Raw genomic sequence first — 230686 nt, 5'->3', positions numbered from 1 at the left:
AAGCCAACAGTTAGATCTTTATTAAAAAGAATTAGCGCAAAAGCTGGTAGAAATAATAACGGTAGAATTACTTCAAGACACAAAGAAGCAGGTGCTAAAAAATTATATAGAATTATTGACTTCAAAAGAAATAAATTTGGTGTTGAAGGAACAGTAGCTACTATTGAGTACGATCCATACAGAAACTGTAGAATTTGTTTAGTAAACTACTTAGATGGTGATAAAAGATATATCTTACAACCATCAGGATTAAAAGTTGGAGATAAAGTTCAAGCAGCTGAATCTGGATTAGATATTATCCCAGGTAACGCAATGACTTTAAAAGCAATTCCAGTTGGTACAATGGTTCACAATGTTGAGCTTAAACCTGGAAAAGGTGGACAATTAGTAAGATCTGCTGGTGCATATGCACAAATTATGGGTAGAGAAGACAAATATGTTATTTTAAGATTACCATCAGGTGAGATGAGAAAAATCTTAGGTGTTTGTATTGCAACTATTGGTGTTGTTGGAAACGAAGATTTCTCAAACATGGTAATTGGTAAAGCTGGTAGAACTAGACACCTTGGTATTAGACCACAAACTAGAGGTTCTGCGATGAACCCAATTGATCACCCTCATGGTGGTGGTGAAGGTAAAACTAACTCAGGAAGACATCCAGTTACTCCTTGGGGTATGCCAACTAAAGGTTATAAAACTAGAAAGAAAAAAGCTAGTGATAAATTAATCATTTCAAGAAGAAAGAAGTAAGGGTTTAAGATGGCAAGATCAATAAAAAAAGGTCCATTTGTAGACGCACACTTAATGAAAAAAGTTATCAAAGCTAATGAAGCTAACGATAAAAAACCAATTAAAACTTGGTCAAGAAGATCAATGGTTTTACCTGATATGATTGGTTTAACATTTAATGTGCATAACGGAAGAAACTTTGTACCAGTACTAGTTACTGAAAACCACGTTGGTTACAAATTAGGTGAATTTGCTCCAACTAGAACATTCAAGGGTCATAAAGGCTCTGTACAGAAGAAGGCGTAATAATGGGTAAAGCTATATTAAGATTTATTAGAGTTTCTCCAACAAAAGCAAGATTAATTGCAAGAGAAGTTCAAGGTATGAATGCTGAGTATGCTATTGCATCTTTAGAGTTCACTCCTAACAAAGCTGCTGGTATTATTTCAAAAGTTATTGCTTCTGCTGTAGCAAATGCTGGTTTAGAGCCAGAAGAAGCGGTAATTACATCTGCTAGAGTAGATAAAGGTCCAGTTTTAAAAAGATTCACTCCAAGAGCAAGAGGTAGTGCATCACCAAAACATAAACCAACTGCACACATTATGATTGAAGTAGCGGCTGCTGAAAAAGGAGATAAGTAATGGGTCAAAAAGTTAATCCAATAGGTTTAAGATTAGGTATCAACAGAAACTGGGAATCAAGATGGTTTCCTAAATTCTCTAATATGCCTGCAAACGTTGCTGAAGATGACAAAATCAGAAAGTATGTTAAAAAAGAATTATACTATGCTGGTATTGCTCAAACAATCGTAGAAAGAACTGCTAAGAAAGTTAGAGTTACTGTTGTTGCAGCTAGACCTGGTATCATCATTGGTAAAAAAGGTGCAGATGTTGAAAAATTAAAAAACAATCTTTCTGCATTAGTTGGTAAAGAAATCGCAGTTAACATTAAAGAAGAGAGAAAGCCACAACTTTCTGGTCAATTAGCTGCTGAAAACGTTGCACAACAACTAGAAAGAAGAGTTGCATTTAGAAGAGCTATGAAAAGAGTTATGCAAAATGCAATTAAATCTGGTGCTAAGGGTATCAAAGTTTCTGTTTCTGGTAGACTTGGTGGAGCTGAAATGGCTAGAACTGAGTGGTATTTAGAGGGTAGAGTTCCTTTACATACACTAAGAGCAAGAATTGATTATGGTTTCGCTGAAGCACATACAACTTATGGTTGTATTGGTATTAAAGTTTGGATTTTCAAAGGTGAAGTACTTGCTAAAGGTATCCCTGCAGAAAAACCAGAATCTTCAAAACCACAAAAAAGAAGACCAAGTAAAAGAAGAGGTAAATAAATTATGTTAATGCCTAAAAGAACAAAATACAGAAAGCAAATGAAGGGAAGAAATAGAGGTAAATCTATGAGAGCTAACTCTCTTGCTTATGGTGAGTTTGGAATCAAAGCAGTTGAACATGGAAGAATCGATTCAAGACAAATTGAAGCTGCCAGAATTGCAATGACAAGAGCTATCAAAAGACAAGGTAAAGTTTGGATTATGGTATTCCCTCATAAACCTTTAACTAAAAGACCACTAGAAGTGAGAATGGGTAAAGGTAAAGGTCCAATCGATAAGTGGGTAATGAATATCAAGCCAGGTAGAGTATGTTTCGAAATGGCTGGTGTTTCTGAAGAATTAGCTAAAGGAGCATTAACTTTAGCTCAACATAAATTACCATTCAAAACTAAAATTGTAAGTAGAGAAAGTGAAAATGATTTATTCTGATTTAAATGAAAAAAGCTTACAAGAGCTAAACGAGTTATTAAAAGAGAAAAAGGTGCTTCTTTTTGAATTAAAAGCTAAGCTAAAAACTATGCAGTTAACAAATACTTCTGAATTAAGAGCGGCAAAAAAAGATATCGCTAGAATTCAAACAGCAATTACTGCAGCTAAAGCTAAGTAAGGATCTAAAGTATGACACATAAAAGAGAGATTCAAGGTGTTGTAGTAAAAAAATCTGGTGATAAAACTGCTTCAGTATTAGTTACTAGATACGTTTTACACCCAAAATACCACAAGACTGTTAAGAGATTTAAAAAATACTTAGTTCATGATGAAAGAAATGAGTTAAATGAAGGTGATACTGTAATTGCTATTGAGTGTAGACCATTATCAAAAACTAAATCTTTCAGATTAAAGAAAATTGTTGCTACAGGAGTTAAATAATGATTCAAAGTTTTACTAGATTAAATGTAGCTGATAACACTGGTGCTAAAGAGATCATGTGTATCAAAGTTCTTGGTGGAAGTCACAGAAGATATGCTTCTGTTGGTGATGTAATTGTAGCATCAGTTAAAAAAGCTTTACCAACTGGTAAAGTTAAAAAAGGTGCTGTTGTTAAAGCTGTTGTTGTAAGAACTCATAAAGAAGTTCAAAGAGAAAACGGATCTTTAATTAGATTTGATGACAACGCTGCAGTTATCCTTGATGCTAAAAAAGAACCAATTGGAACAAGAATCTTTGGACCTGTAGCTAGAGAAGTTAGATATGCAGGATTCATGAAAATTGTTTCACTTGCTCCGGAGGTACTATAATGGCTTTAAAAATTAAAAAAGGTGATACTGTAAAAATCATCGCTGGTGATGATAAAGGTAAAACTGGTGAAGTTTTAGCTGTAATCCCATCAAAAAAACAAGTAATTGTAAAAGATTGTAAAGTTGCTAAAAAAACTGTTAAACCATCTGAAGAAAATAAAGATGGTGGATTTGTAAACAAAGAGATGCCAATTGATATCTCAAATGTAGCAAAAGTAGAAGGTGAATAATATGGCATCAAGATTACAAGTAAGATATAACGAAGAGATTAAACCAGTTTTAGAAACTGAATTTCCTAAAAATAAAATGTTAACTGCTAAATTAGACAAAGTTGTTATCTCTGTTGGTGCAGGTGAAGCAATGAAAGATTCTAAATTAATGCAAAACATTCAAGATACAATCTCTTTAATCGCTGGTCAACAAGCTGTTAAAGTTATTGCTAAAAAATCAGTTGCTGGTTTTAAAGTAAGAGAAGGTTATCCTGTAGGTGTTAAAGTAACTCTTAGAGGTGAACAAATGTATACATTCTTAGATAAATTATGTTCAATCGCTTTACCAAGAGTAAAAGACTTTAGAGGTTTAAACAGAAATGGTTTTGATGGTCAAGGTAACTTTAACTTTGGTCTTGATGAACAATTAATGTTCCCAGAAGTAGTTTATGATAACATTATCAAAACTCACGGTATGAATATTTCAATTTCAACAACTGCTAACAATGATCAAGAAGCATATAGATTATTAGAGCTTGTTGGAGTTCCATTTACTAAAGGAAGAGCGTAATGGCAAAGAAATCTATGATTGCTAAACAAAAGAGAACTCCTAAGTTCTCTTCAAGAGCATATACAAGATGTTCAGTATGTGGTAGACCACATTCAGTATATAGAGACTTTGGTCTTTGTAGAGTATGTTTAAGAAAAATGGCTAACGAGGGATTACTTCCTGGCGTTAAGAAATCTAGTTGGTAGGAGAATAAAAGCTATGATGAATGATATTATCGCAGATGCTTTAACTAGAATTAGAAATGCTGCAATGAGAAAATTAGAAGTTGCAACATTATTACATTCTAATACAGTTGTTGGTATCTTAGAAGTTTTACAACAAAAAGAGTATATTGAATCTTTCAAAGTAATTGATGGTGAAAATAACAAAAAGACTATTCAAGTAACATTGAAATATGACGATAACGACAACTCAGTTATTAACGAAATCAAAAGAGTTTCAACACCAGGTAGAAGAGTTTACAAGGGTGCTGAAGAGATTAAAAGTTTTAAAAACGGATATGGTACAATCATTGTTTCTACAAACAAAGGTGTAATTGCAAATGATGAAGCACACGCTGCAAAAGTTGGTGGTGAAGTGCTTTGTACTGTATGGTAGGAGAGTGTAATGTCTAGAATTGGAAAAAAACCTATCGCTATCCCATCAGGTGTTGAAGTAACAGTTGATGGTACAGTAGTAAACGTAAAAAAAGGGAACAAAACTATTCCTGTTGAAACACACGGAAGAGTTGAAACTAAAATTGAAAACAATGAAATTGTTTTAGAAAAAGTTGGAGAAACTAAAGAATCTTCTGCTTTCTGGGGAACTTATAGAGCATTAATTAACAATGCAGTTGTTGGTTTATCTGAAGGTTTCCAAAAATCTCTTGAAATCAACGGTGTTGGTTATAGAGCTGCTGTAAAAGGTAAAGTATTAGAACTACAATTAGGTTATTCTCACCCAATTAACTATGATATCGCTGATGGATTAGATATTACTGTTGAGAAAAACATTATTCACGTAAAAGGTGCTGACAAACAACAAGTTGGTCAAGCTGCTGCAATTATTAGAGGCTTTAGAGCTCCTGAACCATACAAAGGTAAAGGTGTGAAATATACTGACGAGCATATCGTTAGAAAAGCTGGTAAAACTGCTAAGTAAGGTGTGAAGTATGAGTAGAGCAAAAGATTTATTAAAAAAGAACTCTTTAAGAGCAATCAGAAAAAGAAGAGTTAGAGGAAGTATCGGAAGAGGTACAGCTGAAACACCTAGAGTAACAATTTTCAAATCAAATAAATACTTAAGTGCACAAGCAATTAATGATATTGATGGTGTTACATTAGCAGCTTCAGGTTCTAAAGCTTTAGGACTTGGTGCTAATAAAGAAAGTGCAGTAAAAGTTGCGGCAGAGTTTGCAGAAAAACTAAAAGCTGCTGGAATTGAAGTAGTTAAATTTGATAGAAATGGGTACCTTTATCATGGTGTTGTTGCAGCATTCGCTGATGCACTTAGAGATAACGGTATTAAATTATAAGGGTTAATGATGGCAGCAGTAAATAGAGAAGATTTTCAAGAAGCAATCGTTAAAATCGGAAGAGTAACAAAAGTTGTAAAAGGTGGTAGAAGATTCAGATTTACAGCTTTAGTTGTTGTTGGAGATAAAAACGGTACAGTAGGATTTGGAACAGGAAAAGCAAAAGAGGTTCCTGATGCAATTAAAAAAGCTTTAGATGATGCATTCAAGTCTTTAGTTAAAGTTAACATTCATGGTACTACAATTACACATGATATTGAACATAAATATAATTCAAGTAAAATTCTTTTAAAACCAGCTTCAGAAGGTACAGGACTTATCGCAGGTGGTGCGGCTAGACCAGTACTTGAGTTAGCAGGTGTTAAAGATATTATTGCAAAATCTTTAGGTTCAAACAATCCAAATAACCTTGTACAAGCTACAGTTGAAGCATTAGCAAGAATCAAAGGATAAGAAAGATGGCATTAGATAATTTACAACCAGCATCTGGTAGTACTAAAAACGTAAAAAGAGTTGGTAGAGGTCAAGGTTCAGGAATGGGTAAGACTTCTACTAGAGGTCAAAAAGGTCAAAAATCAAGATCTGGATACAAAATTAAAAGACACTTTGAAGGTGGTCAAATGCCACTTCAAAAAAGAGTTCCAAAAATTGGATTCTTTTCAAGAGTATCTAAGCCTTATACAATTAACGTTGAAAAAGTAAAACAAGTGGCAGCACTTGAAGAGATTACAGTTGAAACTATTAAATCTGTATACAAACTTTCTAAGTCTGTTACTAAAGTGAAATTAATTGGTGCAACTGCAAAAGACTTAGCATCTAAAATTAAAGACGAAAACGTAACAACTACTGGAAATTAATTATGAGTAAAGATCTAATAAATAAGATTCTTATTACATTAGGTTTTATTTTACTTTACAGGTTACTGGCATACGTGCCAGTTCCTGGAGTTAATATAGACGTAGTTAAAGAATTCTTCGATTCAAATGCAAACAATGCATTAGGTCTTGTTAATATGTTTAGTGGTAATGCAGTTGAAAGACTGTCTATTATTTCACTAGGTATTATGCCTTACATTACAGCTTCAATTATTATGGAGTTATTAGCAGCAACTTTCCCTAACCTTGGTAAAATGAAAAAAGAACGAGATGGTATGCAAAAATATATGCAAATCATTAGATATACAACTATTGTAATTACTTTAATTCAATCTGTTGGTGTATCAATGGGTCTTAATTCATTAACTGGACAAAGTGGACAAAGTGCAATTTCAATTGATATGGATACATTTGTAGCTGTATCATCAATTTCTATGTTAACTGGAACAATGCTTCTTATGTGGATTGGTGAACAAATCACTCAAAAAGGTATTGGTAACGGTATTTCATTAATTATCTTCGCTGGTATTGTTTCTGCAATTCCAAGTGCAATTGGTGGAACTGTTGATTTAGTTAATAATGGACAAATGAATTTCTTAACAGTAATTGCTATTTTAGTAATTATTTTAGCTACTGTTGGAGCAATTATCTATGTAGAATTAGGTGAAAGAAGAGTACCTGTTTCTTACTCTAGAAAAGTTATGATGCAAAATCAGAAAAAAAGAGTAATGAATTATATTCCAATTAAAGTGAATTTATCAGGTGTTATTCCAGCTATTTTTGCAAGTGCTATTTTAATGTTCCCAGCAACAGTGTTACAAGGAACTCAAAATAAATATTTACTTATGGTAGCTGACTTTTTAAGTCCACAATCATATACATTTAATGTACTTATGTTTTTATTTGTAGTTTTCTTTGCATTCTTCTATGCATCAATTACATTTAATGCAAAAGACATTTCTGAAAACTTAAAAAAACAAGGTGGTTTTATTCCTGGTGTTAGACCTGGAGCATCAACTGCTGATTTTTTAAATGAAGTAGCTAGTAGATTAACTCTTTGGGGTGCAATCTATTTAGGACTTATTTCAACTTTACCATGGCTAATTGTAAAAGCTATGGGTGTTCCTTTCTATTTCGGAGGGGTTGCTGTACTTATTGTTGTTCAAGTTGCAATTGATACTATGAGAAAAATTGAAGCTCAACAATATATGAATAAGTATGAAACTTTAAGTGCAGTTGGACTGTAATTAATTATGGCTATTCCTTTAAGAAAACCAAACGAAATATCTAAATTAGCAACGGCATCTCAAGCCGTTGCTAAAACACTAAAATACCTAGAACAAAATGTTAAAGCAGGAATGACTCTAAAAGAGGTTGATGAAATGGGTGAAGCATATTTGCGAAACCTTGGTGCAAGACCATCTTTTAAAGGATTATATGGCTTCCCTGGAGCTATTTGTACTTCATTAAATGAAGTTATTATTCATGGAATTCCTGATGATACAGTTTTAAAAGAGGGTGATATTTTAGGATTAGATGTAGGTAGTGAAATAGATGGATGGTATGGTGATGCGGCAATTACTATGCCTATAGGACAAATATCAAAAGAAGATGAAGCTTTAATTGCTTGTTCGAAAGATGCTTTATATCATGCAATTAGCATAATAAAAGAGGGAATGCGATTTAAAGAATTATCTTTAGAAATAGAGAAATTTATTGTTAATAGAGGTTTTCAACCATTAACAAGATTTTGTGGACATGGTATTGGTAAAAAACCTCATGGAGAACCTGAAATTCCTAATTATTTGGAATCAGGAAATGCAAAATCAGGTCCAAAAATAAAAAATGGTATGGTATTTTGTATTGAGCCAATGATTTGTCATAACTCACGAGAACCAGTTATTTTAGAAAATGAATGGGATGTAGTAAGTGAAGATGGATTAAGAGGTAGTCATTATGAGCATACAGTTGCTGTAGTAGACGGAAAAGCAGTGATTTTAAGTCAAGTAGATGAGTAAACTTAGGAGACAAAGTGGCAAAAGATGATGTAATAGTAATTGATGGAAAAGTGATTGAAGCTTTACCAAATGCTATGTTTAGGGTTGAACTAGATAATGGACATGTTGTATTGTGTCATATTTCAGGAAAAATGAGAATGCACTATATTAAGATCTTACCTGGAGATAAGGTAAAAGTTGAAATAACTCCTTATTCTTTAGATAAGGGAAGAATTACACATAGATATAAATAACAATTAGAGACAATATAAATATAGATTATTTTTATTGTCTCTATATTCTTTTGTGTTATAATATGTAAAAATTTATTAAGTGCATATTATAATGGAAAACATAGAACTACTTTCAAAACAAACTTTAGAGAATTTAAAACAACAAAATAAAGTATTTAGCCCTGAAAATTATGAAAGGGAATTCTTTAAACTTTCAACACAACAAAATATATTTTTTGAAGAAAAACAACAATTAGATTCAATAAAAAATAACTTATGTAAAATAGAAAAAAAATCAATTAATGAGAATGTTACTTTTAAAGAGATTTCAGAGATTTTAATTAAAAGAATAAATAGCCAACAGGTAAAACTTTTTTTAAAAGATTTATCTCATTTTATGACACCATCATTATCAAAAGATATTAAAAACGATATTGATAAATTTTGTGAAGAGATATCAAATAATCCAAATCAATTAATAAATATTGATAATCTTAGAAGACTACGTGAATTAACAAATCTTAGAATAAAAGATGATAAAAATATTTACAACGAAAAAAATGAAGATATAAAAAAACTTATTAGATTTTTAGTTGATATATTTACAAAAACTGTTAATGAAACAAATATTACACTTGATAAAATTATTGAAATAAAAAATGAAATAAAGAATTTGGATTTATCTGATTCTTCAGCTAAGCAAATTAGTTTATTACATAAAAAATTGATTAATAATATTGATGAGATTGAAAATAAACTAAAAGTAAATAATGAATCAATTATTAATTCACAAAAAGATACTAATGATTTATATGATCAAATTGAAAATTTAAAATGTAGTCTAGATAAAGCAGAAGAGGAAAAATCAATTGATTATCTAACTGGTGTTTTAACTAGAAGAGCCTTTGCCCAAGAGAGTAAAAGAGCTGATAACGAATATAATGTTTTTGATGCAAAATATGCCGTTGTATTTTTTGATATTGATCATTTTAAAAAAATAAATGATAAATATGGCCATGATTGCGGTGATAGTGTACTTTACACCTTTGCTTCAATCTTAAATAGATTAACTAGAAATGAAGATATTATTTGTAGATATGGTGGTGAAGAGTTTGTTGCAATAATTCATTATAATTGTTTATTTGATGTAACAAATTACCTAAAAAGAGTCAAAAATATTATCTCAAGCAATAAGTTTATATATAGAGAAAATAAAATTGAAGTAAAATTTTCAGCAGGTGTTGCCCTTAGAATAAATTATAATAATTTTGATGAGACCTTGAATTTTGCTGATAAACTTTTGTATAAAGCAAAAGGTTTAGGAAGAAATAAAATAATACTTGATAATAATGAAGTATTATAATAAACACAACTATGAAGACTAAATGAAATTCTGCCGCGCGTGAATTTACAAATAAGTCTTCATAGAACTATTTACTTAATTGTTCTTTTTGTTATATTAATCTCTTCTTCAATAAACTTTTTTTGTTCAATCATAAAATCTAAATGTTTTTTTAATAACTCTTTATCTTCATAGGATTTTATAATAAACTCATACAATTTTGGCCTATTCTTTTTCCAGTTATGCAAGGTTGTTTTATTTACATCTAAATCTTCTTCTAATTTTCTAAAACTTGGTATACCCATTATAATCCTTATGTGAATGGTATCGTACAATATAATGGAACAAAAGTCAATATATTTATTAGTTTTGTTCAAAACAATGGAACAAATATATACAAAAGAAGTTTTTTTGTAAAATTCATTATGACAAAAACAGTTAAAAATAAAATTTTACACCAACTAAATTTTCTAAAAACAATTGGTTATAACTATCATGAAACAGTTACAATTTCAAATTTTGATGTAAATGGAAACAGTTTGCCTAATAATCTGAATGAGTTAAATTTAATTATGGAAAACTGTTATTTATGTGAATTATCAAAATCAAGAAGAAATGTTTTATGTGGTCAGGGAAATCCCAATGCCCAAATTATGTTTATTGCAGATGAACCAACTGCAAGTGAAGATGAATTAAAAAGTTTTTTTGTTGGAAAAACGGGTGAAACCTTAGCCAAAATGATTGAAAATGTATTACTATTAAAAAAAGAGGATGTATTTATAACTACTTTAACTAAATGTAAAAGTTTAGATAGTATAACACCGGCATGTTTTAACAGTTGTAATTCATATTTATATAAACAAATTGATATTATAAAACCTAAGTTGATTGTTCTTTTAGGTGAAAAAACATATCAATATCTGTGTAATGATACTAGTAGTTCATTTTTAAAAATTAGAGGTCAAATGACAAAGTTCAATGAGTATGATGTTTTGCCAACTCATAGTGTTTCATATCTTTTAAGAAATCCTTCTTCAAAAAAAGAAGCCTTTCATGATATGCTTAAAATTAAATCTATTTTGGAGTTAAATTGAAAAATATAATATTAATATTAGTAGCATTTTTTGTTTTTATTGGTTGTGCACCTAAAGAGGTTGTTATTGATAAAAAACCTGTTCAAACAAAAAAAGAAGAGTTTGTTTTAATTCAAAATGAATCAAATCAAAATTCAATGTATCAAAGGGTAAAAGAGAATACAATTATTGAAGATAATGGCATAAATAAAATTGCTATTTTATATCCTTCAAGAATAGTAGGAAAATATGCAAAAAGTACAATTAGTACAATTTCTGCTTTTTTAATTTACAATGACAAGCCTTTTGTGATTGAAACATTTGATACTTATGATGAAAATCCAGAAAATATTCTTGAACAATTAAATTTTTTAAAAGAGGGTGGTTTTTCAAAAGTTATTGCAATGTTTACATCTAATGGTTTTAATACTTTAAATTTAGATAGTGATAGCTCTTTTGCTAATTTTTACTTTCCTTTAATTAATAAATCTGAAGTTAAAACTCAAAAATCAAATTTTATTTTTGGTGGAATTTCATATGAAGAACAATTACAGGTATTAGAAACTTTATCAAGTAATAGAAATACAATGTTTTACGTTAAGTCGTATCTTGGAAATAAATTAAAAGAATCATATGAACAAATATTTTCAAATCCAGGGATAATTAAAGAGATAGAAAGGGCTAATAATAGATATAAGTATATTATGGAAGATGAAAGAATTGTAGGAAATACAATTATTGTTAATACTCCAATTGTAAAAACTTCAATTATCCTTTCTCAACTTACAGCCTTTGAAGTTAATCCTATAAAAGTTTTATCAACACAGTTAAACTATAATCCACTTTTGATAAAACTAACTCAAGAAAGAGATAGAGAAAACTTTTTTGTTGTAAGTTCAATCGAAAATGTTGATAGTTTTCTTGAAGAGTATACAAAACTTCTTGGGGGTGATGTAACTTATAATTGGGTTGATTATTCATCTTTAGTTGGAGCAAACTATTTATTGTATTCTCAAAATAAACAAGAGGAAAAAAGTAATAGTTTTATAATTATGGAAGAAAAAAATGAAAATGATAAAGAGTTAAAAAAAGAGATTATAAAAACAAAAGTAATTGAGAATCAAGCAGATTATAAATCTACATTATATGGAACAACGCCATATGGCTTTTCTAAAATGGAACTTAATTAAGTAAGATTTAGATATAATCGCGAATTATTAAAAAAAGATATATAGACGGAGTCAGATTTGAGAACGCATTATTGTACAGAAGTAACAGAAAAAAACATTGACGAAATTGTAACAGTAGCTGGATGGGTAAATAGTAGAAGAGACCACGGTGGAATTATTTTTATTGATTTAAGAGATAGAGGTGGTTTAGTTCAACTAGTTTGTGACCCAGCAGATAATAAAGATGCATGGGAAGTAGCTGACAGTGTAAGAGATGAGTTTGTTTTAATTGCAACAGGTAAAGTAAGAGCTAGAGGTGAAGGTTTAGAAAATCCAAATCTTATCACTGGAAAAATCGAAATTGTAGTTGAAAAGTTAGTTATTGAAAACAAATCAAAACCTATGCCTTTTGAATTAGGTGATGAAAAAGTTAATGAAGAGATTAGATTAAGAAATAGATTTTTAGAATTAAGAACAAAAAGATCTCTTGATATTTTTAAATTAAGAAGTACAGCAAATATTGCAGTTAGAAATTGCCTAAATGATTTAGGATTTTTAGATGTTGAGACTCCAATTTTAACAAAATCAACTCCAGAAGGAGCTAGAGATTATCTTGTTCCAAGTAGAGTTCATCCAGGTGAATTTTATGCATTACCACAATCTCCACAATTATTTAAACAATTATTGATGGTATCTGGGTTTGATAAATATTTCCAAATTGCTAAATGTTTTAGAGATGAAGACTTAAGAGCAGATAGACAACCTGAATTTACTCAAATAGATGTTGAGATGAGTTTTTGTAACCAAGAGGATGTGATTAAAGTAGCTGAAAAATTAATCCATGATACTTTCACAGCTTGTGGTAAAAATGTTCCAACAACTTTCCCAAGAATTACATATAAAGATGCAATGGAAAAATATGGTTCAGATAAACCTGATATGAGATTCGATATGGCAATGGTTGATGTTATCGATATTTTTGCAAATTCTACAAATGAAATTTTTGCTTCAATTGCACAAGATAAGAAAAACAATAGAATCAAAGCACTAAGATGTCCAAATGGAGATAATCTATTCTCAAAAAGACAGATGAAAGGTTTTGAAGATTATGTTAGAAAATTTGGAGCTAAAGGTTTAGGTTACTTCCAAATGAAAGAGGATGGTTTAAAAGGTCCTTTAACTAAATTCTTTTCAGAAGAGGATTTAGAAGCAATCGTAAAAACAACAGAGTTAGAAGTTGGAGATGTTGTATTCTTTGGAGCTGGAGATAAAAAAACTGTTTGTGATTATATGGGAAGATTTAGACTTTACCTTGCAGAGCAAATGGATATTATCCCTGCAGATACTTATGAATTTATCTGGGTTGTTGATTTCCCAATGTTTGAAACTGAAGATGGAAAAACAAAAGCACTTCACCACCCATTTACAATGCCAAATTTAGAAAAATGTGATTTAAATAATGTTGAAGATTTAGAGGATATTGAATCAATTGCTTATGATATAGTATTAAATGGTACAGAATTAGGTGGTGGTTCAATCAGAATTCATAAAGAAGAGATTCAAGAAAAAGTATTTGAACTTATGGGAATCTCTCAAGAAGAAGCTAATGAAAAATTTGGATTCTTACTTGAAGCATTAAGATATGGTGCTCCAAGTCATGGAGGTTTTGCTCTAGGTTTTGATAGAATGATTATGTTACTAGCTGGAACTGATTCAATTAGAGATGTAATTGCGTTCCCTAAAACTCAAAGAGCACAATGTTTATTAACTCAAGCACCAAGTGAAGTTGATAATGATCAATTAAAAGAACTTGCACTAAGAGTTAGAAAAACAGAAATCTAATTAGAAAAAGAGGTAGTATGAAAAAAATATTCTTAATACTACTTCTTTTTACAACTTTTTTATTCTGTAGAGACACTGTCACAATTACTTATCCTGTACAGGAATATTTTATAAAAAAAATAGCTAACGATGAACTTTATATTAAAACAATTTTTTCTGAAGATTATGACTTATCAAAAATTGAAGAGAAAACTTTTGATGATTTAGCTTTTAGCAAATATTATTTTACCTTTGACTTACCCATTGAAAAAAAGATTATTGATATTTTTAAATCTAAAAATAAAGAGATAAAAGTTATTAATCTTAATAAAAATATCTCAAAACTTAAAACCAAAAATGGTTTAGACAATCCTTATCTTTGGATGGATCCAGTTCTTTGTAGAGAGTATGCAAAAAACATCTATGAACAATTAGTAAATATGCAAGAATACAATAAAGATTTTTTCAAAGATAATTATGAAAAATTTTTAGAAGAATTAGACGAAACATATTTATATTTAAAAAAAAGAATTGATAACTCCGAAGTATATGGATTTTTGGTATTTAATGAAAAACTTGATTACTTTGCAAAAAGATTTAGATTAAATGTATATCACAAAGAAAATAGAGTGATTTATTTAAATGAAGTTTCAAATTTTTTAGAATTTTCTCAACAAGTGCATTTACGACATATTCTTCTTGATGTTGGAAATAACTATAAAATTGCACAATCTTATGCAAACTATATAGATGGACAAATTATTGAAATTGATGTTTTTGAAAGAAATTGGAAAATATCAATTTATGCATTAGTTAGAAGATTAACTACTTTATAAAATCCCTTTTTTAATCATAAGAAAAAATTATTTATTTGAAAAGTAGATTTTTTATACAGTTGTATAAAAGCTTTTTTTTTGATATGTAGTATCATTATACTATCAAAAATGAAGGATGTTTATGTCAAAAAATCTAATCAATTATAAAGGTATAAATGTAAAAAAAGAGCTCTATCCCATAATAAAATATATTGAAGATGTTGAAAAATATAGAGAAGAGTTAGGAACTTTAAGTTCATCTTGGGATATCTATGCACTTTTAGGACAATTAGGAGATATAAATATTGATATAGGGAAAACAAAAGAAAACTTTTTAAATCTTACTTCAACTTTATTAAACCATTTAAGTGAAGAAACAATCAAAAAAGTAACTGCTGAAATGAATTTTAAAGCACAAGTTGCAATTGATATTGTTATAAGAAATCTTTTTGAAAGAACAGCTGATATTGGTTTTCTTGCAACTGATGATGATATTAGATATTTTATTAAAAACTATGTTTCAAAGTATAATGATGATAGCAAAGGTTTAAAAGATAAAATAAAAAATAGATTTCAAGAATATGTTGATAAGTATTCTGTTTATTTTGACATTGTCCTAGCAGATAGAAATGGAAGAATTTTAGCTAGGTTAGATGAAAATACTTCTGGTGATTTTATTGATAAAAAATTTATTGATAAAGTTGTTAATACTAGTGATGAGTATGTAGAAACTTATCAGTCCCATGACTTTTTACCAAAATTAAATAGGTCATTAGTATATTCTTATAAAGTTACAGAAAACAATGACCCAAACTCTACGACAATGGGTGTTTTATGTTTATGTTTTAAATTTATTGATGAGATGAGAGGTGTCTTTGATAATCTAATTGACCCTTCAAATAAAGAGTGTCTAGTTTTATTAGATGAAAATGGTTATGTTATAGCTTCAAGTGATAGAAATCATATCCCATGGGATGTAAAAGTACCTATTGTAAAAGATGAAACTTATAAAATTATAACTTTTCAAGGTAGAGATTATATAGCAAAAAGTTGTGAAACCAAAGGATATCAAGGTTTTATGGGTTTAAATTGGTATGGTCATATAATGATTCCTTTAGAATATGCTTTTTTAAGTGATGTATTAAATGACGTAAATTATGATAAAAAAGTTATTGATTCAATGATGGAAAATGAAAACCATTTCTCAAAAGATTTAAAAGAGGTATTTAATAAAAGTAAAACTATTCAAGATAATCTAAGTCGTGTAATTTGGAATGGTAATATTGCTCAAAGTAAATTAAACTCTTCAAATAGAGGATTCTCTAAATCACTTTTAAATGAGATTGGAATAACTGGTACAAAGGCAAATTCCTCTTTAAATAATTTAAATAAAACTATTATAAGTTCAATTTTAAAAGATAGTGAGTTTCTATCATCTTTGGCTATTGATATTATGGATAGAAATCTTTATGAAAGAGCAAATGATTGTAGATGGTGGGCTTTAACATCATCTTTTAGAGAGATGTTTGATGAGCCTTCTTCTTTAGCTTATAATGAAAAAGAAATCTCTTCAATTTTAAAATATATCAATGACTTATATACAGTATACACAAATTTAATAGTATTTGATAAAGATGGGAAGATTATAGCTGTATCAAATGATAATGAAAAACATCTTGTTGGGAAAGTACTGTCTCAAAATTGGGTTGGTGATACTTTTAAATTACAAGATACACAAGAGTATTGTGTTTCAAAATTTGAAAAAACAAATCTATACAATAATGAGTCAACCTATGTTTATTGTGCTGCAATTAGGTCATCTAAGGATGATTCAATAATAAATGGTGGAATAGCCATTGTATTTGATTCAAAACCACAATTTAAAGCAATGCTTGAAGATTGTTTGCCTACAAAAAACGATGGAGTTTATGCCTTTTTTACAAATAGAGATAAAACAATTATCTCAACAACAAGTGAAAAATATGAAGTTGGTTCAAGACTTGAAATTGAAGATAAATTTTTTGAACTTAAAAATGGTGAAAAACTAAGTGAAATTATAGAAAGAAATGGTAAATACTATGCTATTGGAGTTAGATGCTCAAGTGGTTATAGGGAATATAAAAGTAGTAATGATAAATATAAAAACGATGTTTTATCTTTTGTTTTTATTTATATAGGTGAGAAGAAAGACAAATTAATTTACAAAGAAAGCAGTACAGAGAAGTTTTTAAATAAAAACACAAATAAAAAGTTTGATGAAAACAGTGTAGAACTTGCAACATTTTATTTAGGAAATAAATTTTTAGCAGTTGAAGCATCAAATGTAATTGAATCTGTAGGAATTGAACAATTACAAGAATCAATAGAAATGGACAAGAAAAACCACTTTAAAGGGATGGTTTTACACAAAGAAAGATTAATCTCAGTACTTGATATAAGAGATTTTTTAAATGAAGAGATAAAAGACAATGAAGTAGATAATATTATTCTTTTTGAGTACGATAAAGATAATAAAGGACATTGTGTTGGAATTTTAGTTTCTTCCCTTGAAAGTATTTCAGTTGTTCAAAGATCTTCAATACAAAATATTGAAAGTCACTTTTTAGGTTCAGGAACATTAATAAAAAGTTTAGTTGATATAAATGATTTTGGAGAATCACAAGTTGCGATGTTACTTGATATTAAAAAGATTGATGAAAATTTAACTGAAAATTTATAATTAGAATTAAAGTCTTAAATATATGTAGATTAACAAAGATTTTGGCACAATACGGAAAAATATATAAAGAGTCAAAATTTAAATGAATAATATAAAAACAAAATTTTTACCAACAACTAAAAAAGAGATGGATGCCTTAGGCTGGGATCAATGCGATGTTATCCTAATAAGTGGTGATGCATATATAGATTCTCCTTTTATAGGCGTTGCTGTTGTTGGGAGAATTTTAGAACAACTTGGATTTAAAGTTGGAATTATTGGGCAACCTGATATTAAAAGTGATGATATTACTAGACTTGGTGAACCAAAACTTTATTGGGGAGTTAGTGGTGGAAGTATTGATTCAATGGTATCAAACTACACTGCTACAAAAAAGTTTAGAAATTCTGATGATTATACTCCAGGTGGAAAAAATGATAAAAGACCTGATAGGGCAACATTAGTTTACACAAATCTAATTAGAAGATTTTATAAAAATACAGTTCCCGTTGTTTTAGGTGGAATTGAAGCAAGTTTAAGAAGAGTTACTCACTATGACTATTGGACAAATAAGTTAAGAAAACCAGTACTTTTTGATGCAAAAGCTGATTATTTAATATATGGTATGGGTGAAATGGCAATTAGAGAGTTCTCTTTAGCCCTTAGAGATGGAACAGATCCTAGAAAAGTTAGAGGTGTATGTTATATCTCAAAGGAGCCAGTTGAAGAGTATATCCAACTTCCATCACACCAAGAGTGTTTAGATGATAAAGAGAAATATATAGACCTTTTTGATCATTTTTATCAAAACAATGACCCTATAAATGCAAATGGTCTTTGTCAAAAAGTTGATACTAGATATGCTATTCAAAATCCTCCATGTGATTATCTTGATGAAAAAGAGATGGATGAGATTGCAATGTACCCATATCAAAGGGATTTACACCCTTACCACAAGCCAGAGGGAAAAGTAAAATGTTTAGAAACAATTAAATTTTCTATTCAAACTCATCATGGTTGTTGGGGAGAGTGTAACTTCTGTGCTATTGGAGTTCATCAAGGAAGAACAATCCGTACTAGAAGTGAAGCAAATATTATCCAAGAAGCAAAAGATTTTACAAAAATGAAAGACTTTAAAGGAATCATTTCTGATGTAGGAGGTCCTACTGCTAATATGTATGGATATGAGTGTGGTAAAAAACTTAAAAAGGGAACTTGTGATGATATAAGATGTGTAGACTTTGATAGACTTTGTAAGGTTATGAAAGTTGACCACAGTAGAAGTATTAAATTGCTTCGAGATATTAGAGAAGTACCAGGGGTTAAAAAAGCTTTCGTTGCTTCTGGATTAAGATATGATTTTATTCCAGCAGATAAAAAACATGGCTATACATATTTAAAAGAGTTAGTTGAACACCATATATCTGGACAAATGAAAGTAGCTCCTGAACATACCTCTGATAGAGTTTTAAAACTTATGGGTAAACCAGGGAAACAGCCATTAATAGAATTTAAAAAGATGTATGATAGATTAAACAAAGAAGCTGGTAAGAAACAGTTCTTGACATATTATCTAATTGCAGCACACCCAGGATGTGAAGAAAGAGATATGCATGAATTAAAACAATTTACAACCCATGAACTAAAAATGAATCCTGAACAAGCTCAAGTTTTCACACCAACTCCTGGAACATATTCTGCTGTAATGTATTATACAGAACTTGATCCAGAAACAAGAAAACCGATTTTTGTTGAAAAAGATACTTTAAGAAAAGAAAAACAAAAAAATATTGTGATAGATAAAAAATACTATCAAAGAAGAAAAAGTAGTGGCGCATCAATGCAAAGCTAAAGGAGTAGCTATGAAATATATTTTATTATTAATCCTTTTATTAAATGGATTATTTGCATCATCTTCAGAGTTTATTGAGAAGATGAATTATGAAACTATTTATGAAAAAGCTTTAGAAAGGGCAATAAAAGAAAATAAGTCTATTATGATGATTGCTAGTACTAAATCTTGTCCTTGGTGCCGAAAACTAGAAAGACAGACACTTACAAGAGATAATATTAATAATATAATTCAAAAAAACTTTGTCCCTTTAGCTGTTGACCAAGACTTAAAAAATTATCCAAAAAAGTATGAAGTAAAAGTTGTGCCAACTGTATATTTTATTAATCCTAAAGATGAAAGTGTAATAAAAAAAGTTTTAGGATATAAAAATAAAAAAGAGTTTTCTAAAATCTTAGATGAGGTGGTTTCAAAATGAAAAAGTTGATTATTCTGTTTCTTACGTTTGTTTATTCTTTTGCCCTTACTCCATACTCTTTAGAAAATATAAAAGAGGTAAACCTAAAATTTTTAAATAAAAAAGAAAATATCTCAAAAAAGCTTGAAGAAAAGATTACTAAAAAAGTAAAAGAAGAGCTTGAAAAATTAGGAATTAAAACAAATACTCAAAACTATTCAAACTTTATAATTAAAGCAAAAATAGTGAAAATTGCTGATAAACAATTTGTTCAAACCTCTATTATGATAGTTGAGGATATCAAGCCTGTAAGAGATGAATCTCTTCTTACCATAGCAATTACTTATAAAAAAGATGATAGTTTTATTGCTGAAAATTTAGAAGTAGATATTTATGAATCTATAGTTGATTATTTGTTAGAAGATTTTATAGAACAATATAAAGCTGAAAATTAAATCATAAAAAAAAGGGGCAACAATAAAGTCGTCCCTTTTTATATTTTGTGTAAGAAATTACGCTAAAGCGTTAAACATATCTTCTGTTACTTCTGAAACCTCTTTTGTTCCATCAAGTTCCATAAATACACCCATTTTAGTATAGAAATCAATTAGTGGTGCAGTTTGTGCATGGTAAGCTTCTAATCTGCTTTTTACAGTTTGGGCATTATCATCTTTTCTAATAATTAATTCACCACCACAGTAGTCACATACATTTTCTTCTTTTGAAGGATTAAACTCTACGTGAAATGATGCTCCACATTTAGAACATACTCTTCTTCCTGTGATTCTTCCAACAATTAATTCATCTGGAACATTTAGTGAAATCACTTTATCTAAGCTAATTTTCATTGTTGCCATTAACTCATTTAAAGCTTCAGCTTGAGCTAAAGTTCTTGGGAAACCATCTAAAATAAAACCTTCTTTACAGTCATTTTCAGCAAGTCTATCTTTAATAATACCAATAATTGTTGAATCAGGAACTAATTGCCCAGCATCCATAAATTTTTTAGCTTCCATACCCATATCTGTTTTATCAGCAATTGCTGCTCTTAGGATATCTCCAGTTGAGATTTGTGGAATATTATATTTTTCTATTAAAAATTTTGCTTGAGTTCCTTTACCAGCTCCAGGTGCTCCAAATAGCATTAAGTTCATGTTTCTTTTCCTTAGTTTTTCTTTTTTGATTTGAGTATTGTATTCAAAAACCATTTAATATCAAATAAACAATTCATAAGAGTTTTGATATAATTGCCACTTCAAAAATTAAAGGTCTTAAATGAAAAAATTATTTTTAATTATTGGTGCACCTGGAAGTGGAAAAACTACAGATGCCGAACTAATAGCTGAAAATCACAAAAATATTACACATTATTCAACTGGTGATATGTTTAGAGCAGAAGTTGCAAGTGGAAGTCAAAGGGGAGCTTTAATTGATACATATATTAGTAAAGGTCTTATTGTTCCAATTGATATTGCCATTGAAACAATTATAACAGCAATAAAAAACGCTCCAACTGATGTAATTATAATAGATGGATATCCAAGAAGTTTCGAACAAATGAATGAATTAGATAAATATTTAGTAGATGAAACTGAAGTGGAATTAGTTAATGTTATTGAAGTTGTTGTTTCACCTGAAGTAGCAAGAGACAGAGTTTTAGGTCGAGCAAGGGGTGCCGATGATAATGTGGAAGTTTTTAACAATAGAATGAAAGTTTATATTGAGCCTTTGAAAACAATTCAAGAGTTTTATGAATCTAAAAATCTATTAGCAAAAATAGATGGGGAAAGAACAATCAAAGAGATTGTTGATGAAATGGATACTTTTATAAAATCAAAAATATAATGAAAAATCAACCTAACTTTTACAGCGTAATTATTGGAACAGAATTACTAAATGGGCGAAGAAAAGATGCCCATTTCTCTTTTTTAAATGAACAATTATTAAAACGAAATTGGAATCATAAAGCCTCATTTGTAATTGAAGATGATGTGGAACTTATGGAAAAAATATTCCAACTTATTAAGTCAGATAAAAACTCAGTAATGTTTTGTTTTGGAGGAATTGGTGCAACTCCTGATGATTATACAAGAGCCATAGCTGCAAAAGTTTTTACTGATGATAAAATGGAATACCATGAAAAAGCAAAAGAATTAATAATAAATCAATTTGGTGACGAAGCTTATCCTTTTAGAATAGAGATGGGACATTTACCATTAAATGCAGGATTATTAAAAAATGTTGTAAACAATGTTCCTGGTTTTTATTTAGAAAATAGATTCTTTTTTACTCCAGGTTTTCCTTCTATGAGTCAATCAATGGTTATTGAAGCATTAGATAAATTTTATCCTAAAAATGAGATTGAAAAATATAGAAAAACTTTAACTGCATTTTGTGGAGAAAATGATTTAATCCCTGTAATGAAACAAATGCCAAAAGAGATTGAACTATCTTCATTACCTAAAATACTGAATAAAAAAAGACAAGTAGTATTATCTTTAGCATCATTTAATGAAAAAATTTTAGATGATAACTTTGAAAAATATATAAAATATTGTCAAAAAAATAATATAGAATTTATTTTAGAAGATGTAAGCAACCCAAATTAATCTTTTATTAGTTAAAAAAAAGTGCCTTTTCTAGGTACTTTATTCCCCTACAATTTAAGTTAAGTTTATTTTTAGTAAAAAACCTTTTTTTTCAATTATAATGTCATCCTTATTTTATTTTAGGAACAAGATTGAAATTAGAACAAATTAGTAATTTTGTCTTTTGTGACAATAGACTAAATGAATTTGAGTTAGAGTTTGGATTACTTCCTAATCCATATTACGATTATCCATTTTTGATTATCAAAGACTTTTTAGCTGAATCTTTATGTGATGATATTATTAAAAATATCAAAAAAGAAGATGATTATATTGATGCAAAGATTAAAAAAGAAAACTATCTAAATGAAACAGATAAAAGTATTAGAAAAACAAAAATCTATAAGCTATCAAATGAATATAAAAATATTTATAAAAAAAGATTTTTAGAATGTCAAAAACTGATTGAAGATTTTTTTTCAATGGCTTTAACAACTAGTACAAAAGTTCAAGTTTTAGAGTACCAAAAGGGTTCTTTTTATAAAGCACATAGCGATGATTCAAATATGATTTTAAAAGATGATGAATTAGTAGGTTTTAAAAATGTAGCTTTAAATAGAAAAATTACAACTGTATTGTTTGCTAGTTCTTGTAAAGATAACGATGATTTTAACACATTTAGTGGTGGAGAGTTAGTTTTTAATTTTTTATATGATGAAAAGGGAAACAACATAAAGTATATTCCAAAAGCTGGGGAGATGATTGTTTTTTTAAGTAATCCCTATTTTACCCATGAAGTTTTAGAAGTAAAAAGTGGATATAGATTAAGTTTAGTTCAATGGCATGATGCTTTGATAAACTAAGGTTTATTATAAAAGTTAAATTTCCAACCTTTATCTTCTGGATATTTTTTTAAATTATAATCTTTCCAAACTTTGATACATTTTTTATTTCCAATCTCTTTACCTTTTTTTGCAAAGGCATGGGCTCTACCAAAGTTTGGGAAAACTCCTTTACCACTTGCATACATAAAAGCTAAATTACATTGGGCCTCTATTAATCCTTGCTTTGATGCTCGTTCAAAATATTTCACTGCCATTTTAAAATCTTTTTCTATAACTACACCATTAACTAAAAATACTCCCAAGATATTTTGAGCAGGTGCGTAGTTTAGTTTTGAAGATTTTATAAAAGAGTTATATGCATCAACTAGATTGTAGTAGGGTGTTTTTTTATTTAATTGAAGTTTTCCCAATAGATAAAAAGCTTCAGGGTCGTTTAGTTTTGAAGCTTTTTGTAAATATTCATATGAAGTTTGAAAACTTCTTTGAACCTCTTTACCATTTGCATAAATTTTTGCAATTTCAATCATTGCTTTTGTATTGTTTTTTGAAGCTAAGTTTCTGTAGTGGGATAAAGCTTCTAAAGTCCCATATTTTTTTTCATGGTTTTTTACTTCTTCAAAGCTTATTGCATTTAATATATTTATGAAAACAACTAATGCAACAATTGTTTTTTTCATTTTATAACTTTTTTGATACCTGGCATTAATGTTGTTGTTATTTCATAAGTGATTGTGTCATGAATTTCTGCTAATTTTTTTACATCATCAAAAATACAAACCTCTTCATCTGAAGAGTTTATAGAAAGATTATCCATTGAAACTTTACCTAAAACTTCATATCCTTTAGGAGTAAAATATTTATGTTCTCCATTAAGTCTTAAAAATCCATCTCCATATCCAACATCATATGTTGATATTTCCATTTTTTCTTTTGCAATAAATTTTCCACCATATCCAACTTTTTGATTTTTTTCTATTGTTCTTGTTGAAATTTTATTTGCCCAAAGTGACATTACAGGTTTCAATTTTGGATTGTCAAAGATAGGATTTGTTTCTAAATATCCATATTGAGCTATTCCTACTCTTGCAAAATCTTCATCGAAATTCTTAAATCTAAATAAAGCGGATGAATTAGCAGAATGAAACTTAGGAATTGGTAAAAAAAGTTGTTCACATATTTCACACACTTGTTTTTTCACTTGATTAAAAACTGACCTTTGAAAGAAAAAGTCACATGAAAGCTCATCAGCACTTCTATAATGGGTCATTACACCCGTTAAATTTAAATTTTTACTAGAAAGCCCTAAAATAGCCTCTTTCAGAGTTTTGGTGGTTATTCCATTTCTATGCATTCCTGTATCAACTTTTAAGTGAACATTCGTATTTTCGGGTAACCTTTCGATTTCTTCAATTGTATTCACAACTATGTGAAAAGTATGTGAATAAGTTGAATAACTTCTCTCAGCAAGAATTAAGATTTGCTCAAAAAAAGACTCAATTTTTTTAGCTTCTTCAAGAGTTCTCACTACTGCTTTTGTTATTCCAAACTCTTTTGCTAAGCTAGCAATCTCAAGAAGTCCATGTCCATATGCATTATCTTTTAGTACTACAGCAGTTTTTTCTTTTGAGCCTGTTTGTTTTGTAATTATTTCTAAATTATGAAAGTAGTTTTCTTTGTTTAAAACAATTTTTGCCAAAGTGAGTTAATCCTTAAGTGTGTTAAAAAATTCTTGTAGAAGAATAGCATCTTTTTCGTTTAGAACATCTTTTAATTCATCTTTATTTGCATTTCTTATATTTTCAAAAGATCCAAAATATAAAAGAAGTTTTTTTACCTTTGCTTCTCCAATCCCTTTGATTTGAAGGAGTGAAATTTTACTATCCTCTTTTCTTTTTTGCTTCTTATGAAATGATATAGCAAATCTATGGGCTTCATCCCTAAGTCTTTGTATAAATTGTAGCCTTTTATCTGTTGGAAGAAGTTCAAGCTTTTCTATTTCGCCATTATTTTCAAAAAATACAATATCCTTTGCACTTCCTTTTGCTCTATGGGCTTTGAAATCTAGTTTCTCTTTTGCAATTGCACAAATATCAAGATTTACTCCACAAGAATTTCTAATATCAATGGCAAGTTTAAGAAGTGTTTCTCCCCCATCAATAACCCACATATCAGGAGCAGGATTTTTTTCAAAACTTTCAACTCTTCTTATTAGAGTTTCTCTCATTTGGGCATATTCATCTTTAGCTTCAAGGTTATAATGTCTAAAATCAGACTTTACAAACTTTTCTTCCCAAGTAACCATTGCTCCAACTGTTGCTTGTCCCATCATATGAGAGTTATCAAAACACTCAAATCTATAAGGTGTTTTTTCTAAGCTAAAAAGCTCTTTTATCTCATCATAAACTGATTTTGATGTTGCACCACTTAGTCTTAAAAGTTCATTTGCATTGTTCAGTCCAACTTGAACAATCTCTTTTTTCTTTCCTCTTTTTGGGTTTGTTATTGGGATATTTTTTGAAAATTTATTTTGAATAAACTCTTCAATCTCTTGTTTCTCTTCTATATCATGGGCAACGATAATCTCTTTTGGTAAAAGTGGAATTTCATTATCATAGTAATTTACAATGGCTCTTTCATAGGCTTCATTTATATCAATTGTAATATCTTCTTTATTTGGTTTAATATAATCATGGTTTGAAGATGCAAGTTTCCCGTCCCTGAAAAACATTCTAACTAAGGCAGCTTTATTGTCTTTGATACTTATTGCAAAAAGGTCTATGTCTTCATTTGTAGCTAAATCCATACCTGTTTGGATTTGAGATTTTTTGATTGTTGTGATTCTATCTCGAAGTTTCATTGCTTCTTCAAATCTAAATTCACTACTATACTCTTCCATTTTTGATGTTAGTTTTGAAATTAGTTTGTTTTTATTGTAAATAAATCCCAATGCTTCATCAATAAGTTTTGCATAATCCTCTTTTGTAATCTTTCCTTCACATGGAGCATGACATTTTTTTATTTGGTAAAAAAGACAAGCCTCTTTACCTTTGATACAAGATTTTTTTTGAACTAATGGAACTATTTCATAAATAGAATCAAGCATATCTCTTGCACCAGTAGAATAGGGACCAAAGTATTTGACATTTTTATCTTTTAATACTCGTCTTGTAATCTCAAGCCTTGGGAAATCTTCATTTAGATTTATATAAATATATGGATAGGTTTTATCATCTCTAAGTAAAATATTGTATTTTGGTTTTAACTGTTTGATAAGAGAATTTTCCAAAATAAGAGCATCATGCTCATTTGGTACAACAATCCACTCTAAAGACTCAACTTCACTAATCATCTTATAAATTCTAGGGCTTAGTTTATCAGATGGTAGAAGTTTTGGAGTAAATTTAAAGTATGACTTTACACGGTTTTTTAAAACCTTTGCTTTTCCTATGTAAAGTAGTTTTCCATTTCTATCGAAGTATTGATATACTCCAGCATCTTTAGGTAGTTGTTTTAGTTTCTCTTCTAAATTCATTTTTGGATTATATCAAAAATATCTTAACCTGAAGGAGTAGTTTATTGATAATTTATATAATAAGGCTTTTCCCAAATTTTTCTACCAAAACTCTCTTCAAAACCTAAAATCTCTTTTGGACTCATGATTTTTGTATCAGTTTCATAAAATATTTTAAATCCACTTTTTGCAATATCTAGTTCTTCTTGAGTATAAAGATTATTATAAATTTTTATTTTTACGGCAGGGTTCCCATGCCCATCTATATTATAGATTAGATTCACATTATTAAATTTTTCAACTTCATCTTTTTTTCTTAACATTCTTGGATGAAACATATGAACTATTAACTCTTTTTTATTTAAATTATTCTCTTGAATATAATCATTTACTAATCTTTGTACTTCATTTAAATCTTGAGCAAATATATGACCTACATATCTTCCCGGAGGATATCTTCTATGTTTTGGGATTTTAAATTCTGGGTCAATTGCAAGGTGTACTTTATCATATTTAAGATATTCTAATACAATCTTTACTGCTTCACTTGGGCTATTTGTTCCCATTTGAAGGTCTATTATTACTTTAAAGTTTTCCTTCTTTGCTCTATTGATAAAGTTCATTAAACTTTTGTGAGATAGTCTTAGCATATAATCATTTCTTCTTCCTGCATCAGGAGTAGCTAATCCATAGATAATATGAAATGCCATTTGAACTTCAAATTTGTCACCTAATTCTTTTTCATAAAATAATTTTTTTTCGTGCATTTTTTTTACTAGTTCATCTAAACTACTTTGTCCTAAGATACCAAGAGATTTTGTATTGGGTCTTCCATAAAAACCTATTAAGATTTTTTCCTTTTCAATGGCAGTTTTTAGTGTATTATTTGCAAAGCTATTGTTTACAAAAAATAATATAAAAAGCATTGATGTTTTTATAAATTTTCCCATTATTATTTTCCCCAAAATATTTTAAAAGTGGAAGTATAATGTAATATAATAAAATCTAATTTAACTAAGAGCAAAATTTTTATTTTTTTGATAGATTTTGATTAATTGATATTACATGATAGCTTTGGTATGATTCGAACTCTCAATCTCTAAATATATTAGGATACTATTGAATTTAAAACAAATAAGCATGGCAATTTATGCCACATATCTAACAAACAGTTATGGATTTAAACTAAAAAAAGCAAAAACATCAAAAGAAAGAATAAGTCTAAGGGAAGAATACTCTAAAACACTCTTAAATAAGCTAAATATTAGTGTAGAAGTATTAAATGAAGAAGCAATACCTAAAGAGGGTAAATATCTATTAATCTCAAATCACAGAAGTATTATTGACCCATTGATTATCGAGTTAGCTTTAGAAAAAAGTGAAATCAATGGATTTTGGGTTTCAAAAAAAGAATTGTATAACTCTTTTTTCTTTGGCTCATTTGTTAAAAATGCTGGCTCTATTCTTTTAGATAGAGAAGCTTCAAATATGTCATCTTTTTTTAAAGAGACTAAAGAGGTTGTAAAAGAGGGTCACTCAATTTATATTTTTCCTGAAGGTACAAGAAACAAAGAGAATACACCACTTAGTTCATTTAAAGATGGTTCAAGAATTATTGCTTTAAAAAATAGGCTTGATATTTTGCCTGTATATATAAAAACAAATGCAAATGAAGTATTAAAAGAAGCTATAAATAAAAGAACAAAAAATTTAAAAATAAAAATCCAAATTGGAAATATTATCTCTTATAAAGATAAAACACCCCTTGAAGAAAACTACAAAAATCAGTTTTCAATAAGTTGATTTAAAATATCACTTCACATAGAGTAAACATTTATGTGATATATTTCCATTATAAAGTTTTAAAGGATTTATTATGATTGCTGAAATTGTATTTGCTGCAGGATGTTTTTGGGGTGTTGAAAAACATTTTGAATCAATTCCTGGGGTTGTTGATGTAAAATCTGGCTATGTCGGTGGTAATTATGAAAATCCAACATATAATCAAGTTTTAAAATATAGAATGTCAAATAATAAAACTATAATAAATCATACAGAAGGTGTTCTTGTAAAGTTTGATAAAGACAAGATTGATGCAAAAGAACTTATTAAATCATTTTGGGAAATTCATGACCCCACGCAGTTAAATCGTCAGGGTAATGATATTGGAAACAATTATAGAAGTGCAATTTTTTATACAAACAATTATCAAAAAGAAACAGCTTTTAATACTAAAGTAAAATATCAAAAACTCCTAGAACAAGCTGATTATGGAAAAATAGTTACACAAATACAACCTCTACAAAAGTTTTGGGAAGCTGAAAACTATCATCAAGACTATTTGAAAAACAATCCAAATGGCTACTGTCCAAACCATGCTACAGGAATAAAATTTGAACCTGAAAAGATAAATTATCCTGTTCTTTTACCTTTAGGCGATAAAGAGATTATTGTAGTGGAGTCAGAAGGTTATTGCCCTTATTGTGAAAAGTTTGAAAAGGATGTTTTATCTTCTTATAAAGGTACACTTCCCATAAGAAAAGCAGTTTCAAAACAATTGGATAAGTTTGAAATAAAAACAAAACTAGATGCAACACCAACAATTTTATTTATTGAAGATGGAAAAGAGGTCTTCTCTCACAAAGGTTACTTAAGTAGTAAAGAGTTTTATGAAGTCTTTGGAAAGTTCAAATTAGGTGAGGATACTGAAAGTTATAATGTAGCTTTTAATAAAGGCACTGACAATAGGTTTTGTAAACAGTATGAAATTTTTAAAAATACTCCTGATGGAGTCTTTGTAGATAAATTGTCAGGTGAAATTTTATTTGATACAAAAGATAGATTTAATTCAGGTACTGGATGGCTAAGTTTTTATAAAGCAGTTGATGGTTCAACTATTGAAAAAACTGATTTAAGTTATGGAATGATTAGAACAGAAGTATTAGCTAAAAAAAGTGGAATTCATTTAGGTCATGTTTTTGATGAGATGGGGCATAGAAGATTTTGTATCAATGCAACAGTTTTAGATTTTGTTCCAAGAGATGAGGTTCAATAGTTGCCTGGACGTTTAGCTATTTTTGATGATGAAAAATTTAAAGAGGACTCAAAAGATTTAATAAAAAATGATATGGTTGGGGCTTTATTGCCAAAATATAATATAGCTCCAACTTTGCCAATACCTGCACTTTTAAACAATGGAAACTATTTATATACCCATTTTGGATATATCCCTTCTTGGGCAAAAGATAAAAAAAGTATGAATATAAATGCTAGAAGTGAATCTATTTTTGAAAAGCTTTATTTTAGGGATTCCTTTCGATATAGACGTTGTATTATTCCTATAAATGGTTTTTATGAGTGGGAAGTAGAAGATAAACAGAAAACTCCATATTTTGTAAAAGATAGTAAAGATGATTATTTAGCTATTGCTGGTATTTGGGATGAATATTTTGATATTGATTTAAATATGAAAATAGTTACCGTTGCACTAATTACTTGTGATGCAAATGAAAAGTTAGGGAAGATTCATCATCGTATGCCAGTGGTATTAGAAAAAAAAGATTTTTCAAAATGGTTATATGATGAAAATTTAAAAGAGATAAATTCACTTTTTAATATATATTCAAGTGAAAAACTTGAACTTTACGAAGTTTCATCAAATGTAAATAAGGTTTTATTTGATGAATCTTCTTGTATAAAAAAGGTAGAAAAAATAGAAATAGGGCAAAAAACTCTATTTTAGTAGTTCTACAATTTTTGGTTCAATCTCTTGAGGAGTGGTTATAGAACCATATCTTTCAACAATTTTTCCATTTTTATCAATTAGAAATTTTGTAAAATTCCATTTTATAGCTTCTGTTCCTGCAAAACCAGGTGCGTTTTCTTTTAAATAAACATATAAAGGATCTGCATTATCACCATTAACATCAATTTTAGCAAACATATCAAACTTTACTCCAAAAGTTAGGGAACAAAACTCTTGAATTTGCTTATTTGTTCCTGGTTCTTGGTTAGCAAATTGATTTGATGGAAAACCTAAAACCATAAACTCTTTGTCTTTATATTTATCAAAAAGTTTTTCCAATCCTTCATATTGATTTGTAAAACCACATTTACTAGCAACATTCACAATAAGTAAAACCTTGTCTTTATACTTTGACATTGATATCTCTTTGCCTTCTATATCTTTTACTTTAAAGTCATAAATACTCATTTCATTCCCTTTTGCTAATGAAAATGACAAACTTAATACAAGTGTCATTAATATTTTTAATATCATTTTAAATCCTTTTTTGAATTTTATCAATATTTAGAATCTTTTAGTATGGATTTTTGATTAGTTAATACTAAAAAAAGATACTTTTACCCATGATAACATCATCATGGTCAACAAATCTATTACAGTTTATACCCTCTAGTTCTATACAAATATTTTGCCATTGTTTAGAGTGTCCACCATTTTCATCTGTAAAATACCCTTTTACAAACATTAGTGCATGGGCATATTCATGGGGTAATACATCATTTATCATATACTCAGAGCTTTCTTTAAATCTTTTTTTATTTAGGTATATAGATATTTGTCCATTTTTAGAATAAGTAGCTGCACCAAAAAGTTTTGAGGGCATTTTATCTGAGATAATCAAAGGGATTTTTCTATTTATTCCAAATTTTTGGTAACTTAGTTTTTCTAGATAATATTGTTTTTCTTTGACTTTTTTAACTATCTTTTCATCAAGGGGGTTGTTCTTAAAATTGTAAGTATTAATCCATGAGTAGACTAAAAAGATTGAACCTAAGATTGTAATACTTAAGAAAAAATAGTTCAATCTTTTTAAAAACATCTTAATCTCCTAATTAGGAAATGCCTTTAAAAGTACATCTTTATAGTGATTTAGTTTTTGCATCAATCCATCACCATGATTATTTATATCAGGGTGATATTTTTTAGCTAACTCTTTATATCTTCTTTTTATCTCATCTCTTGTTGGATCACTTGTAAAGCCGAAAAAATCTTTTGCTTCACTAAGCTCTGATAAAGAGTTAAACCCTCCGTGATTAAAATTACCTTGATTAAAACCACCTTGTCTAAATCTCTCTTCAAATTCCCTAAAATCAAACCCGCCGTTACTACTTGAATTTGAACTAAAATCTTGACCATTAAATGTAAATCTAAAACCTTGATTATGAACTTGTTCTTTAAATTTCTTTTTAAACTGATAAAAAGCGTAATAAGCCACTGCAATTAAAACAAAAACTATAATTAAAAATGTTCCAAAATTTGTAAATATCAAATAAAGTATTCCGAAAAATATTCCCCATTTAATTAAACTACTAATAATATATGCTAATTCTCTACCCATATTGTTGTAAATAACCTTAAAATTTTTGAATTTGATTATACTATTTTTACCCTTTTAATGTGTTTCTTTTGTGTAGTTTTTTCTTGTCATATGATATTTGTGTGATAAAACTGTTGACATATGCTTAAAAGTTGTTTAAATAATAAACATATGACAATTTATCATGCGTTTTTCATTTCCTTGATTTATCATTTTACTAACGAAAGAAGGAGAAGAAGATGGAAATAGGTACACAAGCCTTTTTTGCAGCACTACCAATTATTGTAGCTGCAATTCTTTTAGTTGGTTTCAGATTACCAGCTAAAAAAGCTATGCCAGTTGTATATTTAGTTACTACAGCTGTTGCATTATATGTTTGGGAAGTTACATTCAACAGAGTATTAGCTTCTACTATTCAAGGGCTATTAATCACAATAGCAGTTTTATGGATTATCTTTGGTGCGATTTTATTGTTAAATACTTTAAAACACTCAGGTGCTATTAAAGTAATTAGACAAGGTTTTAACAATATCTCACCAGATAGAAGAATTCAAGTTGTAATTATTGCATGGTTATTTGGTTCATTTATTGAGGGTGCTTCTGGATTTGGAACACCTGCTGCAATTGCTGCACCATTAATGGTTGCAATTGGATTCCCTGCAATGGCGGCGGTAATGATTGGTATGATGATTCAATCAACTCCTGTATCATTTGGTGCAGTTGGAACTCCAATTTTAATCGGTGTAAATAAAGGTTTAGACTCTGAAGGTATTGCAGTAACACTACAAGGTTTAGGTTCTAACTGGGAAACATATTTACAAATTATCACTAGTGAAGTTGCTATTGTACATGCGATTACTGGTACATTAATTCCTTTATTTATGATTATGATGATGACAAGATTTTTTGGTAAAAATAAATCTTGGACAGAAGGTTTATCAGCAATTCCATTTGCTATTTTTGGTGGATTAGCATTTACAATTCCTTATGCATTAACAGGTATATTCTTAGGAGCTGAATTCCCATCATTAATTGGTGCTTTAGTTGGACTTGCAATTGTTACAACTGCGGCTAAAAAAGGTTTCTTAGTTCCTAAAAACACTTGGGATTTTGCTCCAAAAGAGGAGTGGCCAATTCACTGGGTATCTAAATTAGAAATCAAAATGGATGCTATGAATGAAAAAGTTGATATGTCTTTAACTAGAGCATGGATTCCTTATTTATTAGTTGCTGCAATTTTAGTTTTAACTAGAGTAAGTTCTGATGCTATGGCAATTGCAAAATCTTGGGTTATTCCATTTAAAGATATTTTAGGTGAAGGTTTAGGTTATTCTATTGTTCCATTATATCTTCCAGGTGGTATTTTAGTATTTGTTGTATTAATTACTTACTTCTTACATAGAATGGAATTCAAAGAGATGAAAGAGGCTTTAAGTGAATCTTCAAAAGTTATGCTTGGAGCAGGATTTGTACTTATATTTACTATTCCACTTGTTAGAATTTTAATTAACTCAGGTGTAAACGCAGCAGGATTTGATTCTATGCCTGTAGCAATGGCAAACTGGGTAGCAGTATCAGTGGGTGATATTTATCCATTATTTGCACCAATGGTTGGGGCATTAGGTGCTTTTATTGCTGGTTCTAATACTGTTTCAAATATGATGTTATCTCAGTTCCAATTTGGTGTGGCTGATGCTTTAAGTATCTCAACTGCATTTATGGTTGCACTTCAAGCAGTTGGTGCAGCAGCTGGTAATATGATTGCAATTCATAATGTTGTTGCGGCAAGTGCAACTGTTGGTTTACTTGACCAAGAGGGTGAAACATTAAGAAGAACAATTATTCCTACTATCTATTATTGTTTAGTAGCTGGTATTTTAGGACTTATTGGTATGTATGTTATGGGGCTTGCTGACCCATTAATGAAATAAAAACTTAATCACTTATAAAAGTGTCCAAAAAGTAAAATGAGGGTATAATTGCCCTCATTTTTTTTAAAGGGACACTATGACAAATATAGACAAAGAACATATCTGGCATCCTTACGCTTCTGTTTTAAATCCAAAAGATACAATCAAAATAAAAAGTGCAAATGAAGTATATTTAAATCTTGAAGATGGTACCTCTTTAATTGATGGAATGTCTTCATGGTGGTCAGTTATCCATGGATACAATAATAAAAAAATAAATTTAGCAATAAATGAACAAACATCAAAAATGTCCCATGTGATGTTTGGTGGTTTAACCCATGACACTGCAATAGAATTAACTCAAAAACTACTCAATTTACTAGATGATAGCTTAGAAAAAATATTTTATTGTGATTCTGGTTCTGTTTCTGTTGAGATTGCTATGAAAATGGCATTACAATACCACTATAAAAAAAATAATAATACAAAAACTAGATTTTTAACTGTTAGAAGAGGGTACCATGGTGATACTTTTGGTGCAATGTCTGTTTGTGACCCAGTTACAGGAATGCATACAATTTTTAGTGAATTTCTAACAAAAAATTATTTTGTTAGTGAACCAAAATCAAAATTTGATGAAGAGTTTGATAAAAGTGACTTAGATGAGATAAAAAAATTTCTTGAGGAAAATCATGAAAATATAGCCGCTGTTATAATTGAACCAATAGTTCAAGGCGCTGGAGGTATGAGATTTTATTCTCCAAAATATTTAGAAGGTTTAAGAGAATTAACAAAAAAATACAACGTCTTATTGATTTTTGATGAAATCGCTACAGGATTTGGAAGAACTGGAAAACTTTTTGCTTATCAACATACAAATATTGTCCCTGATATTATGACAATTGGAAAAGCTTTAACTGCTGGATATATGACAATGGCTGCAACAATTACAACAAAAGAGGTTGCACAAGGGATAGAAAAAGATGGAAATATCTTAATGCATGGCCCAACGTTTATGGGCAATCCCCTTGCTTGTAAAGTTGCCTCAACTAGTATTGATTTATTAGAAGAAAACAATTGGCAGGAAAATGTTTTAAGAATTGAAAAGTATTTAAAAGAGAATCTAATTATTTGTGAAAACCTTAATTTAGTTAAAGAGGTTAGGGTGTTAGGTGCTATTGGAGTTGTTGAATTACATGAAAATGTAGATATGGTAAAAGCCACACAAGAGTTTGTAAAAAGAGGTGTTTGGATTAGACCCTTTATGAAGTTAATCTATATTATGCCTCCATTTATAACTACAAATGAGCAATTACAAAAATTAGTAGATGCTATTTATGCTACTGTAGAAAAACTACAAGATTAATATCTTGTAGTTTTAACTATTACCATCTTTTTTTATTTAGTTCATCTTCAATTCTATTTGAGATTTTGTTCATCTCAATAGATGCATCATTTGTTTGTGCTGCAATTTGCGCATTTTCTTGGGTTTGTCTATCAAGTAATGCAATTGAATCATTAACTTGAATAATCCTACTCTCTTGCTCTTTACTTGATGATTCTACTCTATTTATAAGTTCAATTGTTTGATTTAGTTTTTGAGTTAAATTATTATAACCAGATATCATCTCTGCTGAAATATTTTTACCCTGATTTGCTTTTGTTGCAGCATTTTCAACTAATCTTTTTATTTCATTTGCTGCTTCTGCACTTCTTCCTGCAAGGTTTCTAACCTCTTGAGCAACAACTGCAAAACCTTTTCCTGCTTCTCCTGCTGTTGCAGCTTCAACTGCAGCATTTAATGAAAGAATATTTGTTTGGAAAGCAATTTGGTCAATAAATGAAATAGCTTCATTAATAGCTTGAACTTCAGAATTAATCTCATCCATAGAAGAGGTAGTTTCACGTGCTAGTTTTTGACCATTTTCTGAGACAACAAACAACTCTTTTGAGAATTCAGACATTTGGTGAACATCTCTAGTACTCTCTTTTATGGTTGTTGTAATTTCATTAATAGCAGCAGAAGTTTCTTCAATAGAAGCCGCGGCATGATTAGAGTTTGTATTTAATGAATCAACATTTTTTAATAAAATGTTAGAGTTGTTTCTTAATATTTCACCTTGATTTTTATTTTCATTTAGCATTTCAACAATAGAATCTCTTACAGAATTTATACCCTCAACTAACTCTTTATATTGACCTGACATTTTAGAATTTAAGTGAATTTTTTCACTATAATCATATTGAACATATTTTTTTAACACAGATAATATCTCATTAAACATTTTTTGTTGTTCATCCATTGTTTTGTTTACAATATTAACAAATGTTTGTACTTGTGGAGTAGATGCTGGATTATAAATTCTATAGTTTAAATTACCCTGTTGCATTTTATTTAATGTTAAAATTGTTTCACCTGCACATAACATATCTAATTCAGTTGACTCAGCAATATCTATTACATTTTTATTAATAAGTTTTCCAAGGTCACAAAACTCATCTTTCCCTTCTAAATCTATAGGCTCAAATTCATTTGATTTTCTTTCTATATAGTTACAAAAACCTAAAAAACCTCCATAAACTTTATCAAGGGAATCACTGATATTTTTATTTATCATAGAAGAGATTAGTGCCATAATTAAGAAAAATAGAATCAAAAGAAATATTTTTGTATTTAACATATTTGAAATCTCATCCATTTTGCTTTTTGAGCTTTCTATAATCTCCTTTGAGATTGAGTCATCAATTTTTTTAAGAATATTGATTTTACCAGTAATCTTTGCAAACCAATAAGTTGCTTCTGCCTCAAGTTTTTTATCTAAAATTTCATTTTCTATTCTTTTTACTTCATCTACATCATCACCTTTTAATAATGATTGATAAGTTTGTTTATACTCTTTTATTGCAAATGTTAAAAATTGATTCATAAAAGTTTCTTGAACTACAACTAGTGATAGAAATTTATTATAAAGGTTTAGTTTTTTAGAAGCAAGCATATTTGTTCCAACAGCTCTTTGAATTCCTGCTCTTTCTTTACTCATTAAAAAATTATAATATGCAAGTACCTTTCTTGAGATTTTTTTATCTTTTACTAGATTCATTGATGATGGAATTATACTTAGCAAAACACCATTCATATTTGTGTAGTATGCTAAGGCATCACCTATTTTTATATTTAATCCTGTAACATCATTTCTTGTTGAACTTAATCTACTAAAATCATCATAAGCCTTATCAAATTTAGCTAAAGTATCTTCTTTTAACATAGATTTATCTAAATTTTCGTAAATTAATTTAAACTCTTGAAGTCTATTGTCTGTTAATTTTCTTTGCTCAGGTAGTTTGTCTTTAAATTTTCCACCTTGACTACCAATATATCCCGCTGTCATACCTCTTTCTTTTTGTGTTTCATGAATTAGAAGAGATATTGATGTTGAAACTTTCATGATTTCATTAAGTTTTTGATATTCAGACTTTTTTTCATAACTATCATAAATAAAAATTAATGAGAAAGCTATGGCTAATAAAAAAGGGATAACAATTAGTAAAATTAATTTTCTTTTGATTTTTATATTTGATAAAATAGAATTAAACATGGCTATTCTCCCTTTTTCATTTCAGCATAAAGCATAGTATACTTATCAACTTCTTTCCTTGAAGCTTTTCTTCTACAAGAGATATAACCTTTGGATCCATCAGAGGAGGTAAATGGGAAAACCGTTGCAAATACCCAGTAAAATTTTCCTGATTTTGTTCTGTTTTTTACAAAACCTTTCCATTTGTTTCCACTTTGTACAGTTTTCCATAAGTCTTCAAAAGCAGCCTTTGGCATATCTTCATGTCTTACCATATTATGTGGATTGCCAACTAGTTCTTCTAAGGTATATTCAGCAAATTCACAAAATTCATCATTTGCAAACTTTATAATACCTTTTTCATCAGTTTCCGAAACTAAAAAAGATTTATCATCTAAAATTAGTTCATTATTAATTATTTCCATACCCCACTCCTAATAAAAACAATTCTAACATATGTAGTTTTATTAATATTAAATTTGATTATATTATACTATTTTATTCATATTTATGTTAAAAAATGTAACTAAATAATATTATTAAAATCAATAATTAGTTTATTATAGTAAGTTTAGTTTTATAAGCTTTTATAAGTTATTTTTAGTGTTTTTATTAGTTATTAATTGATAGTTTGAAATATTCTTATTAAAGAGATTTTAATTTTTATAAAGTATTATGATTTCACAGATTTTACACATTTATAAAATATATTAGGGAAAACAATGGATTATGAAGATTTTGAAAAAGCAGTTGATTTATTTGGTATCTTAACTAAGACATCAAAAAAAGATTTGAAAAAAAAGTATTTAAAGCTTTCAAAGGAACTTCATCCTGATATGCCAAATGGTAGTGATGAAAAGTTTCAAGAATTGCAAGAGGCATATGAATTGTTAAACTCATATATGGATGGATTTGCTTTCTCTTTTGATGAAGAGGAGTTTAAAACTCAATTTCCATCTTTTACAAACTATAAAAATTGGAGATAAGATGAAAAAGTTACTCATATTTTTGATGTTCGTTACATCAATTTTTGCAAATGTTGATATCAAAAGTTTAGATATTTATAAAAATTTAACTTTTGTAAAACAAAAATTGGATTCTCAAAAACATACTCAAAAACTACTAGGACAAGTTAATATTGAGGATATAAGATTTTTAAAAGAGGATAATTGTTCAATAGGTGATTACACTTTAGAAAATAAAGAAGAGAGTGATGAATTATCAAAATTGATTTCAGAAGCAAAAGATAAGATTGTTTATAAAGAAAATAGGATTAAAGCCTTAAAAAGTAATATAGCTTTTTTAGAAAAGACTTCATTAAATTCTGTAAGTAATTCAAAGATGTTTGAAGAAAGTTCAAACTTTTTAAAAAAAGAGGTTTTAGAAAGTTACAATTATATTTACGAGCTAGAAGGTTTTATAAAAGAGGATAAAAAAGAACTCAATGAACTTCTAAAAAGAAGAAACACTGAAAACAGTACTTTTTTAAATTATGATTTAAAGTGTAAGAAAGATGTTTTTGTTTATTACCCTTTAAATAATATTAACAAAGATGGTCTTTATGATATAAATTACAACTCAAATAAAAAAGAGTTAGAGATTAAAAATTCTTATTTTATAACTCAATCAACTGGAGTTGATTTTGAAAATATAGATATAAATCTTTATTCTTTTTCATATGTTGATACGGTTCAACCTAGAAAATTTTATCCACAATATCTAGATTTAGATATGCCTGTTGCATTGAGCTCTTCAAAGGTGATGATAAAAAAGGCAAAAGTTGAAAGATTTAATGATATGGCATCAGCACCTAGTTATGAATATAATGAAGATACAACTAGGTCATATTTCACTGCTTTAAATGTTACTTTAAAAAGTGGGAAAAAACAACAAGTATTATTTTCAAATGAAAAATATAAAGCAAATAATTCTATAGAAATTGATGGATATGCTTCTTCTAAAGCTTTTTACAAAGTTGATTTTAAAAGTGATAAACTGTATGGATTTATTAATTCAAGACTATATTTAAACGATTCATATATTGGAAAAATAAATTTAAATGGTATAAAAAAAGATGAAAACAATAGTTTATACTTTTCAAATAATAGATTTATTGATGTAAAAAAAGAACTTATAAAAGATATGAAAGAGGAGCCATTTTTTAGTTTAAATAGATTAAAAACTCAAAAAATATGGAAATATGAAATTAAAAATAACAGCAATAAAGAAGAGTTTGTTTCACTAATAGAGAGAGTTCCAGTATCTAAACATGAGGATATTAAAATAGAGCTTATTGGTTCAACAAAAGTAACAAAGCTAGAAAAAAATGGTAAAATCACTTATGATTTTAATCTAAAACCAAATGAAACAAAAACAATAGAATTTGGGTATGAGATTTTAAAACCTAATAAAAATTAAGGGGATTAAATGTTTGATAATAAAAAAGTAAAAGAGTTGGTTTTAAGTACACTTGTAGCAGATTCATACTCTTTGGCTACCCATTGGATTTATGATGAAAAACAATTAAGTGAACTTGATATTAATTGGGAATTATTAAATGATGCAAAGGGTGTTTGGCATAGAGGTAAAGTTGCAGGAGAGTTTACTCATTTTGGTGATCAAACATTTTGGTTATACCAATTTTTAGAAGATAAAAATCAATTTAATGTAGATGAATATATTGATTATTGGAAAAGTAAAATAGATATATACAATGGTTATATTGATGGTGCAACAAAAGGTACTTTAGAAAATATAAGCAAAGGAATAAAGCCAACGGGAAGTTCTTCAACTGATTTATCAATCATTGGAAGAATCGCTCCATTGTTATTGGTTTCTAAAACAAAAGAGGAGTTTTTAGAAAATATTTCTAAGTTTGTATCTTGTACACACAATACAAAAGAGGCTTTAGAAGCTTCACGATTCTTTGGTGAACTATTTTTAAAAGTTTATGAGGGTGAGAATATTGAAGAAGCTATTCTTTCTTTAAAAGATAGATTTGATACAAAATTACAATCGTATATTTATAGTGGTATTGCATCAAAAACTGATGATACTTTTGATGCTATAAGAGGTTTTGGACCAGCATGTGATATAGATGGTGGTTTTCAAGGGGTAATTCATCTATTATGTAAATATGATGATTTTAAACAAATGTTAATAGAAAATGCAAAAGCAGGTGGAGATAATAGTGCCAGAGCTATGTTAGCAAGTTTGATTTATATGGCTTCTCCAAATAGAAATCTAACGAAAATACCAAGCGATTGGTTAAATATAAAAGCAACAATTATATAAAGAGGAAATTTATGATTAAATCACTAATTAGCACAAATAAATTTTATGTTGAGTTATCCTTAGCTTCTATAATTTTTGCAGTTGCATTATTTATGGATAGATTGATGGATGCTATTATCTATATGCTTTATTTTGTAATTGTTTTAGAAATTACTAGGGCAGTAGTTAATTATATTAGAGAAGAAAGGGTCATATTAACAACTTTAGTTGATGCATTTGTAATATTAGCGTTAAGGGAATTAATTGTAAATGTTGTAAAAATAAATGATAAGAATATTGATTCTTGGAATGCCCTTTTTACCTCTCCAAACAATTTTAATATTATGGTTATTTCAGGTGTAATTATCTTTTTGTTGTTTGTTAGATATTTAGTAGTTAAAACTTCACATAGATGTATTTTAGGTAAAAATAAACCTTGTGAATTTGATGATTAAAAAGTATTAGAGAAAGTTCTCTAATACTTTTTTAAATCTCTATTTCAATTCCTATAGGACAATGGTCACTTCCCATAATATCATCTAGTATAAATGCATCTTTTACATGATCTTTTAAATCTTCACTTACATAAAAATAATCGATTCTCCAGCCAACATTGTTCCCTCTAGCATTTGCTCTATACGACCACCATGAGTATTTATCTTTTATATCACCATTAATAAGTCTAAAAGTGTCAATATATCCATGGTCTAGAAATTTTGTAATCCAGTCTCTTTCCATTGGTAAAAAACCTGAAGTTTTTTCATTTGCTTTAGGTCGTGCTATATCTATTTCAGTATGAGCAGTATTTACATCTCCACAAACTATGATAGATTTTCCCTCTTTTTTAAGATTTTCACAATGCTCTAAAAATCTATCATAAAACTCCATTTTATAAACTAGTCTTTCCTCTTTTGATTGACCATTAGGAAAATATACATTAAAAAAAGCAATATCTTTATTACCTAAAGTAAAATGAACTTCATTTATTCTTCCCTCATCAAGAATATCCACACTTGGACAATTACAAGTAAAGGTAGGTTCTAAGTTTGTAAAAAGTGCAGTTCCACTTCTACCTTTTATCGCAGATTCAGAAGCAAAAACAGTTTTATACTCTTTTTCAAAAATAGAGTTTGGAATTTGCTCTTTTGTTGATTTTGTTTCTTGAATACCTAGTAAATCAATATTTGCTTCATCAACCCATTTCAAAGCTTCTTTTTTGTCAACTGCTCTTATTCCATTTACATTCCATGACACAAATTTGTATTTAGTCATTCTTTTCCTTTACATCTTTAATTTTTTCAATATCATCAATTTTTATAAATTTTTCATCTTTTTTAATTTCATTATTTGGTTTTTTATTATCACCTAAAGAATTAAAACTTTGAGAAAATCCTTTATTTTGAATCATAGAGTCACTTTTCCCTCCATGCATATCAATTTGACCCTTTTCATAGCTAAAAGCAAAAGTATTTAATAATAGTATTAATGTTACAGTTTTGAACTTTTTCATTATATTTCCTTTAAATTTGTTTCGTATTATTACAAAAACTTTACATACTAAGTCTAAACATGATATTTTACGAAAAAATTTTAATAAAGATATAAAATGTCTACAGAATTACTTTTAGGAATAATCACTTTTTTTACATCAACTATTGCGGGAATTGTTGGACTTGGCGGGGGAATGATATTAATTGCTGTTCTTCCTAGTTTTTTACCTGTAAATGCAATTGTTCCCGTACATGGTTTAACACAAATGTCAAGTAACCTAAGTCGTGCAGTTTTTGGCTGGAAAGATGTTAAGGTTGAAGTTATACCAAAATTTTTAATTGGTTCAATATTAGGAGTTTCTTTCTTTGCAACAATACTTTATTTTATCTCTTTAACTTATGTACCTTTGTTTATTGGTTTATATATTTTATTCTCTTTATGGAGTGATAAGTTTAATAAAAAAATTGAAAGATTTGAAAGTTATTATTTAGTAGGTTTCTTACAAAGTGGACTTTCATTAATTGTTGGTGCCACAGGACCAATTGCTACTACTCTTTTGGTAAAAGATTATAATGATAAGCATGTAGTTGTATCAACTGCAGCAGCATTAAAAAGTATAACACATACATTAAAAGTTATCACTTTTATATTTTTTGGTTTTGTATTTTTTGATTATTTAGGAATTTTAGTTGCTATGATAATTGGTGCTGTTATTGGAAGTTGGGCTGGAACAAAATTAAGAGATAAAATCGATGGTAAAAAATTTATACTGGTATTAAAGATTTTATTATCTTTAATGGCTATTAAACTTATAGTTAGCTTATTTATATAGAAGAATAAACTTTTTAAAATTAAGTTTATATTATAATTTGCATAAGGATATGATATGCAAACTATAGTAAAATTAATCACATTCACAATAGGTGTAACATTAGTATTTAGTGCTTGTTCTAATAATCAACCTACAGAAATTTCAAAAAATAACTTTGAAGAAAAAGAGATGAAAAAAGAAGCTTTAGATGCTATAAAGGTAGTAGGCGGTGCTTTTCAAAAAACACTTTCTTCAAAAATATCAAATGGTGGATTACCTAATGCAGCAACTTTTTGTTCAACAAATTCTCATGATTTAGCACAAGAAGTTTTTAAAACTTTGCCGCAGGGTATCTCTTTAAAAAGAATAACTAGTAAACCAAGAAATCCCAATAATAAAGCTTCAAAAGAAGAATTACTAGTTTTAAATCAATTAAAGAATAATTTTGAGAAAAATCAAAGTCTTGATATGATTGTTAAACAAAAATCACCAAATCATTATCAAGTATATAAGCCAATAAAAGTTGATGCAATATGTTTAAAATGTCACGGCACAAACACAATTAGAGATGAAAAGGCTTATGATATTATTTTAAAAATGTATCCAACTGATAAAGCAATAGGTTATGCTTTAAATGATTTTAGAGGAGCTTTTTTAGTAGATATAATAAAATAGATAAATTATTTTGACTTTTTGCTTTTTAATTGATATTATGGCGAAAAATTTTAAAGTATATATATGAATAATTTATTTAAATCAAGGGTTGCCTTACTTTATGTAATGTCCATCTCAATGGTATTTTCTTTTTCAGCGTGGATGAGTTTATTAAATAACTTTGTTATAGAAGTTGCTTCATTTAATGGTAGTCAAATTGGAATTTTACAAAGTCTTAGGGAGATCCCAGGATTTTTAGCATTTACTGTTGTTTTAGCAATAATCTTTATTGCTCAACAAAGGCTTGCTTTTTTATCTATGATATTATTGGGAATGGGTGTATTTTTAACTGGTTTTTTCCCTACAGCTTTAGGTCTTTATATTACAACTGTAATTATGTCAGTTGGCTTTCATTATCTAGAAACTTTAAATCAGTCATTATCTTTACAATGGCTAAGTAAAGAGAAAGCTCCAATAATACTTGGGAAAATTACAGCAGCAAAATCTTTTACCTCATTAGTAGTATTTGTTTTAATATATATTATGATGAAGTTTTATTCTATAGAGTATAAATATGTTTATGCTTTTTTTGGAGCAGTTACCCTTGTAGTAGGTATTATCTCATGGATAATGTTTGAACATTTTAAAGATGATGTTATTCAAGAAAAAAAATTGAAAGTGAAAAAAGAGTATTGGTTGTTTTATCTCTTAACTTTTCTAGCAGGGGCTAGAAGACAAATTTTTGTAGTATTTGCAGGATTTTTATTAGTTGAAAAGTTTGGTGTAGATATTCATAATATGGTAAGTTTATTATTTGTAAATGCTATATTAAATATGTATTTCGCACCTGCAATTGGAAGATTTATTACAAAGTTTGGGGAACGAAAAACTTTACGATTTGAGTATATTGGACTTATTATAGTTTTTATCTCTTATGCTTTTGTAGAAAATATTTATGTGGCATATGCTTTATATGTTGTTGATCATCTTTTATTTTCTATGGCAATTGCTTTAAAAACTTATTTTCAAAAAATAGCTGATCCAAAAGATATAGCAAGTGCTAGTGCAGTTTCATTTACTATAAATCATATAGCAGCAGTTTTTTTACCTGTATTATTAGGGCTTGTTTGGTTATATTCAAATTCACTTGTTTTTATAATAGGGGCTTTAATTGCATTTTTATCTTTTTTATTATCTTTATTAATTCCAGAACATCCAAATCAAGGTTTTGAAACTACATTGAAAAAATAATGAAACAATTTTGACTTTTTTGTTTTTTATATGATACTATCTCTTTATGAGTTCAAAAAATAAAAAAGTCTACGATTTAGAATATATTGAAAAAATATTTAAAGTAATACCTCTAACTTTTATTTTAATACTCTCTATGGTCTCAATTTTTGTCACCTATGTTATTTTAGAATCTAAACAAAATCGTGAAACTGACCTTTTAAAACAAAAAATACAATTACAAAACCAATTTGAAAAAAAGGAAATTTTATTAGATTTTTCTAAAAATGTTGAAAATAGAGTTACGGAAGAATTAAATAAAATCAGTAAAACACTACAGGAACATACCCACAAAATAATTGGAAATCTTAATAGTAAAGATGAATTAAAATTTGATGCAACAGTTCATTTTTTAGAAGAATATGAAAAAAACAATGGTTTAGAGATAGTTTTATTTGAAAATAATCCTTTTAATATAGTGTATGGTCACGATAAAGTTGTATTCTTATCAAAACTAATTTTTGGTGAGTATAACGAGGTTTACAAAGAGATAGTTTTAAAATATATAAGTTCTCAAGGAAGATATAACCTGCAAGAGTGGAAAAATGACCTAACTGGTGCTTTACGTTTAAGTTTTTTTGATACTTTCAAAATAGATAATAAAAAATACTATGTGGGTACTTTTTCAAAACTTGAAAATATAAGATATATTACAAAAAATCTAATTATTGATGAGATTGATTCTATAAAGAAATCAGATGAATACACTATATGGTTTTATGATTTGATTACAAGACTAACTTATAATTATCAAAATAAAAAACTTTTTGACAATATTAATGTCCTTTTATCAAAAAAAGATTACAGTAAAAAATCTGAGATTTTAAAATATTTTGATAATAACGAACAAATGAATGAAAGTTTTAGTAACTATATTTTATATAACAATAGATTTAAATATTTTATTGCCATTGACTATGATAAAGATGTAGATATTGATGAGTTAGAAATTACAAATAAATATAAATCTTTATATGGCGAAATTACAACGTATATCGTTTTTATAGGTTTATTGTTAATAATATCATCTTTACTATTTTCAAATTTTACAAAAAAAATTCTTGATAGATATAATAATATGCTAAGCGAGAAAACTAAGCTTTTAACCCACTGGAAAAATAGATTTGAATTGGCAATTATTGCTTCAAATGACGGTTTATGGGATATTGACTTTACTACAAATGAGATATATTTTTCTGATAAGTGGTTGGAAATATCAGGATATAAAAAGGGTGAAATTAAGAAGTTTTCTGATTGGTTTTCTTTAATTCATAATAAAGACAAAGATGCTGTTAAATATCTTTTTGATGAAATATTTGAAGAGAAAAGAGATAATTTTATTTGCGAATATAGATTAAGAGTAAAAAGTGGAAACTTTAAATGGGTACTTGCAAGGGGAAAACTTTTTATAGATAAAGATACTGGACATAAAAGAATGCTTATGATGTCTATGGATATTGATAAAAATAAAAGATTAAAAAAAGAGCTTTTAGATGTTGAACTTCTTGTAGAAGATGGAAAAATAGTTATCTTTAAACTTTTCAATGATAAAAACTTAAGTGTAAAATATATCTCAAACTCAATAAAAAATTATGGTTTTACTAAAAAAAGTTTTGAAACAAATGAGATGAATTTCTTAGACCTTTTTTATGAAAAAGATATTGATACTATAAGAGTTGCAATTAATGCAGCTATTAATAAAAATCTTTCAGATTTTGCTTTTGAATGCAGAGTTTTAAATGCAGCAAATCAAATTCGATGGGTTTCTTGTAGAGTTATTTTATTAAAAGACCATAGTGGAAATATAGTTAATTTTTATGGTTATATGAGTGATATTACGAAGATTAAATTAAGTGAAGAGGAATTAAAAAATAAAATCAGTGAAGAGCTTGATAAAAATAGAGAAAAAGATAGAATCTTAATTCAACAAAGCAAACTTGCTGCAATGGGTGAGATGTTGGGAAATATAGCACACCAATGGAGACAGCCATTAAACAATATCTCTTTGTTTTTATCTTTTATAAAAGATGGTTATAAAAATGAGAAAATAACCTTTGATATGTTAGAAAAGTATTTTGATAAATCTTTTAAACAAATTGAATATATGTCACAAACAATTGATGACTTTAGAAATTTTTATAAACCCTCAAAACAAAAAAATAGATTTGATATTAAACATGCAATTGATTCCACAATTGAAATAATTAAAGCCCAACTAAAAGATGAAAATATAAATCTTCAACTAGATATTTCAGAAAATATTTTATATGGTTTTGAAAATGAATTAAAACAATCACTTTTAAATATATTTAATAATGCCCTTGATGCAATTAAGTCAAAGTCAAAGGAAAAAGATTTTGAAAAATATATAAAAGTTGATTCAAGTGAGGAAAATGGTTTTATAAAAATTAGGATTGAAAATAATGGTGGAAAAATAAATGAAGAGATAATTTCAAAAATATTTGAACCATATTTTACAACAAAATTTGAAAGCCAAGGTACAGGGATTGGTTTATATATGACAAAATCAATAATAGAAACAAATATGAATGGAAAAATTGAAGTTGGAAATATTGAAGAGGGAGTAGTTTTTACAATTAAACTACCAATATTAAAAGGAAATGAAAATGAGTAGTTCAATCACTAGAGTTTTACTTGTAGAAGATGAAGATGATGCAAGAGAGATTTTGCAGTTTTATTTAGATACAGTTTTTGATGAGGTTGAAGTTGCTTCAAATGGCTTAGAGGGATTAAATATATTTAGTGAAAATTTAAAAAAGGGAAAACTTTTTGATGTAATTGTTACTGATATTAGAATGCCACAACTTGATGGACTTTCAATGCTTGAAAAAATCACACAACAAAATGAGAATCAAAAGTTTATAATTGTCTCTGCTTATAAAGATGAAGAGTATTTGTTTAGGTCAATAAATCTAAATGTGATAAGCTATTTTGTGAAACCACTTGTTGTAGAAAATATAATGGAAATTCTAAAAAAAGTAAAAAAATCTATACTTGAAAAAAATGAAAAGATAGAAAAAGTAGATAATGATTTATTAAAAATAAACGAAACATATTTTTATAGTAAAGATAAAAAACTTTTATATGATAAAGATGAATTAGTTAATCTTTCAAAAAAAGAGACACTTTTATTAGATGCAATGATTTGTAAAAAAGGTGAAATTATTACAAATGAGTATTTAAAAAAGTCAGTTTGGAATGATTCTAAAACTTCAGATGCTACACTTAGAACCGTTATAAAAAGAGTTAAAGATAAGATATCAAAGGATGATTTTATAGTTTCAAAAAAAGGAATGGGATATATAATAGAATAAAAATGCCCTTTTTATGGTTATTGTAAAATAAATTTAAATATTTTGAAACAATTTTGAAACAATTATGTAGTTTTTGTGTTATACTTTCATTGTAATAAAAAAAGGAGATTACATGAGAATGAATTTACTAAAAAAACTAGCGATTGGTTCTATGCTAACTGCAGCACTTCTTACATCTGCAAATGCAAAAAAAGAGGAAAAATATGTAATTGCAACTGCAAGTACAGGTGGAACTTTTTATCCTGTTGGAGTTGGAATTGCAACAATAGCTTCACTTAAATTAGCAAAGACAAATAACATCACATTTTCTGCAATTACAAGTGCAGGTTCAGGTGAAAATGTTAGTATGATGGAAAATGGTGAAGTAAACTTTAGTATTTTACAAGGTCTATTTGGTTCAATGGCATGGCAGGGAAAAGCTAAATATGATGGGAAACCAAAAAAAGATTTAAGATCTGTAACAATGCTTTGGCAAAATGTTGAGCAATTCACAATTAAATCAGATTTTGCAAAAACTGGAAATATCAAAGATTTAAAAAATCTTTATGGTGAAAGATTCTCAATTGGTGGAAGAAACTCTGGGTCTAGGGTATCTGCTGAAACAATTATGGATTCACTTGGAATTGATTATAATAAAATGGATGTACAATACTTAGGTTACTCTCCAAGTTCAACTGCACTTCAAGATGGAAAAGTACAAGGTATGAATACACCATCAGGACCTCCAACATCTGCTGTTACTAATGCTTTTGCATCAATTGGAAATGATAATATAAAAGTTCTTGATTTTGATGCTGATGATTTAGCAAAAATTAATGCAAACTATCCTGTATGGACTCCATTTACTATTAAAGCGGGAACTTATCCAGGACAAGATAAAGATATTAATACAATTGCACAACCAAACTTATTAGTTGTTACAAAAGATACACCAGAAGAGACTGTATATTTACTTACTAAAACAATTTATGAAAACTTACCGTTTTTAAATACAGTTCATAAAGCAACTAAAGCTATGTCTTTACAAAAAGCGATTGATGGTTTACCAATGCCATTACACCCAGGTGCTGCTAAATACTACAAAGAGCAAGGTATTAATATTCCTGATGCTTTAATTATCAAATAAAAAACATAAAGAGGATTTTCCTCTTTATGAAAGTTACTATTAAATAGTGCCTTTGATAAATAGGAATTTTGGAAGGATTAATAAATGATCAAAATTAAATATTTTAAAGAAATCACTTTTGTATATGCAATTTTTATATCACTATTTCATTTTTATATAAATGTTTTTGGAGGTATTAGTGATTTATGGTTTAACTCTGCACACTTTGCACTTCTCGCTTCTCTTGGGTTTCTAACATATGAAGCTATAAGAAACGACAATGAACATAAAGAAGAAGTTTCATTGGCTAATATTATTTTTGCAGTTTTATCATTGGTAACATTTTTTTATATGGCATTTTTTGAAGAGTCATTATATGCTGAGGCAAATGGTGAAATGAGAGTAAGTGATATTATAGTTGCTTCTATGACAATTGGTCTTGCAATTGAAATGGTTAGGAAATCAACGGGATATATTATTCCAGCAATTATCACTTTTTGTATAGCATATTTACTATTTTTAGGACAATATTTTGAGGGTGTTTTTGCCTTTGGAGGGATGACTCCTGAAAGATTTTTATATAGAATGTTCTATACAAGTGAGGGGATGTTTGGCTCTATTGCAACTATTTCATCAACATATGTTTTTATGTTTATTTTATTTGCTGCATTTTTACTTAAATCTGGTGCAGGGGACTTTATTGTTGATTTAGCAAAAGGAGTTACTTCAAAATATACAGGTGGAACAGGTCATGTTGCAGTATTCTCATCAGCACTTATGGGAACTATTTCAGGGTCTGCTGTTGCAAATACAGTTTCAACTGGGTCAATTACAATTCCTATGATGAAAAAATCAGGTTTTAAACCAACCTTTGCCGCAGCAGTTGAAACAGCAGCAAGTACAGGTGGACAAATTATGCCTCCAATTATGGGAGCAGGGGCTTTTATTATGGCTCAAATGACCCATATTCCTTTTGTAACAATTATTTCAGTTTCAGTTTTACCTGCAATTTTATATTTTGCTTCTATCTCTTTTTATATCCATATTCATGCAAAAGAGCATAATATTAAAGGTGAAGCAGAAAATGTAGATATAAAAGCTATTTTAAGAGAAGGAGCACATTTTTTAATTCCACTTGTAACTTTGGTTGGACTTTTGATTTATGGATTTTCACCAACATATTCTGCTGGAATCTCAATAGTTGCAATTATTGTAGCTTCATATTTAACAAAAACAAAAAGAATGGGTTTAAAACAAATCTTAGAGGCTTTAGCTTTAGGTGCACAAAATATGGTTGTAACAGGTGTTTTACTTGTAGCAGTTGGTATTATAGTTGGAGTTATTAATATTACTGGAGTTGGAATCACTTTTTCACAATTAATTATTGAATGGTCAAATAATTCATTGCTTGTAGCTTTAATTTTAGTAGCCTTAGCTTCTTTAATTTTGGGGATGGGATTACCTGTAACTGCATCATATGTGGTTTTATCAGTTTTATGTGCACCAGCACTTGTAGGTCTTATGTTAAGTCCAGAGATGGCTGCACTTGTAAATGCAGGTATTGAAATGCCTGAAGTTGCTATGTATCTACTTGCAGCTCACTTGATAATCTTTTGGTTATCACAAGATTCAAACCTTACTCCGCCAGTTTGTCTTGCGGCCTTTGCAGCAGCAGCTATTGCAAAAACACCACCAATGAAAACAGGTTTTATGTCTTGGAAAGTTGGAAAAGGTATGTATATAGTTCCACTATTATTTGCTTTTACACCACTTGTAACTGGAACTTTATTTGAAAAACTTGAAGTTTTTGTTTTTGGTTTATTTGGAATCTTAGCCTTTGCAATTGCCATGGAAGGTTTTTGGGACAAAAAAACAAATATTGTTGAAAGGGTTATTTTTGCTTTTGCGTCATTAATGTTATTAAGTCCTGATACTATGATTGGTTATGAAACAGTTTTTGAAATTGTTCAAAATAATCATATAATTGGAATAATTTTATTTATTTTAGCAATGCTTTATCATAAAATTACCTATAAAGTTCAGAAAAAGGAATTACATGCAACAGCTACTTGATACACTAAAACAATGTGGATACGACCCATATTTTGTACAAACTAGACAAGAAGCTTTAGAATTATCAAAAACTTTTATAAAAGATGGTATGAGTGTAGGTTTGGGTGGTTCTACAACAGTTAGTGAGATAGGTTTACTTGATGAGATTGTAAATAATAAAAATATTACACTTTTTAATCAATATGAAAATGGTATTTCAATGGAAGAGAATACCAAAAGAAGAAGGGAAGGGATGTTAACTGATCTTTATGTTACAGGAACAAATGCCCTAACAAAAGATGGAAAACTTGTAAATGCAGATGGAAGTGGAAATAGAGTAGCTGCATTAATCTTTGGTCCTAAAAAAGTTTTAGTTGTAATTGGTATTAACAAAATAGTTGAAAATCTTGATGAGGGTTTTAAAAGACTTATGGAGGTTGCGGCAGTTAAAAATGTTGATAGAATGAATTCAAAATCAATTGAGATGGGAAAAGAACCAAGACACAATCTTGATAATATTGCAAATAAATTTACTTATATAAAAGCAGATGTACAGAATCGAATTTCAATAATTATTGTAAATGAAGAGTTAGGATATTAGTAGGGTACTTATTATAAGTGCCCTGTTTTTACAAAGATTATAGTCTCCTCTTTCACATATGGAAAGTGTTTACTTAAATGTGGATTTCTAAGCCATGTTCCAATTTTATATTCCCCATGTTCATCCATAAATGTCCCTTTTAAAACAAATATCTCTTCGCCACCCCAGTGTGTATGGGGAACAAAAACTTCATCTCTTGGCCATTTTACTAAAGCAGTTTGATCTGATAGTGGCATAACTTCTAGATTTCCTTGCCCTTGAGACCAATATGTATTAGAAGTATCAACTATAGAAGTCTCAACGGTGTTTTGTTTGTAGTTTGTTTTTTTGAAGATTTCACATCCTGTAGTTGAGGTAATTTTTGATTCATCCTCTCTAGGAAGTTTTAGATAAGTTCCTTTTTTAAAACTACCAAATTCATTTGAATAAATTCCATCTAAAACAAAAATCTCAACACTATTGACTTTATTGCTATTATGAAATGTTGAATCTTTTTCAATTTTTATTAATGATGTTTCTTTATCATCATCTAAAGAAAAAATCTTTTTTGAACAATTTAAAATATCATCATCTTGCCATCTCAAATTAGCTTCATCTAAAAAAATTGCTTTATCGTATTCTATATTTATCATTTTCTAGCCTTTTAAAATTTCATATTGATCAAATAATTACTAATCTTTGGAACATAATCTTTTCTACAAACTAAACAAGTTGGGATATATGCTGTTTTTTTATCTAATTTTGTAATTTTAACATCATTAATAAAGCCAAGTTTTTCTACTAGGTTTGTGGGAAGTAGGGTTTTACCCATTCCTGATTTTACACAAGCAAGGATTGTTTCTAAACTACCAAAAGAGAGACTTTTTTCTATGTTTTCACCTTTTTTTTGATAATAGTTTTTTAAAAATTCATCATAGGCACAACCTTCTTTGAATGATAAAATTACATTAGGAGTATTTTCCTCTTTTGGTTCTAATATTGCTATCTCTTCTTCATACTTTTTTAAGACAATCAATTCATCATCTTTAGGTTCTCCACTAACAAAGGCGATATCTACTTTATAATTTAGAATCAATTGAATCATATCTCTTGTTGTCCCTGTTAATAATTCCATCTGCATCTTTGGAAAATCTTCATGGAGTTTCATTAAAAAAGAAGATATTCTAACTGCCGCATTACAATCTGTTGAGCCAACTATTAACTTTTTTTGGTGTTGTTGATTTTGTATATCAGATATGGCTACTTCAACTTTTTTTACTATTTCAACTGCATGTTTATAAAGTCGTTCCCCTTCATTTGTCAAAATCACACCCTTTGGAACTCTATGAAAAAGAGTGCAATCTAAAGATTTTTCTAATTGTTTTATTCTAGATGTTACATTTGATTGAGCAAAACCAAGCTCATTTGCCCCTAGGGAGATACTTTTGTTGTTTGCTACACTTATAAATATTTTTAGTAAATTTGAATCCATATCACTAATCCTTATATCACATATCACGATTTAGTATTTGACACTATATCACATTTAGTGATAGTATACACAAAAAATATTTAACAACAATTCGCTGTTGAAATCTTTTAAGGAGTATTTATGCCAATAATTAATGTAAAAATGACCCATGAAGATGGTGGAGCAACAAAAGAACAAAAAGAACTTTTAGCAAAAAAATTAACGGATGCCTTTGTAGAGGTTTTTAATAGAGGTGAAAAAACTTGTGTTGTAACAATTGAAGAGATTTCTACAGATAATTATGCAATTGGTGGAAAAACTATTACTAATATTAGAAAAGGTGATTAATGAATCTAAATCTATTAGATAGAAACAATAATTTATCTATATTAATAGCTGGGATTATTTCAGTAATTATAGGACTTGGTGTTGCAAGGTTTGCTTTTACTTCCCTTTTGCCACCTATGCTTGAAGGTTTTTTAACTGTAACTTTTGCTGGTCTTTTAGCTGCTGTTAATTTTGCAGGATATTTAAGTGGCTCAATTTTTTCTATGTTTATAAAAGATATAAATCAAAAAGTATTACTTTTTAGAATGGGTATAGTTTTATGTATATTGACTACCTTTATTTTAGGTGTAACTGAAAATGAAACAATTTGGTTTATAAGTAGAATTATTGCAGGTTTTGGTGCTGCTATGGCTTTTGTGGTTGGCTCTGCTATTGTAATGACAAAACTAAATTTTGAAAATAAAACAAAAGCAATGGGGATACATTTTAGTGGAATTGGTTTTTCAATTTTAACAACTGATTTAGTTAGTCGTGCAGTTTTAAGTAGTGGTAATGATTGGAAAAGTTCTTGGTTAGTTTTAAGTGCTTTTGCTATTTTAGCATCAATATACGCTATGTATATTTTATGCTTTGATAAAAAAGTAAAAACACAAGTTGTAAAACACAAATTTGATTTTTCTTTATTTACTCCCTTTGTAATTTTAATTATCATCGCTTACTTTACAGAAGGGGTAGGGTTTGTAGTACAAGCAACATTTTTACCTGATATAATTAATACCCTTGAAGGTCTTGAGGGATATGGAAATTTAACATGGACTTTAGTTGGGCTTGCTGGAATCCCTTCATGTATTATTTGGATGAATCTTGCATCAAGAAAGGGAAGTGTAAATATTATAATTATTGCCTTATTTGTTCAAATGATAGGAATATTAATTCCAACTTTTACAACAAATATTTATATGAATCTACTTAGTGGGGTTTTATATGGTGGTACATTTGTTGGACTTGTTGGCTTGTTTATGAATTTAAGTGGTAAATTAGCTGGAAGTAATCCTGTTATTTTAATGGGAGCAGTTACAACTTCTTATGGTTTAGGACAAGTTATAGCACCATTGTATTCAGTTTATTTTATTGAAAAATATGGAAGTTATGATTACTCTTTATATTTGACAGCATTTATAGTATTTTTAGGAATTATTCTTTTATTTTTTGCTAAGACAATAATGACAGATGAACAAAAGAGATTATAGTTTAGGCTAAAATCTCTTTTATTGTTTCAACAGCAAGATTATTATCAAAAGGTTTATGTAGAATCCCTTTTGATTTTTCTTTTATACTTTCATTTATTTGTTCACTATCTTTTGTTGCAATAAGATAATTAACCTCTAAATTTAAAATCTTTTCAATATTTGATTCCTCTAATGATTCATTATCAATAACAATCAAATCAAACTCTTCTTCTCTTAACTTTTTGAACATATCAGAGATATTATTAATTTGTTGAGTTTGGAAGTTTTTATTAAATTCAATTATTAGACTCATATAACTAATTGGATCACTATTTAACACTAAAATTTTAGATTTATCTTTTGTTTGATTATCCTCTTTTTCATCTTCCATATCAAATAAAAATTCATGGTCTAAATCTTCAAGTTCACTTGAATTTTCCACTTTTTTTACTTTTTGCTCACTAGATATCATATCTAGGTTTTTTGGTATCTCTATTGTTATTGTTGTTCCAATATTAACTTTACTTTCAATATTTATTGAACCATTAAATAAAGAAATTAGGTCTTTACAAATCGCTAAACCTAATCCCGTCCCTCCATATTTTCTAGTTGTGCTTCCATCTGCTTGCTTAAATCTATCAAATATATGTTCTAGTTTATCTTCAGAAATCCCAATTCCATCATCACTTACAACGATTTGTATAGTTTCTTCTTTCTCTTGAACAATTAATCTAATTTCACCTTCATGTACAAATTTAATAGAGTTCCCAATTAAGTTTTTAAGTACTTGATTTAATCTTGATTCATCTGTATATATCTCTTTTAATGATTCATCGATTTTAGTTGTAAGTCTGATACCTTTTTCTTTTGCTTGAGGATAGAACATATCATTTATCTTTTGAATAAAAGATTCCATATCTATTAACTCATAATTTAGTTTCATTTTTCCAGCTTCTAATTTTGAAAGATCTAAAATGTCATTGATTAAAAAAAGTAAATCATTACCACAGTTGTTTATGATTTTTAAGTTTTTTATATCTTTTTCATCAAATTTATCAGACTTATTTTTCATCATTATTGAACTAATCAGATTAATAGAATTAAGGGGAGTTTTCAATTCATGACTCATATTTGCCAAGAAATCATCTTTTGTTTTATTGGCTTCTTCTAGAGCTTTTTTCTGTTGATTTTGAATCATCGTTAACTGTTTTAAGTTGATAATATCTTCACTGATTTTACTTGACATTTTATTAAAAGATTTTGCTAAAATTGTTAATTCTCTCATATTTTTCAAATCTAATTTAATAGCAACTTTTTCATCATCATGTGATTCAAAACTTTTAATACCATCAATTAACTCTTTTAAAGGCATTGTAAGATACTTATGGGTTGCATAAACTGTCAATCCCCAAAATAGCAACATACTTAAAAGGATATTGAAAATAATCAAGAAAATAGTCTCTTTTGTATAATCAAAGACCATTTGTTTTGTAGTATAAAAAGTTAAAGTTCCCATCTTTTCATCAGTATTATCAATATAATTATATAGCTGATGTTCGAAACTAATTAATGGTGATATAGAATATACAAAGTTTTCATTTTTCCCTTTTTCTTTGTATTTCTCTTTTAATTTTTCATCAACTAGTCCTCGTAAAATAATAACTTCATTTTTTGAAACTAAAGAGATACCTTTTATATCATTTTGCTCTAGCATCATTTCATTTAAAATATTTTTTAAATTATCTTTGTCCTTAAACCAAACCCCATAGGTTAATCTTTTATTAAAATGTTTAAAAACTTGATTAAAATCTTTTCCCATTCTATTAACTGAAGTATTAAGTTCTGAGTATATTTGATATGAGGTTAATAATGAAGCAAAAATTATATATGAGATTAATATTTTTTTAAATATCAAATAGCCAATAGTATTATTAAAATTTCTAAAAATATGTTTATCCAAAATATACTCCTTAACCCTTTTGAAATAATTATAACTTTTAAAGGTATCATAATAGTATTAGAATAGAAATAATTTTATAAAATAATGAAAATTTAAAAAAATTGTAAAAAATAAGTTTTTATATAAGAGTCAAGTAAGAGGTGTTTCCTCTTACTTAAATTTAGTTTGCAGTTGGGTCTATAAAAGTTCTTCCTGCTAAATCTTTATCAATTGTAAATAATCCATATCCATTGTCTCCAACAAGTTTTATATGGTCAATTATTTCACTTAAAGTTGCTTCTTCTTCTACTTGTTCTGTAACATACCATTGTAATAAATTATATGTTGCATGGTCTTTCTCTTTCATTGCTAAATCAGAAAGGTTATTTAAATTTTTAGACATACCTTGTTCATGTAAAAGTGCTTTTATAAATACATCTAAAAGTGATTTATATTCTACTTTTGAACTTTTAATCTCTGGAAGTTCAATATCTGAATCTTGGTCTTCTAAATATTTAAAAAATTTCATTCCATGGGAAACTTCTTCTTGATATTGAACTAAAAACCAAGATGCTGCACCATTAAACCCTTCTTTTGAACAATATGCACTCATACCTAAGTATAGATAGGCAGAATGAAACTCTTTATTAAGTTGTTTTACTAATGCTTTTTCTAAATTTTTATTTATCATAAATTTCTCCTTTTTCACTATTTTAACTTTTTCAATTGAAATAATTCTATTTAATCTATAGTACCTTTGAGACTTAAAATAATCCTAAATGAGATTTGGATAGAATCACGCAAAAATAAGAAAGATTATAAGGATATATTTTATGGCAATTTATACATGTGGACACACAACTCCTGATTCAGATTCTATTTGTTCAGCAATCTCTTTAGGATACCTTTTAAATAAAATAGGACGTGAAGCAATTCCAGCTAGACAAGGGGTAGTTTCTCCTGAAACTCAATTTATTTTAGATAGATTTGGTTTTGAAGCTCCTATTCTTAAAACAGAATTTGCTGGTGAAGAGATTTTTATTACTGACTATTCTGATAGAGGACAAGCTCCAAAAGATATTGATGAAGCAACTATTGTTGGTATTGTTGACCACCATAAACTAGGAGATATTACAACTTCTACTCCTTTAGAGTGTTGGATTAGACCAGTTGGTTGTACAAATACAATTGTAAAAGAGATGTATGATTTTCATCAAGTTGAAATCCCTGCAAATATCGCTGGGATTATGATGTGTGCAATTCTTTCTGATACTGTTATTTTCAAATCACCAACTTGTACAGATGCAGATATCAAAGCTGTTAGAGAGTTAGCTGCTATTGCTGGTGTTGAAGATTTTGGTTCAGTTGGAATGGAGATGTTCAAAGTAAAATCAGCAGTTGAGGGAACTCCTGTTAGAGATTTAATTTTAAGAGATTATAAACCTTTTGATATGCATGGAAAAGATGTTGGTATTGGACAATTAGAAGTAATTGATTTAGCTATTTTTGATTCAATTAAAGATGAGTTACAAGCTGATTTAGACAAATTAAGAGAAGAAAACAATCTTCACACTGCTTGTTTATTATTAACTGATATCATGAAAGAGGGGTCTGAAGTTTTAGTATCTTCTGAAGATTCTTCAATTTTCGAAAAAGCATTTGATGTAAAATTAGAAAATGGAAAAGTTTGGTTAGATGGTTGTCTATCTAGAAAAAAACAAGTTATTCCTTTCTTACAACCTGCATTTGCATAATTTTTAAACTAAAAATCATATTCAAAAGAGTAGCTTTTTAGCTACTCTTATTTTATTTTTTAAGGTCTTTTAATGACTGAACTTTTTACTGAAATCTCTACAACATGGATTATTGTTTTTATTATTACTGGATTTTTAGCTGGTTATATTGACTCTATTGCTGGTGGTGGAGGGATGATTCAAGTTCCCATGTTACTTTTTAGTGGGATGTCTCCTGTTCATGTTTTAGCTACAAATAAAGTTGCTGGAGTTTTAGGTGTTTTAATGGCTACAATTAAATATGCACTAAACAAAAAAATATCCTTTAAAGTTGTATCTATTGCTATAATTCCTTGTTTAGTAGCATCTTATCTTGGAAGTTTGTTGGTTATGTTTTTATCTGATGAAGTTATAAAATGGGCAATATTAATAGCAATTCCAATAGCTATGGTTTTTCTTTTTAAAAAAAGTAAAGAGATAAAAAATGATGAAAATAAACTAACAAAGAAAAATATTATATTAGCAACTGCACCTATAGGATTTTATGATGGATTATTAGGACCCGGAACAGGTACATATTTAACTATTTCTATGAAAAAGTTTTTAAATTTAGATTTTTTGATTTCAACTGCTTCAACAAAACCACTTAATTTTGCAACAAACTTTGGGTCAGTTATTGCCTTTTTGATGGCTGGAAAGATTTTATGGCTTGCCGCTATTCCAATGGCATTGGCTAATATTGCTGGGTCTTATGTTGGAAGTCATTATGCAATAAAAGGTGGAGAAGAGTTTATTAAAAAAGTTTTAATCTTTGTACTTGTAATGATGCTAGTTGGAAATATTATAAAAATAGTTGTTAGTTAATGAAAACAAAAATCTTCAAAAATCAAAAGCTGGATTTTTTAGAACTAAGATATATAAAAGATATAACTCAATGTCAAAAAATGCATTTACATGAAGAGCTTACAATTACAGCTATAAAAGAGGGGTCTTTAAATATAAGTTTTAATGACTCTTTTAATATATTAAATCCCAATGAAATAGCAATAATCAACTCAAATACAATCCATAATGCGACACTAAATAGTGAAATAGTAAAAGATGGATATGTTTTATATATAGATAAAACCTACTTACAAAGCTTGAATTTGGGTATATCTTTAGATTATACTTTTTTACAAGATGATAAAAACAGTTTTATAAATTTATGCGAAGTATTATTGGCTGAAGATATCTCTTTATTGGAAAAAGAAGAGATATTTGTAGAGTTTTGTTTAAGCACTTTTTCTTTTAAAAAAGATATAAAAGAAGTAGAGAAAAACTCTTTATCTTTGAAAATAAAAAACTATCTTGATAAAAACTTTTTGGAAGATATTGTTTTAGAAGATATCTCAAAAGAGTTTGATATAACTGTTGTTCATCTAATAAGAGTCTTTAAAAAGGAGTTTGGTTTAGCCATTCACTCATACATAATCAATAAAAAAGTTCACAAAGCAAAAGAACTTTTAAACTCAAACTTACCCATTATAGAAGTGGCTTTACAAAGTGGTTTTTTTGATCAAAGCCATTTAAATAGAAGTTTTAAAAGAGTATTTCAAATAACACCAAAACAATTCCAAAAAAATATACTTTCATAAATGTTAATTTTGTACAAGATTTAAATTCTTTTATTTTATATACTTAGGCAAATAAAAGGAGAACACATGAATAGTATAAAAAAATATAATCATATTCAAACAAATAATCTACTCTTTAACCTCTTACTCACTAAATAATCTTTAAATCAAACCTTATTAATTTTTGTCGCAAATATTTGCAAAATATATAAATTCATGGAGAATAAAATGACATATAAAAAATATAGACAATATCCTATTGTCAAAGATTTCGTACGTACTTGGCCAAATAATCAAATCACAAAAGCACCTATTTATGGAAGTGTTGATTTAAGAGATGGAAACCAAGCTTTGGTAAATCCTTTAAATATTGAGCAAAAGTTAGAGTATTTTAATACTTTAGTAAAAATGGGATTTAAACAAATAGAAGTAAGTTATCCAAGTGCTAGTGATACTGATTTTAATTTTACTAGAAAATTAATTGAAGAAAATCTAATACCTGATGATGTTGCTATTCAAGTATTGATTCCAGCAAAAAAAGAGTGGATAAAAAGAAGTGTTGAAGCTATGAGGGGAGTAAAAAATGGAATTTTTCATTTATACAATCCCACAAATGAGTTCCAAAGAAGAGTAGTTTTTCAAAAAAGTGATGAAGAGATAATAGACATGGCAGTTGAGTCTATGAAATACTTAAGGGAACTTACAAAAGATTTTGAGGGAAATGTTACATATGATTATTCCCCAGAGAGTTTTTCTCAAACCAATTTAGCGTTTGCAGTAAAAATATGTAATAAAGTAATTGATGTAGTAAAACCAACAGTACAAAACAAGATGATAATAAACTTACCAAATACTCTAGAAGCCTGCACTGCAAATATTTATGCTGATAGAATAGAGTGGATGTGCAATAATTTGAATAATAGAGATGCCCTTATAATAAGCGTCCATCCTCACAATGATAGAGGAACTTCAGTATCTTCAGCAGAACTTGCAGTTTTAGCAGGAGCAAATAGAATAGAGGGAACATTGTTTGGAAATGGGGAGAGAGCAGGGAACTTGGATTTAGTAAATTTTGCATTTAATTTACACTCACAAGGTATTGATTCTAAGCTTGATTTATCAATCATAGATGAAGTAAAAAAGATGTATGAAAATTTAACAAAGTTAAATATAAATCCAAGACATCCTTATGTGGGAGATATGATTTTCACAGCTTTTAGTGGTGGACATCAAGATGCTATCAAAAAAGGAATAGACTTTTATAGAAAAGAAAATTGCCAAGAATGGAATGTCCCATATTTACCAATCGATCCAAAAGATATAAAAAGAGGATATGAAGATGTTATTAGAGTAAATTCCCAATCAGGAAAAGGTGGAGTTGCTTTTATAATAAGTGAATTTTTTGGAGATGATTTGGATAAACAACAAGCCAAAGAGTTTGGACTTTTAGTGAAGAAAGAGAGTGATAAAGTTCAACGGGAATTAAGTAAAGAGGAGATTATTGGACTTTATAAAGGGTATAAAGAGAAATAGGTTTTCTCTTATTTTTTTTCATTATCTAACGTTTAAAATGAGCCGATGAATTGCCCGCAGGGTAATTTATTGGCTCCACTGATTTGTTAGGTATTCTTTTAATATTCCACTGGTCCAAAATGTACTCCGTACTCAACAGTATGTAAAACTAATCTATTTATACATTTAACACTTATTTTTGATTCCTTAAGAGGCTTTCCAAATAATGCAAGGTTTTGAATTATTTTACTTTTTTCATACTCATGTAATTGAGGAATTAACCTATGTGACAGACCATACGTTGTTTCAAATGGCATCCCTCCTGAACGAAGTAAACTAAAATATGATGGATAAGCAATTCCATCATATCCATTCTCCTTTGCCAACCTACTAAGGTCTCTTGATATTTCATAAGAGTGTTTACCGGCTAAAAAAAGCATATGCACAGCCATATCCAAACTTTCAAATTCAGTACAATCTTCTTTGAGTATTGCAGTAAGATCAAGAAGTTTTAATGTTCTGGTTGGTTGAAAAGTAGCTACGAAAATTTCGTCCTCTGCACTCACTCGACATTCGTGAATACAAACTTGTAAATCCTGAGAACCATAAAGAATTGAAAAGTCAGTAGAATCTAAACGACCATTGCCTGAATATTCTAGTGGAGGGCTATCATATTCAGATTCAACATGAGGCTTTTCGGGGTTAATTCGTATACGGTAAAAAAGGTCATCTTTTGAAAAATCAATTGTAGGGTATTCATTCAATACTCTTTTTAAGACATTTTTTCGATTTGTTTCACTAGTCAATTCTTTGAGTGGTTCGACTTCACCAACCATCCATAGTCTTGGACCGTAATGAAAAAAACCTATTTTTAATACTTTTTCAAAAAGATGAATATCGTTCTGAATCCAAGTTGATGAAGCTATACTTGTTTTTTGATGCTGATTAAATTGAACAATTGGAGCCGCACCATAATCACATCTATGAAGCGTTCCCCAAACAAAGAAACGATGGGCTAATTGAATTAAACGTGCTTCATCAAGCTTCCGTCCTAGCTTACTTCCACAGTTTTCACAAAGGTTGTCATTTTCTACACCCATTTGAAAAGCACTTAACTTTAGACCTTCATCATAAAAACATTCAGAGCATAAAACCACGTATCACCTTTCAATTATTTGTATATACCTAACTATTTACTGTATATACATTATATAAATAAAGTACTTAAATCCGCTTATTTATTATATTTTCTAAAGAGCTTATTTAAGGTAGTTTATAAAAAAATATTAAAAAATATGATGATTTTATCTATATGATATTTTATTCTGACTTGCTAATAATGCTCCACAAAGCTGGTATAAAACTCTAGCACCAACATTTGCATCCCATCCATTAGGATTATCACCAACTTCACATAAATCAAATCCAATGATATTTCTACCACTTTTTACAACCATAAAAATTAAGTATTCTAATTCAGAATATCTCAACCCACCAGGAACAGGAGTTCCAGTACTTGGGCAGTTTAATGGTTCTAAACCATCAATATCAATAGAAAGGTATACATTATGTGGCAGTTGTTCAATATAAGGTGAAAATACCTCTTCAAGCGATTTTCCACTAGCTAATTGTGCTTGCATATCGCTGTCATATAAACAAGCCCCTTTTTCTTTGTATTCAATCATTCTAGAAGCTTCTTCTAAACTATAATCTCTAATTCCAAATTGAACTAATTTTGAAACCTTATCACACTCTTTCATAGTATTATAAAAAATAGAAGCATGGGAATAAGTAAACCCTTCATATGCTTCTCTTAAATCATGGTGAGCATCAACGTGCAATATTCCAAAAGATTCTTTTTGTGTATCATTTAAAGCTTTAATAAGACCAAGGGGACATGAGTGGTCTCCCCCAACTACTGCAACAAATTTGCCATTTTTTAATTGTTCAATTGATTTTTCATAAACTGAAGAGTTTAATTTATTTGATGCATCATTTACAAACTCTAGAGATTTTTTGTTAATTGAACCACTTTCTAAAGCTTCAATAACTTTTTTAGCTTCTTCTCTAGCCATATCACTTAGTTTATGTAATTGCTTATCTGTTTCAAGCATAGCAATACCAGCAATATATGGTTTTATATAATGATAGTTTTCCACATCTAGTTGATGACTCTCTTCTCTTATTGCATCAGGAGCGTTTGCAGTTCCCTCACCAAATGAAACAGTTGCTTCCCAAGGTACTGGGATTAAGATTAAACTTGCCTCTTTTGGATCTAATCTTCCACCAATAAAACCATCACCTTCTTGAGGTGGTAAACCTAACTCTAAAACTTTAATCTCTTCTTCTAATGTTCTATATGACATCAATTTTCCTAAAACTTATTAAATTTCTTGAATTATAGAATAAAAACCTCAATAGTATTGTTAATTTTTAATTTTATTTATATAAAATTTTGTATGGCAGAACAATTAAAAAATATATACACTTATGATTATCTATTTAATCTATCAAATAAAATAAAACAAAACTTTGAAGATTTTCAAAGTGATGAGTTTTTAGATTCAATTTTTTGTAAAAGTTGGGAAGAGTTTGAATTAAAACAAAGAATGAGACATATAGCAATATGTTTGAATCAATATTTGCCAATATCATATGAAAATCAATTGGAAATTTTAAAAAAAGTTTCAAAGGAGTTTTCATCTTATGAAGCTATGTTTTTTCAAGATTTTGTTGAAGTTTATGGTTTGGATGACTTTGAAAATTCAATAAAAGCCTTGGAGGTTTTTACCATTGATTCAAGTAGTGAGTTTGCAATTAGACAATTTATTTTAAAATATGAAGATGAAACAATGTCTCAAATGAAACTTTGGGCAAAAAGTAAGGATGAACATATTAGAAGATTATCATGTGAGGGGTGTCGTCCTAGACTTCCTTGGGCAGTTGCACTTCCAAAGTTTAAAAAAAATCCTTCAAAAGTTTTAGAGATAATTGAACTTTTAAAAAATGATAAATCAAAATATGTTCAAAAAAGTGTTGCCAATAATCTAAATGATATCTCAAAAGATAATCCACATTTAGTAGTAGATTTTGTAAAAAAGAATTTAGGCATCTCAAAAGAGCTTGATTGGATTTGTAAACACGCAAGTAGAACATTATTAAAAAAATCAAATGAAGAGATTTTACAATTGTTTAATTTAGGAAAATCAAATCATGTTAATATAACTAATTTTAATTATGACAAAGAGGTGATATTAAATGGTGTTTTAAACTTCTCTTTTGAATTGGTTTCCCAAGAGACTTTAGGAAATCTAAGAGTAGAGTATGAAATAGATTATTTAAAATCAAATGGAAATCATAATAAAAAAAGATTTATGGTTTCACAAAATTATATTGATAGTAAAACTAAAACATTTACTAAAAAACAACAATTTAAAAACTTAACAACTAGAAAACATTATTTTGGTAAACATTATTTAGCAATAATTATAAATGGAAAAGAGTTTATAAAAAAGGAATTTATATTAAATGACACCAGCAATTAATTTACTTAAGAAAAATAAAATAAAATTTGAAATTCATAAATATGACCATGACCCTTTATGTACTGACTTTGGGAATGAAGCAGTTGAAAAGCTTGGTCTTGATAAAAACCAAGTATTCAAAACACTTTTAGTTGAACTAACTCCAAAAGAGCTTGCTGTAGGAGTTGTTCCTGTCTCTTCAATGTTGAGTTTAAAAGAGATAGCAAGTGCTTTAAAAGCAAAAAAAGCAGTTATGGCAGATAAGCAAGAAGCACAAAAAGTAACAGGATATTTATTAGGAGGTATCTCCCCTTTAGGTCAAAAGAAAAAACTAAAAACAGTACTTGATGAAAGCGCGTTTAATTTTAAAACAATATTCATAAGTGGAGGGAAAAGAGGTTTAGATATTGAAGTAAGTCCAAATGATATAAAGAAATTATTAAATGCTGTTACTTATAACATATCCACTTAGATATAATTTATACAATTAATTATTTTTTTAACATTTTCTTAATATTTTAAGAGTACCATATCATAAGACTAGTTTACAAAGGATATAATATGGCTAAAAACTCTTCAGACATGAATGCTATTTGTTCTCAGTTATTAACTCCCAAAGATTTAAAAATATCTGAACAGTTATTTAACGAGGTTCAAGAAGAAACCATTGTAACTCAAATTGTTGACAATGGTGATTCTAAAAGTATAAAAATCTATTCAACTTATCAATTGTTTTTATCTTCAATAACTCCAATTTTACATGATATTGGTTTTATGATTATTGATGAGGTTACTTATAATATTAGAAATGGTAAAGATCTAATTTATGTTTCAAGATTTAATCTTAATATATCCTCCCCTGGTGATTTAAATAGAATTGATAATGCCAGAGAAAATTTAGAAAAGATAATAGTAAGTTGTATTAAAGATAAATCATTAAAACACACTAAAGCATTTTCTCTTGTTTTAAATCAAAATTTTGATTTAAAAAAGATTTTTTTAGTTAATGCTTTTATTGAGTATATTGACCAATCTGTATTAACTATCAATAGTGCAACTATTTTAAATACTTTGATAAATCATCATACTATTACAAATTTGTTTGTGGAATATTTTATAATAAAATTTGATCCAAAGATAAAAGCAAAGAAAACTAAACTAGATAGTTTAGAAGAGGATATTGAAAACCTTGTAAAGGTTATTCCTCAAATTATTGATGATAGAATATTAAAATTAACACTATCATTTTTAAAATCACTTTTAAGAACAAACTTTTTTTTAAATAGAGAAACAATATCTTTTAAAATTGATGCCAAAAAATTTGGTGAAAATCTAAAAGGTTTACAACCAAACTTTGAAAACTTTATTTATCATCCTAATTTTTACGGAGTTCATTTAAGAATGAGTAAAATTAGTAGAGGTGGGCTTAGATGGTCTGACAGACATGATGATTATAGACAAGAAGTAAAATCACTTATGATTACCCAAGAGGGTAAAAACTCAATAATTATTCCAGATGGTTCAAAGGGTGGTTTTGTAATTAATAAAAACAATTCTTCAATCACAAAAGAATATTTTCAAGAAATTTACTCAATGTATATAAATGCCAACCTTGACTTAGTTGATAATATGGTAAATGGAGAAATTGTAAAAGATAGCAATGTTGTTGCTTATGATGGCGATGACCCATATTTCGTAGTTGCAGCTGATAAAGGAACAGCAGCTATGAGTGATGTTGCTAATAATATTGCAATCGAAAGGGGTTATTGGTTAGGTGATGCCTTTGCAAGTGGTGGTTCAAATGGATATGGTCATAAAGATTTAGGTATTACTGCACGTGGTGCTTTAATGTCAACAAAAAGATTTTTCATTGAAGATGGAATTGATATTTATAAAGACAGTATTACTGTTATGGGTATTGGTTCTATGAGTGGAGATGTTTTTGGTAATGGTATGATTGAATCAGACAAATTTAAACTTCTTGCGGCAATTGGACATAAAGAGATATTTATTGATCCAAATCCAGATCCTAAAAAAAGTTTTGACGAGAGAAAAAGACTTTTTGAATCTAAAGATTCAGGATGGGGCTTCTATGATACAAAAGCTATTTCAAAAGGTGGAGGAGTATTTTTAAGAAGTGAAAAAGAGATAAGTTTAACTCCTGAAATCCAAAAACTATTAAAAACTACAAAAAAAGTATTAAGTGGTGAAGAGTTATGTAAAATGCTACTTTGTATGGAAGTTGATATGTTCTTTAATGGTGGAGTTGGAACATATGTAAAAGCTAGTGATGAAAACTCAATTGATATTGGGGATAAACAAAACGAAGCAGTAAGAATAGATGCCACAGAAATGAAAGCAAAGGTTGTTTGTGAAGGTGGAAATCTTGGATTTACTCAAAAAGCTAGAATTGAATATGCTTTAAATGGTGGTAGAATCAATATTGATGGTATTGATAATGCTGGTGGAGTTGATACTTCAGACCATGAAGTAAATTTAAAAATCTTATTAAATACAATTAAAACAAGTGGTAATATCTGTGATGATGAGAGTAGAACAATGCTTCATTCATTAACAGAACAAGTTGTAAATTTAGTGTTGCAAAGTAATTATAATCAAGCTTTAGCAATCTCTTCAGATGAAAGATTCTCAAGAAAATACAGAAATGATTTCTTAAAGACAATTCATATTTTAGAAAATCATGTTGAAGCTTTTAATAGAGCATCATTTTTTATTCCAAAAGATGAAAATATTCATGAGGTAATAGATATTAATGGTTCAATTGTAAGGCCCGTATTATGTTCATTACTTTCATATTCAAAAATTTTCATTAAGAAAATTTTATTAAAATCAACATTAGTAGATGAACAATTTGCCCTTGATTATTTAAATAGATATTTCCCTAAATCATTTGTTGGGATGTATGAACATGAATTATTAAACCATCCACTAAAAAGAGAAATTATTGCTACAAAAATGGCAGATATTTTAATAAATTCTCAAGGATGTACTTTTATTAGCGATTATGAAAAACTTGGTAATGAAAGATTCTTATTAAAAGTTAAATCTTATCTAGTAGCTAAAAAACTATTTGGAACAAAAGAGATTCGAGAGAAAATATATTCTCAAGATTATAAAATGGATGTGGAAGAGCAATATAGATTATTGACTAAACTTGAGTATACTTTATATGTAAGTACAAGATGGATGGTTAAATATCTAAAGAAAAATCAATTAGATGCTGCACATATTTTAGACCATAAAGAAGAACTTTTCAATCACTTAACTGAAGTTCATGAGGGTGGAGTAAAAGAGTATATAAAAGATGATTTAGAATTTAATCAGTTCTTTAGTGTGATTGATTATCTAAGATTTGCTGTTCCTGCAATTGTAATTAAAACAAATACAAGTCATACCTTTAAAGATGTACTTGTATTATTTTATTTATTAATTCACGAGTTTAATATCTTAGATATTTTAATGGCATTAAATAAAATAGAATTAAAATCAAGAAATGACATGGTTCTAAGAGGTCAAGTTTTACAATTTATAGAACATATTGTTGTTCATTATACAAAGAAAATATTAGATTTTAAAAGAGTTGATGAACAACCAGAAGATGCATTTAAAAGTTATGTGAAAAATGAGCATGAAGTTTTTTATAAAGTAAGAGATAATCTTGATACTTTTATGACAAAAGATAATAAGGATATAAAAGAGATAGCAGTAACAGTAAATCAAATAATGGTTTCTTCATTATAAGAATTTTTTATAATTTTATAATAAATTAAACTAATATTAAAAAATAGTATAACTTGAACTTATGACATTTATTTTAAGTTCTAATGTGTTATTGTTCAAAAAAAGGAGTTAGCCATGAAAAGTAATATGGATGATGAATTAAGCCTTGATAAAATTGATGATTATAACGGTAATGAGTCAAAAGAAAAAAGAAATACTGTAAGACTTGTAGTTATTGGTATCTTATTAGTTGGAGCAGTTTTTGCATATTTGAGATACAACAGCAGTTATGATGACTATGTGGGAACCCAAGAAGCTCCAGGAATAGTTACTACTAAAAAATAAAAGGATTAAGAGTGTCAGAATTCTATGATTATTTTAAGTATCATATGAATACTAAACACTCTTACTTCTCCATTAGAAACAATCCTAATAGACTTGATTGGAATAATCAACCAAGTGTATTTAAATCTTACCCTAATAGTTACGAAAAAATCCCCTTAGATATTAAAAAAGAGAATCATGAATTTATTTATTTAATAGCAGGGATAAATGCAAAAAAAACTTATCCTGGTGTTGAATACTATTTAAGGATAAATCCAAGTGCAGGGGCTTTATATCCCAATGAAATCTATTTTCAAAGTAGAGGAAATAAAGATTTTGAAGATGGAATTTACCATTTTGATATTAAAAGTTCAAGTATTACCTTACTAAAAAAAATTGATGATAGTGGACTTGAACCATATTTTGATTTAGATACAAAACAAAATGGATTTATTTTTTTAATCTCATCAATTTATTATAGAAGTTCTTGGAAATATAAAAATAGAGCTTTTAGATACTGTTTACTTGATGCTGGACATGTTTTAGGCTCAATAGAAGCATCAGCTTATATACACAATAAAAGTTTTAAGATTGTAAATGATTTTGATAAAAAACAGATGAATAAACTTTTTAATTTTGATGAAAAAGAGTTTTTTACATCAGCTGTTTTTTTAACAAATAACACAAATGAAAAACTTAGAAAAGTTAAACTTGAATTAGAAAATATTGATGGTACTTTTGTATTTGAAAAAAATGAGATGATTGAAGATGCTTATAATGACTCTTTAGAGATAGAAAATAAAAAACCTCAATTGCAAGAGGCAAATTTTAATTTTCAAAAAAGCTACTTTAAAGAAGTGATATTAAAAAGAAGGTCAATTAGAGAATTTAATCAACAAAGTATTACCAAAATAGAGTTTGATTCTATAATGGAAAATGTAAATAAAGCCGTTAGTTCAGATTGTGATGAAGAGATTGATATTTATTATGTAATAAATAGAGTCCAAGGTATGAAACTAGGTTTGATGAAAAATGGTGAATATATAAAAGAGGGTGATTTCTTATCAAAAGCAGGGTATTTATGTTTAGAACAAAAACTAGGTAGTCAATCAGCAGTTACATTTTTCTTCTGTTCAAAATCAAAAAACTATCAAGCAATGTATCAAAAAGCTGGTTTATTAGGGCATAGACTTTATCTAGCTTCAAATTATTTAGGGATTGGATGTTCTGGAATTGGAGCTTATTATGATGATGAAGTTTGTGAATTTATTGGGGATTATACCCAAGTTTTATATGCCTTTGCAATTGGTAAATAAGAGGATAAACCTCTTATTTTAAATAGTTTTCTTTTTTGTCTGTAGTATCTAACTCTTGACCAATCTCTTGGTATCTTTTGAAATAATACTTAACAAATGATTTGATTTTTTCATTTGTTGGCATAAAATATTTATCTTTTTTTTCTGCAAAATTATTTAAAAAGATTGTGGCATCTTTTTTATCTAAATAATGGATTGCTAAATCTGTGTATGTATTAATATACCATTGTTTTAATTTATCATATTTAGTTGAACTCATATCTATAATTAATTCTTCATCTTCAAAGTTCAAAATTTTAGTTTCAAAAAGAGCAGTTAGATGAATAAGCCCTTCACAATAATATGGTTGAACTTCATCAACTTCCATCCATCCAATAAGACTTACGGCTCTTTTTATTGTATCCATTAAAACTTGTTTTTCTAAATCTTTTTCATCATTACTTTCATCTAAGAAAAATGAAACTAAACCACCAGTTGTTGCTTTAAACTCTTCAATATTTTTGAAATTTCCAGTTTTGTTCATAACTGTTTCTGTTTCTTCATCGCACCAAAGAATATGTCCAAACTCATGCCCAATTGTTGAAATATCATAAACTTGATGCCAAGCTTCAGTTTCATTAAAAAGAAAAATTCTATCTTCACTTAAAAACTTTTGTCCAAAAATTTCTTGTGATAATTTTAGAAATGGTTTAGCCCGACTTGTTTGTAAAATCTCATCAGAAAATGCAAATATTTTTTTACCCTCTTCTTTAGAAACAACTTCATCATTTGGTACAACCTGTGCTGAAAATAAACCATTGAATTCAGCTCCAAAAAATAAAGCAGGTCTTCCAACATATAGTTGAACTTTATCAAGTGATTTTAAAGAAAAGTCATAAATAGCTTGATACTCTTTTGTTTTTTCAGTTTTTTCATATATTTTTTCAAAAGCTGATTTGATTTTGTTTACTCTATTATCATTTTGAGCAAATTGTGGATTTGTAAGTCTTATATCCCATTCTAAAGCAACTGCTTTTCTGTAATGATCTTCATAATATTCTAAAGGGTGTCCAATTTGAATAGGAGTTTTTATTTTCATCCAAGCTCTATCAACATCTGCCCATCTTTCAACTAAAAGATGAGTTTTGTTTTCAGCAAAAGCTTTAATTAAAGATTGAATATAAAGTATATAATCCCATTTTTGTCCATAAACTTCATCTTCTAATTCAATTAATACTTCTTCAAAATCTTCTAAAGCATCTATAACTTCTGTGGTTTGTTTCTTAAATGCATCAATATATGCTTTTGAATGGTATTCTTCTTTATCTTTTACAAGTGCAGAGTATGATCTGTCAGCTAAGATATTATTATGTCCTAAATCAAATAAATGATTTTTTTCTAGGTAGTCCATAACCTTTGCATCATCACCATTAAACATATTTGATAATTCTTTATTGATTCCATTTATTATGTGTGCAGTCCAAGAACTTTGCCATGAAGACATTTTAAGTCCTACGTTATAAACACCTTGAAAAATCTCTTGGTAAAATGGTGTTAAAAGATTATTGTGTTTAATATATTCTATAAAATGTCTATGTTTTTCTTGCCAATAATCTCTTACAAAACAATATGCTTTTTCTTGTATTTGTATTATCTCATCTTCATTTTTTTCAAGTTTTTTTAGAACTTGAACTAATGAATCATCTCTTAAATTAACTAATCTTGTTGTTAACGCAACTCTTAAATTTTCATTCATATCTAAGTCTAAAATTTTCGCAAACTCATCGATAATTTCTAACTTTTCAAACTGATTATTTTCTAAAAAAGATAAAAGTTTATTTGTTGAATTTTTTTGAAAATCTAAGTACTCATAAATATCATTTAAGTCTTCAATAAATTTTTCTTTAGTCATGTTAGTCCTTTGTATGATAATTTTACAATTTTTTGCTTAAATTAGCACTTAAAACTAAAAAGTGCTAAAAAATGTCAAAACTTTAGCTTCCTTTTATAAAGTTGTGTTAAAATTTCATTACAAAAAATCAAATTTACAGGAGAAATTAGCATGGCAAAACATCAATTTCAAACAGAAGTAGGACAACTATTACATTTAATGACACACTCTTTATATTCAAATAAAGAGATTTTTATTAGGGAACTTGTATCAAATGCAAGTGATGCAATTGATAAATTAAATTATTTAAAATTAACAGATGAAAAAATCAAAGCAGCACTTCCAGAAGATTGGGCAGGGCAAATTACAGTTAAAATTGACGAAGAAGATAAATCAATTACAATTGTAGATAATGGTATTGGTATGAATGAAGAGGATTTAATCGCTTCAATTGGTACTATTGCTAAATCTGGAACTAAATCTTTTGTTGAAAACTTAACAGGAGATGCAAAAAAAGATTCAAACCTAATTGGACAATTTGGTGTTGGTTTTTATTCAGTATTTATGGTTGCAGAAAAAGTTGACGTAATTTCTAAAAAAGCTGGTGAAGAGCAAGCTTACAAATGGTCATCAACGGGAACAGGAGAGTTTGATTTAAGTCCTTGTACTAAAGAATCTTCAGGTACTGTAATTTATATTAAACTTAAAGATGAAGAAGTTGAAGATTATACTTCAAAATATAGAGTTGAAACAGTAATTAAAAAATACTCTAATCATATTGCATATCCAATCAACTTAGCATACACAGAAGAGGTAACTGAAGAGTTAAGTGAAGAGGATAAAAAAGCTGGAAAAGAAGCTAAAAAAACAAAAGAAAACAGAAATGAAAAAATCAATGAAGCAACTGCTTTATGGATGCAACCAAAATCTAAAATAAAACAAGATGAATATAACGATTTTTATAAATCTATTTCACATGATTCACAAGATCCAATGCTTACAATTCATACAAAAGCAGAGGGTGTAAATGAGTATACTACTCTATTTTATATCCCATCAATAGCTCCTATGGATATGTACAGAGCTGATTATCAACCAGGTGTTAAACTTTATGTAAAAAGAGTATTTATCACTGATGATGAAAAAGAGTTATTACCAACATACTTAAGATTTGTTAGAGGTATTATTGATTCTGAAGATTTACCATTAAATGTTTCAAGGGAAATTTTACAAGAAAATAGAGTAATGGCTAATATCAAACAAAGTTCTGTTAAAAAGATTCTTGGTGAAATCAAAAAACTTTCAAAAGATGAAGAGAAATATGCACCATTTATTGAACAATATAATAGACCATTAAAAGAGGGTGCTTACCAAGACTTTACAAACAAAGAAGCAATTTTAGAATTATTAAGATTTAAATCAACAAAAACTGAAAATGCTAAAATGACTTCATTATCAGCATATAAAGAAGCAGCTGACTCTGAACAAAAAGCTATTTACTATATTGTTGGTGAAAATGAAAAAGTATTAAGAAACTCTCCATTATTAGAAAGTTATAAGAAAAATGATATTGAAGTATTAATCTTAGATGATAAAGAAATCGATGAGATTGTAACTCCAATGTATGGTGCTTATAAAGAATGGGAATTTAAAGATATTACTTCTTGTGAAGCTCCAAAAGTTGAGCAAACTGAAGAAGAGAAAAAAGAAGTTGAAGAAAAATATAAAGATGTAACTGAAAAAATCAAAGAGGTTTTAGGTGAAGCAGTAAAAGAAGTTAGAGTAACTAATAGATTATCTGAATCTCCATCTTGTGTTGTTAAAGATGCAGAGGATGCACAAATGGCTCAAATGATGCAAATGATGAGAGCAATGGGTCAAGAGATGCCAGCATCTGCTCCTGTTCTTGAAATCAACCCTGACCATGAGATTGTTTCAAAATTAAAAGATTTAAAAGATGATGGTTTAGTAGCTGATGTATCATGGGTATTATTAGACCAAGCTAAGTTAAGTGAAGGTATGGAAATTACTGATACAGTTGCATTTGCTCAAAGATTATCTAGAATTACTGCAAAAGCATTATAAAATAAAAGAACTATTTGCACGCAGTCATCTTGCGTTGCAAATAGTTTTTCTTTCAGTCATTTACTTTCATGTAAACTCCTTCAATAAAGCTATTAGCGCCTTGAACCTACATACAACTAGTTCTTTTATTAAGAAGTCAGTTTTATAATGTGATTTTTGGGATTGAAACTTTATATGTTATAATTTATTTATGAAAAGGATTTCAGGTGACAAAAGAATTTATTATTAACTATTTATCAGAACACAAAGATGAATTTTCTCAAAAGTTTGGTATTACTAAACTTGGGCTATTTGGTTCATATGTTAGAGATGAAGCTAAAAATAGTAGTGATGTAGATATTCTAATTGAACTTGAAAATAATCTTACAAATATACATGAAAAAAAATTAGAGTTTAAGAAAACTTTAGAAGATTTTTTTCATCTTAATGTAGATATTGCTAGAGAAAAATATTTGAAACCTTTATCTAAACAAGAGATTTTAAAAGAGGTTGAATTTGTCTAAAGTAAAACTATCTCTTTTATCAATCCTTGAAGCAATTGGTAAAATTGAGAATTATACAAACGAATTTGATAATGCTGATGACTTTTATCATGATGAAAAAAGTTTTGATGCTACTATGATGCAGTTTGTAATTATTGGTGAAATGATTTCAAAACTTGATGAAGACTTCAAAGAAAAATATTAAAATATACCTTGGCAAAAAGTTAAAGACTTTAGAAATATTGTAGCTCATAATTATTTTGGTATAGATGCTGATGAAATTTGGGAGATAATTACTACAAAAATCAAACCTTTAAAATATGATATTAAAGGTTTGTTAGATAAAGAACTTTAACCTTCTTTTATCTCTTTTATTTTATTTTATCAAATATTTTAACTCTTGAAATTATCTCTAAATAAAATGTTTCGCACTTTTCTCTGTTCTCTTTTTATATATTTTCTAATCCATTCTATTTTGTTGTAGATTTAATTAAAAATCAACATTTCTTTGATATATTTCTAGAAATTAAATTTTATAGGATTTAAAATGTCAATAACAATTAGAGATGCAGTAGCATCAGATGCAAAAACAATTTATGATTTTATTATAGAATTAGCAATTTATGAAAAAGAACCAGATGCAGTTGTAACAACAGTTGAGGAAACAAAAGAAAAAATATTTAATGAAAACTCTAATGTAAAAGCTTTGATTTGTGAAGAGAATGGAAAGCCAATAGGTCATGCTATATATTTTTACAATTATTCAACTTGGCTTGGTAAATATGGTATTTATTTAGAAGATTTATATGTTACTGAATCAAAAAGAGGTTTAGGTGCTGGAAAGAAGATGCTTAAACATCTAGCAAAGAAAGCTTTAGAAGAAAATTGTGGTAGATTTGAATGGTCATGTTTAGACTGGAATAAACCTTCACGAGACTTTTATGAAAGTATTGGAGCTAAATCTCAAGATGAATGGATAGGGTATAGATTAGAAGGTGACTCTTTAATTAACTTTGCTAACAGTTAATTTTTATCTACTTTAATATTCTTTTTGATATAATCTTTAGTAATGCCTTTAGGTATTACTAATAATTATATGTGATATTAAAGGTTGTAATGATGGAAATGAATTTTATTCTACTTCTTGCCATAATTGTATTATGGGCTTCAGTTGTACATGGTGCAATAGGTTTTGGTTTTGGTATGATATCAACTCCTCTAGTTGCATTAATGGCAGATATTCAAACAACAATTATATTTATGCTTTTACCTACAATGGCTGTAAATATTTTAAGTATAGTTAGTGAAGGTAACTTTTTTGAAGCCTTAAAAAAGTTTTGGTTTATAATTTTACTTATGGTTTTAGGTAGTGCTTTAGGTACTGTACTTCTTGTTTATTCTAATTCAGAGTTTTTTAAACTCTTATTAGCAGCAATTATATTTTTATATTTATTACAAGGGTTTGTAAAAATAGAAGCAACTTTTGTTTCTAAGTATCCTAAGTCTTCAACCTATGGACTAGGTGTATTTGGTGGAATTATCTCAGGTCTTACAAATGTCGTTGCTCCACTTATGATAATGTATACCTTAGAGATGAAATATTCAAGAAAAGATACAATTCAATTATCAAATTTATGTTTTTTATTTACAAAAATAGGGCAAATAGCTGTGTTTGTTTTTTATGGAACTTTTACTTTAGATACTTTAGGTATCTCAATTTTTACAGTATTAGTAGTTTGTATTGGTATGTTTTTTGGAATAAAAATTAAAAAAAGAATTGATGTAAAATATTATACGAAGATACTAAAAGGTTTATTATTTATAATAGCTTCATTTTTAGTAATCAATACAGTATTTAATTAAAGAGTAGTATATGGATTCAAATTTATTAAAAGTATTTATTGCAGTTGCAGACAAAAAGAGTATCTCTCTTGGTGCTAAAGAGTTAAACTATACACAGTCAAATGCAACTTTACGTATTAAACAACTTGAAAAAAACTTAGGTTATGAATTATTTCATAGGACAAATAAAGGTGTAATATTAAGTTTAGAGGGAGAAAAATTATATCCTTATGCTATTGATATAGTAAAAAAAGTTGAAGAAGCAACATTGAGGATGAAAAATATAAACTATCAAGAGTTACTAAGAATTGGTTCCACTCAATCAAATACTACCATAAGGCTATCAAAGTTTATTGATAGATTAGATGAAGATTTTAAAGATATGAAGTTAGAGTTTGTTGTTGATAGTAGTTTAAATCTTATAGAACAGCTCCTTGATTATAAGTTAGATATTGCATTTGTAAATGGAAAACCAAAACATAAAGATTTGGAGATTTTGAATATCTTTAAAGAGAATATTGTCCTTGTTGAACCAAAAGATAAAGAGGCACAAAAAACAATTTTTGCATATAAAAATGGTTGTTTAAATCGTATTTTCTTAGAAGAGTATTTAAGTAAAAAAGAGAAAAATATTTATAAAAAAGTAAATTTAGAAAACTATGAACTAATACTTTCTTGTGTTAAAGCAGGATATGGTGTTGCTTTATTTTCAAAAGAGATTATTGAAAAATTTGCTTATATTGAAAAACTAAAAATAACACAAATGGATTTTAATTTAGATACTTATTTAATTTGTAGAAAAGATTATATACCTATGATAGAAAAATACTTAAGAAAGATAAAAATTTAATATTTTTTGTTAAATTACTATTTAAAGTGCCTCATAGTAATAAAATATTACAATTCCATAAATAACGAAAAAAGAAGGTGCATTTTGAACTTTGAGTTACTTTATGATGAATTTAATGAAAAAATTGCAAAAAAAGAATTCGAAGATTCATTGAGTTTAGTACCAAAACTTATTGAATCTGCAACAAATGACTTAGATATATTTTATGCTTTAATGGGAAAAGCTAGTGTATTAACTAATTTAAATGAAACAGATGAAGTTATTGAAACTTATGATGAAATAATTAATAAATTTGATGATTCAAAAGATTCAATTATCTTAAAATATTTAGCTTATGCTTATTATAACAAGGCGTTAGTATTTGCAAAACTTAATAAGTATGAAGAAGAATTAAAAGTTTATAGTATTCTTTTAGAAAAGTTTATGGAAGATACGTCAGAAGATTTAGAGATAGTTTTAGCAAAAGCATATGTGAATAAAGCTATTTGTTTAGGGGAGCTAAATAAATTAGAAGATTCTATAAAAGTTTACAAAGAGTTAATCACAAATTTTAAAAATACAGCAGATACGACGGTTCTTAATACTTTGGTTAGTTCTTATTACAATATTGCCTTAACGTTTGCAAAACTAGGTGATAATGAAAAAGCTATTCAAACCTATGATGAATTAATAGAAAAATTTTCTAATTCAACAAATGAAAATATTTTAGAGTTTGTAGCAAAGGCTTTAGTAAATAAAGCTAGTAGATTAAAAGAATTAAATAAAAATTTAAAAGCAATAGAAACTTATGATGAAGTTATTAAAAGGTTTGATTCCTATGATGGAAAAATTATCTCTCAAGTTGCAATTGCCTTACATAATAAAACAGTAATTCTTGGGGAACTTCAAAAAGAGGATGAACTTTTAAACACTTGTGATTATATTATTGAAAAATTTTCAAATGTTAACAACGAATTGATTATGAATGTTGTCTCAACTGCACAAGTGATAAAAGATAAAGATAGATTTAATAATACTTACTAATAAGTAGTTATCTTCTAAGCAAATTTAGAAGATAACTCTTTTAATATACTTTTAGTTTCAAATGAATCACCATTATATTTTACTAATTTAATCCCTTGTGAAGTAAAAGATTTAGCTGTATTTTTACAAGCTTTTTTAACAACAACATAATCACAATCTGTTAAAACTCTACCCATTTTATTGTGTTGTTCAATGTGTTCTGCATCATCATGGTCATGATGACACTCGTGGTCTTCTTCTGGTTCATCATGGTCAATGTCTGTTCTTGGGTTATTTTTAATTTCATTTAATTCAAATGATCTAAACATACCTGTACCATTCATAGTAAATACTGCAAATTTAGGAGTGTGTCCTGCATTTGGAAAAAACATTAGATTTTCATCTTTAACTGGCACTGCAATTTTCATTATATATCCTTCAAATTTTTTGTTATCTTACATCTTAATTATTAAACTATGCAATAACTAATCCATAAATAAAATTTTTTAAGTAAATTGTAAAATTAGCTTGTAATAAAAGCTTTTATGATAGAGTATCTAAAAATAGGAAAATATTATGGGTTTTTTTAAAAATATTGTAGATTTTATTGCTAAAGCATCGATTCCAACGTATAAGTTCGAAGAAAATAAATTGATTTTTAAATTAAATAATGATCAATTTTTTGAATATGATTTAGGTGAATATGAGATTAAAACCAGACATGATTCTTATGTTTTTGAAGCTTATACTTTAAAAAATAACGATATTTTTTTAGAATATATAAGAACTGATAATAATGCTTCTTGGAATGGACAACCTTTATCTTTATTTGAAGGTTTTTTTAAACATAAATTAAATATCAAATCATTTAATCTTTTAGAAAAAAAAGAGATAAATAAATACACTTTTAAAGTGTTTAAAGTTGATGATTCTTTTGTTTTACATATAGTTTATATTTACACAGCGATTTCTGATATTATTATTGTTGATATGAAAGGGGAACTTTATCAAAACTTACTTTCAAGATTAGATGACTCATATGAATATAAGTTTAATGATGAAGAAAAAGGCTCTGTTAATTTCAATATTTCAATGATAAAAGAAAACAATATTCAAAATTTCATAGAAGGTGAAAAATGAAAATAAAAAACTATTTACTTATTGTTTTATTTGCAGTTTTTTTTGTTGGATGTGCATCCTCTACAAGTTACCAATACAGTGCAAATAAAGTGGTGTTAGGAAAAAATGAAAATCTAGTTAATATAGATTTTACAAATCCTATTTTTCAAAGGCAAGCCTCTTTTTGTACTACAAATTCATATACTTTAAGTGATGAAAATATAAAGTATGGTTACCTTTTTATTGAATCAATAGAGCTTAGCAATAATTGTTATTGGAATGGATTACCAAGTTCTTTTTTACAAAACAATATAAAAGAGCAGTTAAACATAACTTCGCTAAAAACAGTTGAAGATTATGATATTGATGGATATAATTTCAAAACTTTAAAAGTTAATGATGATTCCTATATTAATTTGATTTATATTTATAATGGAAATAAAAATAGATTTATTTTAGATTCTTATGGACGATTATATGATAAATTACTAAAAAGTTTTAAACCAGACTATGAAAATAAATATTTAAGTAAGAAGAGATTTCTTGGAAAATATAATGATAGTTTAGTTAGAAAAAATATAATTAATCGATATTTTGAAGCTGAGAAGATTGAACTAACTTCTCAACTTATTTTATCCCTTTAGTTTCCAAAAACTTTTTTAAGTAAAGAGGTAGTTTGCTCAACGGGATTAGTTCTAATAAGAGCTTCTTTTTGAGCAATCATTTCAAATAGCCCATCAATTGCTTTATTTGTTACATAATCATCTAAGTTCTCATCACTAGCACTGGGGATATATGAATCAACTCCAAATCCTTTTGCTAAATTCATAATAGAACTGTTTTCAACAACTCCTTGACCATATTGTTTATAATATGAATTAAAAGCGTCGTAGTATTTTGCCACACTATTTTGTGCCATTGTTTCTTGAACAATAGGTTTTATCATATTTCTTAGCGAGTTAGTTGTATTATCTTTAAAATAGTTAGTAGCCGCATTTTTGTCACCATTTAAAATCTTTTTTGCATCATCCAAAGTCATTTTATCAATAGCATTTACAAATATCTCTGCAGTTTTAGGAGCCGCTTTTGTTGCTGCATTATTCATAGATTTTATTAGGTCATCTGCAACTTTATCTCCACCCACTTTTCTAATTAGAGTTTCTGCTTTTTGTAAGTTTTCTGGTAAAGGGATTTTTACAAGTGAATTATTTAAATAACCATTTTGTGCACCTAGTGTATTAACTGCATAATCAACACCAACTTTAAGTGCTTCTTTTAAACCACTAGAAACTGTTGAATTTGTTAAACTAGAGTTTGCTGTTGAACTAGTTGAACTACTAGGTTTTGTTATATTATCAGTAACAGCTTTAGTGATACTTCCTAAGTCAAAGGCAAAACTTATTGTTGAACATAAAAGTAAAGATGCAACAAGTGATGTTTTTTTGTTAATCATGATATATCCTAATTAATTTTTTTATTATTATATGTTAATTTTCATAAAATACGATTATTTTATTTATTTACTATATAATAATTGTGTAAATAAGGAGTTATAGTGATTAAAGAGATTTCAGATTTTTTACATAGTTTTAAAAATAAAACATTAGAAGTAGAGGATATAGTTAAATTAAAAGAGAAAATAAACCAATTTGCCAATGATATAAAAGTGCAATCTTTTGATAAAGAATATGAAGAAAATTTTTTAACTATCTTAGGATATAGCTATAGATTAGATAATTTGTCTCAAAGGATTTTTTATACTTTTCAAGAAGCAGTTTATGCAATAGATTTGGATATCCTAATGAAAAATGAGGATTCAAAAAGATTAAATTCTATTGTTTATATTTTGGTTTTAGAGCAATTAATTAAATATTATGAAACAAATAGTGAAGATGAAGAATTAAAACAAAAAGCTTTAGAAACTTATAAAGCTATTGAAGAAAGAAAAGCAAAAGAGAATAAAAAATACCATATGTATCAGTATTAAAAATATGCTAAAATTAAAAGATAATATTTCAAGGTAAAAAAATGGTTAGATTAAATTGTGATATGGGTGAGAGTTTTGGAGTTTGGAAAATGGGAAAAGATGAAGAGATAATCCCTTATATTCATCTTGCTAATTTAGCTTGTGGCTTTCATGCTTCAGATGCAGTTACAATGAATCGATCAGTAGAACTTGCAAAAAAATATAATGTAACAATAGGAGCACACGCCTCTTATAATGATTTATTAGGTTTTGGAAGAAGAAGTATCCCTTGTTCTTTAGAGGAGATTAAATCTATTGTTTTATATCAATTAGGTGCATTAAATGCTTTTTGTAAATCCCATGGCACTTATGTATCTTATGTAAAGCCCCATGGAGCTTTATATAATGATATGATGAAAGATGAAAATATTTTTAAAGCAGTTCTTAGTGCCATATCTTCTTATGATAAGAATATAAAGTTAATGATTCTTTCTAAACAAGATAATGAAGCCTATGCTTATACTGCAAAAATGTATGGGATAGAATTAATCTATGAAATATTTGCAGATAGAAATTATAATGATGATGGAACTTTAGTTTCAAGGGTAAATCCAAATAGTATAATTGAAGATGAATTAGATGTATTACAAAGGATGAAAAATCTAATCGACAATGGTTATATTAATAGTATAAATGGAAACAAACTTTTTTTAAAAGTAGATACTATCTGTGTTCATGGTGATGGAAATAATGCCTTAAATTTCATAAGGGCATTACAAAAAGTAATTAATTAATGAAGATAAAAATTGCTTCCGTTGATTCAGTAATAATATACTTTGGTGAGTTTATATCAAAGGATATCTCAAATAAAGTAAAATCAGTTTATAGCTATTTAAAATCTTTAGAAAATGATAGTTTTATAGAAATAATTCCCTCATACACATCTATTTTGATTAAGTATGATATTCTTAAATATGATATCTCTTCAATAACTATTTTTTTAAAAAATGAATTAAAAAATATTAAAAATGAAGACTTTTCTTCAAATAAACTTATTGTTGTAGATACTTTTTATTCTACAGAAGTGGGGTTTGATTTACAAAGAGTTGCCTTAAATGCAAATATTTCTATTGAAGAAGTTATTAAAATCCATAGCTCTAAAATTTATGATGTTTTTACAATTGGCTTTTTACCAGGTTTTGCATACTTAGCTTCAGTTGATGATAAAATCATAACTCCTAGATTAAATAGTCCAAGAAAAAAAATACCAAAAGGTAGTGTTGCAATTGCTGATTCTCAAACGGCTGTTTATCCATGCGATTCCCCTGGTGGATGGAATATTATAGGTAGAACAACATTTGAATTTTTTGATAAAAGTTTAGAAAATTTAAGTCCAGTTTGTATTAATACACAAATAAAGTTTAATCCAATATCAAAAGAAGAGTATATTGCACAAGGTGGAAAAATTGAGTTTTAAGGTTTTAAATTCAGCTTTTTTGACTTTAATTCAAGATAGTGGAAGATTTTCATATTCCCATTTAGGGGTAACAAATTCAGGCTTTATGGATGAATATGCTGCCTTTGCATGTAATAAACTTTTAGATAATGATATAAAAGGAAATTTATTAGAAATCTCTTTTCCCAATTTACATTTAGAAGCTACAAAAGATACAACTCTTGCCTTTACTGGTGCTTTTTGTGAGTTATTTATAAATGATGAGCAAAAAAATACTTGGTGTAGTCATCAAGTAAAAAAGGGCGATAGTATAAGAATAGGAAGCTTTAAAAGTGGACAGAGAGTTTATTTAGGTGTTAAAAATGGATTTATTCTAAAAAAAGAGTTTGGTAGTTTTTCTACAACATTAAAAGAGGGATTTGGAAAAATACTTGAGAAAAATTCTATTTTAGATTTTGAAGAATTTAAAGGGACAAAAACCAAAAAATGGCATAAAAATTATTTGCCACAATATGGTAATGATTTGACTCTTAGGGTTATTCTTTCTTATCAAGAAGATACCTTTTCAAATGAAGCAAAAGAGCTTTTTTTTAATAATAAATATAAAATTACATCTGATTTTAATAGAATGGCTTGTAAATTAGATGGAAAAGAGATAAAGTCAAATATTAATGGCGTTATCTCAGAAGCAATAAGTTATGGCTCTATACAAATACCAAATGATGGTAAACCTATAATTTTATTAAAAGAGGCTCAAACAATTGGTGGTTATCCAAAAATAGGTAGTGTTTTAAGTATTGATTGTTTTAAGCTTGCACAAATGAAGATTGGCGGAACTGTTAACTTTAAAGAGATATCAATAAATCAAGCCCAAGAAAAATTAAAAAAATTTTATTCTACTTTTCTTTCTTAGCTTCAATAGTTTTTATAAGATTTGCTAAAATCTCATGAAAACTTTCATCTTTTTTCACCTTTGCCATAGAAAATTCAAAAGTAGGCTTTATAATAATCCCAGAGTTACTTTTTAAAGTGGTACCAAAAAGAATATTTGAAATATTATCAATTAAAGAAGCAATAGATACAATATCCTCTTCATTAAAAGTGATTATAAATTTATTAGAAAGATACCTTGTAATTTCAAAGTCTAAACCTTCTTCTTTTAGTTTCTCTTTTAAATAATTAGAAATATAAATCAATAAATTGTTTGAAATTAGTTTATTATAAGTGCTTGAAATATATTCATAATCAGAAACATCTATTAAAGTTATAAGTGCATCATCTTTAAACTTAGCATCTTTTGTTAAGTATTTATGGTATAACCATTTTTTATTATTAACCTTTGTTAAATAATCTTTATATATATTATCAGTGATTAATTCTAATTCTTTTCTTAAATCACCAATTTGATTATATAGATTTTTTAAAAGTAGGGTATTGTTCTCTTTAATTGCTTTCTGTGCATCAAGTGTTAAACCACTTGCTACATCAATAGTAGTGATTGCTTCATTCACATAATTATTTATTGCATTAAATTCGTCTATTATTAAATCACTTAATTCTTTTTCAAAGCTATTTTCATGCACATCAACTTCGGAAGTTTTTGCATGTTTATCAAAACACTGAAAATAAATAGATGGTAGTATAATCTCATTTTTAAGAAGTTCATTAATTGTTGAATCAGTAATTTCTTTTAGCTTAGTTTTCATTGTTTTCTCTCTTTAAAATCTCATTAATTTCAACAGGTTTTCCAATGTAATAACCTTGTGAATAGTGAATATTCAATGATTTTACATATCTCAATGTTTTTAAATCACCTACAAACTCTGCGACAATCTTAATATTTTGTTCCTTACAAAATAGTGTGATACTTTTAACAAGGTTATAATAAATATCTTCATCAATTTTTTTTATCAAACTTCCATCAAGTTTAATATAATCAGTATTAATATTTAAAATATGTTCATAGTTTGAAAATCCTGAACCAAAGTCATCTATGGCAATTTTTACATCAAATGCTTTTAAGTCATTGATAAAATCATTAACTAAATAAAAATTGCTTATTTTGCTACTTTCTAATATCTCAATTGTTAAATAACTTCCAACATCATTATCTTTAATATTATTAATAATTAAGTTTTTCATTGCAGGATTAAGAATGTCATTGTAATCTAAGTTTATATTTACGTGAATTTTATATTCTTTTATATAATTTATAACTTTTATAATAAGAATTTCCATTAATTTATTAAATAATCTATATTTTCTAGCTTTACTCAAAAATACTTGTGGTAATAAAACATTCCCTTTTTGGTCATAAAGTCTCATTAGCGCTTCATATTTAACAATTTCAGATGTTTTGTTGTCCATAATTGGTTGGAAAAATGGTTCAACCTTTTTTTCTTTTATATTGTTTTGTAATGTTGTTAGTAACTCAGCATTTTCAAAGTGATTTCTATAAAGTTTTGAGTCATAATACATAAAATGAATATAGTTCATTTTTGCATTATGTAATGCTTTTTCTGCGTAAATTTGTAAATCTTTATCCAGGCCTTTTGAGCAACCAATTGTAACATCTAAATCAATTTGAATATCAGAGTGTAAAAGTTTGTATTGTGCAGTTATGATGTTATGAAATATAATGTTTTTAACCTCTAATATATCCATTTCATCGAGTTCTTTGAAAATTGTTAAGGTAAAAACATCTACATGAGTATTTTTAATATCTATACAAACTTTTGTTTCAAGATATTTTAATAGGTCTTTTTTTATTTTATTTTTCAGTAAAGCTAATAATTGTGAAAGAATATAGTCCCCATTTTTAAATCCATATAGTGCATTTATATCTTTCATGTATAATATGTCAATAATATATATGGTCTTTGTTTTATTTTTAAAAAAATGTTTACAAAGCCTTTGAAATAAGGACATTTTTTACCTTTATTATCTTATTATCTAACAAGTATATATAATTTAATCTTAAGAAATGTGCAGAAAAACTTAAAAACTTATGAAATTCTTGAAAAAAGTTAAATTTTTTCTTATTAAATTATACACTTTGTATAAAAGAGCTAATTTTAATGATTTTTGGATAGAATTCGTGCAAATTTAATTAAGGTATTTATTTGGAAGAAATTATCAAAGACTGGGGTTATTTGGCCTTGTTTTTATATTCATTTGGTGGAGGATTTGTAGGACTTGTTGTTGCAGGTGTTTTATCTTTTGCTGGGGATTTAAATCTATTTGTTTGTATGCTTGTTGCAGGTACTTCAAATTTTATTGGTGATCAATTTTTATTTTATATGGCAAGAAGTAATAAAGCTTATGCAAAAGATACTATGAAAAAATTTGGAAGAAAAGTTGCCCTTGCTCATTTATGGATGAGAAAATATGGTTCAACTGTTGTATTTTTCCAAAAATATATTTATGGAATTAAGACATTAATTCCTTTGGCAATGGGACTAACAAAGTACTCATTTCAAAAGTTTACAATCTATAATATATTTGCTTCTGCTATTTGGGCAATTGTTATTGGATATGCTAGTTTTATGATGGGAGAAGTATTACTAACTTATGCAGAAGAGTATAAATATTATGGTGTTGGTGTAATATTGCTTCTAGTTTTTGGTATCTCATATTATGTTAAAAAAATATAATTTATCAGAAGATTTTTTAGAAAATATTAACTCTTTAGGATATAAAAAATTAACTCAAATTCAATCTTTATCATTACCTTTATCTTTAGAAAATAATGATTTAATTGCACAAGCTAAAACTGGTTCTGGTAAAACTGTAGCCTTTTGTATCCCCCTTGTTCAAAAACTAGATGTTAAAAAATATAAAATTCAGTCTTTGGTTTTAGCACCAACTAGGGAGTTGGCAAACCAGATTGCTGAAGAGATAAGAAAACTTAGTCGTCATATTCACAATGTAAAGGTTTTGACTTTAAGTGGTGGGACACCATTTAAACCCCAAGTTGTATCTTTAGAACATGGTGCACATATAATTGTTGGAACACCTGGCCGTGTTTTACAACATATTCATGAAACAAAAATCGATTTTGGCAATGTGGATACTTTAGTTTTAGATGAAGCAGATAAGATGCTTGATATGGGTTTTAATGATGATATAATGAAAATTATAGATTTTATCCCAAAGGAAAGACAAACGCTACTTTTTTCTGCAACTTATGAAGAAAATATTGAAAACCTTTCAAAAGCTATTTTAAATAATCCAAAATTTGTTAAAACTGATGATGTTCATGAAAAAGATATCATAAATCAAACTTTTTATGAAGTTGAAGAAAGATTAAAAACTTCATTAATCCCAAATCTAATTTTACAAAATAATGCAAAATCTATTTTGATTTTTTGTAATACAAAAATAAAATGTGAAGAGTTAGCAGATGAACTTTATTCATATGGAATTGATGTTTTGACTTTACATTCAAATCTTGAACAAAGAGATAGGGATGAAACTTTAATTTTATTTTCTAATCGTTCGTATCCTGTTTTAATTGCAACTGATGTTGCTTCAAGGGGACTTCATATTGATGATGTTGATTTAGTTATAAATTATGATATTCCTAGGGATGAAAGTGTTTATACCCATAGAATTGGAAGAACAGCAAGAGCTGGGAAAAATGGTTTAGCTGTGACATTATTTGAAAAAGATGAATTTTTTAAAGTTGAGCCAATAAAAGAAAAATTTGAAGAGATTAAATTTGAAGATTTTAAGAATATTAAAACTTTTGAGGATTATAAAATTGATTCAGAATTTAGGTCTTTAATTATCATTGGTGGGAAAAAGCAAAAGCTTAGAGCAGGTGATATTCTTGGAGCCTTAACAGCAGGAATTGGTTTAAACAAAGAAGATATTGGAAAGATTAATATCTTAGATTTTGTTTCCTATGTAGCTATTAAAAAAGAGGTTTTAAAAAAAGCTTTAAATGGTCTACAAAAAAGAAAAATCAAAAATAAAAGCTTTAAAGTCTTTGAAAAATAAATATGATAAAATCACGCTTTATTAATATTTAAAAGAACAACTCGTTGTTCTCTTTAGAATTTTTTCAAAGAAAGTGCTTAGGCACAGGCTACTTTTTAACATTGGGACTTTGTTCCAATGTTAAAAAGTAGATATACAATAATTTGGTCCCTTTTTTAGGGGCCTAAAAAAGGATAAAATTATGGCAACAGCAACAGCAAGACACTTACTAGTTGAATCAGAAGAGTTATGTAATGAACTTAAACAAAGAATAGCAAATGGTGAAGACTTTGGTGCATTAGCACAAGAATTTTCTCAATGTCCATCGGGAGCAAATGGTGGAGATTTAGGAAGATTTTCTCAAGGTCAAATGGTTCCTGAATTTGATACAGTTGTATTTAATGAAGCAGTAAATGTAGTTCATGGACCAGTTAAAACTGATTTTGGATACCATTTATTAGAAACTACATCAAGAGAAGACTAATTAATAAAAGAGGTTAGCAAGCTTTTTCTTCTACCTCTTCTTCCCAAAGAATTGTAACTCCATACTCTTCATGGGGTATCACATATTTAAAATATTCACTACCACCTTTTTTACCATGTAATCTTACTACTACTTGTTGTTCTTGCAAAAGTTTTTTCATTTCATATTCTGAAAAGCTTCTTTTGTTATATCTTAAAAAGGTATTTGAATATACTCTAAATCTACATGTAGAATCGTGAGTAAAAACATATTGTTCACTATCATCATACTCTTTTTTGGCATTTTCACAGAAATATAGTTTTATATTTTTACCTTTTACATTTATTTTTTTTGAAATAACTTTCCCTTTACAATATGGACAATTTCCTAAAATTGACATTTATAGCCTTTTTTATTTGAATTATATATAACTTTTTTTTCTTTTGATTAAAATATTTCATTATGCAATATTTTGATTAAGCTAAAATATTATATACTGATAATCATTATTAGTAAAGGATATCTATGGAAGATTTAATCATTTATGCAGTTGTAATTTTTTCTTTAGTTTATATTATTTCAAAAACTTTTGGTAAAAAAGGTGGTTGTGGATGTGGCGGAGATGGAAGTTGTTCTAAAAAATAGAATAAATTCTATTTTTTAGTTTCTTTTCTTTTCGAAAATTCTTTCTGTAAATTCTGCAAATTTACCTCTAACTGCTTTTTCTAATTCAATAGCAAACATTGAAATTTCAGGATGTTTTTCCCTTGTTTGTTTTAGAAGTGTAGTTAGACCATTATTGTATTTATTTAAATACAAGTTATCAATTTGCCTATTTGAACCAATAACAATTGCCATACAAGACTCATCAAGTCTACTTAAAATAAGTTGTGTAGTTTTTTCCGATGAGTTTTGCCACTCATCCATAATGACAATTGCTTCAGATAAAGTTCTACCCCTTGCTTCCCCTGGCCATAATGTTTCAATACAGTATCTTGAAGTAAGTTCAGCAATTTTTGAATCAATTGATTCTTTGTTTTCTCTATTTTCACTTTTTTTAAGTTGTTTTTTTGCTACAAATTCTAAAGTATCATATAAAGCCATATTATAGATTCTAAATTTTTCTTCATTTCCAGCTAAATAACCAACATCAGCACCTTTGTCAAGAGATTCAATAGAGTTTCTTACATAAACTATTTTGTCATAATGTCCTAAGTCAATCAATCTCATTGCACTTACGATTGACATAAGAGTTTTACCTGACCCTGCTTTTGCATCTATAACCATTAATTCAAACATATCACTTAAAATTGCTTTCATAAAAAGTTTTTGTTTTAGATTTACTGGTTTTACTTGTAATGCTTTAAAATCAGATTCATTTAGAAGTTGGATTCTCTCATTTATAATAATTCCATAAGTAGAATTTCCATCTTCACTTTCAAATGAATAACAAAAGTTTTCATTTGAATATTCTTCATCAAATTTTTTAATATCAGCCCCATCAAGGGAGTTAAATACACTTGAATCTAAACTTATTTTTTTCAAGAATTCAAATTTTGGTACTGTTGATTTATCATCATGTAGAGTTTCTGCTTTTATACCTTTAAAAAGTGCAAAGGTTCTTGCATAAACATCAAGGGATAAAAATAGTGTTTGAGCACCTTTATAATAATCTTGGGCAATTGCTGCAACTTCAATAATTCGCTTATCATTGCTTTCACTAATATGAATTTGTTCAATTTCTGATTCATATTTATCTTTAGAGATAATATGTAACATCATCTCATTATTATAAAGTTTTACAACTTTAAAGCCTAATTTATAGTCAACCTCTTTGATTTTCATATTAGCAAGTAAACGAGCGAACTCTCTAGAATAATAACCTAACTCATTTGTCAGTTTCTTTTTGTCCTCTAATTCTAATAAAACTGTTTCAGGTATTACAATGGTGTTTGTGTTATTGTCAGATAATCTGTTCAAGTTTTGAACGTTTTGCAGGATAATATTAGTATCGATTACATATACTTTATCTTTCATAGAAAAATTATATCATTAAAAAGCTACAAGTTAACGACAAAATTGTATAATTAGTGATGCTAAAATTTACTAAACACACAATGCTAGAGATCTTAAATATTTTAAAAAAAGAGTTAAGTACCCAAAATACAGTTACTTTCCAAGTTTTGAATCCTGATAATTATAATAATAAAGCCATTGGAGAAAATATTAAAATTTTAGATGAATATTATATATTTAGAGATTATAAATCATGGGTAGATTTATCTGAAAAGCTTTTTTGTAAAATGTTAACTCCTATTATTGTGGATGAAAATATAGTTCAAATAAGATTTAAAAAATTAAATACAAATGACTCTTTTCATAATGAAGATGATAGCAGAGAAAAATATGGAATAAAATCTTCATTTTCAAAAATAAATAAAAATGAAGAGCCAGAGATTTTTTATACATATTTACAAGCACTAAAAAATGTAAAAGTAGAAAAAAGAGTTAGAATCTTAAATCTTGGTGTAAATTCAGGGGAAGAGTTTGAACTTATAAAAGAGTATTGTGAAAACTTTAAAGATTTAGAATTAGTTGGAATAGATTATTCCCAATCAGCCATAGAAACTGCAAAAGAAAAATTTAAAGATGATAAAAATACTAAGTTTTTTGTTCATGATATTAATAGTTTAGATGAGCTTTCTTTAGGAACTTTTGACTTAATCATTACAATTGGGACTTTACAAAGTTGCAACTCAAATTTTAAAGAATTATTTATGAAAATCATACAACACTATTTAAAAAAAGATGGTTCAGTAATACTTGGGTTTCCAAATTGTAGATGGCTTGAGGGTAAACCTATTTATGGTGCAAAAGCCCCAAACTATAGCTTTTCAGAGATGAGTATATTATATAATGATGTTGTTTTTTGTAAAAAATACTTACAACAAAAAAAATTTAGAGTAACAATCACAGGTAAATATTATATTTTTTTAACGGCAACTAGTATTAGAAAATAATTAATTTAAATTATTTATTTTTATTTTCAGTATTTTTTGATAAGGTTTACCTATGAAAAAAACTACAATAATAAAATTAATTCTTATTTTTCTTTTAAAAGTAAATCTTTTCTCTTTAGAAACTAATTATTTACATAATGAAGAAACCTCAAAACTAATAAAAGATTTGGTTAAAAACCATGGTTTTAATAAAACTTATTTAAATAGATTATTTTCAAGTGTAAAAGTTCAAAAATCTGCATTAAAATATTATACACAAGAGAAGAAAAAAGATTTTGAGATTAAAAAGAAGTATCATGGAAGTTGGGATAGATATGAAAAAAAACTTTTAAACCAAGAAAGAATTGATACAGGTGCTAAATTTATGAAAAAGAATAAAGAAGCACTTAACAAAGCTTATAAAAAGTATGGTGTTCAACCAGAATATATAGCTGCGATAATTGGAATTGAAAGTTTTTATGGGAAGTATAGTGGTGATTATCCAGTATTTGATGCATTAGCTACATTAAGTTTTGAAAAAAATAGAAGAAATGAATTTTTCAAAAATGAATTAAAAGAGTTTTTAATTTTAACAAAGAAAAACAATCAAAATCCAAAAAATATATATGGTTCTTTTGCTGGTGCAATTGGTCTGGCACAATTTATGCCAAGTAATTTTAAAAAACTTGCAATCGATTTCAATAATGATGGAGTTGTAGATTTAGATAATGAAGAGGATGCAATAGGTAGTGTTGCAAAGTATTTTAATAAGTCAGGTTGGGACAGAATGACTCCTGTTGCAACTAGAGTAAGTTATGAGGGGAAGAGATTTGATAAATTAAAGACGGGATTTAAATATAAATACAAGCGTTCAAAACTAAAAGGGATAAAACCTAAAGATGATAATTTTTTTTATCCAAGAAAAGTTCATTTAATAAAGCTAAATCGTTATAAATTTGATGAACTTTGGTATGGGACTAAAAATTTTTATGTTATTACAAGATATAACCGTAGTAATTATTATGCCATGGCAGTTTACAAATTAGCTAAAAAATTAAGAAAGGCTTATAGAAAAAAAAGTGTATAATACAAACTTTAAAATAAAATATGAAGGAATAAAATGAAAAATTTATTATTTAGTTTTAGTTTAGTTTTTGTAGCTTTATTTTTTGCTGCTTGTGAATCAGATGAAGCAAAAACAATAGTTGAAGATAACAGAAGTTTTGATGAATTAAAAGAAGAAAGTAGTAAAAATTATACCCTTAATACAACAACTGGTGAAAAAATTACATTTCGAATTGAAGATAATAAAATAACTTCCAAACAGTTAAATGGAAAAATTTTATTAATAAATTTTTGGGCAACATGGTGTAAACCTTGTGAAAAAGAGATTCCAGCTTTTAATGAACTTTATGAGAAATATGGTGATAAATTTGAGATTATAGGTGTGTTATTTGAAAAAGATAAAGACCCAAAAGAGTTAGCAGATTTTATGGCTAGATTTAATATGAAGTTTCCTGTAACTATAGATGAAGAAAATTTTAGACTTGCAAAAATATTTGATGATGTGAAGATGGTTCCTGAATCATATGTTTATGACAAAGATGGAAATTTTGTAAAAAACTACATTGGAGAAGTTGATCAACGGGACTTAGAAGAGTATCTAAAACAGTAATATCAGTAAAATTTTTGTATACTAGTATCTAAAAATAATTAAAAAGGTAACATATGTCAATATCAGAGTTTTTCTCAACAATAAAAGAATCACAGTTTAATATAGCACAAATATATGAAAAAGCACCAAATGAAACAATGATATTATTGGCAATTATAGTTGTTGCAATTTTAGTTGTATATTTTGTTGTTTCAAACTCAATAAAAGTTTCGAATACTGTTAAATTGGTGGAAAATATTTTAGATTCAAAAACTTATGATGAGATTGATAAAAAGTTATCGATTTTAAGTGATGAACTTCCAAAAAGAGGAGTTAAAGTTACTGATGCTTTAAATCTTGTAAAAGAACATTTATTATTTAGAACCTCTAAATTATTAGCTAATATGACAATCTCTCAAAAGATTGAAAAATATCAAGAACTTTCAAAAAAGTATGCTCAGATTGCCCAAGCTTCTAAAAAACAAAAAAATGAAGATTTAGTTGTTTTTTATGAAGAAAAATCAAAAGAATTGTTAGAAGTTAATTTAGCTGAAGAGATTGCATATTATCTTGAAAATGTACATTTTAATGAAAATGAAGTTGAAAATGTAAATGCAATAGTTAAATATGCAAATAGTTTAACTAATCCTGAATCTATAATTGACCCTATGATTCAAACAATGAATAAGTTTAGTTATGGGTACAATATTGATCTATTTAAGCTTATTGAAAAACTTACAAAAGAAGACTCTAAACAAGTTTTTGAAAATGCAAATGAAAAGATGGAAGAACTATTTAATAGTGGGGATAAAGAAATTTCTAAAATCATTTTAGATTATCTTCTTGAAAAAAATGAAAATCAAAAGGTTTATGATTATATTTCAAGCTTAAGTATTAAAAGCTATTTACAACAACTTCATGATTTATATTTTAATAAAAAAGATGATTTAAATTTAGATTTAGCATTTATTGCAAATCCATTAAAAATTGACTCAAATTATAAAAGTTATTTAGATGAATCACTTACAACAAATTGGAGAGATTCTTCACATATAGAGTTTTTATCAAAATCAAAAGGTGTACTTGAAGTTTTAGGTCATATGGAGTTTAGAACTTTGATTGAAAGAATTGACAATATAAAAGTTGAAAATGAAAATAGAAAAATGATTGAAGAGGCTTTAGCTATTGCAAAAAGAGCTGAATCAATTGCCCTAGAAGCTAAGTCTTTAAACAAAAGACCTGTGATTATGACTCAAGCTACACAAGTAAAAAAAACTAGTGAAAATTGATTTTAGATGAGTGATTTTAATCCAGTATTTATAGTTTTCTTTTTAGTATTAGTTGCACTTGTTTTTTTAATATTTAAAAGAACAAATTCTAATTATAAGCCTAGCTATTTAAAAAAGCAAGAATTAGTAAAACAATATGAATATGAGATGTTAAAATTAATATCAAAATATGAAAAAGAACCGGAAGTTTTAAAGGTTAAAAAAATAGAATTTTTAAAACAAGCAAGTAGTGAACTACATAATAATATATTTTTTGAGGATAAAGAGGCTAAAGCTTTAGTTCAGAAATTAGCCTCTTTATAAAATAGAAAAATTTAAGGTTGAAAATTCAACCTTAAATTAAAACTCTGCGCTAGCTACCCAGTCTGCAGGTTCTTCAAGAAATATTACAATTTCCTCAAGAATTTTTTTATGTTTCTCTTCCTCTTTTGCAATTTGTAAAAAGATTCTTTTTTCTCTTTCATCAGTTATCTCTTCAGCTTTTTCGGCATAGAAATCATGAGAATCTTCTTCCCTTGTAATTGCATCTTTATAAAATTGGATTTGTTCTTTATCAAAATTCACATTATCTTTTTCTTCAATCAATGTTGTGAAAATAGTTTGTGTATCTGTAACTAAATCTAATTTATCATAATCAAGATCTTCTTTTTTAAGCATATTTTTAAATACATTATAGTGCTTAACCTCTTCATCAGCCAACATTGTAAATATTCTCTTAAGACCAGGATTTGAGGCAGATGCTGCCATTTCTCTGTAGTATGCTTCACCTTCTTTTTCTACTTTCATAGCGTACTCATAAACATTCATACTCTTCCTTTTTGAATAAGATTTATTAATATAATATCATAAGTAAATGAAATTTACAAAATATTTCTTCACTTATCTTATTCATAGGGACAGGGTACAGGGGGAATCTGTTTAAATGAGTTTTTTACAGCTTGATTTATAGAGTTTTTATATCTAGAAGTTTTCGGTGCAATCGCCGCAAACTGGATAAAGTCTTCACTCCATTGTAAAGTTTTTTCTTTTTTATAAACAAAAGCAATTTTTTTACCCATTTGTTTACATCTTAAATAAATAGTTTGTGCATAGTTGTTTATAAAAACAAATTCTTTAGCATTTATTTTCTCTCCCCATGCAAAAAATACAAACTTTCCACTTGGAACAAATTCTTGCGCATCAAAATACATAATATCTCTATCAAATTCAGTATTTTGATTTGAGTTATATTTTTCTAAGTCCGCATCAAATTTCATTAATAGTGATGAAGCATCAATATTTTCTTCAACTAAATTAAATAGATTTTTTATCTCAACAAGTTTACCTTTATAATTTTCAGATAAAGCCTGTTTAAATACTGTAATGTAACCCTCTTGTTTTAGTTCAACATATTCATCAAATTTATCAAAATCTTGATCTAATAAATATTTATTTGAATCATACCCTTCAGGGGTAACTAAAGGATTATATAAAAAAATTGTACCAGCAATGTTTTTCTTTCTATCTTTATTTGTTTTTATCATTTGTTTTAATTCTTTTACTGTAATCATCTCTTCATCATCATTAAAATAAAGATAACTAGAAGTTAAAAAAACCTCTTCGTATTTAGTTTCTAATATTCCAAAATATTGCATCTCTTTCCTTGTAAGTATATTTGTAATATTATCCAAATCTTTTTTAAAAGTGTTCCAATGGATAAAAATTATCTCTAAACTTAAATAAGACTAAAAATATCCTATTTGTTTTTTTCATATAAAACTCTTTAAGTCTAAATAAGTAAACTTCTATTACATTAAAACAATTTGATGTAAAACTACACAGCCAAAACTGCAATGATAGTTGACAAAGTACTTATTTCTTCTCCTTCGCTTTTGTTAACTTCATTGCTAATTTTTCAAATCACACTTAAAGTTTTTTAGTTATAATATTTCCTTTTTTAGGATATTATATGAGATATGACAAAATGAGTTCTTTTATTGTAATGGATATTGTAAGGGATGCTCAAAAATACGAAGATACTATACATTTTGAAATTGGACAACCAGATTTAAATCCAAGTTTAAAAGTAAAAGAAAGTTTGAAAAAAGCTTTAGATGAAGAAAAGTTTTCATACACTGAATCTTTAGGATTACTGCAATTAAGAGAAAAAATAGTTAGTCATTATAAAAAAACATATAATGTTTATATTGAACCTTCTCAAGTGTTACTTACTCCAGGAACGTCAGGTGCTTTTTTAATAGCATATACTTTAACTTTAAAAAAAGATGGTAAATTAGGTCTTAGTGACCCTTCATATCCATGTTATAAAAATTTTGCATATATGTTTGATATTGAACCAATATTTATGGATATTGATAAATCTACAAATTATGAGTTGACTGTTGAACATTTAAAAAAAGAAAAAATAGATGCACTTCAAATATCAAGTCCCTCTAATCCAACAGGAAATATTTATTCAAAAGATAATTTAAAAGAACTAATTGATTATTGTGAAAAAAATGATATTGCTTTTATCTCTGATGAGTTATATCATGGTTTAGTTTATGAAAAGCCTGCAAATTGTGCATTAGAGTTTTGTAGTAAAGCTATAATAATTAATGGTTTCTCAAAATATTATTGTATGCCTGGAATGAGGTTAGGGTGGATAATTGTCCCAAAAGATTTAGTTAGAGAAGCTGAGATTATAGCTCAAAATATTTTCATCTCTGCACCAACCTTATCTCAGTATGCAGCACTTGAAGCTTTTGATTATGAGTATTTAGAAAATATAAAAAATATTTTTAAAGAAAGAAGAGATTATTTATATAAAGAATTAAATGAAGTTTTTAAAGTTGATGCAAAACCAGATGGGGCTTTTTATTTATGGGCAGATGTTTCAAAATATTCAGATGATAGTTTTGCTTTTGCTAAAGAATTATTAGAGAATATCCATATCGCTTCTACTCCTGGAATTGATTTTGGGACAAATAAAACAAATAAGTATTTACGGTTTGCATACACAAGGGATATTAATCATATGAAAGAGGGTATAAAGAGATTAAAAGATTATTTACAAAGAAGAGAGTAATCTAGGTAACTCTTTTAATGTGTTTATAAAATAATTGGCTTTAGAAAAGTCTTGGGTTTTAGTAAATTCATTATGAACTATTACACAATCAATATTTGCATTATATGCTGAGATTAATCCTCTCTGCGAATCTTCAACTACTATAACTTCTTCTTTTCTTGCATTAAAAAGTTTTGCACCTTTTAAATAAGGATCTGGATGAGGCTTTGATTTTGGATAATCTTCTACACATAAAACAAATTCCATAAAATCAGTTATTCCTCTATTTTTATGAATTATCTCAAAATCTACACGCCTTGACGTTGTTACAATTCCCATCTTATAATCTTTACTTAATTTTTCTAAGATTTTATGAATATTTTCTATTGCTAGATTTTCAGTTTTTAGATAATCTTGATAATATTTATCTCTTTGGTTTCTTGCTATATTTATTTGTTCTTTTGTTGCATTTGGCGCAGCTAACCAAACCCCTTTTCCATCAGTCATAAGTTTCATATATTGCTCAAAACTTACATCAACATCAAAAAACTCTTTTAAAGCTCGTTTACTAGCTTTGTAGTATAGTGGTTCAGTTTCAACAAGAACCCCATCATTATCAAAAAGGATATATTTTTTCAAGTCTTAGTTATCGTCATACTTTTCAAATTCTTCATCATAAAAGCAGCCAAGTTGACAATGGGTTACTTGAATATCAGAATTGTTAATTGTTGAACCTACTTTTCTTAATGTTGCACCTTTATCTCTTGCAGCATACCAAGCAACTTCACATTCAACTTTTTTTGCTTTGTTGAAGTTTTCAGAAAGTTTGTTATAGATTTTATCATCAAGGTCGGAAAATTGTATCTTACCAAATACACCTAGTTCACAGTTTGTAATTTTAATATTCATAGATTTTGTGATAAAGTCCATATCTTTTGGTTTTACACCAATTAATCTTGCTACTTTAAAAGCCTTTAAGCAAGATAGCTTTCCTTCCTCATCTAAGTTTGTTAATAATAAATCTTTTTGCGTCTCATCTAATTGTTTCATCTTTTTATATTATTGCCTTTTATAATACCTTAAATTTTTTCGGATTATACTATTTAAAAGTTACATAAAAATAGCGAATGAATGATTATACAATTTAATGGTGAAAATAAAGTGATTAATATGAATATTTTATGTCATTTTTCAGAAAAAATAGTATAGCGTGTAGAATCGTACTATTTTAAAAGAATTATTAGTTTTTTTAATGATTGTACTACTCTTTACTTGCTCTTTTAGTTAACATTTTTTTAATGCTTCTAGTTCCCATTTACTTTTTGGGGCAATATAATTTTTAAAAGAATTATAAATCTCCTTTATATCATCACTTACAATTATTGCATCTAAATGTTCTTGACTTATAAAGCCATTATGTACACAATTCTTTAAAAATTCTAAAAACTTATTATAATATCCATTTACATTGTATAAAGCACAAGGCTTTTTATGTAATCCAATTTGAATATAGGTAAAAATTTCACTTATCTCTTCTAATGTACCAAATCCACCAGGAAAAGCGATAAAAGCATCAGATAACTGCTCCATTTTCTCTTTTCTTTGCCTTATAGTATCAACCTTATAAAGTTTAGTAATTGAAGTATTTTCTATCTCTTTGTGTGCTAAATCGTGGGTAATTACACCAATAACTTCCATATTTAAATCAATAGCAGTTTTAGAAATAGTTCCCATTAATCCTGCTTTACTTCCACCATAAACTATTGTCGTATCAGTGGTTGAGAGAAATTCTATAGACTCTTTTGCTTTTGTATTAAAAATTTTATTATTCCCAAAAGAGGAACCACAATATATTGCAATTTTCATTAAAATTCATTTCCTTCTATAGAACTATAACAAAATGATTCAATTTCACCATTTTCAACAGTATAATTAATCTCAATTGGTCTACAACAAACTTCACAGTCATCAATTATTTGAGTATTCCCACTAACACCTAAATCAAGTAATAAACTTATTTTTTGTCTGCAGTATGGACATTCAATAAATTTCTCAAACATGTAAACTCTTTTTAATACCATAAGGCTTAAATATGATTAATAGTCTTGGTAAAAGGAATAGGGCAGATAAAAGAATCGTTGCCATAACTATTACTGTTAATAAACCAAAATAGATTGTTGGTACAAGATTTGATAATACTAAAATTGAAAAACCAATAATTACAACAAGTGATGTATAAACCATTGCATAACCAATAGATTGGTGAGATCTTTTCATTGAGTTTATATAATTATGGTCTTTTTTAAACTCTTCATGGAATCTATGAATATAGTGAATTGTATCATCTACTCCAATTCCAATTGAAATAGCTGCAATAGTTATAGTCATAATATCAAGTGGAATAGAAAGCCATCCCATAATACCAAATATAATTGAAATAGGAACAATATTTGCTAAAATAGCAATAAATGCTATTAATAATGATCTAAATAAAATAAAGAACATTAAAAATAAAATTATAACTACAAAACCAATTGTTTTAATTTGTGAATCAAAAAGTGACTGAAGCATATTATTATATAAAATCATAAGGTTTGATAATCTAAATTCAACAGTACTATTATCAATAATTGCTGGTAATTCATCATTTAACTTTTTAATTAATGCATCACGTCTAAGTTCTGGGTTAGAATCAATGATTCTGGTACTAATTCTTGCCTCATTATATTCAATATTTATATATGGAGATAAAATTATATCTTTATATTCTTCTGGTAATTCTTTGTATAATAAAGCTAGAGTAAAGCCATCTAACTCTTTTCCTTTGTTAAGTAGTTTACCTGTTTTTAAAAGTGTTGCAAGAGATGAAACTTTTCCTATATTTGGATTTTTTTCCAGATAATTGTGAACTCTTGTAATTACATCCATTTTATCTTTTGTAAACCAATATTTCTCATCATTTGCAGATTCAGCAAACTCAGCTTCAAAATCACTAAAACCATCATCCGCGACAACTTGTTTTTTAGACTTTTCTTCTTTTTTAGCATCGAATTTGATAATAATATCTAAAGGTGTTGTTCCACCTAATTTATTATCAATAATTTCCATACCCTTATATATTTCTGTTGATTTTTTAAAATAGTTAATAAAACTATTTTCAACTTTTAGCTTCATAGTCCCTGTTAATGAAAAAGCAACTATTAAAACTGATACAATAATGATTAGTAAACCTTGCTTTTCAACAAGATTTGATGCTAAAATCATATATGTAGATTGATGCTTTTTATTTAAATCTCTATTTATTCTATTTGTCAAAATTAAAATTGCAGGAAATACTAAAAAAGAAATAAGTAATGAAATTGCAATCCCTGCACTCATCATCCAACCTAGGTTTTTTACAGGCTGAATTCCAGATAATACAAGTGAACCAAACCCAGCAATAGTAGTAATAATTGCAAAAAATGAAGGATTGAATTTAGAAAGAATTGTATTTAAAACTAGTTTATATTGATTTGCATTTTTGTATTTTAAACTTAATTCTCTATATCTAACAATCAAGTGTAAGACAATTGAAATAGTAATAATCAACTGCAAAGCAATAAAATTTGATGAAATTACAGTAACTTCCCATCCAAATAATCCCAAAGTCCCAGCTGTTGATATTACAGACATTGTACAAATAATTAGTGGCAATAAAATCCAAATAAATTGTCTAAATATTACCCAAAGAATTATGATTAATAAAAAAATTAGAGTATTACCATAAATAAATAAGTCATTTTTTACAAAGCCAATAACATCATTGGCAATCATTTCAACTCCGCCTAAAAATAACTTGCCATCATTTTCATATTTTTCTATAATTTCTCTAGCTTTTTTTATATTTTTGTGGTTTTCTTCTCTTTGCAGGTCTCTATATCTTTTAAACTCTATACTTACTTTTTCTAATTGGATTAAATCTTCTTTTGAAGCACTATTTTCTCTTTTTTTAGAAAGTAAACTATTTCTTTTTTCTAAAAGCTCAAAATATTTTTTATCATCTTTAAGATTTAAAACTATAGCAGTTGTTGTAAAATCTGAACTAACTAAAGAGTTTTTATATAATTCTGATTCTAAAAACTCTTTTTTTACTAAGTTTTTATCTATATCAGTATTTTCAATAGTTCTTACACCATCAACAAGTTTTCTTAATTCTTGTACTGGTGATTGAAGTAGAGGTACATTTAAAAGTGAAGTAACACTACTAACATTTTCAATTGTTTTAAGTTCATTTGTTAGTTTTTTTAAAGTGTTTAAACTTTCATCAGATAATAAATCATTATTAGGTTTATAGGTTACTATTAGGTAATCAGGAGTGTAATATCTTTTTGTAACTTCTCTAGAAAATTGTAAATCTTTATCATTATCAAGGAGAAGTGTTTCAGAAGAAGCATCTATCTCAAGCTTTGTAGCATTAAAACCTAAAAAACAAACACCAATTAAAACTAAAGCTAAAACTTTTAACGGGTGCTTGAGGATATAAGTATCATAAAACTTTTTTATCATTTATTTGAATTATTTTTATCTCTTAAAAAAGTTACTAATTCATCAAAAGTTTTATCTTTTAAGAATCCAGAAAATTGTTTTCTATATGTCTGAATTATACTAACGCCTAATAAATCAACATCATAAATAAGCCAACTATCTTCACTCTTTTCATAAAATTTATAGTTTATTTGATATTTCTCTTCTTTTCCAACTAATTGAGTTTTTAAAATAATTCTATTTGCTTTAGGTTGCTCTTTTCCTAATATTTCTACTAATTCATCAGTGTATAAATCAAGTTTTTCCACATATGAATTTTTTAATTTTTCAGTAAATATTTTAATGAAATTATCTTTTTTCTCTTGTGAAAGAAGATTCCATTGTTTCCCAAGTGATAGTCTTGACATTAATTCATAATCAAATATTGGATCCATTAAATTTATAATCTCTTCAGCTTTTTTCTCTTTTGCCAAATTTGAATCTTTTAATATCATTAAAACCTTATCAATAGTGTTACCCATTTTAGCTTCAATATTATCTTTTTGAAAGTTTGCATATGTAAAATTTAAAACTAAAAGTAATGAAAATAAAATTTTATACATCTATTATTCCTTAATTTGTTTTTCTCTATTTTGATTATAAACATCTCTTAAAAATGGATATAAATCTATTGCATCTTCCTTTAAATTTTCATATTGACCTAGTGTTAATGATGTACTATTTACAACATTTACACTTTTAATAGCAAAAGTTTGACCAATATTTTCTGGAATTTTGTATTTTAAATCCCCTGAACTATCAATAGGACTAACATAACCGTCGGCAACTAATCCAACAATATCTCTAAAATTTGATGGACCATAAATTGGAAGTACTATATGTGAACCACTTCCAAAACCATAATAAGCCAAAGTTTGACCAAAATCTTCATCTCTTTTATTTAAATTATAATCTTTTGCAATATCCATAAAACCTAATACACCAACAGTTGAATTTATTAAAAATCTTCCTGTTTCTTCTGCTGCATAATCAAATTTAAATTGTAAAATATTATTTAGAAATCGTATAGGAAATGTGATGTTTTCAAAAAAGTTTGATATTCCAACTCTTGCATTTTCAGGAATTACATCTGCATAAACTCTTGCAGTAGGGTTTAATACATTTGTATATAATTTATCATTAAAAGTTGTCATTGCTCTATTATAAGATTCGAAAGGATCAGAAATCTCTTTTTCTTCTTTAAACTCTGATAGAAAATCTTGTTTGTCATTAGAAGTGTTTTTTTCTTGAACTTTTACAAATTTATCTTTGCTAAAGTAAACATAAGTAACCCTTTGATCTTCGGGTATTGCTTCAAACTTCAAATCAGAAGTAACTTTATAATGGTTTGTTACACTACATGCGTTAAATGTAACAATTATAAATAAGAAAATAATAAAACTCTTCATTTGTTTATGGCCTTGCGTGTGTGTTATTGTGTGCGAATTAAGATAATAACTAAAAAAAATAAAAAAATAGCTTAAATTTTTTATATGAATGTTAATTATAAATTATTGGTTTATTCTACTTTTAATTACAAACTTGCTATAATCCCGAAATTTTAGAAATTATTGGAGATTTTTAATGGGTAGAGCCTTTGAATATAGAAAAGCAGCTAAGATGAAAAGATGGGGAGCAATGTCAAGAGTATTCCCTAAACTTGCAAAAGCAATTGAAATTGCAGCAAAAGCAGGTGGCGGTGATCCAGAGATGAACTCTGCACTTAGAACAGCAATCTTAAATGCAAAAGCTGAAAATATGCCAAAAACAAATATTGATGCGGCTATTAAAAGAGCTACAGGAAAAGATGCAGCAAACTATACAGATGTAAATTTTGAAGGTAAAGGTCCTCATGGTGTTTTAGTTTTTGTAGAAACTGCAACTGATAATAATACAAGAACTGTAGCAAATGTAAAAATGCATTTTAATAAAAACGGTGGGCAAGTAGTACCAACAGGTTCATTGGAATTTTTCTTTGATAGAAAAGCAATTTTTGAATTTAATAAACCTGAAGATATGGATTTAGAAGAGTTAGAATTAGAACTAATTGATGCTGGACTTGAAGAGATTGAAGAGGAAGATGGAGTTGTATTAGTTACAGCTGAATATACTGACTTTGGAACATTAAATAAAGCATTTGAAGATTTAGGTATTGAACTTACAAAAGCTGAATTAAAAAGAATTCCAAATAATCCACAAGAGTTTACAGAAGAACAACAAGAAGAGATTGGTAAACTTTTAGAAAAGCTTGAAGATGATGATGATGTTCAAGCTGTTTATACTAATATAGCATAAAAAAAGATAGAGGTTTCTCTATCTTTTAATTTATTTTATTCCCTAACATATTACTATTTATAATTGGTTTTTTAATTGTCTGATTTTGTGTTTTTTCAATTTTAGAGATGGCTTTTTTAATATTAGCAATTCTTGTTGTTGAACTTGGATGGGTTGATAAAAATTCTATACTTTCTTTTTTCCCTTTACTCATATTTTGCCAGAAATTTAAAGCTTCATAAACATTATATCCTGCTTCATGCATAAGATATATTCCTATTTCATCTGCTTCATTTTCTTGAATCCTTCCATAAGGTAATAAAACTCCATATTGGGCACCTAAGCCATAAGCAATATTAAAAGATTGTGATAGATGGGGAGCTTTTGAACTAATAAGTATATTTCCTATTAATTGTGCCCCTTGTGCAACCATCCCTGTACTCATTCTTTCAGCTCCATGTCTTGCAAGGGCATGGGCAATTTCATGGGACATAACAGTTGCTAATTGGTCATCATTTTTGGCAACTTCTAGTATACCTGTATATACAACAACTTTTCCTCCAGGTAGGCAAAATGCATTTTTTGCCTCATTTTTAACTAAGTTAAATTCCCATTTATAATCACTTCTATTAACAACATTAGCAATTCTTTGACCAATTGATTTTATTCTTCTTGATTCTATTGTATTTGTTATTACATCAGATTTTTTTAAAGTTTCTTTGTATGATTGTTCACCTAAAGCCATCTCCTGTGAGTGTGAAAGTAATATCATCTGACTTCTTTGTGTATAGGGAGCTTTATTAGTACAACCTGTTATTAATATAGAAAGTGTGAACAATAGAAATAAATTTCTTTTCATTTTTATCCTTTATTTATTTTAAAATCTGTCATTTCTCCAATAATATCGCCAAAAAAGACTACATCTTTTAAAATAGCAATACTACAAAAACCTTCATTATTTAAAGATAATAAAAGCTCCCCTTTTTCACTACCAAAAATTTTTTGATTTATGTAAACAATAAGTTTTTTCTCTTTTGAAGGGATAAATAAATTAATTTTTCCATCTATTTTATTTGCTCCAACTGCACTAAAGGAATAACTCTTTCCCTCTTTAAATTCTATTAGTTCTTTTAAGTTAAAAAATAGTGACAATAAATCATTTTTTGTGAAAAAACCAAGCTCATCTTTATGTTCATTGTAAAAAGTTTTATTTTCAAATTTCAGTTCATTGTTAACACTTTTTTTAATACCTTCATTTGTAGTCTTAACTAGAATTTTTTTATTCTTATAATCAAAGGTATATTCTTTCATTCTTGAACTATTGTTGTTTTTCTTGATTTTTACAAATTTTTTAGGGATAAATTTATTATCAATAAAACTACCTACGCTTTTATAAATTTCTATCCTATTATTAGTTAAAATTTTTGCTATACCAGTGGTTTTAGCTTCAATCATAATCTCATAGTCACTTTTATTATAAGTTAATTTTGTATGTGCAATACCTAAATCTAAAAATGAGCCATAGCTTATTGAGTAGTTTGCTTCTATTGTTTTGGCAAAAAGTATACAATTAGTAAAAATAAATAATAAAGTAATAAATCTTTTCATAATAAATTATATCATGCCTTTGTAGAAAAAATGTGAACTATCTTTTTTTTATTACATAAATTCCTTCAAAATCTAAACAAAGTTTTCCATCTTCAATAATCTCCCCTTTGATTTTTAAAGATGAACTATTTTTTTCTTTTAATTTTTTTTCAAAAAGTTTTATCTGTTCTTCTGAAGGTAAATAGCTAATACATTTAAAATCTTTTGTAATAGGTGCTCTATATGATATATCACTTTTTATTATTGCAATCATACAATTATCTAAGCCCAATTTTGAAGCTTCTAAATAACATACACACCAAGCTGAAATTGTGGCAATTGTATTTAAACTTCCTGCAAAACCTGTACCTTTGTCATTAATATTTGGTTTTAGAGGAGCTTTTGTAATTAAGTTATTATCATTTAATTCTTCAAGTGTTAATTGCATATATTTTGTCATAGGTATTTCACTATGAAGTTTTTCTTCAAGTTTTTTTAACATTTTAATCTCCTGATTACTTTATTATACAAAAATATATTTACTAAAACATGTACAATCCAAAAAAATAATGTACTAAAATTGTACAATGAAGTTTTAAAAATCATAATAAAAAAATTAAACTTAAATACAAAGATTAGATTTTGTTTTTAATTAATAGCAATTGTGTGTACTTATAGTAATCTTATGTAAAAATTGTATTACTTTTAGTAACTTTTATTTTAATTGTAAAAAAATGTATCCTTATTTACAAAAATTGTACATTCAAGCAAATAAACATTATGCTATACTAGTGCTACAAAATTACTAGGAGAAATCTATATGAGTTTATTAGCTACTTATAAAGCACATACACAAGAGAGATTAAATGAAGGTGGATTACCACCACTAGCTTTAACTGCGGAAGAAACTGCACAGCTAGTTGAATTATTAAAAGCAGATACTGTTGAGGAAGCAGATTACTGTTTAGAATTATTCAAAAATAAAATTAATCCAGGTGTTGATGATGCAGCATATGTAAAAGCTGCATTTTTAAATGATATTGTACAAGGAAATGTAACATGTTCAGTGATTTCAAAAACTGAAGCTGTTGAGATTCTTGGAACTATGATGGGTGGATTTAATGTTACTCCATTAATCGATGCTCTAAAAGTTGAAGAGGTTGCAGATATTGCAGCTACACAATTAAAAAACACTATCTTAGTATACGATGCATTCAATGATGTAAAAGATTTAATGGATGCTGGAAATGAAAAAGCAAAAGAAGTAATTGAATCATGGGCAAATGCTGAGTGGTTCACAAACAAACCAGCTTTAGAAGAAGAAATTAAATTAACTGTTTACAAAATTCCTGGTGAAACAAACACAGATGATTTATCTCCTGCAACTGTTGCGTTTACAAGACCAGATATCCCATTACATGCAACTGCAATGTTACAATCAAGAATGGAAAAACCATTAGAAAAAATGGAAGAATTAAGAGCTATGGGTAATCCTTTAGCTTACGTTGGAGATGTAGTTGGTACTGGTTCTTCAAGAAAATCAGGTATTAACTCTGTTCAATGGCATATGGGTAGAGATATTCCAGGTGTTCCAAATAAAAGAACAGGTGGTGTTGTAATTGGTTCTATTATTGCTCCAATTTTCTTCAATACTGCAGAAGATTCAGGATGTTTACCAATCCAAGCTCCAGTTGATGAATTAGAAACTGGTGATGAAATTATTGTAAAACCATATGCTGGACAAATCCTTAAAAATGGTGAAGTTGTTTCAGAATTTAAATTAGCTCCAAATACATTAACAGATGAGATGAGAGCAGGGGGAAGAATTCCTTTAATTATTGGTAAAGGTTTAACTGCAAAAGCTAGAGAAACTTTAGGTTTAGGAGCATCTGATATGTTCATTACTCCTGAGCAACCAGCTGATTCTGGAAAAGGATTCTCTCAAGCACAAAAAATGGTAGGTAGAGCTTGTGGTATGGAAGGTGTTAGACCTGGTATGTACGTTGAGCCAATCGCTACAACTGTTGGATCTCAAGATACAACTGGACCAATGACAAGAGATGAGATTAAAGAGCTTGCAGCATTATCTTTTGGTGCTGATATGGTTATGCAATCATTCTGTCACACTGCTGCTTATCCAAAACCAGCAGATATTAAATTAAGACATACTTTACCAGATTTCATCAACTCAAGAGGTGGTGTTACACTTAAGCCAGGTGATGGTGTTATTCACTCATGGTTAAATAGATTATGTTTACCAGATACAGTTGGAACAGGTGGAGATTCTCACACAAGATTCCCAATTGGTATCTCATTCCCAGCTGGTTCTGGTCTTATTGCATTTGCTGGTGTTACTGGTATGATGCCATTAACTATGCCAGAGTCTGTATTAGTTAAATTTAAAGGTGAAATGCAACCAGGAATTACTTTAAGAGATTTAGTTAACGCTATTCCATATCAAGCAATTCAAGATGGTTTATTAACTGTTCCTAAGAAAAATAAAAAGAATGTTTTTGCTGGTACAATTATTGAAATCCAAGGTTTACCAGATTTAAAAGTTGAGCAAGCATTTGAATTATCTGATGCAGCAGCAGAAAGATCAGCAGCAGCTTGTTCTGTTCAATTAAATAAAGAACCAATTATTGAGTACTTATCTTCAAATATCGCTTTAATTGAAAAAATGATTGAAGAGGGTTATGAAGATGCTAGAACTCTTCAAAGAAGAGCTGACAAAATGAAAGAATGGTTAGCAAATCCAGAATTAATTGAGCCAGATGCAGATGCTGAATATAAAGCAGTTATCGAAATTGACTTAAATACAATTACTGAACCAATCTTAGCTTGTCCAAACGATCCAGATGATGTTGCTACAATTTCTGAGATTTTAGCTGATGATTCTAGACCTAAGAAAATTGAAGAGGTATTTGTTGGTTCTTGTATGACTAATATTGGTCTTTTCAGAGCTTTAGGTGAAGTTCTTAAAGGTGAGGGTGAAGTTCCTGCTAAATTATGGGTTGCTCCTCCAACAAAAATGGATGAAGCTCAATTAACTGAAGAGGGTTATTATGCAATTTTTGCAGCAGCTGGTGCAAGACTAGAAATCCCTGGATGTTCTTTATGTATGGGTAACCAAGCACAAGTAAGTGAAGGATCAGTTGTATTCTCTACTTCTACAAGAAACTTTGATAATAGACTTGGTAAAAACTCTAAAGTATACTTAGGTTCTGCAGAAATGGCTGCGGTATCTGCATTACTTGGAAGACTTCCAACTGTAGAAGAATATATGGAAATTGTTCCTAAGAAAATTACAGAAGAAAACAAAGATGGGGTTTATAAATACTTAAACTTCCACCAAGTTTCTACTGACCACTTAACTACATTAGTTACTTCAAGATAATAATGAAACTCAAGCATATGCTTGAGTTTTCATGAATATTCATTTACTATTTATCTTATTAATAATATAATTTGAATAATAATACAATTTGAAAGTTTAGTAAGCTTCCTTAAAAGGATTTATTGTGTCTGCAAAAGAAGAAAAAAAGAATAATATTATAGAAAACTCTTTGAAACTTTTTTCAAAAAATGGTTTTTATAATACAACAATTCCAGATATTGCAAAAGCTATGAAAATGAGTGTTGGTAATATGTATAACTATTTCAAGTCAAAAGAAGAGTTAGCTAAATATGCCATAAAATACTCAACTAATGTATTGGCAATAGAGTTAAGAGAGATAAACCAAATGGATATCTCTTCAAAAGATAAAATCTTTGAGTTTACAAGGAAATATCTTGAAAATGTAAAAAAATCGCCAGAGGTTATAGAATACTTTTTAAGAGTATATCTTTCAAATAGAGAAGTTTTTGGTGATGGATGTGAAGGTTTCCTTTGCGTTAGTGATTTTGTTACTGAAGTTATGATTTTACTTGATGAAGGTGCTGCTAAGAAGGAGTTTAGACAACAAAATTTCTTCCCTGCATTTGGTATGATCATGGGAGCATTAGGTGGATTTGCTTTTCTTACTGGAGAAAAAGTTTTAGATAAAGATATTATGGATTATGCAGATGAAGTTGCAGAAAATATCTATAGAGCTTTAAAGTATGAAGAATAATAAAAAACCTAAAGTTTTATGGTTTCAAGCTGTAACTTGCAATGGAAATACCCATTCATTTTTAAGTGCTAACGAAAATAGGTTAGCGCTTTTTTTTAAATCTTTTGATTTGATTTATCATCCATCTTTAAGTACTGATGTATCTTTAAAAGAAATAGTTAATTCAAATGAGAAGATTGATTTTTTATTAGTTGAGGGTGCAATAAGTAAAGATGAAAAATTTTTTACTATCTCCGATTCTACTACATATGACCTATTTAACAAACTTATCAAAAAAAGTAAATATGTAATTGCTATTGGCTCATGTGCCTCTTATGGTGGACTACATCAAAAATTTGAAGAGAATAAAACAATAAAAGGTCTTCAAGATTCACTTGAAACAGAAAATCTATATATTTTAAAACATCCAATTGTAAATCTTACTGGTTGTCCTGTTCATCCTGAGTGGATATTTCAAACACTATTTTCATTAGTACAGTATAAAAAAATTGCCTTAGATGAATTAGGTCGTCCAAAAGAGTTATATTATGGTTTAGCTCATCATGGTTGTACTAGAAATGAATACTTTGAATGGAAAGTTGAGGGTTCATTTGGAGCAAAAGAGGGATGTTTATTTTACGAGCAGGGATGTAGGGGACCTATGACACACTCAAATTGTAATAAAGTACTTTGGAATGATGTTAGTACAAAAACAAGGGCAGGAATGCCTTGTATTGGTTGTACAGAATTTGATTTCCCAAGGGATAATATGTTTGAAACTAAAAAGAATATTGGTATACCAGATGAAGTGCCAATTGGAATAAATAAAAGAGCATATTTATCAATAACAGGTATTGCAAAAACTTTCAAAATTGAAAGACTTCACAAAAAGCTAATTGATTAATTTAATTTTTTTGTTTTTTGAACTTAAATAAATTTTAGTCCATTTATAATTACTCAAATTTTTTATATCAGATAAAATATCTATCTCTTTATTATTTAAATCAATAGTTTCTAGAGTATGTAAAACTAAAATATCCTCTCTTTTTGTTAGGGGTAAAATCTCTTTATTTATACTATCTAAAATAAATAGTTCAGAATGTGGTTCTTCTTGGTATCCTAAAACCAAATGATATTCATTGTTATGAAGATTATGTATCACTGAAAGTTTTGATTCATCAACACCAACTTCAATCAAAGTAAAATATTTGGCTATAACAAAATCCTCACAGTCTCCTGCACCTTTAATTATAAACTCTTTTCTAGTTGCCCAGTAATCTTTCTTGTTATAAATAGTTTCATCGCTTATATATGGATAAGTATTATAAAAATCATTAACTTCATTAAGTTTTATAAAGTCATCATCAACATCACTTAATGATTTTTTTAATTGTATCAAATCATTAATTCTTTCAAATATATTATTTTTTTGTGAAGAGTGAGATATTTTAATAAAATCATCATCTGTAATTTTTAAATCTTCTAAGGTAGAAGAAAAGAGTAAAGTTGTAGTTAATAATATAATTAGTAATAAGTTTTTCATTGGTGAATTATAATCAATTTATGATAAAATCTCAACTCATGAAAGGGAAATATGAAAACAGTTGACTTAGTAGAAAGAATTGAAGGGGAAGCGAAACTTGTTTGCTCTTGGGATGATGGGATTATAAACGATGCTAGAATGGAATTTTTAAACTTTAGAGGTTTTGAATTTATTTTAGAAGGAAAGTCTGCACTTGATGCACTTGTTTATACTCCTAGAATCTGTGGAATTTGTGGACAGGCCCATTTAAAAGCAACTGTTGATGCCCTTGAAAATGCTTATGAAAATATGGGTGAAAAATTAACTGTAACAAATAAAGCCAAACTATTACGGGAAATTGGTCTAAATATTGAGATGATTGATTCGCATATTAAATGGTTTTATTTATTTATTATGCCAGATATGGCAAAACTTTCAAAAAAAGAATATTCAAATTATGAACCATTTTCAGGTAAGAAATGGCTAAAAGGAACTGCAATAGCTAGTGAGATTATAAAATCCCTTGCAATTATTGGAGGACAATGGCCACATACATCTTATATGACTCCTGGTGGGGTTATGAGTGATCCTACTCTTTTAGATTTAACTACCATGGAAAACTATCTTGATAATGCAATTAGATTTTTTGAAGAAGAGTTTGCAGGAGTCTCTTTTGATGAGTATTTGTCTTTTAATAGTGAATCAGATTTAGAAAAAATCGGTTTAGATTTAAAAGATTTTATTGATATAAGTTTTGAAAAAGATTTCCATAATATTGGAAAAGCATATAATAGATTTATTGCCCTTACAAATTCTATATCTTTTAAAGCAGGAAAAAAGAATAAAAGATTAAATTGTAATTTGGATTTTAAAAATATTTGTGAAAGTACTAGATACACATTTAATGTTGATTCAAATAAAGAGTCTAGCCAAGCATATGGTTGGGCAAAAAATGTTAAGTATTTAGATAATTTTTATGAGACTGGACCCCTTGCAAGAGCTGTGATAAATGAAAGAAAATTTATTACAAAATTAAATAAAAAATTTGATGATTCTGTTCTAACAAGAGTAATGGCTAGAATGGATGAGTTTGCATATTTATTACATAAAACAAAAGAATTAATAAAACAAATTGATATCTCAGAACAAAGTTATATAAAACCAAAATTTTCTTTTAATATGGTAGATGAAACAACAGGTATATCATCTGTTGAGGCAAGTCGTGGTTCTTTATATCATGAAGTAAAAATCAAATATGGAAAAATAGATTCATATAATGTAATTACTCCAACTGTATGGAATTTAGGTCCAGGAGATAAAGATAATTATTCAATTGCTCAAAAAGCAATTATAGGAAATGACTCTATTGAAAAGGCAAAAATTGTATTAAGAAGTTTTGATGTTTGCTCTGTTTGCACAACTCATTAATTAAAAATTGTGTTAATATGTAACACTTAAAAAATAAAATTAAACTTAAATCTAATGAGTAAAAATATAAAAAAATAATAGACAAAATTAGTCTTATTTTATACTAAACCCAACAAAAACGACACTTTTGTGTCACACTCCCCTTTTTTCGGTTATTTAATGAATAATCATTCAACTTTTTTTAAATAAAAATCATAAGTTTTGCTTAAGTCTAAACGCGTTAATTTACATTTAATTAAATGAACATTCATTTAAATAAGACTTTTGGACTAAGGAGCAGTATATGGTTGATTCTCATGATATGGTAAAAAAAGTTTTTACCACCAATTCCTCAAGAATTGATACAAACAAAGGTGATGCATACTATAACAATTTGTTTGAACAGGCAAAGGCAAGGTTAAGTGCATTAAAAAAACAACCACCACTTAAAAATGTTGATATTATCGACGTTGTAGAGAGTGAAGGTGTAGATAGAAGAGATTTCATGAAGTGGGCAAGTGCAACTACTGCAACACTAATGTTACCTCCTATGTTTACTCCTCTTGTTGCAGAAGCTACAGAACTTATGAATAGAGTTCCTGTTATTTGGATTGAGTTACAAGATTGTGCGGGAAACTCAGAAGCAATTTTAAGATCTGCAACTCCCACTGTTGATGATTTAATTTTTGATGTTTTATCTTTAGAATATCATCACACACTTCAAGCGGCATCTGGTCATCAAGCGGAAGCTCAATTAGAAGATGCAGTTCATCATTTTAAAGGTAAATATTTACTTTTTGTTGAGGGTGCTATTCCAACAGCAATGGATGGTGGATATGGAACAATAGGACCTAGTGGTGAAACTTATATTGATAATTTAAAAAGATTATCTAAAGATGCAGCAGCTGTTGTAGCTGTTGGTACATGTGCAACATTTGGTGGAATTCCAGCAGCTGCTCCAAATCCAACAGGTGCTGTTGGTGTTATGGATATTGTAAAAGGTAAACCTATTATAAACATTCCTGCATGTCCTGCAAACCCTGCAAATATGGTAGGAGTTGTTTTACACTATGTTTTAACAGGTCAAATTCCTGAATTAGACTCACTTCTTAGACCAAAATTCGCATTTGGATATAGAATCCATGACAACTGTGAAAGAAGAGCACACTTTGATGCTGGTGAATTTGTTGAAGAGTGGGGAGATGTTGGAGCACAAAACAACTTCTGTTTATATAAAATGGGTTGTAAAGGTCCTATGACATTTAATAACTGTTCTATTATCAGATACAATGAAGGTGCAAACTGGCCTATTGGAGTTGGTCGAGGATGTATTGGTTGTTCAGAACCTGATTTCTGGGATAAATATGCTTATGAAAGACCAATGGCTGGAGCTAATATTAAAGCACCAACTGGTGGAGTAGAAAAAACTGTTGATGAGTTTGGTCTTGGATTATTAACAGCAACGGCAATAGGTATTGGTGTGCATGCAGTTACAAGTGCAGCAGTTGGAAAAAAATCAGAACATAGTGAAGATGGAGAATAAGAATGAGTAAACATGTAGTAATTGACCCAATAACTAGGATTGAGGGACACTTAAGAATTGAAGCAGTGATTGATGAAAACAATGTAATCACTGAAGCTTATAGTTCTTCAACTATGTTTAGAGGTATTGAAACGATTTTACAAGGAAGAGATCCAAGAGACTGTGGTCTTTTAGCTATGAGAATCTGTGGTGTTTGTACAGGTACTCACTATCAAAGATCAATTGAGGCTGTTGAGCATGCATTTGATGTTACAATTCCAAAAAATGCTAGAATTGTTAGAAACCTAATGCAAGGTGCATTATATTTACATGACCATGTTGTTCATTTCTATCACCTACATGCTTTAGATTTTGTAGATATTACAAAAGCATTAGAAGCTGATCCAAAGAAAACTGTTGAAGAAGCACAAAAATGGGCAAAACTTTCAGGTCAAAGATCATGGAAAGCTAGTGAAGATACTTTTATTGAAGTTCAAGAAAGAGTTACTAAATATGTAAAACAAGGAAGACTTGGTATATTTGGAAATGCTTATTGGGGAAGTAAAGCTTATAAATTAACTCCTGAGCAAAACTTAATTGGTTTATATCACTATTTAGAAGCTTTAGAATTACAAAGAAAAATTGCAAAAGCGCAAGCAATTTTTGGTGGTAAAAATCCACATCCACAATCAATAGTTGTTGGTGGTGTAACATGTGTTCAAGATTTAAAAAATCCAGCTAGAATTGCAGAGTTTAAAGATATTATCCAGTTAGCACAAAAATTTATTAAAGAAGCTTATCTTCCAGATATTTATATGGCAGGTACAATGTATGCTGATGAAGCATTAGCAGGAATTGGTGGAGGATTAGGAAACTTCATGTCTTATGGTGATTTTAGATTAGATGATTTACCATTTTATGAATCTTCTAAATTATTCCCAAGTGGTATCGTTATGAACAAAGATTTATCTAAAGTTTATGAATTAGATCAAACTAAAATTACTGAAGATGTAACACATGCTTGGTATGAAGGTAATACAAATCTACACCCTTATGATGGTGTTACTCATCCAAAATATACAGGTTTTGCTAAAAAAGAAAACAATATTGCTTACTTAGATACAGAAGGTAAATATTCTTGGATTAAATCTCCATTATACAATGATGAGAGAATGGAAGTAGGTCCATTAGCAAGAATGGTAGTAGGAGTTGCAAAAGGTGATGAAAGAATCACTAAATATGTTACGACATTCTTAAAAAATGGAAACTTGCCAACAAAAGTTTTATTCTCAACAATTGGTAGAACAGCTGCAAGAGCTATTGAATCTGAAATGATGGCTGATGAGATTATAAAATGGTGTGATGAACTTGCAGTTAATGTTGCTTCAGGAGACTTATCTACATGGACAGAGTTTGATTTTGATAAAGTTTCTAAAGATACTCAAGGTTTTGGTATGGCAGAAGCACCAAGAGGTGGTTTAGGTCATTGGGTTAAAATCAAAGATGGAAAAGTTGAAAATTATCAAGCTGTAGTACCATCTACTTGGAATGCGGCACCAAAAGATTACAAAGGTAGACTTGGAGCATATGAGGCATCTTTAATTGGTACTCCTGTAGTTAATCCAGATGAGCCATTAGAGATTATTAGAACAGTTCATAGTTTTGACCCTTGTATTGCTTGTGCTGTACACATTGTTGATACAAATGGTAAAGAATTAGCAGTTTATAAAGTAGATCCAATAGGAGGAAGCTGTGCCTAAAATGAAACGGGTTATGAGAATGACTCCAATTATGCGAACCATTCACTGGGTGAATGCGATTTGTATGGTTGTTGCAGTCATAACCGGTCTTTACATAGGATATCCATACTATCAAACATTAATTGCTGATCCAGCAGTTGATAAATATGTGATGGCATGGAATAGATGGGGGCATTTTATTGCAGCAATTATCTTTGATGTTTCTGCAATTTTAATTGGTTATTTATATCTATTTTCAAGATTTGAAAAACCATACAAAAAGATATTGCCAACAAAGAAAAACTTTATTGAGTTTTGTGAAGTATTCTTTAACTTGATTACTTTTAATAGAAGAAAAAAGTTTGATTCAACACATAGTGATTCTTATAACATTATGTTTTTTACACTTTTTCATATTCTATTAGTATTTATGTTATTAACTGGACTTCAACTTTATGTTCATGGCTTAGCATCAGGACATAGTTCAATTGGAGAGTGGTGGCCTTGGATGTTACATTTAATGACAGATTGGACATTAGATGTATTTGGTGGAAATATGGGTGTTAGAATTGCACATCATACAGCAATGTATTTGATTTTAATGTGGGTAATGTCTCATATTTATTATCAAATTTGGAGAACAATCTTCTGGAGAGAAGGTGATATTAATATCGTATTTGGTGGTTACAAATTTGCAAATAAATCATCAAAAGGTGAAGATAAGTAGTAAGTCAAATTAAAATTGACATAATAGGCTGTAGTTTTAGCTACAGCCTATTTTTTTTCTTATAATATAAGAATACAAGAATATGAGAATTTAAAGCTAGGAAAATTGATGAGAAATATTGTAATTGGTGTTGGAAATGTACTATTTAAGGATGAGGGTGTAGGTATTTTTGCATCTAAATATTTAGAGGAAAACTATGACTTTGAAGGTGACTTAGAAATTATAGAGGGTGGAACTTTAGGTTTTAAACTTATGACATATTTCCAAGAGTATGATAATGTAATTATTTTAGATACAGTTTCAATTGAAGATAAGCCAGGTGAGATTTTTAGATTACCATCTGATGTATTATTAGGACTAGGTCAATATAGAAAAACAGCTCATGAAGTTGAGATTGTTGAGATGCTTGAGATAGTATCAGTTTTAGAAAATCATGCTGAGGTGACTATTTTAGGAATTATTCCAGAAGATATAGTAAGTGTAGAAATAGGACTTACAAAAAAAATTGAAGAGAGATTTGAAGAGTTTATTTTACAAACTATTAAAGAATTAGATAGTATTGGTATAAAAGCAATTAAAAAAGATAATAAAAGCGTAAAAGATATAGGACTTCAATTAATTGGAAGTTATAACGGGGAGCATTTAAGTAGAATCCCTAATGAGGAAGATACAACATGGAGTTAATTTATAAAATAAATTTCAATAGTACAAATTTTTATTTCAAAGATATAATAGATAGTTTAATAAAAGAATCAGAAGTTTTAGCACAAACAAAAATGTATAGAGGTTTTATTCTTATTATTTGTAATGATACACAGGAAAAAATAGAAGGGTTTTTTAGTATTTTAGAACAAAAACTTCCTTTATCAATTTTTTTAGAGAGTGCAGAAGTTATTGAATCTTTTAATTATAATGATTATGCAGAACTAGAAGATAAAGGTGTTAAAATTAATCTTTCTTTACTGACTAATGATGAGATTAAAAATATTATAGTTGAAAATAACATAGATTTTACAAATGATATCAATAAAATAAAAGATGGTGGAATATCTAGGTTTGAAACACACAATGGTTTAAAAGATATATTTTTACCATCTGTTGAAAATAGGGAATTTTTTGAAAAAAAAGGTAAAGAGGTTAAACTTTTAATTACTGATGTAAATTCACTTACAAACTTAGTTGAACTCTCACAAAAAGATTTACAACTTCTTTGTTCAATTGAAAGACCATTAGTAAAATTAAAATTTAAACTTTTACAAAATTCAAAGGGTGAATATTCAAGTACAAGATTTATTTATGCAAAAATTCCAGATGATAAAGAAACATTACTTTTTGCAGATGCCTTAAAAAAAGAGGGTATAAATTTTGTTTTATATGTTAATGATGATGTTTATCAGGATGGTTTGAAAGTAAGTTATAATGATAAACAAAATATTATAATCCATGGTGAAAAAGGGATTTTCCCAAAATATGATTATCAATTAAATAGACAAGTTAATTCTTCTAATGATTTTTTTGAAGAGTATGGTTCAGTATTTAAAGCATCAATTGCACAACTTAATAAAAGAGTAGTACCAACAATTGGAATCTATTTCTCTTATGAAAGTGATGAATCAGCAATTAAAATCAATATTCCAACAACTGGAGAAAAAGATGTGATTTTAATTCCAAATGTAATAAATAGTGTAAAAAGATGTTTAGAAGATATTGCCTCAATTGATGAACATTGTGAGAGATTAATAACAAACTACAAGAAAAAATTTCCTCAATATTTTGAAAAAGAGTTTATAAATAAAGATGTAGATGGGTTCGAGTCAATCTTAAATTTATTAGCTTATGTGTTAGGAATGAAAAATAGAAAACAATTTGAAGATACAGCTTTAATGTTTGGTGGGAAAAGTGGTCTACAAGTTGATATGAAAATTATGCAAATTGATGGCAAAAACTATTTAGATTACAGAAGAATTATCCAAAGTATAATGAGTTATAAAATGGCAGATGTTGATGAAACTATGTTAGCTTATTCATTTTATGAATCTTTAGTAGATTTTATGGAAGAAAATATATCAAAAATATCTGAAGAGATTAAATCAAAAGATTTAATTCTTTGTGGAAACATGTTCTCTAACTCAATACTTCTATCTAAATTAGATAAAAAATTAAATAATATAAATATTCTTATCCCTAAAGAATATCCAATAGACTTATAATTGAAATATAATTATAAATAAACTAAATACAATTGAGATTTATTAGTTTAACTAATAAATCTCAACTACTAAAAAAACAAAAAATTAACCTCAATTATGTAAAATTTATGTAATAAAAATATTCCTGAACAATGCTAAAAATAGGCATTTGTGACACTAATATGACATTTTATAAAAATAAAGAATTATAATTTCAGATAAATTTAAAAAAAGGTCTGAACTTTTAGTTAAAGTTAAGTTTAAGTCATGTAAGATTTGTTAAGTTAAAAAAAAATGAATATTCATTTATGGATAGAATTTGTAAGTTTATTTTAAACTTACTTAAAAGATGCTTTTATTATGAATGAATGTTTATTAATTGAAAGGAAAAAAGAGTGAAAGATTTAGGTTTATTTCAACAGCTCTCTGAAAGATTAGAGAAACTTGAAAAATTACCAAGAATGGATGAGTCAAAATCTATTCCTAAGGTATTAGAAGAAAAAGGTATATCAAGAAGAGATTTTATGAAGTGGGCTACAGCTGTTACTGCAATGCTAGCATTGCCTGGTAATTTTACGCCACTTGTTGCAAAAGCTGCTGAGTTGAGTGATAGATTACCAGTAATTTGGTTACATATGGCAGAATGTACTGGATGTTCTGAATCATTATTAAGGACTGATGCACCTACTATTGATTCATTGATTTTTGATTTTATTTCATTACAATATCATGAAACATTAATGGCAAGTGCAGGTTGGCAAGCAGAAGATAATTTAGAACATGCAATCGAAAAATATAAAGGTAACTATATTTTAATGGTTGAAGGTGGAATTCCTCAGGGTCAAAATGATTTTTATCTAACAATTGGAGGAAAAGGTCATACTGGTGAACATTCTGCAAAACATGCATCTGAACATGCAAAAGCAATTTTTGCAATCGGTACATGTTCTTCATTCGGTGGTGTACAAGCTGCAATTCCAAATCCAACAGGAGCAGTTGCTCTTTCAAAAATCACTAATAAACCAGTAATTAATGTTCCAGGATGTCCTCCAAGTGAGAAAAATATTGTTGGTACTTTATTACACTTTATTTTATTTGGAACACTTCCAGCTTTAGATGCATATAATAGACCAAAATGGGCTTATGGATTAAGAATTCATGATTTATGTGAAAGAAGAGGTCACTTTGATGCAGGTGAATTTGTTGAAGAGTTCGGTGATGAAGGTGCTAAAAAAGGTTATTGTTTATATAAAGTAGGTTGTAAAGGACCTTATACTTTTAATAACTGTGGTAAAAATAGATTTAATCAACATACTTCTTGGCCAATTCAAGCAGGACACGGTTGTATTGGATGCTCTGAACCAGATTTCTGGGATACTATGGGACCATTTGAAGAACCAGTTGCAGATAGATTATATAATACAGTGTTTGGTGGCCTTGGAGCAGACGCAACTGCAGATAAGGTAGGAACAGGGTTATTAGCTGTTACAGGTATTGGTATAGCAGCCCACGCAGCACTATCAACATTTAGAAAACCAAGAACAGAAGAAGAGGAACATTAAGATGGCAAATAAAAGAGTAATAGTAGACCCAATTACAAGAATTGAAGGACACTTAAGAATTGAGGTTGAAGTTGATGAAAATAATGTAATTCAAAATGCTTTTTCTTCAGCAACATTATGGAGAGGGCTTGAAACTATTGTAAAAAATAGAGATCCTAGGGATGCAGGTTTTCTTATGGGAAGAATTTGTGGTGTTTGTACATATTCTCACTATAGAGCTGGAATTGAAGCTGTTGAGGATGCATTAGGGATTAAAATTCCTTTAAATGCACAATTAACTAGATCTTTAATGAATCAAGCATTATTTATCCATGACCACCCAGTACATTTTTATCATTTACATGGACTTGACTGGTGTGATGTTGTTTCTGCACTTGATGCAGATCCTGCTTTAGCTTCTAAGGAAGCTTTAAAATATACAAAATATCCTGTTGCGACTGGTGAAGGTGATTTATTAAAAGTAAAAGATAAATTAAAAGCTTTTGTTGAAAAAGGTGACTTAGGGCCATTTGCAAATGCATATTGGGGACACAGTACATTTAGATTAACACCTGAGCAAAACTTAATTGTAGCTTCTCACTATCTTAAAGCTTTAGAGATTCAAAGAACTGCTGCACAATTAATGGCGATTTTTGGTGGAAAACAACCACATCCACAAAGTTTAACTGTTGGTGGTGTTACTTGTATTATGGACTTATTAGATCCAAGTAGAATGGGTGAATTCTTAGTTAAATTTAAAGAAGTTGCAAACTTTGTAGAAAATGCTTATTATGCAGACATTAAAATGGCAGGAGCAGCATATATTGGTGAACCAACTGTAACTGCTGAAGCTGGTGTTATGAACTTTATGGCACACAATACTATGCAATTAAATCAAACAGAATATCTTTTTGATGCAGGTATTATTTTAAATGGTGACCTTAGTAAAGTTTATGAAATTGATGAGAGTTTAATCACAGAAGAAGCTACTCATGCTTGGTATGAAGATAATGAACCTTTACATCCATATGAAGGTAGAACTAACCCTAAATATACTGGTTTACAAGATAGAATGACTGTTGGACCAAAAGGTGAAGATATTCAATCTAAATCAGTTGATGATAAAGGTAAATATTCTTGGATTAAATCACCTAGATATGATGGTAAAGCAATGGAAGTTGGACCTTTAGCATCTATGTTAGTATCATATGCAAAAGGAAATCAAAAAATTAAAAAAATTGTTGATGATTTCTTAGCTGAAACAGGATTACCTGTAGCTGCATTATTTACAACTTTAGGTAGAACAGCTGCTAGATGTTTACAAACTAAAGCAATTATTGACCATGGTTTAGAAACATTTAACACATTAATTGAAAATTTAAAAGTAGACCAAGAAACTTGTGCTCCTTATTCTATTGATAAAAATAAAGAGTATAAAGGGAGATTTATTGGTGATGTTCCAAGGGGAATGTTATCTCACTGGGTTAGAATTAAAAATGGTGTGATTGAAAACTATCAAGCTGTTGTTCCTTCAACATGGAATGCAGGTCCAGAAGATTCAAAAGGTATTAAAGGTCCTTATGAAGCTAATTTAATTGGAATGAAAGTACAAGATATTTCTCAACCATTAGAGATTATTAGAGTTATTCATAGTATGGACCCATGTATTGCTTGTGCTGTTCATGTAATGGATACAAAAGGGAACGATTTAGGTGTTTACAAAGTAGACCCTATATATGGAACTAGCTGCTAGGAGCAAATTATGATAAAAAAACATTATGAATTTTCGTATTGGTTGAGAATTACTCACTGGGTAAGAGCTCTTGCAATAGTAATTTTAACAGCAACTGGTTTTTATATAGCGTATCCATTTATATCACCTGCTCACTCTGGTGGAGAGCCTGTGTTATTTTTAAATGCTTTAACTAGATCTTGGCATGTTATTTTTGGGTTTATGTTAATTGCTGTTACAATTGGAAAGTTTTATTTATTTATTTTTGATAAGCAAAGTAAAGTAGAAAGAGATTCTTTTTGGGATTTTATTAATCCTAAAATTTGGATTCAACAAATTGGGTATTATTTATTAATCACAAAACATCCACATGGAAAAGGTGTTTATAACCCACTACAGTTTATGGCTTATGCGGGGGTATATATATCGATTGTTATGATTTCATTAACAGGATTAATCCTTTATGTTCATGTATATCATGAAGGTATGGGTGGTTTTTTGTTTGATTCTATGAGATCATTGGAAGTAATGATGGGCGGTTTAGCATTTGTAAGAGAATTACACCACATTTTTATGTGGATTTTTATAATCTTCTTACCAATTCACGTTTATCTTGCAGTATTTAACTCTGTACATGGGAAACAAGGAGCGATGGACTCAATTATCTCTGGTTACAGATGGATAAAAGAAGACAAAAAGCACTAATATGAATATATTAATTTTAGGAATAGGAAATATCCTATTCCAAGATGAAGGAATTGGAGCTCATTTTATTCATTATCTTGATGAAAAATATGAATATAATTCCGATGAACATACTATTAGTATTGTTGATGGTGGAACATTAGCCCATAGGCTAATTCCACTTATCATCAAATATGATAAAGTTTTTGTTGTTGATTGTATTGATGCCTTAAATTCAAAACCTGGTGATGTTTATTTCTTTGATTATTTAAAAGCTCCTGCTGAAATTGATTGGCAAGGTAGTGCTCATGAAATTGAGATGCTTCAAACTTTGAATATGATTAAGATGAACGGAGACTTACCAAGTACGAATGTATTGGGAGTTATCCCTAAAAGAGTTGCGGATGATACAACTTTTGAATTAAGTGAAGAGATTATAAAAGCTATTCCTACAATGGAAAGTACAATTATCAAGGCACTAAAAGATTTAGGTGTAAATATTTCAGTTAAAAATGAAAATTTATCAATCGTTGAAATAGCTAACAGCTCATATAAAAGAGAGATTATAAATGGTCCTGCAATATAAATTTAAATATACATCTAATAACAATAGTTTAATAACTATTTTAGATAATATTTTAGCAAAAAAACAGACCACTTATAATCTTTATAAAGAGGATGATTTTCTTTTTTTACATATAAAAGATGAAGAAGAGAATATATTAAAAATTTCAGATGAATTATCAAATGAACTTCCAATGTCAATATTTTTGGAAGATTATACATTAGAAGTTGTACCACAGTTTCCAATTGTCAACTATCACTATACTCCTGATAGTTTCAGAAAGTCTTACTGTTCAAATTGTTTAACCAAAGTAGAAAATAATGAGTCTAAATTTTTCTACAACCCCTTTGTAAATTGTGAAACTTGTGGTACAACTTGTGATGTAGAAAAAATAGAGATAATTTCAAATAATGAAGAGTTTAATTACTCAAATTATAAAGAGTTTTTTGAAAAACTTGCATTGGAAATATCTTTAAATAAAAAAGTAAAAATAAATAATTATGTATTTACAAAATTTACAAAGTTTGAAAAAGAAAATGAAAAAATTCTTTGTACGAATCTTGATAAATTATCTAATATAGTAGTTGGTTCAAAACAAAAAACTGCTCTTTTATTAAGTTTAGAGAAGCCAACAATCTCTTTTAATATAAATGCAATATATAAAGCAAATAATGATTGCTTAATCAATAAAGTTGATATCAAAGCACCTTGGAATATCTTTTATTATCTATTATCAAAGGAATTAGCAGCTTTAAATATAGATTTTGTGAAGTTTGAAGATAGTGAAGATTTTGATTTATCAATCAATTTTTCTGATATTGAAAACAATACAAAAATATCTGTAACTGAAAGTAAAATACATTTTTTAGAAAATAGTTTTTATGATAAAAGTTTAGATGAACTGTATAGAAAATTTGATGAAAAATCAAAAGCGCAATTTATGGTTTTACTAAGTGAAAATGAGTTATTTGAAAAATCTATAATCAATATCTATGCCTCTTCTAAATATGATATGGCAATGTCTTTATATTCTCCAAGAATAGATGGTGTAATTGATTTAGTATCTTTTAAAATCCCTAAAAGTGTTAATGAAATTTTTGAAGGTATAAAAAAAGAAGAAAATGGTGAAAGATTATTAGAGAGTTTTAAAGCTAAATTTGAAAAAGAGTATGAAAATAGTTTAAATACAGATATCTCTTGTATTAAAGATAATTCTTTAAATTCCTTACTACAAATACCTGGAACTATTTTAGGAATAGATAATATTTATGAAAAAGCTGCAAGTGCTTTACTTCCAAAAGGTCCTAGAATAGATTATAAAATTATAGATAAAGAAAAATTATTTAATAAAGAGTTTGATTTTATTAAACTTGTAAAAAGTGGAATGAGTTTTAAACTTGCTGGGGTAGATGATAAAACTTTGGCCTTAGGATATGTAGAAAGTTTTATATATTTCTTATCTGATTTAATTGACGATGTTAATGAAAATTTTCCAGTAGATGGTATATCTTTAAGTGGAGATTTAATTGCAGATGAATTTTTTAATAAAATCTTAAAACTAGCATTAACTACAAACTTCAAATTATATTATAATAAGGATTTTCCAATACAATTATAAAAAACTAATTTGGAAAAGAATGAAATCTATACAAATACAAGTAAAAGGTATTGTTCAAGGTGTTGGATTTAGACCGTATGTTTACAATCTAGCCTTGAAAAATAAGCTTTTTGGCTGGGTTAATAATGATGATCAAGGTGTAAATATTGCATTAGAAGGTGATACTTTAAATCTTGAGAACTTTTTAAACACTTTAAAAAATTCTCCACCACCACTTGCTAAAATTGATTCTATTAGAAGTGAAGAAAAAAAACTTCAAAATTTTAAAAGTTTCGAAATTATTGAGAGTAAAACTACTTCAAATAAATCAACAATTATAAGTCCTGATATGGCTATTTGTGATGATTGTATTGATGATATAAATAATCCTGAAAATTTTAGATATGAATATGCTCTTACAAATTGTACAAATTGTGGACCTAGATATTCAATTATAAATACAGTTCCCTATGATAGATGTAATACCTCAATGGCAAAATTTAAAATGTGTTCAAAATGTGAAGAAGAATATAAAAATCCATTAAATAGAAGATATCATGCACAACCTGTTTCTTGTGAAGTTTGTGGTCCTAAAATTGCTTTGTATAATAATAAAAATGAACAATTGTCAAAAGATATTCAAAGTATAATTGATATTGCGCAAAAAATCAAAGAGGGAAAAATAGTTGCTATTAAAGGTTTAGGTGGCTTTCACTTAGTTTGTAATGCTTTGGACGATAAAGTAGTATATGAGTTAAGAGATAGGAAAAATAGACCAACAAAACCCTTTGCTGTTATGTTTAAAAATCTAGAGCAGATAAAAGAGCATACTACTTTAACAAAAAAAGAAGAAGAGATTATTACTTCAAAAGAGAAGCCAATTACTTTGGTTAAAATGAAAAATATAAACTCAACAAAGTTAAGTAAATATATTGCCCCAAATATAGATAGACTAGGTTGTTTTATTGCTTATACACCACTACATCATCTATTATTTAAGTATCTAAATACTCCTATTGTTGCAACTAGTGCAAATTTATCAGATGAACCTATATTAAGATTTAAAGATGAAGTTATAGAAAAGTTAGGTGGTGTAGTAGATTTCATACTTGATTTTGATAGAGATATAATAAATGCCTGTGATGATTCCGTTGTTCAAGTTGCAAATGATGATATTTTAGTTTTAAGAAATGCAAGGGGGTATGCACCAACAAGTTTGAAACTTTCTTCAAAAACAAATAAGAAAATATTAGCTCTTGGGGCAAATCAAAAATCAACAATTGCTTTAGCTTTTGAAGATAATTTAATCTTATCACCCCATATAGGGGATTTAGGTTCTATAACTTCAATAGAATATTTTAATAGAACAATTAAAACCTTTAAAAGATTTTATGATTTTGAACCAGATTTAATAGTTTGTGATAAACACCCAAATTATGAAAGTACAAAATGGGCAAAAAATCAAGGAATTGAAACTATAGAGATTCAGCATCATTATGCTCATGTTTTATCAACTATGGCTGAATATAATTTAGATGAAAAAGTTTTAGCTTTCTCTTTTGATGGAACTGGTTTTGGTGATGATGGAAATATTTGGGGTGGTGAAGTTTTTATTGCAGATAAAAAAGAGTATAAAAGGGCTTATCATCTAAATTATTTTAAACTTTTAGGTGGCGAGAAATCAATTAAAGAGCCTAAAAGAGTTGCCTTATCTTTACTATTTGATAATTTTTCATTAGAAGAGATTTTACTTTTAGATAATCCAACTGTAAAAGCTTTCTCCCAAGGTGAAATTAAAATAATGCATACAATGTGGCAAAAAGGTTTAAATGCTCCAAAAACTTCTTCTATGGGTAGATTATTTGATGCAATAGCTAGTTTAAGTGGTATTGCCCAAATTCAAAGTTTTGAAGGAGAAACTGGTTTACAAATAGAGATGGCTTATGATAAAACTTGTAATAAATCATATAGATATAAACTAGTTGATGAAATTATTGATTTATCTATTTGTATTAAAGAGATAGAAAAAGAGAAAAACAAGATTTTAATTTGTAGTAAATTTATAAATATGCTTGTAGATTTGGTAATCGAAATTTCTAATAAATTTAATGATTTACCAATAGTTTTAACTGGTGGAGTTTTTCAAAATAAAACTTTACTTGAAGAAATTAGTAAAAAACTAACAAAACTAAATAAAAAATACTACTACTCTAAAAAAATCCCACTAAATGATGGAGGTATTTCAATAGGCCAGATTTATTCTCAACTAAATTAGTACAATTAAACTAAAAAGATATATAATAAAATTACAAATATTATTATATAAAAGGATTTTTCATGTACCTATTTAGAATAATAGTTCTTGCTTCTTTTTTTTGTGCTGCTGCATTTGCTAATTCTTCTTTAATTAATCTTGGCTCAGATATCAAATATACTTATGAGACTAAAAGAGCTGAAAATAAATCTTCTTCTTATCCTAAAAATATTTTACTACCACAAGTTAAAGATTATGCAATAAGAAGACTTGACTATAAAAAATACAATGAAGTTCTATTTAGGATAAATAAAAAGAAAGTCAAAAAAAATGGTGAGTATTGGAAAGCAGATTATTTTAATATTACAAAAGATAACACTGATTTTAGACCTATAATTTCAAAAGAGTATAAAGACAAGATAATTAAGCTTGGAGCAACAATAGTTGATGATAAAGATTACTTTTTTATTTTTGAGTATGTTGATGGTAAAAATAAATATCTAACAGAGTTTAAAACTTATAAAAGATCCTTTTCATTAAAAATGGTAAAAGAAGAGGTTTTTGTTCAAGACTTAGTACTAAGTCCTGACAAAATCAAGGCACAACTAGATACTGAAGGGAAAATCACCCTAGATGGTGTATATTTTGATTTTAATAAAGCTACACTAAAAAAAGAATCCCTAAAAGCAATACTTTCAGCTGTAAACCTTATGGAAAAATATCCAGATTTAGTAATATCAGTTCAAGGACATACAGACTCAAAAGGAAATGATAAATATAATAAGGAACTTTCCTTTGAAAGGGCAAAATCTGTAAAAGATGCAATTATAAAATATGGTATAAATAAAGAAAGATTAAACTCAAAAGGTTTTGGAGAGGAAAACCCAATTGCTTCAAATGATACAGATGAAGGAAGAGCAAAAAATAGAAGAGTTGAACTTCATAAAATTAGTGGTGGAGATAAAAAAGCAGTAATTGATATTAATTTTATTAAACCCCTTGAAAACTCTGTTATTAGTCTAAACACTACTTATAAAGATGAGAAGCTAGTTATTTATAAAACAAAGCCTTATTTTAATAAAAAAGAAGTTTTAACTTTTATTGGTTCTATAAAAAGAATTGACTATAAAATAATGAAAGATGGCAAAAAAGATAGTACTTATTCAAGAAAATCTATTATAAAAAACTATAAAAATATATTGCCACTTTATAATGCAAAAATACTAGGGAAATATTCAGATTCAGTATATTTTGAGATTAAAGATAGAGGTGATGGAAAAAAAGTTTATGGAAAAATAGATGCTTATAGTGGGAGTTATAATATATTTTTTTTAATAGAGGATTAAAATAAGATACTAAATGTATCTTATTTTATAGTGTAACTTCATTTGGTTTAACTTTTTTCTCTATAAAAAATGCTCCAAATGGAATTAGTGATAAAACAAAAAGTTGAAAAACTAATCCAACATCCCATGATTTTTTAATCTTAGCTTCAAATAAAGATATCATAAAGATAATAAACAAGACTCCATGAATCATCCCAAAGATTTTAACAGGATATGGGTTATCTCCAATATATTTTATAGGCATAGCTATAAATACTAAAAGCAAATAAGATAATCCTTCAATTGCAGAAATAATTCTAAATCGACCTAATGCATCTTTTATCATAATAGTTTTCCTAAAATTTTTTGAAATTATATATAAATATATTTATAGTTTCTTTAGTTTTTAATATTGATATTTTTCTTTAGTTTTCATAATTCAAATACTTCTATTGGTATTTATAAAAAATAGTTTTTAATATCTCTATTTGTTTGTTTTGTAAATAAGTAAATTTAAATTCACACTCTTTTAAATAATAGAAGAAGTTGTTTTCATTCACCCCTTTATATTTTTTCAAATTTTCCTCTAAGTATTTCCAAAAAACATTTAATGGTGTTGAGTAAGAGTATTGGGAATAGATTCTATGCCATTTTAAATATTTTTCAAACTCTTTATCATCTTCTACTGTATTATGTCTTGGGAGTTTTGGCATTAACAAAGTAAAAACTTTTTTGTTTGAATAAAAACCTAAAATATTAATAGCGTTATAAAGAGATCTTTTTTTATTCTTTTTTTCTCTATTTGTAAAATAATAAAACTCTTCATATGAGCTATTATCATTGATACTATTATAATGTTCATTTTCTAAAAAATTAGCAATCAATTTTCTAAATAACATATATCTATTTTGGACAGTTCTATAATTAAGTTTAAGAATTTTGGAGCATCTATTTGCACTTATATTATTACAAAAAAATTCAATTATTCTAAAATCTATTTCAATTTTTCTTATGGAAAATTTTCTATTACAAGTACTACATTTTTTATAATTGTTTTGAAGAATATAAAGTCTTTTTGAATCACAATAGGGGCAATTTTTAATTTCCATTTTAAAGTCATCTTTAGTATTTTTATTTTTATAAGAATAACTTAATCTAACTAATAGTTTACTTGTTCTAAAAGTACACAAGATGTGTCTCTTATTAGTTTGAATAAAGTTTCAATAGACTACACTTTCTAAAATGAACAATAATTCACAAGAATTTAAAGGATAATATATGTGTAAAGATTGCGGTTGTACAATAGCGGGTGATGCACATCACCATCATCATGATCATGAACATTCACACCATGAAGGTAGTTCTTCTCACCAGGCAGCTCATGAAACTCTTCATCATAATCCACAACTAAATGATGCAAAAACAGTTTCAGTAATTCAAAAAATATTAGATAAAAATGACCATGAGGCAGCTCATAACAGAGTTCATTTTGATAGTCATAAAGTATTAGGAATAAATCTTATGTCAAGTCCAGGAAGTGGAAAAACAACACTTCTAGAACATATGGCTGATATTGCTGATTTTAAATATGGTGTTGTTGAAGGTGATTTAGAAACTAATAGAGATGCGGATAGATTACTTGCAAAAGATATTAAAGCTGTACAAATTCAAACAGGAAGTGCCTGTCATTTAGATGCATTTATGGTTCACAAAGGATTACACGACATGCCTTTAGATGATTTAGATGTATGTTTTGTTGAAAATGTAGGGAATCTTGTATGTCCTGCATCTTACGATGTTGGAACTCATTTAAACATTGTATTAGTTAGTGTTCCAGAAGGTGAAGATAAAATTGCTAAATATCCAGTTATGTTTAGAGCCGCAGATTTAATTCTTTTTACAAAAACAGATTTACTTCCTTATTTTGAATATGATTTAGAAAAAGAGAAAGAAACAGCTAGAAAACTAAAACCAAATGTAGATATCTTGGAAGTTTCAACAAAAGATGAAGAGAGTTTAAAAGCTGTTGTAGAGTGGATTAATTTTAAAAGGAGAATGAGATAATGTGCCTTTCTATTCCTTCAAAAATTAAAAAAATAGATAAAGAAAACAATGTATGTACTGTTGATACTATGGGAGTTGAGAGAAACGCTTCTTTAGATTTAATAGATCAACCAGTAGAAGTTGGAGATTATGTTTTAATACATATTGGTTTCGCCATGAATAAAATTGATGAAGAAGATGCTTTAGAATCTTTGGCTATTTATCGTGAAATAATTGAAAAAATGGAAGAAGAGGATAGGCAACAAGCAATTTTAGATGGGGATAATTGCCCTAATAGGTGAAAAATATGAGTGAATTAAAATTAAAAGATTTATATGATGGATTCCGAGATCCTAAAACGGTAAAAGCTTTAAAATCCTTAGTTGATAAAGAAGCTTCAAAAATTGATAAAACAATAAGGGTTATGGAAGTTTGTGGGGGACACACTCATACTATTATGAAATATGGTATAAACCAATTGATGCCTAAAAATTTAGAGTTTATTCATGGTCCTGGATGTCCTGTATGTGTAATGCCAAAAGAAAGAATTGATCATGCATATATCTTATCTTTACAAAAAGATGTAATCTTAGTAACTCTTGGAGATATGATCAAAGTTCCTGGTTCAAAGGGAAGTTTACAAGATGCTAGAAGTAGGGGAGCAGATGTAAGGTTTGTTTATTCACCACTTGATACTATTAAAATAGCCCAAGAAAATCCAGATAAAAAAGTGATTTTCTTTGCAATAGGTTTTGAAACTACTACACCAATGACAGCAGCATTACTTGAACATGTTAGTAAAAATAAAATTGCAAATGTTTATTTTCATATAAATCATATAACAGTTCCTGAACCAATGAGAGCTTTACTTGATAGTGATGACTGTAAAATTGATGCTTTTATAGGTCCTTCTCATGTAAGTGTAATTACAGGAAGTAAAATATACCAAGAGTTTATTGATATTTATAAAAAGCCTGTTGTAGTAAGTGGTTTTGAACCAGTTGATGTTATGCAATCAATTTTAAGTATTTTAAAACAATTTAGTGAAAATAGATGTGAGTTGGAAACGCAATATTCAAGAGCTGTATCTTATGATGGTAATTTAGCTGCCCAAAAACTAATTGATAAGTATTTTGAAAAAGCTGAACATTTTAGATGGAGAGGATTAGGTGATATTGCTGATTCTGCACTAAAATTAAAAGATGAATATGCTTCAATTGATGCAGAGATTATCTATAAAGATATTTTACCAACTCAAGAAATTGATGATCATAAACTTTGTATTTGTGGAAGTATTATGCGTGGAGTTGCAAAACCGCATGAATGTAGTGTATTTGGAACAGCCTGTAAACCAAGTTCTCCATTAGGGTCTTGTATGGTAAGTAGTGAGGGTGCATGTTCAGCATATTATAAATATGGAAATCTTTTAAAATAAAAGATTTTATAGAAAAATTTTAAAGAGAAAAAATGAAAACAGTTACATTAGCCCATGGAAATGGTGGACAAGAAAATAATGAATTAATATCTAAGGTTTTTTATAAAGCTTTTAAAAATGAGATTTTAGAAAAAAGTGAAGATGCTGCAGTTATTCAAGATGGTACTTTAGCTTTTTCAACTGACTCTTTTACAGTTAGTCCCATAGAGTTTGCTGGTGCAGATATCGGAAAGCTTGCAGTATGTGGAACTTGCAATGATTTAGCTATGATGGGAGCAAAGCCAAAATATTTAACATGTAGTGTTATTATTGAAGAGGGTTTTGAGGTTGAGACTTTAAAAAGAATTGTAAATAGTATGAAAATTGAATTAGAAAAAAATGGTGCTTATGTTGTCTCTGGTGATACAAAAGTAGTACCAAGAGGAAGTGTTGATAAAATTTTTATAAATACAACAGGTATTGGTGAGATTAAACAAAAAGGTATCTCTTCAAATGAGATATTAGAAGATGATGTAATTATTGTTTCAAATTCAGTTGGAAAACATGGAGCAACAATTTTTGCAGCAAGAGAAGGTATCGATTTCTCATCTTCATTGGAATCTGATTGTGCTTCTCTTTGGCCAGTTGTAGAAAAACTTATTGAAAATGGTATTAAAATTAGAGCTTTAAGGGATGCAACAAGAGGTGGAGTTAGCGCAGTACTTAATGAATGGGCTAAACAATCAAATATCTGTGTTGAGATTGATGAAGAAAAAATCCCTGTAACTGATGAGGTTAATGGAGTTTGTGAAATGCTTGGTTTTGAAGCATTAAGTTTAGCAAATGAAGGAACTTTTGTTATGGCTATTTCAAAGGATCAAGAAGAAAAAGCAATGGATATTTTAAAATCTATTGATACCACAAAAGAAGCAGCTATTATTGGCACAGTAAGTTCTAAACATTTAGGAAAAGTTGTTTTAAACTCACCTTGGGGTACAGCTAGATTTATCGATTTACCAACTGGTGAATTGTTACCAAGGATTTGTTAATGCATGAGTACTCAATCGTTCAATCTTTATTAGAAACATGTGAAGAACACGCAAGACAAAATGACTCAAAGCAAGTGACAAAAGTAGTTGTTAAAATTGGAGTTTTATCTGGGGTTGAACCAGATTTACTTCAAACAGCCTTTGATACTTTCAAAGAAAAAACTGTTTGTGATGGTGCGGAGTTTATAATTAATCATCAAAAAATAGTTATCTCCTGTACAGATTGTGGGGAAGATTCTACTTTAGAAAAACATGAATTTTGTTGTCCTAAATGTGAATCTACACAAATAAAAGTAATTGATGGGGAAGATATGTATCTTATGAGTTTAGAGATGGAATAGCTTAAAAAAGAAAATTAAATAACTACACTAATATAACAAGATACTTTTTTAAATTATAATAATCATAAATAAACCATAAAAAGGTGAGTTTTTGAATAAAATAACATTAAAAAAACTTATTTATAATAGTTATTTAAAAACAGCACTAACATCAATATTATTTATTGAAGTTGTTTTAGTCTTTTTATACTTTAGTTCAAATAATAAACTTGTCAACGCAACTGTTGATTTTGTTTTAGAAGACCTAAAACTAAGTGTTATAGATAGAGTTAACTCTACAACTTCAATTATAAATGAAAAGTTTAATAACCTTGAAAACCTATCAGCTTTTTTACAAAATGAACATCAAAACTTTTTTTTCTATAAGGATAATATAACTTTAGATAATAAACCTAAGTTTGATTTTGCACCAAATGGGATGTATTATAAAACTGAAAATAATGGTGGTTCATCGGTTGTAGTTTCAAAAAATACAAAAATTGATGATGATTTAAAAGATAAACTTATCAAAACTGAGCTTTTTGATAAAAACTTTAAATCTATAATAAACAACAATAAAATGCTTGATGCAGTATATTTTAATAGCCATGATAATATTTGTAGATATTACCCATTTTTAGAAGATAGTTTCAATATTTTTCCCCCTGATATAAAAATGGAAAATTATAATTTTTATTACGAAGCAGATTTAAAAAATAATCCAAGTAAAGGCCCTGTTTGGACTGATGTTTATTTAGACCCTGCAGGAAAAGGTTGGATGATTAGTCTTATCGCACCAATTTATAATAATGATTTTTTAGAAGGTGTTACAGGAATAGATATAACTCTAAACTCTATTATTAAAACTTTATTGGATTTACAACTTCCTTTTGATGGTGCATCTTTTATTATAAATAAAAAGGGTGAAGTTATTGTAATGGAGAATAAAATAAAAACTTTTTTATCTTTAAAAGATGAAGAAAAGGGTGGTTACTTTTTAAAAGATAAAATTGAAAAAACTGTTCTTTTTGAAAATAAAATAAATATTTTTGATTATGAAAATAAGCAATTTGTAAAACTACTGAAAAATTTAATTGATGGTGGAAAAGTTTTTGATGAAGTTGTTTTAAATGAAAATAAATATTTATTATTTTCAAAAAAAGTAAATATTACAGATTGGTTTTTAATCTCTTTAATACCTGAAAATCAAATTATATCTGAAGTTAAAGAATTAGAAAATCAAAATCTAAGTATTGGATACTTTATTATAGTATTTATAATTGTTTTCTATTTTATATTTTTTATATTTTTATATAAAAAAGCAAAAGATTTTGTTTCTACAATAAATAATCCATTATCAAAAATCGTAGAATTCACAAAAACATTAGGAAATAAAAGTGAAATTAACTCTTTAGAGCATTGTGGTATAGAAGAGATAGATTCTTTAAATGACAACTTTAATAATCTTGCTCAAGAATTAGATAAAAGAACAAAAAGGCTTATTCAATCTGAAAGTAAAAGAAAAGAGAATGAAAAACTTGCAAATACAGATCAGCTAACAAAGGTTTATAATAGAAGATTCTTAGAAGATTTTTCTAGTCGTTATATGAAAATTGTAAAAAGAGAACATAATACTTTATCTTTATTACTTCTAGATATAGATAATTTCAAAACTGTAAATGATACTTATGGTCATGATGTAGGTGACAAAGTAATAAAACTTTTAGTTAAAAGACTTAAAACAACTGTAAGAGATAATGATATTATTGTTAGACTTGGTGGTGATGAGTTTTTAGTTTTACTTCCAAGTACTCCAATAGACAATGCAAGAAAGGTTGCAAAAAAGATTTTAGATGTAATAAATTCTTTAAATAAATTTGAAAGTGAAGAACTTAAATTCACTGTAACAATAGGTTCATCTGAGTATAAAAAAACTGATGTACATATTAATGAAATCATTAATAGAGCTGATAATGCTTTATATAAAGCAAAAAAACTTGGGAAAAATCAGCTTATATAAGACTATTTTTTTACAACTTTACTATAATTTATACACAATTTATTAAAATTTTTTGTTTTTATATGCTACTATTTAATATATTTTTTAAGGAGTGTGAATGAAAAAATTAATTAGTTTAGCTGTTGCATCTGCATTAACTTGTGGTATTGCATTAGCAAAAGAGGTTAAAATTGGTGCTGTAATGCCTATGTCTGGGCCACTTGCTGCTTATGGACAAGTTACATATTTAGGTTTAGAATTAGCAAATAAATTACAACCAACGTTAGCTAATGGTGATACAGTAAAAATTGTATTAGTAGATAACAAAGGTGATAAGGTTGAAACTGCAACTGCAACAACAAGACTTATCTCTTCAGATAAAGTTACTGCTATTTTAGGAGCTTTAACATCAACAAATACAGCTCAAACAATTGCAATTGCTGATAAGAAAAAAGTACCAGTTATTGCTTCTGTTGCAACTAATGATAAATTAACTGCAAAAAGAGAATATGCAAATAGAGTTTGTTTTACTGACTCTTTCCAAGGTGAAGTTGTTGCAAATTATGCAAAAGAACAAGGTTATAAAACTGCAGTTGTAATTGTTGACCAAGCACAAGTTTATTCTTTAGGTCTTGCAAAAGCTTTCCAAAATGCATTTAAGAAAAATGGTGGAAAATTACTTAAAAAAATCATGGTAACTTCAGGAGATAAAGATTTTAAAGCTGTTGTTTCTCAAGTTAAATCATTAAATCCTGATTTCATGTTCTTACCATTATATCACCCAGAAGCATCAATGATTGCTAGACAATCTAAACAATTAGGTCTTTCTAAACCAATGTTTAGTGGAGATGGTGTTGCAAATCAAACATTTATTGATTTAGGTGGTGAGTCTGTAGAAGGTTATATGTTTACTGACTTTTTTGATTATTCAAATCCTCCATCAAAAAAATCTGCTGACTTTGTTGCTTTCCATGAAAAAGAGACTGGAAAAGCTGAGATGAATTCATTTACAGCACTTGGAGCTGATACTTATAATGTATTAATAGCTGCAATGAACAGATGTGAAGATCCTACAGATTCAGTTTGTGTTAACAAAGAAATTAAAAATACAACAAACTTTGATGGTGTATCTGGATCAATTACTATAGATAAAGAAGGTAATGCAACTAGATCAGCAGTTATCAAAGAGATTAAAAGTGGAAAAGCAGGCTTCAAAGCTACTGTTAATCCATAATTAGTTTTTTATTGTTTATAAAGTCTAGCAAGATTTTTGCTAGACTTTTTTTTTATCTTTTTATCATAAGAAAAGTAAAAGGATATTTCTTTTCTTATGGTAAAAGTTTTTTAATTAAATTTTTGGAGACTTAATGGATATTTTAACGTTTATGCAACAAATGGTAAATGGATTCTCTTTAGGATCTATGTATGCCTTGATTGCAATTGGTTATACAATGGTATACGGTGTGTTAAGGTTAATAAACTTTGCACATGGTGATATTATGATGGTTGGTGCCTTTTTAGGTTATCTCTTTATGGCTGTATTTGAATTGCCATTTGCATTTTCAATTCTTTTAGCTGTTGGTATTTCAGCTGCTTTAGGTATGTTAATGGACAAAATCGCTTACAAACCTTTAAGAGAAGCTCCAAAAATCTCTTTACTTATTACAGCAATTGGTATTTCATTTTTCTTAGAAAATGCCTTTACTGTTTTTGCAGGTGGAGTTCCTAGGGCATTCCCTGTTCCAGTTTATATGGAAAATATTTTTAATGTTGCAGGTATTACTTTTTCAGTTTCATCTATTGCAGTACCAGTTGTAACTATTATCTTATTATCTGGAATTTTATATGTTTTATATAAAACAAAATATGGAATGGCGATTCGTGCACTTTCATTTGATATTAAAACAGTTAATTTAATGGGTGTTGATGCAAATATGATTATTGCAATTGTTTTTGCCCTTGGATCAGCTCTTGCTGCAGTTGGAGGTTTATTTTGGGCTATTAATTATCCTTCTGTTGAACCGATGATGGGAGTTTTAGTTGGTCTTAAAGCTTTCGCTGCTGCTGTTGTTGGTGGGATTGGTTCAGTAACAGGTGCAGTATTAGGTGGGTTTATTATTGGATTTACTGAAGTTGTTGTTATCGCATTTTTCCCTGAACTTGGTGGATATAAAGATGCCTTTGCCTTTATCTTTTTAATTTTGGTGTTATTATTTAAACCAACTGGAATTATGGGTGAAGATTTAGAAAAGAGTAGGTTTTAATTATGATAGAAGATAAAATATTTACAAAACAAAGATTAATTAATCTTTCAATTATAATTACAGCAATTTGGTTTACATGGTTTGCCCAAAACTTTTTTGATGAATATACAGTTAGAATTATCAATAATGTTGCAATTTTTATAATTTTAGCCGTTTCATATAATTTAATTAATGGTGTTACTGGACAGTTTTCATTGGAGCCAAATGGTTTTGTTGCTATTGGTGCATATGTTGTTGCAATTTTAACAGTTGATGCAGAGGGGATGCTTTATCAATATGATATTGAAGATCCATCAGAATGGATTCTTGCAATGCAAGCAGAATTTATTTGGGCACTGTTACTTGCAGGTATAATCTCAGCACTTTTAGCACTATCTTTATCTTTCCCTGTATTTAGAGTAAGGGGAGATTATCTTGCTATTGTAACACTTGGTTTTGGTTTTATTATTAGAATTTTAGCTATTAATAATCCACAAATTACAAATGGTTCTTTAGGTATTAATGATATCCCAGAATTTTCAAATCTATATTGGACAGGTGGAGCTGCTATTTTAACTGTATTAGCTATATTAAATATTATCTATTCAAAATATGGTCGTGCTATGAAAGCTGTTAGAGACGATGAAGATGCAGCAACAGCAATGGGTGTTGATACTTTTAAAATTAAAACTTTAGCTTTTACAACATCAGCATTTTTTGAAGGAATTGGTGGTGGATTATTAGCGGCATTATTAACATCAATTAGTCCTGATTTATTTACATTCTTCTTAACATTCCAATTATTAATTATAATTGTTTTAGGTGGTCTTGGAAGTACAACTGGAGCAATTTTAGGAACTATTTTTGTGATGGCAGGATTAGAATGGATGAGATTCTTAGATGAGCCAATGAATCTATTTGGTTATGAAACTGAAGGGCTTCCTGGAATGAGAATGGTTGTATTCTCACTTATACTTATTATTGTAATGTTATTTGCAAGGGAAGGTCTAATGGGTAAAAAAGAGCTTTTTGAATTAAAGTTTTTTAAAAAGAAAAAGGATGTTAAATGATTTTAGAAGTATGTAACGTAACAAAAAAGTTTGGTGGTGTTACAGCTATAAAAGATACATCTTTTCATGTTAATGCCAAAGAAATCTATGGTCTAATAGGTCCAAATGGTGCTGGTAAAACTACAATGTTTAATATAATTACTGGTAATTATGAGCCAACAGAGGGTCAAATAAAATTTCATGGACAAAGAATTGATGGGATTAAACCCCATAAAATTGTTCATAGAGGAATTGCAAGAACATTTCAAAATATTAGATTATTTACCTCAATGACTGTATTGGAAAATATTTTAATTGGCTTTGATTATCAAGCAGAATATACATATTTAGAAGCGATTTTAAGGCTACCACGATTTTTTAAAGAGGAAAGAAGAGTTAAAAAAAGAGCTTTAGAGATTATGGAAGTTCTTGGAATTGCAGATTATGCAAATGAAATGGCAACTTCACTTTCATATGGACAGCAAAGAAAAGTTGAGATTGCAAGAGCCTTGGCTGCTTCTCCACAGCTTCTTTTATTAGATGAACCAGCTGCAGGTATGAACCCTCAAGAAACCCATGAATTAGCAGAACTTTTCTTTAAAATTAGAGATGAATTTGATGTTACAATTTTATTAATTGAACATGATATGAAGTTTGTAAATAAACTTTGTGATAGAGTTATGGTTTTAGATTATGGAAAAACAATCTTTGAGGGTGATATTAAAGATGCAATTAAAGATGAAGAAGTTATAAAAGCTTACCTTGGAGATTTTAAACATGCTTAGTGTAAAGAATTTAGAAGTATTTTACGGTTTAATTAAAGCTGTAAAAGGGGTTGATTTTGAAGTAAAAGCTGGACAAATTGTTTCACTTATTGGAAGTAATGGTGCAGGAAAAACTTCAACTCTTCAATCAATAGTAAATGATGTAAAGAAAACTGGTGAGATTATATTTAATGACTTAGATATCTCAAATCATAAAACCCATAAAATTATAAAAGAGGGGATATCTTTAGTTCCAGAAGGAAGAAGAGTTTTCCAAAATCTTACAATTGAAGAGAATCTTAGAATGGGTGCATTTAATCAAGATGAACTTTATGAAGAGTATCAAGAAAGAATGTTTAAACTATTTCCAAGATTAATTGATAAAAGGGGTCAATTAGGTGGAACTATGAGTGGTGGAGAACAACAAATGCTTGCAATTGCAAGAGCTTTGATGTCTTCTCCAAAACTTTTGATGCTTGATGAACCATCTTTGGGACTTGCTCCTAAAATTGTAGGTGAATTATTTGAAACAATTGTTAAATTAAAAGAGGATGGAATTACTATTTTATTAGTAGAACAAAATGCCTTTGCTGCTTTAGAGATTTCAAATTATGCCTATGTTTTAGAAAATGGGAAAGTAGCTTTAGAAGATGAAGCTAAAAATTTAATCACTTCAGATGAAATAAGAAAAAAATATTTAGGTGGATAAAAACTTATATAAAATAATTTCTTTTATAAGATAGTTATTAAAATATTATTATTTAATGCTTACTTAATTTACAATCCTATAAAATAAATATATTATTAAGGTATATTATGAAGTTTTATAGGTTTGTTTTTTTATTAACACTTATTATAATAATTTCTTTAAATGCACAAGATTTTAGTATTCATAAAGAGATACAAATATTTATAACTACAAAAAAATTAAAATTAGAAGAAGCAAAAAATTCAAAATTTGATTTATTCTCCAAAGAACATATAAATTATGGGTTTAATTCTGATATGTATATTTGGTTAAAAGTAAACCTTAAAAATTTAGAAAATAAACCCAAAGACTTTATTTTAGAGATTAATAATCCCCTTTTAGAACATATAATCTTATATTATGATGATAAGATAAATACAAGTGGTATGTTACATATTGATAAAAGAGAAAAATATATAAATCCATCATTTACTTTAAGTTTAAAAGCTAATGAAACAAAAACATATTATTTAAATATAAAGAATAGTACTACTGCCTTACAATTTTCGATATTAATAAGTGATTTAGAAAATTTTAAAAATTATGATTTATTAAAACAATTTTTAATAGTTTTTTTTATTGGAGTTATTTTAGCTTTTATTACATATTCTTTTTCTTTGTTTATTTATACAAAAGAGAAAAGCTATTTATATTATTGTATTTATATCTTGACCTTGCTTTTTCAACAACTAACTTATATAGGTTTTTTACCCCTTTATGCTCCACAATGGTTTACAAATATAGATAATTTAATAGTTGTTCCAAAAGTTGGAATTATGATTATTACAGCTGCAATTTTTGCAAGAAGTTTTCTTAAAACTTCAAATTATTCTAAGATTGATAAAATCTATAAATTTGTGATATATTTTATTTTATTACAAATTTTATTTTTATCAACACCAGTTTTTTATTTCCCTGAAGTAACTGTTTTAACAGGTTTATTTTTTATATTTTTTAATCTTTATAGTTCAATTTATATTTACAATAAAGGAAATAAACAAGCTAGATTTTTTATTATTGGTTGGACTTTTCTTTCAATAGGATATTTCTTATCTATTATTGATGCCTTGGGGATAATCTCTGTTATGTATTTTTTACCACCTTTAATTTTGATTTTGACATTAATTGAGGCTTTATTTTTATTACTAGCCTTTATTGATAGATTAAGTATTTTACAAAATGAGAAACTACAATTAGATAAAAAGTTATATGAAGAGTTAGAAAAAAGAAATATTATTGTAGAAAAAGAGGTAAAAAAACAGACTAAATCTTTAAAAAATCTTTATAGAGAGTTACATCATAGGGTTAAAAATAATCTTCAAATTATTCTTTCAATTTTAAACCTACAAAGTTCAAAATTAGATAATAGGTATTCAAAAGATGAATTCTTAAAATTAGAAAATAGGATAAAAGCTATTTCAAAAACCCATGAGATTTTATATCAAAATGACAATATAGAAATAATAAATATGAAAGAATATATAAAAAAGCTATGTATGGATTTGAATATTTCATATTCTTTGAAAGATATTGATTTTAAATTAAATATTGATGCAAATATGCCTATAAAAGAGGCTGTTTATGTTGGGATTATTATAAATGAACTACTATCAAATAGTATAAAATATGTAAATAATCTTGATAGGTTTGAAATCACATTAATAAAAAAAGCAAAAGAATATTTTTTAGAGGTAGCAGATAATGGTTTAGGCTATGACTTCCAAAAAATGAGAAAAAACTCTTTGGGCTTAAGTTTAGTATATGGTTTAGTTACAGAACAACTAGGTGGAGAAATAGAATCTAAAACTAAAGATGAATGTAAGTATATGATAAGGTTTAAAATATGATACCTGTAATGATTGTTGAAGATGAATTAATAGTAGCAATGGAACTAGAAAATTTTATAAACTCAAAAAGTGAGTATAAGTTGGTTGCTAGGGTTAATAACATCGATGATGCTTTATATTGTGCATTAGAATATAAGCCACAAGTTATTTTAATGGATATAAATATAAAAGGGAAAAAAGATGGAATAACTTCTGCTTCCTTAATTGGTGAAAAAATAAATACTACCTTTATATATCTTACTGCTTATTGTGATGAAAATACTGTTAACAGAGCTTTAAAAACAAGTCCTGTTAGCTATTTACTAAAACCTTTTAATAGAGAAGAATTATATGTAGCTCTTAAACTCGCTTCAAATACTTACCATAATTTGTACGAAAATTGTAGTAAAGTAGGAGATATCTTATTAGATAAAGAATTTAGTTTTGATTCTGTTAATAAACAACTTATTTTAAATGGCGAATTTATTCATTTAACAAAAAGAGAAAAAGAACTTTTAAATCTTTTAATTAAATCTAAAAATTCTGTAGTCTCTATTTATGATATGGAAAATGAGATTTGGCCAGATAAGTTACCAAATGAAAATACTAGACGAACATTAGTTTGTAGATTACGCATAAAATTGAACAATAAATTTATTGAAACTATCCCTGCAATAGGATACCGCATAAATATTTAATCTTTACAACTTTACCTTTAATTAAAATTTAAACTTAATTGCAATGTTTTTGGAATGTTATCTTTTTATAATTTATTTAGTAATTATATAAAAGGAAGAAGATGAAAAAGATTGTAATTCTTATGTTTTTAACATTTAGTTTATTTGCTAGTAGTGATTATGATAAAGATATAATAGTTCTTGATCAATCAAGGGATGATAAAGTAAAAATTGTATTTAGCGATATGATGCAGTTTTATGAAGAAGAAGATTCATCAAGTTTTTTTTCTTATGTATCTGAAGATAGATTTATTCAGGATTTTATGACATTTACTGAAGCGATTGATGAAGATTTTAGAAAGTATGAAATTATTTCATTTGATAGTTGGATTGAAAAAATAACAAGTGATGGTGTAAAAAGATATCTTTATGTTAAATGGGAAAAAAGATATGAGACTAATTTAGGTGGAAACCAAACTACAAAAACAGGCTATTCTAGATTTTTATTTGATGAGATAAATGGGGAATACAAATTAATTGAATTAGCAGGTAACAATTTATGGGGAGACTCTTTAGCTGAATGGAGAGATGAAGTTCCAACTATCCCTGGTCAAGAAATTTATGATGAAGTTTCAAGTTCAGGAACTAGTGGTCTACCTGATTTAAGAATAAGTGCCATTTGTCCAAGTGGATTTGGTGGCGCAATGCCTATGACTCTTACAATTAGAAATATTGGTAGTGGTCCTACAAATTCAGGTTTCATAGCATATGAGGTACCTGGTTCTTTCCTTCCTGCTGGTCCACAGTACAATAATGACTTAGAAGCAGGTGAATCAGTAAATATTGATATTACTGCAGATTGTTATGATGGTAATATTATTATCGTTGATCCAGATGATCTTATTGAAGAGGAAAAAGAGGGTAATAATACCTTTTCATTACAGGTAAATTAAGATGAAAAAATACATTAATTTATCTTTAATTACTTTAGTAAGCACTATGGGGGCTTCAACTTTTAAATTAGAAGAATCATGGAAGTTAGAAGGAAGACTTAGTGGATATTTTCAACATATAGATGTTGAAGGTCAATCAAATAATACAGAAGGTTTAACTCAATCTCAAGAGTTAAACCTAAATTATCATGGTCCATTATACGAAGGAAATGCTGGAGTTAGGGTAAAAGCAAGAGCTACAAATGATGACCGTATTCAAGATAATATGGCAGAAATTCAATATTTTAATGGACATTATACAAATAAATATTGGAAACATGAAATTGGAGATGTTGCAGCTTCAATGAACCCATATGTTTATGGAGGTTCCTTAAAAGGTTTTAAAACAGTATATAAAAGTGACAAAAAAGAAAATAAGTGGGATTATAAGTTTATACTTGGGGTTAAGAAGTCACAATGGAGAGAAACTTATCAAACAGTTGAAAGTGAACCTCTTGATACTTATACCGCTGCCTTTGAAGCAAAATATACATATGAAAGAGCAAAGGAAATAAATCTTAGTGTTGTAACTTTAAAAGATGATTTGTCTTCTGCAGATAGTTCAAGTGCTCCAGGTTCAAAAGGTTTAACTTTTGGAGTTGATGGTAAATGGAGATTTAATAAATATATAACATTAAAGGGGCGAACTGCAGTTTCCCATAGTACAGATGATTTAAGAGCAGGTAAAGAAAGTAAAACAAAAACAGCTATACTAGTAAGACTATTAACTAGACCTGTATTATCTTCTGTAAAAAGTAATTTTCTTTATCAACGAATTGCACCAGATTTTGTTTCTGTAGCAGGTTCAGCAAATTCAGATAATGAAAAAGTTGAAAATATGACTACTTGGAGAATAAACAAACAGTTGTCAAGTAAACTTAGTTTTAAATATGATAGAGATAATCTTAATGGTTCATTAGGAGATACTCAAAATACTTATTATGAAGCTGTAAATATTACATATAAACCTGAGTTTTTGAAAAGATCTAATATTGATCTTAGGTTCACAAATAAAGATGTTAGGGGCAGAGGTTCTGACAATAATAGATATACAATAGATTTAAGTGGAAACTATAGAACAACTAGTGGGTTTCGTTATTCATTAGCTTACAATTTTTCAGATTTAAAAGATTATGTGACAACAACTTCTTCACAAAAAATAAATAATATTAGATTTACATTAGGATATAAGAAAAAACTTGAAAATGATAGTTTTTATCGGATTACAACAAGTTTAGATGCACAAAATGTAAATCAAAGTGGAAATAGTCAAGAGAAATTTGGTTTAAAAGTTGATGCTGGCTATCAATATAATAAAAAATTATCTATGGACTTATCATATATTTCAAGAAATACTTATATCGATAATGCAGATGATACTACTAATTCAACTTATCAATTTAGAACAACTTATCGCTTAGATGATAAGGGTAAACAAATAGTTAGATTATTAGTTGAAAAACAAGTATATGATGTTGAACATAGTTCATTATCAAGTTACAACGAGCACAAAGGAAAGTTGTCTTACGTATATAATTTTTAATTTATTTGTTTAAAAAGGAACTCATATGATAAAAAAAATATTTATTTTTATTCTCTTTTGTGTATCACTTTACGGAAATGTTCAACTTGCAGATGACATTGGTTTTGTTGATGATATCACTATCAATGGTAGAGAGTTTGAATCTTTAGAACAAAGAACTATTGAGTTTTATGAAGAAGATTTAAAAGATGGAAAGGTAGTTATTACAGGGCTTCTTGAATCAACAGAAAAAACAATAGGTGTAGATGATTTATTTGTTGAGATAAGTACAAATGGTGGCAAATCATGGTTTAGAGCATCAGGTCATGATGATTGGGAATTTTCCTTTGAACCAAAAATAGGGTATATATATGAGTTTTCATTAAGAGTTGTTAGAGAAAGTTCAACATTAGATAATACTTTGGAGTTTCCAAATCAATTTAATATTTCAGGGTTTGTTTTAAGTTTAAATGAGGGTTTTGAATATAATGGAACCACTTTATCAGGAAATGGAACCATATATGTTCCTTGGCTACAAAATTTTGGTCTTGAAGGTAATATTAATGTTGAGTTTAATAATCTTACCTTTGAAGAGGATAGAATTACTTCAGGTAATATTGAGTATACCTCTTCTCTTCAAATTGTCTATGAAGATATTACTTTAGATATTTCAAAACTTGTATTTAATGCCCAAGATGGAAAAAATACTCTTGTTTCAACATTAAGTTCTACTTCAAATGAGTTATTATCTTCATTACCTAACACACAAATAGATTCTTTAATCTTTGATACAAATGGAATCACTGGAATAATTGCATATTCAAATGATGTAAATTTTGATATTTGGGAAGAGCAAAATGTAAAAGTTTCTTTTAGAAGCTTGAGTATTGATTTCTCTTTAAAAATGACAACTGGACTAAAGCTAGGAATATCAAATTTGGATGCTTCATTAAAATTTGGTAATTTATTAGGTTCAATAGAAAAAAGACTAGAAATAGCTACAGATGAATTAGGTAAGAAAATAAATGGGGTTTATAGTTGGAGTGAAAATAGTAAACAAAAACTAATAGATGATGGAACTATATTCCTATCACAAAGTGTTGGTAAATTAAATTTAGAAGATTTAAGTAATCCCAAAATTGTTTTTGATACAAAAATAGATTTAAGTCAATATGGTTCATTATTTTCAAATATAAATGAGATATCTATAAAAGATGTAGTGATTTCAAAAACTGGATTAAGTTCAGAGTTTACAACAGCATTAAATCCAATTTCTATTTGGGAAGAACAAAATGTAAACTTGGTGTTTAATGGAGATATTGGAATTAATTTAAGTTTAAAAACTTCAGGTGTAGATATTAATATAAATACAGGAGATATTCAACTTGAATTTGGAAATCTATTTGATTCTGCAACAGCAGAACTTTTACCTTTAATTAATGAGGCCGGTGAGGCAAGTGCATCTAAATTTTCTTGGGTAGTTTCAGAAAGTAAAAGTCTAAAAAGTGATGTAGATATTTTATTAAGTCAATTATCAGGAGAGCTTGATTTATCAAATCTTACTAATCCTATTATATCTTTTAATGCAAATGCTAATTTAAGTTCTTATGGAGGTTTATTATCAAAGATAGAATTAGCTTCCATAACAGATGCCCAAATTTCAAAAGAAGGTTTATCTGCTAGTCTTGGTATTTTAATTGATTCTTTGGATATTTGGAAGGGTAAAGGTGTAAAATTACAATTTTCACAAGATAGTATACCAACTTTGAATCTAAGTTTAAGTATTTTAGGTGAATTGGATTTCTTCTTTGAAAACTTTGATGCCACAGTTGATTTTGGAACACTTTTGCCTGATACCGTTGCCTCTTTAGAAAGTTTACAAGATGGAACAATGGATTTAGTCTTTAATAATCCATCTACAATATATCTTTTAAATCAAAAAAATAAATTAGAACAGTTGGATGCAAATTTAGATTTATCGAAACTTGATAATCCTAAAATATCATTTACCTCTTCATTAAAGTTATTAGACTATACAGGTGTTTTATCACAAATTGAAACTCTAGATATACAAAGTGCTTTAATCTCAAAAGATGGATTTGAAGCAAGTGCTAGTGCCTCTTTAAGAAGTATAGATATATGGGAAGAAAAAAATGTAAAACTTAAGTTTAATAATTCCCCTATTATATCTCTGTCAATTGGAGATAAACTAGACTTTTCAATAGATGATTTAGATGCCTCTTTAGATTTTGGTGATTTGTTTGATGGCGCAACAACAAGATTAAATGCTTTGCAAGATGAAGCAAATAATATAGTTGCCAATACTTACTCTTGGGGAATAACAAGTAGTAAACAAATAGTAAGTGATGCCAAAGAAAAATTAAAAGATTTAAATGGAAGTCTAAATTTACAAGATTTAGAAAATCCAAATATCGTTTTCAATGCTAATTTGGATTTAAGCTCTTATGGGGGTGCATTTGCAAGTATTGAAAATGCACGAGTCAGTGATGCAAAGATTTCTAAAAATGGATTAAGTGCTCAGGCTTCATTAAATATAGAGCATATAAATATATATAAAGAAAAAAATGTAAAGGTACAATTTAATAGTAACCCTACATTAAAACTTTCATTAACAACAAGTGGCTATAATGTTGGATTATTCCATTTAGATGCTTCAATAGATTTTGGTACACTAATCCCAAATGCAACTGCAAGTATGAAAAGAGTATTAACTACCTCAGAAATTCAAAATACACTTTCTGATGCTGAAGATATATATAATCAAGGACAATCATTTATTGAAGATGACTACCAATATAGTTGGGATTTATCAGGTTCATATAATTTGTATGGAAATGAGATTTTATTAAGTTCTTTAGGGGGGACAATTGATTTTTCAATTTTATCAAATCCAGTTGTTTCACTAGATGCAAATATATCATTTAATGAAAAAAGTTTTCTTTATTCTTATGCTCAAAATGTTGAGTTATTAAGTGCAACAATTTCTAAAGATGGATTTACCTCTAAAATTCAAACTCAATTAAATGATATCCCCATTTGGAATGAAAAGAATGTAAAACTAGATTTTAATGAAAGTGATTTTCAAAAACTTTCACTGGGTGTATCATCTTCAGGATTTAAGATTAGTTTAGATGAGTTTAATGCAGAACTTGATTTTGGAACACTTATAAATGATACAAAAACAAGAATAAATACTTTAAGTGCAGGGTTGTTTTCATGGGATTTAGGACCTGTTCGTAAAACATTACTTAACAGCTCTATAAAACTAAAAAATTTATTAGGAACAATAGATTTAACTGATATGAAAAATCCAATTATTAATCTTGATGGGGCAATAAATCTATCTTCATACTCTTCTTGTTTTGAATCTGTTGGGGATATAATATTAAGTAATGCACAGATTTCAAAATCTTCATTTAAAACAGAGTTATCGGCTCAATTAGAAGATATACCAATCTATCAAGAAAAAAATGTAAAACTTATTTTTAATGATAGTACTATTCCAAGTTTTAATTTTGAAGTTGATAGAGATGGAATAGATTTTGGAGTAAAAAATATATCTGCAAAGCTTGATTTTGGAGATTTATTAAATGGAGAGATATTAACCCTAAGAAATAAAGTAAATAGTGCCACAAATAAGATTCAAAGAGTAGTTTCTCAAGGGAAAAGAGAAGTTAAAGATTTTTCTAAAAAGAGTAAAGAGGTACAAAAAGCACTTGATAATTTGAATGGAATTTATACTTGGAGTGTATCAGGTTCTAAATCTTTTCTTTCAGATTCAAATGGTTCAATAGTTGTATCAAATTTAGCAGGGGAGCTTAACTTACAAACTCTAAGTAATCCAATTATAGATTTCCATGCATTAGCAGATTTTACTAATTATAATTTAGCAGGGTTTGATTTTGATGCTGAAGTTGAAGTTGAAAAAGCAAAAATATCAAAATCTGGAATTGAATGGAATTTAGGAATATCTAATGGAAGTACAGAATTTACTGTATTAGATTTAGGAGTAAAAGAGGAAGATGTAAGAGTTGAGCTTTTTAACATCAATGCAAGTACAGGTACAGCTGGAACACAAGTTAGCTCAGCTGCTGGCACACTGTTTTTAGGTAACAAACTTTTTGATGGAACAGTTGAGCCTATAGCTTTAGCATATGATGGAACTAAATATACTTTTAGTTCTACTCAAGAATTAACTTATACCTATGAAAATACTGTTTTAAAAATAGCAAATCCAACGGGGAGTGTTAGTAAAATAGGTGATAAGTATGAGGTTGTTTTTTCAGGAAATGCCCAGTTCTTCACTGATATTTTAAAAAATGTGGGTGTTCCAAATATAAATCTAAGTGGATTAAAAATTAGTTCAACAGGATTTAAAGCAGATCTAAATACTACTTTTGAGCCAATTCAAAAACATACTCTTTTGGGTGATAAGGTTAAACTATCTTTATCTTCAATTGGTATAAAAATAGACTCTACTTTAGATATTCCAATTATAGTTAATAGTATTGATGGAGAGATTGATTTATCTTCTTTATTTAATGAAGCAGAAGCTTATGCAAAAACTGCAATAGCTTATACTAATTCACAATTAACATTTGATTTTAATGAAAAGATATTACATTTAGGCTTAGATAATAAGTTTGAATTTAAAGGTTTAAGTGGTTCTTTTAATATGAATTCTTTAGATGAACTATCAATGAGTTTAAGTGGTAACTTTGGTTATAAAGAGTGGGAAAATATAGATTTAGCTTTAGAGGATTTTACAATCTCTTCTAGTGGAATATCTGGAACTATTGGCTTAGGTGAAGTAAGTACTTTAGAGACAACAATAGCTAATCTAGTGATAAATGAACTTAGTATAAGTTTTCTTAATACGACAAATGTATCTGGAAATATTAAGATGCACTATTCAAAAGATGGATTTTTAGGTTCATCAGAAAAGTTTACTTTTGATATGGGAACACAAATCTCTTTAGATGGGGTAGATTCTTTTTCTTTAGATTCAAATGCCTTAAAGGCTATCCCTATAGAAAACTTTGCAACTATGACATTATTAGGTGTAGAGACAAATTTAGATATGGAAGATTTTTCTTTATCTTTTAATGGGACACTTCAACCAAACCATAGTTTGCTTTCATCTTTAAGTGCAGTCGAATTTGATGGTTTAGAAATTTCAAAAGATGGTATAAGTATAGATTCTATCTCTTCAACTCAAACAATTTCTGGTGCAAGTTTTGATTTAGCAGGTATGACATTAACCCTAACAGAGCTTGGTCTAGGATATAAGGTTTCAGAAGAGTTATTGTTTTTTGAAGCTGCAGGTAGTTTAAATTTGGGTATTACAGAAGCTGGTGCGGGTATGACTTTTTATAGTAATGGTACATATGATATTAATCAGATTGAACTAAATGTTAGTGAACCGGCAATTATTTTATCAGGAAAATTTGATTGGTATGATGCAGACCCAACTTATGGAGAAGGGTTTGCAGCTACAGGTTTAAATCTTGGTGTAGGGGGCATTTTTAATGTTGAAGGTGCCTTTAGAATAGGAGAAAAAAGCTCAAAGAGATATTGGATGGCAAGGGCACTTTATTCAAGTAGTGCAGGTGTACCATTAACTCCTATTCCTATCTCTTTATACGGTTTTGGTGGTGGTGCTTCTTATGGTATGGAAATCCAAAGAAGTGAAGATAGTTTTGATACAAGGTTTATTCCCAATGGAACAGAAGATATTATTGTTACTGCATTAGTAAAAATGGGTACAAGTGATGTTGGTTATACTTGGCATGGAACTTTAGGTATGGATATAAACCTAGCTACTGGTGTTACAAGATTGGATGGAATATCATACTTATTAAGTGATTTAAGCTTAAGTCCTGAAGAAAGGGTTATAACAGCAGAAGTTGTTTTAGGAACTTCCCCTTTTGAAATATCAATTGATGGTGGAGTAGATGTAAAATATTTAGCATCAGATTTTGAGTTAGTTCATCTTTTTGGTAATGGAGCATTAGCTTATACTAGTGCAAGAAAATATGTCCACTTGGGTACAAAAAATGAACCAATAACTTCACGAATCTTTGATTTAGCTCAAGCACAATCATATTTAGTAATTGAAAGTGATTTATTTGCTTTAGGAAGTAGGTTTAGTTCTAGTGATAGATGGAGTAAATGGGGATTTGGAATAGGATATGATACAAATATTGGCTTTGATTTAGAAGCTGGTTTTGGAAGAAAGGTATATATAGATTTACAAGCTTATCTTAGAATGGCAATAGAAGCTAGAGTACCAGTAAAAGGATGGTTTGATTTAGCAAGTGTAAATGGAAAAGTTAGGTTTAGAAGTCCAAGCCCAACAATATTTAGTTTATTTTTAAAAGGTTGTGCAATAGGTAAATGTGCAAAACATACCTTTTATATAGTTGGTAAAAAACCTAGTTCCTTAGATAATCAAAATATGAGTATTTTAAAAGAGGTTGAACCTTTCCATGATACTGATTTTTCTTTAAAACCACTTCTTAAACTAGGAACTGTCTTTCCTAATGATGGAACAATGCAAGAGGTGGGAAGGGAAAACTATTGGTTTACAATTACAAATGTAAAACTTGTAGATACTTCAAATCCTACAGTTAGTAAGAGCTTAAATTCAAGCAGAATTGATAATAAAACCATAGGTTATATGCCTCAAGAATTATTACGCCCAAATACTCAATATAAGCTTACTGCTGATGTTCAATGGTTAAGAAAAAATAATATTGATACTAATGTTTTAGAAAAAGTTGAAAAAGTTGAAAAGATATTTACTACAACTGATGAAAGTTTTTTACCTTATTCTGAATTAGTTGCAAAGGTAATGCCTGAAACTGGTTCTAAAGATATATCTTCTACAGCAAAAGTTAGAATCTATTATTCACATTTAGCAAAGGAATTACCTCAAATGAATAATAATTATGTAGCAAGTGTAATAAATAGTAAAAATGAGGTTTTAGAAGGAACTTGGAATGATTTTTCATGGGATACAAATAAAGGAAAATTTGGAGAAATCCTTGAAAATACAGTACTACTTCCTGGTAAAAAATTTACTCCAAATGAGCCTTTTAATACCTATCATTTTTGTTTAAACAATAGTACAGGAGAGATAAAAGAGACTGTTGTAAGATCAGATGGGAAATACTATAACCCATTTAGGTCATATACAGTTGATGGTGAAGATGATGGGATGGAATTTGATTCTTTAAATATTGATAATTCAGGATTAAGTAGAACCACTTCTTTAAATAATAGTAGGCTTTCAAATAATATGGCAGCTAGAGTTACAGCGCAATCACTTGGAGTTAGTGAAGAAATTTTTACTGATTTAAATTTAGGTGAACCTTCTGTATCAAATGATTCATTTACATACTATTCAACTAATAAATATATGATAAAAGTAAAAGATGTGGCAAATGATAAAATAGTTTATATCTCATTTTTTGAAGCAAAAGGCTCAGGAAATCAAGGGGATCAATTTGTTTATTTAACTAATAATATAAATGACATTGATGCAAAAATAGATGTTGAAAGGTCACTTGTTGTTAAAGATGGACAGGAATACAATGTAAGAGCAATAATTAGTAGATATGAGCAAAGAGCCATGGGGAACCAATTTCCAGTTTGTGATGCAGATACTAATTTAGGTGAATTAGCTGCACAATATGGTAACCCAATCTCAAGAACTTGTGCAACTTGTGGGGACTGTGAAGAGCATAGAACTCAGGCTCTAGCTGCATATAAAGAGCATTCTCCTAATATTAGAAAAGTTACAATAAACTCAGGTATAAATAGAAATGAATACCCTAATGTTTTCCCTGTAGTTGATGTAGTTTATGAGGATGAATTAAACCCAGAAAATACATTAAGCAAACAATATACATTGCTTTATGGTGATTATATAGATAATTTATATCAACTAAAATTTGATGGAATTGAGAAGATAAAAGAGGCCACTATTAAGTATTATATTGCTCAAGAAAATACATTTGGAAGATTATTAAGTGAAGGAAGAATTGAACCCGTTGTAACTAAACAAGTAATTATTTTAGATTCAGGTTTAGATGATATTACAAGAGCAAATGAAGATTCTAAAAGTATTTATGAAAACAATTTTAGTCCAGAAAATATTCAGTTAAATAGTAATCAAGGAGTATCATTATGGTAAGAATTATATTGATTTTTAGTTTTTTAATAGTAAATATTTATGCAAATAAATTACCAGAAAAAAATCTTGCAGTTTTTTCAAAATATGATGGAGATGCAGTTTTAATAAAATGGGTAATACCAAATTTAAATAAAGAGTATACTTATAAACTATACAGAACTAATAATCAAAATAAAGTTTTATTATCAACTTCTAGAAAAAAAACCTTTGATGAGGTAAAAGATAAATTTGATAAAGATGCCTTACTTGCCCTTTATCCTTATAAAAATGCTAAAACTATTGAAAAAAAACTTGAGGCTAAATTATTTTTAAATGATATTCAAAGATTAATGCCTTCAATAATCTCATTTCGTACAGATTTAGCAAAAGCCTTTGGTACTTTTTATAAAGATAAAACAGTCAGGTTAAAACAAAAGTATAGTTATGAGATAGAAGTTTTAGAAAATGATAAAAAGATTCTTTCTAAAAGCTTTGATATATATACTTATAAAAGAGCAATATCTCCTACTCCTCTTGGTTTAGAAGCTAAAGAAGATATAGATGGAATAAACCTTACATGGCAATTTGATTCTCTATTTTACGGATATAATATCTATATTAAAAAAAGCCCCTCTAAACAATTTGTAAAATTAAATAAAAGTCCAATCTCAATAAATACACAAAGTGATTTGTTTTATAAAGATAGAACATTAAAAAGATTAGAAACTGCTCAGTATAAAATTACTACAGTTGATTTTTTTGGTGAAGAGAGTGCTTTTAGTAACACTGTGACAGGATACTTTAAAGGTGATTTATCTACACCTAAGATTAAATACCTAAATGTATCTATTAATAATTCAAGGGTTAAGCTTCTTTGGAATAAATTAAAAGATTCAAAAACTTTTTATAATGTTTATAGAAGTAATTTAGTAAATGGTAAATATGAAAAATTAAATAAAAAAAAGATTTCTACAAATTTTTATGTGGATAAATCGATTGATGCTGGTAAAAACTACTATTATTATGTAACTACTATTTCATTTTTAGGTGAATCAAAACCCTCATCAAAAAGATTGGTTTCAGCACTTGATGTAGTTGCACCAAATAAAGTTAGTAATTTAAAAGCCGATGTAAAACCAGGAAAAATAAATTTAGTCTGGGACAAATCAAAAAATAAAGATATACTTGGTTATCGTGTATATTTTGCTATGGATAAAGATGATAAATATTATGCAAGAGTAAATAAAAAAGAGATCAAAGATAATAAATACACTCATGATTTGCCAAAAAACTTAAGTAGATTTAATTATTATTACAAAGTAACAGCTGTTGATAAAAGGTTTAATGAAAGTGATGATTCAAATATAATTAAAGTAAAACTTCCTGATGTTGTTGCACCAAAACAGCCGGTATTTTCAGTATATAGGGTTTATAGTAATAAAATATATTTGCAATGGGCTCCAATATATGATTATGATTTAAGCCATTATAATATTTATACTCAAGAGGGGACAAAATTAGTAAAGCTGAACTCTAAGAAACTTCTAAAAACTCAATTTGAACTTATTAATTATAAATTGCAAGGTATGAAAAAGTTTATTGTAACAGCTGTTGATAAAAGTGGTAATGAGTCTATAAAGAATAAACATATTTTATTAAGTGAAAAAGATACAAAAGCTCCTATAATTAAAAACATAAATTATGTACAAACTAAGGATGGTATAGAAATTTCTTTAGATATAAATGATAATGATTACAATGGTTTTGAAGTTTACAGAAGTAGTGGTAAAAGTCTTGCCTTTTATAAAATCTCAAATTTTATAAAAATAAAATCTTATATTGATAAAACATTATCAAAGGATACTAAACAATGGTATCAACTATGGGTTTATGATAAAGCTGGGAACATAAAGAAAAGTGATACAAAAGAGATTTTATGGAAAAATTAAAACACTTTAGATTTGTTTTTCTTTTTAACTGTTTAGCTTTATTAATAGGATGTGCAGAAAATCAACAAATCTCTATATCCTCAAATAAAAACTTAAGTTCAAAAAAAATAAATCAAGTTAGTTCAAAAAAAGAGAATATTTCTTCTTTTATAAAATCAAAAGAAATTGATATAAAGGAGATGAAAATAGAAAATAGAAATGGTATTCTTTTTGTTGAAGATAAAATAAAAGAATATGTGATATCTTCTAATGGTTTAGACTATAATTCCCACTTATCTCGTGATAAAAAAATTTTAGTTGTAGATGTATTAAAGACAAACAATCTTCAGACTATAGAAATTTTTTCAAAAAAAGACTCTAGTATATTTAAAAGAGTAAAAAGTAATTTAAAAAAAGATCTTTGGAATAGCAATTTAAAAGATAAAACTTATAAGTTTAAAGATATTAAAAACCCTCAATTGAAATTTTATAAATGGGTTGGTAATGATACTTTTGATTTAACACTATCCTATGAATTTAATGATAAATTTTATGAAAATATGATTCGTTATAATGTTTATAATTAAAAGAATAATAATTAGTTATTCATAAACGATTAACTTTTTTTCATTATAATTACACAATTAGATACAAACAATTATTTAGGATATAAATGCTTTTAATGAAATTAAAACCCAAAGAAAAATTTGCATTCTTACAGCTTGCTCACTATTTAGCAAGAATTGATAATGACTATGGAGAAAAAGAAGAAGAGATAATCTTAGAATACTGTGCAGAAATGGGAATTGAAAACGACGATGACTTCGAAATTGAAGATTTCTCATTAGCGGACACATTAGAAACTTTTAAAACAAAAAAAAGCAAAAAAATTGTCGTAATGGAATTAATGATTTTAATTCATGCAGATGATAAATTTGATTTACAGGAAAAAGCATTAATTTCACAAATAAATGATACCTTTCAACTATCAGGTGAAAATTTAGAATTTTGCTCATCATGGGGAAAAGGTGTTGCAGCCTTGTATGCTCAAGGTAAACTTTTTATTCATGGATAGTTAATTATTATAATTTTTATATTTAAATAATTTTACTAGGATAAATTAGATAGAATATCTACTATGGAAATCATCGAAAAATTAAATTTAAAAATTGATAAGTTAGTACATGAATATGAACTCTTAAAAAGAGAGAATAATATGTTGCGTCAAGATTTAGAAGATTTAAAAAATAAAAACGATGAATTAGAAAGAAATAATCAAGATATGCTTTTAAGAATTGACAGTACATTAACTTTTGTTGAGGCTAAACACATTGCAAAATAAACTTACTTTTCACATTAATAATATGGCTTATACAATTGTTGTAGATGAAAAAATAGAAAGAGAGATAAGAAAATATCTTGAACCTGATAAAAACTCAGATACACGAGAGTTGTTAGCTGCGTATATCAGGCTTGCTCAAGAGTATACAATTTTCAAAGAAGAATTAGAGCAAATTTCAGAAAAAATACCAAAACTTTAATTATGAAAAAAGCTTTTTCTTTTCTTGAAATAATTATAGTAATTCTAATAATTTCTATAATATCAACATTTTTAATTATAAAAACATCATCAAGTCTTGACTTTGTTAATAAAACTAATATTAATGCAGATATTGCACAAATTAGAAGTTCTATATCAAAAGAAAATTCAAAAAATGTACTTTTAAATGATACTTCTATTTTAAAGCTAGATGATGCAAATATTGAAGAGGAAAAAAGTTTATTGTTTTCAAATATTTTAGATAAACCGTTAATTTCAACAAATAGTTTAAAAAAAGAGATTGGAAAATGGATTAAAACCTCTTCAAATAAATATAAAATTTATATTACAAACGAAGAGTATTTAGAATTTGAATTTACAAATAATAGTTTTAACTGTATAAGTAGTATTGAATTATGTAAGGATTTTGAGTGAATTATTATGAAGTAAGTTTTTTAAAATCACCATTAAATCCTTTAACCTATGAAAGTTTAGAAGAGATTAAAATAGGAACAAAGGTTTTAGTTCCTTTAGGTAATAGAAAAAAACAAACTCCTGCAGTTGTAATAAAAAAAGTTCCTAAACCAGAATTTAAATGTGTAGAGATTTTGGAAATTTTACCTTTTTATTATGATGAGAAAATGTTTGAAATCGCAAAATTTATCTCCCAATATTATGTATGTTCATTTGGTGAAGCTTTGAGTGTGTATGTTCCTTTTGATGAAAAAATACAAGAGGAAGAAAACAAAATTGAATTTGATTCTAAAATTTGCTTATCTAAAGAACAAGAAAAAGCTTATAATTTTTGCCAAGAAAAAAAACAAGCCTTACTTTTTGCAAATACAGGAAGTGGAAAAACAGAAATCTATATTAAAACTATTGAAAAAGTTTTAAATGAAAATGGTAATGCAATTTTATTGATGCCTGAAATCTCTTTAAGTCCACAAATGCAAAAGCGTTTAGAAAAAGTATTTGGAGACAGTGTTGCTATTTGGCATTCTAAAATCACAAAAAAGAAAAAAGAAAAAATCCTTGAGGGGATTTATAAAGGGGAAATAAAATTAGTTGCAGGTGCTAGATCAGCTTTATTTTTACCCTTTAAAAATCTAAAATTAATAGTAGTAGATGAGGAACATGATGAATCATATAAAAGTGATTCAAAACCAAGATATAATGCAAAAGATTTATCTTTGTATATTGCAAAAAAATTTGATATTAATCTTATTTTAGGAAGTGCAACAGCTTCAATCTCTTCTTTTTATAAATTGCCTTTTTATAGATTAAAAGAAACATTTTTTGAAACAAAAAAACAATTGACATTTGATGATTCTTCAACGGAATTATCAAATTTAATTTTAAATAAAATTGCAAATGTTCTAGAAAACAAAAATCAAGTTATTGTTTTTTTGCCAACAAGGGCGAATTTTAAATATCAAATTTGTACTTCATGTGGAAAATCTGTTGAATGTCCATATTGTTCAGTTTCAATGAGCTTACATAAAAATGATTTGGCTTTAAAATGTCATTATTGTGGATATGCACAAAAGATTCCAGAACAATGTCCATCTTGCAATAATGGAATTATTCATAATATAAGAGTTGGTACAGCAGAGGTTGAAGAGAGATTAAAAGAGTTCTTCCCTGAAAAAATCATAAAAAGATTTGATAGAGATGAAATAAAAACAGATACTAAACTAAAAAAAGTTTTAAATGATTTTAATGCAAATAAAATTGATATCTTAGTTGGTACACAAATGCTTTCAAAAGGGCATGATTATCATAATGTAAAACTTGCAGTTGTTCTTGGAATTGATTCTGTTTTAAATATGAGTTCCTATAAAGCAAGGGAAAGAGCCTTATCCTTACTTATTCAAATATCAGGAAGAAGTGGTAGAAAAGGTGAGGGTGAAGTGATAATTCAAACCCAAAATCAAGATTTACTTAGTTATTACTTGCAAGAGTGTGATTATGAAGATTTTTTAAACCAAGAATTAGAATTTAGAGAGGGGCTTTATCCCCCTTTTATTAAAATGGCTAAGGTTATCTTTGCCCATGAAAATGGTTTAAAGGTAAAAGATGAATTAGATAAATATGTAAAAATTTTAAAAGAGTATGATGATATAGAGGTTGTTGGATTTGGACAAAGCCCAATTTTCAAAATGGCAAATAAATATCGATATGAAATAATACTTCGTTCATCAACTGCTAAGGCACTTTTAATCGCTCTTCACTCAATTAATTCAACAATGGCATCAATAGATATGGATAGCTCTTTTTAAGTTTATTAACTTAGCTTTTTGTGAAATTTGAGTATAATCCACAAAAAATTTTAAAAGGATAACTAGGCATGGCATTTACAAAAGATGATTTTAAAAGCAAAATAGAAGAGATTCAATCTCAATCTTGGTATAAAAACCCAATTGGTTTTGGTATTGCAAGAGTTGATAGAGGACAATTAAATCCTGAAAAAGTTTTACAAGCAACATATCCAGTAATGAACTGGGAAGAAAACTATGGTTCAGCTGCAGTATTTCTTAATGCATTAAAAGAAGCAGGTGTTGAAGTTGATACATCAAAGTCTGAATTAGTAGCAACTGTTAGTGATGTATTTTTAACTTCTTGTATTGAGGTATTTAGACCTTATATCCCTGAAGCAAAAGGTGCTGAACATAAAAATGTTCAAGTTATTTCTCAATTAGCATCTTTACCAATTGATTCTGGGTTTACTGCTGAAGATTATAAAGTTGTATTTATTTTTGAAGATGAAGCTCCACAAAGTGCTGAAACAGTATATTTAAAACTTTATGCTTTATCAACAGGAAAAGCTAAATTAAGAGGATTAAATCTTAATGGTGCATTTGGACAATTAGAAAATTGTGCATGGGTTGGTAATCAGCCAATTGAATTAGATTGGTTAAGAGAAAATGAGATTGCATTAAAACTTTCTGGAAAATATCCATCAATCACTAAAGTTGATAAATTTCCACAATTCTTAGATCACGTAATCCCTGCAGATAATACAAGAATCTTAGATACTAACAAAGTTAGAATGGGTGCTCAATTAGCTGCTGGAACTACAGTTATGCCTGGTGCTGCTTATATTAACTTCAATGCAGGAACTGAAGGTGCAGTTATGGTTGAGGGTAGAATCTCTTCATCTGCTAAAGTTGGAAAAGGTTCAGATGTTGGTGGTGGAGCTTCAATTCTTGGAGTTTTATCTGGAACTGATGGTGTTCCTGTAACTATTGGAGATAACACTTTATTAGGTGCTAACTCTTGTACTGGTACAAGTATTGCTGATGGTTGTATCTTAGATGCTGGTGTTACAATTTTACCAGGGACTAAAATTACACTTTCTGAAAAAGCTGTTGCAGCATTAAAAGAGATTAATCCAGACAAAGAGATTAAAGAGCTTATGAGAGGTATGGATTTCCAAGGTGTAAATGGAGTTCACTTTAGACAAAACTCAGTAACAGGTCAAATTATTGCTATGAGAAGTACTAGAGAAGTTAAATTAAACGAAGATTTACACTAATCATAGTTTAATACAATAAAAAAGGGGTAGCTATTTTAGCTACCCCTTTTTTTTATTTGATATTTATTTTTTAAAATAAGTCAACACTACTAACTTGTTCTTCTTTAAATCTTACAACTTTATCTCTACCACTACTTTTTGCTTCATATAATGCAATATCTGCATTTTTAAGAACTGAATCAAAGTTTTTACCATCTTGCGGGAACATAGATAAACCTATACTAATAGTTTTTTTAAGTTTTGCCCCTGCATAAACATCAATCTCATTTTCCCTAACTTTTTTACCAATATTATTTGCAATTTTTAGGGCACTTTCAGCATCTTTAACACCAACAAGTAATACTATAAATTCTTCTCCTCCATATCTTATTACAAGATCAGATTCTCTTACAGACTCTTCTAAAATAGATCCAAGTTCTTTTAATACTTTATCTCCAATATCGTGACCATATTCATCATTAACAGCTTTAAAGTGGTCCATATCTAACATTAGTACACCAATGTTTAAGCTTTCTCTTTTTACTTGAGGAATTAGCTTTTTAGAATGTTCATCTAGAAATTTTCTATTATAAAGACCAGTAAGCCCATCTCTAAATGCTGAATTTTTCAATGCATTCATTAATAGATTAACTTCAAGAGAAGGTGTAGCCTCTTTCAAATAATTTTTAATAAATACTGTTTTTTGTTTTAATTGCTCAAACTCTTCTTCTGTATCTACAACACAGTGTACTATTAGATATAGACTTTTTACAATATTTATATTAAAACAATAATAGTATTTGTCTTTTTCATCAAAATATTGACAACTATTATGTAAATCAATCGAATGTACATCACTTTTTGTTCTAGCACTTCTACATAGTTCTGGAGATTCACAAAGGGTTTTATAACAATAAAATGATTCACCTTTTTCAATAACTTTTGTAATTTTATTATTTAACATATCTATTTCAGAAAATGTAAAATTTCTTAATTCAAACTCATTTTCCATAACATCTGCAAGTCTTTTATAAATCTCTTCTTTAGAACTATCTTGTTCAACCTCTTTTTTAAATTGATACAAGTTTGAAAGTTTTTTGATAATTTCCCTTGATTCACTTAAAGGGTTTCTATTTGTTAAAAATTCAGTTCTATAACCAATAAATCCTTGTAGTTTTTTATCAATCTCTTCTGTTGTATCTTTAAAGGTTATCATTAGATTATTGTAATCATTGGTTAAGTTTCTAATATCTTCTGATAATCCAAATGGAGGTTCAATTTTTTTAAAGTTACCATTTAAAGCATAATTAAGGTTGTCTTTAAATAGAGTTAATAAAAAAGTATATGGACTAAGCACTTTTTTACTAATAAATGTAAATATTAGAACTGTTAACATAACAACAAAAAGAGTTAGATATAAAGATTCAATACCAATTTCTTTAATAGAACTAATATCTAATTCCATAGAAACAGCACCTAGAGTTTCACCTTGAGAAACATTATGACACTTAAGACAATCAATCCCTTTATCTGGTTGTGCAATATAAGGAATAGATATTCTAATTTTTGAAGTTGTTAAACCTTCATCAACCTCATATTTTATTTCACCAGTTCTTAAAACCTCTTCATCAATTTTATCTCTTGGGATATTAAAAGAGGTAGTATTAAATTGTTGATTGATTTTTTCACTTCTTACAAGCCATAGCTTCTCAATATTTCTAATATTAGAAACAGATCTAATAAATGTATCTACATCATCCATATTGTTATTTACCATATGAGAAGTCAATCCACTTTTTACAACTTCAGAAATAGAATTTGCATTATGAATAGCAGATTTTATTCCAACATTTCGTAAATTGTATAAACTGTAAAAGGTTATAAAAATTGATAAAATAATTATTATTAAAACAGAAAGAATTAGTAATTTTTTCTTCATTTAGTCATCCCGGTGAGTATTAAATAATAAAAAATTTATTATTTTTGGATATATTATCATAATAATCTTATTATTTCAAAGTCAAAAACTATATTTTGAATAGATCTTTTGGATTAATATGCATTTCATTTTTTGTTGCTTGAAAAGTTAGTGTATCATTTACTCTTCCAACTACATAACCTTTTTTTATCCATCTTCCAACTTTTAAAGAGGGAGAGATTTTATCAAGGTGTGAATAAACTGTATGAAGCCCATTTTGATGGGCAATAATTACAACATTTTCAAGCATTCCTGCATCTTTTTTTGCATAAACAATCTTTCCATTAAATATAGCTTTTACTTTTGCTTGTGGACTTTTAGATTTTAATACTATTGATTCATTAAAAAGTTCAATTTTATATACAGGATCAAAATATGTACCAAAGTTCTTAATTACATCAAATGAATCAAGGGGTGCAATAGTTTTTCTTCCTTTATACTTTGATATTTTAATACCTGAAGTTGATGAGCCAATCATTCTTACATCAATATCAATATTATTGGCATATTGCTCATTTCTAGTATCATCTATATTGAAGTTTTCTTGCTTAGCTTTTGATGATTGTTTATTCTTTTTACTAGCAGCTAATTTTTTTGCCCTTGCAATTCTTTCTTCTTTTTGTTTTTCTAATTCCTCTTTTTTAAGGATGTTTAATTTTCCAAGTAATGTTTTTAATGATTCTTGTTTTTGTAGAGTCTTTTTTAACTCTTCTTGATAAATTTTATGTTTCTTTTCTAAAGATACTAAAGATTTAGAGTGTTTTATTTTTAGTTGATTTAACTCTTTTTTTCTTTTTTTTCTATCTTCTATATAAGAAGCAATTTTTTTGATTCTATTTTGATTTTCTTTTTTATTTTGGGTAATTAAGTCATAAGAATTATTAAGCTTTAAAATTTCATCTTTTGAACTTTGAGATAAAATAGTATATATTTCTGAATCAATCAATTCTTCTAAAGAGCTTTCATCTGCAAGCTTCAATGCAATAGCAGAAGAGAATTCATCTATTATAACTTTTACTATTTGCCTTTCATTTTCTTTTTTCTCTTTTATTAATGTTTTAGAGTTTTTTTGTAAGCTTGTAAGTTGACTTTTTGCATCTTCTAATTGTTCTTCATGTTTTTTTATATCATCATTTACTATATTTATATCTTTTTCAAGATCAGTTAATTCTTTATTTTGTTTTGAAATTTGTTTAGCCAAGACTTTAATTAAAAAGTCTGTTTTCATTTGAGTTGTTTTACTTTTCTCAAGTATTTTTTTATTACTAGTAATTTTTTTATCGATGTTTTTTGTTGAAGAATCTAAAAAACTGAATAATATTATTGAAAAAAATAAAAGTCTAATCATATTTCATTTTGTATTTTAAAAGTACACCTATTATTGTTAATATTGAAATTCCAAAAGATAGTAAGAATATTTTAATAAGTGAATTATTTATTGTAAGTGTAACAATAACAATATCTTCTAAATCTTTTGGTAATAATACACCAATGTCTCCAACTAAATATATAAAAATTCCTGAAACAATTAAAAATGATAACAAAGAACTCATAATTGCATATTTTAAAATTGTAGATGAACTATATAAAATAGAAGCACCATGAAGTTTCAAAATAGTGATTTTTTCATGATGTTCATGAAACCAGATTCTAATTTGTTTAGAAATCATAATTATTGCAAAAATCAAAATTATTGAAAATAAAATTAAACTAATTTGATTTAAAAGCAATAATAATAGATATACACTATTATGGTTTTTTGAAAACATCTCAACTTTTCTAATATTTTTGTTTTGATATAGTTGATTTTTTATAATTTCTAATTGACTAGTTGTTGGAAAAACTTCAAGTTTAATTTTATAAAAATGGGGTAGTTTTTGTTTTAATAAATCAATAGAAGATTTTGATAAACTCGATTTTATATTATTTATAATCTTATTGTTTTCAAGGGTAATGATTTTTTCAACTCTTATATCACTAAGTTTAGTTATCTCTTCTTTTATTAAAGGTGTGTTTGTAATTACAACAATTGAATAATCATTAGCAATAGTTTTTTTATAATTATCCAAAATATTAGAAGAAAAAAGATAAATTATAAAAGAGATTAACATTGCTGTTAACGGAATAACAAAAGCGAAAGTGTTTTTAAGAAACTTCATATATTATTCCATCCTCAATAGATAACTGTCTAAATCTAATACCAAAGTTTTTAGGAACTCTATGGGTTACAACAACCACAGTAATTCCCAACTGTTCATTTGCACCTTTTAATAAATTCCAAACTACGTCAGCAGAATAATCATCTAGGTTTCCAGTTGGTTCATCTGCAATGATTATTTTTGGATTATGAGCTAAAGCTCTTGCAACTGCAACCCTTTGTTGCTCTCCTCCACTAAGTTCATTTGGATAATATCCTTCTCTATGACTTAATTTTACATGGGCAAGAAGTTTTTTTGCTTGTTCTTTTGAAATATCGTGTGAATAGCCATTGATTTTTAATGGAATCATAATATTTTCTTCTATAGTCCATTCTTTGATTAGTTTATAATCTTGGAAGATAATTCCAATATCTTTTCTCAATCTTCTAAGAGCTTTTCCTTTAATCCCAAAAACCTCTTGACCTGCAATATTTAAATTACCATGCTTTAATGGAATTTCACCATAAAAAGATTTTAATAGAGTAGATTTCCCGCTACCACTTGTTCCCCCAATGAATATAAACTCTCTTTCTCTAATAGAAAAATTACCTTTTTTTATAATGTATTTATTCTCATCATATGAAAGATAGATATTCTTGGCATTAATCATTTTTTAACATCTCTTTTAATTGATTATGTGCTTTTATATTTGCACTTGTAGGTAAAGGAAGGTCTTGAAAATATCTTGCTTTTTTATTTTCAATTAAAATATATTTATTTAAAGGTCTATCAAAACTTCCAAAGGTTACTTGAATTAAACCTGAGTTTTCCCCTTTTATTGTAAAGATATCTTCAATATGGATAAAGTAGTCATCTTTTACAACAGCTTTTGTACTAATATTATTTATAATTTCATCAAATTCAATCTCTTTATCAAATGTGAAATCATAATTGAAGTTAATTTCTTTATCCTCTTGAGAGCATTTTAATACTACATCATAAATATGTTTACCTTGTTTTTTCCATCTATCTTCGTATTTACTTGAAACTGCCAAGTCTTTATTTATATCAATAGTTATCTGTCCAGATGGTAAATTTGTTAAAAGGTCAACACAATAATCAAAATATTTTCTACTATCAGTTCTAAGTTCTAAAGTTCCCTCTTTTTTTAATACCCTTAAAGCTTCATTGATAAAAGCATTTGAATATATTCTTCTATGGGGTTTTTTATCCCAAGGAACAGGGAAATGAACAAATATTTTTCCAACTTTATTTGATTTTATAAATTCCATAAATAATCTTGCATCATAATTGACTACTAAAATATTTTCAATTCCTTGAATTTCAACTTGTTTTAGTAATTGTTCAATTGATGGAGTGTGTATTTCAAGACCAATATATTGAATTTTTGGATTCTCTTTTGCTTGGTGTAAAAGGTGCCTTCCACTACCAAATCCAATCTCTATGTTAATCTCTTTTTCTGTATCAAAATCATTTACAAAATAATCAATATCCTTTAGATATTTTTGTGTAGGTTTGATTTTTTGGTTTATACTTTGAGTATTTGAAAAAACTATATTTGCATCAACTTCTTTTACATAGGCATTTAAAGCATCTTTTACAAGTTGCACAGGAGTTACTCTAGTTACTTTATCAACTTTTAAAAGGTGATTTTCATCTTTTTGTTTTAATGTAAGTAAAAAATCTTTATTCTCTTTTTCTACACAAATTTTGTATTCTGTTTTTCTAGGTTTACTAGTAAAATTAAATGATTTTGCAATAAATTTAAAAGTAACATCTTCATTTTTTGAAGGTGTTACTAATTCTTTTTTAAAACTGTCAAATATAATGTGCGGCATCTATTACTTCAACTCTTGTAATTTAGGTAAAACTAATTCTGTTTTATCAGTAATCTCAGATAAAATACCATCTTTATCAACAGCTTGAATTGAGTAGCTATAAACTACACCTCTTACAATATCTTTATCTTCAAATCTTAAAGCATTGATGTTTTCAATTGTTTCTTTTTTTGTTTTAAAGAAATTTTCTTTGATACTTTTATGAATAACATAAGATACAGCTCTTCTATCACCAGGTTGCCAGTTTAAAATTGCTTTTTCACCTTGAATTTGTGCTAAAGTGATAACTGGTTTTGCTAATTTTCCTAAAGTTGAACCCATTACAGAATTGATATTTAAATCACTTTCTAATCCATCTTTGTCAACAGAACTTATTTTATAAAAATACGCTTTTCCATCTTCATTTACAAAATCTTGGAATTCTAAAGTATTTGTATCAACAGTTTTGATAACATCAAATCCACTTTCAGCATTTGAACTTCTATAAATATTGTATTTAATTACATCAGAAGATTGTGAAGGTTGCCAAGTTAATACAATTTTTCTTGGTAAATCTCTAGATGCTTGTAAACTTAAAATCCCCTCAGGTAATGGTTTTGTTTGTGCTTTTACAATTGTACTTGGTTGTGATTCTAATCCATCAAAACTTATAGCAGTAACTCTATAGTTATAAACTACATTATCATCTAAGTCTAAATCTATATATTCAGCTTGTAATCTTCCCTCAACAGTATCAAGTTTTTCCCATTCACTTGTTGCAGGCGAACTTCTTTCAATTTTATATGACTCAATTCTTTCATTTGAATGAGGTCTCCAAATAATTTTAATTTGTCTTGGTAGATTTGAAATTGCTTGAATAAAACTAACACCTTCCATTTTTGGTAAAGTTGATACGATATAATCATTTGTAGTTCTAGATTCAACTTCCCCTTTTGTAGCTGAAGAGATTTTGTAAACATATTTTGTATTTGGCGTTAAATCTTCATCAACATAATGTGTAGTATATCTGTTTTTAACAGTGTCAATTAATTTTAATTTTCCACCATCTTCTTGAAGATTAGCTCTATAAAAGTGATATCCAACAACTCTTGGATCATCAACTTTTCTCCACTCAAAGGCAATATTATTAATATCAGAGATAGTTCTAATAGAAGCAGAATCAACAACTTCTAAAGTTTCATCTATTTTTGGAAGATTTGGTTGAGATAGATTACCATTTGTACATCCACTAACTAGTAAAATCAAAGCAGTTAATGATGTTAGTTTCATTAATTTTGTCATATACACTCTCCATGTTAAAGTTTTTTTCTAAAAATTCTTGCATATCATTATTAAGCTTTGCAGTAAAACTCATTTGTTTATTTGTAATTGGGTGAATTAAATATAAATTATATGCATGTAAATAAAATCTATTTATTTTATTTAATTCGCCCTTAAATCCATATAAATTATCACCAAGTATATGCCTATTTATCGAAGCTAGATGCACTCTTATTTGATGAGTTCTTCCTGTGAAAAGTTTAGCAGCTATTAAGTCATATTTTTCATTATTTGATGTGGCTAACTTACAAAAAGCTGATTTTGCATTTTTCCCATTTTCTAAAATCGACATTTTAAGTCTATTTGTAGGATTTCTCCCGATAGGTTTTTCAACGATTAAATCTTCTTTTAGGGGTAAATCTATAATTGCAAGATAATATCTTCCCATGGTTTTATCTTCTAGTTGTTTTGCAAGTCCAACATGGGCTTCATTACTTTTAGCAACAACCATAACACCACTAGTTCCTTTATCTAGTCTATGAACAATTCCATGTCTTTCTTCACCTGAAATTGTTGAAAGGGATATTTTTTTTAGTTTAAGCCAATCAACTAAAGTTGCATCTTTCACACTTGGGGCATCGTGAATTGTGAGATTATAAGGTTTGTTTAAAACCAATATATGTTCATCTTCATAGATAATTCCAACCTCTTTATCTTTTAAAGATTCTTGTATAAACTCTTCATCTTTTACTGGATTTATTTGTGCTTCGGGGAAAAATACTTCTACTTCTTGATTCTCTTTTAATTTTATTCCTGGTTTACTTACAGTTTTTCCATCTACTTTTACATACTCTTTTTTTATTAGTTGTTCAAGTTGGTTTCTTGAAGCCTCAATATTAAGGCTTAGAAACTTATCTAACCTATTTGGCTCTTGGACAATAAAAATTTTATTCATATTTAGATACTCTTTCATTATGCGTTTATTTGACAAAAGAATTATATCTCATTTTGACTATTTATTAATAATATTCATTTTACCTTTGGTTTTGCTTTCTTATAATTTGATAAGCGAAACAAACACTGCTTTAGCGAATAAGCAGTTGATGTATTTTTCCATCTCATTAGTTGCTTTTTTTATAGTTTTTATTTTACCTATTAGACGCCATATTAGATTAATTCCTCTTTTATATTGGTTGGGGATTATACTTTTATTAGCTGTGGAATTTTTTGGAGAAACAAGGCTTGGTGCTAAAAGATGGCTTTCTTTACCAATTACAGGGATGACAATTCAACCAAGTGAACTTTTTAAACCTGTATTTATATTAATGATTGGATATTTAATTCAAAATAGAGAACCTGAAAAAGGTGGCTACAATTTTAAAGATTTTATCTATTTCTCTTTTTATATTCTTTTACCTTTTGTTTTGATAGCAAAAGAGCCAGATTTAGGGACAGCTTTAGTTTTACTTTTAGTTGGTTATGGGATATTATTTATTATTGGCGTAAATTGGAAAATATGGGCAGGTATTGTTATTACTATTGCATTAGCTTCCCCCTTGATATACTCAAATTTAATTAAAGATTATCAGAAAAAAAGGATAAAAGACTTTTTATCTGAAAAACCAAGTTACCAAGTTCAACAATCAATTATTGCTATTGGTAATGGAGGTGTTGTAGGTAAAGATACAGAAGAAGCAACACAAACTCAATTAAAGTTTTTACCAATTGCTACTAGTGACTTTATTTTTGCTTATTTTGTTGAAAGGTATGGTTTTTTAGGGGCTTTTGGACTTATCTTTGTTTATGGATTATTGATATTTCACCTATTATCTTTAAATTACTATTTCCATGATGATTATATTATTCGCGCCTTTGCCTCCGGATTGGGTTTTTTAATATTTTTTAATATGAGTGTAAATATTTTGATGGTTATAGGTTATGCACCTGTTGTAGGCCTACCTTTACCTATGTTTTCATATGGGGGAAGTTCTTTTATTAACTTTATTGTTTTATTTGCAATATTGGAAAATCTTCTAGCTTTTAGGTTTATGGATTCTTATCAATTTGAAAGAAGACTAAAATAGTTGAATTAAAAAATTAATTCAACTGTTTAGTTAAATAAATAGCTTTTGTTTCTAAATAAAGCTCTTACTTTATCCATTTGAGAGTAAAAGTTTGACATCATAACTGTAAGAATATATCTTCCTTTTTTTGTTAAATTAATAACATCATCTTCAATATAAATAATTCCAAAATTTTTAAGAATAAATAGTTCTTTTCCTAAAACTTTTTCTAAACTAATTTTAAATTTTTTGTTATAAGCTTTTATATCAAAAGTACCAGAAAATAGAGTGCATAAGATATAGTATTGAATTACATTTTTTTTACTAAATTCACTTTTTGCTAAAATCGTGTCTTTTTTTGTTTTTAATAACTCTTCATATTTTTCTAAGTCAAATGCATTAATAAATAATTTTCCCTCTAAATAAGAAAAAGCGCCACTTCCAAGTCCTATATATTCGTTGTGAGTTGAGATATATTCATCATTCATATTAACTTTATCCCTTGAAAATGACCACATGTTATTAGCATGATAATCTTTTAATTCTTCATTTATGATATTATAAAAATGTTCTTTATTATTGTTTGGCTCAAATCTATTTGTAAATTTTGAATTAAGGGTTGAACTCATTAGTGGATATGCAACTACTTGTTCAATTCCAAGTGATTTTGCTATTTTTATATCATCTCTTAACATTTTTTCTGTTTGATTTGGAAGATTAAATATCAAATCAATATTTGTCATAGGTAAGATTCCTTGTACAGCTTTGATTTTTTTTATTAATGACTTAACATCACCAAATTTGTCAAATCTTCCCAATTGTTTTAATAAGGTATCATTAAAACTTTGAACACCAATGGATAATCTTCTCACATAACCTTTTAATTTTTTTACAGTTTCAACTTCAATATGATTTGGATCTGTCTCACAAGATACATCATCTACATCAAAACATTTTTTTAAAAGTTTTAATGTTTTTAATAACTCTACATCGTTTATAAGTGGACTTCCTCCACCTATATAAATAGAGTCAATTTTTACATTATGGGATTTAAGTATTTTTATCTCTTCTCTTAAATTTTCAAAATATTTTGTAGAAGTTTTCATATTATGACTGTATTTGTGAAAAGTGCAAAATGGACAAAGATTGTCGCAAAATGGGATATGTAAATAAAGAAGATAAGAGATGTCGTTATTGATATGATTAAATTTAGAATCATTTTTTTGGGTTTTTATAATCTTAACGGACGACTCAAAAGTTTTATCAACTATATTATTTACAATGTTATTAAAAAGTATATTTTTCATATTGTTAATCATTTTTAATCCTTTCTAGAAGTTTATACCTATTTAGTAAATTTAATGTAAATGTAAAGGCAAAAATAGATTTATCTAAATTATATAAACTTAAAGTGAGATTTAATATGAGATTTACATTAAATTTACATACTAGTATTAAGATTTCATTATCAATATTTAAAAGGATCAAAAATGAGTAGTACATTTAATAGAAGAGATTTTCTAAAAGCTACTTCAGCAACTGCTGCTATTGCAGGTACCTCTTGCATGGCAGGTAAGTTAGGTTCTCTTGATAATCCAGTATTTTCAGGTGGAAACAAAACTGTTAACTCTTATTGCGAGATGTGTAGTAGTAGATGTCAAATAACAGCAAAAGTAGAAAATGGAAAAATAAAATTCATTCAAGGTAATAAACATTCGAAAGGGATGAAAACTTCAGTATGCGCAAGAGGCGCAGCAGGACACTCTCAACTTTATGATAAAGAAAGATTAGTAAAACCTTTAATTAGAGTAGGGCAAAGGGGTGAAAACAAATGGATGGAAGTAACTAATGAAGAAGCATTAGAATTTATTGCTAAAAAATTAGCAAAAATAAAAGAGGAATATGGTGCTAAATCAGTTATCTTTTCCGCAAAAACAGGGGATCACCATCATAATATGGCTACATTTGCAAGTGCTTATGGTAGTCCAAATATTTTCTCACATGTAAGTTCATGTCCAGTTTCTTATAAAATTGCTTTTCCCCATACATATGGAACAGGTTTGAAAAGAGACTTTTCTAATGCAGATTATATTTTAAATTTTGGGCATAACCTATTTGAAGGTATTGATGTAAGTAAAACAAAAAAATTAGCAAATGCTGCAAACTCTGATAAAACTAAACTTGTAGTATTAGACCCAAGGTTTTCAATTGTTGCAGCAAAAGCAGATGAGTGGCATGCTGTTAAACCTGGAACTGATCTTGCCTTTGTTTTATCTTTAATACATGTATGGTTAAGAGATGGAACTTATGACAAAGAATTTGTTGATAAATATACTATAGGTATTGAAAAAATTATTGAAAATACAAAAGATACAACTCCTATATGGCAAGAAAAAATCACAGGAATTAAATCTGAAGTTGCAGAAAGAGTTGCAAAAGAGATAGCTGCTGCAGCTCCTAGAGTTATTATTGATTGGGGACATAAAACTACAACAGGTCCAAGTGAATATCAAAGAACAAGAGCTATTTTAGTTGCAAATGCACTTATGGGTAACCTCGAAAAAGAGGGTGGTTTATATATGACAAAAAAAGCTAAAACTGTAAATAAACTAGCAAAAGTAGATATTGCACCTACCATTGGAAATCCTGATAAAGCAATTAAAATTCTAAAAGAACTAAGAATTGATAAAGCGGGTGAAAAAGGTGAGGAAAATGTTTTTGTTTCTAGAAAAAATGGTGTTTTAATGGATATTCCAAATGCAATTATGACAGGAATTCCATATGAGGTAAAAGCATGGGTATTAACAAGACATAATCCATTAATTACCGTTGCTGATTCAACAAAAATGAAAAGGGCTATGGAAAAACTTGATTTAATTGTTGTAAATGATGTTTATATGAGTGAAACTGCTATGTTAGCAGATGTTGTTATTCCAGAAGCAACTTATCTTGAAAGAGATGAAGGTATTATGGATAAATCATCAAAAGCTCCTGCGTATCAAATGAGAAATAAAATCGTTGACCCAATTAATAACACTTTATCAACTGCTGAAATATTTAGAAGTTTAGCAAATAAATTAAATGTTGATGGTTCATACAAATGGGATAATATGACTCAATATAGAGTTCAACAAGCAAAAGGTAATACTCAATTACTTGAAAAACTTGTAAAAGATGGTTATGTATCATTTGGAATTCCAAGTTTATTATATAGGGAAAAAGATTATGTAGATAAATTTGTTAACAAATATCCAAAAGCAGTAGAAAATGTTGATGAAGATGGATTAATGACAAGTATGATGAAGTTTAAAACTCCTAGTGGAAAAATTGAACTTTTTTCAGAGAAAGTTGAAAAAGAGTTCCCTGGGTATGGTGCTCCAGCAATAGATGATTTTGATGTTGCGAAGGGATTTCCATATATTATCACTTCAGGTAAAACAGCAATTCATACAAATGGGCATACACAAAATATTCCATATCTAAATAGTTTAATGAGTGATAACCCAGTTTGGATAAATCCTGTTACTGCAAAAAAAGAGGGTATTAAAACTGGAGATAAAATTTTTATTGAAAGTTATGTTGGAAAAGAAAAAGCTACAGCTTTTATTACAGAGGGGATTAGACCTGATACATTGTTTGTTTACATGGGATTTGGTAGAGAATCGGAAAAATTAACAAGAACCAATGGAATAGGAACTAGTCAAGGTAAATTATTGTCTTTACAAAAGGGACCAGTTTGTTCAACAATGATTACAAACATTGGTGCAAGAATAATTAAGGCGTAAGGGGTAAGCTATGAAAAAAAATTATAGAATGATACATGATGAGAATTTATGTATTGGATGTCAAGCATGTAGTGTAGCTTGTAGAAGTGAAAATAATGTACATGAAGATGTATTTAGACTTCAAGTAAGAATAAATACTGAAGGAACTTTCCCTAACCTTAAAATGGATATGAAAAGACAATCTTGTGCAATGTGTGAAGATGCACCTTGTGTTGATGTTTGTCCAACAGGGGCATCGTTCCAAACAAAAGATGGACTTGTCCAACTTGACCAAAATCTATGTGTTTCATGTAAATATTGTGTTGTTGCCTGTCCTTATGAAGCGAGATATGTTGACCCTGTTACAAAAAATATTGACAAATGTACATTTTGTTACTCAAATAGAGTTTCAAAAGGTCAAGACCCAGCATGTGTTACAGTGTGTCCAACTGATGCATTAACATTTGGGGATATCAATGATAAAGAATCAGATGTTTATAAAAAAGCTAATTCAAATATTTTAACATATCCAAAAGCGTATTTAGGTACTAAAACAAAATTAGCATTTGTTCCAAATAAAAGAGGAGTAAGTTATGAATAATATGTGGGGAAGTATGGCTCAATATGAAGTCATTAATTGGCCTTGGCCAATTGCAGTATATCTGTTTTTAGCAGGTATCAGTGCAGGTTCAATTATAGTTGCATTATTAGTAAAATGGAATAGACACGATCATGAATCTAAAAACCCTTCTATTTGGGATGCAATGGTAAAAGCAGGGGCAATAATCTCTCCTGTATCAATTATAATTGGTTTAGGATTATTGATATTAGATTTAGGTAAACCCTTATCATTTTATTGGTTGTTAATTAGTTATAATTTTACTTCTGTAATGACACTTGGTGTTATAGCATTGTTTTTATACACTCCTTTTGCACTAATCTTTACAGGTATAATTTTTGAAGATATAATTAAAAAATTGCCTATTTTAAAAATGTTTGCACCCGTAATAGCTTTTATCAAAAGATATACAGAATATGCTAAAAAAGCTGAATATTTCTTATTCTTTTTAGCTTTAGTTGTTGGAGCATATACAGGGTTTCTATTATCAGCAAATATGAGTATTCCAATGTGGAATTCTCCAATATTACCTGTATTATTCCTAGCATCTGGGATTTCAGCTGGAATTGCTGGGAATATTTTAGTAGGAATGTTGTTCTTTAAAAGTAGTGTTAACAAAGAGAGTATTAAATACCTTTTAATGTTAGATTTAAGAGTTATTATGGTTGAGATTCCACTTTTAATAATGTTATTTGTTGGAATGCTTTATACAGGTGGAGAATCAAAAGTTGCTGCAATTGATGCATTAAGTACTGGTGGATGGGCAGCTGTATTTTGGTTAGGTGTAATTTTACTAGGATTAATCTTGCCAGTAATCATTGCTTTTACAGCTTTAAAAAACCATGCTTATAAAGTTAAATTCATTATGATTAACTCTATTGTGGTTTTAGTTGGTGTAGCACTACTAAGATTCTATGTTGTTTATGCTGGACAGTTATTTACTGGTTCTTCTGGCATATCTTAAAATAAAATAAAAAAATTAATATAATTAGAAAGATTTAATCTTTCTAGTTATATACTTAAACTATGAAAATATTACTATTAGAAGATGATTACATATATAATGAAAGTGTTACAGAATATCTAGAAGATATTGGATATGAAGTTGATAGCTTCTATGATGGAGAATCAGCTTTAGATGCCTTAGTTGAAAATAAATATTATTTAGCAATATTAGATATAAAGGTGCCCAAACTAAATGGACATGAGGTTATTAGATATCTTAAAGATATAGGAAATGATACTCCAATTATAATAACTACTTCACTGGTTGATATTGATAATATTACAATTGGTTATCAACTTGGTTGTAAAGATTATCTTAAAAAACCCTACGAACTAAAAGAGTTAGAACTAAGAATTAATAGTTTAATTACTACTAAATATAATACTAAAGAAAATTCTTTGTGTGATTTAATGAATGAATATACATTTAGCTTGCAAAACAGAACACTAAAATTAAAAGACAAAGAGATTGATTTAACCTTAAAAGAAAAAGAGTTAGTTGAATTTTTAGTTAGTAATGCAAATTGTTTTTGTGATATGGAAACAATTAGGGAAAATGTGTGGGAAGGGAAAGAGATTCATTATGCTGATATTAGAATGTATATTAGAAAAATTAGAATTAAAACCTATAAAGATTTTATTATATCCTCTAGGGGATTAGGATACAAAATTGAAGCAACAAAATGATGAGAAAAAATATGCTTATATTTATACCTTATTATTGATGGTATTATTTACTATACCAGTTTATTTTGCTTTATCTTATGCCTATGAAAATGAATTGATTTTAAAAGAGATGGCATTGGAGAAATATTCCAATGAATTAGAAAATCAAATCTACTCAGAACAGATTAATTTAACAAGAAGTGTCAAAATAAAATATGCCTTTTTAAATAAAATGGGAGAGAAGCAACTTTATGATTTATCAAAGGATTTAAAAAATTATAATTTTAAAACATTTGTTGATTACCCATACCTTTACTATAAAAAACATGTTAATAACAATATTTATGGCATCTCAACTATTATTTGTGAAACAAAAATCGATTACTCAAAGGTTCTTTTATTAGCAACTATTTTATTTTTTTCTGTTCTTATTAACATCATATTATTAAATAGAAGTATTATTAGAAATATTTCAAAACCTTATGAATTAGTTCAAAAATATACGAATATTCTATTTAATGACACAATGCATGAATTAAAAACTCCCCTTGGAATAATAAATTTAAATTTAGATTTACTTGCTAGGAAAAGTGGTGAGAATAAACATATAAATAGAATGAAAATTGCATTGAAGCAGATACAAATCAATTATGAATCAATTGAATATTATATTAAAAATCAAAAAGTTAAGTATTCAAAAGACAAAATAAATCTCTCTGAGTATCTTTTTACTAGGGTTGATTTCTTTGAAGATATTGCAAAATCTAAATTTATGACAATAGAAACTAATATAGAAAATGAAGTATTTGTTTATATGAATCTTTTGGAATTACAAAGAATTATAGATAATACAATTATAAATGCAATTAAATATTCCAAACCAGAAAGTAAAATAGAAGTTTATCTTAAATTAGAGTTTGACACTTGTTTTCTTACAATTAAAGATTATGGCTATGGAATAAAAGATACAAAAAGTGTTTTTCAAAGATTTACAAGGGAAGATCAAACACAAGGTGGCTTTGGCTTAGGTTTAAATATTATAAAAACTATTTGTGATAAAAATGGGATTAATGTTAAACTAGAATCAAAAGAGGATGTTGGCTCAATTTTCACCTATGAAATTGAAATTTATAAAAGAAAATTTTTGGATAAGTTAGAAGATGAACAATAAGAATTTTTTAAAAATTACACTATTTGTTGTATTTAGTTGTGTTAGTTTAATTTGGGTTTTTGATAATTATTTAACAAATCAAAAACAAGAAAAAATTGAGATTAGAATAGACTCATATCTAAAAGAATTGACTGATTTAGTTGAGAAGAATAAAAATCTTGTTATGACAGCTTCAGTTTTATTAGCAAAAGATGAAAGTATAAAAAAATGTTTAAGAACAAATGAACGATGTAATTGTTTAAAATACCTTAGTAAATCTAAAGAATCTTTACTAAATACTTATCTTTTTGATGATTTTAAAATCCATGTTCATGATAAAGATTTGAATAGTTTTTATAGACTTTGGGATCCAAATAGAGAAAATGATTCTTTAGATTCTTTTAGGCATTCTTTAAAGATTGTAAAAAAATATGAAACCTCTATTTCGTGTATAGAGATTGGTAGATTTTCAATGCTTATTAGAGGAATTTCGCCAGTTATTGATGATGGTAAATATTTAGGTTCAATTGAAGCAATAACTAATTTTAATTCTTTAATAGAGGAGTTTGAAAAAAAAGGGGTAAAACTATATATCCTTATGAATAAAGAATATCAAACAGTTGCCTCAAAAGTTGAATTTTCAAAGGAACAAGAACTTAGAAACTTTGTACTTTTAAATAAAACAAATGAAGATATAAGTTTTTTAAATTCTATTGATTTTAATGGAACGCAATATCATAAGATGGATTATTTTTATATAGTAAATACTCCAATTTATGATATCTCTAGAAATGTAATCGGTTATTATGTTTTAAAGGTTTATTTATGATTTTTGATGATTTTTTTAACTTCATTTAAAAGTTCAATAGACGCATCAATTTCCTCTTTTCTAATTGCAACACTTTCGATATTACAACCAATAGGAATCCCTTTTTTAAGTCCAAAAGTATATAACTCTTCAAAAATATCTTTTGATAATTTTACTGAGTCTTGTAAAATATCACCTGATTCTTTTAATTCCTCTTCTAAATAGTTTGGTACATTAATTCCAAGCCATTTCATAAAGTCTAAAGTTTTTGCACTTCCACAAGGCGTAAGTGTAAAAATTATAGGTACTAGTTCAAGTGAATTTTCTTTTGCATATTTTACATAATCAGTTAAAAAAGTTTTAGCTGCGTGAACATCATAAACACACTGAGTAATAAAATATTCACAACCAGAATTTTGTTTAGAAACAACTCTAATATGTTCATTGTGTTTAGACATATGTCTTTCTGGAATTGCTATTCCACCTAAACATAGGTTTTTATTAACTTCTTTTTTTAAAGTATAAGCATCTTTTAGAGTCAGAGGATTTTTTTGTTCATGGGAAGCTGCTCCTACAAATACAGAGTGAACTTGGTTTTGTCTTGTAAATTCTAACCATTTTGTAAAAGTCTCATTTGTGTAATTTCCCACAGCCCTATAAACTATTCTTGGTGTTTTTAGTTCTTGCAAATAATTGTGTGAATATTCACAAGGATCTAAGGTTTTAATAAAAGGGAAAGGTCTTTTTTCATCTGTTCTATCTGATTCATCCTGGATATCATATAATACCAATCCATCTACATCTAATTTAGAAATTCTATCAACATGCCTTGAAGCAATCTCTTTAATCTCTTCTTGAGTATGTTTTACTTTAGGGGGTGTGATTCCATAAAGAACTATACCACTTTCTTTATTTCTAATTTTTTCTGTTAACATTAAAAACCTTGAACTCTTTAATAATTTTTTTCGTATTTTACTTAATACAACTTGTAATAAACATAAATCTTTACTTTTGTTTTTGTTTTGGGTCTAGGATAATCTTTATATGCAATCTCAATTGTTTCAATTGTATTTTTATCTAAACTTGTATAACCAGAAGAGTTTGAAAGTTTTAAATCACTTATATCACCATTTGGATGTAAGAAAAATTCAACTATATTCATCCCCTGTTGACCTGTTCTTATAGCAATTCTTGGATATTTTAAATATTTTTGCGTAATTCGACCAATATTTTTTAAGTTTTTTTGTAAATAAACCTTTTGAACCTTGGTAAAAGAATTATATTCCTCTCCATAAAGTCTTAAATAGCTTTTTGTTATATCATCTAACATATTTTTGTCAAGGGGTATAGGTTCTGCTAATAAAAAATTTTCTAATGATTTATTAGGGATTGTTTTTCTTTTTTCTTGGGGTTTTATTTCAGTTTTTTTAGGAATTTGTTTTGTAGGTGTTGGTTTTACTTCAACTTTTTTTACTGGCTTAGGAATAATTTTTTTTGCTTCTTTAGCAATAGGCTTTTTTTGTTGTGGTACTATTTTTTTCTTATCAACCACTTTAAAGTTTTTAGGATTTGTTTTTTTTACTTCAGGTTTTACAACTTTTTTAGGCTCAGATTTTTCTATAGGTTTTTGTACCGGTTTAGGCATTAATTTAACATAGTTTATTGATGATTTATTTATTTTTTTTGATGTAGATGCACTTTGTTTAATCTCTTCTTTTTTTTCTAAGGAAGAAAAGAATAAAAAATGTAAAGAAAGTGATAAAATAAAGGCAAGTATAATAAGTTTCATACTCCTATTATAGTAGAATATTGCTTTTAAAATATATAGATATAGGACCAATAATGTTTGAAAAATCAATCAATGCATATGAAGAAGCAAAACAAGTTATACCTGGGGGTGTTGATTCTCCAGTAAGAGCATTTACAAGTGTAGGTGGAACACCTCCTTTTATTGACAGAGGTGAGGGTGCATATTTAATTGATATAGATGGAAATAAGTATTTAGATTTTGTACAAAGCTGGGGTCCATTAATTTTTGGACATTGTAATGAAGAGATTGAAAAAGCTGTAATTGAAACAGTAAAAAAAGGTTTATCTTTTGGTGCACCAAGTGTTTTAGAGACTGAACTTGCATCTGAAATTGTTGAGATGTACGATCACATTGATAAGGTTAGATTTGTAAGTTCTGGTACTGAAGCAACAATGTCTGCTATTAGATTAGCAAGAGGTGTAACTGGAAGAAATGATATTATCAAATTTGTTGGAAACTACCATGGACATTCAGATTCTTTATTAGTTCAAGCTGGATCAGGTTTAGCAACTTTTGGAACACCAAGTTCTCCAGGAGTTCCTGCTGATTTAACAAAACATACAATAGTTTGTGAATATAACAATCTTGAAGATTTAAGAAAATGTTTTGAACAATCAAATGATATCGCTTGTGTTATTATGGAACCAATTGCTGGAAATATGGGATTAGTTCCTGCTTCTGCAGAGTTTTTAAAAGAGTGTAGAGAACTTTGTGATAAAAATGGGACATTATTAATTTTAGATGAAGTTATGACAGGATTTAGAACTTCTTTAACTGGTGCACATGGATTAATCGATGTTAAAGGTGATATTATTACTTTTGGTAAAGTAATAGGTGCAGGTATGCCTGTTGGTGCCTTTGCTGCTTCAAAAGAGATAATGGGACACTTAAGTCCAGATGGAGCAGTTTATCAAGCAGGTACATTAAGTGGAAACCCTGTTGCTATGGCTGCTGGTTTAACAAGTCTTAGAAAACTTAAAGCTAATCCAGAGATTTATGAAGAATTAAATAAAAAGGCTGTTAGATTAACAAGTGGACTAAAAAAAGTAGCAGAAGATAATGGTATTGGTTTACAAGTTGATACTAGAGGTTCTATGTTTGGTTTCTTCTTTGCTGACAAAATGCCTACAAACTTTAAAGAAGTAAGTGAATATTGTAATTTTGAGAGATTTGGTAAATTCCACCATGAGATGATTAAAAGAGGTTTCTATTTTGCTTGTTCTCAATATGAAGCAGGTTTTATGTGTACTGTAATTACTGATGAAATGATTGATGAGTGTATTGCAGCTGCAAATGAAGTGATGAAAACATTATAAAATTAGGGAAAAGAAACAACTCGTTGTTTCCTTTAGGATTTGCTTCTTTAAATATGGCTTTGCCATATTCCTAAAAGAAGTTAAATAAATATAAGGTCCCTTTTTTCATAGCGTAGTCTTGTGGCGAACGAAGTGAAGACAAAAAATGGGACATTTTTTAAGGATTATTTTTATGGAACATTTAATTGAAAAAAACGTTGATTTATTAAAAAAAGCAAACATCTATTTTGATGGGAGAGTTACAAGTAGAAATTATACTGATAATGAAGGTGTAATTAAATCTTTAGGTGTAATGTTACCAGGTGAGTATACTTTTGGAACAAAAGCAGCAGAAAAAATGGAGATTATTTCAGGGAAAGTTGAAGTTTTATTTGCAGGAGTAGAAAGTAATTGGGAAAGATTTCAAGAGGGTGATACTTTTGAAATACCTGCTAATTCTTCTTTTGAAATAAAAGTTGAAGAGATTACAGATTATTTATGTACTTACATGTAAGATAGGTAAAAATGGAAAATAAACAAGAAAAAGTAGTACCAAAACATAGAGATAAGCTTGAAGCATTAGATAACCTTTCTTTAGGAATATCTATTGTTGCGGCTATTGCACTTGGTTTTGCAGTTGGTTATGGTCTAAAAACATGGACAGGTTATGCTTGGACTTTATGGTTAGGAATATTTTGGGGAATTGCTGCAGCTGGATTAAATATCTATAAGGCATATAAAAGAGCTCAAAAACAATTTGAGGGAATGGAAAATGACCCAAGATATGCCCATAGAGCAAAATATGGGGATAAGTCTTACGACGAAGATGAATAAAAAAGAGATTTTAAATTTTGCAAAGGTTTTTATTATTGTAGACCTTTGCATTATTATTTATGCAATTATAGCTTATGATAAGATTTGGGTTTTAAATACTCAAGTTGCTTTCTTTGGCTCTTTATTTGTAACTTTAGCTTCATATTTTTCATATCAAAGAAATATAAAAAATAGATTATCTAATTTTGATTCTTCCAATGAGAAAAAAATATTAGATGATAGAGACAAAGTTGATGAAATAGATGACCCATTTGATTTATATTCTGAAGATGTAGAACCTATAGCTGAAGAGGATTTAACCCCTGAAAAAATTAAAGAGATTATTCAAGAAGAAAAATCAAAAGTTAAAAAGAATTCATTAAAAAATACATTTTTTTCTGCAAGTGGATTTATTTCTATTTATAGAATATTTGGTTATGGATTTTTAATATTTGGATTTTTTGCTTTAAATAACAATAAAATATTTTTACCAATCCCATTTTTAGTGGGATTAGCAATTGTTCCAATATCAGTTTTATTGGCTAAGTTTACTCTGAGATTAATGGAAGATCAATAGTAATTTTATCTTCATCTTTTGTTACTATAAATGATGCATTTTCATCTTTATAGTTAAATTTTTCGGTAGAACACTTAGTACTTGAAAATACTTCTACACTAATAATAGAGTGTTTTTTACCTTCTAGTCTAATATATTCACCAATTTTAAGAATTACAGATGTTGTTAACATCTCTGATTCTTGAAAATTATCATAAATTAGATTTAATGCTTTAATAAATTCACTTGCATTAATTTTAAATTCTGGAATAGACGGGTCATAGTTTTTAATAAACTTTGCATTAGATTTGATTTTTTTAGTTGAAATTGCTAAATCAACTAGAGTAAAAATATTTGTGATATTAGTATTTTTTGTACTTAGTTCTGAATCTTTTTTAACCATTGCACTTTTGTAAAGTTTCATATGAATCTCATCTTCATTTTCATACTTTACAGTAATTGCATAAAAAGAATAGTTTTTTAAACTTAAATCAAAATATGTAGTTTCTATTCCAAAAGTTTTTGGAGCATGTTTTAACGTTAAATCGAAAAGCTCTTTTTGCTTAATACGGCTAAGCAAAAATTGAGCTTCTTGATTTGAATAAGTTATTTTACCATTTGATGAAAATGATATTATAGGATTTAAATCTATTTCAACCCACTCTTCATAAAAATTCATCTATTAACTTTCTACATAATTTTTTAGGTTTTTACCTACTTTAGGGTGCTTTAATTTTTTAATAGCACTTGATTCAATTTGTCTTACTCTTTCTCTTGTTACAGAAAGTTCTTTTCCAATCTCTTCAAGAGTTCTATCTGATGCATCATCCATAAGACCAAATCTCATTCTAACAACAGCTTGTTCTCTTTCATTTAATTGTGCAAGAATTTGATCAATTTGACCTTGTAAATCCTCTTTCATAATGTTATCAACTGGAGTTGGTGCCTTTTCATCAGGTACGAAGTCTCCAAACTTACCATCATCATCGCTTCCAATAGGTGCTTCAAGTGATACAGGCTCTTTTGTAATTTTAATTACTTGTTTAACTTTATCAACAGGTAAAGCTACCTCTTTTGCAATCTCTTCTACATCAGGCTCTTTACCATTTTCTTGAATACCTTTTCTAATGATTTTATTAATTCTATTAATAGTTTCAATCATGTGAATTGGAATTCTAATAGTTCTAGCTTGGTCCGCAATTGCTCTTGAAATTGCTTGTCTAATCCACCATGTTGCATAAGTAGAGAATTTATAACCTTTTTTATATTCAAACTTATCAACGGCTTTCATAAGACCAATATTACCCTCTTGAATTAAATCTAGGAATGGTAAACCTCTATTTGTATATCTTTTTGCAATAGATACAACAAGTCTAAGGTTTGATTTAGCCATTCTAGTTTTAGCTTCATCAGTAATTTTTTTACCTCTTTTAATTTGCTCTAAAACGTCTTTTAACTCTTCTGGTTCTAAGTCAAAGCCACCTTTAGATGCTTCTGCCGTTTGGAAAAGTTTTTTAATTTCCATATAAGTAGAAACCATAGTTGCTTCAGGAACCATAGAAGTAATTTGCACTTTAGATAAATTGATAATATTATCTAAAATCTTTTGGTGATTTTTTAATAAAATATCATTAAATAAAGGTAATTTATATTCTAGTTTTTTTAATTCAGTTTCAAAACCAGTATCTGATTTAAGTGCAGTTTCCATAGCTTTTACAATCTCTGTAATAAGCTTTGAAGTTGGACCTAAATCTAATAATGCTTCTTTTAAAACTTTTTTCTTAAATGCAACTGCTAAATTAAATTGCATTACATCTACTTCATCATCAGAAGCAGCTGATTCTTTTGCTTGAAATTTTAACCAATCTTTTTTTGCTTTTTCTAAAATTTTAAAAGCAGCAATAATAGTTTCAGCTCTCTTATCAAGTTTTTTTATTTTAGGTGTATCTTCATCTTCTTCTAATTCTTCATCATCTTCAACTTCATCCTCTGAATCATCATTATCTGAATCCTCATCATCAAAGTTTCTGAAAAGCTCTTTTACTTTTCTTTCTCTATTTACTAATGGTTCTCTATACTCAAGAATAAAATCTATTAAGTAAGGAACATAACAAATAGCATCAAGAATTACATCTTCACCCATTTCTATTTTTTTAGAGATTTCTATTTCTTCCTCTTTTGTTAATAAAGGAATCTGTCCCATTTCTCTAAGGTACATTCTAACCGGAGAATCAGATCTTGACCACTCTAAAAGCTCTTTATTTTTTAGTAGGTCAAATACATCATCATCATTGTCTTTTAACTTGTTTCTTAAATCTTCTTTTTTCTTAGCCTCTTCAGCATTCATTCTTTTTGCTTGTTCTTGACCAGTAATAAGTGTTACATTATATAATTGAACAAGTGCAATAAGTTTTTTGATATTCGCTGATGTAGGAGCTTTAGGAAAGATTTTAATAAGTTTTTCGTATGTAAGTATTGAGTCTTTGTATTCTTTTACAATATTCTCAATCTCTTTATTTAAATCTTTTACGCTCATATACGGAAGTTCCTCGTTTGTTTTGAAAGATAAGGCACGTATTATACCGAAATTATTTAAAAACTTCATTAATTTACTTTATTTAATCTATTATTTTTATACTTTTGGATAAAATGCAAGACTTTAGAAAATTTCTGAATTAGAAAAAAAGTAAAAAATTTAGAGTAATACTAGAATTTAAAAGTCTATTCAATGGACTATTTTAAGGAAAATTAATATGAACGAAATTACTGGAAAAGTATGGAACTTTGGAGCAAATATTGATACTGATGTTATCATTGCTGCTAGATATTTAAATAGTTCTGACCCTGAACACTTAGCAAAATATGTTATGGAAGATGCAGATCCTGATTTCCCAAATAAGTTACAAAAAGGTGATATTATAGTTGCTGGAGAAAACTTTGGATGTGGATCAAGTAGAGAACATGCTCCAATCGCACTTAAAGCCGCGGGAGTAGCTGCAGTTGTAGCACCGTCTTTTGCTAGAATTTTTTATAGAAATGCATTTAATATGGGATTACCAATTTTTGAATTACCTGAATCATTAGAGATTAAAGAGGGTGAAGAGATTTCAATTAACCTTGATGAAGGAATTATTACAAATAATACAACTAATAAATCATATAAATTTATTCCAATTCCTCCATTTATGCAAGAATTAATTGCAACTGGTGGATTAATCAACTATGCAAAAGCTGAAATGGGAGTTAACAAATAATGAAAAAATATGATATTTCAATTATCAAAGGTGATGGAATTGGTCCAGAGATTGTAGATGAAGCAATTAAGGTTTTAGATGCAGTTTCTTATTCTTGTGGGTTCTCTTTAGAGTATAAAGAGTATTTAATGGGTGGTATTGCTATTGATGAAACTGGTACTCCACTACCTCAAGAAACTATTGATGGTGTATTAAATTCTGATGCTTGTTTATTTGGGGCAATTGGTGGAGAAAAATGGGATACTTTACCAAGGGATTTAAGACCAGAAACAGGACTTTTAAAATTCAGAGAAGCAATGGAAGTTTATGCAAACTTAAGACCGGCAATCATTTATGATGAGTTAGTAAACGCTTCAACACTTAAACCTGAGGTTATTGAAGGTGTTGATATTATGATTGTAAGAGAACTTATTGGTGGTATCTATTTTGGAAAGCCTAGAGAAAATGATGGTTTTAAAGCATTTAATACTATGGTTTATACTAAACCTGAGATTGAAAGAATTGGTAAAACTGCTTTTGAACTAGCTATGAAAAGAGATAAAAGAGTTTGTTCTGTTGATAAAGCAAATGTTCTTGAAGTTTCTCAATTATGGAGAGACACAATGGAAGAGATTGCTAAAGATTATCCTGAAGTTGAATTATCTCATATGTATGTTGATAATGCGGCAATGCAATTAGTAAGAAATCCAAAACAATTTGATGTAATTGTAACTGGAAATATCTTTGGTGATATTTTATCTGATACAGCTTCTATGGTTGTTGGTTCAATTGGATTATTACCATCAGCTTCAACTGGAGATAAAACTGCAATTTATGAGCCAATTCATGGTTCTGCTCCTGATATTGCAGGACAAGGAATTGCAAATCCAATTGCAACTATTGAATCTGCTGGAATGATGTTAAGATACTCTTTAGGTGAAATGGAAGCGGCAGATAAAATTGATGCAGCTATTAAAAAAGCACTAAAAGATGGATATAGAACAAAAGATTTAGCAGCATATGATGCTAAAGAGGTTGTTACTACTTCAGAAATGGGTGATATTATCGCTAATAATATTAGTCAATAATTAAAAAGGCTCTTTTTGAGCCTTTTCTTTCTTCTTTTACTCAAAAATAAATTCATTTTATGATAAACTCCTAATTATTTTTAAGGATTGTTTTTATATGAAGGGTTTAGATACTTTAGAAAAAATTTTAATACCTGTAATTTTAACAGGTTTTGTTTTTATTATTAGTTTATATATTGGTATAGATTATGCTTTAGGTTCATATTTAGATATGCAAACAAAGAATTTTATGGCATTTTATATGACACTTTTATTGATAACTCTTGTGATAATTGCAGTTTTTGTTTCAAATCAATTCGTTAAAAAACCTATGCTTGAGTTAACGGAATTTCTTGATAAAATAGAAAATGACCATTACCAATTTTTTGAAAAAAATTTTGCAAATACAGATATAGATAACTTTGTTATTCAAGTTAATAAATTGATTAACTACTTAGAAAATAAAGATAAAAAAACAAATTCTTTAATTGAAAATCTATCAGAATCAAATAAGTTTTTAGAAGAGTATCAAAAGGCGGTAGATGCCTCTGCAATGATTTCAAAGTTTGATAAATTTGGGAAAATAACCCATGTAAATGATAAATATTTAGAAAAGTCATTATATAAAGAAAGTGAACTTTTAGGTGAAGAATATAATATATTGTGTCATAAAAATTTTGATGAAGTTTTTTTTAATGCTTTATTTACAAAAATCTCAAAAAATAATATTTGGACAGGAGAGATAAAAAATTTAGATAAAAATGGAAATGTTTTTTATACTTCAACTATAATTGTTCCAATTTTAGATTCAAAAAATAATATTTTAGAGTTTTTATCATTTTCAATTGATATTACAGAACATATAATTTCTTTAGAAAAAGCAAAAGAAGCTGAAGCATCTAAATCAATTTTTCTTGCCACAATGTCACATGAAATAAGAACACCTTTAAATGGTATATTAGGCTTTGCAAAACTTTTAGAAAATTCAGATATTCCTAAAAAAGAGATGGGGTATATTGATATAATTAATAGTAGTGCAAAATCACTTCTTGGAATTATAAATGATATATTAGATATTTCAAAAATAGAAAGTGGAAAATTTGAATTAGAAAATAGGGCATTTAATCCCTTTAAAGAGTTTGAACCAGCTATTGAACTTTTTGTTGCAAAAGCAAGCGAAAAAAATATAGATATTTTGTTTTTTATTGATCCTAAACTTCCAAATAATTTGATTGGAGATTCATTAAAAATAAAACAAGTTTTAACAAATTTAATAGGTAATGCCATAAAGTTTACGCCAAATGAAGGTAATATCTCAATTAGAATTGAACAAGTTCAAAGAGATGAAAAAACAGCAAAAATTTTATTTAGTATCAAAGATTCTGGTATAGGAATATCAAAAGATTATCAAAAAATTATATTTAATCCTTTTTCTCAAGCTGATTCAAGTGTAACAAGAAAATTTGGTGGTACAGGACTTGGTTTATCTATAAGTTCAAACATTATAAATATTATGGGTTCAAAAATAGAGCTACTTAGTGAAGAAAATAAAGGAAGTGAATTTTATTTTGAATTAGAAATGGAATACGAAAAAAGTAAAAATCTATATCCTCAAATTGACACAAGTTCTAAAATTGCAATTTTCTGTTACGAATATGATTGTACTTCTCAGCTTGGTATGGTTAAAAAGTATTTAACAAACTACAGTGAGCCAGAGGTTACTGATGATATTGAGACTTTAAATGAGTTTAGTTTAATAATTGGAAAATATGACGATTTATTAAAATTAGATTTAACAAAAATTAATGTTCCACTAATATTTATCGCTGATTACAGCGATAAAGAGATATCTATTGAAAATGAACATAGAATGATAAAGTCTCCAATAAATCAATCAAAACTCTATGATACAATAGTTGATATTTTAAATCCAAATTTAGAAGATGAAGTAAAAATTGATAGAGAATTAATAAAACATTCAAATATTTGTTGTTTAATTGTTGAAGATAATCCTGTTAATCAATATTTGATGGAAGCTATGTTAAGTCAAAAACATATTCGTTGTAAACTTCTTGAAAATGGCCAATTAGCTGTTGATGAGATTAAATCTGGAAATAAGTATGAACTTATTTTTATGGATATTAATATGCCAGTTATGAATGGTATAGATGCAACAAAAGAGATTTTAAAATTTGAAAAAGAAAATAATTTAAAACACACTCCTATTGTAGCTTTAACAGCAAATGCGGTTGCTGGAGATAAAGAGAAGTTTTTAAGTGAAGGGATGGATGATTATATCCCAAAACCATTTGAAGAATATATGTTAGATGAAATTTTAACAAAATATATAAAAGCAAATAAAGAAACAACATTAAAAGTTAGTGAAAATAGTAAAAAAACGGTAGTAGAAGAAAAATACTCATTAGAAAAAGTGGCAAAATCATTAGGTTTAAAATTAGATATATTTAGAAATATTTTTAAAACATTTATTTCTACAATTGATAAAGATTTAGAAAAATTAAAAACATCAATTGATAATGAAGATTTTGAATCTATAATACAAAATGCTCATAAAATCAAAGGGGCTTCTGCAAATCTTAAGATAAATGATGTATTTGAAATATCTAAAAAAATTGAGTTAAGTGCAAAAGAGAATTCACAAATTGATTATAAAAGTGAATTTAATAAGCTTAGTAGTTGCGTTGAAGATTTAAAAAAAGTAGATTAAAGTTTTTAAACTTTAATCTTTAAATACCTCTTTTATTTTTTCATAAAACTCATCAAAAGATGGTAAGTCTAGTTTTCCATCTCTTTGTTTCTTACCCCACATTGGTTCAGGGAAATATGAATCCTCTTTAAATCTTGCCATTATATGAAAATGAACATGTGGAACATAATTTCCAAATGATGCAACATTTATTTTTTCAGGTTTGTAATAATCAATCATAAGTTTTTCTATTTTATTTAAAGCTTCAAAAATCTCAAACCTAATCTCATCTGAACAATCAGATAACTCTTTATAACTATCATTTGTGAATATTTTTAACCAAGGGATTTCACTTTGCTCAACTTGGATATTAATATTTTTTTTAGTGATAAGTGTCATGTATTTTTTTTACCTCTTCTATAGATTCAACAAAAAGGTCAACTAATTTTGGATCAAAATGTTTACCTTTTTCTCTTAATAACAATAATACTGCATCTTGGATAGACCAAGATTTTTTATATGGTCTAACTGAAGTTAATGCATCAAAAACATCAGCAATTGTTACAATTCTCGCACTTATTGGAATATCTTCCCCTTTTAATCCAAGGGGATAACCTGAACCATCATATTTTTCATGATGATTTTGTGCAATTATTTGACCTTCAATTAAATAAGCACTATTAGTATCTTTTAATATTTCATTACCAATATGTACATGACTTTTCATTATATCAAACTCTTCATCACTTAATTTTCCCTCTTTTAAAAGAATAGAATCAGCAATTCCAACTTTTCCTATATCATGGAATGGTGCAGAATAATAGATAACGCTTTGCTTCTCTTCATCTAATCCAATTTTTTTAGCAAGAAGTTTAGAATAGTGAGCAACTCTTATTGTATGATTAGCAGTTTCTGCATCTTTATATTCTGCTGTTCTTGCAAGTACCATTAGTGTTTCATGCTCTCTGCTTTGTATCTCTTTTGTTGCTTTTTTTACTTCATCTTCTAGTAATAAAGCTTTATCTTGTAGTTTTAATTGAGCTAATCTTAGTTTGAGTAGATTGATTGTTCTTGCTTTAAACTCAGATATATCAATAGGTTTAGTTAAAAAATCTGTTGCACCTGCCTCTAAAGCATTTATTTTTAGTTCTTGGTCGTCTCCAGCAGCAGTAATAACTACAATTGGAACTTCATCCTGTGTCTTTCTAAATCTTTTTATCAATTCAATACCATCAATATTTGGCATCATATAATCTGTAAATAAAATATCAATATCGTTAGTTAAAATATAGTCTAATCCTTCTTGTGAGTCATCAAAGCACTTAATATTTAAGCCAAACTCTTGCCCATAAGCTTCCACAAGCATTAAATTAATAGCTTCATCGTCAATATAAACTGCATTTAAATTATTAAGTTCCATGAAATAATCACCTTTGTCAACTAATTATAAAAAAAATTATTATAGCTTAAAATTTTTAAATATTGATAAACTAATATTAAGAAAAGAATTCAAAAACGATAACTTGAACGATATAATAGTTAGTTAAAGTATCTTTAAGCTAAAATTAATTATAATCCGTTTCCATTTTTCCAAGCAAGAAGGAATTTTTTATAAAATTTTTGTGTTTTATAAAGAGTTGGGAAGAACCTAAAAAAGCAATTATAAACTAAGCAGATGTCTGGTTTGTCTTTGTTTGGTTCCAAAGATTTTAACAAAAAAATCTTAGTTACGGCAAAAAAACAAAGAATTTTGTTTTTTTATGCAGTTCTCCCCTGTTGGATTGTGGGTAAAAACACAAAAAGGACAGACTGATGAAAGTAAGAGCTTCAGTAAAGAAAATGTGTGATAAATGTAAAGTTATCAAAAGAAAAGGTATCGTAAGAGTAATCTGCGACAATAAAAAACATAAACAGAGACAAGGATAATCATGGCAAGAATTGCAGGTGTTGATTTACCAAACAAAAAAAGAATGGAATACGCTTTAACGTATATCTACGGAATTGGTTTACATAACTCTAGATTAATCTTAGATGCTGTTGGAATTGATTACAACAAAAGAGCACACGAATTAACAGAAGACGAAGCGGCAGCTATCAGAAAAGAAATCCAAGAAAACTACATGGTAGAAGGGGATTTAAGAAAAAAAGTTGCTATGGATATTAAAGCACTTATGGATTTAGGTTCATACAGAGGTTTAAGACACAGAAAAGGTTTACCTTGTAGAGGGCAAAAGACTAAAACTAATGCCAGAACTAGAAAAGGTAAAAAAAGAACTGTTGGTGCAGCATAATAAGGATAACGTATGGCAAAAAGAAAAGTAACTAGAAAAAAAATAGTAAAAAAGAATATTGCTGACGGTATTGTACATATTGCAGCAACGTTTAATAACACAATGGTAACAGTAACTGACAATGCGGGTAATGCAATTGCATGGTCATCAGCTGGTAACTTAGGATTTAAAGGTTCTAAAAAATCTACTCCATTCGCAGCTCAAGCAGCAGTTGAAGATGCAGTAACTAAAGCAAAAGAACATGGAATTAAAAATGTTGGTATTAAAATCCAAGGTCCAGGTTCAGGTAGAGATACAGCAGTTAAATCTGTTGGAGCTATAGAAGGTATTTCTGTTAGATGGTTTAAGGATGTAACACCTTTACCACATAACGGTTGTAGACCTCCTAAAAGAAGAAGAGTGTAAGGAGTAGTTAATGGCAAGATATAGAGGACCAAGAGAAAAGATTGAAAGAAGATTAGACGCAGACCTTGGATTAAAAGGTGAGAGAAGACTTAACGGAAAATCTGCACTAGAAAAAAGACCATTTGCTCCAGGACAACATGGACAAAGAAGAGCTAAAATCTCTGAATATGGTTTACAATTAAGAGAAAAGCAAAAAGCTAAATATATGTATGGTGTTTCTGAGAAACAATTTAGAAAATACTTTAAAGAAGCTGTAAGAAGAGATGGTAATACAGGGGCAAACCTTATTACTTTAATCGAGCAAAGATTAGATAACGTTGTATATAGAATGGGATTTGCTACAACTAGAGCAAATGCTAGACAATTTACAACACACGGACACGTTTTAGTAGATGGTAAGAAAGTTGATATTCCTTCTTATGTTGTTAAACCAGGTCAAAAAATTGAAATTAAAGAAAAATCTAAATCTAACCCACAAGTTGTAAGATCACTTGAATTAACTAACCAAACTGGTATGGTTGAATGGGTTGACGTAGATAAAGATAAAGTATTCGGAATTTTTACAAGAATCCCAACTAGAGAAGAAGTTGTTATTCCTGTTGAAGAAAGATTAATCGTAGAGTTATATTCTAAATAATAAATAAAGGTAGCAGCGTATGAAAAAATTTGCAGACACTCCATTTTTACCAACAGAAGTTGAAATCGAAGCAATCAGTGATAACGAAGCTAAGATTTCTGCATACCCATTTGAAAGTGGTTTTGCAATTACATTAGCGCATCCTTTAAGAAGATTACTACTATCTAGCTCGGTTGGATATGCTCCAATCGCAGTTAAGATTGAAGGTGCTTCTCACGAATTTGATTCGTTAAGAGGGATGCTAGAAGATATTGCTATTTTTATTATTAATCTTAAGAACATAAAATTTAAAATTAATGGTGATGAAGATCAAGTTGTTGTTGAATACTCTTTTGATGGTCCAAAAGAGATTAAAGGTGAAGACTTAGTAAACTCTGATGTTGAAATTGTTTCTCCAGATGTTCACTTAGCTACAATCAACAGTGACTGTAATTTAACTTTTTCTGTTATTATTCAAAGAGGTATTGGTTATATGCCATCTGAAGATATTAGAGATATGGTTAGTTCAGATTTCATTCCACTAGATGCTTTCTTTACACCAGTAAAAAAAGTAGTTTACGATATCGAAAAAATGTTAGTTGAAGATAACCCTAACTTTGAAAAAGCTGTATTTAACGTACAAACAAATGGACAAATTACTCCAATTGCTGCATTCAAAGAAGCAGTATCTGTTATGTATTCACAAATGTCAGTATTTAACAAAGTATTTGATTTATCTGAAGTAACAGTTAGTGATGCAGGTGAAGAGCCAGTAGAACTAAAAGATTTAATTGTAAAAATTGATGATTTAAATCTAAGTGCTAGAAGTTTCAACTCTTTAGATAGAGCTGGGCTTAAATTCCTTGGTGAATTAGTACTTATGAGCGAAGTAGAAGTTAAAAACATTAAAAATTTAGGAAAGAAATCATTTGATGAAATCCAAGAGAAATTAGAATCTTTAGGTTTCCCAATTGAAAACACACTTCCTGAAAATGTTGCATCAGCTTTAAGAAGAAAATTAGAGCAACTAAAAGCATAATTAAGGGTTAAATATGAGACATAAGCACGGATATAGAAGATTAAACAGAACTTCTTCTCATAGAAAAGCATTGTTAAAAAACATGGCAATCGCAATTATTGAGAGAGAAAAAATCGAAACAACTGTTCCAAAAGCAAAAGAATTAAAAAGATATATTGAGAGATTAGTAACAACTGCAAGAAATGCAGATTTTAATACACACAGAGCTGTATTTGCTTTATTACAAGATAAAGAAGCTACTAAAAAACTAATCAACGAAATTGCACCAAAGTATGAAGACAGAAATGGTGGATATACTTCAATTGTAAAAACAAGAATCAGAAGAGGGGATGCTACTCCAATGGCATTCATTTCTTTCGTATAATCTTTAGATTTTACATCTTTTAAAAGGGAGTAAGTTTTCTTACTCCCTTTTTTTATTACTAAAAATTACAAATTTATTTCTAAAAAGTCATTTACCAGAATTTAATCATTTTTTTTATATAATAGCGCGCAATTATTATACATAATTCCTAGGAGAATATATTGATAACTCTAAAAGAAGCACTAAAGCTAAATAGTGAAGAAATCAAGAAAATACAAGAAGATATTGCTTTAAAAGTTAAGCAAAGCAATATTGGTGCTTATGTAGAGCAGCTTAAAAATGAAGAGCTTTCAACTTCTGGTGAAGGTATTCCTATTGCAATCAAAGATATTATAAATGTAAAAAATTGGAATATTACATGTTGTAGTAACATTTTACAAGGTTATGTAAGTGCTTATGACGCAACTGTAATAAAAAATCTAAGAACTGCAGGATTAAGTCCATTTGGTAGAGCAAATATGGATGAATTCGCCATGGGAAGTAGTACAGATACTTCATGTTACGGAAAAACTTTAAACCCTCATAATCCAAATAAAACTGCTGGTGGAAGTAGTGGTGGAAGTGCTGCAGCTGTTGCTGGTGGTATTGCTATTGCTGCATTAGGAACTGACACAGGTGGTTCGGTTAGACAACCAGCAGCGTATTGTGGAGTTGTTGGGATGAAACCAACTTATGGAAGAGTTTCAAGATATGGTGTTACAGCTTATTCATCTTCTTTAGACCAAGTTGGCCCTATTACTCAAAACGTAGAAGATGCGGCAATTTTATATGATATTATTTCTGGACACGATCCAATGGATTCAACTTCTGCAAATGTAGATTATACTCCTGTAGCTCCAAATTTAGATAGTGATAAAAAACTTAAAATAGCTGTTATAGATAACTTTGTTGACCAAGCAAGTGAACCAATCAAAAAAGGATTCTCTAAAGCAGTAAAAGCTTTAGAAGAAGCTGGACATGAGATTGTTCATAAGCAAATGCTTGATACTGAAAAGATTGTTTCAACATATTATATTGTTGCAACAGCAGAAGCATCTGCAAATCTTGCTAGATTTGATGGTGTTAGATTTGGTAATAGAAAAGGTGATGGTGGACTAAAAGATATGTATGTTCAAACTAAATCTCAAGGGTTTGGTGATGAAGTACAAAAAAGAATCATGCTTGGTTCTTTCGTACTTAGTTCTGGATATTATGATGCATATTATATTAAAGCACAAAAGGTTAGACACCTTATTAAAGATATGTATGAAGATATTTTTAAAGACGCAGATTTAATTCTTTCACCTGTTGCTCCAACAACTGCACCAGAATTTGGAAGTTTTAAAACTTCATTAGAGATGTATCTAAGTGATATTTATACAATCTCAGTAAACTTAGCAGGACTTCCTGCAATATCTCTTCCTATTGATAAAGATGAAGATGGTATGCCAATAGGTTTACAATTGATAGGAAAAGCGTATGATGAACAAACTATGTTCAATGGTGCTTTGGCATTAGAAAAAGCTGTTGATTACAAATAATAAAAATTACAAAAGGCAAAAAATATGAGAATAAGAAAAAGAGCATTAACATTTGAAGACGTTTTACTAGTACCTGCAAAATCGGAAGTTTTACCAAAAGAAGTTTGTTTAAAAACAAAACTTACAAAAAATATTAGCCTTAATATTCCATTTGTATCTGCAGCAATGGATACAGTTACAGAATATAAAGCTGCTATTGCAATGGCAAGACTTGGAGGTATTGGTATCGTTCATAAAAACATGGATGTAGCTACACAAGTACTTCAATGTAAAAAAGTTAAAAAAAGTGAATCTGGAATGATTATTGATCCAGTAACAATTAAAAAACATCAAACATTACAAGATGCAGAAGATATTATGGCATCTTACAAAATCTCTGGTGTACCTGTTGTTGATGATGATAATAAATTATTAGGTATTTTAACAAACAGAGATATGAGATTTACTAAAGATTATACTCAATTAGTTCAAGACAAAATGACTTATATGCCATTAATCACTGGTAAAGAGGGAACTACTTTAGATGAAGCTGCAGATATTATGCACCAAAGTAAAAAAGAGAAATTACCAATTATTGATGATGAGGGTTATTTAAAAGGTCTTATTACAATCAAAGATATTAATAAAAGAAGAGAATACCCAAATGCAAATAAAGATGAATTTGGTAGATTAAGAGTAGGGGCTGCTATTGGTGTTGGTCAATTAGATAGAGCAAAAGCACTTGTTGAAGTTGGTGTTGATGTATTAGTTCTTGATTCAGCTCATGGTCACTCAAAAGGTATTTTAGATACAGTTAAAGCTATTAAAGCAGAACTTGATGTTGAAGTTATTGCAGGTAATGTTGCAACTGCAGAAGCAACTGCTGATTTAATTGCAGCTGGTGCAGATGCTGTTAAGGTTGGAATTGGACCTGGTTCTATTTGTACAACAAGAATCGTTGCAGGTGTTGGTGTTCCTCAAATTTCAGCAATTGATGAGTGTGCTGCTGAAGGTGCAAAAACTGGTACACCAATTATCGCTGATGGTGGTATTAAATTCTCTGGTGATGTTTCAAAAGCATTAGCAGTTGGAGCAAGTGCAGTTATGATGGGAAGTGCATTAGCTGGTACTGAAGAATCTCCAGGTGAAGTTATCCTTTCTCAAGGTAGAAAATTTAAATCATACAGAGGTATGGGTTCAATTGGAGCAATGACTAAAGGAAGTACTGATAGATATTTCCAAGAGGGTACTGCTGCTGATAAATTAGTTCCAGAAGGGATTGAAGGTATGGTTCCATACAGAGGTTCTATTGGAGATATTATTCACCAAATGGTTGGAGGATTAAGAAGTTCAATGGGATACCTAGGAAGTAAAGATATTCCTACTTTCCAAGCAACTGCAGAGTTTGTAGAGATTACAAGTGCTGGGCTTAAAGAGAGTCACGTGCATGATGTAACGATTACTAACGAGGCACCTAACTACCACATCTAAAAAGTGATGTTTTAAACATCATCTTTTTAGCTTATTCTTCGTTGAAGATTGATTTTTTATTCTCACGTACTGCGTGTACGCTCCGAGAAAAAATCAATCTTCGCCTTGACTAAACTCAAAATCTAATATTTCTAACATCACTTTTCTCTAGCTTTAGAATAAATCACTAAATTTTTTTAATTTTCTAATTCTTGTGACGCAAATTGTGACGTTTTTTATATATAATCTAAATAAATATTTATGCCAATAAATAAAAAGGAATTATAATTATGCTAAAAACATCAAAAAAAATAAAAAATATATTTTTTATTTTAACGGTTCCAATTTTTTATACTGCTTGTTCTTATACTTCTCCAGAAGCGTTAAAAATTGCAAAAAAAGATGATTTTAAATTATACACATATAATACAAGTATTTCTGATGTAGAAAAAAAAGTAGAAGAGTATATGCAGAAATGTCATCATAGAAATAAAGAAACAATTACAACTTCAGTAAACGGTTCAGTAACAGAAATTGACAGGTTACAACCTTCTGATTATGTAAAAAAAATAGAAGCTAATTCAATTCAATTCTATATACATATTAATAAAGAATTTTATACATTTGGAGCAGAGATAACTACTCTAGATAAAAATATGACTAATTTAAAAGTTTATGCTAATAATTTTATATGGTTTGCAAATTCTTATAAAATTGACGAGTATATTAAAACAAATAAATTGGAATGTTCAAAACTCTAGCTCATTCCCAAGTTTTACTTGGGAATGCATATAAAAGTAAATTATATATTGGTATTCATTCCAAAGCCGGAGCTTTGGAACTAGGCAAAAAAGTACTTATAATCATTAAGAAAATAACACCCCAGAGGATGAATCTCCACTTTTACAATAATTATTGAAATAAAGGTATTATCTATTTAATATCTCATCGAGTTCATAAATATTCTTTTTCTCAAGTTCTTCAATTTTTTGAATTAATTCTTCTTTTGTTTGAAAGTCACATTTTTTACAAATCTCTTCAATAATTTTATATCTGTTTTCTTTTGTATCTTGAAGAATTGATTTTTCTTTTTGTTTTACTAGTTCATTTCTTTTTGTAATTACTTTTTTTAGGTATAAATCAATTGCTTTTGAATCTAGTTCATTTTCTATCATAAACATCTCTACACCATTTAATATTTCTATTATTTTTTCTTTTAGAATTTCAAAGTTGTATATGGTTTTATCATTTATAAGTTCATCTATTTTTTTGTCAATTATTGCTAAATCATCAGTGTACATATATTTCCTTCTTTGCTGAAAGTATATACTATTTTAATTTTATTTTTATACAATAAACCAAAAAATAAAAGGTAATTATTGCTTTTATTTCAATATCTTTTCAAAATTATTTAGAACTTTACTACTCACACTACAATTTTTTACATTTTTTAGTAGATTATTTATATCAATTCCTAGATTATCTAAACTCTCTTTTTGTTTTACAATATATTCTTTCATAACTGTAATATTAAATTCAGGATGAAATTGAACTCCCCAAATACAATTACTAAATCTTACTGCTTGATGTTTTTCATGTGAATTTTTAGCTAAAACAATCGAACCTTTTGGAAGTTTTATTGCACTTTGATAGTGAGTTTCATGGGCATAAAATTTTAAAGGAATATTTTTGAACAATAAATCTTTTTTTGCATTAGCAAGTTGTCTTATTTTTACACTTCCAATCTCTTTACCGTTTTTGTTATAATTTGAACAACCTCCCAAAGCTTTTGCAATAAGCTGGTGTCCATAACATATCCCTAATAGTGGTATATTTGCTTGCTTGATTTTTCTTATATATTCTTCTAACTTTAAACTCCAATTTAATTCTTCACTTACCATTGAGTGTGAACCTGTAATTATAAAACCTTTTGCACTAACTAGTTTTGGTAATGTTTGATTATTTTTTACATCTATTGTTTTAATATATTTTGAAGGAATCTTTAATTCTCTAATAATCCAATCTTCAAAATCTCCATAATTATACTTTGTATTGTCAAATGTATCTCCAGTTTTTAATATATAAATATATTTCACTTATACTCCAAGTTTTTGAGTTTTTTGATTATTTTATTACAAATTAAAAAATTTGTTTATTAGTTTGTGTATAAAATTTAATATTCTTTGTATTTCCCATTATCTCAAAAAATAAATAGTTAAAATAGGGTAAGAATTAAACTCAAATGGATATAATTCAATTCTCAAATAGTTTAAATAAGGAAAAGTTTTGAATGAAACTATAATATATCCTATCATTGCAATAATAGCTTTTATAGCTTATAAAAAATATACTCAATACAAGGTATTAAAACTTGTACCAGCTCTTTTGAAAGAGGGTGGACAAATTATTGATGTTAGAACAAAAGATGAGTTTACTTCAGCTCACAAAGAAGGTAGTATAAACATTCCATTAGAATTACTTGATAGTAGAATAAATGAGTTAGATAATAATAAACCCATAATTCTTTGTTGTGCAAGTGGAAGTAGAAGTGGATTAGCAAAAAGGCTTTTATTGTCAAAAGGTTTTGAAAATGTATATAATTCAGGGACGTGGAACTCACTTTTAAAATTTTAGTCGAGGTAAAGATGAAATTTATATATGTAATGGACCCCATGTGTACATGGTGTTATACTTTTCAACTGCAAACAATTTAGAAAATCAGTTGAAAAAGATTATAATTCGCTTTTAATAAATATCAGGATAAAAAATGGCTAAAAGTCAAAATAACAATAGTGTAAAAAATTCAAAAGTTGACCTTATCAAATTAGGAAGTAACTCTACTCCAAAAACTTTTTCAAAAGATACAACAGTAAAAGATCAAGTTGTAAATGCAAGAAAAGCAGCAAGTATAAATAAAGAAAAAGCAAAGAAAAAAGCTAAAATGGCAAAAGCTTCTAGGAAAAAAAACAAAAAATAATATGTTTTTACATTAAGTGCCTTTATATATTATTTATATATAATGTAATACCAATAAGTTGTCTAATGAACAATCTATTTACTTATTTTAAACCTTATTAAAATAAAAAAGGAACTTTCATGAACACAAATACAAACTACGCAGAACATGTAAGTATAGTAAAAAATCTAAAAATGGCAGATAGTTTTTATGAAGTTAGAGAACCATTTAAAGAGGGGTTTGAAGCTATATACAACAAGGCAAATGCAAATAATGTAAATATGTCAAATGCAAAAGACTTTTTAAATTCTCTAACAAAAGAGGAATTATCTACCTTGCAAAACTATACAAGACTTGCTGATGAAATTAATGTAGATAATCTAAGTGATGAAGGTGCATATAATTTACTTCTACACCATTATGAAAAATATGATTTTAATAATGATGGAGTAACAGAAGATGGTATAGCAAAAACATCAGGAATGATTCCTCAGTCATTAGGAAATGATGAAAAAAAAGCTTTAGTCGAAACCTTTAATTCTATGGATTTTAAAGATGTAATGACCGCATCAATATTATTTATTAAGTTACCAATGGTAGTAGATGGGCAGTTACAACCTAGCAATCAAGATATTAGTTTAAAAGATATAAGAGATAGAATCATGGATATTTTAAATCCTAAAAATGAAAAATTTTCAACACAAGAATTTAAAAATACAATTAAAAACTTTTCTGACTTATTTGAATTAAATTATAAAAAAATACTAGAAGAAAAAGCATATTATAATATTAGATAATCAGAACTTTTTACAAGGAATAAAATGAGTAAAGATTTTTTTCAAGATAAATCAAACAATTATGAAAAAGATAAAAATAGAGTTGATAATGTTCAAAACATAGCTAATTTAATAACAAAAGAGATTGATTTTGATAAATCAATGGAAATAATAGATTTTGGGTCAGGTACTGGATTATTATTAGAAAAAATCGCTCCATTTGTTAAAAGTATTACAGCTATTGACTTGTCACCATCAATGAATAAAAAATTAAATGATAAAAGAGACTTGATTGATTGTAATCTTGAAATTTTAGAAATTGATTTAGCAAAAACTAAATTAGAAAAAAAATTTGATTCAATAATTTCATCAATGACCCTACATCATATTGAAAATATAGAAAATTTGTTTAAAGATTTTTATAATATATTAAATGAAAATGGAACAATAGCTTTAGCAGATTTAGATATAGAAGATGGTAGTTTTCACACAGAAGATACAGGGGTATATCATTTTGGATTTGACAGAGATGAGGTTGTAAAAATAGCAAAAAATGTTGGTTTTAAAAATGTAAAAATCCAAGATGCAAGTATTGCCTATAAGCCTCAAGGTGGATATCTAATATTTTTACTTACAGCAAGCAAGTATATATAATAAATTGCACAAATAGAAAAGGAGATATCTAATGTTGTCTTATGAGTTTTTAATTACATCATTAATAGTTGTTTTAATTCCTGGTACGGGAGTTTTATATACTATTGCTACAGGTTTGTTTTCTGGAAAACGTGCTAGTTTTTTTGCCGCATTAGGTTGCACATTAGGTATTGTCCCTGCTTTATTAGCTAGTAGCCTTGGTTTAGCTGCTATTTTTCATACTAGTGCAGTTGCTTTCCAAGTTGTAAAGTTTCTTGGAGTAGGATATTTACTATATTTAGCATGGCAAATGTGGAACTCTTCATCTGCTTTAAGTATTTCTGAAAAAAACTCAAAAAGTAATTATTTGAACATTGTTATAAAAGGTTTTATGTTAAATATTTTAAATCCTAAATTATCAATTTTCTTTTTGGCTTTTATCCCTCAATTTATCCCTAGCAACGTTCACAGTGTCTTAAACAGTATGCTTTTACTTGGGGCTGTTTTTATGATTATGACCTTTGTGGTATTTGTTATATATGGTTTTTTATCAGGTTTATTTAGTGCTTATATTTTAAAATCTGAAAAAGCGAGTATTTTTATCCAAAGATTTTTTGCAACAAGTTTTGCAGCACTTGGACTTAAATTGGCATTTAGTGAACGTGTATAATATAGAAAAATACAAAAGTCAAGATGTAGAAGACTTAGCACAATTATTTACAAATACTATTCACAATGTAAATAGTAAGGATTATACTAAAGAACAAATAGAAAGTTGGGCACCAACTAAAATTGACTACAAAAAATGGAAAAATAGATTTGAAAAAACAAAGCCATATATCGTAAAAAACAACAATAAAATAGTAGGCTTCTTTGAATTTGAAAACAATGGTCATATTGATTGTTTTTATGTACATCATAATTATCAAAGAAAAGGTGTTGGGAATATAATGATGTCTAAAATAATTAACATAGCAAAGGAAAAAAAACTTGATGAGGTTTTTGCAGAAGTAAGTATAACAGCAAAACCATTTTTTGAAAAAAATCTATTTGTTGTAGAAAGAAAAAATATAGCAATAAGAGATAATGTTGATTTAATAAATTATATAATGACAAGACAAGTCTATACATAATTATTTGCAAGGAATAAAAATTAATACAACATACAAAAACCTTGAATTACCTTTTTTAGAATTAACTTTTAATACAGATATTAATGGCTGTTCAAAGAGTCATATACATGATAAATTGACTATTATAGCACTAAAAGATGGCAATATTAAACTACATTTAAAAGACAATGAACTGATTTTAATAGAAAAAAATATTGCAATTATAAATCCATACCAAATACACTCAGCTTCTAAAATGGATAAAAATAGTGACGGGCTTTATGCTTTATATTTAGATAAAAATTGGATTGAAAAACTTCAATATGATTTATTAAAAGTTGATGGATTTGTTCCCTTTTCAACAAATATAATAGCTGATGAAAAAACTTATCAGGAGTTTATTTTCTTATGTGAAAATCTTATTTTAGATGATATTTGTATAAAAAAAGAGGAACAAATAATACAATTTATTTCAAAACAAATAATTAAAAATTGTAATCAATTAGTAAGAGAAGAAAAAAATATATTAGCATATGATATTAAGAGTTACATTGATCAAAATATACATTTAAATCTAAGTTTAGAAGAGATTTCAAAACAGTTTTTAATAACACCTTTTCATCTAATAAGAATATTTAAACAGGAGTTAGATTTAACCCCTTATCAATACATTTTAAACCACAAAGTAAATTTAGCAAAAGAGTTATTATCAAAAAATATGAGCATATCAGAAGTAGCACTAAATGTTGGTTTTAATGATCAAAGTCATCTATATAAATATTTTAAACAAATATTTTCTATCTCTCCTAAAGAATATCAAGATAGTTTAATAAAATAACTTCTTACAGATAGTCAATTTTTTACAATACACTTTTTTTTATTTTTAATAAAATTCTCTTTATAAAAACAAAGGAATTAAACAATGAAAAAAGCACTAATTGTAATAGATTTACAAAACGATTATTTTAGTGGTGGTAAGATGGAACTTCAAAAGGTAGATGAAGCTTTACTTCAAACTAACAAATTAATAAAATACGCAAGAGAAAAACAATATAAAATTTATTTTGTACAACACTTTGCAATAAAAGATAATGCAATGTTTTTTATAAAAAATACCCAAGGTGTAGAGTTAAATAAAAATTTAGATATTCAAGATGATATGATTATTGAGAAAAACTATCCAAATAGTTTTAGAGATACAAAGTTAAAAGAAGAGTTAGATAAAGAGAATATAAATGAATTAATCATTTGTGGAGCCATGACTCATATGTGTATAGATACAACAGTATGAGCAGGTTTTGATTTAGGATACAAAATCACTGTAGCAAATGACGCTTGTGCCACAAAAGATTTAAACTTTAAAGAAAATACTATAAAAGCTTGTGATGTACATTATAGTTTTATTAGTGCTTTAGCAGGTGTATTTTGTGAAGTTAAAGAGACTGAACAAATTATAAATGTAGAATGATTTAAGACTCAAAAAGTTAATATCTAATTTAAAAAAGTGTACCTTCTTTTATAGGTAGCAAGATTTTATAGGAAATAAAATGATAATTGATACAAAAGATGTAAAAAATGAAGAACTTTACAAACTTCTTATTGGTTCAGTCCTTCCAAGACCAATAGCATGGGTTGGGACTTTGGATAAAAAGGGTATTCCTAATCTTGCTCCATTTTCTTTTTTTAATATAGCAAGTGTTAATCCCCCTGTTGTTTCTATATCAATTTTGAATAAACTAGATGGAGTTAAAAAAGATACTCTTATAAATATTCAAAATACAGAGGTTTTTTCTATCTCAATTGTTAGTTATGATTTGGTTGAAAAAATGGCAATAACAGGTAAAGATTATGAATTAGATGTTGATGAGTTTAAAGTTGCAGGAGTTTCTTGTCTTCCTTGTAAAAAAATAGCTTCTGTTTATGTAGGCGAATCAAAGGTTACTTTTGAATGTCGCTTACATTCAATTGTAGATTTTGGAGATGTTGAAAAAGCAGGAAATCTTGTTTTAGCTAATGTTGTAGCTATTCATGTTCATGACAACATTATAGAATGGCCAAATATTGATATGTTGAAGCTCGATGCAGTTGCTAGAGCTTCTGGTCCCTATTATTCAACGATACGAGATAAGTTTTTAATAAATAATTAGCTAAGTATATGAAAAATTTATTATTTCTTTTCTTTTTCATTTTTAATACTACAACATATGCTAATAGTGAGTTGTATGAATCTGATTTGTATTATTTAGAAAAAAATGAAGTATTATTTTACAAGATTTTAAATTGGTGGAGTAATGAAACTCAAGAAAACAATACTGAGTTTTGTTTTAAAAATTTAAAAGTTAGAAGTAATAATACTCTTGATTTAAAATACAATGATAAAACAAAAAAATTAAGAATATCAACAAAAGAAAAGTTTGCTGATTTAATATCTGTTTTTGATGATACAAATACTAATTTAAAAAATGAATATATAAATAAAAACTATTTTAAAAATTTAAAAATAGAAAATATTAAAAATATAAGTAGTATAGTTTTATCGAATATTAGTTTGAGTCAATTTAAAAAAATAAATAAGATAAAAAATAATCTTGCTTTTGAAGTTGAAGGTGAAATTTTAGGTTTATTAGCATATAGTGGAAAAGTATCATTTCATAAGAGTGGAGATTTTTTGCGTTCATGTCCAAAAATATCAGATAGCAAATTTAATATTACTTTTAAAATTTTAAATATAAAAACAAAAGAAGTTTTAATAAAAATATTCTTTAAAGAAAAGCAATGAGTGTAACAAAATCTAAAATATCATCTATTTTTTTTCAATATTCAATACCTTCTGTATTGGGGATGTTGGCTATTTCATCTGCAAGTATTGTTGATGGATTTTTTATAGGAAATTATGTAGGAGATATTGGACTTGCTGCAATTAATATAAGTTTTCCTGTTTTCTCTTTTTTATTTGGATTTGCACTAATGTTATCAGTTGGGAGCAGTGTTGTATCTGGAAAACTAATAGGTGAAGAAAAAATTCATGATGCTTCGGTTGTTTTTAGCAAAACAATAATAACTATTACTCTTTTTAGTTTTTTTATGTGCACAGTTTTATTTTTAAATATTGAAACACTTTTAAATTTCTTCGGTGCAAATAGAGAGTTGATTCCTATTGCTATAGAGTATTTGTCAATTATGTTAATCTTTATCCCTTTTTTGATGATAGGAGTTGTTTTAGACTATTTTGTAAGAGTTGATAATAGACCAAATCTTGCTTTTATGGCTTTACTTTTAAGTTCTCTAATCAATGTAATTTTAGATTGGTTTATGATAGTATATTTACAAAAAGGTATTTTTGGAGCTGCACTTGCAACGGGTATTTCCCAGTTAGCTTTATTAGTTATTCTTTTACCCCACTTCTTTTCTAAAAAAGCAATTTTACAGTTTGTCAAACCAAGAGGGAGTTATACTCAAATTATCAAAGCATGTTATAACGGCACATCTGAGTTTGTCAATGAAATGTCGGTGGGAATAACCACTTTGATTTTTAATTATGTGATGATACAAAATTTTGGTATTGAAGGCATCGCTGCTTTTACGGTGATTAATTATCTTTTACTGATTGGTATAATGATTAGTTTTGGTATTAGTGATTCTTTACAACCTATAATTAGCAAAAATTTTGGTGCAAAAAAATATTTACGAATAAATGAGTTTATAAAATTGGCTTTTATATCTACAAGTTTAGTGGGAGTTGTTATGATATTTTTAATACTCTTATTACCTGAAACCTTAGCCAATATTTTTTTAGAAGATAATAATTTAGATACAAAACAAATCGTTTTAAATTTTACTAAATTTATATGGATAGTTTTCATTTTTGATGGGCTTAATCTTGTAATCTCTGCTTATTTAACAGCTATTCATAAACCTTTGGCTTCAATGCTTATAGCCCTTTCTCGAAGTCTTGTTCTTCCTGTGATTTTTATTCTAACACTACCATTTTTATTTGGTGATAGTGGAATATTTATGGCTATTCCTTTGGCAGAAGCATTTAGTTTTGTAATTGCAGTTTTTTTATTTAAAAAGTATAAGCCAAAAAAAATAGCTTAAGAAATATAGAAATAAAACTAAATCATTTGATTTCAAATTTATCATTCTTTGACAGAAGATTTTTTATCTTTTGTAAATGATAATCCTATTCCATAATTTACAATAAAGAGTTTTGGAAAAAATAGAAAGTAACTGATTCTAAAAATTTATTATCAAATTTTGTTCTAAAAATACATAAGTAAAAAATAATTTTATTCATTGTTTATAAGTTACTTGATAAATTGCTCTCAAAATTAAAAGGAGAAATTATGAAGAAAATAATCTTATCAGCAATGCTTGCTACTAGCTTTACTTTTGCACACCAAATAACAGCGAAAGTAGATAAAAACGTTTACAGTGCCGAGTTTTGGGCTCATGGGAAATATAGCAGTTTTGATATAAAACAACTGAAAGGCGCAACAGCTTATGATGAAAATAATCAAGAGATAAAAACAGGAATTGATTATTCAAAGGGTTCAGAGTTATTAATGGCAAAAAAACCTTCTATGATAGCATTATCATTTGATGCAGGGTATTGGACTAAAACAGATGAAGGGTATAAAAATATTGAACCAAGTAAATATAAGGGAATAGTTTTTAATACTTTAAAAAGTATCAAATATGGAAAAAGATATTTCACTTGGAGTGATAAATTTATAAATCCAATAGGATTAACTATGGAGGTTGTTCCTTTAATCAATCCTTTAAAAATAAAAAAAGGTAAAAAGTTACCAGTACTAGTTTTAAAAGATGGAGAAGCCTTAGCAAATGCTGGTTTTGAAACATCTGATTATGAAGACTTAGATATAAAAACAAATAAATTTGGTATTGCATATATTCCTGTAAAATCAAGTGGATTACAAATAATCGCAGCAAAATACTATACAAATGAAATAAATGATCCAAATGTTAATAATATCACTATTCAAAGTAGTATTTCTTTTGAGGTAAAATAGTGTTTAAGAAGTATTTTTTTGCATTTTTGATTTCAAGTATGTCACTATTTGCACATGGTATTTTTTACAATGTAGTAGAAGGCGCGATAAGTGTACATATCTCCTCTGCTAATAATATTAGTATAAGTGATGCAAAAGTAAAAGTTTTTGCTCCAGGTGGAAACTTACCATATGCAAAAGGTTATACTGATATAAATGGAAATTTTGCTTTTATGCCTGACAGTGCAGGTATATGGCATGTAAAAGTTTCTATGTCAAGTGACCATGGAAGTCATGATAAAGAGTTTAATATTGAATTATCAGATGATTATAAAGTAAAAGATTTTGATAAACTTCCTATTGAAAGATATCTAGGTATCTTAAGTATTTTAGGGATAATCTTTGGTATTTTTGGTGCATTTAGTTTTTTTCAAAGAAAGAAAACTATTAGATAAAATCTTAATCAAAATTTTAGTTTTTTAATACTATTCTTTTAAATATTTGACTGATTAGTCAACTAAATTTAAAAGGATATGATATGAAAACTATTGAAAAGATAAAAGATGAGAAAAACTACACAGCAGTTAATTTAGGTAATTTAGATGAATTGATGGAATATTCACTTATTCATAAAGTAAATAAAAACAAAATAGAGGGTAAAGTATTTTTAAAAGAGGCTACAAAATCAACTGGTACTGAAATCTCTTTTAATTCATTGGCTCCTAAAACTGAACAACCATATTTTCATATACATTATAAAAATGAAGAATCATATATTATTCTAAAAGGTTATGGTTTTTTTCAAGTTGATGGGGAATGTTTTGAGATAAAAGAGGGGTCTGTTATTCGTGTTGCACCTAGTGGAGTAAGAGGTATTAGAAATGATTCAGATGAAACTATGATTTATATGGTAGTTCAATCAAAAGAAAACTCATTAGAAGAGCATACAACAGATGATGGAGAAAGAGTAGCTTTTGAACCGAAATGGTAAAATAATCAATCCATCTCCTTCAAGATTTCTCTTGAAGGGGGAAAAACTATTTAATAGTTTGAACTGTGATTGAAAAGTTTAAGTCTTTACCTGCTAAAGGGTGGTTAAAATCAATTTCTACATCAGCATCATTAATAGCTGCTACTGTAACTTGGATTGGGTTACCATCCTGACCTTGAGCTTGTAAAGGCATACCCACTTGTAATTCTAAATCTCCAAATTGTTCTTTTGGTACCATCTGCTTTGCTTCTTCATTATACTCTCCATATGCTTCTTGGCAAGGTACAGAAATCTCTCTTGAATCACCTTCCTTCATATCTTGTATTCTTGATTCTAATCCAGGGATTAATTGTCCAGCACCAAAAGCAAACTCTAAAGCATCTTTACCCATATTACTATCAATAACTTCACCACCAATTTTTAACTCATAATTTATTGCAACCATTTGATTATTTTCTATTGCCACTATATCTCCTTTTTTTTCATAGTGTTTACACTCTAACAAAAAAAATCTTTTTTTAGCTAAATAGTCTCTGATATTCATTAGAAATATTAAAAAAGTAAGCCTTAACATTTTAAATATAATTATTAAGAAATCTAATATAAAATTGCATTATAATTAACTATATTATTAATAAAGGAGTTAATTATGGCTATTAATAAAAAAGAAGTTGAATTAATCCAATCAAATCTTCACTGTTTATGTTATTCTCCTGGTCCAATAGATGGTCTTTTGGGAAGAAGAACAGAAGGAGCATTCTCTTTATGGCAAATAGATTCAGGTTTTGAAGATATAGTTACTTTAAAAGATGAATTAGAAAAAATTGAAAAACAATCATCTAGAATAGAAAATCTAAACTCTAATGCACAAGAAAACAAAGATATTATAAGTATGACATTTTCTAGCAAAGAAGCATTAATCGAAGCTGTTTGTATCTATGGTCCAAAATTTTCTTTAAATCTAAAAGCACATTGGGCGTATGTGTTAGCCACAATTGAATGGGAAACTAATAGATCTTTTCTTCCCATTGAAGAAGCTTATTATATATATGGTGGAACACCTTCACAAGATGATGGAAAATGGCAAGAGCGTGAAAGTTGGAGAAAAAGAAACTTCCACTATTATCCATATTATGGGAGGGGATATGTACAGTTAACATGGGAACGAAACTATAAATTCTATGCTAATCTTTTTGGGATATCACTAGAACAAATGGTAAAAAAAGCTTTAGAGCCTGGGGCTTCACTTTTCGTAATATTACATGGGATGAGTGTTGGGTATTTTGGTCAATCTATCCATCAACATATTACAAAAAATAAATATGATTTTGAAAATGCACGAAGATGTGTAAATGGTTTAGACCATGCAAAAGATATTGCAAAATTAGCTAAATCATGGATGAAAAAAATCTAATTAAATATTAAAAATAATACAGTATCATAATAAATCTTTTTCAAAGGGATTTTATGAAAAACTATTTTATTATAGCTATAATTGTGGTTGCCATTGGATATATGTTTGTTATTATGAAAGACAAGTATGACAATATAAAAGAAACAAATCAAAAAATTACTCAACAAAAATAGATAAATTAGGAACTTTATGAAAATTGCAATATTAGATGACTATCAAGATGTAGTTAAAGGTTTAAAAGCTTTTTCCCTTTTAAGTGATTTTGACGTAACCGTTTTAAATGAAACTATTACAGATGAAAATCTACTAGCAAATAAGTTGTTTGATATTAATATTTTAGTTCTTATTCGAGAAAGAACATTAATAACAAAAACACTTTTAGAAAAACTTCCAAATTTAAAACTTATATCTCAAACTGGAAGATTAAGTTCTAATATTGATTTAAAAGCTTGTGATGATTTTGGTGTAAAAGTTGTAGATGGTATTGGTTCACCTATTGCTCCAGCAGAGCTTTGTTGGTCTTTGATTATGATGGCTTCAAGACATTTATATGATTATATTTCAAATTTTAAAAATGATAATTGGCAAAATAGTGCTTATAAAGGTTTGGGAAAATCTTTACATGGACAAACCCTAGGAATCTGGGGATATGGAAAAATAGGGCAAAGAATAGCTACTTATGCAAATGTATTTGGAATGAAAATAAAAGTCTGGGGAAGTGAAGAGTCTAGAAATAAAGCTATAGAAGATGGATTTGAAGCAAGCTTATCAAAAGAGGAGTTCTTTTCAACTTGTGATATAGTTTCAATAAATTTGAAACTTAGTGAAAAATCTAAATATTGTGTTAAAAAGCAGGATTTAGAACTTTTAAAAGATGGTTCTATTTTTGTAAATATTAGTAGGGCACAATTAGTTGAAAAAAATGCTTTATATGAAGTTTATAGTAAAAATAAAAATAAATTCTTAGCAATAGATGTTTTTGAGAGTGAACCTTGTTTACCAAAAAACTTACCATTATTAAATTTACCAAATGTATTAGCAACTCCACATTTAGGTTATGTTGAAAAGCAAAACTACGAGATATATTTTAAAGCTGCTTTTGAAAATGTAGTTGATTACATAAGAAATTTTTAAAAGAAATCTTTATTTATAGCCATTTATAGCGAAAAAACTAAAAATTAAAAAAATACCTAATATTATTTATAGCTCTTTAAATACCCAAAAAATGCGAAAAACTCACGATTGAAGTCATTTAAAAAATTCTTTAAAATTATTATATTCAGGCTATATATATTTGATAATATTTTTTAATTACAAAAGGAGTAGAGATGAAAAAGTTAGATTTAGAATCATTACAAAATGATGTGCTTCAACAATTAAAATTAATAAACGACATTGAATTACCTTTAAATATATATGACTTAGGTTTAATCCATAATACAAAAGTTGAGATATCAAAGGAAAGCGAAGTGAATGTAGAAATTACTATAACACAAATTGATTCAAGACAAAATAATCAATTCTATTTTCTTGATGAGATAAAAAAGCAACTTAAAAAAATTGAAAGTATAGATGAGGCTAAGGTTAATTTTGTAATTGGTCCAAAATGGGATTCCTCAATGATGACTCCAAGAGGTCTAGAAAAATTAACTAATGTTAATAGCTTATAAAGAAAAAAAGGTTTAATTTGAGAATAAATGTTTTTCCAATAGTTTTTTTATTTTTAATCTATTTTTCTTCTAGTCCTATTTTTGGTCATGGTGTAAGCCAAGAAGAAAAAAATATGATATTAGAAGATGAAAATTTAAAATATATTTATATTGGAATGATTCATATGTTAAAAGGTTATGACCACCTTTTATTTTTATTAGGAATAGTTTTTTTAATAAAAAATATATCTCATATTGTAAAACTTATCACAGCATTTACTTTAGGTCATAGTATAACTTTAATCTTTGCAACAATTAATAGTATTCAAGTAAACAGTTATATTATTGAATCAACAATAGCTTTTAGTGTTTGTTATATCGCTTTTGTAAATCTAAAAGGGTTTGAGAAACTTTTTAATATAAAGCCCTTAAATATTGTAGTGATGGTATTTTTATTTGGATTAATCCATGGACTAGGTTTATCTTCCATACTACAACAATTTCCTTTGAAAAGTGAAAGTTTATTATCAAATATTATTAGTTTTAATGTTGGTATTGAGATTGGACAACTTATTGCAATTTTTATAATGTATATGACTTTGTCAAAGATTAAAAAATATAGTATTTATAATACTTTTAAAATCTCAATTAATATACTGATATATTTAATTGGTTTAGTTCTTTGTTATATTCAAATTGAGAATTATTTAACAAGTTCTTCTAGTCCAAAAGTGCTTAAGGAAGAAAAATATAAAGAGATTATTACTATAAAACTTCCAGCACATTCAGAACTTGAATTTAAAGTTTGGATGGATATTGGTAAAGAACTAAAATACTCTTGGTATTCAGACAATACAAAATTACATTATGATTTTCATGGTGAGCCAGCAAGTGCTGTAAATGGTTATTTTGAAAGTTTTAAGGAAAATACATCAAGTAAAGATTCAGGGAAAATTGTATCTAAGTTTGTTGGAAAACACGGTTGGTATTGGAGAAATGATTCTAGCCTTTTAACAACTATAGTATTAAAACTAGATGGAGAGTATAAACTTGAAAAGAGAAAATAGTAAAAACTATTTTCTTGCTATATTTTTAGGCTAAAGTATTATTATGAAAAAAGAACAAAAAGAAATATTAAAACAAAAAATTATACAACAGTTAAATACTATTGAAGATTTAGAAGTTCCTATTAGTATTTATGAATTAGGACTAATTTATGATATTTTTATTGAATCTATTGATGAAAAAATAGAAGTTACAATTCATATGACACAAATTAATTTAAGATGTAACAGTAATAAATCTTTTTTAGACTTAATCTCTTCAAAGGTTGAATCTATAGAAGAAATTGATAAATGTAAAGTAAAACTTGTTTTTTCTCCCAAATGGGATTTAACTATGATATCTCCTGAAGGACTTAAAAAATTAAGACAAAATGCTAATTAAGATATAATACTAAAAACAAAAGAGTTTATATGAAACAAGATTTAAGGTTTAATCTCGAAGATATTAGTCAAATCATAATTGGTGCCTTTGCCTTAGCAATTCCAATATCTTTTTCTCAGGAAGCTTGGGAATTAGGGGAAACACTTCCTTTTACAAATCTACTTTTACTATTATTTTTATCTTTTTTCTTTTTGGGATTTTATACTTATCAATCTATTTTTCAAGGTAATGTAAAATATAGAATGTTTGCTTTTATCTTTAGAGTGGTAGTTGCTTATCTAATAGCCTTTGTTGTAGTATCACTAATCTTATTTTCAATTGGAAAACTTCCTATAATAGATGAAACAATTATTACTATTAAAAGAATTATAGTTATATCAATGCCAGCATCAATGGGGGCAATTATTGTAGATGGTTTTGATAAAGAGTGAAAAATATTATATAAAACCCCAAGTTTAATACTTGGAATTTTATATTAAACTATTTTGTTTATTACAACTTTAAAATCTAAATCAGCACCTGCCATTGGGTGATTATAATCAACTGTAACATTTTCTTTATCAACTTCTATCACAGTAGCTTTAAAAGTGTTTCCATCCTCATCATCTGCTTCTAAAACTAAACCAATCTCTAAATCTATCCCTTCAAAATCACTAGCAGGAATAACTTCAGTTAAGGTTTTATCATATTCTCCATAAGCTTCAATTGCAGGAACTGTAAGTTCTCTTGTTTCACCTTCATTCATAGATGCAATTCTTTCTTCAAGACCTTCTAAAAGTTCACCTTTACCAAAAACAAACTCTATAGGGTCAGCATCTAAATTACTTTCAATTAAATTATCATTTACTTTTAACTCATATTGTAGTTTAACAACTTGATTTTTTTCTATTGCCATATTAATCCTTCAAAAATATATCTTGTACTATATCAAAATTTATTGTTGTGAAAAATTAATATTAAAACTTAGGAATAGAAATTGCAAAATTATAAATAAATTTTATTTTTTTTATAACTTTTTGTGCTATATAGAGGCTATAAAATTTGGATACACTCCATTTTTAATATAATAACACACATTTAGAGGAATATTGATGGACAAAGTAGTAATTATTGGTGGTGGATATGCAGGAATATATGCACTTAGAGAACTTGTTAAAAACAAGAATATAAAAATAACACTTATAGATAAAAATACATTTCATAATCTACAGCCAGAAGTATATGATTTAATAGCAAATAAATCAAGTATTGCGGATGTAACAATTGACTTAACAACCTTATGCATGGGTTATAATCACCCTTATTTAGAATATAAGAATTTAAATGTAAAAAAAATTGACCAAGAGAAAAAACAAATTTTTACACAAGAGCAAGAGATTGTAGAATTTGATTATTTAGTTATGGCGGCAGGTACAAGAACATTTTTCCCACCTTCAATCTCAGGATTAAATAGTGCCCATGATATTAAAAAATTAAATTGGGCGATGTTTTTTAAACAAAGTTATGAAAATCAATTATTTAAAAAAATACAAGATGAAGCAAAAAAATGTCATGACACTCATATTGTAGTTGTTGGAGCTGGACTTTCAGGAGTTGAAATTGCTGCTGAGATGGCATATAATTCAAAAATGTTTTTTTCACGGGGAAATTTCTCTTGTGACAATCTAAAAGTTTCACTTATTAGTAGTTCTGATACTATTTTACCTGGATTAACACAAGAGTTAATCTCAATTTCACATAAAAGGTTAAAGTCTTTAGGGATTAATGTAATCACAAATACAAAATTACAAAAATGTGAAGATGGTTATGCATACCTTTCAAATGGGACAAAAATTCAACACTCATTTTTAATCTTTACAGGTGGAGTTGAAGCTTCAAAAGTTACTGAGGAACTTGATGTTAAGAAAAATGGAAGAGGGCAAGTTATTGTGAATGAATATATGCAAACAGATAAATATGAAAATATTTTTGCCATTGGAGATTCAGCAGAGATTAGAAACTCAAAGGATGAGATAATGCCTCCAAATGTTACCATTGCAAGAATTAGTGGAACAAATGCAGGAAAAAATATTTTAAATATGATTAAAAAAAGAAAACTTGAAAAATGTAATCCAAAACTAGATGGTATTTTAATTGCCCTTGGTGGTAAATATGCGGCTGGTAATATTATGGGATTATTCCATGTAAGCGGAAGACTAGCTTATGAGATTAAACATTATGTATTTACTTCATATAGAAAGCCTTTACTAAAAACAATCAAAGCAGGTTATAAAAAACTAAAAAAACTTTAATTTGAAATAATAAGGAGTCATAAAAGATATTTTAATTAAAATCTTTTATGGTTTCAAAAATTTTATTACTCATTTTTATTTTCACAAATATACTCTTTGCCTCTTTTGAATATGTAAGTGTTGGCAATATAGATAGATATTACAATTCAAAAATCTCAACTGAACAATTAAAGTCCTTACTCCTTGAAATCGAAGAGGACTTAGAATCCCAACTTCAAACTAATATTTTTGATTTATCTAACAATGGTAAACCAATAAATCTAGTTTATGTGGAACCCTCTTTACTTGAAAAAAGAATAGAAAGAAAAATAGATTTATTAAAAAGTAAACAAAAAAAAATAAATCAATTACAAGAATATTTCCCAAAAAATCAAAAAATAATAAATAAAGAAAAAGAACTATTTAAAAAAGAGAATGCTCTTTTAAATAGTAGGATTAAAGATTTTAATTCCTATGTTAAAGAGATAAATAAAAAAAGAAATTTTTCAAATGAACAGTTTAAAAGAATAAAAGCAGATATCCTTTCAACAAAGAAAAAGCTAGATATAGAAATAAATAAAATGAACAGATATAGAGATGATATAAAAAGAAAAGTAAATAAATTTAATACAAAAGTTAATAGTTTTAACAATCAAATTAGAGAATATAAAAGATTAAGTAAAGAGATTGAAACCTTGACAAGAGGTTTTAAAAAAGTCAAAGGTATGACTTTTGGAGTAAAAGAGATAAATACAAAAACCTATTTTAAAGATGGGAAAAGAGTTCAAGAAAAAACCCAAAAACAAAGAATGGATAAAATAGAGATTTATGGATTTAGTTCAATGGGTGAATTAAAAGCTGTTTTAGCCCATGAAATATTACATTTAGTTGGACTTCCTCATATAAATGATAAGTATTCTTTGATGAATAGTGTAATGCAAGAAAATCAAATCAAAAATCTAAAATTGACAAAAGAAGATATTAAAAACTTTAGGAAGAATTTCTAACTATAATTCCTAAAAGGAATTATAGTTTTTAGTTATATGTTTTTGATTCAAGATTAGGCATTACCTGAATTAAACCTAAGACAAAGGCATAAAATAAGCCACATGAAAAAAATAGAATACTTTTTTGGATTGAGTCTAAATACCAAAATGGTTCATTAAATAAACCAGAAAGTATATATGTAGGCATTAAAAGTATATCACCCACAACTTGTGAAATTTCCCCATGAATCGTCACACCTAGTATTGGAATTAAAATACCAATTAAAAAACCAATAAGTATACTTCTCATATTTTCTTCCCCCTTTAATTAGTCTTACTGTCTTATTAATAATAACTAATAAAGAGAGATAAAGTATATTTTTTTATAAAAAATTAAGAATAAATTTACATAATTATTACATAATTACACATATTTATAAGTTTTTCTTATGACTGATTATTCATATATACTTATAATTATATTTGATAGTCAGTTCTATTATCACCCCATTCAAATATAAAACACATAGGTAATTGATCTTTTTTATTTAAATATTTAGCTGTAAAATATCCTGAAACAAATATTGAAACAATAGCCACAAGTGAAGCAAATGCCAATGTTGAAAGTCCCGTTAAACCTTGCCCAACTGTACATCCAATAGAAAGGATACCACCTGTTCCCATCATCGCTCCACCAATCATATTATTTCTTACTCTATGCTCACCTTTTGCTGAAGTACAACCAAAACTATATTTTCTATTAAATTTTGACATTAAGAAAGCACCAAATACAATACCTACAATTAAACTTATTGAAAAGCTAAGTTCATTTACTTGGTATAACATAAACAGTTCAAGTGTTTTAGCTGTAGGATAAACAAATGTTATCCCTGCTGGGTCAATCATTCTTTCGATACTTTCACTTCCTATAACTGAAGTTATAAACCAAGCTGCTGCAACAAGTAATCCAATTAAAACACCATCCCAAAGGTTTGGTAATCTTACTGCGTGTCTAACTAAAACTTTTAAAAGTATTAATAAAACAGCAATAATAAAATAGATATTCATTGTAAAGTTTTCTAATTTACTTGACCATTCTATTAAAGTAGGGTTATTTACAAATGGGTCTAAAAAACCATTTAATAAACCTCTTGTTGTTGCAAAAGCAAAAATACCAATAAAAACAATACTTATTAAAGAGTTTTTATCCCCTTGGGCAAACTTAATCAAATGTCTATTACTACAACCATCTGCTAACATCATACCAACACCAAATAAAGCACCACCAAATATAATTGCAAAATAGTTTAAATTGTCTTTATAGTAAACTGTATTAGTTAAGTCAAGTTCAAAATATGAAGAAACAAAAAATGTAGAGATTATTGCTACAATCATAGCCATTACTACAGAAGCACCTCTCATTGTAGATTTTGTAAGAATATAGTCTTTTATTGAACCACTAAAGCAAAATTGTCTTTTTTGTGCAATCATTCCAAAGGCAGACCCTAAAATAAATCCTAATAAATTTACAATTTGATATATTTCTAACTCTAACATTTTAATCCTTATTAATTTAATACAGTATATTTATGTAGGAATTATATATCTTTACAATTTAAATCTGTCGGGTATATAAAAGTTAGTTTTTTTAATTAAGTTTAAATAAAATAAAGTAAATAAGTTGAGATTCTAAAAATCTTGATTCTCAACTTTCATATCTTCAAGTCCTTCTAAAATATCCAAGGCTTGCTCTTGTGTTAGAAGATTTTTTTCTATATCAATTAATACTTCATCAAAATAAAGTTTAACTTGCTTCATATAGTCTAATTCTTCTTTTAATGCTTTATTTTTCTTTTTTGCTAGTTGAGTTTCTATATCTTTAATATTATCATTTACTTCAGGTAAAATGTCAGTTTGAATAAGGTTTGTAAGTTCTTTGATATAATCCATTTAATCTCCTGTCTAATCTTTTTGATTTTCCGGAATTATATCAAAAGATAAAGGATTTTCTCCTTTATCTTAATTTTTTAATGTTTCATCTAATATTTCTGAGAATCTTTTCCACGAAGCTTTATCTGCTCTTTCATGATATCTATCAGAGCCAAACTTTGTAAATGCATGGGGTGCACCACTATAAGTTAACATCTCATGGGTAACTTTTTGTGCTTCCATTCTTTTAGCTATATCAGCAAAATCATCCATACTAACTGCTTTGTCTGCTGTTCCATGAAATACAACAATCTCACCTTTTACCTTTGAATAATCTTGACCTTCAGGAGTAGTTAACCCTCCATGAAAAGGGACAAACTTTTTAAGTTCAGCTCCACTTCTTGCCATCTCTAAGATAACTGTACCACCAAAACAATAACCAAGACCTACTGCATTATTAGTATTTGCACCTAATTTTTTTGCTTCCTCAAAACCACCTTGTATTAAGGTTCTCATTTTTTCTCTGTCTTTGTATAAAGCTCCTGTTAAAGCTTTTCTTTTTTCTATCGTATCAGCTACTACTCCCTTACCAAACATATCAGCAGCAAAAACTGCGTAACCCATTTGATTTAACATCTCTGTTCTTTTTATTTCATACTTGTCTATTCCATCCCAATCATGTATCATAAATACTAAAGGGGCATCTTTTGAAGGACTTGAATAATACCCTTGATAATCTTTCCCATCTACATTATATGTAACATATTCACCATTTGCCAATAAAAAACTTGAAGCAAGTAGTAAAGAAGAAACTATTTTTTTCATTATAACTCCTTAATAATATTTTTGAATATCTTACTCTTCAAAGAAAAATTTAAACTTAATATTTAAAGTTAAATTGAACACTTTTTTCACACATAAAGATTGTATAATAAAAAGAAATTTTAGGATTGTTATGATTGACCTAATAAAAAAACTACCAAAAGCAGAACTTCATTTACATATAGAGGGTTCATTAGAACCAGAACTTATGTTTAAACTAGCTAAAAAAAATAAAATTGATATCCCTTATAAAAGTATTGAAGAGATAAAAAAAGCATATGATTTTTCAAATCTTCAAAGTTTTTTAGATATCTATTATGCTGGTGCGGCTGTATTGATTACTAAAGAAGACTTTTATGATATGACTTGGGCTTATATAAAAAAATGTGTTGAGAATAATATTATTCATACAGAGATATTTTTTGACCCACAAACCCATACAAAAAGGGGAATAAGTTTTGAAACAGTAATCCTTGGAATAAAACAAGCCTTAGATGATGCAAAAGAAAAATATGGAATCACCTCTCATATTATAATGTGTTTCTTAAGACACCTATCACAAGAAGACGCTTTTAAAACTTTTGAAGAAGCCTTAGTGTTTAAAAATATAATTAAAGGGATAGGTTTAGACTCATCAGAAATAGGGCATCCTCCATCAAAGTTTAAAGATGTTTTTAAAAAAGCAAAAGAAGAGGGTTTTGAGATTGTTGCCCATGCCGGTGAAGAAGCAGATGTTTCATATATCTATGAAGCTTTAGATTTATTAGAAGTAAAAAGAATAGATCATGGGGTTCAAGCAATAAATTCAAAAGAACTATTAAAAAGATTAAAAGAGGAGCAAATACCTTTAACTGTGTGTCCAAATTCAAATATTGAATTAAAAGTTTTTAACTCATACAAAGAACACAATATTAAAAAGCTATTGGATTATAATCTTTTAGTAACAGTTAATTCAGATGATCCAGCATACTTTAAAGGTTATTTAAATCAAAACTATATTAACCTTGTAGATAATTTAGAATTAACAGATGAAGATATTATTCAACTTGTTAAAAACTCTTTTAAAGCATCATTTATAAGTGATGAACTAAAAGAAAAATATCTAAAAAAGGTAGAAGAAATTGGAAGAGATTATAAACTACATAAAAATAAATGAAAATCTTGTTACCTCAGGTCAGCCAACAGAAAAGCAGTTTGAAGATATAAAAAACGAAGGTTTTGAAGTTATAATAAATCTTGCTTTACATAATGCTTCAAATGCCATAGAAAATGAAGATAAAACTGTTACAGACCTAGAAATGGCATATTTTCATATCCCAGTTGATTTTGAAAATCCAAAAAAAGAGCAAGTTTCTCTTTTTTTGAATCTTTTAACTTCTTTAGAAAACAAAAAGGTTTGGGTTCATTGTGCACTAAATTATAGAGTTACTGTATTTTGTTATCTTTACCACAAACATATTTTACATACGCCCTTTGAAGAGATAAATTTCAAAGTCTTTGATGAGTGGACACCAAGTGAAAAATGGCAAGATATAATGAAAACTCCATATGAGCAATTATCTCTAGTAAAACAAAATTAACAACTAATTTATCAAATTTTAGATACCATATTCCACTAAAAAAAATAGATTATTATATTTTGGAATCAAATTGAGATTAGAAACAAAAACTGAAAAATTTAATGAACCCTTATATCTAGAAAGTGGTAGGATTCTAGAAAAGTTTGAGATTGTTTATGAAACATATGGTGAATTAAATGAAGATAAATCAAATGTTATTGTAATTTGTCATGCCTTAGCAGGGAGTCATCATGCCGCTGGACGATATGCTGATGAAGCAAAACCAGGATGGTGGGACAAATTAATTGGAGATGGTAAAGCAATTGATACAACAAAATATTTTGTAATTTGTTCAAACAACATTGGTAGTACCTTTGGCTCAACAAATGCTTTAAGTATCGACCCTAGTACAAAAAAAGAGTATAGATTAAAATTTCCTGTATTAACGATTTCTGATATTGTAAAAGCTCAAATGAGACTTTATAAAAAACTAGGAATTGAAAAGGCTAAAGCTGTCGTAGGTGGAAGCATGGGTGGGATGCAAGCATTATGTTACTCAATCGAATTTCCAGATTTTGCGGAGCATGTTTTTGCACTGGCTACTACAGCATATACTAGACCATGGGCAATTGCTTTTAATAAAATTGCAATAGAATCAATAAGACATGACCCAGCTTTTAAAGATGGACAATATAAAAAAGGTGATTTAGAAGCTTCTGGATTACCTGGACTTGCAATTGGAAGAATGGCAGGATTAATCGCATATCTAAGTCCAAATCTATTTAATAAAAAGTTTGGTAGAGACTATGCTAGAACAGATGGTTTATATGAGTTAATGGGTAGATTTGAAGTTGAAAGATACTTAGAATACAATGCATATTCTTTTCCAAAAATCTTTGACCCTTTATCTTATCTTTATATCTGCAAAACAATGAATATCTTTGATGCAGGAAGAAATAAAGATAAACTTGAAGATTCATTTGAGAAAGTTAATGCAAAATTACACCTTATATCTTTTTCTGATGATATGTTGTTTTTCCCTGAAGAGATGGAAGAGATTAGAGATATTATGATAAAACTTGGAAAAGGTGACCAAGTTACATATAAAATGATTGAAAGTAAATCAGGACATGATTCATTTTTGGTTGAAGTTGAAAAATTTGATCAATATTTAGTTGATTTATTAGAAGGAAAATAATGAGCGAAGAGCAAAAAGAAGAACAAACATTTGAAGTAAAAATTGAAAAAGCAAAAGAACTTTTAGAAAAATTATCTAATCCTCAAATCACACTAAGTGATTCTTTAGACCTATATAAAAATGGAATGAAACAACTAGAAGAAGCTCAAAAACTTTTAGATGAAGCAAAGCTTATTTTTGAAGTTGATAAAAAAGAAGAATCTGAACCATTTTAAAAAATATTGCAAAATGTTATATTTTTAACTACTACTTTTAAAACTTGATAAACTTTCTTTTATACTTAGGAGAAAGTTTATGAAAACTATTACACAACTTCATGAAATTGATAAACCAAGGGAAAGGTTATATAAATACGGATTATCAGCACTTAAAAACTATGAACTTATAGCCATACTTCTAGGAAGTGGAGTAAAAGGCAAAGATGTAATAAAACTCTCCCGTGAGATTGAGAAGTTTTTTAACTCAAACTTTGAAACAATGGATTTAGAAACACTACTTAAAATCCATGGTTTAGGAAAAGCAAAAGCCAGTCAAATAATATCAGCAATAGAACTCTCAAAAAGATATCTAATAGATACTCAACACTATAAAATCTCATCAGCAAAAGATGTGTATGATGAACTAAACCCATACAAAAACAAACAACAAGAATATTTCCTAAGTCTATATTTAGATGGAGCAAATAACCTAATAGAAACCAAAGTAATCACAATAGGAACCCTAAACCAAAGTCTAGTACACCCAAGAGAAGTATTCTCCTATGCAATAGAAAAAAGATGTGCTAGTATAATAGTAGCCCATAACCACCCAAGTGGAATATTAAAACCAAGCAGTGAAGATATAACTGTAACACAAAGGCTAAAAGAAGCAGGACAAATCTTAGGCATAGAACTACTTGACCATATAATCTTTACAAAAGATGATTTTATAAGTTTAAAAGAAGAGGGTGTTTTATGATAGAAAATGATTTTGACATATGGAATAATGTGAAAAAAGAAACAAATACAGAAAAGGTTTTAGTGGGGTTTAAAACTAGAGATATTTTTAATATAAAAATGGGACATAACATTGGGGTTGAACAAAATGGCAAAGAAGAAGAGTTTGTACGACCTGTAATTATATATAAAAAGCTAACAAAAGATATGTTTATTGGAATACCTTTAACTACAACGCAAAGAGAAGGAAGTTTCTTTTTTAAATTTAAATTTATACCTCATAAAATAAGTACTGCTATATTGATTCAAACGCGACTTTTTAGTACTAAAAGATTACTTAATAAAATTGGTGTGATAAATAAAAATGACTATGAAATATTGAAAAAGAAGTATTTAAAACTCTTAGAATAGTTTTACCCCGTCATAAGACGGGTCGTCCCGAAGGATAATTGTAAAAATATTATATCTAAGAATATTTGTTTTGTCAATTTTTGTTTATGCCTCAAACTTCCAATTAAACCAACTACATCATTAAATCTCTTCTTTTTATCCAATATAGGGCAAACTTTTTGTAAAATAATATTTTAAATAATACAAATAGGTTTTACAAAATATATGACAACACAAGAGTTAAAAAAGTTAGAAGACAATTTATGGGCAAGTGCCAATAGACTAAGAGCAACAGGTGGTATCAAATCAGCTGATTATGCAGTACCCGTACTTGGAATCATTTTTCTAAGATTTGCTGATAATAAATATTCACTTTACGAAGAGCAAATTTTAAAAGAGTTTAGTGAGAGTCAAAACACAAGAAATCCAGAGAATATAGAAAAAATAGCACTTAGAATTTGTGGATTTTATCTGGGTGAAAAATCAAGATATGAGTATCTTTTAAATCTTTCAGATTCAAACAGTATAGCAAAAGCTATAAAAGAGGCTATGGAAGATATAGAGTCATGGCAAGATGAAAAGTTTCAAGATATACTTCCAAAAGACAACTACTACAATATAGAAAAAGAGGATAAAACTATCCTGCCTGAGTTGCTTAAGACTTTTTCAGATATTCCCAAAGATGCTAGTGGAGATGTATTTGGAAAAATTTATGAATACTTTTTAGGAAAATTTGCACTAAGTGAAGGTCAAAAAGGTGGAGAGTTCTTTACTCCAACTTCAGTGGTAAGATTTATTGTTGAAGTTATAGAGCCATATAGTGGAAAGATATTTGACCCTGCTTTTATATTAAATTTTTCAAAAAGTACAATTAATCCTAGTTATAATAAATTATCTGCTTAACTTTCTAACCTCATAATGGCATTACAATATGCAATGTTTTTTAATTGTATTAAATTTAATTGCTATAATAATTTATGGCAAGACAAAAAAGAAAATTAAAATATTTAGATTCAGATTTAATAAATCTCCAAGATAAAATTCATTTTGATATAAAAGATGAGTTATTTGCAGAAAAACACTTTAGATATTATATTATGTGTAATACTTCAAAAAGTTCAAGCATAAAAACACCCAGAAAATATTTTTATCATAAATTTAAAAAAGAGTATTTTATTGAAAAAAATAATCAAGGGTTTAAATATTACTCTTTAAATCCTAAGATTAGTAAAAGTTGTATTTTAGATAATCGAATAAAACATGAATCTCTTATCTTTAGTATAATTAATGCAATTTTTATTGATAGAAAATCTGAAAAAATTACAGAATCTTTATTAATAGCTATAGGACTAGTAATAGATATTTTAGAAGTTAAATCAATTAGTTTGAATAATATAAATGACTTTAAAACAGAACATCAGTTAATAGTATACGATGAATTATACAAAGATGCTAAATATCCTAATCAAGATAAACGTGATATAACTAGATTCTTTAGTGAGTTAAGTCTACTTATAAATGATTTTATTTTAGTTATACCTAAAAAATATGGTAAGTTAAACTCAAAAGGTAAATTAAAGGAATTATCATCCTCTGTGATGTATCAACTTGATTATTTTGCATTGGAAGAATTGAAATTTATAAAAGTTAAAGCTGAACAATATATATCATTTATTGAAGAAAAAAAAGCCTTATTATCAGTAAAAAATTTGTTAACTACTTTATTACATTCAAAAAAACAAAATATTTATTCTAAGTTTTTAATTAATAAATTACTACTAGACTATAATATTGATGCATCTGTAATATTTAAATTACACCCAAATAAAAAAGAACTAAAAATTCAGGAAATACTTAAAACGCTTTCAATAGGAGGTATAGTTTTATCAAACAATGAACAATTAGCTGTAATATGGACAAAAGAGTTATTCCCAAATTATCCTAAGAATATTCAATTAAGCGAAAGTTATAGTTGTATAACAGATTCTTTAGGTGGTAGGAAGTTTATTAAAGAACAATTTGGATTTTCAGTAGAAGAGATTGATAGATATTTATATCCAAGTCGTGAAACAATATACCCTCTATATTTATTTCTAATGATTAGAACAGGATTAAACAACGAAACATTGTTAGATTGGAAGGTAGAAAAAAAAGAATCTAAATATAAATTAAAAAGTGATGATTTAGGAATTATGAGTTTAATTGAAAGTAAAAAGAAAAGATCAAATTCAATAATTACATGTGTAATAAAAAATGATTCAGATGAAATGAAGTTTGTTAATTTTTATATTAATTGGGCAAAAGATATTTTTGAGTCTTCAAAAAACAAACATCTATTTCAATATTTTAATAGAACTTCATCCAAAGAATCAAAAATAGAAAGTTTAAATACAAGAATTTTAGGTTATATAAAAGAATCACCTAGATCATTTTTTAAAAAATATGAAATTTACAATGAAAAAAATGAAAGAATAGATTTTATAGATCATAGACTCATTAGAAAAAGCCACAATTTTCAAGAATATCTAAAAGGTAAACAAGAATTTGAAAGACAATTAAGTAAAAAACATATTGACAGTAGAACTACTAAAAACCATTATGAAAATAATTCTATAGAATGGAGTGAATCAAAAAAATGTAAAATAGCTAAATCTCAAAATTTTTTAGTTTCTATGTTTAAAGGTAATATTATTAGGAAGAATCACCCTTTAACAAAATTATTCAATGGTTCTATGGCTAACTGTAAAAACAATAAAAAACCTACTTTTTCAAATGCTCCAAATTTAAAAGAAAATGAATATTGTATTGACTGGACTAAGTGTTTAACAAGTTGTGAACAAGCAAGTGTAATCCCTAAAATACATGGTCCTGTTATTTATGCATGGATAGATTTTATGGAAAAACAGAAAGATGAATTTATAAATGAAGAACATTGGGGAAAAGAGTATTTGCATGATTATAAAGCTGCAACAGATACTTTAAAATATTTTAATGAAGATGAAAAAAGATTTTGTGAAAAAGAAAAATATAAACATTTTGAATTTGTAAAAATGATTTTAAAAAGAACAGTTAAAATAGGAAAGTTAAAAAGTGCATAAGAATTTTATTTTAGAAGAATTAAAACAAGCAATAGATATTACTGATGTAAATTATATTTTCAGAAATGAAAAATTTCCTAATGAAAATGGTTTATTATTTAGTGAAAGAAGAATTTTTGGTCATAGTTCTAAAGATGGTGATTTTCATTGTCATTTAAAATTAGATAGTAAATTTGAAACTATATTTAAAACTATTGTATATTTAAAACTAAGTGGTCTAATTGGGAATAAACCTATAAATTCAGGTATTACACACTGGATTAATTCTTTTCAATCATTAATATATGATATTGTTTCTCTAGATAATAAGATTGAAAAAGTATCAGATATAAATTCATTACACATAGATCAATTTATAGAAAAAAAGCTTCTCACAGTTTTGCCTTATACTGTAAAAAAGAAAATATTTTATTTAAAAGATTGGATAACATTTGCAAATAAATATTTACCTTTTTTTATGCGGCTAAATGAAGATTTATTATTAAACTCAAAATTATTTCCTGAATTAATAAAAAAATCTGCAATTCAAAGAGCAAAAGAAAGCCTTATAGAAAATTCAAGAAAATCATACCCTCTAGAGTTATTAAAGAAAATGACTTTAAATGCAATAATATATATAGAAGATTATAAAGATGAAATTGTTAAAACTGCAAGATACTATGTTGAATCTAAATCATTTAATTTAAATGAAAAATACTTATCAGATTATGATTTTATAATAAACAATAAGTTTATAAATCCTTCTATTAAAAAATTAAAAGAAAAAATTGTAGAAACTGATAATAAAAAAAATTTGATAAAAAAAATAAATATAATTCTAAAAGAAGAAATTGAAATGTCAGAAGCGTCATGTATTTTAATTATTTTATTTTTAACAGGTATGCGAATTGGGGAGTTTATTTCATTAAACAGACATCCTCAAATCACAGAAGGAGAACATTTTAATTTAAAAAGACTAGTCTATAAAACTGCTCCTACTGAAGATGGTATTGAATTAGAAATGCCAATTCCAGAGATTGTAAAAAAAGCTATCGAAATATTATCTACAATTTCTAATATAAAAGATAATGGATTTAATAAAGAAATTGTTACAACATCTATTAAGTATTCAAGAGTTGTAAATGCTAAATCAACAAGAATTAGAAATTTAATCAGATGGTATGCAAAAAAATTAAATATAAAAGAAAAAATTGATCCCCACCAACTAAGACACGCAATGGCTTTTTTAATTGTACACTTAAATGAAAAAGATGGATTAGAATTAGCAAGAATGTTTTTGGGTCATACATCAATAACAATGACATTACAGTATATGGGACATTATAATAGAGAACTAAAGGAAGCAATCCAAGAATTAACTAAAGAAGAATCAGAACGCTTTGTTGAAAAAATCACAGATCAAATTAGAGAAAATAAAAAACTTTTTGGTGAAAATGGTAAGAGACTTATGCCAAATCATAGATTTGTTGGAAGACAAGCTGATGATTTTGTAGTTCTTATGAAAAATGGATTACTAAAACTAATCGAAGAACAAAAATTAGCAATTATTCAAACACCTGTGAGTCTATGTATTCATGATTTATCAAAACCTGAACAATTAGCTTGTCAAAGAGGTTTTAATATTGAAAGTATTGTTATGAATGGGCCAGCTCCATCAAGATGTAAAGGTGCAAATTGTTCAAATGCACTTTTCTTTGAAGAGCATATTGAAAAATTAAAAAATGATATGTACGGCAATATTGATCCTGAATTAAAATCAAGATTAGAACAAAATACATATTTTATTGAAGCTGGTGGATTTGAACAAGATCCATTTAGAAAAATTGTTAAAGAGTATAATGAATACAAGGAAGGACAAAAAAATGGCTAGAGATTCACAAGAGCAAAAAGAGTTAAAGATTAAGGCTTTAACTGAAGCGATTGATATTTTAAAAGATGAATCTTCTCCTTCAAATAATCAAGTTACCTTTAATAAGGTTGTAAATTTAGCTAATGAACTTTATAGTAGTAAATTACTTAGAAATATTAGTCCTACAAGTTTAAAAAATCCAACTAGTGAAGATTTTATTAATATTAAGAAAATAATTGAAGAGTACAGAGTTGAATACAAAAAAATAAAAACTGCTGCTCCAAAAAAATCAATGCAAGAAGTATCTAAATTGAAGACTCAAGTTAAAAATTTAGTAGAACAAATAGCTAAGTTTCATGATGAAAAATTGCTATTAACTGAACAATTGAATTTAAAAGATAGAGCAATTGAAAATCTTAAAAATGAAAGAGATAGACTTTATGATGAAATAAAAATATTAAAGATTTCAAATGGAAATTGAAGTTATAACAGTAAATCATCCAAATATAGCCAAAAGAGAAATATCTTTATTATTGGTTGATAATGTAATTGATGTTCCTTCTTGTGACTTTTTAATTTATGAAGCTCGTTATGGTGGAAGGAATGGTGGATTAAGTGGAAAAAGTTCACATAAAATGAAGGCATTTCAAGTTGCTGAACTATATAAATATTTAGATGATATAGATTTAACTTGGGATAAAGCAACAGAGAGTGATATTAAAAGAATTAGAAATGCAATGTTATGTTGGGATAGTAATGATAATCCTGATATAAAATATTATGACTATAACCCTATAAAAAATGATAGTGTCAATCACAAATTAAATACATGGTTTAAATTTTATAAATATATGAAACAAATTGGTATTCAAAATGACATGATACTTTCAACAAAAAAAATAAGAAAATTTGAATACAAAAGTATGTTGCATCACCTCAATTATAGAGCTAGTTCAACTAGTGAAGTTGTTGAAGTTTGGAAATTAAAAGTTAAATCATCTCCAAAAACTATCGCTTATCATGCACTAACTAGAACAGAATTTGCTAAATTGTCTCAACATTTAAAAAATATTGATTTAGTATTTGAATTATTAGCAGTTTTTATGGTTGAAACAGGATTAAGAATAACTGCTGTTTTAGATGCAAAAAAAGAAGATTTCCAAAGTTTTTTTAAATTGATTTCAAGTGGTAAAGAGTTAAATGATGTTGTAAAAAGAAATTACATCCCAAAAGGTGGTGATGAGTTTAATCAATATGAATTACCACTTAGAGTCATGCAACAAATAAATGAAAAATATTTAATTAGAGAATACAATGATAGATTGTATAAATATGAACAAAGATGCAAAAGATTAGATATTCAAATGCCTAAAGAAAGTCCTTTATGGATTTTAAAAAATGGGAAAGTATTAGAAAAACATGATATTTGGAAAGCATTTGAAACAGCTTCAAATCTAATGGGAAGAACCACAAATAAAATTACTCCACATTGGTTAAGACACACTTTTGCAACATGGACTATTATGGATGTAGCAAATGCTAAAAATATACCTCTTGAAAATACTGGAACAACACCAAGTCCATTGTTAATTTTAGCATTACAACAAAAACTTGGTCATGCAAATGCTGAAACAACTTTTAGATACATAGTTACTGCACTTGAATTAATGAAATTAAATCTAAATGATGGTGCAATCAAAATTTCTCTAAGAAGTTTTCTAAGGGATAAAAATTCACAAAGCCTTGTAAAAAGAGAAGCTTTAAATGAATTTGGTGAAGATTTTATAGATAGTAAATTTGATGTTGTGAAGTATGCAATTTCAAGAGGTATAGTTATTGATGATGAAATTACTTATGAATTATACGAATAGTAGTTTATAGATTATATGTACTAGTTAAGACTTAATCTGACAATTTACTAAAAAATAAAGTACAATTTCTCCTAGATAATAGATTTAGGAGAAATTAAAATGAATCTACATACACAAGAAAAAATCATAAAGAATAAAC

Annotated in this window: 241 protein-coding genes and 1 pseudogene (1 of these 242 cut by a window edge); 179 read left to right on the top strand and 63 right to left on the bottom strand. The window is 27.7% G+C overall.

Annotation, left to right across the window (positions count from 1 at the left end; all coding sequences use genetic code 11):
* The 20 genes from rplB to FDK22_RS01120 form a co-directional block, all read left to right on the top strand.
* Nucleotides 1-750: the 3' portion of a 50S ribosomal protein L2 gene (gene rplB / locus FDK22_RS01215; protein ID WP_138150948.1), read on the top strand. It extends 78 nt beyond the left edge of the window; 750 of the gene's 828 nt are visible here — the last part of the coding sequence; the start codon falls outside the window, past its left edge; the stop codon is at nucleotides 748-750.
* 9 nt (nucleotides 751-759) lie between these two features.
* Complete coding sequence (gene rpsS / locus FDK22_RS01210; protein ID WP_138150947.1) at nucleotides 760-1035, top strand: 30S ribosomal protein S19; 276 nt, start codon at nucleotides 760-762, stop codon at nucleotides 1033-1035.
* 2 nt (nucleotides 1036-1037) lie between these two features.
* Entirely contained in the window at nucleotides 1038-1370 is a 333-nt protein-coding gene (rplV, locus tag FDK22_RS01205; protein ID WP_138150946.1) for a 50S ribosomal protein L22, read from the top strand.
* Nucleotides 1370-2071 carry a 30S ribosomal protein S3 gene (gene rpsC, locus FDK22_RS01200; protein ID WP_138150945.1) on the top strand — a complete coding sequence of 234 codons (702 nt, stop codon included), beginning with the start codon at nucleotides 1370-1372 and terminating at the stop codon, nucleotides 2069-2071. Before rplV ends, rpsC begins: the two co-directional genes overlap by 1 nt.
* Before the next feature lie 3 nt (nucleotides 2072-2074).
* Complete coding sequence (gene rplP, locus FDK22_RS01195; RefSeq protein WP_138150944.1) at nucleotides 2075-2500, top strand: 50S ribosomal protein L16; 426 nt, start codon at nucleotides 2075-2077, stop codon at nucleotides 2498-2500.
* The gene (gene rpmC / locus FDK22_RS01190; protein ID WP_138151683.1) at nucleotides 2487-2678 is read left to right on the top strand and encodes a 50S ribosomal protein L29; all 192 of its coding nucleotides are present in this window, start codon (nucleotides 2487-2489) and stop codon (nucleotides 2676-2678) included. The genes rplP and rpmC overlap by 14 nt, the downstream gene beginning before the upstream one ends.
* An 11-nt stretch (nucleotides 2679-2689) precedes the next feature.
* Nucleotides 2690-2941, top strand: coding sequence for a 30S ribosomal protein S17 (rpsQ, locus tag FDK22_RS01185; RefSeq protein ID WP_138150943.1), 252 nt, complete (start codon nucleotides 2690-2692; stop codon nucleotides 2939-2941).
* On the top strand, nucleotides 2941-3309 hold the full coding sequence (gene rplN, locus FDK22_RS01180) for a 50S ribosomal protein L14 (protein WP_138150942.1): 369 nt from the start codon (nucleotides 2941-2943) through the stop codon (nucleotides 3307-3309). Before rpsQ ends, rplN begins: the two co-directional genes overlap by 1 nt.
* A complete protein-coding gene (gene rplX, locus FDK22_RS01175) occupies nucleotides 3309-3539 on the top strand; it encodes a 50S ribosomal protein L24 (protein ID WP_138150941.1) in 231 nt (76 codons plus the stop codon). Before rplN ends, rplX begins: the two co-directional genes overlap by 1 nt.
* A gap of 1 nt (nucleotide 3540) precedes the next feature.
* Nucleotides 3541-4089 (top strand): 50S ribosomal protein L5, encoded by a 549-nt coding sequence (gene rplE, locus FDK22_RS01170; RefSeq protein ID WP_138150940.1) that lies wholly within the window; start codon nucleotides 3541-3543, stop codon nucleotides 4087-4089.
* Entirely contained in the window at nucleotides 4089-4274 is a 186-nt protein-coding gene (locus FDK22_RS01165) for a type Z 30S ribosomal protein S14 (RefSeq protein ID WP_114838563.1), read from the top strand. The genes rplE and FDK22_RS01165 overlap by 1 nt, the downstream gene beginning before the upstream one ends.
* A gap of 13 nt (nucleotides 4275-4287) precedes the next feature.
* A complete protein-coding gene (gene rpsH / locus FDK22_RS01160; protein WP_138150939.1) occupies nucleotides 4288-4686 on the top strand; it encodes a 30S ribosomal protein S8 in 399 nt (132 codons plus the stop codon).
* 9 nt (nucleotides 4687-4695) lie between these two features.
* A complete protein-coding gene (gene rplF, locus FDK22_RS01155; RefSeq protein WP_138150938.1) occupies nucleotides 4696-5229 on the top strand; it encodes a 50S ribosomal protein L6 in 534 nt (177 codons plus the stop codon).
* Between the two features lie 10 nt (nucleotides 5230-5239).
* The gene (gene rplR / locus FDK22_RS01150; RefSeq protein ID WP_138150937.1) at nucleotides 5240-5602 is read left to right on the top strand and encodes a 50S ribosomal protein L18; all 363 of its coding nucleotides are present in this window, start codon (nucleotides 5240-5242) and stop codon (nucleotides 5600-5602) included.
* A gap of 9 nt (nucleotides 5603-5611) precedes the next feature.
* Nucleotides 5612-6055, top strand: coding sequence for a 30S ribosomal protein S5 (gene rpsE / locus FDK22_RS01145; protein ID WP_138150936.1), 444 nt, complete (start codon nucleotides 5612-5614; stop codon nucleotides 6053-6055).
* 5 nt (nucleotides 6056-6060) lie between these two features.
* Entirely contained in the window at nucleotides 6061-6459 is a 399-nt protein-coding gene (gene rplO, locus FDK22_RS01140) for a 50S ribosomal protein L15 (protein WP_138150935.1), read from the top strand.
* Between the two features lie 2 nt (nucleotides 6460-6461).
* Nucleotides 6462-7724 (top strand): preprotein translocase subunit SecY, encoded by a 1263-nt coding sequence (secY, locus tag FDK22_RS01135; RefSeq protein ID WP_138150934.1) that lies wholly within the window; start codon nucleotides 6462-6464, stop codon nucleotides 7722-7724.
* A 6-nt stretch (nucleotides 7725-7730) separates the two neighbouring features.
* Nucleotides 7731-8495, top strand: coding sequence for a type I methionyl aminopeptidase (gene map, locus FDK22_RS01130; RefSeq protein WP_138150933.1), 765 nt, complete (start codon nucleotides 7731-7733; stop codon nucleotides 8493-8495).
* Between the two features lie 14 nt (nucleotides 8496-8509).
* Complete coding sequence (gene infA, locus FDK22_RS01125) at nucleotides 8510-8728, top strand: translation initiation factor IF-1 (protein WP_072682044.1); 219 nt, start codon at nucleotides 8510-8512, stop codon at nucleotides 8726-8728.
* A gap of 91 nt (nucleotides 8729-8819) precedes the next feature.
* Nucleotides 8820-10070: a GGDEF domain-containing protein gene (locus FDK22_RS01120; protein WP_138150932.1), complete on the top strand. Its 1251-nt coding sequence runs from the start codon at nucleotides 8820-8822 to the stop codon at nucleotides 10068-10070.
* 71 nt (nucleotides 10071-10141) lie between these two features.
* On the opposite strand, the gene FDK22_RS01115 is transcribed toward FDK22_RS01120, so the two are convergent.
* Complete coding sequence (locus FDK22_RS01115) at nucleotides 10142-10354, bottom strand: hypothetical protein (RefSeq protein WP_138150931.1); 213 nt, start codon at nucleotides 10352-10354, stop codon at nucleotides 10142-10144.
* A 12-nt stretch (nucleotides 10355-10366) separates the two neighbouring features.
* On the opposite strand from FDK22_RS01115, the gene FDK22_RS01110 reads away from it, so the two are divergent.
* The 8 genes from FDK22_RS01110 (at nucleotide 10367) to FDK22_RS01075 (ending at nucleotide 20329) form a co-directional block, all read left to right on the top strand.
* The gene (locus FDK22_RS01110) at nucleotides 10367-11143 is read left to right on the top strand and encodes a uracil-DNA glycosylase (RefSeq protein WP_171012885.1); all 777 of its coding nucleotides are present in this window, start codon (nucleotides 10367-10369) and stop codon (nucleotides 11141-11143) included.
* Nucleotides 11140-12312 (top strand): hypothetical protein, encoded by a 1173-nt coding sequence (locus FDK22_RS01105; RefSeq protein ID WP_138150930.1) that lies wholly within the window; start codon nucleotides 11140-11142, stop codon nucleotides 12310-12312. The genes FDK22_RS01110 and FDK22_RS01105 overlap by 4 nt, the downstream gene beginning before the upstream one ends.
* A 57-nt stretch (nucleotides 12313-12369) precedes the next feature.
* Nucleotides 12370-14133 carry an aspartate--tRNA ligase gene (aspS, locus tag FDK22_RS01100; RefSeq protein WP_138150929.1) on the top strand — a complete coding sequence of 588 codons (1764 nt, stop codon included), beginning with the start codon at nucleotides 12370-12372 and terminating at the stop codon, nucleotides 14131-14133.
* Nucleotides 14134-14150: 17 nt separating this feature from the next.
* Nucleotides 14151-14948, top strand: a complete 798-nt coding sequence (locus FDK22_RS01095; protein ID WP_138150928.1) for a metal ABC transporter solute-binding protein, Zn/Mn family — start codon at nucleotides 14151-14153, stop codon at nucleotides 14946-14948.
* Nucleotides 14949-15069: 121 nt separating this feature from the next.
* Complete coding sequence (locus FDK22_RS01090) at nucleotides 15070-17646, top strand: chemotaxis protein CheW (RefSeq protein WP_138150927.1); 2577 nt, start codon at nucleotides 15070-15072, stop codon at nucleotides 17644-17646.
* Nucleotides 17647-17728: 82 nt separating this feature from the next.
* Entirely contained in the window at nucleotides 17729-19477 is a 1749-nt protein-coding gene (locus FDK22_RS01085) for a YgiQ family radical SAM protein (RefSeq protein ID WP_138150926.1), read from the top strand.
* Between the two features lie 10 nt (nucleotides 19478-19487).
* Nucleotides 19488-19895, top strand: coding sequence for a thioredoxin family protein (locus FDK22_RS01080; protein ID WP_138150925.1), 408 nt, complete (start codon nucleotides 19488-19490; stop codon nucleotides 19893-19895).
* Nucleotides 19892-20329, top strand: a complete 438-nt coding sequence (locus tag FDK22_RS01075; RefSeq protein ID WP_138150924.1) for a hypothetical protein — start codon at nucleotides 19892-19894, stop codon at nucleotides 20327-20329. Before FDK22_RS01080 ends, FDK22_RS01075 begins: the two co-directional genes overlap by 4 nt.
* Before the next feature lie 57 nt (nucleotides 20330-20386).
* On the opposite strand, the gene FDK22_RS01070 is transcribed toward FDK22_RS01075, so the two are convergent.
* Nucleotides 20387-21028, bottom strand: a complete 642-nt coding sequence (locus FDK22_RS01070; RefSeq protein ID WP_138150923.1) for an adenylate kinase — start codon at nucleotides 21026-21028, stop codon at nucleotides 20387-20389.
* Between the two features lie 121 nt (nucleotides 21029-21149).
* Here FDK22_RS01070 and FDK22_RS01065 point away from each other — a divergent pair, with 121 nt between their 5' ends.
* The 3 genes from FDK22_RS01065 to FDK22_RS01055 all read left to right on the top strand — a co-directional run bounded on the left by FDK22_RS01065 (nucleotide 21150) and on the right by FDK22_RS01055 (nucleotide 23325).
* The gene (locus tag FDK22_RS01065; RefSeq protein ID WP_138150922.1) at nucleotides 21150-21719 is read left to right on the top strand and encodes an adenylate kinase; all 570 of its coding nucleotides are present in this window, start codon (nucleotides 21150-21152) and stop codon (nucleotides 21717-21719) included.
* Nucleotides 21719-22483, top strand: a complete 765-nt coding sequence (locus tag FDK22_RS01060) for a competence/damage-inducible protein A (protein ID WP_138150921.1) — start codon at nucleotides 21719-21721, stop codon at nucleotides 22481-22483. Before FDK22_RS01065 ends, FDK22_RS01060 begins: the two co-directional genes overlap by 1 nt.
* 131 nt (nucleotides 22484-22614) lie before the next feature.
* Entirely contained in the window at nucleotides 22615-23325 is a 711-nt protein-coding gene (locus FDK22_RS01055; protein WP_138150920.1) for a 2OG-Fe(II) oxygenase, read from the top strand.
* Here the strand turns inward: FDK22_RS01055 and FDK22_RS01050 are convergent.
* The 4 genes from FDK22_RS01050 to FDK22_RS01035 are packed head-to-tail and all read right to left on the bottom strand — an operon-like array spanning nucleotide 23322 to nucleotide 27768.
* Complete coding sequence (locus tag FDK22_RS01050; RefSeq protein WP_138150919.1) at nucleotides 23322-23984, bottom strand: tetratricopeptide repeat protein; 663 nt, start codon at nucleotides 23982-23984, stop codon at nucleotides 23322-23324. The two genes, FDK22_RS01055 and FDK22_RS01050, sit on opposite strands and share 4 nt — an antisense overlap.
* The gene (locus tag FDK22_RS01045) at nucleotides 23981-25003 is read right to left on the bottom strand and encodes an alanine racemase (protein ID WP_138150918.1); all 1023 of its coding nucleotides are present in this window, start codon (nucleotides 25001-25003) and stop codon (nucleotides 23981-23983) included. Before FDK22_RS01045 ends, FDK22_RS01050 begins: the two co-directional genes overlap by 4 nt.
* Before the next feature lie 6 nt (nucleotides 25004-25009).
* Nucleotides 25010-26839, bottom strand: a complete 1830-nt coding sequence (gene uvrC, locus FDK22_RS01040) for an excinuclease ABC subunit UvrC (RefSeq protein WP_138150917.1) — start codon at nucleotides 26837-26839, stop codon at nucleotides 25010-25012.
* A gap of 41 nt (nucleotides 26840-26880) precedes the next feature.
* Nucleotides 26881-27768: a hypothetical protein gene (locus FDK22_RS01035; protein ID WP_138150916.1), complete on the bottom strand. Its 888-nt coding sequence runs from the start codon at nucleotides 27766-27768 to the stop codon at nucleotides 26881-26883.
* Nucleotides 27769-27937: 169 nt separating this feature from the next.
* Between FDK22_RS01035 and FDK22_RS01030 the strand changes: the two genes are divergently transcribed.
* The 3 genes from FDK22_RS01030 to FDK22_RS01020 all read left to right on the top strand — a co-directional run bounded on the left by FDK22_RS01030 (nucleotide 27938) and on the right by FDK22_RS01020 (nucleotide 30560).
* On the top strand, nucleotides 27938-28621 hold the full coding sequence (locus FDK22_RS01030) for a lysophospholipid acyltransferase family protein (RefSeq protein ID WP_138150915.1): 684 nt from the start codon (nucleotides 27938-27940) through the stop codon (nucleotides 28619-28621).
* Nucleotides 28622-28694: 73 nt separating this feature from the next.
* The gene (msrA, locus tag FDK22_RS01025) at nucleotides 28695-29873 is read left to right on the top strand and encodes a peptide-methionine (S)-S-oxide reductase MsrA (protein WP_138150914.1); all 1179 of its coding nucleotides are present in this window, start codon (nucleotides 28695-28697) and stop codon (nucleotides 29871-29873) included.
* Nucleotides 29874-30560, top strand: a complete 687-nt coding sequence (locus FDK22_RS01020) for an SOS response-associated peptidase (protein WP_138150913.1) — start codon at nucleotides 29874-29876, stop codon at nucleotides 30558-30560.
* Here the strand turns inward: FDK22_RS01020 and FDK22_RS01015 are convergent.
* From FDK22_RS01015 to FDK22_RS01005, 3 genes are all read right to left on the bottom strand, one after another.
* The gene (locus FDK22_RS01015) at nucleotides 30552-31031 is read right to left on the bottom strand and encodes a glutathione peroxidase (protein ID WP_138151681.1); all 480 of its coding nucleotides are present in this window, start codon (nucleotides 31029-31031) and stop codon (nucleotides 30552-30554) included. The two genes, FDK22_RS01020 and FDK22_RS01015, sit on opposite strands and share 9 nt — an antisense overlap.
* 133 nt (nucleotides 31032-31164) lie before the next feature.
* On the bottom strand, nucleotides 31165-31662 hold the full coding sequence (locus FDK22_RS01010) for a SprT-like domain-containing protein (RefSeq protein WP_138150912.1): 498 nt from the start codon (nucleotides 31660-31662) through the stop codon (nucleotides 31165-31167).
* Nucleotides 31663-31671: 9 nt separating this feature from the next.
* Nucleotides 31672-32181, bottom strand: coding sequence for a DnaJ domain-containing protein (locus FDK22_RS01005; protein ID WP_171012884.1), 510 nt, complete (start codon nucleotides 32179-32181; stop codon nucleotides 31672-31674).
* Nucleotides 32182-32399: 218 nt separating this feature from the next.
* On the opposite strand from FDK22_RS01005, the gene FDK22_RS01000 reads away from it, so the two are divergent.
* Both FDK22_RS01000 and bioA read left to right on the top strand, forming a co-directional pair.
* The gene (locus tag FDK22_RS01000) at nucleotides 32400-34091 is read left to right on the top strand and encodes an L-lactate permease (RefSeq protein WP_138150910.1); all 1692 of its coding nucleotides are present in this window, start codon (nucleotides 32400-32402) and stop codon (nucleotides 34089-34091) included.
* 76 nt (nucleotides 34092-34167) lie between these two features.
* Nucleotides 34168-35436, top strand: coding sequence for an adenosylmethionine--8-amino-7-oxononanoate transaminase (gene bioA / locus FDK22_RS00995; RefSeq protein WP_138150909.1), 1269 nt, complete (start codon nucleotides 34168-34170; stop codon nucleotides 35434-35436).
* Nucleotides 35437-35455: 19 nt separating this feature from the next.
* Here the strand turns inward: bioA and FDK22_RS00990 are convergent, their stop codons facing one another.
* Together FDK22_RS00990 and FDK22_RS00985 are read right to left on the bottom strand one after the other, a co-directional pair.
* Nucleotides 35456-37666, bottom strand: coding sequence for a methyl-accepting chemotaxis protein (locus tag FDK22_RS00990; RefSeq protein WP_138150908.1), 2211 nt, complete (start codon nucleotides 37664-37666; stop codon nucleotides 35456-35458).
* Nucleotides 37667-37668: 2 nt separating this feature from the next.
* Entirely contained in the window at nucleotides 37669-38070 is a 402-nt protein-coding gene (locus FDK22_RS00985; protein ID WP_138150907.1) for a PAS domain-containing protein, read from the bottom strand.
* 297 nt (nucleotides 38071-38367) lie between these two features.
* Here FDK22_RS00985 and FDK22_RS00980 point away from each other — a divergent pair, with 297 nt between their 5' ends.
* Genes FDK22_RS00980 through FDK22_RS00965 form a run of 4 tightly spaced genes read left to right on the top strand, consistent with a single transcriptional unit; the run spans nucleotide 38368 to nucleotide 41373 of the window.
* Nucleotides 38368-38631 carry a DnaJ domain-containing protein gene (locus tag FDK22_RS00980; protein WP_138150906.1) on the top strand — a complete coding sequence of 88 codons (264 nt, stop codon included), beginning with the start codon at nucleotides 38368-38370 and terminating at the stop codon, nucleotides 38629-38631.
* 1 nt (nucleotide 38632) lies between these two features.
* The gene (locus FDK22_RS00975; RefSeq protein ID WP_171012883.1) at nucleotides 38633-40063 is read left to right on the top strand and encodes a DUF4139 domain-containing protein; all 1431 of its coding nucleotides are present in this window, start codon (nucleotides 38633-38635) and stop codon (nucleotides 40061-40063) included.
* Between the two features lie 9 nt (nucleotides 40064-40072).
* On the top strand, nucleotides 40073-40939 hold the full coding sequence (locus tag FDK22_RS00970) for an ADP-ribosylglycohydrolase family protein (RefSeq protein ID WP_138150904.1): 867 nt from the start codon (nucleotides 40073-40075) through the stop codon (nucleotides 40937-40939).
* Between the two features lie 11 nt (nucleotides 40940-40950).
* Nucleotides 40951-41373 (top strand): phosphate-starvation-inducible PsiE family protein, encoded by a 423-nt coding sequence (locus tag FDK22_RS00965; protein WP_171012882.1) that lies wholly within the window; start codon nucleotides 40951-40953, stop codon nucleotides 41371-41373.
* Between the two features lie 31 nt (nucleotides 41374-41404).
* Here the strand turns inward: FDK22_RS00965 and xth are convergent, their stop codons facing one another.
* A complete protein-coding gene (gene xth, locus FDK22_RS00960; RefSeq protein ID WP_138150903.1) occupies nucleotides 41405-42190 on the bottom strand; it encodes an exodeoxyribonuclease III in 786 nt (261 codons plus the stop codon).
* A complete protein-coding gene (locus FDK22_RS00955; protein WP_138150902.1) occupies nucleotides 42183-42428 on the bottom strand; it encodes a hypothetical protein in 246 nt (81 codons plus the stop codon). The genes xth and FDK22_RS00955 overlap by 8 nt, the downstream gene beginning before the upstream one ends.
* 96 nt (nucleotides 42429-42524) lie before the next feature.
* On the opposite strand from FDK22_RS00955, the gene FDK22_RS00950 reads away from it, so the two are divergent.
* The 8 genes from FDK22_RS00950 to FDK22_RS00915 all read left to right on the top strand — a co-directional run bounded on the left by FDK22_RS00950 (nucleotide 42525) and on the right by FDK22_RS00915 (nucleotide 52257).
* Nucleotides 42525-43241 (top strand): sulfite exporter TauE/SafE family protein, encoded by a 717-nt coding sequence (locus tag FDK22_RS00950; protein WP_138150901.1) that lies wholly within the window; start codon nucleotides 42525-42527, stop codon nucleotides 43239-43241.
* A gap of 54 nt (nucleotides 43242-43295) precedes the next feature.
* Nucleotides 43296-43895, top strand: coding sequence for a Tll0287-like domain-containing protein (locus tag FDK22_RS00945; protein ID WP_138150900.1), 600 nt, complete (start codon nucleotides 43296-43298; stop codon nucleotides 43893-43895).
* A 63-nt stretch (nucleotides 43896-43958) separates the two neighbouring features.
* On the top strand, nucleotides 43959-45125 hold the full coding sequence (locus FDK22_RS00940) for an MFS transporter (RefSeq protein WP_138150899.1): 1167 nt from the start codon (nucleotides 43959-43961) through the stop codon (nucleotides 45123-45125).
* A gap of 46 nt (nucleotides 45126-45171) precedes the next feature.
* Nucleotides 45172-47799 (top strand): PAS domain-containing sensor histidine kinase, encoded by a 2628-nt coding sequence (locus tag FDK22_RS00935; RefSeq protein ID WP_138150898.1) that lies wholly within the window; start codon nucleotides 45172-45174, stop codon nucleotides 47797-47799.
* On the top strand, nucleotides 47792-48499 hold the full coding sequence (locus tag FDK22_RS00930) for a response regulator transcription factor (protein WP_138150897.1): 708 nt from the start codon (nucleotides 47792-47794) through the stop codon (nucleotides 48497-48499). The genes FDK22_RS00935 and FDK22_RS00930 overlap by 8 nt, the downstream gene beginning before the upstream one ends.
* Before the next feature lie 118 nt (nucleotides 48500-48617).
* Nucleotides 48618-49625 carry a TAXI family TRAP transporter solute-binding subunit gene (locus FDK22_RS00925; RefSeq protein ID WP_228711607.1) on the top strand — a complete coding sequence of 336 codons (1008 nt, stop codon included), beginning with the start codon at nucleotides 48618-48620 and terminating at the stop codon, nucleotides 49623-49625.
* An 84-nt stretch (nucleotides 49626-49709) separates the two neighbouring features.
* Entirely contained in the window at nucleotides 49710-51677 is a 1968-nt protein-coding gene (locus FDK22_RS00920; protein ID WP_138150895.1) for a TRAP transporter permease, read from the top strand.
* On the top strand, nucleotides 51661-52257 hold the full coding sequence (locus FDK22_RS00915; protein WP_138150894.1) for a lactate utilization protein: 597 nt from the start codon (nucleotides 51661-51663) through the stop codon (nucleotides 52255-52257). The genes FDK22_RS00920 and FDK22_RS00915 overlap by 17 nt, the downstream gene beginning before the upstream one ends.
* An 11-nt stretch (nucleotides 52258-52268) precedes the next feature.
* On the opposite strand, the gene FDK22_RS00910 is transcribed toward FDK22_RS00915, so the two are convergent.
* Both FDK22_RS00910 and FDK22_RS00905 read right to left on the bottom strand, forming a co-directional pair.
* Nucleotides 52269-52889, bottom strand: a complete 621-nt coding sequence (locus tag FDK22_RS00910) for a cupin domain-containing protein (RefSeq protein ID WP_138150893.1) — start codon at nucleotides 52887-52889, stop codon at nucleotides 52269-52271.
* 11 nt (nucleotides 52890-52900) lie between these two features.
* A complete protein-coding gene (locus tag FDK22_RS00905) occupies nucleotides 52901-53728 on the bottom strand; it encodes a LysR family transcriptional regulator (protein ID WP_138150892.1) in 828 nt (275 codons plus the stop codon).
* A gap of 120 nt (nucleotides 53729-53848) precedes the next feature.
* Here FDK22_RS00905 and FDK22_RS00900 point away from each other — a divergent pair, with 120 nt between their 5' ends.
* Together FDK22_RS00900 and FDK22_RS00895 are read left to right on the top strand one after the other, a co-directional pair.
* Complete coding sequence (locus FDK22_RS00900; RefSeq protein ID WP_138150891.1) at nucleotides 53849-54055, top strand: tautomerase family protein; 207 nt, start codon at nucleotides 53849-53851, stop codon at nucleotides 54053-54055.
* Nucleotides 54055-55245 (top strand): YbfB/YjiJ family MFS transporter, encoded by a 1191-nt coding sequence (locus FDK22_RS00895; protein WP_138150890.1) that lies wholly within the window; start codon nucleotides 54055-54057, stop codon nucleotides 55243-55245. Before FDK22_RS00900 ends, FDK22_RS00895 begins: the two co-directional genes overlap by 1 nt.
* 1 nt (nucleotide 55246) lies before the next feature.
* Here FDK22_RS00895 and FDK22_RS00890 read toward each other — a convergent pair whose 3' ends face one another.
* Nucleotides 55247-57184: a sensor histidine kinase gene (locus FDK22_RS00890; protein WP_138150889.1), complete on the bottom strand. Its 1938-nt coding sequence runs from the start codon at nucleotides 57182-57184 to the stop codon at nucleotides 55247-55249.
* A 160-nt stretch (nucleotides 57185-57344) separates the two neighbouring features.
* Nucleotides 57345-57854 carry a ferritin gene (locus FDK22_RS00885; protein ID WP_138150888.1) on the bottom strand — a complete coding sequence of 170 codons (510 nt, stop codon included), beginning with the start codon at nucleotides 57852-57854 and terminating at the stop codon, nucleotides 57345-57347.
* Between the two features lie 142 nt (nucleotides 57855-57996).
* Here FDK22_RS00885 and FDK22_RS00880 point away from each other — a divergent pair, with 142 nt between their 5' ends.
* The 4 genes from FDK22_RS00880 (at nucleotide 57997) to FDK22_RS00865 (ending at nucleotide 62045) form a co-directional block, all read left to right on the top strand.
* Nucleotides 57997-58917 (top strand): manganese-dependent inorganic pyrophosphatase, encoded by a 921-nt coding sequence (locus tag FDK22_RS00880; RefSeq protein ID WP_138150887.1) that lies wholly within the window; start codon nucleotides 57997-57999, stop codon nucleotides 58915-58917.
* A gap of 72 nt (nucleotides 58918-58989) precedes the next feature.
* On the top strand, nucleotides 58990-59760 hold the full coding sequence (locus FDK22_RS00875) for a sulfite exporter TauE/SafE family protein (RefSeq protein ID WP_138150886.1): 771 nt from the start codon (nucleotides 58990-58992) through the stop codon (nucleotides 59758-59760).
* Nucleotides 59760-60533 (top strand): helix-turn-helix domain-containing protein, encoded by a 774-nt coding sequence (locus FDK22_RS00870; protein ID WP_138150885.1) that lies wholly within the window; start codon nucleotides 59760-59762, stop codon nucleotides 60531-60533. The genes FDK22_RS00875 and FDK22_RS00870 overlap by 1 nt, the downstream gene beginning before the upstream one ends.
* 207 nt (nucleotides 60534-60740) lie before the next feature.
* On the top strand, nucleotides 60741-62045 hold the full coding sequence (locus tag FDK22_RS00865; protein WP_138150884.1) for a 2-isopropylmalate synthase: 1305 nt from the start codon (nucleotides 60741-60743) through the stop codon (nucleotides 62043-62045).
* A 98-nt stretch (nucleotides 62046-62143) separates the two neighbouring features.
* Here FDK22_RS00865 and FDK22_RS00860 read toward each other — a convergent pair whose 3' ends face one another.
* Both FDK22_RS00860 and FDK22_RS00855 read right to left on the bottom strand, forming a co-directional pair.
* Nucleotides 62144-63181 carry an RES family NAD+ phosphorylase gene (locus FDK22_RS00860; RefSeq protein ID WP_212744965.1) on the bottom strand — a complete coding sequence of 346 codons (1038 nt, stop codon included), beginning with the start codon at nucleotides 63179-63181 and terminating at the stop codon, nucleotides 62144-62146.
* 147 nt (nucleotides 63182-63328) lie between these two features.
* A complete protein-coding gene (locus FDK22_RS00855; protein WP_138150883.1) occupies nucleotides 63329-64390 on the bottom strand; it encodes an agmatinase family protein in 1062 nt (353 codons plus the stop codon).
* Nucleotides 64391-64483: 93 nt separating this feature from the next.
* Here FDK22_RS00855 and FDK22_RS00850 point away from each other — a divergent pair, with 93 nt between their 5' ends.
* The 5 genes from FDK22_RS00850 (at nucleotide 64484) to FDK22_RS00830 (ending at nucleotide 70929) form a co-directional block, all read left to right on the top strand.
* On the top strand, nucleotides 64484-65569 hold the full coding sequence (locus FDK22_RS00850) for a DNA alkylation repair protein (RefSeq protein WP_138150882.1): 1086 nt from the start codon (nucleotides 64484-64486) through the stop codon (nucleotides 65567-65569).
* Nucleotides 65553-66020 (top strand): Cys-tRNA(Pro) deacylase, encoded by a 468-nt coding sequence (gene ybaK / locus FDK22_RS00845; protein ID WP_138150881.1) that lies wholly within the window; start codon nucleotides 65553-65555, stop codon nucleotides 66018-66020. The genes FDK22_RS00850 and ybaK overlap by 17 nt, the downstream gene beginning before the upstream one ends.
* An 89-nt stretch (nucleotides 66021-66109) precedes the next feature.
* Nucleotides 66110-69310, top strand: coding sequence for an NAD-glutamate dehydrogenase domain-containing protein (locus tag FDK22_RS00840; RefSeq protein WP_138150880.1), 3201 nt, complete (start codon nucleotides 66110-66112; stop codon nucleotides 69308-69310).
* Nucleotides 69311-69424: 114 nt separating this feature from the next.
* Nucleotides 69425-69634, top strand: coding sequence for a hypothetical protein (locus FDK22_RS00835; RefSeq protein ID WP_171012881.1), 210 nt, complete (start codon nucleotides 69425-69427; stop codon nucleotides 69632-69634).
* A gap of 11 nt (nucleotides 69635-69645) precedes the next feature.
* Nucleotides 69646-70929 carry a SagB family peptide dehydrogenase gene (locus FDK22_RS00830; protein ID WP_228711606.1) on the top strand — a complete coding sequence of 428 codons (1284 nt, stop codon included), beginning with the start codon at nucleotides 69646-69648 and terminating at the stop codon, nucleotides 70927-70929.
* A 13-nt stretch (nucleotides 70930-70942) separates the two neighbouring features.
* Here FDK22_RS00830 and ciaB read toward each other — a convergent pair whose 3' ends face one another.
* A complete protein-coding gene (gene ciaB / locus FDK22_RS00825; RefSeq protein WP_138150879.1) occupies nucleotides 70943-72820 on the bottom strand; it encodes an invasion protein CiaB in 1878 nt (625 codons plus the stop codon).
* Between the two features lie 150 nt (nucleotides 72821-72970).
* On the opposite strand from ciaB, the gene htpG reads away from it, so the two are divergent.
* The 7 genes and pseudogenes from htpG (at nucleotide 72971) to FDK22_RS00785 (ending at nucleotide 79081) form a co-directional block, all read left to right on the top strand.
* Complete coding sequence (gene htpG, locus FDK22_RS00820; RefSeq protein ID WP_138150878.1) at nucleotides 72971-74884, top strand: molecular chaperone HtpG; 1914 nt, start codon at nucleotides 72971-72973, stop codon at nucleotides 74882-74884.
* A 206-nt stretch (nucleotides 74885-75090) separates the two neighbouring features.
* Nucleotides 75091-75387 carry a nucleotidyltransferase family protein gene (locus FDK22_RS00815; protein ID WP_138150877.1) on the top strand — a complete coding sequence of 99 codons (297 nt, stop codon included), beginning with the start codon at nucleotides 75091-75093 and terminating at the stop codon, nucleotides 75385-75387.
* Nucleotides 75374-75721 (top strand): annotated as a pseudogene (locus FDK22_RS15805) (HepT-like ribonuclease domain-containing protein). The gene FDK22_RS00815 and the pseudogene FDK22_RS15805 overlap by 14 nt, the downstream one beginning before the upstream one ends.
* 192 nt (nucleotides 75722-75913) lie before the next feature.
* Nucleotides 75914-76393, top strand: a complete 480-nt coding sequence (locus FDK22_RS00800; RefSeq protein ID WP_138150875.1) for a GNAT family N-acetyltransferase — start codon at nucleotides 75914-75916, stop codon at nucleotides 76391-76393.
* Nucleotides 76394-76485: 92 nt separating this feature from the next.
* Nucleotides 76486-77229 carry a sulfite exporter TauE/SafE family protein gene (locus tag FDK22_RS00795; RefSeq protein WP_138150874.1) on the top strand — a complete coding sequence of 248 codons (744 nt, stop codon included), beginning with the start codon at nucleotides 76486-76488 and terminating at the stop codon, nucleotides 77227-77229.
* Between the two features lie 10 nt (nucleotides 77230-77239).
* Nucleotides 77240-78058 (top strand): LysR family transcriptional regulator, encoded by an 819-nt coding sequence (locus FDK22_RS00790; RefSeq protein ID WP_138150873.1) that lies wholly within the window; start codon nucleotides 77240-77242, stop codon nucleotides 78056-78058.
* 84 nt (nucleotides 78059-78142) lie between these two features.
* Entirely contained in the window at nucleotides 78143-79081 is a 939-nt protein-coding gene (locus tag FDK22_RS00785) for a tetratricopeptide repeat protein (RefSeq protein WP_138150872.1), read from the top strand.
* A gap of 14 nt (nucleotides 79082-79095) precedes the next feature.
* On the opposite strand, the gene FDK22_RS00780 is transcribed toward FDK22_RS00785, so the two are convergent.
* Nucleotides 79096-79488, bottom strand: a complete 393-nt coding sequence (locus FDK22_RS00780; RefSeq protein ID WP_138150871.1) for a NifB/NifX family molybdenum-iron cluster-binding protein — start codon at nucleotides 79486-79488, stop codon at nucleotides 79096-79098.
* Between the two features lie 148 nt (nucleotides 79489-79636).
* On the opposite strand from FDK22_RS00780, the gene FDK22_RS00775 reads away from it, so the two are divergent.
* Entirely contained in the window at nucleotides 79637-80200 is a 564-nt protein-coding gene (locus FDK22_RS00775) for a hypothetical protein (protein ID WP_138150870.1), read from the top strand.
* Nucleotides 80197-80823, top strand: coding sequence for a hypothetical protein (locus tag FDK22_RS00770; RefSeq protein WP_138150869.1), 627 nt, complete (start codon nucleotides 80197-80199; stop codon nucleotides 80821-80823). The genes FDK22_RS00775 and FDK22_RS00770 overlap by 4 nt, the downstream gene beginning before the upstream one ends.
* Here the strand turns inward: FDK22_RS00770 and FDK22_RS00765 are convergent.
* Entirely contained in the window at nucleotides 80820-81632 is an 813-nt protein-coding gene (locus FDK22_RS00765; RefSeq protein WP_138150868.1) for a DUF4197 domain-containing protein, read from the bottom strand. The two genes, FDK22_RS00770 and FDK22_RS00765, sit on opposite strands and share 4 nt — an antisense overlap.
* 102 nt (nucleotides 81633-81734) lie before the next feature.
* On the opposite strand from FDK22_RS00765, the gene FDK22_RS00760 reads away from it, so the two are divergent.
* From FDK22_RS00760 to FDK22_RS00745, 4 genes are read left to right on the top strand one after another with little or no spacing between them, the layout of a single operon-like run.
* Nucleotides 81735-82166: a hypothetical protein gene (locus tag FDK22_RS00760; protein ID WP_138150867.1), complete on the top strand. Its 432-nt coding sequence runs from the start codon at nucleotides 81735-81737 to the stop codon at nucleotides 82164-82166.
* A 41-nt stretch (nucleotides 82167-82207) separates the two neighbouring features.
* Nucleotides 82208-82939, top strand: coding sequence for a 5-oxoprolinase subunit PxpA (locus tag FDK22_RS00755; RefSeq protein ID WP_138150866.1), 732 nt, complete (start codon nucleotides 82208-82210; stop codon nucleotides 82937-82939).
* Entirely contained in the window at nucleotides 82939-83622 is a 684-nt protein-coding gene (locus FDK22_RS00750) for a 5-oxoprolinase subunit B family protein (RefSeq protein ID WP_138150865.1), read from the top strand. The genes FDK22_RS00755 and FDK22_RS00750 overlap by 1 nt, the downstream gene beginning before the upstream one ends.
* Entirely contained in the window at nucleotides 83612-84514 is a 903-nt protein-coding gene (locus tag FDK22_RS00745; protein ID WP_138150864.1) for a 5-oxoprolinase subunit C family protein, read from the top strand. Before FDK22_RS00750 ends, FDK22_RS00745 begins: the two co-directional genes overlap by 11 nt.
* Here FDK22_RS00745 and FDK22_RS00740 read toward each other — a convergent pair.
* Both FDK22_RS00740 and FDK22_RS00735 read right to left on the bottom strand, forming a co-directional pair.
* A complete protein-coding gene (locus FDK22_RS00740; RefSeq protein WP_138150863.1) occupies nucleotides 84498-85307 on the bottom strand; it encodes a diguanylate cyclase in 810 nt (269 codons plus the stop codon). The two genes, FDK22_RS00745 and FDK22_RS00740, sit on opposite strands and share 17 nt — an antisense overlap.
* Nucleotides 85297-86451, bottom strand: coding sequence for an EAL domain-containing protein (locus tag FDK22_RS00735; protein WP_171012879.1), 1155 nt, complete (start codon nucleotides 86449-86451; stop codon nucleotides 85297-85299). The genes FDK22_RS00740 and FDK22_RS00735 overlap by 11 nt, the downstream gene beginning before the upstream one ends.
* A 272-nt stretch (nucleotides 86452-86723) precedes the next feature.
* Here FDK22_RS00735 and FDK22_RS00730 point away from each other — a divergent pair, with 272 nt between their 5' ends.
* From FDK22_RS00730 to FDK22_RS00720, 3 genes are all read left to right on the top strand, one after another.
* Nucleotides 86724-87254, top strand: a complete 531-nt coding sequence (locus FDK22_RS00730) for a DedA family protein (RefSeq protein ID WP_138150861.1) — start codon at nucleotides 86724-86726, stop codon at nucleotides 87252-87254.
* On the top strand, nucleotides 87238-88602 hold the full coding sequence (gene dbpA / locus FDK22_RS00725) for an ATP-dependent RNA helicase DbpA (RefSeq protein ID WP_228711605.1): 1365 nt from the start codon (nucleotides 87238-87240) through the stop codon (nucleotides 88600-88602). The genes FDK22_RS00730 and dbpA overlap by 17 nt, the downstream gene beginning before the upstream one ends.
* 181 nt (nucleotides 88603-88783) lie before the next feature.
* Complete coding sequence (locus FDK22_RS00720) at nucleotides 88784-89065, top strand: peptidylprolyl isomerase (protein ID WP_138150860.1); 282 nt, start codon at nucleotides 88784-88786, stop codon at nucleotides 89063-89065.
* A gap of 13 nt (nucleotides 89066-89078) precedes the next feature.
* On the opposite strand, the gene FDK22_RS00715 is transcribed toward FDK22_RS00720, so the two are convergent.
* Nucleotides 89079-89444 (bottom strand): hypothetical protein, encoded by a 366-nt coding sequence (locus tag FDK22_RS00715; protein ID WP_138150859.1) that lies wholly within the window; start codon nucleotides 89442-89444, stop codon nucleotides 89079-89081.
* 125 nt (nucleotides 89445-89569) lie between these two features.
* Between FDK22_RS00715 and FDK22_RS00710 the strand changes: the two genes are divergently transcribed.
* Nucleotides 89570-89689 (top strand): FeoB-associated Cys-rich membrane protein, encoded by a 120-nt coding sequence (locus FDK22_RS00710; RefSeq protein WP_138150858.1) that lies wholly within the window; start codon nucleotides 89570-89572, stop codon nucleotides 89687-89689.
* 15 nt (nucleotides 89690-89704) lie between these two features.
* On the opposite strand, the gene FDK22_RS00705 is transcribed toward FDK22_RS00710, so the two are convergent.
* Nucleotides 89705-91081, bottom strand: a complete 1377-nt coding sequence (locus FDK22_RS00705; protein ID WP_138150857.1) for a PhoH family protein — start codon at nucleotides 91079-91081, stop codon at nucleotides 89705-89707.
* An 80-nt stretch (nucleotides 91082-91161) separates the two neighbouring features.
* Here FDK22_RS00705 and FDK22_RS00700 point away from each other — a divergent pair, with 80 nt between their 5' ends.
* From FDK22_RS00700 to FDK22_RS00680, 5 genes are read left to right on the top strand one after another with little or no spacing between them, the layout of a single operon-like run.
* A complete protein-coding gene (locus FDK22_RS00700) occupies nucleotides 91162-92064 on the top strand; it encodes a class I SAM-dependent methyltransferase (RefSeq protein ID WP_228711604.1) in 903 nt (300 codons plus the stop codon).
* Nucleotides 92065-92116: 52 nt separating this feature from the next.
* Complete coding sequence (mltB, locus tag FDK22_RS00695) at nucleotides 92117-93130, top strand: lytic murein transglycosylase B (protein ID WP_138150855.1); 1014 nt, start codon at nucleotides 92117-92119, stop codon at nucleotides 93128-93130.
* A gap of 33 nt (nucleotides 93131-93163) precedes the next feature.
* Complete coding sequence (locus tag FDK22_RS00690) at nucleotides 93164-93718, top strand: TlpA family protein disulfide reductase (protein WP_138150854.1); 555 nt, start codon at nucleotides 93164-93166, stop codon at nucleotides 93716-93718.
* A 53-nt stretch (nucleotides 93719-93771) separates the two neighbouring features.
* A complete protein-coding gene (locus FDK22_RS00685) occupies nucleotides 93772-94986 on the top strand; it encodes a hypothetical protein (protein ID WP_138150853.1) in 1215 nt (404 codons plus the stop codon).
* A gap of 6 nt (nucleotides 94987-94992) precedes the next feature.
* Nucleotides 94993-95289, top strand: coding sequence for a hypothetical protein (locus FDK22_RS00680; RefSeq protein ID WP_138150852.1), 297 nt, complete (start codon nucleotides 94993-94995; stop codon nucleotides 95287-95289).
* 36 nt (nucleotides 95290-95325) lie between these two features.
* Here the strand turns inward: FDK22_RS00680 and FDK22_RS00675 are convergent, their stop codons facing one another.
* Nucleotides 95326-95793, bottom strand: a complete 468-nt coding sequence (locus FDK22_RS00675) for a ferritin-like domain-containing protein (protein WP_138150851.1) — start codon at nucleotides 95791-95793, stop codon at nucleotides 95326-95328.
* A gap of 77 nt (nucleotides 95794-95870) precedes the next feature.
* Nucleotides 95871-96620, bottom strand: coding sequence for a hypothetical protein (locus FDK22_RS00670; RefSeq protein WP_138150850.1), 750 nt, complete (start codon nucleotides 96618-96620; stop codon nucleotides 95871-95873).
* Between the two features lie 314 nt (nucleotides 96621-96934).
* On the opposite strand from FDK22_RS00670, the gene FDK22_RS00665 reads away from it, so the two are divergent.
* Nucleotides 96935-98053, top strand: coding sequence for a pyridoxal phosphate-dependent aminotransferase (locus FDK22_RS00665; protein WP_138150849.1), 1119 nt, complete (start codon nucleotides 96935-96937; stop codon nucleotides 98051-98053).
* Here FDK22_RS00665 and FDK22_RS00660 read toward each other — a convergent pair.
* The 7 genes from FDK22_RS00660 to FDK22_RS00630 form a co-directional block, all read right to left on the bottom strand.
* On the bottom strand, nucleotides 98036-98671 hold the full coding sequence (locus tag FDK22_RS00660; protein WP_138150848.1) for an HAD family hydrolase: 636 nt from the start codon (nucleotides 98669-98671) through the stop codon (nucleotides 98036-98038). The genes FDK22_RS00665 and FDK22_RS00660 overlap by 18 nt on opposite strands.
* Before the next feature lie 3 nt (nucleotides 98672-98674).
* A complete protein-coding gene (locus tag FDK22_RS00655; RefSeq protein ID WP_138150847.1) occupies nucleotides 98675-99082 on the bottom strand; it encodes a ModE family transcriptional regulator in 408 nt (135 codons plus the stop codon).
* A 234-nt stretch (nucleotides 99083-99316) separates the two neighbouring features.
* A complete protein-coding gene (locus tag FDK22_RS00650; protein WP_138150846.1) occupies nucleotides 99317-99898 on the bottom strand; it encodes an LOG family protein in 582 nt (193 codons plus the stop codon).
* Complete coding sequence (locus FDK22_RS00645) at nucleotides 99898-100092, bottom strand: zinc ribbon domain-containing protein (RefSeq protein ID WP_138150845.1); 195 nt, start codon at nucleotides 100090-100092, stop codon at nucleotides 99898-99900. Before FDK22_RS00645 ends, FDK22_RS00650 begins: the two co-directional genes overlap by 1 nt.
* Complete coding sequence (locus FDK22_RS00640) at nucleotides 100085-102577, bottom strand: efflux RND transporter permease subunit (protein ID WP_138150844.1); 2493 nt, start codon at nucleotides 102575-102577, stop codon at nucleotides 100085-100087. Before FDK22_RS00640 ends, FDK22_RS00645 begins: the two co-directional genes overlap by 8 nt.
* Nucleotides 102574-103158 (bottom strand): MlaC/ttg2D family ABC transporter substrate-binding protein, encoded by a 585-nt coding sequence (locus FDK22_RS00635; protein WP_138150843.1) that lies wholly within the window; start codon nucleotides 103156-103158, stop codon nucleotides 102574-102576. Before FDK22_RS00635 ends, FDK22_RS00640 begins: the two co-directional genes overlap by 4 nt.
* A 3-nt stretch (nucleotides 103159-103161) precedes the next feature.
* Complete coding sequence (locus FDK22_RS00630; RefSeq protein ID WP_138150842.1) at nucleotides 103162-104004, bottom strand: MlaA family lipoprotein; 843 nt, start codon at nucleotides 104002-104004, stop codon at nucleotides 103162-103164.
* Nucleotides 104005-104179: 175 nt separating this feature from the next.
* Between FDK22_RS00630 and FDK22_RS00625 the strand changes: the two genes are divergently transcribed.
* Nucleotides 104180-104890, top strand: a complete 711-nt coding sequence (locus tag FDK22_RS00625) for a YebC/PmpR family DNA-binding transcriptional regulator (RefSeq protein WP_138150841.1) — start codon at nucleotides 104180-104182, stop codon at nucleotides 104888-104890.
* Between the two features lie 25 nt (nucleotides 104891-104915).
* Here the strand turns inward: FDK22_RS00625 and FDK22_RS00620 are convergent, their stop codons facing one another.
* Genes FDK22_RS00620 through FDK22_RS00610 form a run of 3 tightly spaced genes read right to left on the bottom strand, consistent with a single transcriptional unit; the run spans nucleotide 104916 to nucleotide 106958 of the window.
* Nucleotides 104916-105728 (bottom strand): M48 family metallopeptidase, encoded by an 813-nt coding sequence (locus FDK22_RS00620; protein WP_138150840.1) that lies wholly within the window; start codon nucleotides 105726-105728, stop codon nucleotides 104916-104918.
* A gap of 2 nt (nucleotides 105729-105730) precedes the next feature.
* Nucleotides 105731-106477: a DUF3108 domain-containing protein gene (locus tag FDK22_RS00615; RefSeq protein WP_138150839.1), complete on the bottom strand. Its 747-nt coding sequence runs from the start codon at nucleotides 106475-106477 to the stop codon at nucleotides 105731-105733.
* Between the two features lie 37 nt (nucleotides 106478-106514).
* A complete protein-coding gene (locus tag FDK22_RS00610) occupies nucleotides 106515-106958 on the bottom strand; it encodes a YiiD C-terminal domain-containing protein (protein ID WP_138150838.1) in 444 nt (147 codons plus the stop codon).
* Between the two features lie 318 nt (nucleotides 106959-107276).
* Between FDK22_RS00610 and FDK22_RS00605 the strand changes: the two genes are divergently transcribed.
* From FDK22_RS00605 to FDK22_RS00595, 3 genes are all read left to right on the top strand, one after another.
* The gene (locus tag FDK22_RS00605; protein WP_138150837.1) at nucleotides 107277-109853 is read left to right on the top strand and encodes a bifunctional aconitate hydratase 2/2-methylisocitrate dehydratase; all 2577 of its coding nucleotides are present in this window, start codon (nucleotides 107277-107279) and stop codon (nucleotides 109851-109853) included.
* A 124-nt stretch (nucleotides 109854-109977) separates the two neighbouring features.
* Nucleotides 109978-110568, top strand: coding sequence for a TetR/AcrR family transcriptional regulator (locus FDK22_RS00600; protein WP_171012878.1), 591 nt, complete (start codon nucleotides 109978-109980; stop codon nucleotides 110566-110568).
* A complete protein-coding gene (locus FDK22_RS00595) occupies nucleotides 110558-111451 on the top strand; it encodes an NADH-quinone oxidoreductase subunit B family protein (protein ID WP_138150835.1) in 894 nt (297 codons plus the stop codon). The genes FDK22_RS00600 and FDK22_RS00595 overlap by 11 nt, the downstream gene beginning before the upstream one ends.
* On the opposite strand, the gene FDK22_RS00590 is transcribed toward FDK22_RS00595, so the two are convergent.
* Nucleotides 111440-112090, bottom strand: a complete 651-nt coding sequence (locus FDK22_RS00590) for a transglutaminase-like cysteine peptidase (RefSeq protein WP_138150834.1) — start codon at nucleotides 112088-112090, stop codon at nucleotides 111440-111442. The two genes, FDK22_RS00595 and FDK22_RS00590, sit on opposite strands and share 12 nt — an antisense overlap.
* 51 nt (nucleotides 112091-112141) lie before the next feature.
* On the opposite strand from FDK22_RS00590, the gene FDK22_RS00585 reads away from it, so the two are divergent.
* The 13 genes from FDK22_RS00585 (at nucleotide 112142) to FDK22_RS00525 (ending at nucleotide 129372) form a co-directional block, all read left to right on the top strand.
* Complete coding sequence (locus FDK22_RS00585; RefSeq protein WP_138150833.1) at nucleotides 112142-113497, top strand: nickel-dependent hydrogenase large subunit; 1356 nt, start codon at nucleotides 112142-112144, stop codon at nucleotides 113495-113497.
* 283 nt (nucleotides 113498-113780) lie between these two features.
* On the top strand, nucleotides 113781-115019 hold the full coding sequence (locus FDK22_RS00580; RefSeq protein WP_138150832.1) for a hydrogenase small subunit: 1239 nt from the start codon (nucleotides 113781-113783) through the stop codon (nucleotides 115017-115019).
* 2 nt (nucleotides 115020-115021) lie between these two features.
* Nucleotides 115022-116758 carry a nickel-dependent hydrogenase large subunit gene (locus FDK22_RS00575; protein WP_138150831.1) on the top strand — a complete coding sequence of 579 codons (1737 nt, stop codon included), beginning with the start codon at nucleotides 115022-115024 and terminating at the stop codon, nucleotides 116756-116758.
* Between the two features lies 1 nt (nucleotide 116759).
* Complete coding sequence (locus FDK22_RS00570) at nucleotides 116760-117464, top strand: cytochrome b/b6 domain-containing protein (protein WP_138150830.1); 705 nt, start codon at nucleotides 116760-116762, stop codon at nucleotides 117462-117464.
* Between the two features lie 108 nt (nucleotides 117465-117572).
* Entirely contained in the window at nucleotides 117573-118148 is a 576-nt protein-coding gene (locus tag FDK22_RS00565; protein ID WP_171012877.1) for a HyaD/HybD family hydrogenase maturation endopeptidase, read from the top strand.
* Nucleotides 118139-119674, top strand: a complete 1536-nt coding sequence (locus tag FDK22_RS00560; RefSeq protein WP_138150828.1) for a Kae1-like domain-containing protein — start codon at nucleotides 118139-118141, stop codon at nucleotides 119672-119674. Before FDK22_RS00565 ends, FDK22_RS00560 begins: the two co-directional genes overlap by 10 nt.
* A 440-nt stretch (nucleotides 119675-120114) precedes the next feature.
* Nucleotides 120115-121215, top strand: a complete 1101-nt coding sequence (locus FDK22_RS00555) for a hydrogenase small subunit (protein ID WP_212744975.1) — start codon at nucleotides 120115-120117, stop codon at nucleotides 121213-121215.
* Nucleotide 121216: 1 nt separating this feature from the next.
* Nucleotides 121217-122947: a nickel-dependent hydrogenase large subunit gene (locus FDK22_RS00550; RefSeq protein WP_138150826.1), complete on the top strand. Its 1731-nt coding sequence runs from the start codon at nucleotides 121217-121219 to the stop codon at nucleotides 122945-122947.
* Between the two features lie 9 nt (nucleotides 122948-122956).
* Nucleotides 122957-123631, top strand: coding sequence for a Ni/Fe-hydrogenase, b-type cytochrome subunit (gene cybH / locus FDK22_RS00545; RefSeq protein WP_138150825.1), 675 nt, complete (start codon nucleotides 122957-122959; stop codon nucleotides 123629-123631).
* Between the two features lies 1 nt (nucleotide 123632).
* A complete protein-coding gene (locus FDK22_RS00540; RefSeq protein WP_138150824.1) occupies nucleotides 123633-124196 on the top strand; it encodes a HyaD/HybD family hydrogenase maturation endopeptidase in 564 nt (187 codons plus the stop codon).
* A complete protein-coding gene (locus tag FDK22_RS00535; protein ID WP_138150823.1) occupies nucleotides 124180-125793 on the top strand; it encodes a hypothetical protein in 1614 nt (537 codons plus the stop codon). Before FDK22_RS00540 ends, FDK22_RS00535 begins: the two co-directional genes overlap by 17 nt.
* Nucleotides 125794-125812: 19 nt before the next feature.
* Nucleotides 125813-128047, top strand: coding sequence for a carbamoyltransferase HypF (gene hypF / locus FDK22_RS00530; RefSeq protein WP_138150822.1), 2235 nt, complete (start codon nucleotides 125813-125815; stop codon nucleotides 128045-128047).
* 62 nt (nucleotides 128048-128109) lie between these two features.
* Complete coding sequence (locus FDK22_RS00525) at nucleotides 128110-129372, top strand: OmpA family protein (RefSeq protein ID WP_138150821.1); 1263 nt, start codon at nucleotides 128110-128112, stop codon at nucleotides 129370-129372.
* Nucleotides 129373-129397: 25 nt separating this feature from the next.
* Here FDK22_RS00525 and FDK22_RS00520 read toward each other — a convergent pair whose 3' ends face one another.
* Together FDK22_RS00520 and FDK22_RS00515 are read right to left on the bottom strand one after the other, a co-directional pair.
* A complete protein-coding gene (locus tag FDK22_RS00520; protein WP_138150820.1) occupies nucleotides 129398-129697 on the bottom strand; it encodes a DUF3817 domain-containing protein in 300 nt (99 codons plus the stop codon).
* A gap of 103 nt (nucleotides 129698-129800) precedes the next feature.
* Nucleotides 129801-130460 (bottom strand): hypothetical protein, encoded by a 660-nt coding sequence (locus tag FDK22_RS00515; protein ID WP_138150819.1) that lies wholly within the window; start codon nucleotides 130458-130460, stop codon nucleotides 129801-129803.
* Between the two features lie 169 nt (nucleotides 130461-130629).
* Between FDK22_RS00515 and hypB the strand changes: the two genes are divergently transcribed.
* The 24 genes from hypB (at nucleotide 130630) to FDK22_RS00395 (ending at nucleotide 161197) form a co-directional block, all read left to right on the top strand.
* On the top strand, nucleotides 130630-131415 hold the full coding sequence (gene hypB / locus FDK22_RS00510) for a hydrogenase nickel incorporation protein HypB (RefSeq protein WP_138150818.1): 786 nt from the start codon (nucleotides 130630-130632) through the stop codon (nucleotides 131413-131415).
* Nucleotides 131415-131696, top strand: coding sequence for a HypC/HybG/HupF family hydrogenase formation chaperone (locus FDK22_RS00505; RefSeq protein WP_138150817.1), 282 nt, complete (start codon nucleotides 131415-131417; stop codon nucleotides 131694-131696). Before hypB ends, FDK22_RS00505 begins: the two co-directional genes overlap by 1 nt.
* A 5-nt stretch (nucleotides 131697-131701) precedes the next feature.
* A complete protein-coding gene (gene hypD / locus FDK22_RS00500) occupies nucleotides 131702-132829 on the top strand; it encodes a hydrogenase formation protein HypD (RefSeq protein WP_138150816.1) in 1128 nt (375 codons plus the stop codon).
* A gap of 32 nt (nucleotides 132830-132861) precedes the next feature.
* Nucleotides 132862-133857: a hydrogenase expression/formation protein HypE gene (hypE, locus tag FDK22_RS00495; protein ID WP_138150815.1), complete on the top strand. Its 996-nt coding sequence runs from the start codon at nucleotides 132862-132864 to the stop codon at nucleotides 133855-133857.
* Nucleotides 133857-134198, top strand: coding sequence for a hydrogenase/urease nickel incorporation protein HypA (gene hypA / locus FDK22_RS00490; protein ID WP_138150814.1), 342 nt, complete (start codon nucleotides 133857-133859; stop codon nucleotides 134196-134198). Before hypE ends, hypA begins: the two co-directional genes overlap by 1 nt.
* Before the next feature lie 91 nt (nucleotides 134199-134289).
* On the top strand, nucleotides 134290-136197 hold the full coding sequence (locus FDK22_RS00485) for a sensor domain-containing diguanylate cyclase (RefSeq protein ID WP_138150813.1): 1908 nt from the start codon (nucleotides 134290-134292) through the stop codon (nucleotides 136195-136197).
* A gap of 97 nt (nucleotides 136198-136294) precedes the next feature.
* Nucleotides 136295-137410 (top strand): ABC transporter substrate-binding protein, encoded by a 1116-nt coding sequence (locus tag FDK22_RS00480; RefSeq protein WP_138150812.1) that lies wholly within the window; start codon nucleotides 136295-136297, stop codon nucleotides 137408-137410.
* A gap of 133 nt (nucleotides 137411-137543) precedes the next feature.
* Nucleotides 137544-138440 carry a branched-chain amino acid ABC transporter permease gene (locus tag FDK22_RS00475; protein WP_138150811.1) on the top strand — a complete coding sequence of 299 codons (897 nt, stop codon included), beginning with the start codon at nucleotides 137544-137546 and terminating at the stop codon, nucleotides 138438-138440.
* A gap of 17 nt (nucleotides 138441-138457) precedes the next feature.
* Nucleotides 138458-139489, top strand: coding sequence for a branched-chain amino acid ABC transporter permease (locus tag FDK22_RS00470; RefSeq protein WP_212744974.1), 1032 nt, complete (start codon nucleotides 138458-138460; stop codon nucleotides 139487-139489).
* The gene (locus FDK22_RS00465; RefSeq protein WP_138150809.1) at nucleotides 139486-140253 is read left to right on the top strand and encodes an ABC transporter ATP-binding protein; all 768 of its coding nucleotides are present in this window, start codon (nucleotides 139486-139488) and stop codon (nucleotides 140251-140253) included. The genes FDK22_RS00470 and FDK22_RS00465 overlap by 4 nt, the downstream gene beginning before the upstream one ends.
* Complete coding sequence (locus tag FDK22_RS00460; protein WP_138150808.1) at nucleotides 140246-140941, top strand: ABC transporter ATP-binding protein; 696 nt, start codon at nucleotides 140246-140248, stop codon at nucleotides 140939-140941. Before FDK22_RS00465 ends, FDK22_RS00460 begins: the two co-directional genes overlap by 8 nt.
* Before the next feature lie 107 nt (nucleotides 140942-141048).
* Complete coding sequence (locus FDK22_RS00455) at nucleotides 141049-142827, top strand: 7TM diverse intracellular signaling domain-containing protein (RefSeq protein WP_138150807.1); 1779 nt, start codon at nucleotides 141049-141051, stop codon at nucleotides 142825-142827.
* Nucleotides 142824-143504: a response regulator gene (locus FDK22_RS00450; RefSeq protein WP_138150806.1), complete on the top strand. Its 681-nt coding sequence runs from the start codon at nucleotides 142824-142826 to the stop codon at nucleotides 143502-143504. The genes FDK22_RS00455 and FDK22_RS00450 overlap by 4 nt, the downstream gene beginning before the upstream one ends.
* A 101-nt stretch (nucleotides 143505-143605) precedes the next feature.
* Complete coding sequence (locus FDK22_RS00445) at nucleotides 143606-144436, top strand: CARDB domain-containing protein (protein WP_138150805.1); 831 nt, start codon at nucleotides 143606-143608, stop codon at nucleotides 144434-144436.
* A 1-nt stretch (nucleotide 144437) separates the two neighbouring features.
* Entirely contained in the window at nucleotides 144438-146018 is a 1581-nt protein-coding gene (locus tag FDK22_RS00440) for a BamA/TamA family outer membrane protein (RefSeq protein WP_138150804.1), read from the top strand.
* Between the two features lie 25 nt (nucleotides 146019-146043).
* Nucleotides 146044-154215: a hypothetical protein gene (locus FDK22_RS00435; RefSeq protein ID WP_138150803.1), complete on the top strand. Its 8172-nt coding sequence runs from the start codon at nucleotides 146044-146046 to the stop codon at nucleotides 154213-154215.
* Nucleotides 154209-156143, top strand: a complete 1935-nt coding sequence (locus FDK22_RS00430) for a fibronectin type III domain-containing protein (RefSeq protein WP_138150802.1) — start codon at nucleotides 154209-154211, stop codon at nucleotides 156141-156143. The genes FDK22_RS00435 and FDK22_RS00430 overlap by 7 nt, the downstream gene beginning before the upstream one ends.
* Nucleotides 156131-156709: a hypothetical protein gene (locus FDK22_RS00425; protein WP_138150801.1), complete on the top strand. Its 579-nt coding sequence runs from the start codon at nucleotides 156131-156133 to the stop codon at nucleotides 156707-156709. The genes FDK22_RS00430 and FDK22_RS00425 overlap by 13 nt, the downstream gene beginning before the upstream one ends.
* 95 nt (nucleotides 156710-156804) lie before the next feature.
* Complete coding sequence (locus FDK22_RS00420) at nucleotides 156805-157197, top strand: TerB family tellurite resistance protein (protein WP_228711603.1); 393 nt, start codon at nucleotides 156805-156807, stop codon at nucleotides 157195-157197.
* Nucleotides 157198-157260: 63 nt separating this feature from the next.
* Entirely contained in the window at nucleotides 157261-157464 is a 204-nt protein-coding gene (locus FDK22_RS00415) for a cell division protein ZapB (protein WP_138150799.1), read from the top strand.
* Nucleotides 157454-157663, top strand: a complete 210-nt coding sequence (locus FDK22_RS00410; RefSeq protein WP_138150798.1) for a hypothetical protein — start codon at nucleotides 157454-157456, stop codon at nucleotides 157661-157663. Before FDK22_RS00415 ends, FDK22_RS00410 begins: the two co-directional genes overlap by 11 nt.
* Before the next feature lie 2 nt (nucleotides 157664-157665).
* Nucleotides 157666-158097 carry a prepilin-type N-terminal cleavage/methylation domain-containing protein gene (locus FDK22_RS00405; protein ID WP_138150797.1) on the top strand — a complete coding sequence of 144 codons (432 nt, stop codon included), beginning with the start codon at nucleotides 157666-157668 and terminating at the stop codon, nucleotides 158095-158097.
* Entirely contained in the window at nucleotides 158094-159941 is a 1848-nt protein-coding gene (locus tag FDK22_RS00400; RefSeq protein ID WP_138150796.1) for a primosomal protein N', read from the top strand. Before FDK22_RS00405 ends, FDK22_RS00400 begins: the two co-directional genes overlap by 4 nt.
* A 68-nt stretch (nucleotides 159942-160009) precedes the next feature.
* Nucleotides 160010-161197 (top strand): tetrahydrodipicolinate N-succinyltransferase N-terminal domain-containing protein, encoded by a 1188-nt coding sequence (locus FDK22_RS00395; RefSeq protein WP_138150795.1) that lies wholly within the window; start codon nucleotides 160010-160012, stop codon nucleotides 161195-161197.
* 70 nt (nucleotides 161198-161267) lie between these two features.
* Here the strand turns inward: FDK22_RS00395 and FDK22_RS00390 are convergent, their stop codons facing one another.
* From FDK22_RS00390 to FDK22_RS00360, 7 genes are all read right to left on the bottom strand, one after another.
* Complete coding sequence (locus FDK22_RS00390; protein WP_138150794.1) at nucleotides 161268-163115, bottom strand: GGDEF domain-containing protein; 1848 nt, start codon at nucleotides 163113-163115, stop codon at nucleotides 161268-161270.
* Nucleotides 163116-163203: 88 nt separating this feature from the next.
* Nucleotides 163204-164502: a murein hydrolase activator EnvC family protein gene (locus FDK22_RS00385; protein WP_138150793.1), complete on the bottom strand. Its 1299-nt coding sequence runs from the start codon at nucleotides 164500-164502 to the stop codon at nucleotides 163204-163206.
* Nucleotides 164495-165313, bottom strand: a complete 819-nt coding sequence (locus tag FDK22_RS00380) for a cell division protein FtsX (RefSeq protein ID WP_138150792.1) — start codon at nucleotides 165311-165313, stop codon at nucleotides 164495-164497. Before FDK22_RS00380 ends, FDK22_RS00385 begins: the two co-directional genes overlap by 8 nt.
* Entirely contained in the window at nucleotides 165300-165962 is a 663-nt protein-coding gene (locus tag FDK22_RS00375; protein ID WP_138150791.1) for a cell division ATP-binding protein FtsE, read from the bottom strand. The genes FDK22_RS00380 and FDK22_RS00375 overlap by 14 nt, the downstream gene beginning before the upstream one ends.
* Nucleotides 165955-167151, bottom strand: coding sequence for a tRNA (guanosine(46)-N7)-methyltransferase TrmB (gene trmB, locus FDK22_RS00370; RefSeq protein WP_138150790.1), 1197 nt, complete (start codon nucleotides 167149-167151; stop codon nucleotides 165955-165957). Before trmB ends, FDK22_RS00375 begins: the two co-directional genes overlap by 8 nt.
* A 3-nt stretch (nucleotides 167152-167154) precedes the next feature.
* Nucleotides 167155-168432, bottom strand: coding sequence for a fibronectin type III domain-containing protein (locus FDK22_RS00365; RefSeq protein WP_228711602.1), 1278 nt, complete (start codon nucleotides 168430-168432; stop codon nucleotides 167155-167157).
* Nucleotides 168380-169366, bottom strand: coding sequence for an RluA family pseudouridine synthase (locus tag FDK22_RS00360; protein ID WP_138150789.1), 987 nt, complete (start codon nucleotides 169364-169366; stop codon nucleotides 168380-168382). Before FDK22_RS00360 ends, FDK22_RS00365 begins: the two co-directional genes overlap by 53 nt.
* 19 nt (nucleotides 169367-169385) lie before the next feature.
* Here FDK22_RS00360 and FDK22_RS00355 point away from each other — a divergent pair, with 19 nt between their 5' ends.
* On the top strand, nucleotides 169386-170495 hold the full coding sequence (locus FDK22_RS00355; RefSeq protein WP_138150788.1) for an FtsW/RodA/SpoVE family cell cycle protein: 1110 nt from the start codon (nucleotides 169386-169388) through the stop codon (nucleotides 170493-170495).
* Between the two features lie 26 nt (nucleotides 170496-170521).
* Here the strand turns inward: FDK22_RS00355 and FDK22_RS00350 are convergent, their stop codons facing one another.
* A complete protein-coding gene (locus tag FDK22_RS00350) occupies nucleotides 170522-171793 on the bottom strand; it encodes a coproporphyrinogen III oxidase family protein (protein ID WP_138150787.1) in 1272 nt (423 codons plus the stop codon).
* A gap of 171 nt (nucleotides 171794-171964) precedes the next feature.
* Between FDK22_RS00350 and phsA the strand changes: the two genes are divergently transcribed.
* The 6 genes from phsA (at nucleotide 171965) to FDK22_RS00320 (ending at nucleotide 178507) form a co-directional block, all read left to right on the top strand.
* Entirely contained in the window at nucleotides 171965-174259 is a 2295-nt protein-coding gene (gene phsA / locus FDK22_RS00345) for a thiosulfate reductase PhsA (protein ID WP_138150786.1), read from the top strand.
* Between the two features lie 10 nt (nucleotides 174260-174269).
* On the top strand, nucleotides 174270-174839 hold the full coding sequence (locus FDK22_RS00340) for a 4Fe-4S dicluster domain-containing protein (protein WP_138150785.1): 570 nt from the start codon (nucleotides 174270-174272) through the stop codon (nucleotides 174837-174839).
* Entirely contained in the window at nucleotides 174832-175821 is a 990-nt protein-coding gene (nrfD, locus tag FDK22_RS00335; RefSeq protein WP_138150784.1) for an NrfD/PsrC family molybdoenzyme membrane anchor subunit, read from the top strand. The genes FDK22_RS00340 and nrfD overlap by 8 nt, the downstream gene beginning before the upstream one ends.
* Before the next feature lie 62 nt (nucleotides 175822-175883).
* Entirely contained in the window at nucleotides 175884-176549 is a 666-nt protein-coding gene (locus tag FDK22_RS00330) for a response regulator transcription factor (RefSeq protein ID WP_138150783.1), read from the top strand.
* On the top strand, nucleotides 176533-177699 hold the full coding sequence (locus FDK22_RS00325; protein WP_138150782.1) for a sensor histidine kinase: 1167 nt from the start codon (nucleotides 176533-176535) through the stop codon (nucleotides 177697-177699). Before FDK22_RS00330 ends, FDK22_RS00325 begins: the two co-directional genes overlap by 17 nt.
* Nucleotides 177689-178507 (top strand): cache domain-containing protein, encoded by an 819-nt coding sequence (locus FDK22_RS00320; RefSeq protein WP_138150781.1) that lies wholly within the window; start codon nucleotides 177689-177691, stop codon nucleotides 178505-178507. Before FDK22_RS00325 ends, FDK22_RS00320 begins: the two co-directional genes overlap by 11 nt.
* Here the strand turns inward: FDK22_RS00320 and FDK22_RS00315 are convergent.
* Together FDK22_RS00315 and FDK22_RS00310 are read right to left on the bottom strand one after the other, a co-directional pair.
* Entirely contained in the window at nucleotides 178498-179421 is a 924-nt protein-coding gene (locus tag FDK22_RS00315; protein ID WP_138150780.1) for a methylenetetrahydrofolate reductase, read from the bottom strand. The two genes, FDK22_RS00320 and FDK22_RS00315, sit on opposite strands and share 10 nt — an antisense overlap.
* Nucleotides 179422-179462: 41 nt before the next feature.
* Complete coding sequence (locus FDK22_RS00310) at nucleotides 179463-180275, bottom strand: energy transducer TonB (RefSeq protein WP_138150779.1); 813 nt, start codon at nucleotides 180273-180275, stop codon at nucleotides 179463-179465.
* Nucleotides 180276-180328: 53 nt separating this feature from the next.
* Here FDK22_RS00310 and hemL point away from each other — a divergent pair, with 53 nt between their 5' ends.
* From hemL to FDK22_RS00290, 4 genes are all read left to right on the top strand, one after another.
* A complete protein-coding gene (gene hemL, locus FDK22_RS00305) occupies nucleotides 180329-181612 on the top strand; it encodes a glutamate-1-semialdehyde 2,1-aminomutase (protein WP_138150778.1) in 1284 nt (427 codons plus the stop codon).
* 172 nt (nucleotides 181613-181784) lie between these two features.
* Nucleotides 181785-182105, top strand: coding sequence for a pyrimidine/purine nucleoside phosphorylase (gene ppnP, locus FDK22_RS00300; RefSeq protein ID WP_138150777.1), 321 nt, complete (start codon nucleotides 181785-181787; stop codon nucleotides 182103-182105).
* 11 nt (nucleotides 182106-182116) lie between these two features.
* On the top strand, nucleotides 182117-182425 hold the full coding sequence (locus tag FDK22_RS00295) for an AtpZ/AtpI family protein (protein ID WP_138150776.1): 309 nt from the start codon (nucleotides 182117-182119) through the stop codon (nucleotides 182423-182425).
* On the top strand, nucleotides 182364-182981 hold the full coding sequence (locus tag FDK22_RS00290; protein WP_138150775.1) for a hypothetical protein: 618 nt from the start codon (nucleotides 182364-182366) through the stop codon (nucleotides 182979-182981). The genes FDK22_RS00295 and FDK22_RS00290 overlap by 62 nt, the downstream gene beginning before the upstream one ends.
* Here the strand turns inward: FDK22_RS00290 and FDK22_RS00285 are convergent.
* Both FDK22_RS00285 and rpoD read right to left on the bottom strand, forming a co-directional pair.
* Entirely contained in the window at nucleotides 182953-183639 is a 687-nt protein-coding gene (locus tag FDK22_RS00285; protein ID WP_138150774.1) for a hypothetical protein, read from the bottom strand. The two genes, FDK22_RS00290 and FDK22_RS00285, sit on opposite strands and share 29 nt — an antisense overlap.
* Nucleotides 183640-183642: 3 nt before the next feature.
* Complete coding sequence (gene rpoD, locus FDK22_RS00280; protein ID WP_276309162.1) at nucleotides 183643-185565, bottom strand: RNA polymerase sigma factor RpoD; 1923 nt, start codon at nucleotides 185563-185565, stop codon at nucleotides 183643-183645.
* Nucleotides 185566-185713: 148 nt separating this feature from the next.
* Between rpoD and FDK22_RS00275 the strand changes: the two genes are divergently transcribed.
* From FDK22_RS00275 to FDK22_RS00265, 3 genes are all read left to right on the top strand, one after another.
* Nucleotides 185714-186214 (top strand): 3-isopropylmalate dehydratase small subunit, encoded by a 501-nt coding sequence (locus FDK22_RS00275; RefSeq protein WP_138150772.1) that lies wholly within the window; start codon nucleotides 185714-185716, stop codon nucleotides 186212-186214.
* Nucleotides 186214-187281 (top strand): 3-isopropylmalate dehydrogenase, encoded by a 1068-nt coding sequence (gene leuB / locus FDK22_RS00270; RefSeq protein WP_138150771.1) that lies wholly within the window; start codon nucleotides 186214-186216, stop codon nucleotides 187279-187281. The genes FDK22_RS00275 and leuB overlap by 1 nt, the downstream gene beginning before the upstream one ends.
* 97 nt (nucleotides 187282-187378) lie before the next feature.
* The gene (locus FDK22_RS00265) at nucleotides 187379-189988 is read left to right on the top strand and encodes an ATP-binding protein (protein WP_138150770.1); all 2610 of its coding nucleotides are present in this window, start codon (nucleotides 187379-187381) and stop codon (nucleotides 189986-189988) included.
* A 12-nt stretch (nucleotides 189989-190000) separates the two neighbouring features.
* On the opposite strand, the gene FDK22_RS00260 is transcribed toward FDK22_RS00265, so the two are convergent.
* Together FDK22_RS00260 and FDK22_RS00255 are read right to left on the bottom strand one after the other, a co-directional pair.
* Nucleotides 190001-190366: an HIT family protein gene (locus tag FDK22_RS00260; protein ID WP_138150769.1), complete on the bottom strand. Its 366-nt coding sequence runs from the start codon at nucleotides 190364-190366 to the stop codon at nucleotides 190001-190003.
* Nucleotides 190350-191387: an HD-GYP domain-containing protein gene (locus FDK22_RS00255; protein WP_138150768.1), complete on the bottom strand. Its 1038-nt coding sequence runs from the start codon at nucleotides 191385-191387 to the stop codon at nucleotides 190350-190352. The genes FDK22_RS00260 and FDK22_RS00255 overlap by 17 nt, the downstream gene beginning before the upstream one ends.
* 392 nt (nucleotides 191388-191779) lie before the next feature.
* On the opposite strand from FDK22_RS00255, the gene rpmJ reads away from it, so the two are divergent.
* From rpmJ to FDK22_RS00210, 9 genes are all read left to right on the top strand, one after another.
* The gene (gene rpmJ / locus FDK22_RS00250; protein ID WP_079577253.1) at nucleotides 191780-191893 is read left to right on the top strand and encodes a 50S ribosomal protein L36; all 114 of its coding nucleotides are present in this window, start codon (nucleotides 191780-191782) and stop codon (nucleotides 191891-191893) included.
* A gap of 2 nt (nucleotides 191894-191895) precedes the next feature.
* Nucleotides 191896-192258 carry a 30S ribosomal protein S13 gene (rpsM, locus tag FDK22_RS00245; protein ID WP_138150767.1) on the top strand — a complete coding sequence of 121 codons (363 nt, stop codon included), beginning with the start codon at nucleotides 191896-191898 and terminating at the stop codon, nucleotides 192256-192258.
* Between the two features lie 12 nt (nucleotides 192259-192270).
* Entirely contained in the window at nucleotides 192271-192663 is a 393-nt protein-coding gene (gene rpsK, locus FDK22_RS00240; protein WP_138150766.1) for a 30S ribosomal protein S11, read from the top strand.
* A gap of 10 nt (nucleotides 192664-192673) precedes the next feature.
* Nucleotides 192674-193300, top strand: a complete 627-nt coding sequence (rpsD, locus tag FDK22_RS00235; protein WP_138150765.1) for a 30S ribosomal protein S4 — start codon at nucleotides 192674-192676, stop codon at nucleotides 193298-193300.
* 19 nt (nucleotides 193301-193319) lie between these two features.
* Nucleotides 193320-194318: a DNA-directed RNA polymerase subunit alpha gene (locus FDK22_RS00230; RefSeq protein ID WP_138150764.1), complete on the top strand. Its 999-nt coding sequence runs from the start codon at nucleotides 193320-193322 to the stop codon at nucleotides 194316-194318.
* Nucleotides 194319-194331: 13 nt separating this feature from the next.
* Nucleotides 194332-194682 carry a 50S ribosomal protein L17 gene (gene rplQ / locus FDK22_RS00225; RefSeq protein ID WP_138150763.1) on the top strand — a complete coding sequence of 117 codons (351 nt, stop codon included), beginning with the start codon at nucleotides 194332-194334 and terminating at the stop codon, nucleotides 194680-194682.
* A 161-nt stretch (nucleotides 194683-194843) separates the two neighbouring features.
* Complete coding sequence (gene gatA, locus FDK22_RS00220; RefSeq protein ID WP_171012876.1) at nucleotides 194844-196202, top strand: Asp-tRNA(Asn)/Glu-tRNA(Gln) amidotransferase subunit GatA; 1359 nt, start codon at nucleotides 194844-194846, stop codon at nucleotides 196200-196202.
* Nucleotides 196203-196226: 24 nt separating this feature from the next.
* Entirely contained in the window at nucleotides 196227-197672 is a 1446-nt protein-coding gene (gene guaB, locus FDK22_RS00215; RefSeq protein ID WP_138150762.1) for an IMP dehydrogenase, read from the top strand.
* Nucleotides 197673-197941: 269 nt separating this feature from the next.
* Complete coding sequence (locus tag FDK22_RS00210) at nucleotides 197942-198412, top strand: hypothetical protein (RefSeq protein ID WP_138150761.1); 471 nt, start codon at nucleotides 197942-197944, stop codon at nucleotides 198410-198412.
* 168 nt (nucleotides 198413-198580) lie between these two features.
* On the opposite strand, the gene FDK22_RS00205 is transcribed toward FDK22_RS00210, so the two are convergent.
* Both FDK22_RS00205 and FDK22_RS00200 read right to left on the bottom strand, forming a co-directional pair.
* Nucleotides 198581-198952, bottom strand: coding sequence for a hypothetical protein (locus FDK22_RS00205; protein ID WP_138150760.1), 372 nt, complete (start codon nucleotides 198950-198952; stop codon nucleotides 198581-198583).
* A gap of 84 nt (nucleotides 198953-199036) precedes the next feature.
* A complete protein-coding gene (locus tag FDK22_RS00200) occupies nucleotides 199037-199747 on the bottom strand; it encodes a glutamine amidotransferase (protein ID WP_138150759.1) in 711 nt (236 codons plus the stop codon).
* Between the two features lie 190 nt (nucleotides 199748-199937).
* Here FDK22_RS00200 and FDK22_RS00195 point away from each other — a divergent pair, with 190 nt between their 5' ends.
* The 14 genes from FDK22_RS00195 (at nucleotide 199938) to FDK22_RS00130 (ending at nucleotide 209131) form a co-directional block, all read left to right on the top strand.
* On the top strand, nucleotides 199938-200285 hold the full coding sequence (locus tag FDK22_RS00195) for a rhodanese-like domain-containing protein (RefSeq protein WP_212744964.1): 348 nt from the start codon (nucleotides 199938-199940) through the stop codon (nucleotides 200283-200285).
* 133 nt (nucleotides 200286-200418) lie between these two features.
* Complete coding sequence (locus tag FDK22_RS00190) at nucleotides 200419-200628, top strand: hypothetical protein (protein ID WP_138150758.1); 210 nt, start codon at nucleotides 200419-200421, stop codon at nucleotides 200626-200628.
* Nucleotides 200629-200747: 119 nt separating this feature from the next.
* Nucleotides 200748-201404 carry a hypothetical protein gene (locus FDK22_RS00185; RefSeq protein ID WP_138150757.1) on the top strand — a complete coding sequence of 219 codons (657 nt, stop codon included), beginning with the start codon at nucleotides 200748-200750 and terminating at the stop codon, nucleotides 201402-201404.
* 24 nt (nucleotides 201405-201428) lie between these two features.
* Nucleotides 201429-202037: a class I SAM-dependent DNA methyltransferase gene (locus tag FDK22_RS00180; RefSeq protein WP_138150756.1), complete on the top strand. Its 609-nt coding sequence runs from the start codon at nucleotides 201429-201431 to the stop codon at nucleotides 202035-202037.
* A 31-nt stretch (nucleotides 202038-202068) separates the two neighbouring features.
* Entirely contained in the window at nucleotides 202069-202686 is a 618-nt protein-coding gene (locus FDK22_RS00175) for a LysE family translocator (protein WP_138150755.1), read from the top strand.
* Nucleotides 202673-203149, top strand: coding sequence for a GNAT family N-acetyltransferase (locus FDK22_RS00170; protein ID WP_171012875.1), 477 nt, complete (start codon nucleotides 202673-202675; stop codon nucleotides 203147-203149). Before FDK22_RS00175 ends, FDK22_RS00170 begins: the two co-directional genes overlap by 14 nt.
* A gap of 4 nt (nucleotides 203150-203153) precedes the next feature.
* Nucleotides 203154-203966, top strand: a complete 813-nt coding sequence (locus FDK22_RS00165) for a helix-turn-helix transcriptional regulator (RefSeq protein ID WP_138150753.1) — start codon at nucleotides 203154-203156, stop codon at nucleotides 203964-203966.
* An 84-nt stretch (nucleotides 203967-204050) separates the two neighbouring features.
* Nucleotides 204051-204419 carry an isochorismatase family protein gene (locus FDK22_RS00160; protein WP_212744963.1) on the top strand — a complete coding sequence of 123 codons (369 nt, stop codon included), beginning with the start codon at nucleotides 204051-204053 and terminating at the stop codon, nucleotides 204417-204419.
* 256 nt (nucleotides 204420-204675) lie between these two features.
* Nucleotides 204676-205275: a flavin reductase family protein gene (locus FDK22_RS00155; protein ID WP_138150752.1), complete on the top strand. Its 600-nt coding sequence runs from the start codon at nucleotides 204676-204678 to the stop codon at nucleotides 205273-205275.
* 8 nt (nucleotides 205276-205283) lie between these two features.
* Entirely contained in the window at nucleotides 205284-205907 is a 624-nt protein-coding gene (locus tag FDK22_RS00150; RefSeq protein ID WP_138150751.1) for a hypothetical protein, read from the top strand.
* Nucleotides 205904-207226, top strand: a complete 1323-nt coding sequence (locus FDK22_RS00145) for an MATE family efflux transporter (protein ID WP_138150750.1) — start codon at nucleotides 205904-205906, stop codon at nucleotides 207224-207226. Before FDK22_RS00150 ends, FDK22_RS00145 begins: the two co-directional genes overlap by 4 nt.
* 248 nt (nucleotides 207227-207474) lie before the next feature.
* The gene (locus FDK22_RS00140) at nucleotides 207475-208161 is read left to right on the top strand and encodes a DUF4198 domain-containing protein (protein ID WP_138150749.1); all 687 of its coding nucleotides are present in this window, start codon (nucleotides 207475-207477) and stop codon (nucleotides 208159-208161) included.
* The gene (locus tag FDK22_RS00135) at nucleotides 208161-208595 is read left to right on the top strand and encodes a peptidase associated/transthyretin-like domain-containing protein (protein ID WP_138150748.1); all 435 of its coding nucleotides are present in this window, start codon (nucleotides 208161-208163) and stop codon (nucleotides 208593-208595) included. The genes FDK22_RS00140 and FDK22_RS00135 overlap by 1 nt, the downstream gene beginning before the upstream one ends.
* Before the next feature lie 83 nt (nucleotides 208596-208678).
* On the top strand, nucleotides 208679-209131 hold the full coding sequence (locus FDK22_RS00130; RefSeq protein ID WP_138150747.1) for a cupin domain-containing protein: 453 nt from the start codon (nucleotides 208679-208681) through the stop codon (nucleotides 209129-209131).
* Between the two features lie 46 nt (nucleotides 209132-209177).
* Here FDK22_RS00130 and FDK22_RS00125 read toward each other — a convergent pair whose 3' ends face one another.
* Nucleotides 209178-209597, bottom strand: coding sequence for an FKBP-type peptidyl-prolyl cis-trans isomerase (locus FDK22_RS00125; protein ID WP_171012874.1), 420 nt, complete (start codon nucleotides 209595-209597; stop codon nucleotides 209178-209180).
* A 183-nt stretch (nucleotides 209598-209780) separates the two neighbouring features.
* Here FDK22_RS00125 and FDK22_RS00120 point away from each other — a divergent pair, with 183 nt between their 5' ends.
* The 6 genes from FDK22_RS00120 (at nucleotide 209781) to FDK22_RS00095 (ending at nucleotide 214071) form a co-directional block, all read left to right on the top strand.
* Nucleotides 209781-210545 carry a hypothetical protein gene (locus FDK22_RS00120; protein ID WP_138150745.1) on the top strand — a complete coding sequence of 255 codons (765 nt, stop codon included), beginning with the start codon at nucleotides 209781-209783 and terminating at the stop codon, nucleotides 210543-210545.
* 189 nt (nucleotides 210546-210734) lie between these two features.
* Nucleotides 210735-211679, top strand: coding sequence for a D-2-hydroxyacid dehydrogenase family protein (locus FDK22_RS00115; protein WP_138150744.1), 945 nt, complete (start codon nucleotides 210735-210737; stop codon nucleotides 211677-211679).
* Between the two features lie 194 nt (nucleotides 211680-211873).
* Complete coding sequence (locus tag FDK22_RS00110) at nucleotides 211874-212215, top strand: metal-sulfur cluster assembly factor (protein ID WP_138150743.1); 342 nt, start codon at nucleotides 211874-211876, stop codon at nucleotides 212213-212215.
* A 17-nt stretch (nucleotides 212216-212232) separates the two neighbouring features.
* A complete protein-coding gene (locus FDK22_RS00105; RefSeq protein ID WP_138150742.1) occupies nucleotides 212233-213261 on the top strand; it encodes a HupE/UreJ family protein in 1029 nt (342 codons plus the stop codon).
* Between the two features lie 43 nt (nucleotides 213262-213304).
* Entirely contained in the window at nucleotides 213305-213640 is a 336-nt protein-coding gene (locus FDK22_RS00100; protein ID WP_138150741.1) for a metal-sulfur cluster assembly factor, read from the top strand.
* Nucleotides 213641-213669: 29 nt separating this feature from the next.
* Nucleotides 213670-214071, top strand: coding sequence for a DUF2391 family protein (locus FDK22_RS00095; protein WP_138150740.1), 402 nt, complete (start codon nucleotides 213670-213672; stop codon nucleotides 214069-214071).
* A 44-nt stretch (nucleotides 214072-214115) separates the two neighbouring features.
* Here FDK22_RS00095 and FDK22_RS00090 read toward each other — a convergent pair whose 3' ends face one another.
* On the bottom strand, nucleotides 214116-214535 hold the full coding sequence (locus tag FDK22_RS00090) for an FKBP-type peptidyl-prolyl cis-trans isomerase (protein ID WP_138150739.1): 420 nt from the start codon (nucleotides 214533-214535) through the stop codon (nucleotides 214116-214118).
* Nucleotides 214536-214731: 196 nt separating this feature from the next.
* Here FDK22_RS00090 and FDK22_RS00085 point away from each other — a divergent pair, with 196 nt between their 5' ends.
* The gene (locus FDK22_RS00085) at nucleotides 214732-215931 is read left to right on the top strand and encodes an NAD(P)/FAD-dependent oxidoreductase (RefSeq protein WP_138150738.1); all 1200 of its coding nucleotides are present in this window, start codon (nucleotides 214732-214734) and stop codon (nucleotides 215929-215931) included.
* Nucleotides 215932-215978: 47 nt separating this feature from the next.
* On the top strand, nucleotides 215979-216917 hold the full coding sequence (locus tag FDK22_RS00080) for a matrixin family metalloprotease (RefSeq protein WP_138150737.1): 939 nt from the start codon (nucleotides 215979-215981) through the stop codon (nucleotides 216915-216917).
* A 28-nt stretch (nucleotides 216918-216945) separates the two neighbouring features.
* On the opposite strand, the gene FDK22_RS00075 is transcribed toward FDK22_RS00080, so the two are convergent.
* The 4 genes from FDK22_RS00075 to FDK22_RS00060 all read right to left on the bottom strand — a co-directional run bounded on the left by FDK22_RS00075 (nucleotide 216946) and on the right by FDK22_RS00060 (nucleotide 219650).
* The gene (locus FDK22_RS00075) at nucleotides 216946-217206 is read right to left on the bottom strand and encodes a hypothetical protein (protein WP_138150736.1); all 261 of its coding nucleotides are present in this window, start codon (nucleotides 217204-217206) and stop codon (nucleotides 216946-216948) included.
* Nucleotides 217207-217373: 167 nt separating this feature from the next.
* Nucleotides 217374-218453, bottom strand: coding sequence for a YeeE/YedE family protein (locus tag FDK22_RS00070; RefSeq protein ID WP_138150735.1), 1080 nt, complete (start codon nucleotides 218451-218453; stop codon nucleotides 217374-217376).
* Nucleotides 218454-218585: 132 nt separating this feature from the next.
* On the bottom strand, nucleotides 218586-218846 hold the full coding sequence (locus FDK22_RS00065; RefSeq protein WP_138150734.1) for a hypothetical protein: 261 nt from the start codon (nucleotides 218844-218846) through the stop codon (nucleotides 218586-218588).
* Between the two features lie 69 nt (nucleotides 218847-218915).
* Nucleotides 218916-219650, bottom strand: coding sequence for a dienelactone hydrolase family protein (locus tag FDK22_RS00060; protein WP_138150733.1), 735 nt, complete (start codon nucleotides 219648-219650; stop codon nucleotides 218916-218918).
* Between the two features lie 130 nt (nucleotides 219651-219780).
* On the opposite strand from FDK22_RS00060, the gene FDK22_RS00055 reads away from it, so the two are divergent.
* The 11 genes from FDK22_RS00055 (at nucleotide 219781) to FDK22_RS00005 (ending at nucleotide 230547) form a co-directional block, all read left to right on the top strand.
* Nucleotides 219781-220803: an adenosine deaminase gene (locus FDK22_RS00055; RefSeq protein WP_138150732.1), complete on the top strand. Its 1023-nt coding sequence runs from the start codon at nucleotides 219781-219783 to the stop codon at nucleotides 220801-220803.
* Entirely contained in the window at nucleotides 220769-221227 is a 459-nt protein-coding gene (locus FDK22_RS00050; RefSeq protein WP_138150731.1) for a protein tyrosine phosphatase family protein, read from the top strand. Before FDK22_RS00055 ends, FDK22_RS00050 begins: the two co-directional genes overlap by 35 nt.
* 70 nt (nucleotides 221228-221297) lie before the next feature.
* Nucleotides 221298-222404 carry a homoserine O-acetyltransferase MetX gene (gene metX, locus FDK22_RS00045; protein ID WP_138150730.1) on the top strand — a complete coding sequence of 369 codons (1107 nt, stop codon included), beginning with the start codon at nucleotides 221298-221300 and terminating at the stop codon, nucleotides 222402-222404.
* On the top strand, nucleotides 222404-222619 hold the full coding sequence (gene xseB / locus FDK22_RS00040; RefSeq protein ID WP_138150729.1) for an exodeoxyribonuclease VII small subunit: 216 nt from the start codon (nucleotides 222404-222406) through the stop codon (nucleotides 222617-222619). Before metX ends, xseB begins: the two co-directional genes overlap by 1 nt.
* 79 nt (nucleotides 222620-222698) lie before the next feature.
* Nucleotides 222699-223361, top strand: a complete 663-nt coding sequence (gene radC / locus FDK22_RS00035) for a RadC family protein (RefSeq protein WP_138150728.1) — start codon at nucleotides 222699-222701, stop codon at nucleotides 223359-223361.
* Nucleotides 223358-223750: a hypothetical protein gene (locus FDK22_RS00030; protein WP_138150727.1), complete on the top strand. Its 393-nt coding sequence runs from the start codon at nucleotides 223358-223360 to the stop codon at nucleotides 223748-223750. Before radC ends, FDK22_RS00030 begins: the two co-directional genes overlap by 4 nt.
* Before the next feature lie 204 nt (nucleotides 223751-223954).
* Nucleotides 223955-224632, top strand: a complete 678-nt coding sequence (locus FDK22_RS00025) for a type I restriction-modification system subunit M N-terminal domain-containing protein (protein WP_138150726.1) — start codon at nucleotides 223955-223957, stop codon at nucleotides 224630-224632.
* A 74-nt stretch (nucleotides 224633-224706) separates the two neighbouring features.
* Nucleotides 224707-226827 carry a hypothetical protein gene (locus FDK22_RS00020; protein WP_138150725.1) on the top strand — a complete coding sequence of 707 codons (2121 nt, stop codon included), beginning with the start codon at nucleotides 224707-224709 and terminating at the stop codon, nucleotides 226825-226827.
* Complete coding sequence (locus FDK22_RS00015; protein ID WP_138150724.1) at nucleotides 226820-228697, top strand: tyrosine-type recombinase/integrase; 1878 nt, start codon at nucleotides 226820-226822, stop codon at nucleotides 228695-228697. Before FDK22_RS00020 ends, FDK22_RS00015 begins: the two co-directional genes overlap by 8 nt.
* On the top strand, nucleotides 228690-229157 hold the full coding sequence (locus FDK22_RS00010) for a hypothetical protein (RefSeq protein ID WP_138150723.1): 468 nt from the start codon (nucleotides 228690-228692) through the stop codon (nucleotides 229155-229157). Before FDK22_RS00015 ends, FDK22_RS00010 begins: the two co-directional genes overlap by 8 nt.
* Nucleotides 229147-230547 (top strand): site-specific integrase, encoded by a 1401-nt coding sequence (locus tag FDK22_RS00005; protein WP_138150722.1) that lies wholly within the window; start codon nucleotides 229147-229149, stop codon nucleotides 230545-230547. The genes FDK22_RS00010 and FDK22_RS00005 overlap by 11 nt, the downstream gene beginning before the upstream one ends.
* Nucleotides 230548-230686 lie beyond the last annotated feature (139 nt).

The organism is Arcobacter arenosus, from assembly GCF_005771535.1.
Lineage (GTDB): Bacteria > Campylobacterota > Campylobacteria > Campylobacterales > Arcobacteraceae > Halarcobacter > Halarcobacter arenosus.
Note: the sequence above shows the minus strand (reverse complement) of the source record. Positions and strands in the feature narration are given on the sequence as shown.

Excerpts from the sequence above, each read along its gene's own strand:
- FDK22_RS00435 (WP_138150803.1), top strand. The coding sequence starts at position 146,044 with ATGATAAAAAAAATATTTATTTTTATTCTCTTTTGTGTATCACTTTAC.
- FDK22_RS00405 (WP_138150797.1), top strand. The coding sequence starts at position 157,666 with ATGAAAAAAGCTTTTTCTTTTCTTGAAATAATTATAGTAATTCTAATA.
- rplP (WP_138150944.1), top strand. The coding sequence starts at position 2,075 with ATGTTAATGCCTAAAAGAACAAAATACAGAAAGCAAATGAAGGGAAGA.
- FDK22_RS00555 (WP_212744975.1), top strand. The coding sequence starts at position 120,115 with ATGGATGAGTCAAAATCTATTCCTAAGGTATTAGAAGAAAAAGGTATA.
- FDK22_RS00350 (WP_138150787.1), bottom strand. The coding sequence starts at position 171,793 with ATGATTAACAATATGAAAAATATACTTTTTAATAACATTGTAAATAAT.
- rpmC (WP_138151683.1), top strand. The coding sequence starts at position 2,487 with ATGATTTATTCTGATTTAAATGAAAAAAGCTTACAAGAGCTAAACGAG.
- rplE (WP_138150940.1), top strand. The coding sequence starts at position 3,541 with ATGGCATCAAGATTACAAGTAAGATATAACGAAGAGATTAAACCAGTT.
- FDK22_RS00650 (WP_138150846.1), bottom strand. The coding sequence starts at position 99,898 with ATGAAAATTGCAATATATTGTGGTTCCTCTTTTGGGAATAATAAAATT.
- FDK22_RS00880 (WP_138150887.1), top strand. The coding sequence starts at position 57,997 with ATGGCAATTTATACATGTGGACACACAACTCCTGATTCAGATTCTATT.
- FDK22_RS01065 (WP_138150922.1), top strand. The coding sequence starts at position 21,150 with ATGAAAAAATTATTTTTAATTATTGGTGCACCTGGAAGTGGAAAAACT.
- FDK22_RS00070 (WP_138150735.1), bottom strand. The coding sequence starts at position 218,453 with ATGTTAGAGTTAGAAATATATCAAATTGTAAATTTATTAGGATTTATT.
- FDK22_RS00190 (WP_138150758.1), top strand. The coding sequence starts at position 200,419 with ATGGCTAAAAGTCAAAATAACAATAGTGTAAAAAATTCAAAAGTTGAC.
- rplF (WP_138150938.1), top strand. The coding sequence starts at position 4,696 with ATGTCTAGAATTGGAAAAAAACCTATCGCTATCCCATCAGGTGTTGAA.
- FDK22_RS01005 (WP_171012884.1), bottom strand. The coding sequence starts at position 32,181 with ATGGGTAGAGAATTAGCATATATTATTAGTAGTTTAATTAAATGGGGA.
- FDK22_RS00665 (WP_138150849.1), top strand. The coding sequence starts at position 96,935 with ATGAGATATGACAAAATGAGTTCTTTTATTGTAATGGATATTGTAAGG.
- FDK22_RS00055 (WP_138150732.1), top strand. The coding sequence starts at position 219,781 with ATGATTGACCTAATAAAAAAACTACCAAAAGCAGAACTTCATTTACAT.
- FDK22_RS00875 (WP_138150886.1), top strand. The coding sequence starts at position 58,990 with ATGACTGAACTTTTTACTGAAATCTCTACAACATGGATTATTGTTTTT.
- FDK22_RS00800 (WP_138150875.1), top strand. The coding sequence starts at position 75,914 with ATGTCAATAACAATTAGAGATGCAGTAGCATCAGATGCAAAAACAATT.
- FDK22_RS00920 (WP_138150895.1), top strand. The coding sequence starts at position 49,710 with ATGATCAAAATTAAATATTTTAAAGAAATCACTTTTGTATATGCAATT.
- FDK22_RS00440 (WP_138150804.1), top strand. The coding sequence starts at position 144,438 with ATGAAAAAATACATTAATTTATCTTTAATTACTTTAGTAAGCACTATG.
- FDK22_RS00150 (WP_138150751.1), top strand. The coding sequence starts at position 205,284 with ATGAAAAATTTATTATTTCTTTTCTTTTTCATTTTTAATACTACAACA.
- FDK22_RS00465 (WP_138150809.1), top strand. The coding sequence starts at position 139,486 with ATGATTTTAGAAGTATGTAACGTAACAAAAAAGTTTGGTGGTGTTACA.
- leuB (WP_138150771.1), top strand. The coding sequence starts at position 186,214 with ATGAAAAAATATGATATTTCAATTATCAAAGGTGATGGAATTGGTCCA.
- FDK22_RS00455 (WP_138150807.1), top strand. The coding sequence starts at position 141,049 with ATGAAGTTTTATAGGTTTGTTTTTTTATTAACACTTATTATAATAATT.
- FDK22_RS00575 (WP_138150831.1), top strand. The coding sequence starts at position 115,022 with ATGAGTAAACATGTAGTAATTGACCCAATAACTAGGATTGAGGGACAC.
- FDK22_RS00025 (WP_138150726.1), top strand. The coding sequence starts at position 223,955 with ATGACAACACAAGAGTTAAAAAAGTTAGAAGACAATTTATGGGCAAGT.
- FDK22_RS00415 (WP_138150799.1), top strand. The coding sequence starts at position 157,261 with ATGGAAATCATCGAAAAATTAAATTTAAAAATTGATAAGTTAGTACAT.
- FDK22_RS00255 (WP_138150768.1), bottom strand. The coding sequence starts at position 191,387 with ATGGAACTTAATAATTTAAATGCAGTTTATATTGACGATGAAGCTATT.
- FDK22_RS00900 (WP_138150891.1), top strand. The coding sequence starts at position 53,849 with ATGCCAATAATTAATGTAAAAATGACCCATGAAGATGGTGGAGCAACA.
- FDK22_RS00080 (WP_138150737.1), top strand. The coding sequence starts at position 215,979 with ATGGTTTCAAAAATTTTATTACTCATTTTTATTTTCACAAATATACTC.
- FDK22_RS00990 (WP_138150908.1), bottom strand. The coding sequence starts at position 37,666 with ATGTTTAATTCTATTTTATCAAATATAAAAATCAAAAGAAAATTAATT.
- FDK22_RS00620 (WP_138150840.1), bottom strand. The coding sequence starts at position 105,728 with ATGAAAAGAAATTTATTTCTATTGTTCACACTTTCTATATTAATAACA.
- FDK22_RS00595 (WP_138150835.1), top strand. The coding sequence starts at position 110,558 with ATGAAGAATAATAAAAAACCTAAAGTTTTATGGTTTCAAGCTGTAACT.
- FDK22_RS00895 (WP_138150890.1), top strand. The coding sequence starts at position 54,055 with ATGAATCTAAATCTATTAGATAGAAACAATAATTTATCTATATTAATA.
- FDK22_RS00360 (WP_138150789.1), bottom strand. The coding sequence starts at position 169,366 with ATGAATAAAATTTTTATTGTCCAAGAGCCAAATAGGTTAGATAAGTTT.
- FDK22_RS00720 (WP_138150860.1), top strand. The coding sequence starts at position 88,784 with ATGGCAACAGCAACAGCAAGACACTTACTAGTTGAATCAGAAGAGTTA.
- FDK22_RS00605 (WP_138150837.1), top strand. The coding sequence starts at position 107,277 with ATGAGTTTATTAGCTACTTATAAAGCACATACACAAGAGAGATTAAAT.
- FDK22_RS00160 (WP_212744963.1), top strand. The coding sequence starts at position 204,051 with ATGAAAAAAGCACTAATTGTAATAGATTTACAAAACGATTATTTTAGT.
- FDK22_RS00385 (WP_138150793.1), bottom strand. The coding sequence starts at position 164,502 with ATGATTAGACTTTTATTTTTTTCAATAATATTATTCAGTTTTTTAGAT.
- FDK22_RS00970 (WP_138150904.1), top strand. The coding sequence starts at position 40,073 with ATGTTTGATAATAAAAAAGTAAAAGAGTTGGTTTTAAGTACACTTGTA.
- FDK22_RS00005 (WP_138150722.1), top strand. The coding sequence starts at position 229,147 with ATGGAAATTGAAGTTATAACAGTAAATCATCCAAATATAGCCAAAAGA.
- FDK22_RS00685 (WP_138150853.1), top strand. The coding sequence starts at position 93,772 with ATGTCAATATCAGAGTTTTTCTCAACAATAAAAGAATCACAGTTTAAT.
- FDK22_RS00705 (WP_138150857.1), bottom strand. The coding sequence starts at position 91,081 with ATGAAAGATAAAGTATATGTAATCGATACTAATATTATCCTGCAAAAC.
- FDK22_RS01075 (WP_138150924.1), top strand. The coding sequence starts at position 19,892 with ATGAAAAAGTTGATTATTCTGTTTCTTACGTTTGTTTATTCTTTTGCC.
- FDK22_RS00095 (WP_138150740.1), top strand. The coding sequence starts at position 213,670 with ATGAAACAAGATTTAAGGTTTAATCTCGAAGATATTAGTCAAATCATA.
- FDK22_RS01010 (WP_138150912.1), bottom strand. The coding sequence starts at position 31,662 with ATGTTTTTAAAAAGATTGAACTATTTTTTCTTAAGTATTACAATCTTA.
- FDK22_RS00655 (WP_138150847.1), bottom strand. The coding sequence starts at position 99,082 with ATGAAACAATTAGATGAGACGCAAAAAGATTTATTATTAACAAACTTA.
- FDK22_RS00950 (WP_138150901.1), top strand. The coding sequence starts at position 42,525 with ATGTCTACAGAATTACTTTTAGGAATAATCACTTTTTTTACATCAACT.
- FDK22_RS00425 (WP_138150801.1), top strand. The coding sequence starts at position 156,131 with ATGGAAAAATTAAAACACTTTAGATTTGTTTTTCTTTTTAACTGTTTA.
- FDK22_RS00020 (WP_138150725.1), top strand. The coding sequence starts at position 224,707 with ATGGCAAGACAAAAAAGAAAATTAAAATATTTAGATTCAGATTTAATA.
- cybH (WP_138150825.1), top strand. The coding sequence starts at position 122,957 with ATGATAAAAAAACATTATGAATTTTCGTATTGGTTGAGAATTACTCAC.
- FDK22_RS00790 (WP_138150873.1), top strand. The coding sequence starts at position 77,240 with ATGGATTCAAATTTATTAAAAGTATTTATTGCAGTTGCAGACAAAAAG.
- FDK22_RS00130 (WP_138150747.1), top strand. The coding sequence starts at position 208,679 with ATGAAAACTATTGAAAAGATAAAAGATGAGAAAAACTACACAGCAGTT.
- FDK22_RS00155 (WP_138150752.1), top strand. The coding sequence starts at position 204,676 with ATGATAATTGATACAAAAGATGTAAAAAATGAAGAACTTTACAAACTT.
- FDK22_RS00885 (WP_138150888.1), bottom strand. The coding sequence starts at position 57,854 with ATGATAAATAAAAATTTAGAAAAAGCATTAGTAAAACAACTTAATAAA.
- hypD (WP_138150816.1), top strand. The coding sequence starts at position 131,702 with ATGAGTGAATTAAAATTAAAAGATTTATATGATGGATTCCGAGATCCT.
- FDK22_RS00275 (WP_138150772.1), top strand. The coding sequence starts at position 185,714 with ATGAACGAAATTACTGGAAAAGTATGGAACTTTGGAGCAAATATTGAT.
- FDK22_RS00540 (WP_138150824.1), top strand. The coding sequence starts at position 123,633 with ATGAATATATTAATTTTAGGAATAGGAAATATCCTATTCCAAGATGAA.
- rpsD (WP_138150765.1), top strand. The coding sequence starts at position 192,674 with ATGGCAAGATATAGAGGACCAAGAGAAAAGATTGAAAGAAGATTAGAC.
- FDK22_RS01080 (WP_138150925.1), top strand. The coding sequence starts at position 19,488 with ATGAAATATATTTTATTATTAATCCTTTTATTAAATGGATTATTTGCA.
- FDK22_RS00690 (WP_138150854.1), top strand. The coding sequence starts at position 93,164 with ATGAAAAATTTATTATTTAGTTTTAGTTTAGTTTTTGTAGCTTTATTT.
- secY (WP_138150934.1), top strand. The coding sequence starts at position 6,462 with ATGAGTAAAGATCTAATAAATAAGATTCTTATTACATTAGGTTTTATT.
- FDK22_RS01165 (WP_114838563.1), top strand. The coding sequence starts at position 4,089 with ATGGCAAAGAAATCTATGATTGCTAAACAAAAGAGAACTCCTAAGTTC.
- FDK22_RS00870 (WP_138150885.1), top strand. The coding sequence starts at position 59,760 with ATGAAAACAAAAATCTTCAAAAATCAAAAGCTGGATTTTTTAGAACTA.
- FDK22_RS00715 (WP_138150859.1), bottom strand. The coding sequence starts at position 89,444 with ATGTCAATTTTAGGAAATTGTCCATATTGTAAAGGGAAAGTTATTTCA.
- rpmJ (WP_079577253.1), top strand. The coding sequence starts at position 191,780 with ATGAAAGTAAGAGCTTCAGTAAAGAAAATGTGTGATAAATGTAAAGTT.
- FDK22_RS00635 (WP_138150843.1), bottom strand. The coding sequence starts at position 103,158 with ATGTATAAAATTTTATTTTCATTACTTTTAGTTTTAAATTTTACATAT.
- map (WP_138150933.1), top strand. The coding sequence starts at position 7,731 with ATGGCTATTCCTTTAAGAAAACCAAACGAAATATCTAAATTAGCAACG.
- FDK22_RS00285 (WP_138150774.1), bottom strand. The coding sequence starts at position 183,639 with ATGAATTTTTATGAAGAGTGGGTTGAAATAGATTTAAATCCTATAATA.
- uvrC (WP_138150917.1), bottom strand. The coding sequence starts at position 26,839 with ATGAATTTAGAAGAGAAACTAAAACAACTACCTAAAGATGCTGGAGTA.
- FDK22_RS01085 (WP_138150926.1), top strand. The coding sequence starts at position 17,729 with ATGAATAATATAAAAACAAAATTTTTACCAACAACTAAAAAAGAGATG.
- FDK22_RS00475 (WP_138150811.1), top strand. The coding sequence starts at position 137,544 with ATGGATATTTTAACGTTTATGCAACAAATGGTAAATGGATTCTCTTTA.
- FDK22_RS00565 (WP_171012877.1), top strand. The coding sequence starts at position 117,573 with ATGAGAAATATTGTAATTGGTGTTGGAAATGTACTATTTAAGGATGAG.
- FDK22_RS00955 (WP_138150902.1), bottom strand. The coding sequence starts at position 42,428 with ATGAAAAAGTTCAAAACTGTAACATTAATACTATTATTAAATACTTTT.
- FDK22_RS01070 (WP_138150923.1), bottom strand. The coding sequence starts at position 21,028 with ATGAACTTAATGCTATTTGGAGCACCTGGAGCTGGTAAAGGAACTCAA.
- ciaB (WP_138150879.1), bottom strand. The coding sequence starts at position 72,820 with ATGACTAAAGAAAAATTTATTGAAGACTTAAATGATATTTATGAGTAC.
- FDK22_RS00935 (WP_138150898.1), top strand. The coding sequence starts at position 45,172 with ATGAGTTCAAAAAATAAAAAAGTCTACGATTTAGAATATATTGAAAAA.
- FDK22_RS00750 (WP_138150865.1), top strand. The coding sequence starts at position 82,939 with ATGAAGATAAAAATTGCTTCCGTTGATTCAGTAATAATATACTTTGGT.
- rpsS (WP_138150947.1), top strand. The coding sequence starts at position 760 with ATGGCAAGATCAATAAAAAAAGGTCCATTTGTAGACGCACACTTAATG.
- FDK22_RS00590 (WP_138150834.1), bottom strand. The coding sequence starts at position 112,090 with ATGAAAAACTTATTACTAATTATATTATTAACTACAACTTTACTCTTT.
- FDK22_RS00945 (WP_138150900.1), top strand. The coding sequence starts at position 43,296 with ATGCAAACTATAGTAAAATTAATCACATTCACAATAGGTGTAACATTA.
- FDK22_RS00365 (WP_228711602.1), bottom strand. The coding sequence starts at position 168,432 with ATGACAAAATTAATGAAACTAACATCATTAACTGCTTTGATTTTACTA.
- FDK22_RS00205 (WP_138150760.1), bottom strand. The coding sequence starts at position 198,952 with ATGTACACTGATGATTTAGCAATAATTGACAAAAAAATAGATGAACTT.
- FDK22_RS00460 (WP_138150808.1), top strand. The coding sequence starts at position 140,246 with ATGCTTAGTGTAAAGAATTTAGAAGTATTTTACGGTTTAATTAAAGCT.
- ybaK (WP_138150881.1), top strand. The coding sequence starts at position 65,553 with ATGACACCAGCAATTAATTTACTTAAGAAAAATAAAATAAAATTTGAA.
- FDK22_RS00570 (WP_138150830.1), top strand. The coding sequence starts at position 116,760 with ATGAAACGGGTTATGAGAATGACTCCAATTATGCGAACCATTCACTGG.
- FDK22_RS01090 (WP_138150927.1), top strand. The coding sequence starts at position 15,070 with ATGTCAAAAAATCTAATCAATTATAAAGGTATAAATGTAAAAAAAGAG.
- FDK22_RS00835 (WP_171012881.1), top strand. The coding sequence starts at position 69,425 with ATGAAAAGTAATATGGATGATGAATTAAGCCTTGATAAAATTGATGAT.
- FDK22_RS00060 (WP_138150733.1), bottom strand. The coding sequence starts at position 219,650 with ATGAAAAAAATAGTTTCTTCTTTACTACTTGCTTCAAGTTTTTTATTG.
- FDK22_RS00330 (WP_138150783.1), top strand. The coding sequence starts at position 175,884 with ATGAAAATATTACTATTAGAAGATGATTACATATATAATGAAAGTGTT.
- FDK22_RS00445 (WP_138150805.1), top strand. The coding sequence starts at position 143,606 with ATGAAAAAGATTGTAATTCTTATGTTTTTAACATTTAGTTTATTTGCT.
- FDK22_RS00645 (WP_138150845.1), bottom strand. The coding sequence starts at position 100,092 with ATGTTTGAGAAATTTATTGAATGTCCATACTGCAGACAAAAAATAAGT.
- FDK22_RS00770 (WP_138150869.1), top strand. The coding sequence starts at position 80,197 with ATGAAAATAAAAAACTATTTACTTATTGTTTTATTTGCAGTTTTTTTT.
- FDK22_RS00840 (WP_138150880.1), top strand. The coding sequence starts at position 66,110 with ATGGCTAAAAACTCTTCAGACATGAATGCTATTTGTTCTCAGTTATTA.
- FDK22_RS00030 (WP_138150727.1), top strand. The coding sequence starts at position 223,358 with ATGATAGAAAATGATTTTGACATATGGAATAATGTGAAAAAAGAAACA.
- FDK22_RS00580 (WP_138150832.1), top strand. The coding sequence starts at position 113,781 with ATGGTTGATTCTCATGATATGGTAAAAAAAGTTTTTACCACCAATTCC.
- FDK22_RS00980 (WP_138150906.1), top strand. The coding sequence starts at position 38,368 with ATGGATTATGAAGATTTTGAAAAAGCAGTTGATTTATTTGGTATCTTA.
- FDK22_RS00340 (WP_138150785.1), top strand. The coding sequence starts at position 174,270 with ATGAAAAAAAATTATAGAATGATACATGATGAGAATTTATGTATTGGA.
- htpG (WP_138150878.1), top strand. The coding sequence starts at position 72,971 with ATGGCAAAACATCAATTTCAAACAGAAGTAGGACAACTATTACATTTA.
- FDK22_RS00140 (WP_138150749.1), top strand. The coding sequence starts at position 207,475 with ATGAAGAAAATAATCTTATCAGCAATGCTTGCTACTAGCTTTACTTTT.
- FDK22_RS00915 (WP_138150894.1), top strand. The coding sequence starts at position 51,661 with ATGCAACAGCTACTTGATACACTAAAACAATGTGGATACGACCCATAT.
- guaB (WP_138150762.1), top strand. The coding sequence starts at position 196,227 with ATGAGAATAAGAAAAAGAGCATTAACATTTGAAGACGTTTTACTAGTA.
- FDK22_RS00010 (WP_138150723.1), top strand. The coding sequence starts at position 228,690 with ATGGCTAGAGATTCACAAGAGCAAAAAGAGTTAAAGATTAAGGCTTTA.
- FDK22_RS00295 (WP_138150776.1), top strand. The coding sequence starts at position 182,117 with ATGGAAAATAAACAAGAAAAAGTAGTACCAAAACATAGAGATAAGCTT.
- FDK22_RS01050 (WP_138150919.1), bottom strand. The coding sequence starts at position 23,984 with ATGAAAAAAACAATTGTTGCATTAGTTGTTTTCATAAATATATTAAAT.
- FDK22_RS00560 (WP_138150828.1), top strand. The coding sequence starts at position 118,139 with ATGGAGTTAATTTATAAAATAAATTTCAATAGTACAAATTTTTATTTC.
- FDK22_RS00085 (WP_138150738.1), top strand. The coding sequence starts at position 214,732 with ATGGACAAAGTAGTAATTATTGGTGGTGGATATGCAGGAATATATGCA.
- FDK22_RS01060 (WP_138150921.1), top strand. The coding sequence starts at position 21,719 with ATGAAAAATCAACCTAACTTTTACAGCGTAATTATTGGAACAGAATTA.
- FDK22_RS00180 (WP_138150756.1), top strand. The coding sequence starts at position 201,429 with ATGAGTAAAGATTTTTTTCAAGATAAATCAAACAATTATGAAAAAGAT.
- nrfD (WP_138150784.1), top strand. The coding sequence starts at position 174,832 with ATGAATAATATGTGGGGAAGTATGGCTCAATATGAAGTCATTAATTGG.
- FDK22_RS01115 (WP_138150931.1), bottom strand. The coding sequence starts at position 10,354 with ATGGGTATACCAAGTTTTAGAAAATTAGAAGAAGATTTAGATGTAAAT.
- FDK22_RS00380 (WP_138150792.1), bottom strand. The coding sequence starts at position 165,313 with ATGAAGTTTCTTAAAAACACTTTCGCTTTTGTTATTCCGTTAACAGCA.
- hypF (WP_138150822.1), top strand. The coding sequence starts at position 125,813 with ATGAAATCTATACAAATACAAGTAAAAGGTATTGTTCAAGGTGTTGGA.
- FDK22_RS00735 (WP_171012879.1), bottom strand. The coding sequence starts at position 86,451 with ATGAAAGATATAAATGCACTATATGGATTTAAAAATGGGGACTATATT.
- FDK22_RS00710 (WP_138150858.1), top strand. The coding sequence starts at position 89,570 with ATGGAAGATTTAATCATTTATGCAGTTGTAATTTTTTCTTTAGTTTAT.
- FDK22_RS00355 (WP_138150788.1), top strand. The coding sequence starts at position 169,386 with ATGCGTTTATTTGACAAAAGAATTATATCTCATTTTGACTATTTATTA.
- hypE (WP_138150815.1), top strand. The coding sequence starts at position 132,862 with ATGAAAACAGTTACATTAGCCCATGGAAATGGTGGACAAGAAAATAAT.
- rpsQ (WP_138150943.1), top strand. The coding sequence starts at position 2,690 with ATGACACATAAAAGAGAGATTCAAGGTGTTGTAGTAAAAAAATCTGGT.
- rplN (WP_138150942.1), top strand. The coding sequence starts at position 2,941 with ATGATTCAAAGTTTTACTAGATTAAATGTAGCTGATAACACTGGTGCT.
- FDK22_RS00515 (WP_138150819.1), bottom strand. The coding sequence starts at position 130,460 with ATGGAAATTAAAAATTGCCCCTATTGTGATTCAAAAAGACTTTATATT.
- FDK22_RS00505 (WP_138150817.1), top strand. The coding sequence starts at position 131,415 with ATGTGCCTTTCTATTCCTTCAAAAATTAAAAAAATAGATAAAGAAAAC.
- FDK22_RS00395 (WP_138150795.1), top strand. The coding sequence starts at position 160,010 with ATGGCATTTACAAAAGATGATTTTAAAAGCAAAATAGAAGAGATTCAA.
- FDK22_RS01000 (WP_138150910.1), top strand. The coding sequence starts at position 32,400 with ATGGAAATAGGTACACAAGCCTTTTTTGCAGCACTACCAATTATTGTA.
- radC (WP_138150728.1), top strand. The coding sequence starts at position 222,699 with ATGAAAACTATTACACAACTTCATGAAATTGATAAACCAAGGGAAAGG.
- FDK22_RS00795 (WP_138150874.1), top strand. The coding sequence starts at position 76,486 with ATGGAAATGAATTTTATTCTACTTCTTGCCATAATTGTATTATGGGCT.
- dbpA (WP_228711605.1), top strand. The coding sequence starts at position 87,238 with ATGTTAAAAAAATATAATTTATCAGAAGATTTTTTAGAAAATATTAAC.
- trmB (WP_138150790.1), bottom strand. The coding sequence starts at position 167,151 with ATGCCGCACATTATATTTGACAGTTTTAAAAAAGAATTAGTAACACCT.
- FDK22_RS00210 (WP_138150761.1), top strand. The coding sequence starts at position 197,942 with ATGCTAAAAACATCAAAAAAAATAAAAAATATATTTTTTATTTTAACG.
- FDK22_RS00765 (WP_138150868.1), bottom strand. The coding sequence starts at position 81,632 with ATGATTAACAAAAAAACATCACTTGTTGCATCTTTACTTTTATGTTCA.
- FDK22_RS00310 (WP_138150779.1), bottom strand. The coding sequence starts at position 180,275 with ATGAAACTTATTATACTTGCCTTTATTTTATCACTTTCTTTACATTTT.
- FDK22_RS00175 (WP_138150755.1), top strand. The coding sequence starts at position 202,069 with ATGTTGTCTTATGAGTTTTTAATTACATCATTAATAGTTGTTTTAATT.
- FDK22_RS00975 (WP_171012883.1), top strand. The coding sequence starts at position 38,633 with ATGAAAAAGTTACTCATATTTTTGATGTTCGTTACATCAATTTTTGCA.
- FDK22_RS00075 (WP_138150736.1), bottom strand. The coding sequence starts at position 217,206 with ATGAGAAGTATACTTATTGGTTTTTTAATTGGTATTTTAATTCCAATA.
- mltB (WP_138150855.1), top strand. The coding sequence starts at position 92,117 with ATGAAAAAAACTACAATAATAAAATTAATTCTTATTTTTCTTTTAAAA.
- FDK22_RS00110 (WP_138150743.1), top strand. The coding sequence starts at position 211,874 with ATGAAAAAGTTAGATTTAGAATCATTACAAAATGATGTGCTTCAACAA.
- rplV (WP_138150946.1), top strand. The coding sequence starts at position 1,038 with ATGGGTAAAGCTATATTAAGATTTATTAGAGTTTCTCCAACAAAAGCA.
- FDK22_RS00670 (WP_138150850.1), bottom strand. The coding sequence starts at position 96,620 with ATGCAATATTTTGGAATATTAGAAACTAAATACGAAGAGGTTTTTTTA.
- FDK22_RS00100 (WP_138150741.1), top strand. The coding sequence starts at position 213,305 with ATGAAAAAAGAACAAAAAGAAATATTAAAACAAAAAATTATACAACAG.
- msrA (WP_138150914.1), top strand. The coding sequence starts at position 28,695 with ATGATTGCTGAAATTGTATTTGCTGCAGGATGTTTTTGGGGTGTTGAA.
- FDK22_RS00910 (WP_138150893.1), bottom strand. The coding sequence starts at position 52,889 with ATGATAAATATAGAATACGATAAAGCAATTTTTTTAGATGAAGCTAAT.
- FDK22_RS00290 (WP_138150775.1), top strand. The coding sequence starts at position 182,364 with ATGACCCAAGATATGCCCATAGAGCAAAATATGGGGATAAGTCTTACG.
- xseB (WP_138150729.1), top strand. The coding sequence starts at position 222,404 with ATGAGCGAAGAGCAAAAAGAAGAACAAACATTTGAAGTAAAAATTGAA.
- FDK22_RS00775 (WP_138150870.1), top strand. The coding sequence starts at position 79,637 with ATGGGTTTTTTTAAAAATATTGTAGATTTTATTGCTAAAGCATCGATT.
- FDK22_RS00520 (WP_138150820.1), bottom strand. The coding sequence starts at position 129,697 with ATGATAAAAGATGCATTAGGTCGATTTAGAATTATTTCTGCAATTGAA.
- FDK22_RS00265 (WP_138150770.1), top strand. The coding sequence starts at position 187,379 with ATGAAGGGTTTAGATACTTTAGAAAAAATTTTAATACCTGTAATTTTA.
- FDK22_RS00855 (WP_138150883.1), bottom strand. The coding sequence starts at position 64,390 with ATGTCATATAGAACATTAGAAGAAGAGATTAAAGTTTTAGAGTTAGGT.
- FDK22_RS00535 (WP_138150823.1), top strand. The coding sequence starts at position 124,180 with ATGGTCCTGCAATATAAATTTAAATATACATCTAATAACAATAGTTTA.
- FDK22_RS00925 (WP_228711607.1), top strand. The coding sequence starts at position 48,618 with ATGAATTTACTAAAAAAACTAGCGATTGGTTCTATGCTAACTGCAGCA.
- FDK22_RS00525 (WP_138150821.1), top strand. The coding sequence starts at position 128,110 with ATGTACCTATTTAGAATAATAGTTCTTGCTTCTTTTTTTTGTGCTGCT.
- FDK22_RS00780 (WP_138150871.1), bottom strand. The coding sequence starts at position 79,488 with ATGAAAATTGCAGTGCCAGTTAAAGATGAAAATCTAATGTTTTTTCCA.
- rpsM (WP_138150767.1), top strand. The coding sequence starts at position 191,896 with ATGGCAAGAATTGCAGGTGTTGATTTACCAAACAAAAAAAGAATGGAA.
- FDK22_RS00430 (WP_138150802.1), top strand. The coding sequence starts at position 154,209 with ATGGTAAGAATTATATTGATTTTTAGTTTTTTAATAGTAAATATTTAT.
- FDK22_RS00640 (WP_138150844.1), bottom strand. The coding sequence starts at position 102,577 with ATGATAAAAAAGTTTTATGATACTTATATCCTCAAGCACCCGTTAAAA.
- FDK22_RS00390 (WP_138150794.1), bottom strand. The coding sequence starts at position 163,115 with ATGAAGAAAAAATTACTAATTCTTTCTGTTTTAATAATAATTATTTTA.
- phsA (WP_138150786.1), top strand. The coding sequence starts at position 171,965 with ATGAGTAGTACATTTAATAGAAGAGATTTTCTAAAAGCTACTTCAGCA.
- FDK22_RS00905 (WP_138150892.1), bottom strand. The coding sequence starts at position 53,728 with ATGGATTCAAATTTACTAAAAATATTTATAAGTGTAGCAAACAACAAA.
- bioA (WP_138150909.1), top strand. The coding sequence starts at position 34,168 with ATGACAAATATAGACAAAGAACATATCTGGCATCCTTACGCTTCTGTT.
- FDK22_RS00610 (WP_138150838.1), bottom strand. The coding sequence starts at position 106,958 with ATGTTAAAAAAACTTGAAGAAAAACTTCATAGTGAAATACCTATGACA.
- FDK22_RS00700 (WP_228711604.1), top strand. The coding sequence starts at position 91,162 with ATGCTAGAGATCTTAAATATTTTAAAAAAAGAGTTAAGTACCCAAAAT.
- rplQ (WP_138150763.1), top strand. The coding sequence starts at position 194,332 with ATGAGACATAAGCACGGATATAGAAGATTAAACAGAACTTCTTCTCAT.
- FDK22_RS00865 (WP_138150884.1), top strand. The coding sequence starts at position 60,741 with ATGACATATAAAAAATATAGACAATATCCTATTGTCAAAGATTTCGTA.
- FDK22_RS00585 (WP_138150833.1), top strand. The coding sequence starts at position 112,142 with ATGAAAACAGTTGACTTAGTAGAAAGAATTGAAGGGGAAGCGAAACTT.
- FDK22_RS00940 (WP_138150899.1), top strand. The coding sequence starts at position 43,959 with ATGAATAATTTATTTAAATCAAGGGTTGCCTTACTTTATGTAATGTCC.
- FDK22_RS00985 (WP_138150907.1), bottom strand. The coding sequence starts at position 38,070 with ATGGAAATAATTAATAATGAACTAATTTTAGATGATAAATCTTTTTTA.
- FDK22_RS00450 (WP_138150806.1), top strand. The coding sequence starts at position 142,824 with ATGATACCTGTAATGATTGTTGAAGATGAATTAATAGTAGCAATGGAA.
- FDK22_RS01095 (WP_138150928.1), top strand. The coding sequence starts at position 14,151 with ATGAAAAAAATATTCTTAATACTACTTCTTTTTACAACTTTTTTATTC.
- rpsE (WP_138150936.1), top strand. The coding sequence starts at position 5,612 with ATGGCAGCAGTAAATAGAGAAGATTTTCAAGAAGCAATCGTTAAAATC.
- FDK22_RS00850 (WP_138150882.1), top strand. The coding sequence starts at position 64,484 with ATGGCAGAACAATTAAAAAATATATACACTTATGATTATCTATTTAAT.
- FDK22_RS00675 (WP_138150851.1), bottom strand. The coding sequence starts at position 95,793 with ATGAATGTTTATGAGTACGCTATGAAAGTAGAAAAAGAAGGTGAAGCA.
- FDK22_RS00260 (WP_138150769.1), bottom strand. The coding sequence starts at position 190,366 with ATGACACTTATCACTAAAAAAAATATTAATATCCAAGTTGAGCAAAGT.
- rplO (WP_138150935.1), top strand. The coding sequence starts at position 6,061 with ATGGCATTAGATAATTTACAACCAGCATCTGGTAGTACTAAAAACGTA.
- FDK22_RS00420 (WP_228711603.1), top strand. The coding sequence starts at position 156,805 with ATGAAATTAAAACCCAAAGAAAAATTTGCATTCTTACAGCTTGCTCAC.
- FDK22_RS00625 (WP_138150841.1), top strand. The coding sequence starts at position 104,180 with ATGGGTAGAGCCTTTGAATATAGAAAAGCAGCTAAGATGAAAAGATGG.
- ppnP (WP_138150777.1), top strand. The coding sequence starts at position 181,785 with ATGGAACATTTAATTGAAAAAAACGTTGATTTATTAAAAAAAGCAAAC.
- FDK22_RS00375 (WP_138150791.1), bottom strand. The coding sequence starts at position 165,962 with ATGATTAATGCCAAGAATATCTATCTTTCATATGATGAGAATAAATAC.
- FDK22_RS00680 (WP_138150852.1), top strand. The coding sequence starts at position 94,993 with ATGAGTGATTTTAATCCAGTATTTATAGTTTTCTTTTTAGTATTAGTT.
- FDK22_RS00930 (WP_138150897.1), top strand. The coding sequence starts at position 47,792 with ATGAGTAGTTCAATCACTAGAGTTTTACTTGTAGAAGATGAAGATGAT.
- FDK22_RS00965 (WP_171012882.1), top strand. The coding sequence starts at position 40,951 with ATGATTAAATCACTAATTAGCACAAATAAATTTTATGTTGAGTTATCC.
- FDK22_RS00120 (WP_138150745.1), top strand. The coding sequence starts at position 209,781 with ATGGCTATTAATAAAAAAGAAGTTGAATTAATCCAATCAAATCTTCAC.
- FDK22_RS00755 (WP_138150866.1), top strand. The coding sequence starts at position 82,208 with ATGGTTAGATTAAATTGTGATATGGGTGAGAGTTTTGGAGTTTGGAAA.
- hemL (WP_138150778.1), top strand. The coding sequence starts at position 180,329 with ATGTTTGAAAAATCAATCAATGCATATGAAGAAGCAAAACAAGTTATA.
- FDK22_RS00230 (WP_138150764.1), top strand. The coding sequence starts at position 193,320 with ATGAAAAAATTTGCAGACACTCCATTTTTACCAACAGAAGTTGAAATC.
- rplR (WP_138150937.1), top strand. The coding sequence starts at position 5,240 with ATGAGTAGAGCAAAAGATTTATTAAAAAAGAACTCTTTAAGAGCAATC.
- FDK22_RS00480 (WP_138150812.1), top strand. The coding sequence starts at position 136,295 with ATGAAAAAATTAATTAGTTTAGCTGTTGCATCTGCATTAACTTGTGGT.
- rpoD (WP_276309162.1), bottom strand. The coding sequence starts at position 185,565 with ATGAAGTTTTTAAATAATTTCGGTATAATACGTGCCTTATCTTTCAAA.
- FDK22_RS00090 (WP_138150739.1), bottom strand. The coding sequence starts at position 214,535 with ATGGCAATAGAAAAAAATCAAGTTGTTAAACTACAATATGAGTTAAAA.
- FDK22_RS00315 (WP_138150780.1), bottom strand. The coding sequence starts at position 179,421 with ATGTTAACAGAAAAAATTAGAAATAAAGAAAGTGGTATAGTTCTTTAT.
- FDK22_RS01015 (WP_138151681.1), bottom strand. The coding sequence starts at position 31,031 with ATGAGTATTTATGACTTTAAAGTAAAAGATATAGAAGGCAAAGAGATA.
- FDK22_RS00740 (WP_138150863.1), bottom strand. The coding sequence starts at position 85,307 with ATGAAAACTAAGCTAAAAGAAATTACTGATTCAACAATTAATGAACTT.
- FDK22_RS00145 (WP_138150750.1), top strand. The coding sequence starts at position 205,904 with ATGAGTGTAACAAAATCTAAAATATCATCTATTTTTTTTCAATATTCA.
- FDK22_RS00185 (WP_138150757.1), top strand. The coding sequence starts at position 200,748 with ATGAACACAAATACAAACTACGCAGAACATGTAAGTATAGTAAAAAAT.
- rplX (WP_138150941.1), top strand. The coding sequence starts at position 3,309 with ATGGCTTTAAAAATTAAAAAAGGTGATACTGTAAAAATCATCGCTGGT.
- rpsH (WP_138150939.1), top strand. The coding sequence starts at position 4,288 with ATGATGAATGATATTATCGCAGATGCTTTAACTAGAATTAGAAATGCT.
- FDK22_RS00065 (WP_138150734.1), bottom strand. The coding sequence starts at position 218,846 with ATGGATTATATCAAAGAACTTACAAACCTTATTCAAACTGACATTTTA.
- FDK22_RS01120 (WP_138150932.1), top strand. The coding sequence starts at position 8,820 with ATGGAAAACATAGAACTACTTTCAAAACAAACTTTAGAGAATTTAAAA.
- hypB (WP_138150818.1), top strand. The coding sequence starts at position 130,630 with ATGTGTAAAGATTGCGGTTGTACAATAGCGGGTGATGCACATCACCAT.
- FDK22_RS00320 (WP_138150781.1), top strand. The coding sequence starts at position 177,689 with ATGAACAATAAGAATTTTTTAAAAATTACACTATTTGTTGTATTTAGT.
- FDK22_RS00615 (WP_138150839.1), bottom strand. The coding sequence starts at position 106,477 with ATGAAAAGATTTATTACTTTATTATTTATTTTTACTAATTGTATACTT.
- FDK22_RS00630 (WP_138150842.1), bottom strand. The coding sequence starts at position 104,004 with ATGAAGAGTTTTATTATTTTCTTATTTATAATTGTTACATTTAACGCA.
- FDK22_RS00115 (WP_138150744.1), top strand. The coding sequence starts at position 210,735 with ATGAAAATTGCAATATTAGATGACTATCAAGATGTAGTTAAAGGTTTA.
- xth (WP_138150903.1), bottom strand. The coding sequence starts at position 42,190 with ATGACTAAATACAAATTTGTGTCATGGAATGTAAATGGAATAAGAGCA.
- rpsK (WP_138150766.1), top strand. The coding sequence starts at position 192,271 with ATGGCAAAAAGAAAAGTAACTAGAAAAAAAATAGTAAAAAAGAATATT.
- hypA (WP_138150814.1), top strand. The coding sequence starts at position 133,857 with ATGCATGAGTACTCAATCGTTCAATCTTTATTAGAAACATGTGAAGAA.
- FDK22_RS00550 (WP_138150826.1), top strand. The coding sequence starts at position 121,217 with ATGGCAAATAAAAGAGTAATAGTAGACCCAATTACAAGAATTGAAGGA.
- rpsC (WP_138150945.1), top strand. The coding sequence starts at position 1,370 with ATGGGTCAAAAAGTTAATCCAATAGGTTTAAGATTAGGTATCAACAGA.
- FDK22_RS01035 (WP_138150916.1), bottom strand. The coding sequence starts at position 27,768 with ATGGGAAAATTTATAAAAACATCAATGCTTTTTATATTATTTTTTGTA.